The organism is Pseudomonas sp. p50(2008) (assembly GCF_015351605.1).
Classification (GTDB): domain Bacteria; phylum Pseudomonadota; class Gammaproteobacteria; order Pseudomonadales; family Pseudomonadaceae; genus Aquipseudomonas.
In genome coordinates this window covers 57,672-288,357 of record NZ_JACMYF010000001.1, presented here as the reverse complement: position 1 = coordinate 288,357, position 230,686 = coordinate 57,672, and the positions used below count along the sequence as shown (strand labels likewise).

General features: G+C 58.9%; 197 protein-coding genes and 10 pseudogenes (2 of these 207 only partly in view). 118 read left to right on the top strand and 89 right to left on the bottom strand.

What is annotated here, in order from left to right; translation table 11 throughout:
- The 21 genes and pseudogenes from pilL2 to H7698_RS01170 all read right to left on the bottom strand — a co-directional run.
- Nucleotides 1-500: the 5' portion of a PFGI-1 class ICE element type IV pilus protein PilL2 gene (pilL2, locus tag H7698_RS01260; protein ID WP_020300894.1), read on the bottom strand. It extends 43 nt beyond the left edge of the window; only the first 500 of its 543 coding nucleotides appear in the window; the start codon lies at nt 498-500; the stop codon falls past the left edge of the window.
- A gap of 106 nt (nt 501-606) precedes the next feature.
- Entirely contained in the window at nt 607-1,362 is a 756-nt protein-coding gene (locus tag H7698_RS01255; RefSeq protein WP_020300893.1) for a DUF5983 family protein, read from the bottom strand.
- Between the two features lie 52 nt (nt 1,363-1,414).
- Nucleotides 1,415-1,909, bottom strand: a complete 495-nt coding sequence (radC, locus tag H7698_RS01250) for a RadC family protein (protein WP_194690355.1) — start codon at nt 1,907-1,909, stop codon at nt 1,415-1,417.
- Nucleotides 1,910-2,010: 101 nt separating this feature from the next.
- Nucleotides 2,011-2,268 carry a hypothetical protein gene (locus H7698_RS31280; RefSeq protein WP_032903653.1) on the bottom strand — a complete coding sequence of 86 codons (258 nt, stop codon included), beginning with the start codon at nt 2,266-2,268 and terminating at the stop codon, nt 2,011-2,013.
- Between the two features lie 70 nt (nt 2,269-2,338).
- Nucleotides 2,339-2,920, bottom strand: coding sequence for an STY4534 family ICE replication protein (locus H7698_RS01245; RefSeq protein WP_020300891.1), 582 nt, complete (start codon nt 2,918-2,920; stop codon nt 2,339-2,341).
- An 897-nt stretch (nt 2,921-3,817) separates the two neighbouring features.
- A complete protein-coding gene (locus H7698_RS01240) occupies nt 3,818-5,785 on the bottom strand; it encodes a DNA topoisomerase III (RefSeq protein ID WP_020300890.1) in 1,968 nt (655 codons plus the stop codon).
- A 225-nt stretch (nt 5,786-6,010) separates the two neighbouring features.
- On the bottom strand, nt 6,011-6,481 hold the full coding sequence (locus H7698_RS01235; protein ID WP_020300889.1) for a single-stranded DNA-binding protein: 471 nt from the start codon (nt 6,479-6,481) through the stop codon (nt 6,011-6,013).
- Nucleotides 6,478-6,996: a DUF3158 family protein gene (locus tag H7698_RS01230; protein WP_032903630.1), complete on the bottom strand. Its 519-nt coding sequence runs from the start codon at nt 6,994-6,996 to the stop codon at nt 6,478-6,480. The genes H7698_RS01235 and H7698_RS01230 overlap by 4 nt, the downstream gene beginning before the upstream one ends.
- The gene (locus tag H7698_RS01225) at nt 6,993-7,748 is read right to left on the bottom strand and encodes a PFL_4669 family integrating conjugative element protein (RefSeq protein ID WP_020300887.1); all 756 of its coding nucleotides are present in this window, start codon (nt 7,746-7,748) and stop codon (nt 6,993-6,995) included. Before H7698_RS01225 ends, H7698_RS01230 begins: the two co-directional genes overlap by 4 nt.
- A 264-nt stretch (nt 7,749-8,012) precedes the next feature.
- Entirely contained in the window at nt 8,013-9,203 is a 1,191-nt protein-coding gene (locus H7698_RS01220; protein WP_020300886.1) for an STY4528 family pathogenicity island replication protein, read from the bottom strand.
- On the bottom strand, nt 9,200-9,748 hold the full coding sequence (locus H7698_RS01215) for a DUF2857 domain-containing protein (RefSeq protein WP_032903632.1): 549 nt from the start codon (nt 9,746-9,748) through the stop codon (nt 9,200-9,202). The genes H7698_RS01220 and H7698_RS01215 overlap by 4 nt, the downstream gene beginning before the upstream one ends.
- Nucleotides 9,745-11,331, bottom strand: coding sequence for a ParB family protein (locus tag H7698_RS01210; protein WP_020300884.1), 1,587 nt, complete (start codon nt 11,329-11,331; stop codon nt 9,745-9,747). The genes H7698_RS01215 and H7698_RS01210 overlap by 4 nt, the downstream gene beginning before the upstream one ends.
- Before the next feature lie 14 nt (nt 11,332-11,345).
- Nucleotides 11,346-11,555 carry a hypothetical protein gene (locus tag H7698_RS01205; protein WP_076964377.1) on the bottom strand — a complete coding sequence of 70 codons (210 nt, stop codon included), beginning with the start codon at nt 11,553-11,555 and terminating at the stop codon, nt 11,346-11,348.
- Between the two features lie 85 nt (nt 11,556-11,640).
- Nucleotides 11,641-12,483, bottom strand: a complete 843-nt coding sequence (locus tag H7698_RS01200; RefSeq protein ID WP_020300883.1) for a ParA family protein — start codon at nt 12,481-12,483, stop codon at nt 11,641-11,643.
- Nucleotides 12,484-12,487: 4 nt separating this feature from the next.
- Nucleotides 12,488-12,718 carry an AlpA family transcriptional regulator gene (locus H7698_RS01195; RefSeq protein WP_020300882.1) on the bottom strand — a complete coding sequence of 77 codons (231 nt, stop codon included), beginning with the start codon at nt 12,716-12,718 and terminating at the stop codon, nt 12,488-12,490.
- A gap of 115 nt (nt 12,719-12,833) precedes the next feature.
- Nucleotides 12,834-13,586, bottom strand: a complete 753-nt coding sequence (locus H7698_RS01190; protein WP_032903637.1) for a hypothetical protein — start codon at nt 13,584-13,586, stop codon at nt 12,834-12,836.
- A 248-nt stretch (nt 13,587-13,834) separates the two neighbouring features.
- Nucleotides 13,835-14,623, bottom strand: a complete 789-nt coding sequence (locus tag H7698_RS31790; protein WP_371101270.1) for a methyl-accepting chemotaxis protein — start codon at nt 14,621-14,623, stop codon at nt 13,835-13,837.
- A 69-nt stretch (nt 14,624-14,692) separates the two neighbouring features.
- A pseudogene (locus H7698_RS31785) lies at nt 14,693-14,959 on the bottom strand (HAMP domain-containing protein); the annotation flags it as partial.
- 798 nt (nt 14,960-15,757) lie between these two features.
- Nucleotides 15,758-16,756 carry a SphA family protein gene (locus tag H7698_RS01180; protein WP_032904495.1) on the bottom strand — a complete coding sequence of 333 codons (999 nt, stop codon included), beginning with the start codon at nt 16,754-16,756 and terminating at the stop codon, nt 15,758-15,760.
- Nucleotides 16,757-16,852: 96 nt separating this feature from the next.
- Nucleotides 16,853-17,848: a hypothetical protein gene (locus tag H7698_RS01175; protein WP_090406428.1), complete on the bottom strand. Its 996-nt coding sequence runs from the start codon at nt 17,846-17,848 to the stop codon at nt 16,853-16,855.
- 221 nt (nt 17,849-18,069) lie between these two features.
- Nucleotides 18,070-19,365 (bottom strand): PucR family transcriptional regulator, encoded by a 1,296-nt coding sequence (locus H7698_RS01170; protein WP_020300877.1) that lies wholly within the window; start codon nt 19,363-19,365, stop codon nt 18,070-18,072.
- 306 nt (nt 19,366-19,671) lie between these two features.
- Here H7698_RS01170 and H7698_RS01165 point away from each other — a divergent pair, with 306 nt between their 5' ends.
- Complete coding sequence (locus H7698_RS01165; protein WP_150580312.1) at nt 19,672-20,736, top strand: hypothetical protein; 1,065 nt, start codon at nt 19,672-19,674, stop codon at nt 20,734-20,736.
- Nucleotides 20,737-20,799: 63 nt separating this feature from the next.
- Here H7698_RS01165 and H7698_RS01160 read toward each other — a convergent pair whose 3' ends face one another.
- The 6 genes from H7698_RS01160 to H7698_RS01135 are packed head-to-tail and all read right to left on the bottom strand — an operon-like array spanning nt 20,800 to nt 27,928.
- On the bottom strand, nt 20,800-22,281 hold the full coding sequence (locus H7698_RS01160) for an aldehyde dehydrogenase family protein (protein ID WP_047531102.1): 1,482 nt from the start codon (nt 22,279-22,281) through the stop codon (nt 20,800-20,802).
- A 43-nt stretch (nt 22,282-22,324) separates the two neighbouring features.
- Nucleotides 22,325-23,173, bottom strand: coding sequence for a VOC family protein (locus H7698_RS01155; protein WP_020300874.1), 849 nt, complete (start codon nt 23,171-23,173; stop codon nt 22,325-22,327).
- A 14-nt stretch (nt 23,174-23,187) separates the two neighbouring features.
- Complete coding sequence (locus H7698_RS01150; protein ID WP_169868539.1) at nt 23,188-24,843, bottom strand: bifunctional 3-(3-hydroxy-phenyl)propionate/3-hydroxycinnamic acid hydroxylase; 1,656 nt, start codon at nt 24,841-24,843, stop codon at nt 23,188-23,190.
- Nucleotides 24,844-24,872: 29 nt separating this feature from the next.
- The gene (locus tag H7698_RS01145; RefSeq protein WP_020300872.1) at nt 24,873-25,694 is read right to left on the bottom strand and encodes an IclR family transcriptional regulator; all 822 of its coding nucleotides are present in this window, start codon (nt 25,692-25,694) and stop codon (nt 24,873-24,875) included.
- A gap of 1 nt (nt 25,695) precedes the next feature.
- A complete protein-coding gene (locus H7698_RS01140; protein WP_020300871.1) occupies nt 25,696-26,547 on the bottom strand; it encodes a fumarylacetoacetate hydrolase family protein in 852 nt (283 codons plus the stop codon).
- Nucleotides 26,548-26,566: 19 nt separating this feature from the next.
- A complete protein-coding gene (locus tag H7698_RS01135) occupies nt 26,567-27,928 on the bottom strand; it encodes an MFS transporter (protein ID WP_020300870.1) in 1,362 nt (453 codons plus the stop codon).
- A 216-nt stretch (nt 27,929-28,144) separates the two neighbouring features.
- Here H7698_RS01135 and H7698_RS01130 point away from each other — a divergent pair, with 216 nt between their 5' ends.
- Entirely contained in the window at nt 28,145-29,941 is a 1,797-nt protein-coding gene (locus H7698_RS01130) for an FUSC family protein (protein WP_020300869.1), read from the top strand.
- 18 nt (nt 29,942-29,959) lie between these two features.
- A pseudogene (locus H7698_RS01125) lies at nt 29,960-31,348 on the top strand (aldehyde dehydrogenase family protein).
- A gap of 155 nt (nt 31,349-31,503) precedes the next feature.
- Here H7698_RS01125 and H7698_RS01120 read toward each other — a convergent pair.
- The 3 genes from H7698_RS01120 to H7698_RS01110 form a co-directional block, all read right to left on the bottom strand.
- The gene (locus H7698_RS01120) at nt 31,504-32,940 is read right to left on the bottom strand and encodes a carotenoid oxygenase family protein (RefSeq protein WP_106118106.1); all 1,437 of its coding nucleotides are present in this window, start codon (nt 32,938-32,940) and stop codon (nt 31,504-31,506) included.
- Between the two features lie 236 nt (nt 32,941-33,176).
- Entirely contained in the window at nt 33,177-34,502 is a 1,326-nt protein-coding gene (mdlD, locus tag H7698_RS01115) for an NAD(P)-dependent benzaldehyde dehydrogenase MdlD (protein ID WP_020300865.1), read from the bottom strand.
- Between the two features lie 49 nt (nt 34,503-34,551).
- Nucleotides 34,552-36,147 (bottom strand): GMC family oxidoreductase, encoded by a 1,596-nt coding sequence (locus H7698_RS01110; RefSeq protein WP_032904492.1) that lies wholly within the window; start codon nt 36,145-36,147, stop codon nt 34,552-34,554.
- Nucleotides 36,148-36,438: 291 nt separating this feature from the next.
- Between H7698_RS01110 and leuC the strand changes: the two genes are divergently transcribed.
- Both leuC and leuD read left to right on the top strand, forming a co-directional pair.
- Complete coding sequence (gene leuC / locus H7698_RS01105) at nt 36,439-37,851, top strand: 3-isopropylmalate dehydratase large subunit (protein WP_020300863.1); 1,413 nt, start codon at nt 36,439-36,441, stop codon at nt 37,849-37,851.
- Nucleotides 37,852-37,857: 6 nt separating this feature from the next.
- A complete protein-coding gene (gene leuD, locus H7698_RS01100; protein ID WP_020300862.1) occupies nt 37,858-38,502 on the top strand; it encodes a 3-isopropylmalate dehydratase small subunit in 645 nt (214 codons plus the stop codon).
- Nucleotides 38,503-38,516: 14 nt separating this feature from the next.
- Here leuD and H7698_RS01095 read toward each other — a convergent pair whose 3' ends face one another.
- Entirely contained in the window at nt 38,517-39,263 is a 747-nt protein-coding gene (locus H7698_RS01095; RefSeq protein ID WP_032904489.1) for an IclR family transcriptional regulator, read from the bottom strand.
- Nucleotides 39,264-39,449: 186 nt separating this feature from the next.
- Here H7698_RS01095 and H7698_RS01090 point away from each other — a divergent pair, with 186 nt between their 5' ends.
- The 6 genes and pseudogenes from H7698_RS01090 to H7698_RS01065 all read left to right on the top strand — a co-directional run.
- Complete coding sequence (locus H7698_RS01090; protein ID WP_057445146.1) at nt 39,450-40,916, top strand: MFS transporter; 1,467 nt, start codon at nt 39,450-39,452, stop codon at nt 40,914-40,916.
- Between the two features lie 18 nt (nt 40,917-40,934).
- A complete protein-coding gene (locus H7698_RS01085; RefSeq protein ID WP_020300859.1) occupies nt 40,935-41,981 on the top strand; it encodes a cupin domain-containing protein in 1,047 nt (348 codons plus the stop codon).
- Nucleotides 41,978-42,835: a fumarylacetoacetate hydrolase family protein gene (locus H7698_RS01080; RefSeq protein ID WP_020300858.1), complete on the top strand. Its 858-nt coding sequence runs from the start codon at nt 41,978-41,980 to the stop codon at nt 42,833-42,835. Before H7698_RS01085 ends, H7698_RS01080 begins: the two co-directional genes overlap by 4 nt.
- Entirely contained in the window at nt 42,832-44,007 is a 1,176-nt protein-coding gene (locus H7698_RS01075; RefSeq protein ID WP_077748053.1) for a 3-hydroxybenzoate 6-monooxygenase, read from the top strand. The genes H7698_RS01080 and H7698_RS01075 overlap by 4 nt, the downstream gene beginning before the upstream one ends.
- 104 nt (nt 44,008-44,111) lie before the next feature.
- Nucleotides 44,112-45,374: an OprD family porin gene (locus H7698_RS01070; RefSeq protein ID WP_077748054.1), complete on the top strand. Its 1,263-nt coding sequence runs from the start codon at nt 44,112-44,114 to the stop codon at nt 45,372-45,374.
- Between the two features lie 358 nt (nt 45,375-45,732).
- Nucleotides 45,733-45,967: pseudogene (locus H7698_RS01065) on the top strand (transposase); the annotation flags it as partial.
- Nucleotides 45,968-46,013: 46 nt separating this feature from the next.
- Here H7698_RS01065 and H7698_RS31275 read toward each other — a convergent pair.
- The 3 pseudogenes from H7698_RS31275 to H7698_RS31270 form a co-directional block, all read right to left on the bottom strand.
- Nucleotides 46,014-46,232, bottom strand: a pseudogene (locus H7698_RS31275) (site-specific integrase); the annotation flags it as partial.
- Nucleotides 46,226-46,441: pseudogene (locus H7698_RS01060) on the bottom strand (chromate transporter); the annotation flags it as partial. The pseudogenes H7698_RS31275 and H7698_RS01060, both read right to left, overlap by 7 nt.
- Nucleotides 46,442-46,538: 97 nt before the next feature.
- Nucleotides 46,539-46,667: pseudogene (locus H7698_RS31270) on the bottom strand (Na+/H+ antiporter NhaA); the annotation flags it as partial.
- Between the two features lie 289 nt (nt 46,668-46,956).
- Between H7698_RS31270 and H7698_RS01050 the strand changes: the two are divergent.
- The 6 genes and pseudogenes from H7698_RS01050 to H7698_RS01025 form a co-directional block, all read left to right on the top strand.
- Nucleotides 46,957-47,952, top strand: coding sequence for a zinc-dependent alcohol dehydrogenase family protein (locus H7698_RS01050; RefSeq protein ID WP_032902064.1), 996 nt, complete (start codon nt 46,957-46,959; stop codon nt 47,950-47,952).
- 181 nt (nt 47,953-48,133) lie between these two features.
- Nucleotides 48,134-48,436 carry a putative quinol monooxygenase gene (locus tag H7698_RS01045; protein ID WP_150578558.1) on the top strand — a complete coding sequence of 101 codons (303 nt, stop codon included), beginning with the start codon at nt 48,134-48,136 and terminating at the stop codon, nt 48,434-48,436.
- 166 nt (nt 48,437-48,602) lie between these two features.
- A complete protein-coding gene (locus tag H7698_RS01040; RefSeq protein WP_032902060.1) occupies nt 48,603-49,727 on the top strand; it encodes an alkene reductase in 1,125 nt (374 codons plus the stop codon).
- A 106-nt stretch (nt 49,728-49,833) separates the two neighbouring features.
- A complete protein-coding gene (locus tag H7698_RS01035; protein ID WP_017735055.1) occupies nt 49,834-50,139 on the top strand; it encodes an ArsR/SmtB family transcription factor in 306 nt (101 codons plus the stop codon).
- Between the two features lie 64 nt (nt 50,140-50,203).
- Nucleotides 50,204-51,172, top strand: a complete 969-nt coding sequence (locus H7698_RS01030) for an LLM class oxidoreductase (protein WP_044275553.1) — start codon at nt 50,204-50,206, stop codon at nt 51,170-51,172.
- A gap of 108 nt (nt 51,173-51,280) precedes the next feature.
- Nucleotides 51,281-51,445: pseudogene (locus H7698_RS01025) on the top strand (PfkB family carbohydrate kinase); the annotation flags it as partial.
- Between the two features lie 347 nt (nt 51,446-51,792).
- Here H7698_RS01025 and H7698_RS01020 read toward each other — a convergent pair.
- Genes H7698_RS01020 through H7698_RS00990 form a run of 7 tightly spaced genes read right to left on the bottom strand, consistent with a single transcriptional unit; the run spans nt 51,793 to nt 59,061 of the window.
- Nucleotides 51,793-52,230, bottom strand: coding sequence for a hypothetical protein (locus H7698_RS01020; protein WP_032902057.1), 438 nt, complete (start codon nt 52,228-52,230; stop codon nt 51,793-51,795).
- 10 nt (nt 52,231-52,240) lie between these two features.
- Nucleotides 52,241-53,074 (bottom strand): enoyl-CoA hydratase/isomerase family protein, encoded by an 834-nt coding sequence (locus H7698_RS01015; RefSeq protein WP_150578559.1) that lies wholly within the window; start codon nt 53,072-53,074, stop codon nt 52,241-52,243.
- A 37-nt stretch (nt 53,075-53,111) separates the two neighbouring features.
- On the bottom strand, nt 53,112-53,846 hold the full coding sequence (locus H7698_RS01010) for a nitroreductase family protein (RefSeq protein ID WP_032902085.1): 735 nt from the start codon (nt 53,844-53,846) through the stop codon (nt 53,112-53,114).
- Nucleotides 53,846-54,766 (bottom strand): alpha/beta hydrolase family protein, encoded by a 921-nt coding sequence (locus tag H7698_RS01005; protein WP_032902053.1) that lies wholly within the window; start codon nt 54,764-54,766, stop codon nt 53,846-53,848. The genes H7698_RS01010 and H7698_RS01005 overlap by 1 nt, the downstream gene beginning before the upstream one ends.
- Entirely contained in the window at nt 54,763-56,454 is a 1,692-nt protein-coding gene (locus H7698_RS01000) for an AMP-binding protein (RefSeq protein WP_032902052.1), read from the bottom strand. Before H7698_RS01000 ends, H7698_RS01005 begins: the two co-directional genes overlap by 4 nt.
- 12 nt (nt 56,455-56,466) lie before the next feature.
- The gene (locus H7698_RS00995) at nt 56,467-58,242 is read right to left on the bottom strand and encodes an acyl-CoA dehydrogenase family protein (RefSeq protein WP_050587209.1); all 1,776 of its coding nucleotides are present in this window, start codon (nt 58,240-58,242) and stop codon (nt 56,467-56,469) included.
- Nucleotides 58,243-58,263: 21 nt separating this feature from the next.
- Entirely contained in the window at nt 58,264-59,061 is a 798-nt protein-coding gene (locus tag H7698_RS00990; protein ID WP_032902051.1) for a crotonase/enoyl-CoA hydratase family protein, read from the bottom strand.
- A 168-nt stretch (nt 59,062-59,229) separates the two neighbouring features.
- On the opposite strand from H7698_RS00990, the gene H7698_RS00985 reads away from it, so the two are divergent.
- A complete protein-coding gene (locus tag H7698_RS00985; RefSeq protein ID WP_032902049.1) occupies nt 59,230-59,805 on the top strand; it encodes a TetR/AcrR family transcriptional regulator in 576 nt (191 codons plus the stop codon).
- On the opposite strand, the gene H7698_RS00980 is transcribed toward H7698_RS00985, so the two are convergent.
- A complete protein-coding gene (locus H7698_RS00980; protein WP_032902047.1) occupies nt 59,802-60,413 on the bottom strand; it encodes a TetR/AcrR family transcriptional regulator in 612 nt (203 codons plus the stop codon). The genes H7698_RS00985 and H7698_RS00980 overlap by 4 nt on opposite strands.
- Nucleotides 60,414-60,518: 105 nt before the next feature.
- Here H7698_RS00980 and H7698_RS00975 point away from each other — a divergent pair, with 105 nt between their 5' ends.
- Nucleotides 60,519-60,914 (top strand): cupin domain-containing protein, encoded by a 396-nt coding sequence (locus tag H7698_RS00975; RefSeq protein ID WP_050587208.1) that lies wholly within the window; start codon nt 60,519-60,521, stop codon nt 60,912-60,914.
- 8 nt (nt 60,915-60,922) lie between these two features.
- On the opposite strand, the gene H7698_RS00970 is transcribed toward H7698_RS00975, so the two are convergent.
- Entirely contained in the window at nt 60,923-62,377 is a 1,455-nt protein-coding gene (locus H7698_RS00970) for a tyrosine-type recombinase/integrase (protein WP_194690354.1), read from the bottom strand.
- 974 nt (nt 62,378-63,351) lie between these two features.
- On the opposite strand from H7698_RS00970, the gene H7698_RS00965 reads away from it, so the two are divergent.
- On the top strand, nt 63,352-65,004 hold the full coding sequence (locus H7698_RS00965; RefSeq protein ID WP_149417029.1) for a methyl-accepting chemotaxis protein: 1,653 nt from the start codon (nt 63,352-63,354) through the stop codon (nt 65,002-65,004).
- Here the strand turns inward: H7698_RS00965 and H7698_RS00960 are convergent.
- Both H7698_RS00960 and H7698_RS00955 read right to left on the bottom strand, forming a co-directional pair.
- Nucleotides 64,992-66,518: a DHA2 family efflux MFS transporter permease subunit gene (locus tag H7698_RS00960; RefSeq protein WP_194690353.1), complete on the bottom strand. Its 1,527-nt coding sequence runs from the start codon at nt 66,516-66,518 to the stop codon at nt 64,992-64,994. The two genes, H7698_RS00965 and H7698_RS00960, sit on opposite strands and share 13 nt — an antisense overlap.
- Nucleotides 66,511-67,692, bottom strand: a complete 1,182-nt coding sequence (locus H7698_RS00955; protein WP_057005024.1) for an HlyD family secretion protein — start codon at nt 67,690-67,692, stop codon at nt 66,511-66,513. Before H7698_RS00955 ends, H7698_RS00960 begins: the two co-directional genes overlap by 8 nt.
- A 376-nt stretch (nt 67,693-68,068) precedes the next feature.
- Here H7698_RS00955 and H7698_RS00950 point away from each other — a divergent pair, with 376 nt between their 5' ends.
- The 3 genes from H7698_RS00950 to H7698_RS00940 are packed head-to-tail and all read left to right on the top strand — an operon-like array spanning nt 68,069 to nt 70,860.
- Nucleotides 68,069-69,010, top strand: a complete 942-nt coding sequence (locus tag H7698_RS00950; protein WP_126588865.1) for a Rieske 2Fe-2S domain-containing protein — start codon at nt 68,069-68,071, stop codon at nt 69,008-69,010.
- 17 nt (nt 69,011-69,027) lie between these two features.
- Nucleotides 69,028-70,056, top strand: coding sequence for an aromatic ring-hydroxylating dioxygenase subunit alpha (locus tag H7698_RS00945; protein WP_194690352.1), 1,029 nt, complete (start codon nt 69,028-69,030; stop codon nt 70,054-70,056).
- Between the two features lie 24 nt (nt 70,057-70,080).
- Nucleotides 70,081-70,860: an SDR family oxidoreductase gene (locus H7698_RS00940; protein WP_057005027.1), complete on the top strand. Its 780-nt coding sequence runs from the start codon at nt 70,081-70,083 to the stop codon at nt 70,858-70,860.
- On the opposite strand, the gene H7698_RS00935 is transcribed toward H7698_RS00940, so the two are convergent.
- Entirely contained in the window at nt 70,857-71,252 is a 396-nt protein-coding gene (locus H7698_RS00935) for a VOC family protein (RefSeq protein ID WP_235992671.1), read from the bottom strand. The genes H7698_RS00940 and H7698_RS00935 overlap by 4 nt on opposite strands.
- 204 nt (nt 71,253-71,456) lie before the next feature.
- Between H7698_RS00935 and H7698_RS00930 the strand changes: the two genes are divergently transcribed.
- The 5 genes from H7698_RS00930 to H7698_RS00910 are packed head-to-tail and all read left to right on the top strand — an operon-like array spanning nt 71,457 to nt 77,625.
- Nucleotides 71,457-73,694, top strand: a complete 2,238-nt coding sequence (locus tag H7698_RS00930; protein WP_194690351.1) for a CoA transferase — start codon at nt 71,457-71,459, stop codon at nt 73,692-73,694.
- Between the two features lie 50 nt (nt 73,695-73,744).
- A complete protein-coding gene (locus H7698_RS00925; protein ID WP_126588867.1) occupies nt 73,745-74,482 on the top strand; it encodes an SDR family NAD(P)-dependent oxidoreductase in 738 nt (245 codons plus the stop codon).
- 24 nt (nt 74,483-74,506) lie between these two features.
- Complete coding sequence (locus tag H7698_RS00920) at nt 74,507-75,802, top strand: acyl-CoA dehydrogenase family protein (RefSeq protein WP_057005031.1); 1,296 nt, start codon at nt 74,507-74,509, stop codon at nt 75,800-75,802.
- On the top strand, nt 75,799-76,851 hold the full coding sequence (locus tag H7698_RS00915) for a phosphotransferase family protein (RefSeq protein ID WP_126588868.1): 1,053 nt from the start codon (nt 75,799-75,801) through the stop codon (nt 76,849-76,851). The genes H7698_RS00920 and H7698_RS00915 overlap by 4 nt, the downstream gene beginning before the upstream one ends.
- An 18-nt stretch (nt 76,852-76,869) precedes the next feature.
- A complete protein-coding gene (locus tag H7698_RS00910; RefSeq protein WP_126588869.1) occupies nt 76,870-77,625 on the top strand; it encodes an SDR family NAD(P)-dependent oxidoreductase in 756 nt (251 codons plus the stop codon).
- Between the two features lie 28 nt (nt 77,626-77,653).
- On the opposite strand, the gene folE is transcribed toward H7698_RS00910, so the two are convergent.
- From folE to H7698_RS00895, 3 genes are all read right to left on the bottom strand, one after another.
- Entirely contained in the window at nt 77,654-78,211 is a 558-nt protein-coding gene (folE, locus tag H7698_RS00905) for a GTP cyclohydrolase I FolE (RefSeq protein ID WP_057005034.1), read from the bottom strand.
- 84 nt (nt 78,212-78,295) lie between these two features.
- Complete coding sequence (locus tag H7698_RS00900; RefSeq protein ID WP_126588870.1) at nt 78,296-81,859, bottom strand: indolepyruvate ferredoxin oxidoreductase family protein; 3,564 nt, start codon at nt 81,857-81,859, stop codon at nt 78,296-78,298.
- A 195-nt stretch (nt 81,860-82,054) separates the two neighbouring features.
- Entirely contained in the window at nt 82,055-82,504 is a 450-nt protein-coding gene (locus tag H7698_RS00895) for a hypothetical protein (RefSeq protein WP_194690350.1), read from the bottom strand.
- Between the two features lie 229 nt (nt 82,505-82,733).
- Between H7698_RS00895 and H7698_RS00890 the strand changes: the two genes are divergently transcribed.
- The 8 genes from H7698_RS00890 (at nt 82,734) to H7698_RS00855 (ending at nt 91,752) form a co-directional block, all read left to right on the top strand.
- Nucleotides 82,734-84,404, top strand: a complete 1,671-nt coding sequence (locus tag H7698_RS00890; RefSeq protein WP_090234955.1) for a DUF1302 domain-containing protein — start codon at nt 82,734-82,736, stop codon at nt 84,402-84,404.
- Nucleotides 84,405-84,470: 66 nt separating this feature from the next.
- Nucleotides 84,471-85,823: a DUF1329 domain-containing protein gene (locus tag H7698_RS00885; RefSeq protein WP_057005036.1), complete on the top strand. Its 1,353-nt coding sequence runs from the start codon at nt 84,471-84,473 to the stop codon at nt 85,821-85,823.
- Between the two features lie 64 nt (nt 85,824-85,887).
- Nucleotides 85,888-86,706 (top strand): SDR family NAD(P)-dependent oxidoreductase, encoded by an 819-nt coding sequence (locus tag H7698_RS00880; RefSeq protein ID WP_020300832.1) that lies wholly within the window; start codon nt 85,888-85,890, stop codon nt 86,704-86,706.
- 32 nt (nt 86,707-86,738) lie between these two features.
- Complete coding sequence (locus H7698_RS00875) at nt 86,739-87,188, top strand: nuclear transport factor 2 family protein (RefSeq protein ID WP_020300831.1); 450 nt, start codon at nt 86,739-86,741, stop codon at nt 87,186-87,188.
- A 38-nt stretch (nt 87,189-87,226) separates the two neighbouring features.
- Complete coding sequence (locus H7698_RS00870) at nt 87,227-88,591, top strand: phosphotransferase family protein (protein ID WP_194690349.1); 1,365 nt, start codon at nt 87,227-87,229, stop codon at nt 88,589-88,591.
- Nucleotides 88,592-88,650: 59 nt separating this feature from the next.
- A complete protein-coding gene (locus H7698_RS00865; protein ID WP_020300829.1) occupies nt 88,651-89,472 on the top strand; it encodes an SDR family NAD(P)-dependent oxidoreductase in 822 nt (273 codons plus the stop codon).
- A gap of 11 nt (nt 89,473-89,483) precedes the next feature.
- Nucleotides 89,484-90,731 (top strand): MFS transporter, encoded by a 1,248-nt coding sequence (locus H7698_RS00860; RefSeq protein WP_020300828.1) that lies wholly within the window; start codon nt 89,484-89,486, stop codon nt 90,729-90,731.
- A 94-nt stretch (nt 90,732-90,825) separates the two neighbouring features.
- Nucleotides 90,826-91,752 (top strand): quinone oxidoreductase family protein, encoded by a 927-nt coding sequence (locus H7698_RS00855; protein WP_020300827.1) that lies wholly within the window; start codon nt 90,826-90,828, stop codon nt 91,750-91,752.
- A 39-nt stretch (nt 91,753-91,791) separates the two neighbouring features.
- Here H7698_RS00855 and H7698_RS00850 read toward each other — a convergent pair whose 3' ends face one another.
- On the bottom strand, nt 91,792-92,697 hold the full coding sequence (locus H7698_RS00850; RefSeq protein ID WP_020300826.1) for a helix-turn-helix domain-containing protein: 906 nt from the start codon (nt 92,695-92,697) through the stop codon (nt 91,792-91,794).
- Between the two features lie 142 nt (nt 92,698-92,839).
- Here H7698_RS00850 and H7698_RS00845 point away from each other — a divergent pair, with 142 nt between their 5' ends.
- On the top strand, nt 92,840-93,751 hold the full coding sequence (locus H7698_RS00845; protein WP_020300825.1) for a LysR family transcriptional regulator: 912 nt from the start codon (nt 92,840-92,842) through the stop codon (nt 93,749-93,751).
- A gap of 5 nt (nt 93,752-93,756) precedes the next feature.
- Here H7698_RS00845 and H7698_RS00840 read toward each other — a convergent pair whose 3' ends face one another.
- Nucleotides 93,757-94,380 (bottom strand): TetR/AcrR family transcriptional regulator, encoded by a 624-nt coding sequence (locus H7698_RS00840; RefSeq protein ID WP_032904483.1) that lies wholly within the window; start codon nt 94,378-94,380, stop codon nt 93,757-93,759.
- Nucleotides 94,381-94,674: 294 nt separating this feature from the next.
- On the opposite strand from H7698_RS00840, the gene H7698_RS00835 reads away from it, so the two are divergent.
- The 8 genes from H7698_RS00835 to H7698_RS00800 all read left to right on the top strand — a co-directional run bounded on the left by H7698_RS00835 (nt 94,675) and on the right by H7698_RS00800 (nt 104,425).
- Nucleotides 94,675-94,926 carry a ferredoxin gene (locus H7698_RS00835; protein ID WP_154220403.1) on the top strand — a complete coding sequence of 84 codons (252 nt, stop codon included), beginning with the start codon at nt 94,675-94,677 and terminating at the stop codon, nt 94,924-94,926.
- A gap of 52 nt (nt 94,927-94,978) precedes the next feature.
- Nucleotides 94,979-96,598, top strand: coding sequence for a GMC family oxidoreductase (locus H7698_RS00830; protein ID WP_194690348.1), 1,620 nt, complete (start codon nt 94,979-94,981; stop codon nt 96,596-96,598).
- On the top strand, nt 96,595-98,085 hold the full coding sequence (locus H7698_RS00825) for an aldehyde dehydrogenase family protein (RefSeq protein WP_020300823.1): 1,491 nt from the start codon (nt 96,595-96,597) through the stop codon (nt 98,083-98,085). Before H7698_RS00830 ends, H7698_RS00825 begins: the two co-directional genes overlap by 4 nt.
- A gap of 64 nt (nt 98,086-98,149) precedes the next feature.
- A complete protein-coding gene (locus tag H7698_RS00820) occupies nt 98,150-99,817 on the top strand; it encodes a DUF1302 domain-containing protein (RefSeq protein WP_020300822.1) in 1,668 nt (555 codons plus the stop codon).
- Nucleotides 99,818-99,844: 27 nt separating this feature from the next.
- Nucleotides 99,845-101,206, top strand: a complete 1,362-nt coding sequence (locus H7698_RS00815; RefSeq protein ID WP_020300821.1) for a DUF1329 domain-containing protein — start codon at nt 99,845-99,847, stop codon at nt 101,204-101,206.
- Between the two features lie 209 nt (nt 101,207-101,415).
- Nucleotides 101,416-102,453: an amidohydrolase family protein gene (locus H7698_RS00810; RefSeq protein ID WP_020300820.1), complete on the top strand. Its 1,038-nt coding sequence runs from the start codon at nt 101,416-101,418 to the stop codon at nt 102,451-102,453.
- Nucleotides 102,450-103,637 carry a phosphotransferase gene (locus tag H7698_RS00805; protein ID WP_082643858.1) on the top strand — a complete coding sequence of 396 codons (1,188 nt, stop codon included), beginning with the start codon at nt 102,450-102,452 and terminating at the stop codon, nt 103,635-103,637. The genes H7698_RS00810 and H7698_RS00805 overlap by 4 nt, the downstream gene beginning before the upstream one ends.
- A gap of 2 nt (nt 103,638-103,639) precedes the next feature.
- Entirely contained in the window at nt 103,640-104,425 is a 786-nt protein-coding gene (locus H7698_RS00800) for a tyrosine-protein phosphatase (protein ID WP_020300818.1), read from the top strand.
- Here H7698_RS00800 and H7698_RS00795 read toward each other — a convergent pair.
- Nucleotides 104,422-105,306, bottom strand: a complete 885-nt coding sequence (locus tag H7698_RS00795) for a DMT family transporter (RefSeq protein ID WP_020300817.1) — start codon at nt 105,304-105,306, stop codon at nt 104,422-104,424. The two genes, H7698_RS00800 and H7698_RS00795, sit on opposite strands and share 4 nt — an antisense overlap.
- 64 nt (nt 105,307-105,370) lie before the next feature.
- The gene (locus tag H7698_RS00790) at nt 105,371-106,216 is read right to left on the bottom strand and encodes an SDR family oxidoreductase (RefSeq protein WP_020300816.1); all 846 of its coding nucleotides are present in this window, start codon (nt 106,214-106,216) and stop codon (nt 105,371-105,373) included.
- A 419-nt stretch (nt 106,217-106,635) separates the two neighbouring features.
- Here H7698_RS00790 and H7698_RS00785 point away from each other — a divergent pair, with 419 nt between their 5' ends.
- The 8 genes from H7698_RS00785 to H7698_RS00750 all read left to right on the top strand — a co-directional run bounded on the left by H7698_RS00785 (nt 106,636) and on the right by H7698_RS00750 (nt 117,875).
- Nucleotides 106,636-108,297 carry a DUF1302 domain-containing protein gene (locus H7698_RS00785; protein ID WP_126588874.1) on the top strand — a complete coding sequence of 554 codons (1,662 nt, stop codon included), beginning with the start codon at nt 106,636-106,638 and terminating at the stop codon, nt 108,295-108,297.
- Nucleotides 108,298-108,327: 30 nt separating this feature from the next.
- The gene (locus tag H7698_RS00780; protein ID WP_020300814.1) at nt 108,328-109,695 is read left to right on the top strand and encodes a DUF1329 domain-containing protein; all 1,368 of its coding nucleotides are present in this window, start codon (nt 108,328-108,330) and stop codon (nt 109,693-109,695) included.
- A gap of 95 nt (nt 109,696-109,790) precedes the next feature.
- Nucleotides 109,791-110,921 carry a WD40/YVTN/BNR-like repeat-containing protein gene (locus H7698_RS00775; RefSeq protein WP_020300813.1) on the top strand — a complete coding sequence of 377 codons (1,131 nt, stop codon included), beginning with the start codon at nt 109,791-109,793 and terminating at the stop codon, nt 110,919-110,921.
- Between the two features lie 35 nt (nt 110,922-110,956).
- Nucleotides 110,957-113,488, top strand: coding sequence for an efflux RND transporter permease subunit (locus tag H7698_RS00770; protein ID WP_020300812.1), 2,532 nt, complete (start codon nt 110,957-110,959; stop codon nt 113,486-113,488).
- A gap of 46 nt (nt 113,489-113,534) precedes the next feature.
- The gene (locus H7698_RS00765; protein ID WP_020300811.1) at nt 113,535-114,506 is read left to right on the top strand and encodes a hypothetical protein; all 972 of its coding nucleotides are present in this window, start codon (nt 113,535-113,537) and stop codon (nt 114,504-114,506) included.
- Nucleotides 114,503-115,321: an enoyl-CoA hydratase/isomerase family protein gene (locus tag H7698_RS00760; RefSeq protein WP_057005042.1), complete on the top strand. Its 819-nt coding sequence runs from the start codon at nt 114,503-114,505 to the stop codon at nt 115,319-115,321. The genes H7698_RS00765 and H7698_RS00760 overlap by 4 nt, the downstream gene beginning before the upstream one ends.
- 30 nt (nt 115,322-115,351) lie before the next feature.
- Nucleotides 115,352-116,173, top strand: a complete 822-nt coding sequence (locus tag H7698_RS00755) for an SDR family NAD(P)-dependent oxidoreductase (protein ID WP_032904481.1) — start codon at nt 115,352-115,354, stop codon at nt 116,171-116,173.
- 97 nt (nt 116,174-116,270) lie between these two features.
- Nucleotides 116,271-117,875: a phytoene desaturase family protein gene (locus tag H7698_RS00750; protein ID WP_020300808.1), complete on the top strand. Its 1,605-nt coding sequence runs from the start codon at nt 116,271-116,273 to the stop codon at nt 117,873-117,875.
- A 99-nt stretch (nt 117,876-117,974) separates the two neighbouring features.
- Here H7698_RS00750 and H7698_RS00745 read toward each other — a convergent pair whose 3' ends face one another.
- Nucleotides 117,975-118,640: a TetR/AcrR family transcriptional regulator gene (locus H7698_RS00745; protein ID WP_020300807.1), complete on the bottom strand. Its 666-nt coding sequence runs from the start codon at nt 118,638-118,640 to the stop codon at nt 117,975-117,977.
- A gap of 182 nt (nt 118,641-118,822) precedes the next feature.
- On the opposite strand from H7698_RS00745, the gene H7698_RS00740 reads away from it, so the two are divergent.
- The 5 genes from H7698_RS00740 to H7698_RS00720 all read left to right on the top strand — a co-directional run bounded on the left by H7698_RS00740 (nt 118,823) and on the right by H7698_RS00720 (nt 123,846).
- Nucleotides 118,823-120,100: a cytochrome P450 gene (locus tag H7698_RS00740; protein WP_194690347.1), complete on the top strand. Its 1,278-nt coding sequence runs from the start codon at nt 118,823-118,825 to the stop codon at nt 120,098-120,100.
- Between the two features lie 51 nt (nt 120,101-120,151).
- Nucleotides 120,152-121,183, top strand: a complete 1,032-nt coding sequence (locus H7698_RS00735) for a hypothetical protein (protein ID WP_020300805.1) — start codon at nt 120,152-120,154, stop codon at nt 121,181-121,183.
- A 166-nt stretch (nt 121,184-121,349) separates the two neighbouring features.
- Entirely contained in the window at nt 121,350-122,138 is a 789-nt protein-coding gene (locus H7698_RS00730) for an SDR family NAD(P)-dependent oxidoreductase (protein WP_020300804.1), read from the top strand.
- Between the two features lie 32 nt (nt 122,139-122,170).
- Nucleotides 122,171-123,472 (top strand): MFS transporter, encoded by a 1,302-nt coding sequence (locus H7698_RS00725; protein WP_126588876.1) that lies wholly within the window; start codon nt 122,171-122,173, stop codon nt 123,470-123,472.
- Between the two features lie 23 nt (nt 123,473-123,495).
- Nucleotides 123,496-123,846 (top strand): nuclear transport factor 2 family protein, encoded by a 351-nt coding sequence (locus H7698_RS00720; RefSeq protein ID WP_020300802.1) that lies wholly within the window; start codon nt 123,496-123,498, stop codon nt 123,844-123,846.
- Nucleotides 123,847-123,889: 43 nt separating this feature from the next.
- Here the strand turns inward: H7698_RS00720 and H7698_RS00715 are convergent, their stop codons facing one another.
- From H7698_RS00715 to H7698_RS00700, 4 genes are all read right to left on the bottom strand, one after another.
- On the bottom strand, nt 123,890-124,723 hold the full coding sequence (locus H7698_RS00715) for an oxidoreductase (RefSeq protein ID WP_020300801.1): 834 nt from the start codon (nt 124,721-124,723) through the stop codon (nt 123,890-123,892).
- Nucleotides 124,724-124,808: 85 nt separating this feature from the next.
- A complete protein-coding gene (locus tag H7698_RS00710; protein WP_020300800.1) occupies nt 124,809-126,044 on the bottom strand; it encodes an NAD(P)/FAD-dependent oxidoreductase in 1,236 nt (411 codons plus the stop codon).
- Nucleotides 126,045-126,064: 20 nt separating this feature from the next.
- Nucleotides 126,065-126,385 (bottom strand): 2Fe-2S iron-sulfur cluster-binding protein, encoded by a 321-nt coding sequence (locus tag H7698_RS00705; RefSeq protein ID WP_020300799.1) that lies wholly within the window; start codon nt 126,383-126,385, stop codon nt 126,065-126,067.
- 27 nt (nt 126,386-126,412) lie between these two features.
- Nucleotides 126,413-127,675, bottom strand: coding sequence for an MFS transporter (locus H7698_RS00700; RefSeq protein WP_020300798.1), 1,263 nt, complete (start codon nt 127,673-127,675; stop codon nt 126,413-126,415).
- Between the two features lie 361 nt (nt 127,676-128,036).
- Here H7698_RS00700 and H7698_RS00695 point away from each other — a divergent pair, with 361 nt between their 5' ends.
- The 6 genes from H7698_RS00695 to H7698_RS00670 all read left to right on the top strand — a co-directional run bounded on the left by H7698_RS00695 (nt 128,037) and on the right by H7698_RS00670 (nt 133,486).
- A complete protein-coding gene (locus tag H7698_RS00695) occupies nt 128,037-128,273 on the top strand; it encodes a ferredoxin (protein WP_020300797.1) in 237 nt (78 codons plus the stop codon).
- Between the two features lie 52 nt (nt 128,274-128,325).
- Complete coding sequence (locus H7698_RS00690; protein WP_020300796.1) at nt 128,326-129,084, top strand: SDR family NAD(P)-dependent oxidoreductase; 759 nt, start codon at nt 128,326-128,328, stop codon at nt 129,082-129,084.
- Between the two features lie 66 nt (nt 129,085-129,150).
- Complete coding sequence (locus H7698_RS00685; protein ID WP_032904513.1) at nt 129,151-130,101, top strand: VOC family protein; 951 nt, start codon at nt 129,151-129,153, stop codon at nt 130,099-130,101.
- 1 nt (nt 130,102) lies between these two features.
- A complete protein-coding gene (locus tag H7698_RS00680; RefSeq protein WP_020300794.1) occupies nt 130,103-130,987 on the top strand; it encodes a fumarylacetoacetate hydrolase family protein in 885 nt (294 codons plus the stop codon).
- Nucleotides 130,988-131,025: 38 nt separating this feature from the next.
- Nucleotides 131,026-132,612 (top strand): MFS transporter, encoded by a 1,587-nt coding sequence (locus H7698_RS00675; RefSeq protein WP_020300793.1) that lies wholly within the window; start codon nt 131,026-131,028, stop codon nt 132,610-132,612.
- An 88-nt stretch (nt 132,613-132,700) separates the two neighbouring features.
- Nucleotides 132,701-133,486, top strand: a complete 786-nt coding sequence (locus H7698_RS00670; protein ID WP_020300792.1) for an IclR family transcriptional regulator — start codon at nt 132,701-132,703, stop codon at nt 133,484-133,486.
- A gap of 9 nt (nt 133,487-133,495) precedes the next feature.
- Here H7698_RS00670 and H7698_RS00665 read toward each other — a convergent pair whose 3' ends face one another.
- Together H7698_RS00665 and H7698_RS00660 are read right to left on the bottom strand one after the other, a co-directional pair.
- Entirely contained in the window at nt 133,496-134,686 is a 1,191-nt protein-coding gene (locus H7698_RS00665; protein ID WP_020300791.1) for a thiolase family protein, read from the bottom strand.
- Complete coding sequence (locus tag H7698_RS00660) at nt 134,686-135,084, bottom strand: Zn-ribbon domain-containing OB-fold protein (RefSeq protein WP_020300790.1); 399 nt, start codon at nt 135,082-135,084, stop codon at nt 134,686-134,688. Before H7698_RS00660 ends, H7698_RS00665 begins: the two co-directional genes overlap by 1 nt.
- Before the next feature lie 139 nt (nt 135,085-135,223).
- Here H7698_RS00660 and H7698_RS00655 point away from each other — a divergent pair, with 139 nt between their 5' ends.
- The 4 genes from H7698_RS00655 (at nt 135,224) to H7698_RS00640 (ending at nt 139,110) form a co-directional block, all read left to right on the top strand.
- On the top strand, nt 135,224-135,925 hold the full coding sequence (locus H7698_RS00655; protein WP_020300789.1) for an SDR family NAD(P)-dependent oxidoreductase: 702 nt from the start codon (nt 135,224-135,226) through the stop codon (nt 135,923-135,925).
- Nucleotides 135,922-136,920, top strand: coding sequence for a fumarylacetoacetate hydrolase family protein (locus tag H7698_RS00650; protein ID WP_020300788.1), 999 nt, complete (start codon nt 135,922-135,924; stop codon nt 136,918-136,920). Before H7698_RS00655 ends, H7698_RS00650 begins: the two co-directional genes overlap by 4 nt.
- A 123-nt stretch (nt 136,921-137,043) precedes the next feature.
- Nucleotides 137,044-138,444 carry an aromatic ring-hydroxylating dioxygenase subunit alpha gene (locus H7698_RS00645; RefSeq protein ID WP_057005046.1) on the top strand — a complete coding sequence of 467 codons (1,401 nt, stop codon included), beginning with the start codon at nt 137,044-137,046 and terminating at the stop codon, nt 138,442-138,444.
- Between the two features lie 90 nt (nt 138,445-138,534).
- On the top strand, nt 138,535-139,110 hold the full coding sequence (locus tag H7698_RS00640; protein WP_057005047.1) for an aromatic-ring-hydroxylating dioxygenase subunit beta: 576 nt from the start codon (nt 138,535-138,537) through the stop codon (nt 139,108-139,110).
- 84 nt (nt 139,111-139,194) lie between these two features.
- Here the strand turns inward: H7698_RS00640 and H7698_RS00635 are convergent, their stop codons facing one another.
- Entirely contained in the window at nt 139,195-139,935 is a 741-nt protein-coding gene (locus H7698_RS00635) for a DUF2889 domain-containing protein (RefSeq protein WP_057005048.1), read from the bottom strand.
- A 101-nt stretch (nt 139,936-140,036) separates the two neighbouring features.
- Between H7698_RS00635 and H7698_RS00630 the strand changes: the two genes are divergently transcribed.
- The gene (locus H7698_RS00630) at nt 140,037-140,837 is read left to right on the top strand and encodes an SDR family NAD(P)-dependent oxidoreductase (RefSeq protein WP_126588877.1); all 801 of its coding nucleotides are present in this window, start codon (nt 140,037-140,039) and stop codon (nt 140,835-140,837) included.
- A gap of 128 nt (nt 140,838-140,965) precedes the next feature.
- On the opposite strand, the gene H7698_RS00625 is transcribed toward H7698_RS00630, so the two are convergent.
- Complete coding sequence (locus H7698_RS00625; protein WP_057005050.1) at nt 140,966-142,597, bottom strand: ATP-dependent acyl-CoA ligase; 1,632 nt, start codon at nt 142,595-142,597, stop codon at nt 140,966-140,968.
- Nucleotides 142,598-142,780: 183 nt separating this feature from the next.
- On the opposite strand from H7698_RS00625, the gene H7698_RS00620 reads away from it, so the two are divergent.
- The 17 genes from H7698_RS00620 to H7698_RS00540 all read left to right on the top strand — a co-directional run bounded on the left by H7698_RS00620 (nt 142,781) and on the right by H7698_RS00540 (nt 159,805).
- Entirely contained in the window at nt 142,781-143,512 is a 732-nt protein-coding gene (locus H7698_RS00620) for a TetR/AcrR family transcriptional regulator (RefSeq protein ID WP_194690346.1), read from the top strand.
- Between the two features lie 346 nt (nt 143,513-143,858).
- Nucleotides 143,859-144,923: an amidohydrolase family protein gene (locus H7698_RS00615; protein WP_020300781.1), complete on the top strand. Its 1,065-nt coding sequence runs from the start codon at nt 143,859-143,861 to the stop codon at nt 144,921-144,923.
- Complete coding sequence (locus tag H7698_RS00610) at nt 144,923-145,774, top strand: fumarylacetoacetate hydrolase family protein (RefSeq protein ID WP_057005052.1); 852 nt, start codon at nt 144,923-144,925, stop codon at nt 145,772-145,774. Before H7698_RS00615 ends, H7698_RS00610 begins: the two co-directional genes overlap by 1 nt.
- Nucleotides 145,775-145,787: 13 nt before the next feature.
- The gene (locus H7698_RS00605) at nt 145,788-146,690 is read left to right on the top strand and encodes a 3-hydroxyacyl-CoA dehydrogenase (protein ID WP_057005053.1); all 903 of its coding nucleotides are present in this window, start codon (nt 145,788-145,790) and stop codon (nt 146,688-146,690) included.
- Nucleotides 146,687-147,862, top strand: a complete 1,176-nt coding sequence (locus H7698_RS00600; RefSeq protein ID WP_057005054.1) for a thiolase family protein — start codon at nt 146,687-146,689, stop codon at nt 147,860-147,862. The genes H7698_RS00605 and H7698_RS00600 overlap by 4 nt, the downstream gene beginning before the upstream one ends.
- A 1-nt stretch (nt 147,863) precedes the next feature.
- Nucleotides 147,864-148,367 carry a carboxymuconolactone decarboxylase family protein gene (locus H7698_RS00595; RefSeq protein WP_169850674.1) on the top strand — a complete coding sequence of 168 codons (504 nt, stop codon included), beginning with the start codon at nt 147,864-147,866 and terminating at the stop codon, nt 148,365-148,367.
- Nucleotides 148,368-148,506: 139 nt separating this feature from the next.
- Nucleotides 148,507-149,784, top strand: coding sequence for a cytochrome P450 (locus H7698_RS00590; protein ID WP_057005055.1), 1,278 nt, complete (start codon nt 148,507-148,509; stop codon nt 149,782-149,784).
- A 113-nt stretch (nt 149,785-149,897) separates the two neighbouring features.
- Entirely contained in the window at nt 149,898-151,205 is a 1,308-nt protein-coding gene (locus tag H7698_RS00585) for an amidohydrolase family protein (protein ID WP_057005056.1), read from the top strand.
- A gap of 110 nt (nt 151,206-151,315) precedes the next feature.
- The gene (locus tag H7698_RS00580; protein ID WP_057005057.1) at nt 151,316-152,464 is read left to right on the top strand and encodes an acyl-CoA dehydrogenase family protein; all 1,149 of its coding nucleotides are present in this window, start codon (nt 151,316-151,318) and stop codon (nt 152,462-152,464) included.
- Nucleotides 152,464-153,537 (top strand): acyl-CoA dehydrogenase family protein, encoded by a 1,074-nt coding sequence (locus H7698_RS00575; RefSeq protein ID WP_057005058.1) that lies wholly within the window; start codon nt 152,464-152,466, stop codon nt 153,535-153,537. Before H7698_RS00580 ends, H7698_RS00575 begins: the two co-directional genes overlap by 1 nt.
- Nucleotides 153,534-154,334 (top strand): crotonase/enoyl-CoA hydratase family protein, encoded by an 801-nt coding sequence (locus H7698_RS00570; RefSeq protein ID WP_057005059.1) that lies wholly within the window; start codon nt 153,534-153,536, stop codon nt 154,332-154,334. Before H7698_RS00575 ends, H7698_RS00570 begins: the two co-directional genes overlap by 4 nt.
- A gap of 42 nt (nt 154,335-154,376) precedes the next feature.
- Entirely contained in the window at nt 154,377-155,501 is a 1,125-nt protein-coding gene (locus H7698_RS00565) for an acyl-CoA dehydrogenase family protein (RefSeq protein ID WP_057005060.1), read from the top strand.
- 24 nt (nt 155,502-155,525) lie between these two features.
- A complete protein-coding gene (locus H7698_RS00560; RefSeq protein ID WP_057005061.1) occupies nt 155,526-156,077 on the top strand; it encodes a glutathione peroxidase in 552 nt (183 codons plus the stop codon).
- A gap of 4 nt (nt 156,078-156,081) precedes the next feature.
- The gene (panC, locus tag H7698_RS00555; protein ID WP_126588901.1) at nt 156,082-156,966 is read left to right on the top strand and encodes a pantoate--beta-alanine ligase; all 885 of its coding nucleotides are present in this window, start codon (nt 156,082-156,084) and stop codon (nt 156,964-156,966) included.
- Entirely contained in the window at nt 156,963-157,820 is an 858-nt protein-coding gene (locus tag H7698_RS00550) for a cache domain-containing protein (RefSeq protein WP_126588880.1), read from the top strand. The genes panC and H7698_RS00550 overlap by 4 nt, the downstream gene beginning before the upstream one ends.
- A gap of 42 nt (nt 157,821-157,862) precedes the next feature.
- Nucleotides 157,863-158,603, top strand: a complete 741-nt coding sequence (locus H7698_RS00545) for an alpha/beta fold hydrolase (protein ID WP_057005064.1) — start codon at nt 157,863-157,865, stop codon at nt 158,601-158,603.
- Nucleotides 158,603-159,805: an MFS transporter gene (locus H7698_RS00540; RefSeq protein ID WP_057005065.1), complete on the top strand. Its 1,203-nt coding sequence runs from the start codon at nt 158,603-158,605 to the stop codon at nt 159,803-159,805. Before H7698_RS00545 ends, H7698_RS00540 begins: the two co-directional genes overlap by 1 nt.
- Nucleotides 159,806-160,010: 205 nt before the next feature.
- On the opposite strand, the gene H7698_RS00535 is transcribed toward H7698_RS00540, so the two are convergent.
- The 3 genes and pseudogenes from H7698_RS00535 to H7698_RS00530 all read right to left on the bottom strand — a co-directional run bounded on the left by H7698_RS00535 (nt 160,011) and on the right by H7698_RS00530 (nt 162,944).
- Nucleotides 160,011-161,465: a tyrosine-type recombinase/integrase gene (locus tag H7698_RS00535; RefSeq protein ID WP_126588881.1), complete on the bottom strand. Its 1,455-nt coding sequence runs from the start codon at nt 161,463-161,465 to the stop codon at nt 160,011-160,013.
- 324 nt (nt 161,466-161,789) lie between these two features.
- A pseudogene (locus H7698_RS31265) lies at nt 161,790-161,980 on the bottom strand (transposase domain-containing protein); the annotation flags it as partial.
- Between the two features lie 61 nt (nt 161,981-162,041).
- Complete coding sequence (locus tag H7698_RS00530; protein WP_194690345.1) at nt 162,042-162,944, bottom strand: universal stress protein; 903 nt, start codon at nt 162,942-162,944, stop codon at nt 162,042-162,044.
- 325 nt (nt 162,945-163,269) lie between these two features.
- Here H7698_RS00530 and H7698_RS00525 point away from each other — a divergent pair, with 325 nt between their 5' ends.
- On the top strand, nt 163,270-164,244 hold the full coding sequence (locus tag H7698_RS00525; protein ID WP_194690344.1) for a TerC family protein: 975 nt from the start codon (nt 163,270-163,272) through the stop codon (nt 164,242-164,244).
- 497 nt (nt 164,245-164,741) lie between these two features.
- On the opposite strand, the pseudogene H7698_RS00520 reads toward H7698_RS00525, so the two are convergent.
- The 3 genes and pseudogenes from H7698_RS00520 to H7698_RS00510 form a co-directional block, all read right to left on the bottom strand.
- Nucleotides 164,742-166,194, bottom strand: a pseudogene (locus H7698_RS00520) (TrkH family potassium uptake protein).
- A gap of 467 nt (nt 166,195-166,661) precedes the next feature.
- Entirely contained in the window at nt 166,662-167,624 is a 963-nt protein-coding gene (locus tag H7698_RS00515) for a bifunctional GNAT family N-acetyltransferase/nucleoside diphosphate kinase regulator (protein ID WP_194690343.1), read from the bottom strand.
- 713 nt (nt 167,625-168,337) lie between these two features.
- Nucleotides 168,338-168,883 (bottom strand): DUF4410 domain-containing protein, encoded by a 546-nt coding sequence (locus H7698_RS00510; RefSeq protein WP_194690763.1) that lies wholly within the window; start codon nt 168,881-168,883, stop codon nt 168,338-168,340.
- Nucleotides 168,884-169,302: 419 nt separating this feature from the next.
- On the opposite strand from H7698_RS00510, the gene H7698_RS00505 reads away from it, so the two are divergent.
- From H7698_RS00505 to H7698_RS00495, 3 genes and pseudogenes are all read left to right on the top strand, one after another.
- The gene (locus tag H7698_RS00505; RefSeq protein ID WP_194690342.1) at nt 169,303-169,686 is read left to right on the top strand and encodes a c-type cytochrome; all 384 of its coding nucleotides are present in this window, start codon (nt 169,303-169,305) and stop codon (nt 169,684-169,686) included.
- Nucleotides 169,687-169,776: 90 nt separating this feature from the next.
- Nucleotides 169,777-169,938: pseudogene (locus H7698_RS31260) on the top strand (MFS transporter); the annotation flags it as partial.
- Between the two features lie 173 nt (nt 169,939-170,111).
- Nucleotides 170,112-171,542, top strand: coding sequence for an amino acid permease (locus tag H7698_RS00495; RefSeq protein ID WP_194690340.1), 1,431 nt, complete (start codon nt 170,112-170,114; stop codon nt 171,540-171,542).
- A 328-nt stretch (nt 171,543-171,870) separates the two neighbouring features.
- Here the strand turns inward: H7698_RS00495 and H7698_RS00490 are convergent, their stop codons facing one another.
- Nucleotides 171,871-173,598, bottom strand: coding sequence for a cobaltochelatase CobT-related protein (locus H7698_RS00490; protein WP_194690339.1), 1,728 nt, complete (start codon nt 173,596-173,598; stop codon nt 171,871-171,873).
- A gap of 20 nt (nt 173,599-173,618) precedes the next feature.
- A complete protein-coding gene (locus H7698_RS00485; protein WP_162440499.1) occupies nt 173,619-174,599 on the bottom strand; it encodes an AAA family ATPase in 981 nt (326 codons plus the stop codon).
- Nucleotides 174,600-174,758: 159 nt separating this feature from the next.
- Between H7698_RS00485 and H7698_RS00480 the strand changes: the two genes are divergently transcribed.
- Nucleotides 174,759-175,067, top strand: a complete 309-nt coding sequence (locus H7698_RS00480; RefSeq protein ID WP_235992669.1) for a hypothetical protein — start codon at nt 174,759-174,761, stop codon at nt 175,065-175,067.
- Nucleotides 175,068-175,128: 61 nt separating this feature from the next.
- On the opposite strand, the gene H7698_RS00475 is transcribed toward H7698_RS00480, so the two are convergent.
- Genes H7698_RS00475 through H7698_RS00465 form a run of 3 tightly spaced genes read right to left on the bottom strand, consistent with a single transcriptional unit; the run spans nt 175,129 to nt 179,091 of the window.
- On the bottom strand, nt 175,129-176,064 hold the full coding sequence (locus H7698_RS00475; protein WP_194690338.1) for a CobW family GTP-binding protein: 936 nt from the start codon (nt 176,062-176,064) through the stop codon (nt 175,129-175,131).
- Complete coding sequence (locus H7698_RS00470) at nt 176,051-177,679, bottom strand: amidohydrolase (protein WP_194690337.1); 1,629 nt, start codon at nt 177,677-177,679, stop codon at nt 176,051-176,053. The genes H7698_RS00475 and H7698_RS00470 overlap by 14 nt, the downstream gene beginning before the upstream one ends.
- On the bottom strand, nt 177,676-179,091 hold the full coding sequence (locus tag H7698_RS00465; protein WP_235992668.1) for a sodium/glutamate symporter: 1,416 nt from the start codon (nt 179,089-179,091) through the stop codon (nt 177,676-177,678). Before H7698_RS00465 ends, H7698_RS00470 begins: the two co-directional genes overlap by 4 nt.
- A gap of 169 nt (nt 179,092-179,260) precedes the next feature.
- Here H7698_RS00465 and H7698_RS00460 point away from each other — a divergent pair, with 169 nt between their 5' ends.
- Nucleotides 179,261-180,154 (top strand): LysR substrate-binding domain-containing protein, encoded by an 894-nt coding sequence (locus H7698_RS00460; protein WP_194690336.1) that lies wholly within the window; start codon nt 179,261-179,263, stop codon nt 180,152-180,154.
- A 70-nt stretch (nt 180,155-180,224) separates the two neighbouring features.
- On the opposite strand, the gene H7698_RS00455 is transcribed toward H7698_RS00460, so the two are convergent.
- From H7698_RS00455 to H7698_RS00445, 3 genes are all read right to left on the bottom strand, one after another.
- Nucleotides 180,225-181,358: an aminotransferase class V-fold PLP-dependent enzyme gene (locus tag H7698_RS00455; RefSeq protein WP_194690335.1), complete on the bottom strand. Its 1,134-nt coding sequence runs from the start codon at nt 181,356-181,358 to the stop codon at nt 180,225-180,227.
- Nucleotides 181,359-181,551: 193 nt separating this feature from the next.
- On the bottom strand, nt 181,552-182,874 hold the full coding sequence (locus H7698_RS00450) for an MFS transporter (protein ID WP_162440494.1): 1,323 nt from the start codon (nt 182,872-182,874) through the stop codon (nt 181,552-181,554).
- Nucleotides 182,875-182,942: 68 nt separating this feature from the next.
- The gene (locus tag H7698_RS00445; protein ID WP_162440493.1) at nt 182,943-184,607 is read right to left on the bottom strand and encodes a GMC family oxidoreductase; all 1,665 of its coding nucleotides are present in this window, start codon (nt 184,605-184,607) and stop codon (nt 182,943-182,945) included.
- A 223-nt stretch (nt 184,608-184,830) separates the two neighbouring features.
- Here H7698_RS00445 and H7698_RS00440 point away from each other — a divergent pair, with 223 nt between their 5' ends.
- The 8 genes from H7698_RS00440 to H7698_RS00405 all read left to right on the top strand — a co-directional run bounded on the left by H7698_RS00440 (nt 184,831) and on the right by H7698_RS00405 (nt 194,984).
- A complete protein-coding gene (locus tag H7698_RS00440; RefSeq protein ID WP_235992666.1) occupies nt 184,831-185,613 on the top strand; it encodes an IclR family transcriptional regulator in 783 nt (260 codons plus the stop codon).
- 202 nt (nt 185,614-185,815) lie between these two features.
- Nucleotides 185,816-187,204, top strand: a complete 1,389-nt coding sequence (locus H7698_RS00435) for an aminotransferase family protein (protein WP_194690333.1) — start codon at nt 185,816-185,818, stop codon at nt 187,202-187,204.
- A 267-nt stretch (nt 187,205-187,471) separates the two neighbouring features.
- Nucleotides 187,472-188,938 (top strand): MocR-like pyridoxine biosynthesis transcription factor PdxR, encoded by a 1,467-nt coding sequence (gene pdxR / locus H7698_RS00430; protein WP_194690332.1) that lies wholly within the window; start codon nt 187,472-187,474, stop codon nt 188,936-188,938.
- 528 nt (nt 188,939-189,466) lie between these two features.
- Nucleotides 189,467-191,227: a sulfoacetaldehyde acetyltransferase gene (xsc, locus tag H7698_RS00425; protein WP_194690331.1), complete on the top strand. Its 1,761-nt coding sequence runs from the start codon at nt 189,467-189,469 to the stop codon at nt 191,225-191,227.
- 116 nt (nt 191,228-191,343) lie between these two features.
- Complete coding sequence (locus tag H7698_RS00420; RefSeq protein ID WP_194690330.1) at nt 191,344-192,297, top strand: bifunctional enoyl-CoA hydratase/phosphate acetyltransferase; 954 nt, start codon at nt 191,344-191,346, stop codon at nt 192,295-192,297.
- A gap of 23 nt (nt 192,298-192,320) precedes the next feature.
- Nucleotides 192,321-192,620, top strand: a complete 300-nt coding sequence (locus tag H7698_RS00415) for a DUF6506 family protein (protein ID WP_162440487.1) — start codon at nt 192,321-192,323, stop codon at nt 192,618-192,620.
- A gap of 416 nt (nt 192,621-193,036) precedes the next feature.
- Nucleotides 193,037-194,107, top strand: a complete 1,071-nt coding sequence (locus H7698_RS00410) for a YeiH family protein (protein ID WP_194690329.1) — start codon at nt 193,037-193,039, stop codon at nt 194,105-194,107.
- A 103-nt stretch (nt 194,108-194,210) separates the two neighbouring features.
- Nucleotides 194,211-194,984, top strand: coding sequence for a TSUP family transporter (locus H7698_RS00405; RefSeq protein ID WP_162440485.1), 774 nt, complete (start codon nt 194,211-194,213; stop codon nt 194,982-194,984).
- Between the two features lie 13 nt (nt 194,985-194,997).
- On the opposite strand, the gene sorB is transcribed toward H7698_RS00405, so the two are convergent.
- Complete coding sequence (gene sorB, locus H7698_RS00400; protein WP_162440484.1) at nt 194,998-195,636, bottom strand: SorB family sulfite dehydrogenase c-type cytochrome subunit; 639 nt, start codon at nt 195,634-195,636, stop codon at nt 194,998-195,000.
- Nucleotides 195,637-195,646: 10 nt separating this feature from the next.
- Nucleotides 195,647-196,900, bottom strand: a complete 1,254-nt coding sequence (gene sorA, locus H7698_RS00395; RefSeq protein ID WP_194690328.1) for a SorA family sulfite dehydrogenase catalytic subunit — start codon at nt 196,898-196,900, stop codon at nt 195,647-195,649.
- A gap of 543 nt (nt 196,901-197,443) precedes the next feature.
- On the opposite strand from sorA, the gene H7698_RS00390 reads away from it, so the two are divergent.
- Together H7698_RS00390 and H7698_RS00385 are read left to right on the top strand one after the other, a co-directional pair.
- Complete coding sequence (locus H7698_RS00390) at nt 197,444-198,772, top strand: TrkH family potassium uptake protein (RefSeq protein WP_194690327.1); 1,329 nt, start codon at nt 197,444-197,446, stop codon at nt 198,770-198,772.
- Complete coding sequence (locus H7698_RS00385) at nt 198,762-199,457, top strand: potassium channel family protein (RefSeq protein ID WP_208525557.1); 696 nt, start codon at nt 198,762-198,764, stop codon at nt 199,455-199,457. Before H7698_RS00390 ends, H7698_RS00385 begins: the two co-directional genes overlap by 11 nt.
- Before the next feature lie 113 nt (nt 199,458-199,570).
- Here H7698_RS00385 and H7698_RS00380 read toward each other — a convergent pair whose 3' ends face one another.
- The 3 genes from H7698_RS00380 to H7698_RS00370 are packed head-to-tail and all read right to left on the bottom strand — an operon-like array spanning nt 199,571 to nt 202,665.
- Nucleotides 199,571-201,007 carry an MFS transporter gene (locus H7698_RS00380; protein ID WP_194690326.1) on the bottom strand — a complete coding sequence of 479 codons (1,437 nt, stop codon included), beginning with the start codon at nt 201,005-201,007 and terminating at the stop codon, nt 199,571-199,573.
- Nucleotides 201,008-201,062: 55 nt separating this feature from the next.
- The gene (aroE, locus tag H7698_RS00375; RefSeq protein ID WP_194690325.1) at nt 201,063-201,878 is read right to left on the bottom strand and encodes a shikimate dehydrogenase; all 816 of its coding nucleotides are present in this window, start codon (nt 201,876-201,878) and stop codon (nt 201,063-201,065) included.
- 22 nt (nt 201,879-201,900) lie between these two features.
- The gene (locus tag H7698_RS00370) at nt 201,901-202,665 is read right to left on the bottom strand and encodes an SDR family oxidoreductase (protein WP_194690324.1); all 765 of its coding nucleotides are present in this window, start codon (nt 202,663-202,665) and stop codon (nt 201,901-201,903) included.
- 139 nt (nt 202,666-202,804) lie between these two features.
- Here H7698_RS00370 and H7698_RS00365 point away from each other — a divergent pair, with 139 nt between their 5' ends.
- The 3 genes from H7698_RS00365 (at nt 202,805) to H7698_RS00355 (ending at nt 206,431) form a co-directional block, all read left to right on the top strand.
- Nucleotides 202,805-203,704 carry a LysR family transcriptional regulator gene (locus tag H7698_RS00365; protein ID WP_194690323.1) on the top strand — a complete coding sequence of 300 codons (900 nt, stop codon included), beginning with the start codon at nt 202,805-202,807 and terminating at the stop codon, nt 203,702-203,704.
- Between the two features lie 473 nt (nt 203,705-204,177).
- Complete coding sequence (locus H7698_RS00360; protein WP_194690322.1) at nt 204,178-205,518, top strand: MFS transporter; 1,341 nt, start codon at nt 204,178-204,180, stop codon at nt 205,516-205,518.
- Complete coding sequence (locus H7698_RS00355) at nt 205,499-206,431, top strand: 2-hydroxyacid dehydrogenase (protein WP_194690321.1); 933 nt, start codon at nt 205,499-205,501, stop codon at nt 206,429-206,431. The genes H7698_RS00360 and H7698_RS00355 overlap by 20 nt, the downstream gene beginning before the upstream one ends.
- Nucleotides 206,432-206,475: 44 nt before the next feature.
- On the opposite strand, the gene H7698_RS00350 is transcribed toward H7698_RS00355, so the two are convergent.
- From H7698_RS00350 to H7698_RS00320, 7 genes are all read right to left on the bottom strand, one after another.
- The gene (locus H7698_RS00350) at nt 206,476-207,582 is read right to left on the bottom strand and encodes a tartrate dehydrogenase (RefSeq protein ID WP_194690320.1); all 1,107 of its coding nucleotides are present in this window, start codon (nt 207,580-207,582) and stop codon (nt 206,476-206,478) included.
- Between the two features lie 25 nt (nt 207,583-207,607).
- The gene (locus tag H7698_RS00345) at nt 207,608-208,924 is read right to left on the bottom strand and encodes a spinster family MFS transporter (RefSeq protein ID WP_194690319.1); all 1,317 of its coding nucleotides are present in this window, start codon (nt 208,922-208,924) and stop codon (nt 207,608-207,610) included.
- 67 nt (nt 208,925-208,991) lie between these two features.
- Nucleotides 208,992-210,023 carry a 4-hydroxy-2-oxovalerate aldolase gene (dmpG, locus tag H7698_RS00340; protein WP_194690318.1) on the bottom strand — a complete coding sequence of 344 codons (1,032 nt, stop codon included), beginning with the start codon at nt 210,021-210,023 and terminating at the stop codon, nt 208,992-208,994.
- Between the two features lie 10 nt (nt 210,024-210,033).
- The gene (locus H7698_RS00335) at nt 210,034-210,966 is read right to left on the bottom strand and encodes an acetaldehyde dehydrogenase (acetylating) (protein WP_194690317.1); all 933 of its coding nucleotides are present in this window, start codon (nt 210,964-210,966) and stop codon (nt 210,034-210,036) included.
- A gap of 37 nt (nt 210,967-211,003) precedes the next feature.
- Nucleotides 211,004-211,795: a fumarylacetoacetate hydrolase family protein gene (locus H7698_RS00330; protein ID WP_194690761.1), complete on the bottom strand. Its 792-nt coding sequence runs from the start codon at nt 211,793-211,795 to the stop codon at nt 211,004-211,006.
- Between the two features lie 67 nt (nt 211,796-211,862).
- The gene (locus H7698_RS00325) at nt 211,863-212,636 is read right to left on the bottom strand and encodes a glucose 1-dehydrogenase (protein ID WP_194690316.1); all 774 of its coding nucleotides are present in this window, start codon (nt 212,634-212,636) and stop codon (nt 211,863-211,865) included.
- Nucleotides 212,637-212,695: 59 nt separating this feature from the next.
- Nucleotides 212,696-213,676 carry a flavin reductase gene (locus tag H7698_RS00320; RefSeq protein ID WP_194690315.1) on the bottom strand — a complete coding sequence of 327 codons (981 nt, stop codon included), beginning with the start codon at nt 213,674-213,676 and terminating at the stop codon, nt 212,696-212,698.
- Nucleotides 213,677-213,893: 217 nt separating this feature from the next.
- On the opposite strand from H7698_RS00320, the gene H7698_RS00315 reads away from it, so the two are divergent.
- The 7 genes from H7698_RS00315 to H7698_RS00285 all read left to right on the top strand — a co-directional run bounded on the left by H7698_RS00315 (nt 213,894) and on the right by H7698_RS00285 (nt 224,504).
- The gene (locus tag H7698_RS00315) at nt 213,894-215,330 is read left to right on the top strand and encodes a coniferyl aldehyde dehydrogenase (protein ID WP_194690314.1); all 1,437 of its coding nucleotides are present in this window, start codon (nt 213,894-213,896) and stop codon (nt 215,328-215,330) included.
- A gap of 79 nt (nt 215,331-215,409) precedes the next feature.
- Complete coding sequence (locus H7698_RS00310) at nt 215,410-217,005, top strand: amidase (RefSeq protein WP_194690313.1); 1,596 nt, start codon at nt 215,410-215,412, stop codon at nt 217,003-217,005.
- Between the two features lie 146 nt (nt 217,006-217,151).
- Nucleotides 217,152-218,339, top strand: a complete 1,188-nt coding sequence (locus tag H7698_RS00305) for an acyl-CoA dehydrogenase family protein (protein ID WP_194690312.1) — start codon at nt 217,152-217,154, stop codon at nt 218,337-218,339.
- 90 nt (nt 218,340-218,429) lie between these two features.
- Nucleotides 218,430-220,139: an FAD-dependent oxidoreductase gene (locus H7698_RS00300; RefSeq protein WP_194690311.1), complete on the top strand. Its 1,710-nt coding sequence runs from the start codon at nt 218,430-218,432 to the stop codon at nt 220,137-220,139.
- Between the two features lie 9 nt (nt 220,140-220,148).
- Entirely contained in the window at nt 220,149-221,843 is a 1,695-nt protein-coding gene (locus H7698_RS00295) for an FAD-binding protein (protein ID WP_194690310.1), read from the top strand.
- A complete protein-coding gene (locus H7698_RS00290) occupies nt 221,840-222,868 on the top strand; it encodes a ferredoxin--NADP reductase (RefSeq protein ID WP_194690309.1) in 1,029 nt (342 codons plus the stop codon). Before H7698_RS00295 ends, H7698_RS00290 begins: the two co-directional genes overlap by 4 nt.
- Nucleotides 222,869-222,890: 22 nt before the next feature.
- Nucleotides 222,891-224,504 (top strand): FadD3 family acyl-CoA ligase, encoded by a 1,614-nt coding sequence (locus H7698_RS00285; RefSeq protein WP_194690308.1) that lies wholly within the window; start codon nt 222,891-222,893, stop codon nt 224,502-224,504.
- A 23-nt stretch (nt 224,505-224,527) separates the two neighbouring features.
- Here H7698_RS00285 and H7698_RS00280 read toward each other — a convergent pair whose 3' ends face one another.
- Nucleotides 224,528-225,313 (bottom strand): enoyl-CoA hydratase, encoded by a 786-nt coding sequence (locus tag H7698_RS00280; protein ID WP_194690307.1) that lies wholly within the window; start codon nt 225,311-225,313, stop codon nt 224,528-224,530.
- Nucleotides 225,314-225,462: 149 nt separating this feature from the next.
- Here H7698_RS00280 and H7698_RS00275 point away from each other — a divergent pair, with 149 nt between their 5' ends.
- The 6 genes in view from H7698_RS00275 to H7698_RS00250 are tightly spaced (at most 57 nt apart) and all read left to right on the top strand, a layout consistent with a single transcriptional unit that may run on beyond the window.
- Nucleotides 225,463-226,248 (top strand): SDR family oxidoreductase, encoded by a 786-nt coding sequence (locus H7698_RS00275; RefSeq protein ID WP_194690306.1) that lies wholly within the window; start codon nt 225,463-225,465, stop codon nt 226,246-226,248.
- 57 nt (nt 226,249-226,305) lie between these two features.
- Nucleotides 226,306-227,283, top strand: a complete 978-nt coding sequence (locus H7698_RS00270; RefSeq protein WP_194690305.1) for a bifunctional MaoC family dehydratase N-terminal/OB-fold nucleic acid binding domain-containing protein — start codon at nt 226,306-226,308, stop codon at nt 227,281-227,283.
- An 8-nt stretch (nt 227,284-227,291) separates the two neighbouring features.
- The gene (locus tag H7698_RS00265) at nt 227,292-228,425 is read left to right on the top strand and encodes an acyl-CoA dehydrogenase family protein (RefSeq protein WP_194690304.1); all 1,134 of its coding nucleotides are present in this window, start codon (nt 227,292-227,294) and stop codon (nt 228,423-228,425) included.
- Nucleotides 228,397-228,816, top strand: a complete 420-nt coding sequence (locus H7698_RS00260) for a MaoC family dehydratase (protein ID WP_194690303.1) — start codon at nt 228,397-228,399, stop codon at nt 228,814-228,816. Before H7698_RS00265 ends, H7698_RS00260 begins: the two co-directional genes overlap by 29 nt.
- A 19-nt stretch (nt 228,817-228,835) precedes the next feature.
- Nucleotides 228,836-230,014, top strand: coding sequence for a lipid-transfer protein (locus tag H7698_RS00255; RefSeq protein WP_194690302.1), 1,179 nt, complete (start codon nt 228,836-228,838; stop codon nt 230,012-230,014).
- A gap of 10 nt (nt 230,015-230,024) precedes the next feature.
- Nucleotides 230,025-230,686: the 5' portion of an acyl-CoA dehydrogenase family protein gene (locus H7698_RS00250; RefSeq protein WP_194690301.1), read on the top strand. 508 nt of this gene lie beyond the right edge of the window; 662 of the gene's 1,170 nt are visible here — the first part of the coding sequence; the start codon lies at nt 230,025-230,027; the stop codon falls past the right edge of the window.

Below are 230,686 nucleotides of genomic sequence, written 5' to 3'. Positions count from 1 at the left end.
AGCGCGACACCGGCATCCGTTTTCTGCTGTTCGAAGCAGACCGAACGGCTGACTTCATCGGTCGTGAGTTGCCAGGCGGGGCCAGCCAGCACTTGTAGCGCGCGGCGCAAAGGGATTGGACCAAGCCGGTAATGGGCTGCAGGCAGAGGCCGGGTAAACAGCAACTTCACCGACGCAGTAACGGGGCAGAGCGAATAGCCCGAGCGCTGCAATACGTACTGCAACGCATCCTGCACTGAGGGGTTTAGGCTGGACGGGATGTTCACTTCAATGATTTGAGCGAGAAGATAGCGTTGTTCCGTGGTGGGCTCGGTGCTGACCAGCGTATAGCGGCCATAGCGGAGTTCTGTCGGATGGTTTCCTTCCGCTGTGTCCCTCGAAAGCTGGGCCCGATTGGAGCCACTGTCGATCTCTGGATGGGTTGGCAATGTATTGGGGATTTGCGCGGTGCAGGCGCTCAACAAACCCAGCAGGCAGACAGGCGTGAAAAAACGCTCCATGGAAAAAACCTCATGACAGATTCAGTGCAAAACCTGACATGAGGTGAAGGAGCAACTCAGTGAGAAAGTTGATTCAAGGCGGGTCGTGTTAACGCTGAACGCGTTGCTATTCATCAAAAATAGCGAGCCCATTCAAGACGGCAGCGTCGGGGTCGAAGATCAACAATCTCGCATCCGCCAATGCCGCCAGGTACAGTACGTTGACTAGGACTTCCGGTGTGCCTGCGTCGAGTTGCTCTTGTCTCAAGCTTGAATAACGTTTGCCCTCAATGTTCAGCAAGTTTTCGTCCGTCCATGGCGTGCCAATCAGCTTGCAACTGATGCCGCAGCAATCCGGCAACTCGAAAAGCTCGAACAAAAGGCCGGTTTGCCTCGGAGCGGAGTTACTTGCCCATCCTTCCAGATAGAACATCGCTTCTTCAGGAAGGTGTGCGGTACTGATCTCCCAGGCTCGACTGTAGTGCCCCGTTTCGAAGCTCAAGCGATGGACCATGGCTTGGGCTTCTTCCAGGGAGTACAGATCGCCGAGGTGATGCCGCTCGTTGAGCATGTCGCCCATCACGGCGTAGATCACTTGGCGCACCAACCCGGTGGACTGGCAGCGTTCATCTAATTCATCCAATTCATCCGGAATGGATTGGCCTTCGCTGATCAAGGCGAAATCGTCATTGAACAGGCAGGTGAACAGTTGCAGCTCATTGTCGGGCAGATGTGCTTGTGAGTCGTGCACTGGTCGAACGCAGGGAGGGCAGTCGTTTTCGTAGGTGATCAGTAGCAGCCGTTCGATATGAAGGTTGTCGTAGCCGCGAGCAAATGGGGTTGAGGCCATCAGCAGAGCTGGGGCTTGGTGTGCGGGGTTCATGAGGGTTCTCCAGAATGAAAATGAACAAGGCGCCCGAAGGCGCCTGTGAGGGTTAAAGCCAGCCGTATTCGGCAAGGAAGAGAGGACGACCTTCACCCACGATGAAGTGATCCAATACACGCACTTCGATCAAGGCCAAGGCCTCCTTCAGCCGTGCGGTCAAGACGCGATCCGCCTGGCTGGGTTCTGTACAACCCGAGGGATGGTTGTGAACCAAAATGGCGGCCGCAGCGTTATGCGCTAGGGAACGCTTAACGACTTGGCGGGGGTAAACGCTGGCGCCATCAATGCTGCCGTGAAAGAGGACTTCGAATGCCAGCACCCGGTGCCTGGCATCGAGAAAGATCACACCGAAGACTTCATGCTCTTGTTGCGCAAGCTGCAGTTTTAGGTAGGAGGCAACAGTGTCAGGCGACGTCAGGATAGGGCCGCGGGCGAACAGCCGACGATCCAGAATATGCTGCGCTTCGTCGATCAGCTGGTTTTCTTGGACAATGCGATCAGCCTCGAAATCCGAGGTCTCAATCAGTGTAAGTTGGGTGCTCATGGCGGTACCTCCGAAGGGAACAATCAGGGGTACACGCCCGAGGGGAGTGGTATCCCCCAAGGTGGGTGTGGAGTCTTGGGCGTTAGCAGATGGCGCGCTGTTTACAGCCGAGTGAATCGGTGGCGTTGACCGTGTAGATGTGAACCACAGCCGTCGCAAGGCGATGGAGAAAAGGTTCTTATTCCCCAGCCGGCTTCGGGATCGAAGTCGGCACTGATGGGCATCAACCGAACTAGCTCACGATGTATCGCGGCGATGCGTTGTTCGACCTCATCCTGCGAGTAATACAGCGATAAGGTGCTGTAGTCCTCGTAAGCTGTAGCGAACAGGCAGTCGTCGCAAAGCCAGAAGGATTCCATAATGGTCCCCTGTGCTGATTGAAGAAAAGGCGCTCGACGGAGCGCCTTGATGAGGAACATCGTGGACTGTTCAGGCGGACTGAACGGTACGGGTGGCATCACGGCGGGCCGTGCGCGGAGCGGGTGGAGATTCAGGTTCCACCCGAGCCTCTATTGGGTTTTCGGTATCCTCAACTTCGGCATCAGCCGACGGTGGGGATGGTTCACTGTTTGGCGCTTGCTCAGCAGGTGCTGTTGCTTCCTGCCTGGCGGGTGCTTTGTATTCGAACGTGCCGTTGATCTTGATCCAGTCGATGAACAGCAAACGACCTTTCAGGCTGGCGCCCGGTTGGCCTTGTTTCTCGCCTTTCTCATAGAGAAACGGATCGATCCACAGGTCGCCGATACGGAACGACAGCAAGACCTTTTTCTCGGCGTTGACGGCGTCCATATAGAGACGAATCAAGCGTTCAGCTTCACCCCCAGCGACTTTGCAGTCGAAGCGGGTGTACTCCACCGCATCGGTGGCACCGTGCAGGGCTGCGATATCGCAGGCAATGAATGGTTGGCCGCGGCGGACTTGGACTTCACGAACACGGTTGAGGTAGCCGATACCGACGGTGTGCAGGTTGAAGTAAGTGGTCGCTTCTTTGGATTGGTTGGCGTGGGCCATGGTGGTTCTCCTGTTTCAAGGGGAAACGGCGACGCACAGTCCCTGATGGGGAAGTGAGCCCCCGTCAGGGTGGGTAAGGTGAAGAAGAGCGATGAACGACTCACCACCGGCAAGCCGATGACGATCAGAACGATGCGTCTGGCGGAATAACGGTGCAGCTGAGGAACGTCTGCGGTAGTGGTTAGCAGACATGGGGTAGTGGGCATTCATCACCGCTGAGGCGGTAACCGTGCGAGCTTCCGAACGCTGATCGCACTTGGGTAAACCACCACGAACGTGGCGTAGCCTTGAAGGTTCAAGCTACCTGGGCTGGGCTGTCAACGACAGCAAACCACGCCCTTTGTATAAGCCTGTCACAGGGGAGCGTCAAGACGCTGCAACCCGATTTTTTATAGCCGGAATACAGTGGCAGTCACTGGACTGAAGAAAGTGAAGAGTGGGCCTGACGGGATGCCAGTCGAGGAAGAAAAAAACCACCTTTGACGGTCTTACGCAGTCGACCAGCGCCTCGCAACACTTGGTTGAACTGCGCCATGATTCGCCAACCGACCCTTGTCGTGGCCTGGGTCGGAACATGCTGGCACGCATCCGCGCACAAAAGGTGCCCAGTGTTTCCCCGGCGGGCTCCGGGACTGAATACGATCGCCGAAGCGGATGACCGCTGTTGCCGGGTAGAGGCAACAGTGGTCATCCGCCACCACGATCAGGTCAAGCACAAAACGGGAATGAAATCCCGCAGAAGAGAAGGCTCCGAACTCGACGAGTTCGACCGAGCTACCCGGAGCAAATCGGTCTTGGGTCGCCATTGGCGATGATCCTGAGGCACTACAGCAGAGAGGGTGGGACGACGTCAAGGCAGAGAACGCACCGTTCTCATAATGATCGTCCCATGGAACATCATGAGCGACGCGTATCTTTACTGATCGACACAGTGCCCTTGCAATCTGGGTAGTGGGAGCATGACCAGAACTGCCCTGATTTTCCTTTACGTCTACGCATCGAGGCATTGCAAATGGGGCAGGCCGGGCCGGCTTCGACAGGTACCGCCAAGGTGAGTGCGCCACAGTGTTCGACCAATTGTGCAATCCAGTTCGCCTGCTTGGCGACGAACGCATCAAGGGTCAGGCGTCCCGTTTCGATTTCGTCCAGGGCCTGTTCCCATATCGCGGTCATGCCCGGATCTGCGATTGCGGCGGGTACCGCCTCAATCAGGGTATGGGCCGCTGCGGAGGCCATTAAGGCGCGTTTTTTCTTCAGCAAGTAACCGCGATCAATCAACCCCTTGATGATGCCGGCTCGCGTGGCTTCGGTACCGATACCGGTAGTGTCCCGAAGTTTCTGTTTCAGGCGTGGGTCGTTGACCAGCTTGGCGACGTTTTTCATCGCCTTGATCAGATCGCCCTCGGTGAGTGGTTTGGGGGCGGCGGTGCGCATGGACTTGAGTTCGACGTCGTCCACTGCGCACTGCGTGCCCTGTTGCAAGACGGGTAAGACTTGGGACTTGTGACTGGGTTCGTCCTCCTCGGTGTTTTCGGAGAGCAAGCCTTTCCAGCCCTGGACCAGGATCTGTTTGCCAACAGCGGTCAATCGTTTTTCGCCACATTCCAGTTCGACCTGGGTTCGATCAAACTCATGAGACGGAAGAAATTGCGCGAGGTAGTGGCTACGAATCAGTTCGTAGACTTGGCGTTCTTGTTCGGACATCCGCGCAAGGTTCGCCGGCTCGGTGGTGGGAATGATGCCGTGGTGCGCGGTGACCTTGGCATCGTTCCACACGCGGGAGTGCAGTGATCGATCGAGTCTTCCGAATGCGGGCCGCAGGGTGGGATCGGTTTTGAGCAGGGCATCGAATACCCCAGATACCTCGTCGAACATACTCTCTGGCAAATAGCGGCAATCACTGCGCGGGTAGGTGGTTGCTTTGTAGGTTTCATACAGAGCCTGGGCGATATTCAGGACTTCCTGAACGCCGAGTCCCAACTTGCGCGAGCAGACTTCTTGCAGCGTGCTCAAGTCGAAGGGCAGGGGCGCCGCTTCGCGGAAATGCTCAGTCTGCAGCGAGAGTACTGTGGCGGTCTTGCTGCAAGAGATCGCTTGGACCGTTTGACTGGCAAGCGCCTGTTGCAGGCAACGACCCGCTTCGTCCTGTCCTGAGCTTGGCGGTAACCACGATGCGATGAATCGCTGACCCCTCGACGATAAGTGCACTTCAACGTTCCAGTAGGGCACCGGAACGAAACTGGCAATCGCACGATCCCGATCGACCACTAGGCGTAAAGTGGGTGTCTGTACGCGTCCAACCGACAGCACGCCGTCGTAGCCTGCCCGCCGACCGAGGAGGGTAAACAAACGACTGAGGTTCATGCCGATCAGCCAGTCAGCACGGCTGCGGGCGAGGGCTGAGTGATAGAGCGGGAAGGTCTCCTGACCAGACTTCAGCGAGGACAATGCTTTGCGAATCGACGCCTCGTTGAGTGCCGACAACCAGAGGCGCTGAACGGGGCCTCGATACTTGCAGAGTTCCAGTAACTCGCGGGCAATCATTTCACCTTCGCGGTCGGCGTCGGTCGCGATGACGACGGTGGTGGCTTTACTGAGCAGGCGCTTGATGACTTTGAACTGTGCCGCAGTCTTGGGTTTGACCTCGACCTGCCACTGCGCGGGAATGATCGGTAGATGATCTAACGACCAACTCTTGAAGTGTTCACCATAAGCTTCAGGCGGTGCTGTCTCCAGCAGGTGACCGATACACCAGGTGACGGTTGTCTCGGGTGCGATTAGGCAGCCATCGCTGCGCCGGCTGGCTCCGAGAACTTTGGCGATGTCACGACCTTGGGAAGGTTTCTCGCAGAGGAAGAGGCGCATAAGACTGCTCCGGATGGGGTCCGGAGCAGAGTTGTTGGAAACAGCAGCTACGAGATATGAGAAACCTGACTCGCAGGTACCTCATATTAGTCGGTGAGGACTGCCTTGACGATCCGATGCTGTTACCCCGTTTTAGCGTGGACGACAGTGTGGGTCTTCACGAGCAGCGAGTAGTAATACGCCAGCAACTTCGCGCAAAGGCGCAATTTTTATGCCTAATGCTCGTCATTCCGGAGGTGGCGGCCCTGTGCGCTTTTTTGGCTTCGACGCAGGTGAGCTGGCTTGCTCTGTATTTTGCCCGACGTGTTTCGCAGATGCTGCCGGTTCATTGGATCGCTCCCGCATGACCACGCTGTGCACTCGATGAGGCAGGATGCCGACTCGACGGGCCTCGATCTTGAAGGTCACCCGCGCGTTGTCTTCGCTGTCCTCCCACTCATCTCGTATCGTGCGGCCCTCGACCAGCACACGCATACCTTTCTGGTACAGCGTGCTCCAGTGTTCAGCCTCGCGGTGCCAGAGCTCAACCGGCGCCCAATAGCCGCCTCGATCTTCGTAGCCGCCCTCGCGTGGCACGGGGTTGTCGAAGTACACATTCAGCCGTAGCAAACGCCGTGGCTCGTCATTGCCTGAGGCGAATTCCTGGAACTCTGGCGCACTGCCGATGTTGCCTTCGCCGACGAAAAAAGTACTCATCGTGATATCTCCGCTGCGGTTGTGAACTGGCGCAGCAGCCGTTCGGCACTGGCCATTTTGATCGCGCAGGTCGAGGCCTGGCGGTAAAGCGAATGCACCACGCTCATCTGCAGGTTCAGTGCAATACGGTTGCATTCGAAACGGTGCAACCCCTCGCGTACGGCCTGCGGTTGGGTCTTGTTGCGGACCTGGCGTTCCCAGACCGCAACCCCCATGCGGGCGAAGTCACGGGTTCGCCAACGCAAAAAGGTGCTGCCCGCGCTGGTGTTCTGCAGCACCAATCGAATATCCAGCAGTGAGTACGGGGGCTGTCCGGCTTGCTGCACAACAGCTTCCATCAGGTGACATAACTGCGCCTCGATTTCCCTCGCCACCTGCGCCAGGTGGTCCAACTCCCCCTTACCCTTAAAAGGTTTTAAAAGGCCTTTTAGGGAGGCAGCGTGTTCGAGCTGTCGATAGGCATCCGGTGTTAACGCTTCGAAGGGCATTGGTTGAGCCGGGATCATGAGATTCATGCTTCGTCCTCCGGCTCATCCACCGTCGCAGATGGCTCTCTCGCTTCCTCTGCCAATGCGTCCGCGTCATCCACTGCCACAGCACCACGACGAATGATCGGTGGCGCGAACTGGGAGCGGCGATGACCCTCAAGAATGTCCATGGGGGGCAAACCCATCTTCTCGATGGCCGCCAGAGCACGGGCATTGTTCGCTGCCATGTCATCACGGGTGACGCCAGAATGCCGATAGCGCTGCGCCTGGCCGAACAGGCTGCGCAGCAGATGGGCGCCGTCATCGATCCAGGCTTCCATGTCGACGCGGCCGATCAAGGCTGTGTGATGGGCCAATAGGGTACGACGCACCAGGGTGTCGTAGTCGGTCAGCAGGTAGACCGCCAGAAAACCCAGCTGGCTGCCGATGTACAACGGCAAGGTGACGGGGTGGATGTTGAGGTTGTCGCCCATGTCGATCTGTGTCGGCAGGTCCTGTCTGATCCGATCCAGCTGTTGGGTCAGTTCCAGCATCCCAGCCTTGGCCTGCATCAGTTTTTCTTCGAGTTGTACGATGGCCCAGTCGGCATAGGGATCGTCCTGAGCCGCGGTTTGTTTGATCAGGTTGGTGACACTGATGTAGCCGGCCATGCCCATGATCGAGTGAACGCCTTCGCGTGCGGTCCGCCCTTGCCAGATACGGGCGGCGTGGTGAGTGTGCAGGGTCAGGGTGATGCTGCTGCGCAATGAACCCAGGTTGAGTTGGTAATGATCGGCCACGGCGTTGTCCTCGCATTCGCTTGGACGGAAACGTTGCGGCAGATGAGGGTCAAGGACAGCCAAAAAACTGAATGCGGTCTGTTCGGTTTGGTTTAAGAGGGCTAATTATGGAGACGTCAGTAGATTTGATGCCACCGGCATCAAATCTACTGACGTCTACGTTCATCGAAAGAGATGTCCCGGCTTTTCCCTAAGAGTTTCATAGTTTGGTCCGATGTGTTCGTAGAGTGGAACACCATGGATTTGATGCCACTGGCATCAAATCTACTGAGGTCCACCGCGTTTGCCACGCAGTTGGCGCAGCTCATTCAGGCACGCTTGTGCGAGGGCAGACGCGGGTTCGCCCTGTTGTCGAGATGGCCGCGAGGGAGCGGGTGGAGGTGATTCTGCAATGGGTGAAGGTTCGGCCTGACCTGCCCAAGGACGAAAGTCACCTTTCAGTGCGCGCTGGATCAGGCCCATCAGATACGCCGCTGGCTTGCGGATTCCACCGGCCGCACAACGTGCTCCCGCTTCGTTGAGCACCGCCTGCCGATCCGCTGGTTTGAGTTTGTTCAGCGCCACGGCGACGGCCTGACGCTCGCTTGGGCTCAGGTGCAGCGCAGCGGGCCAGTGCAGGTTATCCACCGCTGCGGTCGCGCGCGGTACTGTACAAATACTTTCTTTTAATACAGTACAGGCGGCGTTCGGATTCCGAACGGTGTCTGAAACATTGACGTTCAGGCCCGGTTCGGAATCCGAACGAGGGCCTGCACGATTCCGAACGCGGTGATCTTCCTCCCGTTCGGAATCGTGGAAGGCATCAACGGCTGGCTGATCCAATCCTTGCTGCGTCCAGTGTTCGCCCCAGCTGTCGAGCCGCGTCGGTAACCGATCACGATCGATATTCGTGTCCTGGCGGACTTCCTCCACAACGTGCTGAGCGACAATACGCACCGCCTTCGTCGCATGACCGAGGGCATGCCCGACCAGCGCCAGGTAATCCTGATCCAGTTCCATGGCTTCGGCGGGGGTTAACGGCTCATCGTGCAGAACATACAGAAAACCTTGAAGACGTCCGCTGAGCTGATCGCGTCCGCGACTCACCAAACTGAGCCAGCGCGTCAACCTGAGCATCGTCAACACCCGAGCAATGGTTTCACGGGAGGCTGACGCACCGTAGGGCACGCTCGACAGGTAAGGCTGCAAATCCTCATAGCGCGGCGTGACCACGCCCTGGCCTTGCAGCATGAGTCGAAACACCTGCCAGGCATTGCGTTCCAACGGCGTCAACCGACTATCCAACAGCAGCCGACGTGGCACGACTTCGTGAGATTGGCCACTGAATAGAAAGCCAGCTTGCAGGGCCTGGTTGGAGGGTTGTTCAGTGGTAGGGCGTACGGGCCAGCGTTCACTCAGATGCTGGGTGCATTGCTGCAGGACACGCTGCCAACGACTGGAAGGGGCTGTGTTCATGTGCCGTTGCTGTACTGGTCGATTTGTTGCCAGACGATGGTCAAGCTGACTTGTTGCTCCTCCGCCAGCATCATCATGGCGTCGAGCTGGTCCTCGGTACTGTCCTGAGCGCGTAGTTGGCACCAACGCTGCCAGAGCGCATGCTCCTGCGCCTCGCTCAAATTCTGAGGGCGACCTTTTCGGGTTTCTATCTTGAGCAGACGTCGACGCAGGGCGGTTTCCGAATGCGCCAAGCCAAAGCATTGGTACATGATGGTGCTGCTGGCGCCGAGCTTGAGCGCGCGGTTGATCAAGCGCTCGTTCTGCTCGTCACGTTCGGCTTGCTCGATCAACCGATGCAGCACCGGCGAGTCAATCTTGATCTCAACCCAGGGGATGGTTGCATGGGCCAGGCGCGACAACGTAGTGGGCGGTAAGGATTGCAACAGGTAGATGTCGTCCTCACCCAGTCCGAGTGCCTTGCAGCGCTGCAGGTTACCCTGGCGCAGCTCATGCAGTATCTGGGTCAGCATGGCCTGGTTGAGCACATTGAAGGACAGGTTCATGGCAGCTCCTTCGGTGAGCTATCTTCAGGGGGAATCGTTAAGTCGATCAGACGCCGGGCCAGGCGGATCAGGCGATACAGTTTGATTAACAGCCTGTCGGGCAGCCGCTCCAGTCCCACGTCCACGGCGGGACGATTTGTGAGCGGGAGTTGATAGATCCCCAGCAACAATTGGCCGAACAGCGCTGACGGCAGTTGCTTACGATCTTCCCAGTTGACGTCGTCTTGAGCGCGCAGCAGGGCCATGAGCAGTAGGTGAACGCCGGTTGCGTGAGGCGCTGCAAGATCAACTCGCTCGATGTTCAGGGCGAAGCCCAAGCCAAGCGGCTGACCGATGATGCTCTCGGGGTATCCGGCATAGGCCGCCATTTCTCGCGCCAGTCCGGCAATGGCTAAACGCAGTTGTTCGGGTGTATCCAGCGTTGGTGTGATCGTCCAGAGGTCGTCGATTGGGCAGGTTTCGACTGGAGACGTCGCTTTGGTGGCTATCTCGCGATCGATTTGCTCACGAATCTGTTGAACGCGTGATCGAGGATTGACCGCTGGTGAAACATTTGTTTCGGGTTCTGCGAGCAGTTCTTCTGAAACTGACTCTATCCTGCTCTCGACCTGGGTTGATTGTGATTCAGTGTCGGAGGAGGGCGGTTCTGCCGCGGCTTCATGTTCGCTTGGCGAATAGATGTTCTCTGAGGGCCTGGTAGTGACAGCCCCAGGCGTGGATACGACCCGTTGGGTATCGCTCAGCTCCAGGGCCAGCATACGGTAGGACTGTCCGAGCAAGCGGCTCATGCGTTCGAGTAATTCATCCTGGATCTTCTCAAGATCAAAGGATTCAGGATCGCAATCGAAGTAACCCATGGATTCCAGCCAGAACTCTGCAAATGCAACTGTGGCAGTTGGATAACGGTTCCAGATTCGCTCAGCCTGACTACGTAGACCGATCAGACGCTCTATCTGAGGCTTACCCAACCCGGCATACAGAGTTTGTGGAATGGCGGGTAATAAGTGTTCGAGGGTGTCCAGCATCCGGCTGATGTGCGACTGTGAAATCGGATAGCCCCCAGCGGCAAGACGTCGAGCCAGCTCCCGTTGTGAGAGCTGTGGGCCATCCGATTCAAGCATGGTTTTGAGTTTGGCTACCGCCAGAGCCCGTTCGATGAACGTGAGTTGGCCGTGCAGATCGCTTTCCGCCAAATGGCCGAGTAGGGCGTTGGTTTCATTGCTCCAAGGTCGGAACAGGCAGTGAATCCGAAAGAAACGCTCGTCGCGAGTTTCCTGCCACAGCTCGCCGAGAATCGCCAAGCGCGTATTACCGCCGTTGCGGATGATGAAATAGGTTTCTCCCGGGCGACGGGTAATCGGCGGTGGTTGATCCAGCCCGCGTTCACGGATCGAAGCCTTGATATCGTCATACAGCGGATTACGAATGAATCGAGGGTTGTGTTCGTAGGGCCGCAACTGCTCCAGAGTGACCAGCATAGGCGTGTCAGTAAGTGGATCGGATAGCCGCTCCAGTTCTGGACCTCGAGGGAAGTGGTCCTGGTGCAGCTTGTCGGTGATCTGCGCCTGACTGAGCTTCTTCATCGGAACAACCTCAGTTAACGCCGGTTACGCAAATGGTCACCGACCTCGAACTTGACGATCTTGGCAGTCCCCGAACCTTCGAAATGTCTGGAAAGCTCTGCGAGGAGCCAACCCATGGCCGAGCGTCCACCCTGCAGGCGAAAGACGACAGTGCAGTATTCATCGCCAGATGGGTGGTGTGGTCGAGTGAATGGTGGAGCGATGATGGGAAGTTGATCCAACATCAGAAGACTCCTTGCCAAACGCTGTTGGCTATAAGGTCGAGCAAACACAATGATTGGGCGAGAAGTGCCGGCATGGTGAATGGTGTCATTTAACCTCCGTGCACCTGCCCACCCTAGAAATCGCTTCGCGCCATTCCGGAAACAACTCGATGGCCAGCGCTTGCATGGTTTCCATCGCGGATGGCGAGCGTCGTTCCCGTGACTGGCGTGTCTCGACTCGGTGGACCGGTAGGCCAAGGGAGGCGGCGTTGAGGTACGCCACTCGCTCCGGAATTGCGGTGTCTAGAACCGAGATGTTGTTAGCCCCTGCGAAGGTCTCGCGCAGGCCACGGATGATCATCCGGGTGTCCACTCGAATGGCATTCACCTGGTTCAGGAGCAGTCGTAAGGGTGGGGGTGGAATGCCCAGGTGGCGGAAAGGTTCGAGTTCGCTGAGTAGCTTCAAGGTGCCACGCTGCAGTTCGCGGGCGGCGAGCATTTCCGGGGTGATGGGAGAGAGGGCAAGGTCGGAGGCCAGGATGGCCATCTCCAGCAGCACGCTACGCGCACCTTGGGTGTCGATCAAAAGCAGGTCGTAACGGGCGCGGAAGTTGTCGAGCAGATTGCGTAGGCGTAATCGCCCGTCAGGGGCGTGCAGCAGCAAGGTACTCAGTCGACCTTGATCGTCGTTGGAGACGATCAGATCGAGCCCTGCAATCACTGTCCTGGAAATAATCTGGGCAGGCATAGCTAGGTTGAGTGCGATGAACTCGTACGCACCGACATCAGCCTTCTGGCTCAAGGCGTAATAGCTGGAGAGGGTGGGTTGGCTATCCAGATCCAGTAGCAGGACGCGTAGGCCTGCGTCAGCCAGTAGGCCGCCGAGATTGGCGGCTACTGTGGTTTTGCCCACCCCGCCTTTGGTGGAAACCACCGATACCACACGCATGGCATCAGGCCTGTTTGCCTAAGCGTTCAACGACCCACTGCTCGATTTCTAGCGAGTCCCAACCGACTGCCCGCAATCCAATGCGTTTAGCCTGAGGGAATTTACCTTCCTTCATCAGGTTGTAGATGTGCGCGCGTTTGAAGCCGGTTTTTCGCTCCACCTCGTCACGTCGCATGATGTGGCGTTCTACCTGCAGTTGAGGTGCTTCAACGATGGGTAAGGATTGGCTGGACATGCTGGTCACTCCTGGCGCCGATTGGCGCGTGGTGGGAAGTGACCTGAATTGAATAGCAGAAGTGGGGGAGAGTCATTGCACTGCAATCAGAGGTATTGCAGTGCAATTGCTCCACTCAGATACCTTTTTTGAGTATGCGATTGGCTGCGGCGAACTTTGCATCCAGCGTGCGTTTGCTCAGGCCAGGATCGTCTTTGCGATGAGCTGAGATGGAATTGACGATGGAGGATTGACTATCAAATACTGAGTGCGGTTTACCTGATGGCGAGTGTCCTAAGATTAGTTCAAGCAACGCCCCTATGACTTTCAGGTAGCCGATTTCACTGCGGTCACTGAGTTTACTGTTGGACTTTAGTAACTGATGGATATTTTCTCTTTCCAACCCCATTGCCTCAAGCTCATCGAGTAGTTGTTGATAAGACGCTTCTATATTTTTTATCCGCAATTGCATTGCATCTCGGTCGGCTTGTAAGGCCAGATAGGTGCCAGGGCTGATAGCTCCTTGTTGGTTGAAGGACTGTTCGAAAAGAAAGCTTGGTCTTTGGTCAGGGTAGTAGCGCGCCATCCAAACTCTGAGGTCAGTATGGCGGATAGTTATCTGACTGCAATCGATGGGCGTGCCAATCGTGACCGACACGCCGAAGCAGCCATAGGCCAGGTCGCCATGGCGAATGGCATCTATAATTTTTTCGGTATTTGCCTGTAGGCACGGCCATTGGGGGAAGTATTTTGACAGGAGCGCAGGACAGTCCCAAGCCGATTCTAGTATTTGGGTTTCATGAGCCATGAGATTGCACCAGCGTATAGCTGCGTCAATGGGCCGATAAAAAATTTTTGCAAAAACGTTGTAGCTGTCGGGTTCATACATAGGAGCAGCCTCATATTCGAGGGAGCAGATCCGCTAACTACGTTTTTATGGCCTTTACTAGCTGGGCTTCCGTGCGGCAACTGTCCCTTGATTCGGTTTTATTTGTTGGTAAATCGATATCCTTTTTTTCGTGAGAGATCCGAGCATTAAGCACCTAATGCACTCTGGTTATCGAGTTCTTACGCTTGTTTCAATTGACGATTTAGACGCACAGCACCACGGTGCTTCTCCCAATAACCTATGCATCGCTAGACTTTGAAAGAGCTTATTCTGTGGTGCAGCAACTGACTTTGCTTATTCAGGAGTCGTGCTCCATCAGCCAGGTCATTGACATAGTGGGAGACTCCATCACTCAGTCGGTGAATGGTGATGATATTTTCGTTCACCGTTTCCGCGACAGTACTCTGCTCCTGAGCAGCCAAAGCAATGTGTTGGTTCATTTCATTGATGCCCTGAATGTTTTCGCTGATTCGCGTCAGGAACTCACCGACTTGCCGTGAGGTGCCCACCGCATCCTGCAGCGCATTCTGGCAACCCTCCATGGCTTCTCGTGCCTGATGCGCTGCGCCCTGTAACTGGGTGACAATATTTTCAATGACTTCGGTCGACTGGCGGGTTTTTAGCGCCAGGGCACGGACTTCGTCAGCGACCACGGCAAATCCTCGTCCTTGCTCACCGGCTCGTGCGGCTTCGATGGCGGCGTTCAGGGCGAGAAGGTTGGTCTGCTCGGCGATCCCGCGAATAGTGACCACCATCGCACCGATCCCCTCGCTGTCTCGCATCAAGTCACCCAGTTTCAGAGCGGTATGGGCTATCTGTGTCCCCAGGCGTTCGACCATTTGCTGGCTGGCGTCCATCATGGCGTTCCCTTCGCAGACATGGGCTGCCGACTCGCGTGTTTGTGCGCTAGTGCTCGAGGCGTGTCTGGCAACCTGGATGGCGGATCGAGCGAGTTGCTGCACGGAAGCGGCTACGGATTCGACCTGCTGAACCTGCTGGGCGGTAGCGTGCGAGGTGTGACCAGTTGTTATGTCCATTTCACCGGCATGCTGATCGAGAGCGCTAGAGACGAGCCCGACATCCGCAATCAGGTTCGATAGCCGTTCAAGCACTAGGTTGAAGTTGCCAGCCAACTCACCAATTTCATCAGGGCAACTGGCATCTAGGCGTTTACTCAAGTCAGCTTCACCTCGTGCTATCTGCGCCAGGCAAAGGCTGACCTCTTTGACTGGTCGCAGAATGTGACGCCGGGTCAATAGCCACACAGTCCCCAAGGTAGCGAGCAACAAAACTGCGGTGACTGCCAAGTTTTGCAGTAATACAGTTTTCAGGGTCGTTCTCAGCGCCTGGTTGTTGAACTCAATATCCAGCATAGCCAGCGCCTGACCATGATGCATTACCTGTGTGTTGAGCCGGAAGGAGACATTAGCCGCGTTTTTCTGACTGACAGAAGTTGAACGTTGCGTACGGGAATCGCGCACCGTTAGTCCATTAACATCGGGGGCGCGCAACAGTTCATTCAGCAAGTTTTCGATCTGAGCCTGATTACCACTCGCGAGCGGTTCGCTTAGGGATTGTGCCGCAAGCTCAAGTAACGTAGTGGCTTGCCTGAGTTGCTGTCTGCTCAACTCCCGAGACGTGAATTGATAGTTGAGCGTCGCGACAGCGAGTGAAACGCAAAGCATGACCAGTGTGAGCGTCATCATCATTTTGCCTGCGAGCGAATATTGCATCATGGATCTCGTTTTATTGGCGTGGTCTTTCAGCAGAAACGATGCAGGGTTAATTTCATCCTGATGCGACTCGCGGCATTGCGGAGTAGGCGAGATAATCGGCGAAACGCGGATCTGAAATTTGTGTAGAATTAAGCATTACTGAGGTAGCACAAGTCATAGGCGATCTCGGTGTGAACGACGGATATGTTCTCGGTAGCGCTAATCTTCAGTGCAGCCGGACAAACGCAAAAGACACACGAACGGCTATTGTGCTCGGTAGGAGTTACCTGCAGATTGCCGTTCAGCTCGTTGAGGCCCACCTTCCATTTGTCGACCCACTTCCATATCCAATATTTATTTCGACGAACGGTTAACTTGGAAGCCAACGCGTCCGTGGCGGGGAAGAGTTGAGCGCCACCTCGACGTATCGCTACATCGAGGATAATGCTCTTGACCTCAAAAGGTGTGCGCGTAACGTACCTGCACGACGTAGTCGTTGCGTGCGCGGTTCTCTACTTCGGTCTCACGATAAGTGTTGAACCAGACACCATCACCATCGCCTACTTTCCAGAACACCCCAGGGCCAATCCCAAGCACTTTTTCGCGAGAGTCGGCGAGGCGGTGACCATTGACCTCATCATCACTTATTTGTTTGAAGTAATACCCATTGAGGCCAACTGAGACGTTGGGTATCACTTCATAGGAGGCAGTAAAGTTAATCCATGCCGCTTTGCCTGCCTGGGTATCACGCACAGGCTGACCTTCGAACAGTTGCACTGAACTGCTGGCTGGGTCCTTGTTTTTAAAGTTTTGCAGATAGTGCAAGCGCCAGCTCACTTCCCAGCGGGGTGCGGGCATCCAGGTCGCCGCCCAGTAAGGATTGATCGAGTAGAAGTTAGATCCTTGGTTGAGGTCCTTGTGTTCATCGTATTTACCGACGGGTAACAACACATCCAGTGCCAGGCGCTGGACGAAAATAGGTCGTCCATGCTCATCGACAATAGGATCGAACTGCACCAGCGGGCCGGTGGTGACGTCGCCAACTCCAGTGGCGTTGTCCTTGAGTTGTGGACCGTTGCTACCAAAGTCACCGTCGAGTGAAACGATCGGCACAATGATGTTCCAGCCCAGGTGTGCGCCCGCGCCAATAGTGTTGGGCGAGTAATAGCTGAGTTGGTTGATCAGGCTGGTGACATTGATCTTCGGGTTATCAAAGTCTTTGATTTCCTTACCCGAGTTATTTCGAATCGAACTGGCGCTGGTGTACTTCAAGTATTGCTGGAACGAAAAGCCGGGCAGGCCGGCAAATCCATCGTAAAAACTGGTGCCTCCCAGATTGATCCCGTTCGGCTCCCCAACGCTAGGCGGTGGAGGGCCGTTGGCGGCTACAGTTTCTAGGGACGAGAGAGTGGCGAGGACTAGCAAGGCTGGACAAATTTTTTTTATTGTGTTCATCGTTGTTGGCTCTATTGTTATTTTTTTTGGCGCTATTTGGTAATTCCCAGAGTGCTTTTGCATCAAGCAATCTGGTACCAATGTGCTTTTGGCACATTATTTTTTTGCTTGCGTGGTACCTGGGCTCGCGGCATCAGACGCTGAGGGCTTTGCTCTGAATCGATGGAAAGGGCAACCCGCGACTTTCGCCTGCTCGCTCTGCTGATCTGGTGTTTTAGATGCACCCGCAGCGCGCTTGGCGGCATGCGCCACTTGCCGGCGTTCCGTGAAGGTGTCCTTCGGATCAGGGATCACCTTTTCCCCCATCCACAGAAAACCGGCAGTAAACAAACGCAATGCTTTCCTGGCCAACGGTGAGGGTCGTTTGAGTTCGTAGGCGCGGATCAGATGATCGGGATAAAGACTGATCACCCAGGCAAATACCAGAGAGTGTGAGAACTTTGGAAAATAACGATCGGCGAACTGTTGGATTATTGCTCGCGCCGCCGGTGGGCCCATGTCGTGTTTGGGAACATCCTCACTTTCCCAGCGATCCATGAAGGCCATGATTCCATCAAAGGAATCAGGGAAGCCTGTAATCGCTTCGCCCGTCCCGGCGTTGCGAAAAATGGTTGACATCTGGTGCCAGTATTTAACAGCGGCGAGCTTCTCTTTTTCGCTCATGCCCGCCATACCTACGCGTTGCATCAGGCGATGCATGCCGGCTGCTTCATAGCAAAGCGTGTAGACGTAGGTGTCGTTGCGGCTGAAGCTCTCGCCAAATCGCTGAGCGTAGTGGGAGTGTATTTTGTTTATCGACTCAACGTTTTCGCGGGTCTTGTCGTGGTGTGAACCGTAATGCCACCAAACCTGCATCTTCCAGGATGTGTCATCGGAGCGTCTGAATGAGTTTTTTAGAATTTTCCCGTCACCGTTGTCAATGAGAGGCAACGCGTCCAGTTCCCTTACGAAGAAGTGAGGGAAAGTGACGGCGTACACAAGATTCATGATGAAGTCGGTTGGCCGATAAGCCGCAGAGAGTTTCCAGATCTCGTCATAGTCGGTAGCAGGGTCGAGCTGATCAATACGCGCGGCGATCCATTTGCGGGTCATCGGGTTTTCCTCTTATTTTTGTTGTCATCTCACTGGGCGCATGGTCATTGCGCTTCCTGCGGATGGCTTACAAGTTAGAAGAAGTACCGAGCGCAGTCATTAGGCCGGAAAACCAAAATAATGATTGGTTTTGGTATTGCAGTACGGCGGCCCTCGAGCGCTTGAAACGTGCGTTGATGGTCTATCGACTGGGATACATCAATCTCACTGTTTACCTGTTTCTATTCCCTTTCATGCTTGAGGACACGGCCCTCGTACTGGGTGATCAGGTGCAAGGCGCAGCGTATTTCGAGCTCTCGTTGCTTGATAGGACAACCCAGCAGTAGTTCTATCTGTTGCAGTCGATACACTAGCGTGTTGCGGTGAATACCTAGCGCTTCAGCACCGTGGAGCAAGCTGTTGCCTGACTGCAAGTAAGCGCTGAGTGTTTGGCGGTAGCCGCCGGCTTTCTCTGATTTGTTTGCCAGAGGTCCGAGCACGGAGTCGACATACCACGCGGCCTTTTCAAGATCCTGACCGACCAGGATCGTCAGGACATGGTCAGCCCAGCGCATGACGCCTTTGATTGGGGAAAGGATTGCAACGCTACTGACATCTCTGGCTTGAAGATGAGTACGCCTGAACCCAGCAGGGCCCTTCGCTGGTTCACCCAGTGCACATTGAGTTCCACTTAATTGCCCCAGTGTTTCTTCAAGTCGTTTCAGTTGGGTCGGAGTAGGGGCGCGCGGTGTACTGACCCAAGCCCATGTCAAATGCTGAGTGAAGGAAACTACCAGCGGTGTATCGCCGATGATTGCATCTTGTAAATTGCGTTGTAACTCACCCAAGTCTGAGCTGAGCTTGGTGTTGAGATCAGAAATAATGATACCGACATGGAAATGCTCAAGATCCAGGCCATGATCTTTTTTGATTTGCTTTAGCTCGAATGGTTGAAGCGCGCCCGCATTGCCGATCAACTTTTCCACAAGGGCGCGGCGTCTCGCGATTTGACTTTCCATCAGCACCTGACGCTCGTCCAGGTAGCACAGCACAAAGTGCTCGATGATTTCATCCACCACGCATGCACCGTTGGTGACTAACCGTTGAACCGTTGAGGGTGCAAAAGTCCTGGACGCCGACGCGGTGAAAAAATGATTGACCCAGATAGTCTGGTTGGCTCGCATGTTTTTGACGATGCTGCTGAACGGTACTTCGCGACGTGCAGCTTGTCGCGCCATTGAAGGGATCAATTTCAGCGTAAAGTGCTCACTGTTTCTCGATAACGAACTCATGAATATATCGAGGATGAGCGTTTCAAGGTTGAGGCGTATCTCTGGCGTCGGCAAGTCAGGCACCGTTTGAAATTCGTCCTGCAAGCGCTTGAGGGAACTGGCGGCCTCCTCAAGCGCCCAGGCCACCGCACCTTCACCCATCTTCAACACAGCATTGGTCAGATGATGCTGACCAATCACCGCCTTGGAAAAAGCGTCCTCGACCGAGCCTTTTGGCTGCAGGTGAGAATAGAGATCAGTAGTCAAACGGTACTCCCTGTGAGTCGTAATGATTATTTATGTACGCATCACGCAGCCGCCCGTGGGGATCCAGCGCACTGTGATTGCAGTATAGCGTCGCGGTGATACTGCAATACCAAAAACGCCGTCGAGCTTGGATGGACAGACCGGAGACTGGCCCGGGGCGAGGCCCTATCGTAAGTGGTGGTGTTTTTAAATCGAGAGCACCCAGACGTTGCGCCATGAGCGCTTCTGTCTGACGACTGAAGGCCGCTGATCAGAGGCCTCTATTTTCGTATTCACTATGTGCACTCAAGCGAAGAGAGGATCTACATGTCTGCCCCTAAAAAGTGGATTCGAGCCAAAATCCAAAGCCTCGACCCAAGCAAGGATTACATTGAAATCTGGCGTTTATCGAACAGCTACGGGCTGAACGACTTCATGCAGAACTTCATCTACGCGTTGACCTTCCCTAATTTTGTCGTCACCGATTGGGGCTCCAGAGCGGTCTGGCGTGAAGACGGTGGCAAAGTCGTTTCACGGTCCACCTCGCGTGTAGAGCAGACCGGCAGCGCCAATGCGCTGTGGTGGTTCTACGGTCCTGAAGACAGCCGCACCATCAAGTCGGTTGAAGGTATTAATAATCTTCATGCGCATTGGGCCAAGCAGTATCCCGGTGCCTTTTCTTATAATGACGATTACGTGTACGTCTGTGCATTCACCGCCATCACAATGCACCGTCTGAAGTTGAAGATGGGCGCCCCGGGCCTCTCCGAGAACGAGAAGATTGCCGCGCACTTGTTCTGGCGTGACATGTGCAAACTCTTCCGTGCTGAAAACGATCAGCCGATCACTGGTTACCCGGATAGTTTCGACGCGCTCGTGGAATTTTGCGAAGCCTTCGAAAATGCTCCAAAACCCAAGCTTGAACGTGGCAATCTCATTATCACGGCGATTCATGAGCAGTTTGTCTTCCGCTTCTTCCCCAAGGAGTTGCATTGGTTTGGCCATCAGTTACTGCGCGCCATGTCATTGACCACCACGCTCGACACCATGCAGGTCGACCGCCCTGACCCCGCCGCGGCCCAGCTTTTGCCGCAACTGGCCGGCTACATGATGGGCATGATGGAAATGAATGCCGACGATCCGACTGAAGCCTATATCGAAGAGCGGATGAACATGTCCAGTGAAGATAAAGCCGAAGTGCGAAAGGGCATCCAGGCGCTGGACAAGCAATTCCCCGAGCATTACGTCGAAACGTACAAGAATGATCCTAAATTTGTCGGTTGCCCTTTTCATGCCGCTTTGGGCGATGGCGTTACACCGCAAAATGCAGCCGACAAACAAAGCATCAAGTCCATAGAGGCTCAGGTAGCGGCTTTGGGCGGCGACGAGTAACGCCAACTCACCTTGTTGCCCTGCATGACAATCAGCCCCGACAGGGGCTGACTGCGTGGTGCATTAAAAAGGGTAGTGGTGACCACCTGGCTGCCAGGTCACCCAGTGTGCGCGAGTGAATTCATCGACGGCATAATGACCGTTGAAACGCCCGAGCCCGGAGTTCTTTTCACCTCCGAAGGGCGCGTTTGGCTGGTCATCGACGGTGATGTCGTTGATGTGCGTCATGCCGGCGACGATGCCACGAGCGAACTGCAACCCGCGCGCCATGTCTTGGGTGAATACCGCACTGGACAACCCATACTCGCTGGCATTCGCAAGTCGCAGGGCGTGCGCTTCATCGTCGGCTATGAGCATTGGTAACAGTGGGCCAAATGTTTCATCTACCGCCAGGGCGTCATCGGCTTTTACGTTGCCGAAAACATGCGGTGGGAGCAACAGACCGTTGGCTGAAGCGCCGAACAGTTTAGTCAGGCCAGCGCTGTGTGCCTGATCAATCTTGCGTAACAGGCCATTCAATTGCGATTGATTGACGACAGGCCCAATCACGGTGTCCGCATCATTAGGGTTACCCACTTTCAGCTTGCTGACCCTCTCCACCACAAGTTCTGCAAACGCCGGGTATAAGGTGCGATCAACAATCACTCGGTTGACGCTCATGCATATCTGCCCTTGATGCAGGAAACGGCCGACCACGGCTGCGTGAGCTGCCACTTCAACGTCGGCATCATTCAGCACCACCAGTGGCGCGTTACCACCGAGTTCAAGAGCAACGCGTTTGATGTGCTTGCCACCCGTGGCGATGCGCCCGACATTGCGCCCCACGTCCGTAGAACCGGTGAACGAGATCAGCCTGGGTACTCGATGTTCCACGAAGGCGTCACCGATTTCCGATCCGGCGCCCACAACAACGTTGATGGTGCCCGCAGGGAAGCCCGCCGCCTCCAGTAGGTAGGCGATCAACAATCCGCCGCTGACAGCGGTATCACTCGCAGGTTTCAGCACTACGGTATTACCTAATGCCAAGGCCGGAATAACGGAGCGCATGCTTAGATAAAGCGGAAAATTCCATGGGCTGATCACCCCCACAACGCCAAGTGGATCACGGAACACAAAGCTCTGTTCGCCGGGCTTGTAGCTGGTCAAGATCCGACCCTCTACTTGCATCGGCATGCTCGCGCATTCTCGGACCAGGTTCAGCGTGCTTTGCCACTCGATGCCAGCCTTGATTCGAGTGCTGCCCGACTCTTTGATGAGCCAGTCGATAATTTCTTCACTGCGCTGCGCAACGATAACGGCAAGCTTTTCAAGCAACATAACCCGTTGGCCGGCGTGTAGCGCAGCCCACTCCAGCTGTGCCTTTTCGGCGGCCAGATAGGCTTCATCCAGATCGGCGACCGAGGCGAGCGGCATGTCCAACAGCAACTCGTTGTTGAAGGGGTTGCGGTTGTCCAGGCGTTTGGTTGAGCGACCTGGCTGCCAGCGGCCGTTAATGTATTGATGACCTTGAATGGCAAATGGAGCGGGTGCGTTCTGGTTGTTCATTTAGGCGACTCGATCAATTTAATGGATTGACTTCCCTGCAAAATCAGGTGCGCATCCAGGCGCGGCCCCAGGAGTTAAGAGTGTGCTCACTCTGCGGCCATACGCCGGCTTCACGGTCTGCTGGCGCCAGTTCAAGTTCGGCCGAGAATTCCAGTCGGTTCCGATCGGCATCGACCACCATGAAAAACAGATTGTTGCCCGGACCATGACGGCCAGGGCCGAAGAAAATGCTGATGCGCTCCTTGGCAAACCGGTCGCCCCAATCACGAATGTCATTCCACTCATTGGTTTCGTAACAATGGTGGTCCCATTCATTCTTCGACCCACGGAAAAAGGCGAGGGAGTGATGCTCGTCGTCGGAGCGCAGGAAACACACCATGAGCTGGCCGGTTTCCTGGTCGACCACGTTGTCGGAAATGGTGAAGCCAACGGTGTTGACGTAAAAGTCGATAATCGTCTCAAGCTCGGTGGTTTGGAACACAACGTGCTGCAACCTCGACGGCATGCCTTGCAGTTCAGCACTTGTATCGGGAAGTACTACGCCGAATATTGTCTGGCGACCCTGTGGATCCCGAATGGCAAACGCGCCTGGCTCAAGTAAAGGCGAGGTCACCGGATCCATCTGGCATTCACGCTCAATCAGGTTCTGACGCAGCGCTTCCAGTTTGGCGTTGGAGTGGAGGTTGAAGGCAGCGGCCAGCAGGCCGCTATGGTCGGCTGGCGAAATGATTGCCGCTCGTTTCGGCCCCCGCATCACCTGGCTGCCATCTGCTTGTGGCGATGCGCGCATGTCCATCATTCGCGTATAAAAATCTACCTGGCGTTGAGGTTCTTTGCTTGCCAGGTGCAGGTAGCACAGTTGAGCAGGGGTCGAAGTCTGGAGGGTCGTCATGGAAAACTCCGCGATCAAAGAGTAACTGGGGAATGGGCGGTATTGGCAGCCGCGACGGCGACTGTCGTAGCCTGTGCAATGCCCAACAAGGACTGAAGAGCCAGAGCTGTTTCTGACTCCTGAGCCTGGTCAAATATGGCGGCGACATAGCGGTCGGGACGTAGCAGCAGGAAGGTGCTGGCCTCGGCAAACAGTGCGCTTAACTCACCGTTGCGATCATGTACGATCGTGAGTCCCGCCAAAGGGGGCGGAAGCGGAGCGTCTTGTGGAATGATCACGATGCGCTTGGCATCCAGGTGGGTCCAGAGCGGGTGCTGCAGTTGATCCATGCGTTGGCTGCGCAGATCGCCATATTGAATCAAGGCAAAGCCCGGGCCGATGTGCTCATCCAACAGTTGCGCGCAGCCGTGAGAGTCGAAAAGAGTCGGCTGCGGCAGCATGGTCCCGGCGCGCAGGTTGCCGGCCTTACCTTGGGATAACACCAGGCCCTGGGTAAAACGAGGCTTTGGTTTAAACTTCATTTGCAGAAAGTAATCGCGCAGAGGCGGGATCAGCCCGATCACGCGGAAGGTGCTGGTAATGAGTTTGGCGCGCAAGGCTGAAGCCGGCGCCATGACCACCCCGAGATTCAGCGCCAGCTTGATCAGCGCCCAGGCATGATCGCGGCGTTCGCTTTCATAGGTCTCGAGGGCGCTTTTCGCCATTTGTCCCCGGAGTACCGCCACAAGTTTCCAGGCGATGTTATGCGCATCACGCACACCACTGTTCATGCCTTGGCCCGCATAGGGTGGGGTCAGGTGCGCAGCGTCACCGGCGAGAAAAACACGACCTTCCTGCCAGCGAGAGGCAACCCTGGCGTGGAAGGTGTAGACCACTTTGCGCACCAGCGAATAAGCTTTTTCACCCCGGAACGGCCGCAGCAAGTTGCCAAGGCTAGCGTCGCTGAGCATTTGCTCATCAGTCTCGTCGTCTTTGAGCATGAACTCGAAGCGACGTGTCTGATGAGGGCCGGGCACTTCTACGACAGGTCGCTGCGCGTCGCAATACACACGAGTCTGCCAGAACGGGTCATCGTCCTGATCCAGATCCACGACCAACCATCGGGACTTGAAGCTGGAACCCACCATATCGATACCCAGTTGTTTTCGAACCGGGCTTCTGCCGCCATCACAGGCAACCATGTACTGGGCGTGCACCTCAACCGTGTCACCGGCCGCATTTTGTATTCGAGCGAGAACGCCTGAGGCGTTCTGTGTGAAGTCGATCAGTTCATGGCAGAAAAGCGGAGTCAGGCTAGGGAAACGCTCCATACCTTGCATCAGCGTGCGTTCGAACAGGGGTTGCCTGAACGCATTGCGTTTGGGGTAGCCGTATTGCTTGCCGACAGGTTCGACCTTGCCAAAGCAACGTCCCCCTGGCTTGTCGAAGTAGTGAACGCCGTAGCCTTTGACGACGTCAGCCAACACGGCTTCATCCAGCCCGGCTGCCTGCATGGTTCGCAGCGACTCATCGTCGATCGAAACGGCACGCGGTTCAGTCACGGTGCCGGCTTTACGATCAAGAATGGTCGTACGCACGCCGGCCTGTCCGAGGAGGTTGGCCAACGTGAGTCCTGTCGGGCCGGCACCGATAATCAGTACGTCAGTATTCACGGGTGTAAGGGTTGTCATTTTTATTCCCTCGGTGACCGCCGGGCTGGTCAGTCCAGTACTTCTGGTCTGTGCGCCAGCGCGGTCATGAGTTGTGAAAGATTGTCGGCAAGGGCGAGGATTTGCTGGCCTTGCACTTCATCCTGTTCGCTATCGCGTTGCGAGGTCGGGCGCACGCAGCTGATGCTGCCCACCACTTTGCCGTCGCCATCGAATATGGGGGCCGCGAGGCCAAAGACGTCAGCATCGACTTCGCTGGTGCTCAGCACATATCCCTGGCGGCGCAAGCGTTGGAGCGAGCGCCGGAACACCTCCCAAGTCTTGCCAAGGTTGCTGGACTCGATGTCACTCGGGTTTTCCAGAAACAGTTGGCTTTGATGCCGTGAGCCCATGTTGGCGAGGATCGCTTTAGAGGTCGCTCCCATGAACAAAGGTCTTGGCGATCCTCGCGAGTAGCTCACTTGGTTGGAAAGGTTGCCGGTTTGATGGATACAGACCACTTGATCCTTGAACAGCCGACACACCAACCAGGCTTGCTCGGCACCCCATTGCGGAAAGGTCGACTCCAGGGAGTGCGCCGCGCGTACCAACGGATCACTGACGCGCAGTTGGCGATCCCAGGTGATGATTCTCGCGCCCAGCGCATAGCGACCGGCCTCCACCTGAAACAGCAAATTGGCCTCGGCCAGTTCGCGTACATAACGGTAGGCAGTGGAGCGTGTGAACCCCAGCGCATTTCCCATCCCGTCGACCGTCCAGATGGGATGGTGCTCGGTGAACAGGTCGAGAATTCGCAGCATCCGCTCCAGGCTGGAGCCTTTGCTGTCTGCCAGGTGCTCGGTGGTGTCTTCGGAATCAAACGGTTTTTGCATGTCAGCTCTCGTCTACAATACTGTTGCGCAGGATACCAATGCGCTCGATTTCGATTTCGACGATATCGCCCGGCTTCATCCAGACTGGTGGCTCGCGGAATGCACCAACGCCGCCGGTGGTGCCGCTGACGATTACGTCTCCAGGGGCCAGTTCAGTGAACGCGGTGCAGTACTCGATCAACTTGCGCACATCGAAAATCATGTCGCTGGTGCGCGTGTGTTGCATCACTTCGCCGTTCAAACGAGTCGTCAGTTCCAGGTCCTGCGGGTCGACGATTTCATCGCTGGTGACCATCCATGGGCCGAATCCACCGGTGGCCGGGAAGTTCTTCCCTGGAACAAACTGGATCGTGTGCTTCTGCCAGTCACGTACGCTGCCGTCGTTGTAGCAGGCATAGCCGGCGACGTAGTCCAAGGCGTCCTCCGGTTTGACGTGGCGAGCGGTCTTGCCGATCACCACGGCCAGTTCACCTTCGAAGTCAAGCTTGTGGGACACGGTTGGGCGAACGATGGGCTGCAGGTGTGCGGTCTGGCTGTCGGCAAAGCGGGTGAAAATCATCGGGTAGGTCGGCATGTCCCGACCAGTCTCGCGCACATGCGTGGCGTAGTTGATCCCGATGCAGAGCACTTTGCCTGGGTTGGCAATGACCGGCAAAAAGGTGATTTCACTCAATGCCAGGCGAGGCAGGTCTTTCAGCGCATCAGCCCCCAGTTCGCTCAGTCGATTGCGCGCGATGGCTTCTTTGAGGTCCGCACCCAGGTGAGACTTGAGTGATTCCAGGTCAATGACGTGGTCACCTTTAACAATGCCGTACGTGGAACGGTTTTGGTAAACGAAGCTTGCGATTTTCATGGGTATGCCTCTGGTTGCATCAATGATGTGTAACAGACTGTGAGGGTGTGGGTTGTTGTTTGCTCGCGGGGTCAAGTCGTAGCAAGGTAATCGCCGTCAGCGCGATGATTCCCGGAACCAACGCTGCGCTGAGGATCTCTGTCAAAACCCAGCCGGCTGCCAACATCAAGCCGCCGCAAACGGGCCCTGTAATGGAACCCACTCGCCCGACGCCAAGTGCCCAGCCGATGCCTGTGGAGCGTATTTCCTGTGGGTACAACTCGGCGGCCAAAGCGTTAAGACCTGCCTGCGCGCCTTGCACCAAAATGCCCAGCAACAACATTGCGGGGAAAAGCGAATAAATAGAAACAGGCAATTGGCTGAGCGCCAGCACGATTGTCAGGTAGCCCATGAATTCGATGGTCAATACGTTGACCGACCCCCAGCGGTTCATCAGCCAGCCTTGTACGACCGAGCCGATCACACCTCCCAGGCTGAAGAGAATGATGGCGCGAATGCCCATGCTCAGCGGTGCATGGGCTGCCACTAACAGCGTCGGGATCCAGCTCATAATGAAGTACAAAATCAGCAAGTTCATGGCATACGGCAGCCAAAGCAGCAGGGTGCGGCGCCACATGCCGGCTGTGAAAAGACGACTCAGGGAGGTAGAGGAGGTTGCCTGTTGGCGTAGTTGGCCAAGACTGGCGGGCAGTTCTGCGAGGTTGGGTGCGAGCCGTTTAATGATAGCGCTGAGGGCAGCACGACTGCCGGGTTGGCGACTGAGGAACTCAACCGACTCTGGAAGCCGCCACACCACAACGCCGGCGACCAGCAACGGCAGCGCGCCACCGATCAGGAAAAGGTTTTCCCACCCCCAGGTAGCGAGCAGTTGGTCGACCGTCAAGCCAGCCAGCATGGCGCCCAGTGGCATGCCACAGAACAGCAGCGTCACGGCACTGCGCGAGTAACGTCGCGGGCTGTATTCAGAGATCAGCGCCACCAGGTTGGGAATTGCCCCGCCGAGGCCTATGCCGGTCAGAAAGCGCACGACGAGCAACTGCGAGACGTTGTTAACAAAAGCGGTCAGTAACGCGAATGTGCCGAACAGCAGGATCGACAACACCAGAATTCTCTTGCGCCCCAAGCGATCCGCCATAGGGGCCAGTAGCAGTGCGCCGAGCATCAAACCAAATAAACCCGCCGCGAACACCGGTGCCAAGGCTTGGGGCGTTACGTTCAAGGTTGATGCCATGGCAGTCACCAGAAAACCGACGATCTGGGTGTCGAATCCGTCTAGCACTGCGACCAGTACGCAGAGGGCGAGCCCCTCCCATTGCAACCGGCTGACAGGGAGGGCGTCAACGACGTCGCAGAGGATATTGCTGGGTGTAGGCGTATGCATGAACTGGCCTCTTATTGTTTTTATTGTCTGGGCAGGCAGGTGCCCTTGACTGAGGCTAAATCTATTACGAAGCAAAAATCCTGTAAAGATAAAATAAACCAAAATCCTAAATAGCAGGAAATATGATATTTTGGTTTCTCGTCGGCATGCACCATGGCAATGAGAGCCGCGTGCGGCTGCGTTTCCCTTATCAGGCTGCGGATGTCAGTTCATCAAATGAATAAGTGGATCACTCAATCATTCGGTCGCTTGATAGGCCGTTTTGGCATGCAGCCCGAGCTTCAGTGGCCTTCTCGGTCAGCACTGATTTTCAGTCTGCACACAACCACGGCAGCTCTCTTGGCGCTGGTCATCGCTCAAATGCTGGACCTGCACCATCCTTGGTGGGCTGCGATGACAGTCTGGCTGGTGGCGCAACCTACGCGAGGCCTCTTGATCGAACGCATCGGCGCGCGGCTGATCGGTACGGTGGTGGGAGCCATGGCAGGCGGACTTTTGCTGACGGTGTTCTTTGATCAGCAGCACTGGCTAATGCTCGTACTGGCAGCCTGGATCGCAGCGTGCGCCGGGTATGGAAACCTGTTTCGACATTTTCGAAATTACGGTTTTGTGCTGGCAGGCTACACCGCAGCGATCGTCGCGCTGTTTGGTATTCAAGACCCCGTGCTCGATGTGGACCTAGCCCTTGGCAGAATCTATTGCACCGTCATCGGCGTGTTGGCTTCAGCTTGTTTTTCATGGACGTTTACAGGCAAGTCCGCGTCCCTGGAATCCGTGTACAACCGACTCGATGCGCTGATTGTGGCCAGCGTTCACTACAGCCTCAAAAGGTTGCAGGCAGGCACTGCACACGATGCCAAAAGTTTTAGTGCGCTGTTGCAGGAACTAGCGGCGCTTGATCTGTGCCTGGATGAAATTGCTACAGGTTCTCGAACAATGCGTTTACGGGTCTTTCGCACTCGCGACACGCTGGGCGCGCTTGTCGATTTGCTCGTAAGTAGCCATTTCGATGTTGGCGAAAAACTCCGATTTCCCTCTGACCTGTTGGTAGCAACTCATCCTGAATCGGCAGCTGCAATGGTGCTCGCGGTGATCAATGAGGTCCACAAAAACACTGAAAACCTTGCCGCAGGCACGCTGTTCGTTGAAAAATTACAACGCGTCTTTGCAGCGTTGAATGCTTGTGAAACGCCAGGCAGGGAAGCGTTGCAATCAACTCAACAGCGCGACTGGCACGCAACATGCCTCGCGGGCTCCAGACCCTTGATTGCGATGTCCATCGCCACCGCAATGTGGTGGGGCCTGGGTTGGTCAGACGGTCCAATGATGGTCATGACGGCCGTGTTGTTCGCCTCGCTGTTCTCCAGCCATAGCCACGCCAGTGCGGCGTTAAAAGACGTACTTGTTGGCTCGACCGCTGGAGCCGTTCTTGGCGTGACCTGCCGTTTTTGGCTGTTACCTGAAGTGGGAACGGTGTGGGAGCTGGCCTTGGTTATCGCACCGTTTTTGATGATCGGAGCGTTGCTCATGGCTCGGCCCGGTACAGCAAAACTGGCCATCGACCTGAACATGACCTTTTTGTTAATCGCTCAACCTGGATTGCAGGTAGACACCTCCCTTGAACATACCCTGTTGCAGATGTTGGCAATTCTGGGCGGGGTGTTCACTGCCGTGCTGACCTACCGATGGTTGGTTCCTTCATCGCCAGGCTCCCAGCGCAAGCGCCTGTGCAAGCGCATTGCGCGGCTCGCACTGAAGATCTCGGATACACCTGCCCCACCTGCTCAGGCACGAATTTATGATCAAGTCAGGGGTCTTCTGACAAGTCTGATCAGCCTCGAAAAAAAGGCCTCTCCACTGCTCATTGCTGCGTTCGAATGCGCAGCGATTGCTCAGCTTTTCGCTCACCACCGAACTGATGAACATCACACCCTTGCACTGCACCAGCAATTGGAAAACCTCGCGACTTCCAGGCTGGCAAGCAAGAAGAATACTGGCGCTGACCTACTTTGAATCAACCGGAGAACACCCATGTCTGACCGCCCAACACCGTGGCAAAACTTTACTGGCCAATACATCGCCGGGGCCTGGCGTTCCGGAAGTACGCGCAAGGTCCTGGAGAACCGCAACCCTTATGACAACGCCCTGCTGACCGAGCTTTCGCTGGGTGATGTTAGCGACCTCGACGACGCCTACCAGGCGGCAGCAACCGCGCAGAAAGCATGGGCGCAGACGTTACCTAATGAGCGCTCAGCCTTGTTCATGCGCGCCGTTAGCGTACTGGAAGCCAGGCACGAAGAAATTGTCGACTGATTGATTCGTGAGTCAGGCAGCACGCGTACCAAAGCCGAAATCGAGTGGTCAGCGGTACGTTCGACCATGATCACGGCCGCGGCCATGCCTTCGAGAGTCGTCGGCCGCATTCTGCCAATCGACACCCCCGACAAAGAAAGCCGCGTTTACCGTAAACCATTGGGTGTGGTCGGGGTTATCAGTCCCTGGAACTGGCCGATGCACCTTTCCAATCGGTCTATCGCACCGGCGCTGGCACTCGGTAACGCCGTCGTCGTGAAGCCTGCCGACGATACGCCGGTGACCGGTGGTTTGTTGTTGGCGAAAATTTACGAAGAGGCCGGTTTTCCGCCGGGAGTTTTGAACGTGGTCGTGGGAGACGTGGCTGATTTGGGTGATGCCTTTACCCTGCACCCGATTCCAAAATTCATCTTCTTCACGGGATCGACTCGGGTCGGGCGGCACATTGGGCGCGTTGGCAGTCACAGGCCCGACGCTCAAGCGAGTCGGGTTGGAGTTGGGTGGGAATGCTCCGTGTGTGGTGCTTGATGACGCGGACCTCGATCTGGCGGTGCACGCCGCCGTTGTGGGGCGCTTCCTGCACCAAGGTCAAATCTGCATGAGCAGTAACCGGATTATCGTCGACGCCTCGTTGCAAAAGGATTTCGTCGAAGCGTTTGTCGAGCGCGTTCGCCAGTTGAAAGTCGGCGATCCTGACCTTGCAGATACAGTCATTGGCCCGCTGATCAACCGTCGCCAGTTGGAGGGCGCAGTGGCCCGGATCGAGGCGGCGAAAGCCGAAAGCATCGAGTTGTTGCTCGGTGGCGCTGCACACGGGTAGGTACTGCCGCCTCATGTGTTCGTCAATGTCGATAACATGAGTGACTTGGCCCAGGCTGAGCAATTTTGTCCTGTAGCGCCGATCATCACTGCGCGTGACGAGGCACATGCGCTGGAGCCGGCATGACTCACATCAACGACATCTCGGTCAATGATGATCCGAACAACATGTTTGGCGGCGAGAAAAACAGTGGTATCGGGCGATTCAACAGCGATTGGATCATCGCGGAGCTGACCAGCGATCACTGGAACTCGGTGCAACACAAACGTCGCGCTTATCCGTTTTAAGGTCAGGGTTTTAGTGGACTGATCGTATGGCATGAATGCCCCTTGAAAGGGGCGTTCCTTCATACAAAGACTGCCCTGCAGCGATACGTTATTTGCAGGGCAGTCAGTTGTGCGTTGCTGTTGCCAGAACGCTCGGCTAGACCTCTACCGGTGGGTTATGGGATCCAGTTCCCATGAAAACCCAGCGGTATATGATGATCCAGCTTTACCCGTGCCAATGGTGCGCCCGTGAAGTCGCTCGCGTCGTGGATCACCAGTTCGCTTTTGTTTGTCTGGGGATCCCACCAGACGACCAGCAACCAACCATCGTCTTCACTCACCGCATCGGGTTTGGCCACGAATATCGGCTCGGCAGGGGACACGTCCCTGTCACCTTCCAGTGTTTGGTACTCGGTTTTGCCTGAAATAAAATCGTGCTTTATCAGGCAATTGAAATCGTGGCTGTCACTTTTGGGCTGGTGTACACCGGCAAAGTAGCCGTATTGGTGTTTTGCACCCAGGAGTTTTTCATTGATCCTAGGAAATTCGACGGAGAAATTTCCGACCCGTGCTCGTGTCATCTGACCGGCATCGAGATCCAGGGTCCAGCGGTACAGCGCGGGAGGTGTGAACGGCGAGCGTCCAGCGTCAGGAAAAGGAAACGGAAAGAAATTCTCGACTTTTATATCATCGACAAACTGGAGGTCACTGACGCAGCCGTCGACGATTATTTTGCCATCTTCCTCGTAGGCGTTGACGAAGTGTGTGGTTTGGTAAGCTTCATCGGTGAACCATTGAGTTGCACCGGTCTGCCGATGGACCACCAGGGTTCGATTGCTCTGCTTTGGGTCAAACGTCCACGCAGATTTGCCTGCAGGAACTCGGTCGGGTGATTCTGGACGCCAGTTGATGGGCCCAAAGAAGAAGACAAAATGATTTTCAGTGAACATGAAGTCGTGAATATAGGCGGGGGCGTCAAGTGTAACGACGTGCTGTTTCAGGATGTTCCCTTGTTTGTCAGCCAGTGCACAGACGAATCGGCGGGTTTCGGGTTCGACCGTATACAATAGTAGTTCATTTTTTGCGGCGTCGGTATGGATATGCGCGGTAACCAGTGCATCAATTGCGCCGTGGAAATCAAAGGTACCAATGGTTTCCAGGGTGTTTCGGTCAAGTTCATAATAGTGTCTACCCGCCTCTTGCAGAGCCAATACGCGTCCGTCGATTTCCACGACATTGACGTTGGCTACTTGCTTGACGGCAGCCGGCCCCTTTTCAAGCTGTGGTTGAGCTACTTCGTAAGACCCGTAAATACCGTTGTAGAGCGATCTACCGGCTGCTTCTTCTTCCTTGAAACCCTCGGTGCGCACCCATTTATTGCGGTAGTTGACAGCGCCGTTGCTGATATAAAACCCATGAACCATGCCATCTCCGTCGAACCAGTGGTATCGGTCAGGGCGAGCAGGCTCCCAACGCTGGTTGGATCCGGTTCGAAAAAGCACGCCCTCAAGTTCAGGCGGCACAGTACCTTCTATGCGAAGTTCATTGGCGATGATTTCGTTGGAGAGGGGTTGGCGAATACCTTGTAAAAAGGGGCTGCTATTGTTCCACATGATGTATCTCCCGAAGGCTAATAGGGGTGTCTTATTAAGGGTTAATAGAATGCTAGCCTTTGGTGTTATTGCTGTCTCCGGGTTGTGAGTACGAATTCTTATGGAGTGTTGGTACTGAGGTGCATGCAGTTGTTTATGTTGAGCTCGTCACGGTTTATGTGGTCGCGCGATCAAGGCAGGATTGCAAAGAATACCTGCCGTTGACCTGCCTCAGGTTCGCGGAGTTGGTGTTTTATTTATACCGGCTTGCCAGACTCAACTATCCGTACAGACTTTTTGTGGGTAAATGCCAGGTAGCTGTATCGGCCGTGATATTCGCCCATCCCTGAACCGCCCACCCCACCGAACGGCAGGTATGGCGAAAACGCGTGCACCAGCACGCCGTTGACCTGAGCATCGCCGGCTTGAATGTGGTCGATGACGGGGTTGGCATTGGCTGTGTGGCCTGTGAACACATACACGGCCAGTGGTTTGGAGTGATGTTGATTGATGAGATCGACTGCATTATCCACCGAATCAAAAGTCAGCACCGGCAAAATGGGCCCAAACAGCTCTTCGGCCATCAGCGCATCGTCCCATTGCACTTGGTCGACCACGGTGGCGCTGAATACGCGCCGTTCTGGGTCTGCATCGCCGCCGACCAGCACCTTGCCCGCGCTCTTGCTCAACAAGTTTTGAAGACGCGATACTTGTTGGCTCGTGACGACTTTTCCCGTGGAACCTATGTCGGGCAGGTCCTGCTGAATGCGCTGCGTCAGGCGAGTTAGCAGTTCATCCTTGATGCTGCTGTGGACGTACAAGTAATCCGGTGCGATGCAGGTCTGGCCGCTGTTGATGAACTTGCCAAACATCAGCTGCGACACCACCAGATCGACATCGGCATCGGCCAGGGCAATCAAAGGGCACTTGCCGCCTAGTTCCAGGATCACTGGTGTGAGGTGCGCGGCGGCTGCCTGCATCACTATCTTGCCGACGTTAGGGCTGCCCGTGAAAAAGATGAAATCGAACGGCAAGCTCAGCAGGTGAGTATTCTCATCGCGTCCACCCTGAACCACAGCTATGTAGTTGGGAGAGAACGCTTCCTGAATGATTTTCTCGAGGACCAGTGAAGTGTTGGGGGTGGTTTCGGAGGGCTTAAGGATGCAAGTGTTGCCGCCAATGATTGCGCCTATCAGCGGCGTCAGCGTCAGGTTTACGGGGTAGTTAAACGGCCCGATGATGTAAGTAACGCCAAAGGGCTCTTGCGTGACATAGCACTGGGACGGCGCAATCAGGTCTGCGGTGGGTACCGTTTCTGGTGTCGCCCACTCGTCAAGGTGGGCGAGGGCGAAATCGATTTCGTGGAGGACTGCGCCGATCTCCGCGAGGTCCACATCGGCCTTGGGTTTTCCTAAATCTTCGTCCAGTGCGACGTACAGCGCCTCTTTGTGATTGAGCACTGCCTGTTTCAGGCGCTCCAGGCTGTGTTTGCGAAACTCGATGGGGTGGGTTTGGCGGGAGGCGAAATAGGCACGCTGCGACTCGAATACTGCATCGATGGACTCGGAGCTTGGATAGTTCATGGGTTGTCACCTTATCGAATTCAGTGGATGTTTATGAGCGTCACGCAGATCAGCGAAAGTAATCTTCACAGAGCATTTTGGCAGCGTGCAGGGCCAGCGCCTGAGTGGGCGCGTTGGTGTTGCCGCTAGTAATGTTGGGCATGATCGAGGCATCGATGACACGCAGATGCTCCACGCCTTTCACACGCAGGCGACCATCAACGACGGCACCTTCGTCCTTGCCCATGCGACAGGTGCCGACCGGGTGCCACATGGTGGTGGCGACGCGTTTGACCCATTCGCCAATCTGCTCATCGGATTGCACGCTGGGACCCGGTGAGACCTCTTCGTCGATCACCGGCGCTAGCGATTCCTGAGTCAGGACATGGCGCATGGCTTTCACCGACTCAACGGCCACTTTCAAATCGTATTCGTGGCCGATGAAATTTGGGTTGATCAGCGGCATAGAGGTAGGGTCAGCGTCAGCCAAACGTACCCAGCCGCGGCTTTTAGGCTGAAGCACCACTAACTCGAAGGTCACGCCGGGGCGCGTACCGGTAGGGCTCAAGCCGTCTTTGGAAATGATTGGTACGTGATAGCACTGAACGGTAGGGTCGCCCTGTAAGTTCAGGGGATCCCAATAGCTGACCGTCTCGATACCGCTGCCTGCGGCCGGGCCGTCTTTGGTCAGGATGTAGCGGATCCCTGCCTTCAGCGTCCCAAGGCCCTGGGCAACGCTTTGATAGCCCAAGTTCCCTTTCACATAGGCGCTGAGCGGTACGATAGGGTGGTCATGTAGGTTTTCGCCCACGCCGGGGGAATCGACCATCACCTCAATGCCGAATTCCTGCAACTGGGTCTTGGGGCCTATGCCGGAATGCATGAGAATCTTCGGGCTGTGTACCGCCCCGGCGCTGAGTATGACCTGCTTGCCCTGGATTTGCTGCGTAGTCCCGCCCTGGAGTATTTCGACCCCTACCGCGCGGTGGCTATCGATCAGCACCCGAGTGACCGTTGTGTTCGCCAGCAAGGTGACGCGGCCACTCTCCAGATGACGGCGCAGGTGCGCGACTACGGCACTGCAACGGCGACTGTTCTCGATGTTCGATTGCACCGGTGACACACCGATCTGGCTGGCGCCGTTGTAATCCGGATTGTAGGGCAGGCCGTATTCCTGAAATGCCTTCAGGCAATACTGGTTCAGTTCGTTGATCCCTTTGGGCAGCTGCACGGCCAGATTGCCTTGGGTGCCATGATGTTCATCATGGAACGTGTCGTTTTTTTCTTGCTCGATGAAGGCACGCCACATGCTGGCGTGATTCCAGTCCCCGTCGCCTGCGGTGGCTTCGTCCCACGCATCGAAGTCGCGTTTTTGGCCACGCACATACGCCATGGCATTTACCGACGTGCCTCCCCCCAACACCTTGCCGGAGCGAAAGCGTCGCTCAGTACCATGCTGGGCGACGGTGGAATGGGTCCACACGTGTTTATCCTTGGCCAGGATGGTGCCGAAGCCGGCTGGAATATGGATCAGCGGGTCGGAATCCTTGCCGCCGGCTTCGATCACGGCAATGCTGGCCCGACTGTTCTCGGCCAGATAACTGGCCACCACGCATCCGGCTGCACCACTTCCTACAATCAGCACGTCAAAGCTTTTAGTTGTCATATTTACCCACTGCGGATCGCTCTTGAACGGATGAGTATTGAGGGGGGATAGCGCACTGCCTATCAGACATCGCTATCAAAAGCCGAGATCAGGAATCGTTTAAGCGGGCGCTTTCGCTGTTCAGATTTTACAAATCTGAACAGTACAGTTGGACAACACATAGTACTTTGCCACTCTTTAAAAATCAAAAATAGCGCATTACGATAAAAGCGCTCTATATTGTCTGAGCAAGCTTGCCTACAATCCGGCCAGGCAGGTCCGTAATGATCGATCTGACAAGAGGAGCCTCCAGTGCCCAAAACGCTGCTGCAAAAACTCTGGGAAACGCACGTCGTACGTCATGACCCGGACGGTTCGGCGATGCTTTACATCGATCTGCAGTTGATCAATGAAGTCACCAGCCCCCAGGCTTTTGAAGGTTTATCGGCAGCGGGGCTGAACCCTTGGCGAAGCGGCACGATCATCGCCACCTCGGACCACAATGTGCCGACTAGGGACTTGGCTCTGGGCATTCAGGATCCGGTAGCGAAAATTCAGGTTCAGACGCTTGAGCGTAACTGCGATGACCTGAACCTGCGCCACTTTAAAATGGGTGATCAAAGGCAGGGCATTTTGCATGTCATCGCGCCTGAATCTGGCGCCAGTCTTCCGGGAATGACCATCGTCTGTGGCGACTCTCATACCAGTACCCATGGTGCTTTCGCGGCCTTGGCATTTGGCATCGGCACTTCCGAGATCGAGCACGTTCTCGCCACCCAGTGCCTGCGTGTTTCACCCATGGCGGCGATGAAGGTTCAGATCGACGGCGAATTGCAGCCGTTCGTGACCGCAAAAGACTTGGCCCTGAGCTTGATTCGCAAAATCGGTACTGCGGGGGCCACCGGTCATGCAATCGAGTTCACGGGCAGCACGGTCAGTAGCATGTCCATGGAAGCGCGGATGACCCTTTGCAATATGGCAATCGAAGCCGGAGCTCGCGTCGGGCTGATCGGTGTAGACGAGACCACACTGGCCTACCTGCACGGCCGACCTCATGCGCCGCGAGACGCAGGCTGGGAGGCCGCCGCTACGTTTTGGCGCACGCTTCACAGCGACCCTGGGGCAATTTTCCAACAGGTGGTGAACCTGGATGCAGCAAAAGTTGCCCCTCAAGTTTCATGGGGAACTTCTCCGCAAATGGTGTGCGATGTTCTAGAAAAGGTGCCCGACCCCGCGGACGAAGTAGACCCCGCTAAACGTCAGGCCTTGGTCAGCGCGCTCGACTATATGGGGATTACAGCGGGCACAGCCATCGTTTCAATCGAACTCGACAAGATTTTCATAGGCTCCTGCACCAATGCACGCATCGAGGACCTGCGGGCAGCTGCCCAGGTTGTAGTCGGTCAAAAAGTATCCACGCGTATCAAACAAGCATTGGTGGTGCCGGGATCAGGACAGGTCAAAGCCATGGCTGAAGCCGAGGGCTTGGACAGGATATTCATCGACGCTGGGTTTGAATGGCGCGAGCCCGGTTGTTCGATGTGCTTGGGAATGAACGAGGACCGGCTGCTCCCTGGGGAGCGTTGTGCATCTACGTCCAATCGCAATTTCGAGGGGCGTCAGGGGCAGGGTGGCAGAACTCACCTCGTGAGCCCGGTCACTGCAGCAGCGGCGGCCCTGGCAGGACATTTCGTTGATATAACCGCTGCCCAGATAAGGAGTTGAAAGGCCGTGAAACCATTCAAGCAGTTTTGTGCAGTAGCGGCGCCGCTTGATCGAATCAATGTGGACACGGACGCCATTTTGCCGAAGCAATTCATGAAATTGATCAGCAAATATGGCTATGGCGATTACCTGTTCGATAACTGGCGTTATCTAGACCAAGGCCAACCTGGGGACGACTGCTCGGTACGACCGCTCAACGAGCAGTTCATGCTCAACCAGCCCCGGTTCAAGTCAGCGCAAATCCTGCTGTGCCGAGATAATTTCGGTTGTGGTTCGAGCCGCGAGCACGCGCCGTGGGCCTTGCGTGATTTCGGGTTCAAAGCGCTGCTCAGCACCAGTTTCGCAGATATTTTTTATGGCAACTGCCTTAAGAACGGCGTGCTGCCCATCGTGTTGACCAAGGATGAAATGGATCACCTGTTCTCACTCGCGGCCCGTGATGCTGCGTTGCAACTTGAGATCAATCTAGCGGACCAAACCGTTTCCCAGCCTGAGGGCGTGATCTACCGTTTCGAGATCGATGCATTCCGCAAAAAATGCGTGATGTTGGGGCTCGATGAAATCAGCCTGACGCTCGCTCAAGCCGACGACGTGCGCTTATACGAAAGCAAGCGACGCGCCACCGAGCCTTGGCTGTTTCCAGAGAGCTGACGGCGTTGTGTATTTCATGATCCAGAAGACGCCAACACCGTCATTTTCTGCGTCATCTCGGCCCCGGCCTTCGCAACAATAGGCGCGAGCAGTGTTCTGACTTCCGGGGAGGCATCGACGACGGGTATCACGATGCTGATGCTGCCGATCACCCGTTTATCGTCAAAAACGGCGGCTGAAATACCCGCAGCGCTATTGCCCAATTCGCCTGAAGTGATGACTACGGACTCGTTTCTCAGCGATCTCAGTGTCTGCTTGACTTGCGCCCAATTGGCCCCAAGGCCAAAGCGCTCGAATTCGCCCGTTACGCCTTCGTAGTAGGGTTTGACCTGGCGCAATGGCAGGTGCGCCAGGATGACCTTTGAGGCTGCGCCTTGGTAAAGGGGCCTTGGGAGGCCGCGCTCATAGCTGATGTCTTGCTTGAAACGGGTGGTGAACTCCTCATGCACGCACATGACGTGCTCTTGGAAGTACCGGCATAAAATCGCGATGCTGTCAGCGGGGGCCGCATTCAGCATGTCACCCATGACCAACCTTGCAGCCTGGATCATCGGATCACCCAACCGCATTTTTCTATCCAACGCGATGATTGCTGGGCCCAGCACGTAGCGCCCCGGGGTAAAGGCGCTGATGTATCCGGCACCCGACAGGGTTCGAAAGTAACGGTACGTATGGCTCGCCGATAGTCCTAACTCGATCGCCGCTTCGTCCACAGACCAATCAGATTTGCTGTCTCCACTGAACAATTCGAGCAGGCGCATCAAGCGATCCTGGGAGCTGCCTTTGGGATCTTCTGCGCCTGAGACTTGCATGGCTGACGCGCCGGTTACCTGCTGCTTTATCAACCCTGCCCCCTTAGAAAGGTGTGCTTGACGGAGCCCGCATGTTACCGCCAAGCTCGACCACGAGGTGAGTAAAAACAAAAATAGCGCCATAAGATAAAAGCGTTGACACTTTTTGGAAAAAACATAATTATCGTATTACAACAAATAATACAAAACACCTTAAGGTGTGAGGGTTCCATCATGAGCCAGCTAGCGCAGCCATCGTCCCCCGTCCTCGACATCGCCCCTATTCTCGATCACGGAGAGTGGACGTCCTATCAAAAGCGAATTCTCTTCTTGGTCGCCCTCGTCATGGTGTTCGATGGCGTGGACGCGCAGGTGCTTAGCCTGTCGCTGTCCTCCATTTCAGCCGAATGGGGTATCAGCCGCGCAGCCTTTGCACCGGTGCTTGGATTCAGTTTCGTGGCCATGGCACTGGGGACGGCCCTCGGGGGCCTGTTGGGCGACCGCATCGGCAGAAAATGGACCCTCATCGCGTCCAGCGTAACGTTTGGCCTGATGACGTTATTGGGCGCGCTCGCCGATGACATCGTCTTTCTGGGCGTCTGCCGAGTGATTGCATCGTTGGGCATGGGAGCAGCCATGCCTAACGTCACGGCAATGCTGGCTGAGTACACACCTTTGCGCCGGCGCAGCCTTGCCCTCGCCATCGGGATGAGCGCGTTGCCTTTTGGCGGTATTGTCGTTGGCCTGTTAGGGGCGCAAATTCTTCCTGCCCTTGGCTGGCGCAGTTTTTTCGTGATTGCGGGGTGTGCGCCGTTGATCGTCGCGCTGACGCTGATCATTGGCGTCCCAGAGTCGCTGAGATTTCTGGTGGCGCGCGGCATCAAGCCGGCAGCGTGCCTGAACATCATTCGCCACCTGGGGCATGCGGTGTCATTGACCACCACGTTGGAGGACAGCGGCGAAGCGGCTGCAGTCAAGAAGGCTTCGGTGCGAACGTTAATGGCCAGCGAATATGCCGGCGACACACGGGTTCTGGCGGTCGCTTTCTTTACCGTGATTCTGTCTAGCTACCTCATGTTTACCTGGTCCCCCTCCCTGTTCGTCGAGGCCGGTTACAGCGTCAGTATGTCCAGCGCAAGTATGGCGTTGTTCAGCCTCGGTGGCCTGATTGGAGGGGTGGGCGGCGGCTGGCTGTTCAGTCGCTTCGGTTCGCGCAAAACCATGCTCTGCATGGCGGCGGGGGCGTTGGCCTGCTGCGCTGCGCTGATGGTAACGCCGTTGCAACCTGCTGCGAATTCGCTCCCTATCATCACCGTTAGCCTGCTGCTGCTCGGCCTCTGCGTACCGGGCACACAAGCAATCCTATTCGTGCTGGCGGCGCAGATATTCCCTACCTCAATGCGTGCAAGTGGCGTCGGTTTGCCCGCAGCTTTCGGACGGCTGGGCGCGGTGCTGAGCGCTTTCATCGGCCCCTGGATTCTTGCCAGCACAGGCACTCGGTTCTTCGGTTTTATAGCAGCCATGATGTTGATTCTTTTTGTCGCGCTGACCCTCGTCCGTCGCCACATCGCACGGACCGCAAACCAAGACCGTAGCGATGCACGGCTGAACGAAGTTCGATAGATAGGTAAGGAGATATTTGTGAGTAACAATGCCTTTAGAGATCACATTGCCCATGACAACATGACGCCCCTCTGGGAGGTATTGCGCGGGCTTACCCCGCGCGAGCCCAAGCAGACGGCGGACCCCGTAATCTGGCGCGCCGAAACCATTCGCCAAAATATGAAAATGGCCTGTGAGGTCATCTCCGCCGAAGATGCGGAGCGCCGTGTGCTTGTCCTAGAAAACCCTAAGTTTCGGGGCAAGTCGCAGATAACGTCATCCCTCTATGCGGGTATTCAAATGATCCTGCCCGGGGAGGTCGCCCCCAGTCATCGCCATACGGCGTCTGCGCTAAGACTGATTTTAAGTGGCCAGGGTGGGTTCACTACGGTGCATGGCGAAAAGGTACTAATGAACCCGGGTGACTTTGTCATCACGCCCACGAACGTTTTTCATGACCATGGTGCGCAGGGCACGGAACCTGTGATGTGGCTGGACGGCCTGGATGTGCCTGTTGTGCAAATGCTCAACGCCGGTTTCTCTGCTGATGACCCGAATCTACGTCAGGCCCTGACACGCCCGACAGGCGACTCCAATGCGCGATTCGCCGCTGGCCTGAGACCTGTAGGCGACACCCACGGCGGCCCCGTCAGCCCACTTTTTCACTACCCCTATTCGCGCACGCGTGCAGCGCTTGAACAGTTGTCGCTCGTCGATGAGTGGGACGCGTGCAACGGTTTCAAACTGATGTTTACCAACCCAACGAATGGGCTGTCCCCGATTCGCTCGATGGGTGCCTTTATGCAGATGTTCCCAGCAGGGTTCAAGGGCACGAGCTTTCGTGAAACCGACGGAGCTGTTTGCTGCGTGGTTGAAGGCAGCCTGCGCGTTCAGGTCGGTGACCAAACGTGGACAGCCTGCAAGGACGACGTATTTGTTGTTCCGGGTTGGGCATGGCGTTGTTTTGAGGCGGACGAGCAATGCGTACTGTTCAGCTTTTCCGATCGACCGTTGCAAGAACACCTCGGTTTTTGGCGCAGCGAAATCAATCCGAGCGCAACTACTACACCAGGAGAAAAACCATGAAAATTTGTCTGTTTAACGATAACCGTTTGGGCCTGATTGAGGGCGACATTGTCTATGACGTTTCCCAAGCACTGCGTATTTTGTCACCTGCCCGTTATCCGTTTCCGCGCCATGACCTGCTGATCGCTAACCTGGCCGAGCTACGCCCCGAAATCTCGCTTGCCAAGGGAAGCGCAGCGGTCTTCAAGTTAAGCGATGTCGAGCTGCTTAGCCCCGTCGGTAACCCAGGCAAAATTGTGGCTGCGCCTGTCAACTATCAAGCTCACCTTGATGAAGCCATCGCAGACACGGAGACGTTTACACGTGCCAATGTCCGAAAAATCCAGGAGACGGGCCTCTTCCTGAAAGCTACCAGCTCGCTGATCGGTGTCAGTAAACCGATTGTGATTAATCTTCCAGAGCGCCGTACCGATCACGAAATCGAGCTAGTCGCTGTTATTGGCAAGCGTGCCAAGGATGTGAAGGCGAAAGACGCACTGGCCTATGTTGCCGGATACAGCATTGGCCTGGACATCACGATCCGCGGGCCTGAAGAGCGAAGCTTGCGCAAATCGTTGGACACTTACTCGGTGTTGGGGCCATGGCTTGTCACGGCTGATGAGCTCAGCGACCCACAGGGCTTGGAGTTGCTGCTGGAGGTTAATGGTGAGAAACGCCAGCACGCCAATACTCGGGATTTGATCATGAACGTGGCAGAGCTGATCGAATTCGCCTCGACCTATTACACACTTGAGCCGGGTGATTTGTTGTACACCGGAACGCCCGAAGGTGTGGGTCCCATTGTTCACGGTGATCAGATCAAAGCACGAATTGAAGGGATTGGTGAAATTGTTGTCGAGGTCGTGTCGTCATGAGCCTACAAGATCCAATTGTAATCATTGGGGGGGGCATTGGTGGTCTGGCAGCAGCGCTGGCACTCTCACATAAGGGCTTCAAAACGCTCTTGATCGAACAGGCCGAAGAGTTTCGCGAAGTCGGTGCGGGGATCCAGGTGGGCCCTAACGGTTTTCGCGTGTTGGAGACGCTCGGCGTTGCTGATCAAGTACGCGAACTGACCGTGTTACCCGATGATTTGATCTTCATGGACAGTGTCAGCGCTGAGATGGTTACCACCATCCCGACAGGCGCAGCGTTTCGGGAACGTTTCAAGTATCCCTACGCCTTGGTGCATCGTGCGGACCTGCATTCGGTTCTTCTGGCCGCGTGTCGCGAGTCCGCTGATGTCGAATTCAGGATCGCCACAAAAGTGGTGGGCTACGAAGATGATGGCCTGTCCGTATGCGTGACCACTGACCAAGGTGAAACCATTCGGGGTTGCGCACTGATTGGCGCAGATGGATTGTGGTCGAAAGTCAGAGAGAAAATTGTCGGTGACGGTGCGCCTGTGGTCTCCGGGCACATTGCGTACCGGGCGGTGTTGCCCATTGAGGACGTGCCGCTTGAGTTTCGACGCAACTCGATGATTCTTTGGGGGGGGCCAAAGTCCCACCTGGTCCAGTACCCGCTTCGAGGTGGAAAACTATTCAACCTGGTGGCAGTCTTCCACAGCGACCGCTATGTAGAGGGTTGGAACACCGAGGGCGACCCTGAAGAATTACGCCGTCGGTTTGCCGGCACGTGTGACACCGTACAAACGCTCCTGTCCAAAATTGAAAGCTGGCGGATGTGGGTATTGTGCGATCGTGAACCCGTGAAAAACTGGAGTCAGGGACGTACCACACTTCTGGGCGATGCAGCGCATCCCATGTTGCAATACCTTGCACAAGGGGCGTGTATGGCGATGGAGGATGGCGTCGTACTCGCACAGGAGATCGAAAAGTGTCAGGGTGATTTTGAGTCGGCTTTTAAAGCCTATCAGGCTCGCCGATACCTTCGCACGGGCCGTTGTCAGGTCATGGCACGTGTTCATGGTGAGTTCTACCACGCCGAGGGAGTTGCGGCCGAACTACGTAACAACATGCTCGGCACCCGTACTCCTGAACAGGCGTATGCCGGTCTCTCTTGGTTGTATGACGCGGTAATTTAGAAATCCAGTGACGATCAATTATTCAACGGTGCTCAGTTGCCGGGTTGATCGTCGCTTTCAGCTGCACGCAATGATCATTCTATAAAAATAAAAAGGGTGAAATCGTGAACAACAAAAATTGCGCGCCACTCGTGTGGCCGGCGTTACTGTATTTTTGTGCGCCGGGCTTGGCATGGGCTGAGGATTCGGATTTTTTTAAAGATTCAACCGCTACACTGCAAGCCAGAAATTACTACTTTCAACGCAACTACTTAGATATTCGTGGGACCGAGAAACCCAAGGCTGAAGAGTGGGCTCAAGGCTTCATTCTTAATTTCAAATCCGGTTATACCCCAGGTACTGTTGGGTTTGGTATCGATGCTGTTGCCACCTTGGGTCTCAAACTCGATAGTGGCCGTGGGCGGGTAGGGACGGGCTTGCTGTCTATCAAGGATAGCGGGGCCCCTGCCGACGATTACAGTCGTTTGGGGCCAACCTTAAAAGCCAGGTTTTCTAAAACCGAGCTGAGACTGGGTGAACTTCAACCCGACATTCCCGTGTTGCCCTTCAGCGACATTCGGTTGCTTCCACCATCCTATCAGGGTGTCTCCTTTTCCAGTAGCGAACTTGCTGGACTGACCCTTCAAGGCGGGCGTATCAAATCGACTAGCCTTCGAAATGAAGCCGGGGACGAAAAATTGATCGCCATGTTGGGCTATATCCCGCAACGCGCGTCGCCCAGTGATGCCTTTAATTATATGGGGGGTGACTATAGTTTTAATGAGTCACGTACCACCGTCAGTGGTTGGTACGCCCAACTGGAGGACATTTACCGGCAGAGTTATGTTGGCATTAAGCATAAGCAGTTAGTGGGGCGTTGGTCACTAAGCGGTACGTTGGCACAGTATGATGCTGTTGAAGATGGTGATCACCTAATCGGGAAGGTCGATAACCGCGCTCTGTATGGCACACTCGGGGTGGCAAGGTCCGGGCATGCTGTGACCGTAGGGTACCAAAGAATGTACGGTGACACCGCGTTCCCCCGGGTGTTCGCCAATATTGCGCCCTTGGCCAATGAACTGCCCACTTATGACTTTTCATCACAAGACGAAGTGTCTTATCAGGTGCGTTACGACTATGACTTTGCGGCGGTGGGGGTACCGGGCCTGCTGTTTTCGACTAGATACGTCGTGGGGAACAACGTTGAGACAGGGCGCGGCTATGAAGGTAAAGACAGCGAACGCGATATCGATATGTCTTATGTTTTCCAGAGCGGGCCTGTCAAGGGATTCGGCATCAGGCTTCGCGACGCGGTAGCGCGGTCTAATTACAGAACTGATATTGACGAGTATCGCGTCGTCCTCAGTTATACCTGGAAGCTCCTATAGCGTTGCGTTCGCCCCAGCCCTGCGTGCCAACATCAGGCTTAACCCCAGGACCCGTGCGCGGTCACTGTGGGTCTTCTGCTCAGCCCCCCCCCCTCGCGGCTGCACCCCACTACTTAGTGGGGGGAAGGTTTTGCAGGAGCTTGACCTTGCTTGTTAGCACGGTCAGTACAGTCGATATCCACGCGCGATCCTGGGACACCCAAGGAAACTGTGAGCACTGTCTGGATGTGTTATCCCACAAAGTTTTGACTGGCTCTGGTACGAGTTCCGGGGGAAACACGACCCAAGAATGGCAGTCGTGGATTTCACGCTAGATGTCCGCTTCTCGCGGATTTCTATAGCTAGATAGGCCGTCTGTCCGTCGATTGATCTTGAACTGATGATCTGCATGCTGGACGTGGGCTATTGCTACGGCATTCGCTCAGAGCCGCGATTGTGCGAAGGCCCATTGAATATGGCGTATCGCTGGTTCTGCCGGTTGAGCCTTGAAGATGAAATACCCAATCATTCGACGTTTTAAAAATCCACACGGCCGTTTTCGCGACAGCGATCTCTTTCGCTGGTTGTTTAATGAAGTGCTGGGTCGCTGCATGGACGTAATCTACGAATCTATGAGAACTCAGCACTAATGATGCCGGCTTATGAAAGTGGTAGTGATCCAGTGGCGGCGTACGCTGGAAAAGACATCATTGATTCGGTCGGTTGATGATCGTAAGTGGAGGACAAAACTGCACTGGGTCGATCACCCAGCAGGTTCCAAGCGCGCTTCTTTTCTTCGGCGTAATCATGATACAGGTAGTGACGTCTCACCCGAGATCCGGCCAGTACATGGTTTTGGCACCGATCGATAACATCCAGATCTGACTGCTTGCAGGCCCTGGCAGGAATTGGCACAGTGCCAACAAGTCTGCATAACTGCGTTCGGACAACCAGCGCCGTCGTGTGACGAACTCGTCACGGAAATAGCCTAAGTGCACGATGGGGCCGCCGAAGGAGCTCAGTCCAAGGCGCAGAAAGATGAGAAAGACAGACCACGGGCTGTGGTGGTCAGTGTGGGTGTTTGTCATGCGTTTGCCTTCGTGCATGAAAGTAGCCGAAGGTTTGCCAGGTACCCGGCCGTCCGAGTGAGGCAAACCTGCTGGGCTGAATAGCTGGCGCTCTTGCGCCCAGGAGCAGTGCCAACGACACACCGAGCATGACCGTCAAAGAGCCTTCATTGGCCAGATTGACGCCATCAAGGCTTACGCCGGCATTGGCGAGCGCAAATAACGGCATGATTACATAGGCGACCCAGATGACCGGCGAAGAGCGAACCACGCCGTGGCGCACTTAGCGGATGGCAGCATTTTTTTCGACAGGGAGAGTTCATAGGCAGCGTAGATAGGGGGAGCAGGGACGGGCATAAAATTATTAAAATTACATATTTACAAATCTATATATGGCGAATAGCATTTGCATGTCCGTGAAGTAGCCACGCACCGGACACACAGACCGAAGCGACGTTGTAACGCGCGGGGCGGCTAACCTGCGCCAGCCAAGGGCTGGCTCGCTGCTCCCATCCCTCAATAGAAGGAGACCCAAAATGACCCGTGTTGTCCGTTTTCATCAGATCGGCGGCCCCGAAGTCTTGCAGATCGAAGAGCTCGAAGTTGGCGCTCCGGGCTCCGGCGAGCTGCGCATCCGCGTCGAGGCGATCGGCCTGAATCGCGCGGAAGCCATGTTCCGCTCGGGTGTGTACCTGGAGCCGACGCATCTGCCGGCCCGGCTCGGCTACGAAGCTTCCGGCATCGTCGAGGCGCTGGGCAGCGGCGTTCACGGCTTCGAGGTTGGCGAAGCGGTCAGCGTGATTCCGGCTTTTTCCATGAACAAGTTTGGCGTCTATGCCGAGCAGGCGATCGTGCCGGCCACGGGGGTTCTGAAGCGGCCGGCGGGCGTCGGCGCGGTGAAGGGGGCGGCGATCTGGATGCAGTATCTGACCGCCTATGGCGCACTGATCGAGATTGCCCAACTCAAGCGCGGTGATGCGGTGATCATCACGGCGGCTTCGAGCAGCGTCGGCTTGGCCGCGATCCAGATCGCCAACAGCGTCGGCGCCATTCCGATCGCGACGACCCGGACGCGCGCGAAGGAGGCGGCGCTACGCGAGGCGGGGGCGGCGCATGTGATCGCCACCGAGGAGCAGGACCTGGTCGCGGAGGTAATGCGGATCACCGACGGCCGCGGCGCGCGCATCGCCTTCGACCCGGTCGCGGGGCCGCAAGTCGAAACACTGGCGCAAGCGATGAGTCAGCAGGGCCTGCTTTTCATCTATGGCAATCTCAGCGGTCAGGAGACGCCGTTCCCGGCCTTGGTAGCGATGAACAAGGCCCTGAGCGTGCGCGGCTACACGCTGTTCGAACTGACCGGTGATCCGCAACGCTTGGCGCCTGCGCAAGCCTTTATCACGCGCGGCCTCGAGGCCGGACAGCTGAAGCCGATCATTGCCAAGACCTTCCCCTTCGAGCAGATCGTCGAAGCGCACCGTTACATGGAATCGAACCAGCAGTTCGGCAAGATCGTCGTCACGGTATCTCGGTAGAGGCAGTTCGTGAAAGACCAGGAGAGGGCAGAGTCGCCTTTCCCGCGACTGCGGAAATGACTCGACGCTGCCCCTTCATCCCCGCCACGCTGGAGCTGGGCGGCAAATCGGCGAATATCGCGTTGGGCTTACTGGAATACGTCACGCATGGTGATGTCGTCGTAACAACAGGAGGTACGTCATGGTCAAAGTAGCGTTGTTCGTTCGTCTGGAAGCAAAGCCTGGGAAAGAGAAAGAGGTAGAGAACTTTCTCTTGAATGGCCTTCCAATAGTGGAGGAAGAGCCAGCCACTACGGCGTGGTTCGGAATCCGCTTGGGGCCGTCCACCTTTGGCATCTTTGACGCCTTCCCGGATGAAGCAGGTCGGCAGGCTCATCTTTCGGGCAAGGTCGCAGCGGCGCTTATGGCAAAGGCTGCCGAGCTGTTTGCCAAACCGCCGTCAATCGAGAAGGTTGACGTCCTGGCGGCCAAGCTACCCGGCTAAGCAAACCCAACAAGGCGCTCCAGTCGCGTCCCTGCCGCTTTGCGGCGGCAGGGACGCGACTGGGCTTGGACGTCCACCGGCCTGTTCTAAACGGAGCGCTCGAGAGGTGCCTGTCCAGGCACTAGCATCTATTTATCTACAAACGCAAATATATAGGTAGTTACACATGAAAGATTCCATTCTTTTCGAAAGCACCACGCTGGGCCCCTACAGCCTGAAAAACCGCATCGTCCTGCCGCCGCTGACCCGTTCGCGTAGCTCGCAGCCAGGCAACATTCCCAATGACCTGATGGCGACCTACTACCGCCAGCGTACCGGTGCCGGCTTCATGGTCACCGAGGGCACCCAGATCGAGCCGCGCGGCCAGGGCTACGCCTGGACCCCGGGCATCCACAGTGCCGAACAGATCCTCGGCTGGCGCAAAGTGACCGATGCGGTACACGCCGAGGGCGGCACCATCTTCGCTCAGCTCTGGCATGTCGGCCGGGTCTCGCACACCTCGTTGCAACCCAATGGCGAAGCCCCGGTGGCGCCATCGGCGATCCCGGCCGAGGGCGTCAGCGTATTCATCGAGACAGGTCCCGGCACCGGCGCCCTGGCGCCGCCTTCGATGCCACGTGCACTGACCACCGCCGAGGTCAAGGAGCTGGTACAGCTCTATGCACAGGCCGCTCGCAACGCCCTCGACGCCGGTTTCGACGGCGTGGAAATCCACTCCGCCAACGGTTATCTGATCAACCAGTTCATTTCCGCGCACAGCAATCAGCGCGACGACGAGTACGGCAGCTCGTTGCAAAATCGCCTGCGCTTCCTCCGTGAGGTGACCCAGGCGGTGGCCGCGGTGGTCGGTAAAGACCGGCTCGGCGTGCGTTTCGCCCCGTTGTTCGCCAGCACCGACGAGGCCCGCGTATATCTCGGCCTGGTCGAAGAAAACCCACACGAGACCTATGTCGAAGCGGTCAAGGTGCTGGAAGAAGTCGGCATCGCTTACCTGTCGCTGGCCGAGGCGGATTGGGAAAACGCACCGGAGCTGCCGGAAAGCTTCCGCAGCGCGGTGCGCGAGGTCTTCAGCGGGCGCATCCTCTATGCCGGCAAATACACCGCCGAGCGAGGCAAGCGTGTGCTCGAGGCGGGCTGGGGCGATCTGGTCGCCTTCGGCCGTCCGTTCATCGCCAACCCGGACCTGCCCAAGCGGATTGCCAATGGCTGGCCGCTGAACCCGGTCGATCCGGCCAGCATGTACGGCGGAACCGCTGTCGGCTACACCGACTATCCGACCTATGGCGGATAGTCCGCTCGAGGTGCCGGCCCCCGAGCGATACGGTTCGGGGGCCGGCGCATTGTCGGTTGAGCGGGCATATCGTAATATAGCAAAAAATAGTTATCGTGCGTGACCTATGAGTATCGACGTAAGCGAAGCGCTGAAGGCGCTAGACAACCCAACACGCCTGAACATCCTCAGTTGGCTGAAGGATCCGCGTCATCATTTCCCCGAGCAGGAGGTGGATCCTGAGCAGGTCGGTGTCTGCGTGAGCATCATCCAGGATCGGGTAGGCCTGTCGCAGTCGACCGTCTCGCTGTATCTCGCTGCCTTGCAGCGGGCGCAACTGGTGACCTCACAACGCATCGGTCCCTGGACTTATTACAAACGCCATGAGCAGAACATCGCGGCGTTCCAGGTGGCCTTGAAAGCGCTGATTTGATGCCTGCTCGCAGGCGTTTTTTCAGCCCTTCAAAATCTATATTTTGAAATATGTAGGAGAGAAGATGTTAACTCCGAATTCCATTCCCTATCAGCAACAACCTGGCTTTCAGCACACCTACCGCCAAGGCCGCCTGAGCCTAGGTCTTTTCTTCCCCCTCGAAGCCTTTACCGGCGATACGCCGAGTATGCTCGACCAAGTGAACCTGGCCCAACGCGCCGAGAAGCTGGGTTTCTCTGCCCTCTGGTTTCGCGACGTGCCGTTACGCGACCCCAGCTTCGGTGATTCGGGCCAGGTCTTCGATCCCTGGGTCTACCTGGGTTTTATGGCGGCACACACTCGCTCGATTGCGCTGGGCACCGCGTCGGTCATCCTGCCAATCCGCAATCCCCTACACACCGCCAAGGCCGCAACTAGTGTCGATCAGCTCAGCGGTGGCCGCCTGTTACTCGGCGTGGCTTCCGGTGACCGTCCAGTAGAGTTTCCGGCATTCGGTGTCGACCCGGAGCAACGCGACAGCCTGTTCCGCGAATACCTCAAGGTATTTCGCGAGGTTCAGCGCAGCAGTTTCGTGCCTTTGACCTGGTCCGGCGGCACGCTTGAGGGGGCCGATCTGATTCCCAAGCCGACGACGGCGGAAATTCCTTTCTTCGTCACCGGCCATAGCCGCCAGACGCTGGAGTGGATCGCCCGCTGCAGTCATGGCTGGATCAGCTATCCGCGTGCACCGAAGACTCAGCAGCTGATTGTCGAGGACTGGCGCAAGGCGGTTCGTGCCGAATGTGGTGAACTGTTCAAACCCTTCACCCAGTCGCTATACATCGACCTGACAGATAACCCGCAGACACCACCTCGGCCGATCCACCTGGGCTATCAACTGGGGCGACATCACCTGATCCCGCTGCTGCACAGCTTGCAGGAGATCGGCGTTAACCATGTGATCATCAATTTGAAATACGGCCAACGCCCCGCAGGTGAGGTCATTGAGGAACTCGGTCAGTTCGTTCTACCTGACTTCGTCATGTCAGCATAAGCCGGCGTGGTGAGGCATCAAATCATTATCCGTGGGGATTGCTCATGAGTTTCAAGGCAGTATTGCTTAACAAGGACCAGCAGGGGTTCTCTGCTCGTGTGACTGAGCTTGGTTGATACCACGGCCGCTGGCGATTCGTTCAACGCGGGTTATCTCGCCAGCAGGCTGGACGGCGGCACTCCACAACATGCAGCTGCCGAAGGCCATAGGCTGGCCGGGCGGGTGATTCAGTATCCGGGGGCATTGATTGCAAGGGAGGTGATGCCGGATTGACAACATGTAGCCGTTTGACTCCGGCCGGAATGGCTCAGGTAACGTCGCGGTGAAGCTGGTAGGCGATGCTACGCAACGGCACTGATAATCAACCGGATCGGGCAACTGCCTGACCCATTCATCCCGAAAGAAGCACCCTCATACCGCGATTGCGAAGCAACCCGAACAATAGTAAACCGGTCGAACCGGCGTCGGCAAAACCCTCGAATGACCAGGTGCGTAAAGTACGTAATAGCAATTGGGAACCGACGCGCGAATAGCCCATCATGGCTCTGCTGGTGCAGATGTCACTCGTCTATCAGAGGTCGGTGACCAACCCTCCGCAGCCCACGTGACCTATCAAAGGGTCAGCGAAGTACCATCAAATAGACACCGCAGGCGAGTGCCATTAGCCCAGCCGGGATGGCCAGCAAGGAGATCCGGTCGATCAGCTTGGACTGATAAATGACATCGGCGAGGTCGTCTGTCTCTGCGGATGCACGTCGCTTCAGTACGGGCACAAGGCACAGTGCATTGCCGAGAACAGCGATGCCTCCTGCCACAACTTTTAGGGCATAAATGCCGTCGAAGCGCGCAGGCTCGATGAGCAGCAATCCGGTCACCAGCACCACGCTGAAGGCGGGCATCTCGAAGAACAGATCGATCTGGCTGTGCAGCCTGGCGACTGTGAAGCCCTGACTCCGACTCTGTGCTCGGGTGCGTTCAAGCAGGTACTCGACCGCTACGACGCCCAGCCAGAAGGCCACGGCGAAAAGATGTAGTTGAAGCAAAAGGTTAAATCGCATGGTGTTCTCCTCAGTCCCTGATCAAACCTGGCGTCTTAGTTGGTGCATCGGAGCGTCTGTCGGGATGATCGCGCTCAAGAAAGCGACGCAGCCCCTCGCGGGTCTCGGGTTGATGGATGGAACGGTTGAAGCACTCCGCCTCGATGCGCAAGCCCTCAGCCAGGGGTTGACCATAGCCGCGGATCGCGGCCTCCTTGTCCGCGCACATGGCGGGTTGAGGGAGGGCACAGAGGAATTTGGCCAGTTCCATCGCACGCTCCAGTGAGCGCCCTTTGGGGACCACTTCATTGGCCAAGCCGATGGTGAGGGCTTCAGAGGCCGAGATGACCTTGCCTGTCAGGATCAGCTCCATTGCCCTGCCCAACCCCACGATGCGCGGCAGGCGTTGGCTGCCGCCATCGGCCAGGCCAATGTTCCAGCGGCGACAGGTCACACCGAAGGAGGCGTGCTCCTCGGCGATGCGCATGTCTGCGAAGCAGGCCCATTCCAGGCCGCCGGCGTAGGCAGCGCCATTCACAGCAGCGATCACGGGCTTGTAGATGTCCGTCCAACGGCTGGGTCCGAGAATACCCGGGCGCTCGCCGCGGTCGTGCGCAGCAATCTCGTCCGCGGTGGAAGGCACCAGGTCAAATCCTGCCTCAAGGTCTCCACCGGTACAGAAAGCTTTGTCGCCGGCACCAGTGATGATCGCAACCAGAGCACTCTGGTCATCCCGGAAACGTGTCCAGGCCTCCACCAGCTCCAAGTGGGTGGTTGGCCCAATGCAGTTGCGCTTGTCTGGGCGATTGAAACGGATGACCCTGATAGGGCCGTGTGTCTCGTAGTCGATTTGGGTAAAAGCCATAGCAGCTAGCCCTCTTGTTATTGTTCTGTGCGGATGATCAATGCCACGCCACGCGCTGATTGAGCGGGAAGCGCAACCGTGGGTTGTAGACCGCGCGTTCTCCCGGCATCCCGACCGCCAGCAGCATGACTGGGATTGCGCCTTTCGGAACGGGCAGCACCTGCTTCAGACGCTTCTCATCGAAGCCCTCCATGGGGCAGGTGCTGTAGCCGTGGCTCTGGAACGCCAGCATCAGGTTCTGCGCCGCCAGCGCTGTCGACTTCACGGCCCAGAGTCGCATCTGTTCCAGGCTATTGGGCGTGCGCATGACGGGGCGCCTGAAGCCCATCAGCCTGACCATCTGTCGTTTGAGCAAACCGCGCCAACCCAACCAGCCCTGGTTGTACTGGAATGGGGCGCTGTTCTTGTAGAAATGCTCAATCGCCTTGGGCACAGCGGGTTCTGGCCAAAGCCTGAGTACATCGGCACATGCCTGTTCCCAGGTGTTCGAATGTGCGAACACGGCAATGATCAGCGGTGCTTTCGCAGCGCTCTGGCCCAAACACACAGGCTGCAGTTGTTGCAGGAGATCGGGATTGCGTACGACATGAAAAGACCAAGGCTGCAGATTGCATGAGCTAGGTGCCAGCATTGCCAGCTCCAGGCACTCCTGGATAACCGCCTTGGGCACCGCTTCGGCCGTGAAACGTCGCACTGCGCGCCGACTTTCGACCAGTGAGCGGAATACCTTGGCGGATGCAGAAAACTCTGTGCGTGGCGCGGTGGTGCTCATCAGCGGCATCCCGTGCCAGCGCGACTTTGCGTCGTTGTACTGTTGCTCTGCGCCGCAAACCAGTTGAGCACCTCGTCCCAGGCATCCGTAGCTGAAGCCCGGAAATACCCCATGTGACCGATGGGGTGCTTTTTCGTCTCGGGATGGAGATCACGCGTCAGCAACGGAGCATTGCGATAACCCTTGAGGAAGGCGTCTCGCGAGGCAGGAGGCGCCCATGGGTCATCCACCGCATTGGCGAAGACGCAGGGCATGCGGACTTCTGCATAAAGGCTGGCGACCGGAGCCATTGAGGGATCGTCGAAGAAGTAATGGGGGTGGGCACACCAGCGCCGCCAGTCTTTGTAGACACCCAGCGGCAGGTCATCGCCCATCCCCAGCATGCTCCAGGCCATGTAGCCCTTGTACGCGACGATCAGCGGCAGAACACAAGACCACAGCAGGCGAACCTTGAAGGCTTCAAGCCTGGGCATCCACCCGGCCCATCCGGCGCCAGTACCGAAGCAATAGGCAGAAGTGATCTTGTGATGATTGGGCAGCAAGCCCAGAGCATGCCCACCAAAGGAGTGGCCGACCCAGAACAGCGGAGTCCTGCCATCGTCCATGTGCTCAACGGCTGCTGCCAGATCGCGAAAGCCCCAGTCCAGGTAGGACATCTCGAAACCTTTCAGGGATGTGGGCCTGGACTCTCCGATACCTCGGTAATCGACAGTCAGGACGTTGAAGCCTTGTTTACTGGCATGCTCGGCGAAGCGGCGGTAGAAACGCTGTTGCACACCGGTCGCACCGGCCATGATCAGGTTGCCCTTCAGATTGCCCTGTGCTGAATAGCGGGTGGCGGCGAGGCGGTAGCCGTCGTCGGCCACTAGCGTCAGTTGATCAATCACCGAGAAGGTGGCGGCTGAATTAGGCAGAGTCATTCAGAGCACTCCTGCTGTTCTGCGCCAACCAGTTCTTTTCGGAGAATCTTGCCCACATTGCTCTTGGGCAAGTCGTCTCGGAAGATGATGCGGCGGGGACGCTTGTAGCTGACTAGATACTTTTCGCAGTGTGCGATCACGTGGGCCTCATCCAGATAGGGTTGGCGACGAACGACGTAGGCGATGGGTATTTCTCCGGCCTTCTCGTCAGGAGCCGGCACGACCGCCGACTCCATCACCCCGGGGTGAGCATTCAGAACTCGCTCGATCTCCGAAGGGAAGACTTTGAATCCCGAGGAAATGATCATTTCCTTTTTGCGGTCGACCAGGCGCAGATAGCCGTCCGGGTCGAAGAGACCGATGTCCCCCGTGCGGAAGAAGCCATCGCTGGTGAATGCAGACGCGTTTTCTTCGGGCCGTCGCCAGTAACCGGCCATGATGGCGGGGCTGCGCACACATATCTCGCCGGCACCGACGGTGACCTCGTCGTCATTCTCGCTTCGTAGGGAAATTTCAATTCCCGCTACTGGCAAACCTACCGAGCCGGGGCGGGAGCGTCCGGCCGGGTTGCAGGAAATCAGTCCGGTTTCAGTCATACCGTAGGCTTCGGTGATATGGCAGCCAGTGATCCGGTGCCAGAACTTGGCCGTGGACTCGCTGACCGGCATGCCCGCACCGAGGCAGAGAGCGAGGTCCGTGAAGTCCTGCGAGTGAAATTCTTCGTTCTCCAGGAGCGAGTTGTAGAGGGTGTTGACGCCGGGGAAACTGCTTATGCGGTGCCGGGACCACTCTTTGACAAACGCCGTGGTATCGCGTGGATTCATCACCAATACCGCTTTACCGCCTTTGGTCAGGGTGAAGAGCAGATTGCCCAGGCCGAGAATGTGGTAGAGCGGCACCGCGAGCAGCAACACGTAATCCGGCTCGGCCCTGCCTAAAAGATGCGGACGCAGAGCCGAATGCTGTTGGCCAACGTTGAACAGCAAAGCCCGATGACTGATGGGCACTCCTTTGGGCTGCCCTGTAGTGCCACCGCTATAGATTATGAAGGCCGTCTGCTCGGCTGTAATGGGCGCGCGTTGACTTAGTTTGGTCGCACGAGTCGCTACGACCTTGCGCCAGTCGACGGCTCCTTCTATGCGGGTGAACTTACTACCCAAGCGTCGATGAGCTACCCAATTAACCAATGTCCGTCGCCAGCCTAGTTGATCACCTGGGGCGACTTGCACAGCAATACTTACACCGGCCTTGAGCATGGCCTGCTGGACACCCTGGCCCATGGGTTCGAAGAGAAATACAGCTTTGACTTCACTGTCCTTGAAAACCTGCGCCAGCTCCTGCGGCGTATACAAAGGGTTCACACAGACGGCGATCAAACCCGCCCGGATTATTCCCAGGCACGCCACCGGATGGGCGAGCATGTTCGGCAAAGCGACTGCAACCCGAGCTCCCGGTTGCAGCCCCTGGTTGATCAACCAGGTCGCTACCGCAGCACTCAGATTCTGTAATCGCTCGTAGCTTATGTTGGCACCCATTGCCGACACGGCCGGGGCTTTAGGCGTTTTCATAGCGCTACGCTGCAGCAGCTCTTCTATGGTGCAAACCCCAAGGTCAGCAAGCTCGCTGCCACTCTGCCGGGTACTGACTAACTTCAGTTTCTCATTATCTTTTTTATTTGAACGATTCATCTGTGGTCCGCCCTAGCAGAGTTGGATCTGTTCGAGCAGCCCAAGACGCGATGCATTGCGCTTCAGCTTTTCGATAAGTGAAGGAACACGTACTTCGGCTTCGGAAAAATACAGACGGGCCAGGGCAGGTTTGCTTCTGAGGAATTTTTCATCAGAAGTTGACGGCGCGGCGGCATCCGCGATCCATGCCCACAAATAGCCAAAAACAACGGTACCCAGCAGTTCAAGGAAGTCCGGCGCAACCAAACCCACAACGTCCCGGTTGAAAACCGTATCGACCGATAGTTGCTGAACCAATGGTTCGAACTCGGCCCCCCATGACGCCAAGGTCGTGACGACCCCTTCCAGTCCTGGACGCTGGCGCAGACGCTCGGCTAGCGCGGGGATGTGGCTGAGGAAGATCCCCAAGCGCTGTCCCTGATCGCTCAGGGTCTTGCGCCCCAGCAAGTCCAGAGACTGGATGTAGTTTGTGCCTTCATAGATCGGACAGATGGCCGCATCGCGCAGCAGCTGCTCCATGCCGGTTTCGACGATGTAACCGTGCCCACCGAACAGCTGGAGAGCGGACGAGATATGTGTACCCGCGTGCTGAGACAGGTAGCCCTTGACGATGGGGGTCAACAACTCTGCCAGCTGTGAGGCCTGCTTACGTCGCGCGTCATCCGGGTGGCAACGCGCTTCATCAAGCAGGGTGCCGACCCAGGCGCAGAGCAAGCGTGCTGGCTCAATAAACAGCCGCTGCTGAACAAGGCTCGACTTGACGCCAATATGACTTAACAGAGGGTCAGCGGGTTGATCGGGGTGCGTGGCACCATTCAGCGCGCGGCCTTGCAAGCGCTCCTGGGTGTAGCGCAGCGCGTTCTGGTAAGCGACCTCGGTCAAACCTACGGTTTGGACACCGACGGCGAGCCGTGCGCTGTTCATCAGCAGGAACATGCAGGCAAGGCCACGGTTCAATTCGCCGACGCGGTAGCCCCTGGCATTCTCGAATGCCAGGGCGCATGTGGCGTTGGCACGAATGCCATGCTTGTGCTCAAGCGCGATGACCGACACCCCGTTGGCTGAGGCAGGAACCTCCAATTGGTATTTCGGCACGACGAATAGGCTGAGGCCGCCAGTACCTGCCGGGGCCCCTTCCGTTCTGGCGAGCACCAGGTGAACGATGTTCTCGGTCAGGTCGTGATCGCCGTTCGAGATGAATATCTTGGTTCCACTCAGGAGGTAGGAGCCGTCCGACTGTGTGACTGCAGTCGTGCGAATCAAACCAAGATCGCTGCCAGCCTGAGGCTCGGTAAGGCACATGGTGCCAAGCCATTCGCCACTGGCTAGCTTGTCGGAAAACAGGGATCGAACCCGCTCATCGCCGAATCGGTCGACACAACGGAGAACACCTTCGCGCACGTTGGCGAAAATGCTGAAAGACAGGTTGGTGGAGGCGAGCATCTCGTCAAAAAAGACACCTGCCGTTCCTGGGAAACCTTGCCCCCCAATGGACAGTGGGACCGTCAGAGCAGGCCAGCCGTTCTCCTGAAACAGGCGGTAAGCTGACTTGAAGCCCTGTGGGGTTTTGACCCCACCCTGTTCAAGCCTGCAACCCTCGGCATCGCCGCTGCCGTTCAAGGGCAGCAGTTGCTCTTGGGTGAGCTCGGCACCGACCTCCAGAGTGGCCCTGAACAGGTCGGCGTCGATATGGTGGTGCTCTGGCAGCAGAGGCAACAGCTCTGAAAGTCGAAGAACCTTGTGAGCGAGGAAGTTGAACTCCTCCAGTGGTGCTTGGTACTGCAGCATCTCTTGCCCCTGCCTTATTGGTTAACGACCTTTGAACACCGGTTCGCGCTTCTGCATCATCGCCATGACGCCTTCACGCACGTCTTCGCTCTTGATCAGCGTGAACAGCAGTTCGTTGAGCTTGGAGAGCGCAGCATCGTCACCCTCGTCGCGCGCCTGGAAGGCAGACTGCAGGGTGGCCTTGATGGCCAGCGGTGCGGCTTTGGCGATGCGCTCGGCGTACTCGATGGCGCGCACCAGCTCTTGGCCGGACTCAACGACCTCTGTCAGCAGACGCATACGCAGAGCATCGTCAGCACCGAACTCTTCACCGGTCAGCATGTAGCGCATGGCATCGGTCCAGCCGGCAGCTTGGGTAAAGCGCACGGTGGAACCGCCAGATGGCGGAATGCCGCGCAGTACTTCCAGGTGAGCGAAGCGGGTGTTGCTGGCGGCGATTGCGATGTCGGCGTTGAGCACCAGCTCGATGCCCGCGGTCCAGCAGGTGCCTTGCACGGCGAGGACCACTGGTTTGGTGCGGCGCGGCTTCGAGACACCCCACGGGTCGATACCCTCGTCCGGGTACTTGAAGCCGCCCGAAGCCAGCTTCGGCGTCAGCTCCATTAGATCAAGGCCTGCCGTGAAATGGTCGCCGTGGGCGAACACGACGGCGCAGCGCATTTCATCGTTGCGCTCGAATTCACCCATGGCCAGGGCCAAGTCATTGAGCATGGCGCTGTCGAAAGCATTGCGTTTGCCGGCCCGGTCGAGGCCGATAAGGAACAGATGACCACGCTGCTCTCGAGTGACGCGACCCGGACCGCTGTTTGCTTCGCTCATGAGAGCTTCTCCTGACTTTATGAGGGGCTGCCTGGTTTTTTCCAAGCTGAAGATACTTACCGAATGTTCGGTTAGCTGAAACTAAACAAACATTCGGTAACCGTCAAATTGTTGCAGCAAGGCTTATGACGTAGAATCAGCGAGGATTATCGAGAGCAGGTTTACCCCGTGCGCCCATTGAAAGTATCCCGCGATGAACTGCTGCAGCGCTGCGCCAACACTTTTAAGCGTCTCGGCTACCACGGCACCACCATGGATGCCTTGTCGGTTGCTTGCGGGCTGACCAAGGCGTCCTTCTACCATCACTATCCCAACAAGGAGTCGCTTCTGAGGGATGTGCTGGAGTGGACCCATGGGCGCTTGAAGCAATCGCTGTTCTCCATCGCTTTCGATGAAAGCCTGACTCCTCAGGAGCGACTCACAAGCATGGGGCGCAAGGCAAAGAAACTCTTCCAGGACGACTCGATTGGATGCTTGATGGGTGTTGTGGCAGTCGATGCCGCTTATGGGAAGGTCGATCTCATGAAGCCGATTCGGCACTTCATGGATGACTGGGCCGCCGCATTCTTCAAGCTCTACAGCGTCGGGCACAGCCAGGAGGACGCGCAGAATCTGGCGCGACAGCTGGTGGCTGATTTCGAAGGGGCTATTCTGCTGGCTCGTATCTATGGCGATCCGAGATACATAGATGCGGTCACTGAGCGTGGACTGCGGCAGCTGGAGCCCGCGGGTGCTGGTGGCTAGGCCAGTTCCCGTGCAAAACTCCGTTTCACTTCCTGCCAGATAAGGTCGAGCGGTGCCGCGCTGCGCGCGGCTCGGCACAGGGCAACAGAGCCCTCGATAGAGGCAATGGCCAGCAGCGCCAGGCTGCGTGAGCGAACGTCGGTCACTCCGGCCTCCTGCAGCGACCGGCCGACAATCTCCTGCCACTCACCAAAGATAGCGTTGGCTTGATCCAGTAACTGCAGCTGGATCTGAGCTTCGAGCTCCGGTTCAGGCTCGCCGCGCTGGTCGGAAGAGTACTGCTCAACCGCCACGGCCAGCACTGCACAGCCGGCTTGGAAGGCTGTCTCTTCAAGCGTTTTTCGCCACAAGGCAACGAAGAGCTCCATGCCTTTCACAGGGCCATGTTTGCTCAGCAGCTGTGCCAGCGGCTCGCTGACTTCCCGGCCGGCGTGCTCCACGGCTGCTTCGAGCAGTTGGCGCTTACCGCCAGGGAAGTGGTGGGTGATGGAGCCGCGTGGCGTGTTCGAGTGGCGCACGACCTCGCGCATGCTGGTTGCAGTCATCCCCTTGCGGCGCAGTAGATCCGCAGCGCCGACGATCATTCGGTCACGAGTGGAAGTAGTCATCTTAATAAATTATGCCATCTGTCATATTATGGTGTAGCCTCAGGCTCGACTATGCCACTTGTCATAGTCGTACATCCACCTATTCCGCTACGAGGCACCGAAAAGATGACTGCTCGTCCTAAGCTCCCCAATCCGATCGATTCTGTAGTTCTGGCATCGTTGGACACTCCCGATGGATGGCTTGAGTACCCGCTGGGCAATGATGTGATCGAGGGCAATCCGGACACTCGGATGAAGCTCTTGCGAACCGTTGGCGTGAAAACCCCGCACAAGTCCGTGGCGTTCTTCACCTCTCGTCCTGCGAAGTTTCATTGGCGCTTCGAAAACGATGAGGCTTTTGTGCTGATCGAAGGTCGTATCGCAATCACTATGGACACTGGTGAGAGGTTCGAAATGGTTGCGGGGGATGCCGTATCGATTCCGGCTGGGCACACGGGGGTCTGCGAGGTCTTCGAGTTCAGCCGGAAATTCACCGTGGTTACCAGTGGAATCGCTGATTAACGGTAGACCTATGAAGGTGACCATGTCTCTGTAGCCGCGTACGCTGGAAAAGACATCATCGACTCGGTCGGTGGGTGTTCGTAGGTTGAGGACAACACGGCACCGAGTCGATCACCCAACAGATTCCAGGCGCGTTTCTTCTCTTCGGCATAATCGTGATGCAGATAGTGTCGCCTCACCCGGGAGCCGGCAAGCACATGGTTCTGACATCGATCAATGACGTCCAGGCTGACCCCCAAGGCCTGCATCATGGTCGCGCCTGTGCGGCGTAGGTCATGCGGTGTCCAGTCGCCATTCTGGCCGTCGGCAAGCACCAGTGTATCGTCATGGCGACGTCTGGAGAGGGCTTTGCGGTTTTTGAATCGGGCCTGGCGGTCACCCACCTGCTTACTCACCACTTTCACGTCCACATGCCCATCATCCTGCTTGTTCGGAAAGCACCATTGAGTATCGCCCGTCATGGTCTTGAGTTCCTGAAAGAAGTGCAGGGCAAAGGGTGAGAGGAAAACATAATGGTCTTGTTTTTTGCGCCGGCTGCCTTTGACGTTCCCGCTCGGGATGAACCAGGTATGGTTCTCCAGATCGACATTCTTCCATTCGGCCTGAAGCAGTTCACCGATCCGGCATAACGTTCCCAAACAGATCCAAAGCGCAAGTTGGGACTCTGGTTTCAGGGGGCGAATTCCACCGTACTTCTCGCCGGCAGGTAGCGCTGCATAGTCGGTAGTCATTTTCTGAAAGCGTTGGTGTAATTCTTGAAGTTCGGTGGAGGAGAGGGTCCGAGTACGTTCCTCTTGGTAGTCACTGGGTACAAGCTTATCGATTTCGACCAAGTCTGCTGGATTTCCGTCGATCAGCAGTGTTCGCCATGGCTGTCGTTTCTGGGCCCATCCAAACATCTGAACGATATCCGAAAAAAGACTAATGGCTTGGCGAGTAGCGCCGCGAGCCATGACGGAACGCACCAGACCCCGCAGGTCATGCTCACTGACTGTACTGATGACTTTTGAGCCAACGGCGGGGTAAAGATCTTTCGCGAATTTTCTCCGTAGCTCGGCATTACCATCCTTTCGTGCCACACCATCGCGAAGCCATTCTTCCGCTAGGTCTAGCAGCGTTAGCTCCATAGATTTTTGCTGATCGGCTTCTGCGAGTTGTGCAGCCAGCTCCGCTTTCAGTCTGACCTTCCCTGCGCGCTTGTTCTCATTAGGATTGATCCCTTTTGCTAAAAGGTCTCGTGCTTCGTTGCGCTCCTTGCGGATTTCGGTCAACGACTTGTTTGGCCAGGTACCACACGAGAAGCGGGTGTAAATCCTTTCCCAGCGAAACTGGAAGTAAAAGGGGATGGCGATACCTTTTTTGCGGAGTGAAACCCTGCCCGCGAGGCTGCCTTCGTCGCGTATGATGATGCCGACATCCTGCTCGGTCAGTGCTTCCAATTCCTTGGCAGTGAGCTTGGCCATAATCAACCTCCTGATAAGTTTACTCCCACATTTACTCCCACTAATTCGTCAGCTAAGGGTAGATCAGGATAGAGGTCGTTGGAAGAGTGAAGCGCTCAAAGGCCTTGTTTTACTGGGTTTGAGGATTCTATAGGGGCGCAGCGCGAACCAGGGATGCATAATGCATAACTGAATGGGGTGCTAGGGGTCGAGTGTTCGAATCACTCCGTCCCGACCATATAATTCAAGGGGTTGCGAGATTTTATCTCGCGACCCTTTTTTATTTTTGTTCTTTTTACCCCCACAAAATTACTTGCAGTTGTTCCTCTGAAGTGGGCATGGACCACTGCATATTAAGTATTCACATCCGGTCCTAACCTTACTGCCTCGCTCATCTCGGTTTCTGACCTTCGACTTCGATCCTTCGATGTTGGCTCACCTGTTGAGCACAGTACCTCGGCCGCGCCATTCAAAAACTTGTCTGCAATTGGGGACACCAGTCAGCGTCGATTTTTTCGTTACGTGAAGGGTGCGGGTTCCTCCCTGCTTGCCCGGTGACTCCGCATTTAACGGAATTCACGGCCTTCATTGAAAAACTTCCCCTCGCCTGAATAGGTAAGTACTTGCTGAAAGCCTCACATGGACGTTCGCTTACGGCTGAGCAGGTCGCCGCGGGCTCGATGAGGCCGCAGGGCTGCGGCATTCATCGGTACTGGCGGCGGAATTAATCAAGGCGCTGGCGATTCTGTGGGGGGCGGTATCGAACCTGACCTTGGTCTTTGCAATGCCGCTGCTTACCTGGGCTGTTCGTTCCAGTGCTGGTTGGCTGGCTTTGGTTACGCCAGGCGTTAGTTGCAGGGCGGAGGCAAGGCGCTATGGCGGGACATCAAACCTTCAATATCGTTCTGATAATAGAATTAAATACTGTATAAAGAATAATGCAGGATAAACTGCCTGCCTAGTCATGCTCTATAAAAACAAAAACGGTAACCAACATGCCATTTCTGAAAGGCTTCTCAATCGGCGCCAAGCTCCTCGTGCTGCCCGGGTTATTTGTGCTCGCTCTTCTGGTTGTCTCGGGTCTGGCCTATCGCGGGCTGGCCAAGCAACAAGCGGTAATCGAGGAAATCGACCAGTTGCGTTTCCAGCAGTATCGGCAAGTGTTAGAAACCTCGGCCGCCTCGCAGGCGGCGATGGTCGGCGCCTATGCCACAGGCGCGCGCATCCTTGAATCCAGTGGTCAAGCTTCTGCGGAGGACCTTGAGTCATATCTTGAGGATATGCAGGCCAGTGTCGACGACATGCGTGCCGGGCTGGACAAAGTGGCCCGTGAAACTCGCTTGGGCAAAGAGGAGAGAGCGCTCTATCAAGCGGTGCAGGAGCAGGCCGCAGTGGTCGGCGAGGGGCTTGCCGAATTCAAGCGCACTGCTTTGAGCGACCAGATACAGGCTGCCTCGCTGCTGGGTCGGGTGCGTGCCGACAACAATGGCTTGCAAGGTCAATTCAACCGGCTGTTGGGTCTACAAGCCGAGCTGACCTCTGGCGCCTTCGCTGAGGCGGGCGCAACACAACAGCAGGTCTCACGGATGCTCGTGGCGGTGCTGCTGGGTGGCAGCTTAATGGCTGTGTTAGTCAGTCTTTTGTTGCGTGCGCAAATCATCCGGCCCATCCGGGAAATCGAGAGGGCGTCGATCGAGTTGCGCGATGGCGACCTGACCCGACGCGTGCGGGTCATGGGTCGAGACGAGATTGCCCATACGGCTCAAGCATTCAACGAACTCATCGATAGCTTCCAGCAGGCCATGCGCCAGGTTGCCGGAGTCGCGGCATCGGTCGGCGCCTCGGCAGAGGAGCTGGTGGGCGCTTCGGCGCGGGTGGCGCAAAGCTCTACGGCGCAGGCCGGTGCGGTGGGCGCGGTGTCGATGACCATCGAGCAGATGAGCGACGGTATTGCGGCAATCTCCAGTCATGCTGAAAGCCTGCGCAGCTGCGCCGAAGCCAGTTTGCGCGGTGCGCAGGATGGACACTTGGCCTTATCGCGACTGCTTGAGAAAATCGACAGCGTGCGCCATGCCTTCTCCGCGATCCGCGGCTCGGTGGGCGATTTTGTCGAAAGTACGACAGCGATTACCGCCAGCATCGGTCAGGTCAAGGACCTCTCCGCGCAGACGGGCATGCTGGCGCTCAATGCGGCCATCGAAGCGGCGCGTGCCGGAGAGAGGGGGCGCGGCTTCAGCGTGGTGGCCGACGAAGTGCGTAACCTGGCACAACGCTCTGCGCTGGCGGCCAACTCGATCAACCAGCTGACGTTGAAGCTGGAGAGCCAGTCCGGGATCGTCGACCAGGCATTGAGCGCGGGCACTGTGGCATTGGAAGAAAGCGGCCGGCTGCTGAGTGAGTTGGAAAGCACCCTGCAGCAGGCAACGGAACTGGTGGGTGACTCTACGCGCGGGGTTGACCGGATCGCCGATGCGGTAAGCGTGCAGAGCGAGGGTGGGCGAGGCATCGTGGCCAACGTCGAGCACATCGCACGCATGGCCGGCGAGGGTGATGCGATCACCCATCAGGTATCCGGAGCCGTGGTGTCTTTGCGCGAGCTGTCCGATGAGCTGAATGTGGCGGTGGGACGTTTTCGCTACGAGGCCTGATTCGCTTGAGACTTCGCCGTCCTGAATATCAGCAGCAGCGGTATGACGCCGATGGATAACCACATCAGCAGCTTGAAGTCATCCAGGTAAGCCACCCAGCTGGCCTGCACAGTGATCAAGCCATCCAGTGCTGCACGCCCGCTGGCGGTCAATGGATTGAGCTGATGGTTGACAGGCCAGGCATCGAACAGGCGGTTGAACGGCGTCACGTATGCACCGATTTCGGCATGGTTTATCTGGGTGTTTTGCGCCAGCAGCACCGTAACGATCGAGATGCCAACGCTCGAACCGACGTTGCGTGACAGGTTGTACAGGCCCGTGGTTTCGCCTCGCAAATGCGGGGGCAGGGTGGTAAAGGCGATGGTGGTCAGCGGGACGAACAACAGACCCAGGCTCGCGCCCTGAATAAAGCCGACGTAGATGATGGTGTCGATGGACACGGCCGGCGTCCAGCCGGTCATCATGTACATCGACCAGGCGGACAGCAACAAACCGCAAAACAGTATCCAGCGAATATCCACTTTGCCGATGATCTTCCCGGCAAGGAACATGCTGAGCATCGTCCCCAGTCCGCGTGGCCCCATGACCATGCCGGCGGTGAGCACCGGGTACCCCATCAGGGTTTGCAGGTAGGGTGTCATCAGTGCCAGCGAGGCCAGGTAGGTGATGCCAATGATAAAGATAAACACCACCGCCACCGAGTAATTGCGATCTTTGAACAGCTTCAGGCTGATAAAGGGCTTGTCATGAGTGAAGGTGTGGACAATGAAGATGTACGAAGCGACGGCGGCCACCAGCGCTTCCAGGATGATTTCCCCGGAGTCGAACCAGCCCAGTTGTTCGCCGCGGTCGAGGAACAATTGAATCGACATGATCGCCACGCTGAGCGAGCCAAAGCCCAGCCAGTCCAGGCGTGCAGTCTTGTCGGCCGGGGTTTCCCGTATGAAGCGGGTCATGCCGATAAAGGCCAGCAACCCGATAGGCAGGTTGATGAAGAACACCCAGCGCCAGCTGAGGTGTTCTGTCAGCCAGCCGCCGAGCATCGGACCTAATACCGGGCCGACCATGACCGATACCCCGAACAGGGCCACTGCCGACCCTCGGTCTTTCTGCGGGTAAATATCCAGCAGAATGCCTTGCGATAAGGGCACCAATGCCGCCCCGGCCACCCCTTGCAGCAGGCGGAACAGGATGATTTCTTCCAGGGAGCGGGCGATGCCACAGAGCACCGAGGCCAATACAAAACCGAAGATCGACCACAGCAATACGCGCTTGCGACCGAAGCGTCGGGCAAGGAATGCCGAGGGCGGCGTCATGATGGCTGTGGCGACGATGTAGGAAGTCAGCACCCAGTTAATCTGATCGGCGCTGGCCGATACGCTGCCCTGCATAAAGGGCAGTGCGACGTTGGCGATGGTGGTGTCCAGCGCCTGCATGACCACCGCCAGCACCACGCACAGTGTGATCAGTACCCGCAGCGGCGAGGGCGGCAGCGGTCCGGACACGTCATTCATGATGGCGTGCGAGCAGGTTTGCCAGTGGCTTGGGCAGGCCTCGTGCGGTGCCGGTGTCGATATCTACCACGGCGCTCATGCCATGGCGCAGCGCCGGTTTGCCGACAGCATCGTCGATATGGATGCGTACCGGAATGCGCTGCACGACTTTCACCCAGTTGCCCGTGGTGTTCTGGGCCGGCAGCAGGGAGAAGCTCGAACTGGAGGCCGGGCTGATGCTTTCCACGGTGCCATGCCAGGTGATACCCGGATAAGTGTCTACCTCGATGGTGACGCCCTGGCCAATCCGGGCGTTGGTCAGCTCGGTTTCTTTCGGGGACGCCGCGACCCACAGTCGCTCGCTGGAGACCAGGCTGAAGCCCGATTGGGGTGGTTGCAGATACGCGCCCACTTGCAGCGAGTCAACGTTGGTGACGACGCCGTCGAACGGGGCGATGACCACGGAGTTTCGCAGGTTGCGTTCGGCTTCATTCAGGGCCGCCAGCGCCTGCAAGTAGGAAGGATGCTGCTCAAGTGGTCTGTCCAGGCGCCCACCCAGTTGGGCCAACGCCGCGGCAGCCTGGGCCTTGGCGACCGATACTTGCTGACGGGTATTGTCGAGGTCCTGGTGGGCGTCGTCGTAGATAGTCCTTGAGACGGCGGCAACGCTGACCAGCTTTTCCAGCCGTTGCAGATTGGTCTGGTAAAATGGCAATTTGGCTTCAGCCTGGGCGATTTCGGCCAGAGATTGGTTGTAGCTCGCCTTGAGGTAGAGGATCTGGTTGCGCGCGTTCTCCAGCTGCGCCCTGGCGCTGGCCACGGCGATTTCAAACGGCTCGGGCTTGAGGCGGAACAAGACCTGGCCTTTGCTCACGGTCTGGTTGTCACTGACTTCAATGGCCGCGACGATCCCGGCGACATCGGTTGAAACTCCCACCCGCTCGGCCTGGATATAAGCGTTGTCGGTACTCACGACCTGGCCACCCAACACATACCAGGCGGCGCAGGCCACGACACTGATCGGTGCCAGCAAAAACAGACCGATGCGCCAGCGTTGGCGCGCCGTGTCATTCGGTTCTTGAGCATCGCCATCAAGGGCGGAAGCCTCGGGCGCCTGCATCCGGGGTTTTTCCACGGGCTCGAGCGGTCGGGCTTCGGCGTGCACGGCAGGGCGCTGCAATGTCGGCTCAGCCATGTTTCACCTCGCGCGCAACGTCATGGAGGACAAAGCCGAGGGTGGATTGGGTCATCGTCAGCGCACCTTGGAGTTAATGAGCAAGCTAATGGTAATCAGGCTTATGGATTGCTCGCTAGCTATTTTCCATTAGAACATGATCACTAATAGAAGAAATGTCCATTTGTAGGTGGCCTAAAGAGCGGCAATGTGTCTATTGAACCAAGGTTCGTAGAGGGTTGTGGCCACATCTTGCGGTTTTCGTTGGCTGTAAATAATTTCAACAGAAAACAAAATACTGTTTATTTGTGTTTGCTCTCTCTGCCGCGAAGCACTACCGTTAGCGCTGACTGCGTTCAACGCATTTGCCCAAGACCAATAACAAAGAGGCAGCCCGATGATGACCCCTGGCTGGTGGGCCATGGCGCTTTGCGAGGCCGTGAAAGATCAAGTGCCATTGGCCGTGGCCTTTGCCGGCGAGGAACTGGTCCTGTTCCGAAACGCAGCCGGCCAGGCCTTTGCCCTGGAAGACCGTTGCCCACATCGGCGGGTGCCGCTGGCTTTGGGGCGAGTCGTCGAGTCCGGTCTGCAGTGCGGTTATCACGGCTGGACCTTTGATGGCGCCAGTGGTGGCTGTACGCAGATCCCCAACCTGCATACCGATGAGCGTGTGCCTGCACGTTATGCCGCGCGTGCCTTTGCGGTCAGCGAGGCGAATGGTTTTGTCCATGTGTGGTTGGGTGAAGGGGCACCGCAAGGGCAATTGCCCAGCAGCGACTACCAACCGGGCGGACGCGAATTTACCGGTTCCACCATCGTCAACATGAGTCACGACCAGTACCTGGACGCGATGCTCGACGGCCCGGAATGCTTGCTCGGGTTTGCCCATGTGCGCCTCACCGATTTTTTCCTTGGCGATCTGCGCAGCGAGCAGGGGCGGGTGGTTCTGGAGCGAGGTGCGGTATGGACCACACAGATCCTGCCTTCGCAGTTTGTGGTGGATTACCCCTTGATCGTGCGCACCGCGGTCCCCTTTAACGGCGGTACTGTTCGAGTGGATTTGCTGAGCGAAGATGAATTGCCGCTGGTGACGCTGATGATCGCCACCGGTGCCAACCGTCGTGGCACAACCAGTTTGTGCTGGCGTGGTTTTGTGCATGAGCACGTACACCTCAGGGCACCCCTGCGTTGGCGTCTGGCCCGCCTGCGCAAACAGGCGCCGTTCCAGGTGAACAGCCGGATCGACGGCACAGCCGTCGCGGCCTTGTTGCAAACCTCATCCCGCGAACTGCGTGAGTTGCGCCAACCGACCCTGATTCCCGTCAGCGCAGTCGTCTGAGCACAGGAGCTCCCACCATGCATGCCGTGCCTTCCTCCACCGATACGATCCCTGGCAAAGTTCGGGGTGACTGGACGCCAATCAACTACGACCTGCGTGACACCTGGTTCCCGGTGTCCCATAGCCGCGACCTGGGTAACCGGCCCATTCGCCGGATCATTCATGCTCAGCCCTATTACCTGTGGCGCGACAACGGGCGTGCGGTGGCGGCCGAGTTTCACCCGCATTTCCCCCATAAAGAGCTGACACTCACAGCGTTTACCGGGGGACGGGGCTTTTATCCGCTGGTTGAGCGCTACGGGTACATCTGGGTCTGGTACGGTAATCCGGACGCTGCCGACATGCAGTTGCTCCCGCATATTCCGTTTCTTCCCCAGGATGGCAGTCTTCCCGGTTACACCCAGCGAACCGTGCGGTTTGATGCGACCTCGGCGCTGTCGGTGGAAAACCTGATTGATCTGACCCATGCCGATTTCCTGCATGCCAATACCATTGGCGACGGTGTAAGCGAGTCGGACGTGGTGGAAGTGCAATGGACCTCCGAGACCGTGACTCGCACCCGTACCGTGGCGCAAAAGTCAGTGGCGCCGATCATGCGCTGGGTCGGCGGCGTGCGCGCCAGGTATCAGGATTTTCGCGCCGTGCTGCACATTCATCTACGCAGCAACGTATGCATCTCCTATCCGCGCTTTCGCCCCGGTTACGACGTGCCCAACCTGCAACCCTTCCTGCCGGTGGGCAAGCATCGCTCGCGGTGTGACGTCACCTTCAACACCACCGCTGCACCCGCACCTTTTCGTTATGTGATGCCGCGCATCAACTACATCATCCAGCCCCAGGACAACTCGGTGGTGCGCCCGCAGAACCAACGTTATTTCGAGGTCGACCCACGTCGCGACCTGCACTCGCGCTTCGATACGCCGGGTACCCGTTATCGCTACCAGATGGAGCAGTTGGCCGAACGCCAGCGCGCTGGCCAATTCACCTACGGCGGCGATGCTGAACCCGGGCGCGACATCACGGCCTTGCTCGGCATGAACGACTGACACCAATGTACGAGGAGTGCTGCAATGGATCTGGGTATTGGCGGACGTATTGCTCTGGTGTGCGCATCCTCTCGGGGACTTGGCAAAGCCTGTGCGCTGGCATTGGCGCAGGAGGGCTGTGAGGTGCTGATCAACGGCCGCGATGCCGAGAGCCTGGAACACACTGCGCAGGACATCTTGCGCAGCACCGGCCGGCTGCCGCGCACCGTGGTGGCCGACCTGTCCACCGCCGCCGGGCGACAGGCGCTGCTGGCTGCCTGTCCGGTGATGGATATTCTGGTGACCAACAACGGCGGGCCAGAGCCGGGTCGTCCGGAGGATTGGGATCATGCTGCCTGGCTGGCGGCCATTGAGGCCAACATGCTCTCGGGTATCCTGCTGATTCAGGCGGTGGTCGTTGGTATGCGTGCGCGAGGTTTCGGCCGTATCGTCAATATCACCTCGGCGATGGTTAAGTCGCCCCGGTTGCCATTGGGTTTGTCCACGGCGGCGCGTGCGGGGCTGACCGCTTTTTGCAAAGCTCTGTCGGTCGAGGTGGTGCGGGACAATGTGACGATCAACAATCTGCTGCCGGAGCGCATTGAGACGGACCGTCTGCGCTTTATGACCGAGCAACTGGCGGAACTTCGCCAGCTCAGTTTTGAGCAAGCACGGGTGGAAATGCTCAAGCCGATAGCCGCACGACGATTTGGCCAGCCGAGCGAACTGGCAGCGGCCTGCGCATTTCTCTGTTCGGCGCAAGCCGGCTATATCACCGGGCAAAATTTGCAGATCGACGGCGGCAGCTATGCCGGATTGATTTAGCCACCCCGGCGTTCTTTCCAGTCGGCGGGCGGCACTTCGCTGGCGTCGAAATCCAACTCCACTTCAACCCCATTGGGGTCCTGGATGAACAGCTGCCACGTGCGCTCGGCGCCGGGCGCACGGATCACTTTGAATCGCACGCCGTGCTCACTCAGGTGTTTCCACATCCTCTGCAAGCCCTGGGCATGAAACGCCATATGGTCAAGCACGCCACGTCGCGGCTCCGGCATTTGTGATACGCCCACCACATGCAGAACTGGTTGTTCCTGGGTGTACAGCCAGAATCCGGGAACCGGGAAGGGCGGGCGTGGCCCCTCCACCAACCCGAGTACTCCAACATAGAAATTTCGTGTCGCCTCCAGTTGGTCGGAGACGATGGTGAAGTGGTCCATGCGCAGGATCATCGCAACGCCCTTAATCGGCTTTTAGTGATATTTAGACGAATTGTTATTTATTGTTCATATTCATGCTTATGATTCTATATTCGGAATACTAATCTATCTATGGAATTTATCGCCGATCGCTTAGGGTAACGCCATGGATTCGTTCTGCAGCTCTGCTGCAAAACGCTAAGCGCAGAAGAAGACAGGTGCTGAATGAGCCAGGCAATCCTCGAAGGAATTCGCGTCATCAGTCTGTGTTCCGGCATTGCCGGATCTGCCGCTGGCATGCATCTTTGCGAAGCGGGTGCCGAAGTGGTGATGATCGAGCCACCCGCCAACCGTGCCAGAGAGAAACAGGCGCTGTTTGCTGTGCTTAACCGTGGCAAACGAAGTGTCATCCTCTGCCTGGAAAATGCCGCAGATCGCCAGCAACTGAACTCGTTGCTAGCCAGCGCCGATGTGCTGCTGCATGACTTCACCCCCGCGGTAGCGCAGGCCCATGGTCTGGCAGACGCGCAGCTCACTGCAGACTTCCCTCGATTGGTTATCTCAGCGATCAGCGGCTGGCCCCATCGGCATGCACTGGCGAATTCCATTCCCCGGGAAACGCTTATCCTGGCGCGCCTGGGCCTGTTGGACGAACAGCCGGCGCATCGCCCCGGCCCGGTGTTCGTACGCATGCCATTTGCCAATTGGCTGGCCAGCTGGCTGTGTGTGGTCGGGGTGATGGCGCGGTTACTGGCGCGCGACCGTGACGGCTGCGGCGGCATCGCTCATACGAGTTTGGCTCAGGCAGCCTTGGTGCCAATGACCATGCATTGGAACCGCGCACAAACACCGACCCCGGCCTTTGCCAAAGGTCTGGATAAACACATTCCAATTCCATTGCACCAGTGCGCTGATGGCCGCTGGTTGCATGTGCATTATTCGCCGGACAAATCCCCTTGGATGGCCGCGGCACTCAGTGAGTTCGGCGAAACCGAAGTGGCTCGCTTGAACGCGCTGTGGCCATCGAGCCATGTGGCGCCAAACTTCGGCGCCAACAAGGCGATCATTGCCACACGGTCGGCACAGGAATGGGTCGAGCATTTCTGGCAGCACGACGTTGCTGCGCAAATTGCCGCTCCATTTGGCGATATCTACTTCGACGAACAAGCACGCCTGAATGGCTATGTGGTTGAAGTCGACGATGTGCAGTTGGGCAAAACACTGCAACCAGGCCCTGCCTGGCAGGTGCAGCCACCCGCACGAGTTGGCGGTAGCGCACCTCTGGCAGGTGAGGGGAACGCCGGACTGTCTGGCGCCGATGCTGTGATCCCTTCGCAACTGCCCAGGTCGAGTCCGGCGCCCTTGCCTCCGCTGCACGGTCTGAAAGTACTGGATCTGGGCGCCTATCTGGCCGGGCCGTTTGCCTGCATGTTGCTGGCGGACCTGGGGGCAGAAGTCATTAAAATCGAGGCGCCCAAGGGCGATGCCATGCGCCGCCTGGAGCGGATTTTCAGCGGTACCCAGCGTGGCAAATTGGGCGTCGCGTTGCAGTTGGGCGATCGGCAGACCGAGCCCGCCGTAGAGGCGTTGGCACGTTGGGCCGATGTGGTACACCACAACATGCGGCTTCCCGCCGCACGCAAGCTCAAGGTCGACTACGAGAGCCTCAAAGCGCTCAACCCGCAGCTGGTGTATTGCCATGTCAGTGCCTACGGACCGACCGGACCGCGCACGGATTGGCCGGGCTTTGACCAACTGATGCAGGCCTCTTGCGGCTGGGAAGTCGAGCAGGGCGGTGAGGGCCAGGCGCCCATGTGGCTGCGCTTCGGCGTGGGTGATTTTTTTGCCGGTCTGTCCTCGCTCTACGCCTTGCTCCTGGGGTTGTATGAGCGCAACCGCAGTGGCGTCGGACAAATGGTCAGCTCGTCATTGCTGGGCGCCACGATGCTGTCGATGAGCGAAGCGGTGGTGCTGGAAGACGGCAGCCTCACACCAATCGATCATTTGGACGCGCAACAGACCGGTCTGAGTGATGCCCATCGTTTGTATCGGTGTAGCGATTCCTGGCTGGTGGTGGCAGCGCTGCAACCGGATGAGGTGCAACGTTTCGAGAGGCTGGTGGATGATCAGCCCGAAACCTGGTTTGCCGATCAGACCCGGCAAGCGGCGCTCGCCTCATTGGTCGCAGCGCAGGTTCCTGCACAGGCAGTGCTGGAAGCGCAGATGGATGCCTTTCTCGACAGCCCCGAACACGCCGAAGCGGGTCTGCACGCTCATTACTCACATGCTGTTTACGGTGACCTGCAACAGATCGGCGCGTTCTGGGACTTCGGCAACTTGCCGTTATCGCTGCAGCGTCCGCCACCCGCCGTCGGCCAACATACCCGGCAAGTTCTGGAAGGCCTCGGCTTTACCGGCAGCGAGCTCGAACGATTGGCCTCGGTTGGCCTGGTGGCGCTGTAACGGTGGGCCTATTGCCCGACAGGATTTTTCGACAAGCACAAGGAATACCCATGTACGAGTTGGATTTCAGCGGTAAAACCGTGCTGGTAGTTGGCGGGTCCAGTGGCATCGGCAATGGCATTGCGCAGAACTTTCGCCAGCGCGGTGCCGAGGTGCATGTCTGGGGTACGCGTGCCTCGGCGGCGGCCTATAACGACTCACCTGACTCTAATCTTGAAGGCCTGCATTACGCCCAGGTAGACGTCGCGGATGCGGCATTGATCGAAGGGGTCTGTGTGCCATTCACCCGCCTGGATGTGTTGGTGCAGGCACAAGGCACGGTGCTCTACGACCGTCAGGAATTTCTCACCGAGGGTTTCAAGCGAGTACTCGACGTCAACCTCACCAGCCTGATGGTGTGCGCGCAGAAATTTCACCCACTGCTGATGCAGGCCAAGGGTTCGATGATCACTGTCAGCTCCGCTGCCGCCTTCCACTCCACGCGTGGCAACCCGGCCTACAACGCCTCGAAAACCGGTGCTTTCGGACTGACTCGCACCCTGGCCGAAGCCTGGGCACGTGACGGCATCCGGGTGAATGGCATTGCCCCCGGTTTGGTGGAAACCAAGCTGACGCGGGTGACCACCAGCAACCCCAAGCGCCTCGAAGGCGCATTGCGCGCCATTCCTCAAGGGCGCTTGGGCACGCCCCAGGACATGGCCAACGTGGCCCTGTTCCTTGCCTCGCCGCTGGCCAGCTATGTGCTCGGCCAAACCCTGTTGGTCGACGGCGGCATGCTGCTGGCCTGATCGCTATTTGCTAGGAGACACACCATGGCCTGGGACTTTCAGACCGACCCCGAGATACAGGCGGAACTGGATTGGATCGAGCAGTTTGTACGGGAGGAAGTCGAGCCCCTCGATCATGTGCTGGGCAGCCCGTGGAATATCCACGATCCGTTGTTCAAGCAACTGGTCAAACCGCTGCAAGCGCAGGTGAAGGCTCGCAAGTTGTGGGCGTGTCACCTGGGCCCGGAACTGGGCGGGGCAGGGTATGGCCAGGTGCGCCTGGCATTGATCAATGAAATTCTCGGCCGCTCGCTGTTCGGCCCGATTGTGTTTGGCTGCCAGGCCCCCGATTCAGGCAACGGGGAAATCCTCGCCCATTACGGCACCCCGGCGCAGAAGCAGCGCTACCTGCAACCGTTGCTCGATGGCGATATCGTGTCCTGCTTCGCCATGACCGAGCCGCAAGGTGGCGCGGATCCTGCCGTGTTCACCACCGAAGCGGTGCGCGATGGCGATGACTGGCTGCTGAACGGCGAAAAATGGTTCGCCTCCAATGCCCGCTACGCAGCGTTCTATATCGTGATGGCGGTCACTGATAAAAGCGTATCGGTGTATGAAGGCATGTCGATGTTCATCGTCGCCGCTGACGCGCCCGGGGTGAGCATTATCCGTAACGTCGGTATCGCCGATGACCCCGCCGCCACCCATGCTTACCTGTCATTCGACAAGGTGCGAGTGCCTGCGGGCGACATGCTCGGTGCGCCCGGCCAGGCATTTGTCGTGGCTCAGGTGCGGCTCGGTGGTGGCCGCGTGCACCATGCCATGCGGGTGATCGGCCAGGCGCAAAAAGCCCTTGATGCACTCTGTGAACGATCCCTGTCGCGTAGTACCCAGGGCAGCCGCCTGGCGGACAAGCAGATGGTCCAGGAAAAAATTGCCGATTCGTGGATCGAACTGGAGCAGTTTCGCTTGCTGGTGATGCGTACGGCGTGGCGCATCGATCAGTATCAGGACTACAAGCGGGTGCGCAAGGACATCGCTGCGGTGAAAGCCGCCATGCCCAAGGTGTTGCATGACATCGCCGCGCGCGCCCTGCATGTACATGGCTCGTTAGGGGTATGCGAAGAAATGCCGTTTACCGGGTACATCGTCCGCTCCTTCCAGATGGGGCTGGCCGACGGGCCCACCGAAGTGCACAAAGTCACGGTGGCCAAACAGCTGCTGCGCGACTATCAGCCCTGCGACGAGTTGTTCCCCGATTACCATCGGCCCACCGCCGCGGCCCGCGCCCGGGAAAAATACGCCGGCGTGCTGGCCAGTCTCGGCGAGCGCGACGTATGAACGATTGGCAGGATCTGGTCGACCTCGAGCGCCTGGCCGACTGGATGGACACCCAAGACCTGGAAAGTGGCCCGATCAAGGCTGCGGTACGTTTAGCCGGCGGCACGCAGAATCTGCTGCTGCGCTTTCGGCGAGGCGTGCGTGAATTCGTGTTGCGCCGGCCTTCCCTGGAACTGCGCGAAGTCGGCGGTAAAACCATCGTCCGTGAAGCGCGCCTGCTCAAGGTATTGGCCGGATCGCAAGTGCCCCATGCCGGTTTGATCGCCGACTGTACTGACCAGGCCGTTCTGGGCTCCAGTTTTTATTTAATGGAACCAGTGCAGGGCTTCAACCCCAATAGCGCCGCAGGATTGCCAGCACCCCATGCTGAACGGCCGGCGCTGCGCAGGCGCATGGGCTTTGCCATGGTGGATGCGCTATTGCGTCTGGGCGACATTGACTACCAGGCGGTGGGGCTGGCGGACTTTGGCCGCCCGGACGGTTTTCATCAGCGTCAGGTCTCACGCTGGCTGGCACACTTGGACAGCGTCAAAGACTACCCCGGTTGGCCGGGGGCGAGCAGCCTGCCGGGACTTGCACGTTTGGCCAATTGGCTGAGCGATCATTGCCCGCAGCAGTTTGAGGCCGGTATTCAACATGGCGACTTTCACCTGTCCAACGTCATGTTCCGGCATGACTGCGGGGAGTTGGCCGCGGTCGTCGATTGGGAGCTGGCGACCATCGGTGATCCGTTGCTCGACCTTGCCTGGCTGGTGGTCACCTGGCCCTGTGCCGACGGTCGTGGTGCCGGCACCATCGAAGTGCATCCCTGGGACGGCTTTTGCAGCAGCGACGAACTGGTCGCCCATTACCACGCCGGCAGCTCGCGCTCGTTGGCGGACTTCACCTGGTACCTGGTGTTGGCGGGTTTCAAACTCGGCATCTTTCTCGAAGTCAGTTACGCCCGTGCGTGTGCGGGTAAAGCCTCGATGGTCACGGGTGAAAAACACCACGCCTCAGCGTTGCATCTATTCGCTACGGCGTTGCAGCGCATCGATCAAACCGCCTGATAACCAGAGGGAAAGCCCATGCAACTGGCCGGTAAACGAATCATCGTCACGGGAGGCGCCAGGGGTATCGGCGCGGCAGTGGTCAAAGCATTTGTGGAGGAGGGAGCCTATGTCGTCAGCCTCGACCTGGGCGAAGCCGCCTTGATGACGGGGGACGGTGGCGGGTGGGCGCATACACGAGTCTGCGATATCGCTGACAGCCAATCCGTGGATGCCGCTTTCGCCTGGGCCAACGAACGGCTCAATGGTCTGGATGTGCTGGTACATGCTGCGGGTATCGCGCCGAATGCCAGTGCCGACAGCATCACGCTGGACGAGTGGGAAAAAGTCTTTGCGGTGAATACCCGTGGCACATTCCTGACCAACCGCGCGGCCTATGAGCTGCTGAAGGGCAGCGGTGGGCGGATCATCAACTTCGCCTCTGCGGCAGGCGTCATCGGACAGCCCGGCAAAGCCCATTACGCGGCCAGCAAGGGGGCGGTGCTGGCGTGGACGCGCACGGTGGCGCGGGAATGGGGCCCCTTGGGCATTACCGTCAACGCTATCGCCCCGGCGATGTGGACGCCGATGTACGAGGCGACTCGCGCGAGCATGAGCACCGAGCAATTGCAGCAGCACGATGCCTACATGACAAGGCAAGTGCCCATCGGCGGACAGCTGGGTGAACCGGCCCGGGATCTGGCGCCTGTGCTGGTATTTCTTGCCGGAGACGGTTCGCGATTTGTCACCGGGCAAACGTTGATGATTGATGGCGGCATGCTGATGCTCAGTTGAGTTGAAGGTGGGGCGCCTGGCGCCTCTCCTAGCGACCGCGGATCAACTGCAAAAACTCCTGGCGGGTGTTGTACGACTCGCGGAACGCGCCGAGCATTACCGAGGTGCTCATCACCGAGTTCTGCTTCTCCACACCGCGCATCATCATGCACATGTGTTTTGCCTCGATCACTACCGCCACTCCGGCGGCATCGGTCACTAGGGAAATCGCGTCGGCAATCTGCCGTGTCAGGTTTTCCTGAATCTGCAAACGGCGAGCGAACATATCGACAATGCGGGCCACTTTCGACAGCCCCAGCACCTTACCAGTGGGAATATAGGCGACATGGGCCTTGCCAATAAACGGCAGGAGGTGGTGTTCGCAGAGTGAGTACAGTTCGATGTCACGGACGATGACCATCTCATCGTTGTCCGATTCAAACAACGCGCCGTTGACGATCTGTTCGAGGCTTTGCTGATAGCCATGACACAGGTACTGCATGGCTTTCGCCGCGCGTTTTGGCGTGTCCAGCAAGCCTTCTCGCTCTGGATCTTCGCCCACTCCGTGAAGAATCTCCCGGTAGTTTCTGGCCAGCTCTTCGTTCATGGGTCGACCTTATTGTTTTAGCCAACTTCCCGGGCGGCATCGCATGCAACCCGGGTCCTGGCACCTGGCCCAGGGCCGGGATATTTACAGTTGAGTGATGGCGATTTTGCCGGTGACCTGGCTGGCATCGTGAAACGTGACACTCGGACCATTACGCCATTGCTCAAGCAATTGCGCCTGGCGCTTTTCGGCGTGGCCGAGGAAACGCTCTTTCACCGGACCATAACCGCGAACGCTGTCTGGCAACTCCGCCAACTCCTGAGCAAGGCTCAGCTTGTCGGCCGTCAAGCCAGTGAGTAATTCATCGAGGACGCGTTCGTAACTGGCCAGCCAGTTGCGTTCCACCTTGCGTTCATGGGTACGACCGAACGGATCAAGCCAGGTATTACGCAGGAACTTGAGCCTGGCCAGCAGCTTGAAGCCTTGCAGCATCCACGGGCCGAAGCTGCGTTTTTTCGGTTCGCGACCGGAGCCGTTATCGTTCAGCAGCGGTGGTGCCAGGTGGAAGCGCAGGCGGTAGTCGCCCTCGAAGCCGGCCTGGATTTTTTCCAGGAATTGTCCATCGGTAAACAGGCGCGCCACTTCGTATTCATCCTTGATCGCCAGCACTTTGAAGTAATATCGGGCGACACTCGCCGACAGCTTGCCGGGTTGTCCGAACAGTGCGGTTTCCGCCTTGATGAATTGCTCGACACGAAACCGGTAGCGTTGGGCATAGGCGTAGTTCTGGTACGCAGTGAGAAACTCCATGCGCCGTGCCAGCGTTTCTTCCAGGCTTTGCGACAGTAAGCGGTCCGGGCTTTGCACCTTGCCGGCTTCCAGTTTGCGTAAAACCCGTGGCAAGTCATGGGCGCTGCACCGGCCCCAGTCAAAGGCCGAGAGGTTGAAGGGCACCGCGGTGCCGTTCAGTTCGATGGCCTGTAGCAGCGCCGCTTTACCCACCGGCAACCAGCCTTTCTGGTAGGCATAGCCGAGCATGAAGGTGTTCGTGGCTATCGAATCACCCAACAACGCCGTGGCAATTTTGCTGGCGTCGACAAAGTCCGCCTGGTCGGAGCCCACTGCTTCGACAATTTGTGCCGACATGCTCTGGGTCTGGAATTTCGGGTCCGGGTGTTTGAGCAAATCACCACTTTCCGCTTGCTGGGCGAAGGTGCGCACAAAAGCGCTGGTAATGCTTTCCTCGCTGTTGACCACGGCATGGGTGACGCCGTGACGCAGCTTGGACAAGGTTTCGGTGTTGGCACTGACCACCAGGTCGCAACCCAGCAGCAAGCCCGCTTCACCCTCGGCAATCCGCGGTGCAAACAATTGTTCCTGGTGCGCGGCGATGCGGATGTGCGACCACACCGCGCCGCCTTTTTGCGCCATGCCGGCCATGTCCAGATTGAGCGTGCCTTTACCTTCGATGAACGCCGCCATCCCCAGCAGGGCACCGATGGTCACCACGCCCGTACCGCCCACGCCAGTGATCAGGATGCTGTAAGGCTCATCCAGCGCGACGGTCGCGGGCGTCGGCAAATCCCACACGTCATCCTTCGCGGCCGCCAAGGCCTTGGGTTTGCGCAAGGTGCCACCTTCGACCGTGACAAAACTCGGGCAAAAACCGTTGAGACACGTGAAGTCTTTGTTGCAAGAGGACTGGTCGATTTCACGCTTGCGGCCGAACTCGGTTTCCACCGCCACCACCGACATACAGTTGGATTTGCTGCTGCAATCGCCACAGCCTTCACACACTGCTTCATTGATTACGACACGGCGTGCCGGATCCGGAAACTTGCCGCGCTTGCGACGCCGACGCTTTTCCGCAGCGCAGGTCTGGTCATAGATGATTGCGGATACGCCCTGGAACTGGCGCAGCTGTTCCTGCACTTCGTCCATCTGGTCGCGACGCAGCACCGGCACGCCGTCTGCCAGATCATGGATGTGCTGATACTTCTCGACATCTTCGCTGACCACCACCACACGCTGCACGCCTTCTGCAACGAGTTGCCGGCTGATTTGCGCCACGCTGAGGCTGCCGTCCACTGGTTGGCCGCCGGTCATGGCCACGGCGTCGTTGTAGAGAATCTTGTAGGTGATCTGCACCTTGGCCGCGATGGCAGCCCGAATCGCGAGAATGCCGGAGTGGAAATAGGTTCCGTCACCGAGGTTGGCGAACACATGTTGAGTAGTGGTAAACGGTGCCTGGCCGATCCACGCCACGCCTTCGCCCCCCATCTGACTGAACGTCTGGGTCTGCGGGTAGATCCAGGCGGCCATGTAATGGCAGCCGATGCCGGCCAATGCGCGACTGCCCTGCGGGACTTTGGTCGAGGTGTTGTGCGGGCAACCGGAACAGTAGTGGGGCACGCGTTCCATCAGGTTACTGAACTGGTCTTTGCTCGCCAATTGCGCATCCAGCACCGCCAGGCGCACTTGCAGCGGGCCACTTTGATGCAGGCGCAAAATGCGTTTGGCCAGCGCCCGGGCGATCATAGCCGGGGTCAGGTCGTTGATGGCGGGTAGCAACCAACCCGTGTGCGGCAGGCTCCACTCACCCTTGTCGTCAAACTTGCCGACGATGCGCGGGCGCACATCCTCGCGCCAGTTGTAGAGTTCTTCCTTCAACTGGTACTCGATCATGTGGCGTTTTTCTTCCACCACCACGATTTCTTCCAGGCCCTCGGCGAACTGCCGGACGCCTTCAGCCTCCAGCGGCCAAACCATGCCGACCTTGTAGACCCGCAGGCCAATCTGCTGGGCGAGTGTTTCGTCGATGCCGAGGATTTTCAGTGCCTGGCAAACGTCGAGGTACGATTTGCCTGACGTGATGATGCCGATGCGCGCTTTCGCTGAGTCCATCACGACACGGTCGAGGCGGTTGGCCCGTGCATAGGCGAGGGCAGCATATAGCTTGTGTTCCAGCAGGCGCTGTTCCTGTGCCAGGGGCGGGTCCGGCCAACGGATATTCAAGCCACCTTCGGGCAGCGGGATATCGGGAATGATCGGTTGTACGCGATGAATGTCGATGTCGACGACGGCCGCGCTCTCTACGGTATCGGCCACCGCTTTGAGGGCGACCCAGCAGCCGGAATAGCGCGACATGGCCCAGCCATGCATGCCGTAGTCGAGGTATTCCTGCACCCCCGATGGCGCCAGCACCGGCATCATCACCGCTTTGAAAATGTGTTCGGTCTGGTGCGGTAGCGAGGAGGAGCGTGCGCCATGGTCGTCGCCGGCAATGGCCAGCACGCCGCCAAATTTCGAGGTGCCGGCGGCGTTGGCGTGGCGGAACACATCGCCGCAGCGATCGACGCCCGGACCCTTGCCGTACCACATGCCAAACACGCCATCGTAGGTGGCGCCTTCGAAGAGATTGACCTGTTGCGTACCCCAGATTGAGGTAGCAGCGAGGTCTTCGTTCATGCCTGGGTGGAACACCGTGTGGTGTTCCTTGAGGTAGTCGCGCGCCTTCCACAATGCCTGGTCGAAACCACCCAGCGGCGAGCCACGGTACCCGGAAATAAAACCGGCGGTATTCAAGCCATTGGCCAGATCGCGTTGGCGCTGCATCAGCGGCAGACGCACCAGCGCCTGAATCCCGGTGAGCAAAACTTTTCCAGTGTGCTGGACGTACTTGTCATCCAGAGACGGGGGCGCACTCATGTTCATCCTCCAGGCTTTATTGTCATGGCGGCGCCAGGAGAGCGGCGTTGCCTAGTTATTGGCTGGAGTCTAGGGAGCAGTTTTGCCATCGTAAAATCACAAAAACAATGGGGCGGTATCGGATATTCAAATACCGCAACGCACACTGTTCTTCACGCTGTTGTAGATAAAGCCGGTTATCGGTCTGGTGTCATTTCACTTTGTTTCGGGCTTGATATCCCCACAGAAAATATCCACGTTGCCATCGGCCGGAGTGGTCCTTATTACTAAGTAATATCCACCAGAAAGCAGCTCTGCCAGCGTCACTGGCGCACTTCGTGAATAGGTCCAGCCGCGCGTTGCAGAAATGCGATTGGTGTTGATCCGGTCATTCATTGCATAGGCGACAGTCCCGGGGCGCTCGCAGCTGCCTTTGTTGATAAAGGTGTAGAGATTCAAGGGCCGAAGGGTGCCGCTTGGAACTCCACTGACGACAAAGGAAAACGCTGTCTCATTGCCCTGAACGGCCAGCGTTGCATTGGCGATCTGACCGCCGTTGCGTGGTGTAGCGTTCAAGGGAACAGTCACTGTCTGGCTTGATGAAGTCGTACAGCCGACGATCATCGCAGCGGCTAGGAGTGTCGCTGTCCGGGTTCCCGATTTCATGGTCACCTCCTGTACTCAAAAAGTACGATCCAGGACCTTTGAGTATAGGTCGGGAGTATTTGACCAATACCAAAATGCATTTCAGCAATACTCCCAATCGTTGTCTCGAACCTCCCCGTCCCGTCTACTTCAGTCCATACCGAAAGCCCACAGACGAGCGCTCATTGGCGCGGTCCAGACGGCCCAACGCTTCGGCTGCCAACAACAATAAAAAGTAATGGGAGTGTTGATGATCGACGCAAAGCTAAAGCCGTTAAGCCTGGCTGTCTGGTTCAGCGTGACCGGGTGTGCCTTGACTGTTGGCGCTGTGCAGGCCGCCGAGTTTGATACCGGCAATCCGGACTGGACCGCGCGCTGGGACAACACCGTACGTTACAACCTGGGCATACGGGCCGAGGGGCGCGACTCCGCGTTGGCCAATAACGCCAGCTACGACGAGTCCGACGCCAAGTTTGATCGGGGCGATGTGGTGACCAATCGTGTCGATTTGATGAGCGAAATGGAGGTCGCGTACAAGCAGTACAACGGCTTTCGCATCAGCGGCGCTGGCTGGTACGACCAGGCATATGAAAACACTGATGTCGAAACCAGCCCCGGCAATGTTTACTACCCAGGTGCGTTCCCCGGTACCAGCACGCCGAGCTACAACAACGGTAAATACTCCAGCTTCACCAAACGCTATCACCGTGGCCCTAGCGGCGAGTTGCTGGACGCCTTTGCGTTTACCCGCTTCGACCTGGGTGAGATTCCGGTCAGCGTGCGTGCCGGCCGGCATACCGTGTACTGGGGCAACGGCCTGCTGATTGCCGGGCATGCGGTGTCCTACTCGCAAGCACCGTTGGATGGGCGCAAGGCGGTGAGCAACCCTGGTACCGAGACCCGTGAAATCTTCCTGCCGCTGACGCAGATTTCAACCCAGGCTCAGGTCACCGACAAGTTGTCGCTGGCAGCGCAATACTTCTTCGAATGGGACACCACGCGCGCGCCTGAAGGCGGTACCTATCTGGCCTCCGCCGACGTCGCCCTGGAAGGGCCGGACCGTTTGCCATTGTTCAGCGGTGTTTCGCGGCCGTTGATTGATCCGGTCAAACCCAAGGACAGGGGCAACTGGGGCGTGATGGGCACCTACAGCTTCGACTTCCTGCATTCGGAGGTCAGCGCGTTCTATCGCGAGTTCGATGACTACAACCCGTGGGGCCTGCAAGTAGCGCCGACCTTCGCCCGTTACGTGTACGCCGAGAACGTCAAGCTCTATGGCCTGGGTTACTCCGCAGGTCCGGTATTGGGCGGAGGTTCCCTCGGCGTCGACCTGTCGTATCGCCAGAACACCTCGCTGGTCTCCAGCAACATCAGCACTGCCGACAATCAGGGCGCTCGCGGTGACACGTGGCACATGGTGGTCAACGGCCTGTGGTTGCTGCCGCGCACCGATTACTTCGACACCGGCAGCCTGATCACCGAAATGGCGTTCAGTCATGTGCAACGGGTGACCAAGCACGAGGAACTGTTCAAAGGAGAAGGCTATGGCGGCTGCCCGGCGGGGCAGGACAAGCATTACGGCTGCGCTACCAAGAACTATGTCGGCCTGGCCGTTAGCTTTGCGCCGCAATGGCTTGGGGTGTTCCCTGGCTGGAATATTTCCACGCCCATGAGTGTGGATTACGGCGTCAACGGCAATGCCGCCACGGGCGGTGGCAACGAAGGCAAATACACCTGGAAAGCAGGTGTGAAGGGCACCTACGACGAGCGCGTCGACGTGACTCTGTCGTACATCGGCTACGGCAGCGAACGCAAATATGCAGACGTTGCCGGCGTCGGAAAAACCGTCGTCGGGGGCACCGGCGACGTCGGCCTGACCGACCGCAACTGGGTCTCGCTGACCCTCAGCACTGCGTTCTGAGCCGCGCCTGAACTGCAATGCAGTGATCACCGGACTCGGCGATCACCCATCTGAATGGAGAACGTTATGACGGTTAATGCATATGCGATGGGCCTTGTGGCCATTGCTTTGGCGGGGGCGGCTGTGGCCGATGAGGGCGCTACCACCGCCGACCTGGGCGGTAAGCTCACGAGCTTTGGCGCGATTGTGGCGGGTAACGCGGCAGGCACTATTCCGCCCTACGACGGTGGCCTGAAAGTGCCCGCAGGGCTGGTGCCCGGCGACGGCAACTGGCCCAACCCGTTTGCCAATGAAAAACCCCGCTTGCGCATTACGGCGGCTAACGCCGACCAGTACGCCGACCAATTGGCGGCCGGGCAGCTGCAACTGCTCAAGCAGAACCCCGACACTTATTATCTTGAGGTGTACCCCACCCACAGGACGGCAACCTTTCCGGCGAATTTCCTGGCAGCCACCCAGCGCAACGCCAGCCGCAAGGACTGCAAAACCGAGAACGACGGGCTGTCGATCAGCGAAGGGTGCCGGGGCGGCCTGCCATTCCCGCTGCCGCGAGATGGCCGGGAATTGATGTGGAACTACATCCTCAACTATCAGGGCGTGAATGGCTGGGACTGGAACCACAGTGCCTACGTGGTTAATGAAGGCCACGCGACGCTAACCAACACCAATCGGTCCACCGGCGAAAAACCCTTCTACCAGATGGATGTTCCCGGGCGTGATCCGAAAATCGCCCAGCGTATCTGGTCGCGCATCGTCGCGCCGGCCCGTACGGCCGGCCAGGCATCCGGGTATTGGGATTATCTCGACCCGGTCGCCGACTCCCGCTACGCCTGGAGCTACAGCACCGGCCAGCGCCGCGTGCGCAAGGCTCCGGAATTCAACTACGACACCCCCAACTCGGCGTTCGGCGGGGTGGCGTTCTACGACGAAATCTTCCTGTTCTCCGGAAAGATGGACCGTTTCGACTGGAAGCTGGTGGGTAAAAAGGAAATGTTCATCCCCTACAGCAACTACACGCTGAAATGGGGTTGCGACATGGACAAGAAACTCATGCCCAAACACATCAATCCCGCGTGTGAACGCTGGGAACTGCACCGTGTCTGGGTGGTGGAAGCGACCCGCAAGGACGGCGTCCGCCACGCGCAGAAAAAACGCCGCTACTACATCGACGAGGACACCTTTGGTGCTGCGGTCTACGACGCCTGGGACGACAGCGGCGCGCTGTTCCGTACCGGCTCGCAATACAACATCGAGGCGTATGGCATTCCCAATAACCCGCAACAGGATTCCTACTCGTTGTACGACTTCACCCGTGACCAGTACGGCATGTTCGGCAACGGCCCGACGCGCTACCGCCAGGAACCGGTCGCCGAGCGTGAAGCCAATCCGCAGACCATTGCCGGTGGCCAGACCCGCTGACCTCATGCTCCTTTTCGGCGCTTGTCACAGGCGCCGATTTTTTTATCCGTCCCGAGACCCTTTTATGAGCGAGATTGTGCAACGTTTAGACGGCAAGGTCTGCGTCATCACAGGCGCCGGCAGTGGCATCGGCCGCGCCTCGGCACTGCGTTTTGCCCGGGAGGGCGCCACGGTAGTGGTCACCGACCTTTTCGCCGAATCGGCGCAGGCCGTGGCAGCTGAAATAGGTGCCAAGGCAATGGCCATGCAAGTGGATGTTGGTGAGGAAGGCGCCTTGCGGGAGATGGTCGAGCAGACTGTCGAGACCTTCGGTCGTATCGACGTGTTGTTCAATAACGCCGTGTACAGAAACCCGGCCACCACCCGCGATATCGACTTCATCAACTTCAACACCGAGCTGTTCCACAACTGCATGCGGGTCAACGTGTTGGGTGGCGTGTTGGCGTGCAAATACGCCTTGCCGCACATGCTCGCCCAGGGCAGCGGTTCGATTCTGTTCACCTCGTCCACCAGCTCGATTGCCGGCGAAATTTCTCAGTTCAGCTACGGCGCCTCCAAGGCCGCGCTCAACTGGTACGTGCAAAGCATTGCCGCCACCTTTGGCAAACGCGGCATTCGTTGCAACGGCATCCTGCCGGGAGTGATTCGCACGCCAGCCATGGAAAGTTGGGCCAACGAGGCGATGAAGTCGGCCTTTCTCGACCTGCAAAACGTACCGCAACTGGGCGAGCCGGAAGACATCGCCGCCATGGCCGCTTTCCTCGCCAGCGACGACGCCGCCTATGTCAACGGGACGCTGATGCGCGTGGACGGCGGTATGAGTTGCGGCACACCGATGGTGCCGGTGGTGCGCAACTTCCTGCTGCCTCAAACCTCGGTCTGATCCCGATCCATCACTGCACTGGAGCCCGTTTCATGGCACTCGAACAGGAACGCTTCATCCTCGACATGCTGGCCGCCTGGGGCGATGGCAGCGACGGCAGCCGCCCCGATATCGAACGCATCATGGCCACCTTCGCCGACGACGCCGTCTGGCAACTGTGGGTGCCCGGTGGTCCCGTGATCCGGGGGCGCGATGCGTTACGCCGGGAGATAGAGCGACAGATGAGTTATGTCACGCATAACCGTTGCACCACGCGCCACATCGTCTCTTCGGAGCGCGTGGTGATGACCGAACGCGACGATTACTGCGTCAGCAACGGCGTCCCCATGCCGCACTCGATGGTGGCGGTGTATGAGCTGGACGAACACGGACTGATCTGTGCCTGGCGCGAGTACCTGGACACCGCCGACCTGGCGAAGAAAAAGGGCGTGCCGCTGGAGCAGGTAGGCGGGCCGAACGCTGGTAGCACCAGCACCCATTGAGAGCGGCGCTGGACATCAGCGCCTGAGGAAGACCCCGTATGCCAACAACAATAAATACGACTGTTGATCCGGTCGAAGAAAAGCTGCGCACCTTTGTCGAAGGGCTGCTGGGCGGAAACATCACGGCCATGCAACGCCTGCTGCGCTGGCGTCCGGCGTGGAACCTTGAACTGCAACGCGATGGCGAAACCCTTCAATTGCATATTCGTGGCGAGCGAGGTGGTGATGTCAGCCCATTCCCGGATCTGCGCCGGGAGGCGGATATTCTCACCTTGCTCGGCCAGCAAGGTGTGCCGGTGCCGCGTATCTACGGCTTCTGCGAAGACCCGCAAGCCATCGTGATGGAGTTAGTGCCGGGCAGTCGTGATATCAGCACGGCGATCAGTGATGCCGAGCGCCATGCTGTCGCACGCCAGTGGGTCGACGCCATGGCGCGCATGCACCAATTGCCGTTGCAACCCTTCATTGAGCAGGGCATTCACCGGCCGACCAGTGCCGAGGACATTACCCTCGCAGGTCTGGAAGCTTACTACCCGCTGTATGCACGCAATAAAACCAGGCCTCAGCCGCTGGTTGAATTCGCCCTCGGCTGGTTGCGCCGCAATGTGCCGCAGCACCGTATCCGGCCTGCTTTCGTGCAGTACGATTCAGGGCAATATCTGTTCGAGAGCGGACAGGTACAGGGTCTCTACGATTTCGAATTTGCCATGATCGGCGATCCCTTGGCCGACCTGGCGTCGGCGCGCATGCGTGACAATTACGAGCCGCTCGGGGACAGCTTCGCCGCCCTGTATCGCTACTACCAGCAAGTAACCGGCGAACCGGCGGAGCCCGATGTGGTGCGTTACCACACGGCACTGTTTGCCACCGTCAGCACGATGCAGTTCTCGGCGTCGGTGGCCACGCCACAACCGGGCGACCCACATGACACCTACACCGAGTTTGACATCGCCCTGCGCCGGGTGGTGGTGCATGCGCTGGCCGAAGCCATGGGTGTGCCTCTGCAAACGCCGAAACTGGACATGGTCAGCAGCGGCCCGAATGCCCAGTTGCTGACCATGCTCGCCGATGCCCTGGCGCAGGTGGAAGTCGGCAGTGACTTCCAGAAAACCAAGCTGCGCGCCGTGAGCAAACTGGTGGAGTACCTGGGCCGTGGCGATGCCATGGAATTGCACTTGCGCGAGCTGGAACAACAGGAGGCGCAAGTCCTGCTGGACCGCACCTTCAGTGACTACAGCGAGATTGATGCAGCGCTGGAAGCCTTTGTCAAAAGCGCCGGGCCTGAATACGACGGGCCTTTGCTGCGCCTGTTCATGGCGCACATCGAGCGGCGCGTCCTGGTCTACGGCAGCACCGCCATTGGCGCCTCCGCCCGCCACATCGACCTGCCACCCGTGGCCTGACAGGGTGAAACCTTTCTCGCCCGGTGGCTGGTCGCCGGGCCTTCGTATTCGGAGTGTTTATGTCTGTTCCTGATAATGCCTTCCTGCATCGGTATGGTCCGTGGGCGGTGATTGCCGGTGCCTCCCATGGTGTGGGCGCGGCGTTTGCCCGTGCCCTCGCCGAGCGTAGCCTCAACTGCGTCCTGGTGGCGCGCCGTGGCGACGCCCTGGCGCAATTGAAAGGCGAATTGGAGCAACGTTACGCCATCGAAGTGCTGGTGGTAATCCAGGACCTTTCTCAGCCCGATGCCTGTGAGCGATTGCTCGCGGCTGTCGGTGAACGTCAAGTTGGTCTGTTTATCTACAACGCGGGTGGCGATCCCTACATCACGCGCTTCCTCGATACCTCGACCGAGGACTGGGGCGCGTTGCTGCGCCTCAATTGCTTGACCGTGATGCAATGCAGCCATGCCTTTGGTGCCGCGATGCTGGAGCGCGGGCAGGGCGGCTTGCTGTTGGTGGGTTCCCAGGCTGCATTGGGGGGTATTCGCAAACTGGCGATGTACACCGCCACCAAAGGGTTTGCGCTGAACCTCGGCGAATCGTTATGGGCGGAGTGGAAAGACCGTGGCGTCGACGTGCTCAATTTGGTCATCGGCACTGTCGACACACCCACCATGCGCGATGCCATGGTCAAACTGAACATTGCCGACGCCCTGACCATGACCTTGCCCAAAGCAGATGACTTGGCGCTTCTGGCGCTTGAGCAACTGGGTAATGGCCCGACGCTGATTCACCCCGAAGACACCCTTGTTCAGGTCGAGACCGCACCTGGCCCGGCACGTCGTGCCCAGGTACTGAGCAAGAGCGCGCAAGCGGCTGTGTTTATTGGCAACGACTGAGGTCACACACCATGAAAGGCTTTGATAACGCAGAATTCAAACGCGGCTGGCGGGTGCTGATTCTGGCGCTGGTGGGCGTTGCCACCAGTTCCAGTTCGTTGCTGCTGTACAGCTTCAGCTCCATGGTGATTCCGCTGGAACAGGCCATGGGCTGGGGCAGGGCGGAGTTGCAGGCGGCGATCACCGCGTTATCGCTGGGCACCATCGTCGCGTCGCAATTGGCCGGCTGGCTCAACTCGCGCTACGGCTTGCGCCGGGTCACGTTGCTGTCGCTGCTCGCGTTGTCCCTGAGTGTCTTCACCCTGACCTGTATCAATGGCTCGATCTGGACCCTCTACCTTGGCTTTTTCCTGGTGCCGCTAGCCGGGCTGGGTACGTTGCAGGTGACCTGGTCGCACCTGGTGAACTTGTGGTTCGAGGAAAACCGTGGTCTGGCGCTGGCGATCATCCTCAGTGGCTCCGGACTGGCGGCCATCATGCTTCCGCTGATCACCGCCTGGGCGATCAGCCGGTGGAATTGGCAGGCGGGATTCCTCGCGCTGGGTGTATTGCCGGTGCTGCTGGCGTTGCCCTTGGCCTTACGCTGGTTGTTGCCGACCACCAATGTCAGCCACAACTCGACGCAACTCCCCGCCACCAGCGAACAAACCGGCGGTCTACTGCTGCGCGAGGCGATGCGCTCCTGGCGTTTCTGGGTGTGCAACCTGTCGATGACGTTGGTGGTGTCGTGCGTGGTGGGCATGGTCACCAACATTGTGCCGTTGCTGCAGGACCGTGGCCTGAGCGCCCTGCAGGCCAGTCAGATTTTCGCCAGCTTCGGCGTGTCGCTGATCCTTGGCCGACTATTGGTGGGCTACCTGATTGACCGGTTGTGGGCGCCCGGTGTTGCCTCCGTCGCGCTGCTGATGCCGGCATTTGCCTGCGGCATTTTTGCCTATGGGGATTCCAGTATTGCGATGTACACCCTCGCCACGTTGCTGGTCGGCGTGGGTGCCGGTGCCGAGTTCGATATCGCTGCTTTCCTGATCGCCCGTTACTTCGGCATGCGCGACTACGGCCGCTTGTTTGGCGCGCACCTGGGCTTGATTACCGCAGGTGCGGCGATCTCGCCGTTACTGTTCGCCGGGTTGTTCAAGCTCACCGGTGGCTACTCGGCCATGCTGCTGTTCAGTTTTATCTGCTTTGTCGTCGGCCCATTGCTGCTGCTGACATTGGGTGGGTATCCGCGATATCAGTCCGAGCCATTAGTTGCCAGTTAGAGAAGCTGCCGAAGTAAATATAGACAAATAACAGAATAATGTTCAATTATTGCCTCGAGTGCAGCCTGACAATAAAACAGACAAGGAGAATGCCATGCGTGCAGCAATCATTTCCGAGCGCAATGCGCCGCCGGTAGTGGGCGAGTTTCGTGATCCGCAGCCGCTAGACGGCTCGGTGCTGATCGATGTCGATACCGCTGGCCTTGGTGGCTGGGATGTACTCGGCGCCTACCGTCTGGGTGTTGAATATCCCTGTGTCATTCGCGGAGAAGGCGTTGGCCGTGCGCCGGATGGCCGCCGGGTGTATTTCGGCGAGCGCTCGGTGTTGCCGTTTGGTGCCTGGGCAGAGCGCACCCTGGTGCCGCAAGCCGAAGTATGGAATGTGCCGGACGACGTGGACGATAAAACCGCGATCAGCATGGGCATCGCTGCGACCGGCGCCATCGTGCCCCTGGAAAAAGCCGCGATTCAGAAGGGTGAGAAGGTGCTGATCCTGGGCGCCACCGGCACGCTCGGCCAGATCGCCCTGCAACTGGCGCGCGGTCTGGGTGCAGGCAAAGTGGTCGGTGCTGCCCGGTCCGCTGAAGCACTGGGGCGGTTGAAGTCGCGAGGCCTTGCCGATGAAGTGGTGACCCTGGGTGGCAGCGATGACGTCGCGGCGCTCAAGGATGCGGCCGATGGCGGATTTGATGTGGTGCTCGACCTCGTGTGCGGTCAACCGATGTTGACGTCGCTGAAGGCCACCAACTGGGGCGCACGGATCATGACCATTGGCACGGGAGCCGGCCGCCAGCTCAATCTGGATATTGCCGATCTGTTGTTTCGCAATCTGTCGTGCATCGGCACTGGCCAGCGCCCGCCCGCAGACCGTGAACAGATCTGGCTGCGTCTGCTGAAGATCGCCAAAGAGCAGCAGATTCAGGTGGATTACCTGGATTTTACCCTCGATCAGGCGGCTGAAGCCTGGGCCGCGCAGGTCAATGGGCCACACGCCAAAATCACCGCCACGATTCGTCGTTAAAGCCCGTATTGCTGGAAGGCGCCCTTGTCCGGGTGCCTTTCAGCGCTGGCGCTGGTGGCGAAATTCCTCGGGTGTGACACCGAGCTCTTTACGGAAGGCCGCGCTGAAAGCGGCGGCGTTGTTGAAGCCGGCCTGATAGGCCACTTGTTTGATCAGCAACCGTGGGTCAGCCAACAGCGCCACGGCTTTTTGCAAACGGGTTTGCGCGGCGTACTGGCGCAAGGTCATGCCGGTGGTGTTTTTGCAGCGACTGGACAGGGTCCGCAACGGCAGTTCGCAGGCCCGCGCCAAGTGGCCCAGTGAGCGGCCTTCGTCACTGGCGCTGTCGAGCAATTCACGCAGGATGTTGAGTTGACGATGGCTGAGTTTTTCAGCGCAGTGTGAGGAACAAGTGGCATCGTCGGGCGCGTCGATAAATTCGCGGCGCAGGTCCAGGGCAATGCTGGTGAGCAGGCACTCGGTGTGCAGCTCGCTGGCGAAGCCGGGGTTGGCGACTTCTTCGGCCAGCCGTTGCAACGAGGCGTGCAAGTAGCCGCTTTGCAGGTTGAGCATGGCTGCGCTGACGTTGTCCTGCCAGTTCCAGCGATAGCTGCCCAGGACGCCGAGTGAGGAGGGGTCGAATAGACACACAAGGGCCTTTTGCTCTCCGGCATCGTGACGCAGGTGGAACTCGGTGCCATGGGGAATGAACAACAGCTTGCCCAGGGGTTGGAATTGAGGCGCACCGTGGCTGGAAAAACCGCCGCAGTTAGGCTTGATCTGCGAGCTGGCCGGCAGCATCAAGCGCAACAGGCAACTGTCGCCGGTTTCTATCAAGGCAGTGCCAGTGTTGGACCATTGCGCGTGTTCAACCCGGATGTCGAAGCCTTGCCTGGCCAATGAAGCTTCGGTCAGGAAATTACCTGACGCTTCACAGTCGTACTCGCTGTAGTGGATCGCGTTCATTTTTCAACCTTCAGCCATTTTTATTATTGGCGCTGAAATTCGAAGGATAACGATACGTCAGGGCAGCTACCCGGTCTCGAGTGTAACCAGCCCGTGGACCGAGCTGTTTCATATATTCAGGCGGCAGGTATCAGAAAATCAGATGACGAAAGGCAAAGATATTTCCATGCGCCAACTGCGCTATTTCGTTGCCGCCGCCGACGCCGGCCAGTTTTCCCAGGCGGCGCTGAAGGCGCATGTATCGCAGTCGGCGATTACTGCGGCGGTGTTGCATCTGGAACAGTCCTTGGGCGTCAGCTTGTTCGACCGCTTGCCCCATGGCGTGGCGCTGACCGCTGAAGGCAACAAGTTTTCCCAGCATGCGCGGCACATTCTCGACACGCTGCAGGACGCTCTCAGTGAACCGCTGTTTCTCGGCCATGCGATGCAAGGAACCGTGCGTGTGGGTGCCTCCTACACGGTGCTCGGTTACTTTCTGCCAGCGCTGCTGGCACGCTTCAAACGTAGCTACCCTCAGGTAGAGATCGACCTGATCGACATGGACCGCCAGAGCATTGAAGCTGCCCTGAGCAATGGCGACCTCGACTTGGGCCTGGCAATTGTCTCCAATACGCCGAACTTGCACGGTTTCGCTCACCATGTGCTAATTCGTTCGCGCCGCCAACTCTGGCTGGCAAGTCAGCACCCATTGATGTCTGCCACCTCGATCAATCTCGAAGACGTCGCCGAGCATGCCTATATCCTGGCCACGGTCGATGAGGGGGAGACCTCGACCATGCGCTATTGGGAATCCCGCGGACTGGCACCCAAGGTGGCTTTTCGTACCTCATCCATGGAGGCATTGCGCGGGCTGGTGGGGCATGGTTTCGGTGTGACCATTCTCTCGGACATGCTGTACCGGGCCTGGTCTCTGGAAGGCAAGAAGATTGAAATCCGGCCGCTGGTGGATGTGATTCCACCCATGGAACTGGGGCTGATCTGGCTGCCGGATAACTGTTTGTCGGCACCGACCCAGGCATTCCGACAGTTTCTGATCATGGCCTGCGCCTCTTGATCCCGCTACTGGCGCACGTTGTTGTCAGGCGGCCAGGTGCCGTTGTTCATCAGGCTGTCGAAGGTTTCGGTCATTTCCCGCGCCGGGTTCGGATAGTCGTGGCGCACCCACCACAACCACAGCCCCACCAGGGCACCGACGAAACAGCGCACGGCGGCCTCGCCACGCAGTTGATCGATTTGGTACAGGCCCTGTTTCCGGTAGTGTTCCCGGACCTGGATGATCAGGATATTTTCCAGGTGCGCGAGAATCACGTTCTGTCCCGGGCCGCTGAAGAACGCCGTTGTCAGTGCCGCATGACGTTCGGTGGCGCTGAACAGCCAGGCCGAAACATCCAGCAGGACACGGCGGTCGCCATCAACTTCGGTGACCTTGGTCGAGGGAACGCCAATGGCTTCGTACCCGGCGACGATCAGGTCCTCCTTGTCGCGAAAGTGCGCGTAGAAGGTGGAGCGCGCGACCCCTGTACTGTCCAGTAATTGCTGGACCGTAATTCCTTCGTAGCCCTTTTCCAGCGCCAGGCGATACATGTGGTCCAGCAACAATTCCCGGGTGCGTTGGGAACGCAAGGCGTGGCGTTGACTGGCGTGATTTTTATCGGCTGTTTGCACGGAAGCTAGGTGAGACATTCTTAACCTCGGCAGCGCTTTTTATTGGTTTCATGACGGCGGGTACAAGAGCTTCCCGGCGGTGATCAGAACACAATGACAGAGGATTTTTTGCACCAGCAGGATTATTTTTAGAACATATTCGGCGAAAGTGTTAATTAATTCCGTCTATGCCGTACAGATTTGCGCTTCTGTTCGTTGTGGCTTTGCGTCTGCGGCCTTACCGTTTCTCCAGTCCGATAGAGACCTGGAGAACAATAATGAATAACGCTCCTGAAACGCCTGCACCTGTTCCTGCGCACATTCCCAAGCACCTTGCCCGCGATTTCGATCTATGGGCAGAGCTCACCGCCCACGGCGAAAACGCCTATCAACCAATCCGGCTGCGTAGGTCATGCCCGCTGCAACAACGTCGCGCCCGCGCTCTATCCACTCGATAACAACGGCTACATCGCCAGCAACGGCTTAAGTGTGCCGATTGGGCAAGAGCGGCTGGCAACCCGCGGTGCCCGTGCCTGCCCGGAACGGGTCATCGAGGTTCGCGATACATCCGACGAACACCGGTGAGTGCCGCCTTGGTAATGGAAGACTTTCAGCAACCCGCAAAAGAAGAACAACAATGAGCAAAACCTACGACTACATCATCATCGGTGCGGGGTCATCCGGCTGCGTCCTGGCCAATCGCTTGTCTGCCGACACGAACGTTTCGGTGCTGCTGATCGAGAGCGGACCGGATCACACCAGTCCGTTGATTGCCATGCCCCGTGGCATTGGCAAACTGCTCAGCCCCGGCAATCCGCATGTGTGGAGCTACAAGGCTGCACGCGGTGAGGGTATGAGCGATGAGCAATGGCTCAAAGGCAAAACGATTGGCGGCTCCAGTTCGGTCAACGGCATGGTCTATGTACGGGGAGCACCCGCTGATTATGATCATTGGGAAGCGCACGGCTGCGCGGGCTGGGGCTGGAAAGACATGGGCCGGCAGTTTGTCGCCCTCGAAGACCACCAGTTGGGCAAGAGCCAATGGCGCGGAGTCGGTGGCCCGCTCAAAGTCACGGTGCACCCATCGGGCCACGCCCTGTGCGATGCCGTCATCAGCGCGGCCGGTGAGCTGGGTGTGGCGCGCACTGAAGACACCAATCATATCGACTCGGTCACTCAGGGTGGCTTCGGCTATCAGCCGCAAACCACCTGGAAAGGCCAGCGATTCAGTGCCGCCAAGGCCTTTCTCGATCCGGTGCGCGCACGTCCGAATTTGACGTTAATGACCGGCACGGATGTTCAACGCATCGAGTTCAGCAATCACCGTGCCTGTGACGTGCAGGTCAACAACAGCGCCGGCAAGGAACGCTTCGAAGTGCGCCGCGAGGTGTTGTTGTGCGCCGGTGCCATTGAATCGCCGAAGCTGTTGCAACTGTCTGGCATCGGCCCGGCCGCACTGTTGAACTCGCTGGGTATCAGTGTGCTGCACGACGCCCCCGAGGTCGGGCGTAACCTGCGTGAGCACGTGTACATGGCCATGCAGTATCGGGTCACCCGTGGCAGCTTCAATCACTGCTTCCATGGGATTGGGTTACTCGGTGCAGTGGCCCAATACTTTTTGCGCAAGAAAGGACCGATGACCCACGCCGCTCACGAGGCCGGTGGTTTCATCAAGACGCGCCCGGAGCTGGATCGTCCGGACGCGCAAATCGGCGTCAGCCTCTATTCCATGGATGGCGACGGTAACAAGGTCGAAATCGACAAGGAGCCCGGCCTGACCATCGGTGGCTATTTCCTGCGTCCGCAGAGCCAGGGTGAGGTGCGCATTCAATCGGCGGACGCCACGGTTCCACCCCGGATCAACGCCAATTATTTGAGCGCCGAGATCGATCGCACTTCCGCAATTGCCTTGTTTCGCTGGTTCCGCCGTCTGGCTGCACAGCCGGTGCTCAAGCCATTCATTGTCGGCGAGCTGACACCGGGACCGGAGGTAGAAAGCGACGCGCAAATTCTTGCTGCGTTCCGCCGCTTCGGCCAGACCGCCTATCACGTTTCCGGGACCTGTCGCATGGGTGCCGACAGCGCGTCGGTGCTCGATCCGCAACTGCGTGTGCGCGGCGTCGAGGGCCTGCGTGTGGTCGACACTTCGGTGATGCCGTGCCTGGTTTCCGGTAACACCAATGCCCCGGCCATGGCCATTGCCATGCGCGCTGCAGAAATTATCACCGGCAAAGTCTCAGGAGATCCAACACCATGAGTGTTCCCTTTACCCAGCTGGACAAGCTGTACATCGATGGCGCGTGGGTGGATGTTGACGGTCCGCGCGAAGCAGTGCTCAACCCGGCCACCGAAGCGGTCATCGGTCATGCACCGAATGGTGATCTGCAGAGCGCCGACGCAGCCATCGCCGCCGCACGCAACGCCTTTGATAACGGCCCTTGGCCCTGGTTGAGCATGGCCGAACGGGCCGGGTACATGCGGCGGATGCACGCAGCTTTGGTGGCAAAAAGGGAGGAAATTGCCGCGCTGATTATCGCTGAGGTCGGCTGTTCCCAAGGCGTGACTTATGCCATGCAGGTGGACATGCCGCTGGGCCATGTGCTGACCGCGATCGAGCAGTCTGTGCACAGCGACAGCTTGCAGATTCCGGTGCAGGCCAATCCCAATCCGTTCAACCCGGCAGGGCCGATGATTCTCGGCAGCGGCACGGTGGAGCGTGAGGCCATCGGCGTGGTGGCCGGCATCACCGGCTATAACTTTCCGTTTCTTCTTAACCTGGCCAAGGTGTTTCCGGCCTTGCTGGCCGGCAACACCCTGGTGCTCAAGCCTTCGCCATTTACCCCGTACTCGGCGCTGTTGTTCGGTCAGATCGCTGAAGAAATCGGCCTGCCCCAGGGCGTACTCAACATTGTCACCGGCGGTATTGAAGTGGGCGGCTTGTTGAGCAGCGACCCGCGGGTGGACATGGTCTCGTTCACCGGTTCGGAAACGGTCGGCATGAGCATCATGAGTCAGGCGGCGCCGACCCTGAAGCGCGTGCATCTGGAACTGGGCGGCAAATCGGCGTTGATCGTGCGCGCCGATGCCGACATTCAGGCCACCGCGCTGGGAGCTGTCGCCGGGCTGGCGGTCAACGCGGGGCAGGGCTGTGCATTGCTCACCCGCTTCGTTGTGCATCACTCGGTACGCGAGCAATTCGTGCAGTGCGCCAAAGCCATTGCCGGGCAGTGGAAGGTCGGTGACCCGGCGGACCCGAGCGTGATGATGGGCCCGCTGATCCGCGAGTCGCAGCGCGCCAAGGTCGAGCATTTCATCGCCAGCGGCCGCGACGCCGGGGCCACGCTGGTCTGCGGTGGTGGACGACCTGCGCATCTGCGCCAGGGCTTCTTCAGCGACATCACCCTGTTCGATGACGTAAGCAACGACATGCTCATCGCCCAGGAGGAAATCTTCGGGCCGGTGGGGGTGGTGATCGGTTTCGACAGTGATGACGAGGCGGTTGCCATTGCCAACGATTCGCGGTTTGGCCTCAACGCCGCTGTTTCCTCTGCAGATGCCGCCACCGCCTATGCCATGGCTCGACGAATTCGTGCCGGCAGTGTGTACCTCAATGGGGGTAGCGGCAGCTTGCCTTATGCGCCCATCGGCGGCTTCAAACGTTCAGGACTGGGCCGTGAGTTCGGGCCGAACTGGCTTAAAGAATTCACCCAGGAGAAATCCATCATCTACCCCATCGGCCGCTAGCCATGACACCCCGCGAGCGGGGAGCAGACAAAACGACTGACAATAAAAACAAAAGGTGGTTTGCATGAAAAAGATGAGCAAACAGGGACGCATGCGAGCCCAGCGGGCCATGGTACTGCTGGCGGTAGGGAAAATGGCGTTTGGTTACGGTGGAGCGGTGATGGCTGCGCCGATCGAACTGGCTAATCCAGACTTTCATCTGCGTTGGGATAACACCCTGCGCTACAACCTGGGGATGCGAACGGAGGGGCAAGACCGGCGCATCATGAACAACCCTAACTACGATGAATCGGACGGCAAGTTCGACAAGGGTGACATCGTCACCAACCGCATCGACTTGCTCACTGAACTCGATTTTGCCTACCGTAAAGACTGGGGGGCACGCCTCAGCGCCGCCGGCTGGTACGACCAGGCGTACCACAATGACACGGTGCGCAGTCATGTTGCCGGGTACCAGACCAGCTACGACAACGACCACTACAGCTCTGAAGTGAAGCGTTACGTCGAAGGCCCTTCAGGGGAAATCCTCGATGCCTTCGTCTGGAAAAACCTGCGCCTGGGCGATGCTTCGGTGAACGTCAAGATCGGCCGGCATACCAATTACTGGGGCGAGGGGCTACTGTTCGGTGCCCATGCGATTTCCTACTCGCAAGCGCCTCTGGATGGTGCCAAGGCAGTGACCAGTCCTGGCATTGAAACCAAGGAAGTGTTCTTGCCCATCGGGCAGATATCCGTCAAAGCTCAGGCCACCGACAACCTGACACTGGCCGCTCAATATTTCTACGAATGGGACTACACGCGCATTCCGTACGGCGGCACCTACTTCGGCGCAGCGGACCCGTTCTTCGAAGGCCCGGACCGTTTGCCTGTAGCACCTGGTTTTTCCTTTAACCGGGAGAAGTCCAAATACGGTCGTGACTCCGCCAACTGGGGCGTAATGGCCAAATACGACGTCGAGGCGATTCAATCGACGGTGGGCGCTTACTACCGCCAGTTCGATGACTACCAACCCTGGTTGGCGCCAGAAGTTTCGGCCGCTACCGGCAGCTACCGCCTGGTGTACCCGCGCAGCGTCAAACTGGTCGGCCTGAGTCTTTCGACCGTGCTCGACACGGTGTCGATCGGCAGCGAGATCTCCTATCGCAAGGGCGGTGCGTTGAACGCGGTCGGCGTTGATCCTTCCGACAACGAAGGACCGCGTGGCGATACGTACCACTTCGTCGCCAACGCTGTGTATGGCGTGCCGCGTAACTTTATCGCCAACAACGCCACGCTGATCGGCGAGTTCGCCTACAGCCACCTGCGCAAAGTGACCGAGCACGAAGAGCTTTATCTGGGTGAAAACAACAATAACTGCGTTGACCCCCGCGTCGGCACACCCGGTTCAGGGGACAAGCGCGACGGTTGTTCGACCCGGGATTACGCGGCCATCGCCGTCAATTACACACCGCAATACCTGTCGGTACTCCCGTCCTGGGACATGACCGTACCGTTGACCGTCAATTATGGCCTGTCGGGCAACGCAGCCAGTGCCGGCGGTGGTAACGAAGGCGCGCTGACGTGGTCTGCCGGCGTGCAGATGACGTATGCCCAGCGTTATGAATTTGGTTTGCGCTATTCCGATACAGACGCTCAAACGAAGAACATTCCCGGGGACACCGTCGGGGGCAACGGCGCCGTGGGCGGAACCGACCGTGGCTGGCTGGCCTTCACCTTCAAAACCTCCATCTAAAAAAGCCAAGAAGCGGAGTATCTGTTTATGAAAGGACAATTTGCATGGGCGGTGGCGCTGTTGAGCATCGCCACCGCCAGCCTGGCTGCGGCACCGGCCGACCAGGTTGCACAGATCGGAAAAACCCTGACGCCGTTCGGCGCAATTATCGCGGGCAATGCCGATGGCAGCATTCCTCCCTATACCGGCGGCCTGACGCAGAGCCCGCCAGGCTTCAAGCCCGACAGCGGCTTCTGGGCCGACCCCTTCGAGGATGAAAAACCGCTGCTGCGGATCAACTCGAAAAACATGGAGCAATACGCCGACCGCTTGAGCGGCGGGCAAAAAATGCTGCTGAGTAAATTTCCCGACTACTACCTGGATATTTACCCGACCCACCGGACCGCGGCGTACCCGCAAGCGTTGCTCGATGCCTCTGTGCGCAACGCCAGTAACTGCCGCACGACCAAGGACAACCTCGCAGTCGATCCGGCATGCCGAGGCGGGCTGCCGTTCCCGCTTCCGCAGAACGGCAATGAAGTCATCTGGAATCAACAACTGCGCTACAAGGGAACGGGTTACACCACCACGGCTTCGTCCAACAGTTGGGTAGTGGATTCTCAGGGTTCGGTGACCAAGACCGCCGAGTCCGCGACCATGGAGGAGGCGCCGTACTACCAGACTCAACAGACCGATCGCGATCCGCAGTTGTACTACCGCGCCTGGGCACTGGACAGTTATCCGGCCCGCAGCGCCGGGCAACTGATCATCCTCGCTGACTACCTCGACCCGCAAAGCCAGCCACGGCGTGCCTGGAGCTACACCCCAGGCATGCGCCGCATCAAGTTGGCGCCGGAGTTCGCCTACGACACGCCGGTGCCCAACCAGGGCGGTGTGAACCTGTTCGACGAATTGCAGATGTTCTCCGGTAGCCAGGACCGTTTCGACTACAAACTGGTGGGCCGCAAGGAGATGTATATCCCGTACAACGCCTACAAGTTCTACTTCAGTTGCGGCCAGGAAGAACAGTTCAAGCCGCATCATGCCAACCCGGCTTGCGAGCGCTGGGAACTGCACCGGGTGTGGGTGGTGGAAGCGACTCTGAAACCGGGCAAACGCCACGTCTACAGCAAGCGCACCTACTACCTCGACGAAGACACGTTTGGTGCCGGCCTGTATGACGCCTGGGACCAGGGCGGGGTGCTGTATCGCGCGCTGTTCCAGAGTGGCGTGCAGCTGTACGACAAAAACCTGCCGTACACGGTAAAAAACGTCAGCTATGACTTCAACAAAGGCATGTGGTCTTTGCTCAACGATGGCCTCAAGGGCGGATATCGGGTGCACGACACGCCGTTATCGGAGCGTGACATGAAGCCTGAGTCGATTGTTTCCCAGGAGACCCAACGCTGATTTCATCGGTTGAACACGCATTTGCGGCCTGAGAGGGCCGCTTTTTTTTGTGCGGATTTTATAAAAGGTAGCCCTGCGACTCATATTTAAATGAACACATATTAGAAATGTGTTTATATTATTGAGGGTGCAGTTATCCCTTAAATTGATCCGGATGCCCTGCGAGCGGGTCGTTCGGTCTGCTGGCTAATTACAACAAGGAGAACGCCATGCTGATTGATGTCCACGCCCACTTGCTGACTGAGGGCATGCTGAACCGTCACGAGTTCTGGGGGCCATTCATGAAAGTGCAGGGGCTGACCGTGGGGCATTTTTCCCTCGGCACCAAGCAACCGGTCAAAGCCGCGACGGATGCCGAAGCGCAGGCCAATATCCTCGCGCGCATGAGCCACGCCAGCCGTCGCCAGCTGATGGCCGAGCGGGGTGTCGACAAACTGGTGATGTCCACGCCGTCTCATTGCTTTATGTATTGGGCGGGAGATTTCGCTAACGAATACGCGCGCATCTGCAATGACGAGTTGTCGGCATTTTGTCGGGCTGATCCCGACCACTTCGATTTCTGGTGCCACGCCAACCTCGCGGATCCGCTGAATGCGGCCAAGGAAATTGAACGCGCAGTGACTCAGTTGGGCGCCAAGGGTGTGTGCGTCGGCGGGGCCAACTTCAATGGCCTGGAGGCTCACGACGAACGCCTGTTCCCCGTCTGGGAAAAACTCACCCAGCTGGATGTACCGATCATGGTGCATGGCTTCAATCAGTCGATTTACTGGGGCGAAAAACACACGGACGACAAGTTTGAAACCACCTCCATCGTCGGTGACTGCGTCGATGAAACACTGTTCTTCTGGTACCTGATCTGCGGTGGCGCGCTGGATGTTTTCCCGACCTTGAAAACCTACATCACCCATGCCGGTGGCATGGCGGTTTTCCAGTTGGGGCGCCTGAGCGAACTGAACCGGGCCATGGCACCGGACTCGCGCAATCAGCGTCCGTTGATGGATTACCTGCAGAACTTTTACTTCGACCTTGACGTTCATGCGCCGGGCTTGCGTCGTGGCGTTGCCGAGGTGGTGGGGGCGGAGCGCCTGTTGTACGGCACTAACTTTGGCGGGGCCTACGACCATGGCGATCTGACCGAAGGCATCGGCTTGTCCGCTGAAGACCGCGAGCGGATTCGCAGCGGTAACGCGATCGAACTGCTCAAGCTGAAGGTGCCGGCCAACGCTGGTCGGGTGCTGACGCCGTGACGGATAGCTCGCTGGGGCGGCCCTACCCGCAGCGCAGCGGACGGTTGCCACGGCACCTGAGCGAAATTACCGCAGCCTGGCTAACTCAGCTATTGCAGCCGCGTTATCCGGGCGTCGAGGTGCTGGCGTTAACGGCAGTGGAAGTTCGAAACGGTCACACCACCAAATTCCGCGTCAGGCTTGAGTTGAATGAGGTCGGTCAGCACGCGGGTATTCCTGCGCACGTGTGCCTGAAGTCGAATTGGTCCGAGGGTTTCGAGAGCGGCGATATCTGTGAGCTGGAAGCGCGCTTTTATCATTTGGCGCACGGCTGGTCCGATGCGCCACTGCCAGACACCTATCTCACCGACTGGGACGCCGATGGCGGCGGTCGAGGCGTGGTGATGATGGAAGACCTTGGTCTGGCCGCCGGGAAATTTGGCCATAGCACCGATCACCTGGGCGTGGATGGCGTCGCTCGGGGGCTGGAGTCACTGGCGACGTTGCATGCTGCCACCTGGAACAGTCCGCAGCTACGGGGCCAGGGCTGGCTGCCGGTGTCGATGGCCAACCCGGTGGACTGCGACGGCCTGCTGCGTATGTACAACTACATCAAGGTCAATCTGCGCAAACCGGAGTACCAACGCCTGTTGCCGAAATGGATGTATGAGACACCGGAGTTGTTCAGCCATGCGTTTGATGAATTGGCAGCTTTCGAGCGCGAACAGTCGTCACCCAGCTGCCTGATCCATGGTGATTCGCATCAGGGCAACAGTTTTTTACGCAGCGACGGCCAACGTATCTGGCTGGATTGGCAACTGTCGAGGCGTGGCCGGCCATGGCGCGATATCGCCTATTTTATGCTGGGGGCCTTAACCGTCGAGGAACGGCGCGCCGATGCGCAACGCCTGCTGCGGGTGTACCGCGAAAAACTGATCAGCCTCGGTGCCGAAGGCGTGCTTGACCAGGACGCTGCCTGGGAACAGTTTCGCCGTTGGCCGGTTTGGGGGATGCAGACCTGGATGTCGAATATGGATGACTGGGGGCAGGACGGTTTGCCGATGGTGGAACGTTTCTTCGCCGCTGCAGAAGATTTTGATACCGTGCGTTTGCTCACACATGGGCGTAAGCCTCGCCGTACGCCGACACTGGGGCAGGGCGCGCGTCCGTTAACGCAGGCCTATCAACATCTACTGGAGGATTGAGAATGGTCGGGCAGGAAGAGTTGCGCTTGCAGGGTGCGGATAACTTTCGCAGCCTCAAAGGTATTCCCACCGGTTGTGGTCGTCGTATCGGCGACCATTACCTGTTACGGGCAGAACAGCTGGATCGACTGACCGCTGAAGACTGGCAGACCTTGCGGCGGATCGGCCTGACAACCGTCTGCGATTTACGCAGCGCCGCAGAGCGTGAGCGTTACCCGAGCGGCGTACCCGATTCGGCTATCGCGCAACTCCACCTGGAGGTGCTTGGTGATGTTCGTGCCGACCCACGGATTGCCGCCATGCTCGCTGATAATCCAGAGACTCAGGGCGCGCGAAACATGATGTTGGAGGTCTACCGGCAACTTCCGCACCTGTTGGCGCCGTTGTTGCCAGCGCTGTTCGAGCTGTTCTCTACCCGCAATGCATCGGTGCTCATTCATTGCACGGCGGGTAAGGACCGCACCGGGGTCGCGGTGATGTTGCTGCTGCACGCACTGGGCGTCGCACCGGAGCACATCATGGCCGACTATGTGCTCTCGGCACGTCGCTTCAGTCAGCTGGAGGTGGCGCGTCAGCAGGCCATGAGCACCACGGTGAGCCACCTGGTCGGCCAAGCGGTCAGCGAGGCGGCCATTGATGCAGTGCTGGATGCCCGTCCCGAGTACTTGAATGCTGCGTATGCAGTGATCGACGCCGAGTACGGTGGACTGGATCTTTACCTGCAGCGCTTCAGTGGTTTGAGCCAGAAAGGCTTGCAGACATTGCGCGATACCTTGCTGGTCGCCTAGGTCACGACTTCGGTCACTACCCGCGCGGGTTTCCATTGCGCCAATCCAATTCCCAGTAAAATCAATCCGCCTCCGACCGCGTGGTACAGGTGCAATGTTTCCCCCAGCAACACAATCGCCAACACCGCGGTAAATAACGGGACCAGGTTCATCAGCACGGCGGTTTTTTCTGGCCCCAGGGTTTGCAAACCACGCATCCACAAGCCGGGCGCCAGCGCTGAGGCAAACAGACCCGCGAACAACACCAGCGGGACATTTGCGGTTGTCAGGGCTATCGAAGGGGCCAGCACAAAGGGCGGCACCAACAGCAGGGTGCCGCAGATTATTTGCACGTAAAGGCTTTCCCAGGTCGGCAGGGGAATCTGCCAGCGCTTGACCAGCACGCAGTACAACGCGTACGACAGCGAGGCCAGCAACATCATCAATTCCCCTTGGCCAACCCCGTGTGCCCAGAGCGAGGGCAGGTCGCCTGCGGCCAGCAACCACGTCAGCCCGGCAAACGACACCAGAGCACCGACCAATAACGTCGCGGTCGGTTGGGTATTGAGCAGGGGAAAGGCGAGCAGCACGGTGAGCAGGGGCATGGTCGCCAGGATCAGGCCCATGGAAGTGGCGCTGACAGTGTGCGCGGCGAAATAGGCCAGCGACTGGTACAGCGACATGCCGAGCAAGCCCAGCAGCCACAACTTGGGCAGGTGCGGCCGAATCTGCTGCCGCAACCGCCAGACCTTGGGCAACATCACCGGTGACAACACCAGCAACGCGACCAGCCAGCGGTAAAAGGAAATGGCTGCGGGGTCAATCACCCCAACCGAAAGGCGATTGACCACGGTACTGGCGGCCCAGATCAGCGTGGCAAGAACAGGGAACAGCAAGTTCATCACGGGGGCGCCAACGTTGAGGGTGCGCACTACGCACCGGAGAGTTTGTCGATATGTTTTGGTGTTATTCGCTGGCAGCGTTACGTGCCGCAATCGTCGCGGCAAAATCGCGTTTGAGGGTTGGAAAGTAGGCAATCTGCCCACCCATGCCGCCGGCAATGTCAATCGAGGCGGCGCTGATGAAGCTGGCATATTCACTGGCCAGGAACAGCGCCATACCGGCAACGTCTTCAGGTTTGCCATAACGCCCGAGCGGTACCACCTTCATCACCATGGCGTCGAACTCCTCGCGACTGACGCCAGGTCCCATTTCCTTGTAGTGACGATCCCATTGACCGGTATCGATCCAACCCATGTTCAGGCTGTTGACCAGGATATTGTCTTTGGGCAGTGACATGCCCAATGAGCGGGAGAGGGCGATGCACGATGCGCGATTGATTACTGAGGGAATTCCGTCGGGCGTCGGAATCACCCCGGCCAAGGCGTTGATTTCGATGATCCGTCCCCAGCGCTGTTCACGCATGAACGGCACCACCGCCTGCACGAATCGGAAATGCCCCATCTGCAGAATGTTGGCATGTTCGAGGATGACTTCCGGAGTGAGGGTGTCGAGGTTGCCGCCACGGCCTTGACCGGCGTTGTTCACCAACACATCGACCCCGCCCCACGCGTGTGCAACTTCAGCAACAAACGCCTTGACCCCCTCACTGTCCGTCACGTCGACAGCCCGGGCAATCACCGCCTGGGCGTGTTCCGCAAGTTGCGCGCCGACTTCCCGGACGTCTGACGCACTACGGGCGCATATCGCTACCCGCGCCCCTTCAGCTGCGAATGCCCGGGCGATGGCCAGACCAATGCCCCGCGAAGCGCCCGTGATGATCACGCGTTTGGCACTCAAATCAATATTCATGGTGGCTCCTCTTGTTTTTCTTCTGGCGGTTCACTGCCGTTTTACCCGCGCAACGCCAGGCGTTCTGTGGGATGGCAGGGGCTATTGAAAGCCCAAAGCACAAAAGCGTCAAAGTTTATTTGAACGTTTATCTGTTTTGTGTGCAGTATTTACCGGCGAAACGCCTTTGCTGGAACGATTCTTCACCTTGACGGGTGTGAAATTCTATATGGAGAATGCAAATCTTTATGTGGAATTTTATTTTGTGATCCGTTACGGTGACTTTCAACTGAGGAGGAAAGTGGGTCTGGATGCGTGCCAGACCTCTTCAGCGGACTGTCCAGGCGAGACATTCAACGATATTGTGGGGTAGCGCATATCGCTGGAGCGACCGTTTGAACGCACATAGCGACTGAAAATAACAATAAAAGGTAGTGTGTATGAATCATAAGACCAAGCAGAGTCGGCTGGTACTGGCTCAAGGTGCGCTTACGCTGATGATGGTTGGCGGCTCTCAAGGCGTCATGGCGCTCTCTTTCGATCTGCCGAACCCTGATTATCGCCTGCGTTGGGACAACACGGTCCGCTACAACCTGGGCATGCGGACTGACAGTCAGGACAGTCGCATCATGAACACGCCGAACTTCGACGAGTCCGACGGCAAGTTCGATAAAGGCGACATTGTTACAAATCGTCTCGATGTGTTGAGCGAACTCGACTTTTCCTACCTCAACGAGTGGGGTGGACGCCTCAGTGGTGCCGGCTGGTTTGACCAGGCCTATAACGATCACGATGTGAAAAGTAACGTTCCCGGCTACGCCACCAGCTATCACAACAATCGTTACAGCGACGAAGTGAAGCGCTACATGAACGGCCCGTCGGGAGAGATTCTCGATGCCTTTGTCTGGCGCAACTTCAACATCGGCGACACACCGGTCAACGTGAAAGTCGGTCGTCACACCAACTATTGGGGTGAAAGCCTGTTGTTCGGCGCTCACGCCGTGTCCTACTCCCAGGCCCCCAGCGATGGCGTGAAAGCCTCGACCAGCCCGGGTATCGAAACCAAGGAAGTGTTTCTGCCGGTGGGGCAGATCTCGGCCAAGGCCCAGGTCACTGATCACCTTTCGGTTGCCGGTCAATACTTCTACGAATGGGAGCCCACGCGCATTCCTTATGGGGGTACCTATTTCGGCGCGGCCGACCCTTTGTTCGAAGGTCCGGACCAACTGCCGGTAGCGCCTAACGGAGCGACGTTGCAGCGTCAGGATTCGCGCTTCGGTCGCGATGGCAAAAACTGGGGCGTGATGGCCAAACTCAACGTTGAAGAAGTCGAATCGACGTTCGGCGCCTACTATCGCCAGTTCGACGACTACCAGCCTTGGCTGGCCCCACAGGTCAAGGCAGCGCTGGGTTCGTACCGGGTTGTTTACCCGCGTGGCGTGAAGCTGGCAGGCGTCAGTTTTGCTCGGGTTTTCAACACGGTTGCGGTCGGCTCTGAACTGTCCTACCGCATGAACGGTGCCTTGAATGCCACTGGCGTCAGCGCGCTGGACGACGAAGGCCCGCGCGGCGACACCATTCACTTTATTGCCAACGCCGTTTACGGCGTGCCGCGTAACTTCATTTCGAACAACGCGACCCTAGTGGGTGAGTTCGCCTACAGCCACCTGGATCGCGTGACTGAACACGAAGAGCTCTATAAAGGTGTCGGAAAAGCCGCTTGTACCAATGCCAGAACGCCAGGTATCGCCGGGTCCGGCAGCGAGTCGGATGGCTGCTCCTCGAAAGATTATTATGCGGTCGCGGTCAACTACACTCCGCAATACATCTCGATCTTCCCCTCCTGGGACATGGATGTACCTCTCACCGTCAACTACGGCCTGCATGGCAACGCACCAACAGCCGGTGGCGGCAGCGAAGGCGCGCTGGCTTACTCCGTCGGCGTCAAACTCACTTATGCCCAGCTGTATGAGTTCGGCCTGCGTTATGCCGACACAGCGGCCCAACCGAAGAACCTGGCCAATGGCACCGTCGCCGGTAACGGCAACGTAGGCGGTGAAGACCGCGGCTGGCTGGCTTTTACCTTCAAGACCTCCTTCTGATAAATCAAACAAGAATCGGAGAACGTGTTCATGAAACGTCCACTTGCATTAACTGCCGTCCTGATGAGTTTTGCGACCTGTAGCCTCACAGCCGCCGCTGCTGGCGACGCCTCGGACCTGGGTAAGAGCCTGACGCAGTTCGGAGCGATTCAGGCCGGTAACGCCGATGGCACGATCCCCGCTTACGAGGGCGGCCTTACCACCGCTCCGGCGGGTTTCAAGCCCGACAGCGGGTTTTGGGTTGATCCGTTCAAAGATGAAAAGCCACTGTTTCGCATTGACGCCAAAAACGTCGACAAGTATGCGGACAAGCTCAGTGAGGGGCAGAAAACCCTGATCAAGAAATACCCGACTTACTACATCGACATTTACCCAAGCCATCGCACGACTGCCTATCCCAAAGCGGTACTCGATGCCACCGTGCGAAACGCCAGCAGCTGCGCGATCCAGAAAGATGGCCTGGCCGTTGATCCATCTTGCCGTGGCGGCCTGCCGTTCCCGATTCCGAAGACCGGCAATGAAGTGATGTGGAACCAGCAGGTGCGCTACAAAATCGGCACCGGCTACTCGACCACGACTTCGTCCAACAGCTGGGTAGTCGACGCCAACGGCTCGATCACCAAGACCGCTGAACAGGCGACATTCGAAGAAACCCCGTACTACCAGGTGACTCAGGCGGATCGCGATCCACTGATGTACGCACGAGTGTTCTCGCGCAACGACTATCCGGCGCGGCGCTCCGGTGAAGTGGTGGTGCTCACTGACTTCCTCGATCCATTGGCGAAGGCCCGTCGTTCGTTCAGTTATTCCCCAGGCCAGCGCCGGGTAAAACTCGCACCGGAATTTGCCTTTGATACACCCGTTGCCAGCCAGGGTGGCGTGACGCTGTTCGACGAACTGCAAATGTTTTCCGGGAGCCAGGACCGCTTTGACTACAAGCTGGTCGGTCGCAAGGAAATGTACATCCCGTACAACGCCTACAAATTCTACTTCGGCGTCGGCAAGCAGGAAGACCAGTTCATGCCGCACCACGCCAACCCGGCGAACGAGCGTTGGGAGCTGCATCGGGTGTGGGTCGTGGAAGCCACGTTGAAGCCGGGTATGCGCCACGTCTACAGCAAACGCACCTACTACCTGGATGAAGATACTTTCGGCGTCGGCCTGTATGACGCCTGGGACAAGAGCGGCGCGTTGTATCGCTCGATCTTCCTCAGCGGCGTCCAGCTCTACGACAAAAACATTCCCTATAACGTGAAAAACGTCGTGTATGACTTCAACAAAGGCATGTACGCGTTGCTCAACGATGGTTTGAAGGGCGGCTACAAGTTCATCGACAAACCACTCTCCGAGCGTGACATGAATCCTGAAGCCATTGTGGCTCGGGTCACCCAGCGCTGATGTGATTTCGCCTGTCCTGCCTGCCGGTTTGCGCATCAAGCCGGGCAGGCAGAACAGGTGTGTTTGCCACGCGGGATGGTTAAGGAATAAAAATAATGACTAGCCCTTGCCCTGCTTCTTTTCTTCTCTGCACTTCGCGTCTGCTCCTGGCAGTCGCGTTTGCGGTCGGCGCGAGCTCATTGCTGACGACGCCTGCCTACAGCGCCGTCGCGTTGTCGGCCGATTCGCTCGACGTGCCGGCGCAGCGGATCGATGAACACCTGCCCGCACCCTTGCTGTCGGTCGCCACAGCGGGCGACGCGATGATTGGCGTCGGCCTGCACGGGTTGATCCAGCGCTCCATCGATGAGGGCCGCACCTGGCAACAGGTCGATAGCCCGGTGTCCAGCGATCTTGTGCAAGTGCGGTTTCGCGACGAGCGTCATGGCTGGATCGTCGGTCACGATGCGGTGGTCATGCACACCACCGATGGCGGTCAAAGCTGGCAAGTGCAGCTCGACGGGCGCCGCTTGTTGACCTTGCTCAACGCTTACTACGGCCCACGGGCCGAACAAGGTGATGAAGCCGCAGCCCAGATGCTTAAGGAAGTGGCTATGGCCGCCAGTACCTCGGCGACGCCGGACGTGTTGGCCGCACCCTTTCTCGATGTGATGTTCGATGAGCACGGCAACGGATTTGCCGTGGGTGCCTTCGGCATGTTGTTGCACAGCACGGATGACGGCCAGAACTGGCAGCCGTGGACCGAGCGCAGTGATAACGATCGGCGCATGCACCTGTATGGACTGGCGGAACAAGCGGGCACTTTTTACATCGGCGGGGAGCAGGGTTTGCTGCTGCGTCTGGATGGTCCGCAACAACGTTTCGTGAAAATCGATACGCCCTACACCGGCACTTACTTCGGCGTCCGCGCCTTCGACGGTCTGCTGCTGGCGTACGGGCTGCGCGGCAACCTGTTTGCCAGCCGTGATGACGGCCAGCAATGGCAGCCTGTGGCAACCAATCTCAATAGCAGCCTGGTCAGCATTGTCGAGCAGGGTGATGCCTTGATCGTCGTGAGCCAGGGTGGGCAACTGGTCAGCGTTGACCGGCAGAGTTTGCAGGTCACCCCGCTGGCAGATGCGCGGGTAGGCGAGGTGTATGCAGCCAGTGCCACCAAACAGGCTGGGAGCCTGCTTGTCACGCGCTTCAGCGGCGCCAAGGTCATCGATATCGCCCAGGCCAACTAAAGCCCCCGGCACGATTCCCCTACGAGAAAGAAAAAATGGTCGAGCAAAAATTCAACAGCGGGATGCCAGTGATTGCCAACCTGGAGGACTTTGACAAAAACTCCGGTGGCTGGTTTGAACGGGTCATATTCCGTCATCGCATGGTGGTCGTCGTTGCCTGCTTGCTCGCCACTGTGGTGCTGGGCTTCTTCGCTACACGGCTGCAAGTCAATGCCAGCTTCGAAAAAATGATTCCCAGCTCCAGCCCTTACATCAAGAATTACCTGGCGTATAAAAACCAGTTGCCAGGCCTGGGCAACAGCATTCGCGTCGTGGTGGAAAACAAATCCGGTGATATCTACGACGCCGACTATCTGCTGGCGCTGCAAAAGGTCAACGACACCCTGTACCTGATTCCAGGCATCGACCGCTCCTGGATGAAATCGCTGTGGATGCCCATCGTTCGCTGGAAAGAAGTGACGGAGGAGGGCATTGATGGCGGTGCGGTCATGCCATCGGATTACGACGGCAGTGACAAATCGATCACGGCCTTGCGCCGCAACATTATGCGTTCCGGGATCATTGGCAACCTGGTGGCGAACGACGGCCGGTCGAGCATGATTGTCGCGCCGCTGCTCGATACCAATCCGCAGACCGGACAACCCCTGGATTACGGTGATTTTTCCAAGCAACTGGAAGCGCAGATTCGCTCGCTGGAAAGTGACAAAGTGGGCATCCACATTGTGGGTTTCAGCAAGCTGGTGGGCGACCTGATCGACGGCCTGTATTCGGTCATGCTGTTCTTTGGCGCATCGGTACTGATCGCCGGGTTGTTCGTCTATTTCTATACACGCTGCCTGCGCAGTACCTTGCTGCTGGTGAGCGTGGCAGTGGCGGGGGTGGTGTGGTTGCTGGGTTTGATGCAACTCCTCGGCTACGAACTGGACCCTTACTCCATCCTGGTGCCGTTCCTGATTTTTGCCATCGGGATCTCCCACGGCACGCAAAAAATGAACGGCATTCTTCAGGACATTGGCCGTGGCACCCATAAATACATTGCTGCGCGCTATACCTTCCGCCGCTTGTTTCTCACTGGCTTGACTGCGCTCCTGACCAATATCGTTGGTTTTGCCGTGCTGGTGATCATTGATATTCCGGTGATTCGCGACCTGGCACTGACCACCAGCATTGGTGTCGCCGTGCTGATTTTCACCAAGTTGCTGCTGATTCCGGTGGCGTTGTCGTACCTGGGCGTCAGTAAGAAAGCCGCGCGTATCGCCATCGCCAAAGATCAGGCCGGCGCAGAAAACCGCGGTTTTCTCGGGCGTCTGTGGAGCGGCCTGGATCGCTTCACCGAACGGCCGATGGCCACGGCGGTGATTGCCGTATCGCTGGTGGTGACGCTGATTGGCAGCGTGGTGATGATGCACCTCAAGGTCGGTGATCTGGATCCCGGTGCACCGGAGTTGCGTGCGGATTCGCGCTATAACCGCGATAACGCCTACATCACCAGCCACTACGGACTTTCCAGTGACCAGTTCGTGGTCATCATGAAGACCAACGAAGACAGCTGCCGTCTGTACCAGTCGCTGCAAAGCATGGACAAACTGGCCTGGCGCCTGCGCCAGACGCCTGGTGTACAAACCACCCAGTCGCTGGCCGAAACCGTGCGCATGATCAGCTCCGGCATGGCTGAAGGCAGCCCGAAATGGTTGAGCATCAGCCGCGACCAGGCGATCACCAACTCGGCGGTGGATGCCGCGATGATTTCTGCACCGGGCATCACCAACCAGCAGTGCTCGGTCACTCCATTGATCGCCTACCTGGCTGATCACAAAGCCGACACACTGAGCCGGGTGTTGAAAGTTTCTGAAGAGTTCGCCAAGGAAAACAACACACCCGCTGGCGCCGAGCAGCCTGTGGAATTCCTCCTGGCTGCGGGTAATGCCGGGATCGAGGCCGCCACTAACATTGAGGTAGAGAAGGGCATCATCACCATGTACCTGGCCGTGTATGGCGCTACGGCCTTGCTCTGCCTGCTGACCTTCCGCAGTTGGCGCGCAACCCTGGTGGCGCTGATTCCTTTGCTGATGACTACGATCATCTGCAAGGCGCTGATGGTCTGGTTGGGGATCGGCCTGAAAGTAGCCACCTTGCCGGTAATCGCCGTGGGTGTCGGTGTCGGCGTGGACTACGCGCTGTATCTGCTCAGTGTGCAACTGGCGGTGCAGGAACGCGGTGGAAGCCTGGCGGTTGCGTATCGCCGCTCGCTGGATTTCACCGGTCGGGTCGTGGCGCTCGTTGGCCTGACCATGGCCGCCGGGGTGATTACCTGGGCCTGGTCGCCGATCAAGTTCCAGGCGGACATGGGCATTCTGCTGACCTTCATGTTCCTGTGGAACATGCTCGGTGCGCTGGTGCTGATCCCGGCCCTCTCGCATTACCTGCTCAACCCGAAAGGCAACTCCAAGGCCGGCGTGACCCTCGATCTGGAGGACGCGCGCGCCCAACAGGAACCGCGCAAACCCGCGGCCAGCGCACCTGCACCCCAATTGACCGAGCTCGCCTTACCCCGGCGTGTCCGCTGACTAATAGCCGGGCACAGACCTGGCTGGCAACTGCAAGGAGAGAACAATGTTCGAGTTATTGATGAGTGCCGACATGATGGTTCCGGACCCGGACGGCATGACGGAAATGTTGGTCGACAAGCTCGGCATCTACAAACACGAACGCTGGCGCCAGGCGTTCGATAATCACCCGTATATTGCGCATTTCCTGCGGGTACACAAATCCCTCGCGGTGTCGCCTACGCGCATCGAACCGCAGTGGCACCTGGATCGGCCGAACCCCGGTGATCCGTTGTTCCATGACTTTCTGGAAAGCCTGAAGGATTTCCAGGGGCATCATCGGCCGATGATCACGCACTCCATCGTGCTGGCCCTGCACGGGGACAAGTTCGACGCGCTGGTAGACAAACTGATGCGTCGTCGCTTGCCTTTCCGCATGGCGCAGCGCACCCCGGAAATGCCCTTCGACCGCTTATGGCTGGGTGCCACTCCCGAGCAACCGTATTACCAGCCCACGGTGGATGGCGGTTTGTGCATTGAGATCATGCCGACCGAGCCTTTGCAGATGCCGCCGGAAACGTATCAGTTGCCACCGATGCAGCCGCGTGATCTCAAGCCCGGCGACATGGTCCGCGTCACCGCCCGTGGCTTCCTGGTACGCGACCTCGATGAAACCCTGCGTAAGGTCTCGACCAACCTCGATTGGGAACCGAGCGGGCCGGTCGAGAGCATCGGCAGCGAAGGTTACCGCCGTGCGCGTATGGGTTTCACCGTGCCGAACAGTGCCACCCTCGATGTCCTCGAGGCGACCTACTGGAACACCGACGCCGGCCACTACGTCAATAACTGGGGGCCGGGTCCGTACTACATCCGCATCGGTGTCAACGATCTGGCTGCCAAGGCCGAGGATCTGCGGTCACGCGGCACGCGGTTCCAGTGGATCGAATCCTCCGAGGCCGTCGGCGGCCGTGCGTTGATCAAGATAGACCCACAAGAACTCAATGGCCAGGTCTTCGAGTTCGAGGAGTGCCCTGTATGAGCACAGCGCAAGAACCGCAGTCTCCCGTTTTGATCAACGATGCGGTGCGCCTTGAGCGTGATGCCATGGTGGGTTGGGTGGTACTGACCCGGCCCCGGCAGATCAACGCCATCAACGACGATATTCGTCAGGGCGTGCCGCAAGCACTGGCGCTGTTGCAGCAAGACCCGGACATTCGCGTGATCGTGATTCGCGGGGAAGGTGAGCGAGGCTTTTGTGCGGGTGCTGATATCAAGGAGCGTCGTGGCCCGGAATCGAGCCTGCAAGTGCGGCAGCGCATGGAACAGGTGCGCTGGATCGAAGCGCTGGATGGCATCAGCAAACCGGTGATCGCTGCCATTCATGGTTATTGCATGGGCGGTGGGTTGGAACTGGTGCTGGCGTGTGACATCCGCTTCGCCGCGCCCGATGCCGTGTTCGCCCTGCCGGAAACCGGCCTGGGGCTGATTCCCGGCGGCGGCGGTACGCAACGACTGTCCCGAGTGGTGGCGCCGGGTCAGGCATTGGACATGTTGCTCACCGGTGACCGGGTGGGCGCCGAACAAGCGCAGCGCATTGGTCTGGTCAGCCGCCTGGCCAGCGACAACGCCAGCCTGCTGGACGAAGTACGGGCCTTTGCTCAGCGCATCGCCGTCAAACCACCCACCGCGTCGGCGTTTGTCAAACAGGCAGCACGGGCGGCGCTGGACATGGACCTCAAACGTGGCCTGGACCTGGAGCTTGATCTGTTCGCCTTGCTGGCCCCGACCAAGGATGCCCGCGAGGCGGCCCAGGCGTTCAGTGAACGGCGCGAACCGCGATTTACCGGCGAGTAAAGCGCCACTCAAAACAATAAGGAACAGAGCATGAGCACAGGAAAACTGGCAGGACGAGTGGCCATTATTACCGGCTCCGGTGGCGGCCTGGGCGCTGAGTGCGCACGGGTGCTGGCGTCGCATGGTGCAAGTATTGCGGTGGTCGATATCAATTTCGAGGGGGCCACAGCTGTGGCCCAGTCACTCCTCGCCGAGGGGCATCAAGCCTTGGCGATCGCCACCGACGTCTCCTCGGAAGACGCCGTGCGCGCGATGGTTGCTCAGGTTAAACAGCATTTCGGCCGTATCGACATTCTGCACAACAACGCGGCGATCCTGAACGCCGAGCAACGTCAGCTAGACCGCGATTTCGTCAACCTCGACATGCAGGCCTGGGACCGCGCCATCGCCGTCAACCTGCGTGGCGCGGTGCTGTGCACCAAGCATGTGATTCCGGTCATGCTGGAGAACGGCAAGGGCTCGATTATCTTCGCCACCTCGGGTCTGGGCATGCAGGGCGATATGTCCCTGACCGGCTACGCCACCTCCAAGGCGGGGCTGATGATGCTGCCGCGCATGGTCGCCTCGCAATACGGCAAACAAGGCATTCGCGGCAACGCCGTGCAGATCGGCCTGGCGCCTTCGGAACACGCCATGCCTGAACCCTTGCTCGACATCCTGCGCGACAACCACTGCACTGCCGAGCTGGGCACGCCTCGGCAGATTGCCGATGTGGTGGCGTTCCTGGCCAGTGACGAATCCTCATTTGTCACGGGCACCACGCTGGTCGCTGATGGTGGTTTCAGCAGCCACACCCCCTCCCTGGTGGCGATGCGCGCGCTGTTTGCGCAGATGGGCCGCACCGGCATGTAACCCTTGCCCGGCGCATCCCGTGCGGTGCGCCGCGGCTGATCTTTGCCGCCATAGCCGCCGCGCGCCGCTGTGGTTGAACTCGACTTGGAATTAATTGATGAACCAGAACCAAAATGCGAGCACTACGGATTTTGATGTGATCATCGTCGGCGGTGGCACCAATGGCCTTTCGGCTGGCTGCTACCTGGGCCTGGAAGGCAAGAAGGTGCTGGTTCTGGAGGCATTGGACAAGGTCGGCGGGATGGCCTCCTCGGGTTACCTGATACCCGAAGCGCCGCAGCATCTGGTTCATCCCTGTGCCCTGGACATGATGTCGATGCGCGTGCATTCCCATGTGCCAGCGGAGCTGGGACTTGATCGACACGGTTTCAAATCGATAGAGCTTGCGCCGGGGTATGTGTACTTGCATCCGGATGGCCAATCTCTGATCTTCTGGCGCGATCGCGAGAAAACCGCCGCCGAGATCCGCCGGTTCAGCAGCAAGGATGCCGAGGCGTTTCTGCAGTTCATGAAAGTCATCGACATGTTCCTCGATATCGCGCTGCCGATGATGCGTGTCGACCCGGCCAAAACAAACCTCGGCGTGAAGCTGAAAATGCTTGGCACCGCCATCAAACACAAAGCGCTGAAACCCGAGCTGATGGCGCTGATGACAGGCTCCGCGTTGCAGGCGGCACGTGAGCGCTTCGAGCATCCGGTGACCATTTCCGCGATGTGTGCACTCACTGGGCTGGCAGGGGATATCAGCGCCGATGGCGGTGGCATCTATTACGCCTTGCTCGGTTTCCTTCATCGTTTTGGCGTGGGCCGGGTATTGGGTGGCATGCAGCAGTTGAGCAATGCCATGCAGACTCGACTGGAAGAGCTGGGCGGGCAAGTGCTGGTGTCGGCCAGCGTCAGTGAAATCGTTGCCAGGGACGGTCTGATCAAAGGCGTGAAACTGGCTGATGGTCGTCAGTTCACCGCACGTGCGGTCATTGCCGGCTGCCACCCCAAGCCGGCGTTGGACATGGTTACCCGTGGTGAAATCCCTCAACACCTGCTGACCCGTATCGCCATGGCACCTGCTAACGGCAGAGGGTCGGGACCATTGAAGGTGGATGTTGCCCTGCGTGGGCAGATTTCTTTGCCGCGTTTTGCTGCCATTCGCGGCGATGGCGTGGATTTGCGTAAAACCGTCATGCTGATCGGCACCGAAGAAGCCGTGCTGGAAAACTTCGCCGCCTGCGCCCGTGGTGAAGTACCGAAGTTGCCCTATATCACCGTGGCCGCACCCAGTGCGGCCGACCCTTCACAAGCGCCAACCGGGCAGGATGTGTTGTACATCTATCCGCCGGTGATGCCGGTGAATCCCAATGAAGGTTGGGACGCGCTGCGTGAGCGGGTGGCCGACCAGGTGCAGGAACAGCTGTATGACTACATCGATGGGATCGAGGGGCAGGTGATTGGCCGACATATCGAGGCTGCTCCGGATTTTACTGCGCGCTTGAACACGGTGAATGGCTGCGTGGTGCATATCGACACCACCTCGATGCGCTCGAGCACCATGCGCCCGGCGTACGGTTTGGGAGGCGATACCTTGCCGGTGGCGGGACTGTATTTAGGGAGTGCCGGCATTCATCCGGGCGGTGGGGTAAACGGCATGGCCGGGCGGTTGGCGGCCAAGCGGGTGAGCAAGTATTTGCGTAAAAAGGCTGACTGAAGCGGGTCGCTGATTCCAAGCCCCTAAGCAACCCCCCCCTGTGGGAACAAGCCTGCTTCCACAGGGAAAGCTCATTGGGCGAGAGTGTGTGAACGGTGCTTAAACGCCGTCGACGTTTTTTTCTGCGCCCAGCGAAATACTCGCCAGCACAAAATCCGCCGAGTACTGACGCCAGGTGGCCATGCCTTGCTCCGAGTCCGTATCCAGCCCGGCAAGTGCCGACATCGAATAGCGGTTGGTGAACCAGCCAGTAGTCACCAGCGAAGCGCTGGCCAACAACAGGCGCGGGTTGATGTCTGCGCGAAAATCACCACTGGCCGCACCCCGCAACAAAATCGCGTCGAGCTTGGCGATCAGCTTCGGTGCCATTTCCAGAAAATGGTTGCGAGGTGTTTCGTGGGTGTCATGGTAGCGAATGCCTTCCAGCGCCAGGCTGCCGAGGAAGGGGTCCAGACGGTACTGGTCAAAAAAATGGTTGAGCACGGCGCGCATCGCCACTGGCGGTGAAAGCTCTTCGACATTGAGGTTGACCAGCTCGGACATGATGTTGTCCGAAGACTCATCCAGTACCGCTACAAACAGGCCTTCCTTGGAGTTGTAGTAGTGGTAGACCAGCTGTTTGGTAACGCCGGCTTCCCGGGCAATTTCTTCCACGCGCGCACCGGCCAGGCCTTTTCTGGCGAACTCCACGCGCGCTGCCGCGAGCAGGCGATTCATCGTATTGCGTTTGCCCTGTTCGCCACCTTCTCCTGCCTTTACCGCCACCTCGTCCTCCTCATGCCAGTTTTGGCCAGGTTATTCACACCTTGAAGCATTTCCCCGGGGGCCTTCGTTTGACCCCAAGTCAAACGAAGCGGACTACCGGCGCAGACACAACCACATACCATGGGTCGGCAGCCGGACAATCTTGGTGTGCAAGAAGAATAAAAACAAGACAGGAGCTCCTGATGAGCAACGAAAGCGCAGCACTGGACCTGGCAACCGCATACTCCGCTGTGTCGGACATGTATCGGGGCACCGACCTGGATATTCACGCGGTGTGCCGCGAGCAACGGCTGAAATCGCCCATCTATGAAGGCGACTTCATCACCCAGTTTGGCGTGCCGACGAATGCCGGCACCCAGCAGGGCACTCGCCCGACCTTCGCCTTGTTCAAATACCAGGATGTAATGACTGTCCTGCGCGATGGTGCGACCTATACCAGCGGTTTTATTGCCGAAGGTCTTGGCGCGTTTTTCGATGGTTTGATCATTCTTGCCATGGACGGTGACGAGCACCGTAAGGTGCGCGCCTTGCTGCAACCGGCCTTTATGCCGGAGACCGTGAACAAGTGGCGCCCGCAGATCGATCAAGTGATTCGCGAGGAGTACATCCAGCCGATGTTGCCGGCAAAGAAGGCCGACTTGATGAAGTTCGGCCTCGAGCTGCCGATTCGCGTCATGTACGCTTTGATGGGCTTCCCCTCGGATGAGCCCTCCAAGTACAAGCAATACGCCGCGTGGGCCTTGGCCATTGTCGGCGGCAACCAGATTGACCCGAGCAAAATGGTTGAAGCGCGACGTCAGGCCGGCATCGCTGTCAAAGGTCTGTACGACGCGCTTGCCGAGGTGGTGGTGCAACGTCGTGCCGAGGGCAGCCAGGGCGATGATGTGGTCGGGCGTTTGCTGCGCGCGGAGTACGAAGGGCGCACGCTGGATGACCACGAGGTGATCACCTTCACTCGCTCGCTTTTGCCAGCCGCGGGCGAAACCACCACGCGCATGTTTGGCTCGGTAATGACTTTGCTCTTGACCACGCCCGGCTTGCTGGAACGCGTCAAGGCCGACCGCTCATTGATCGGCAAGCTGATGGACGAAACCACGCGCTTTGAACCCGTGGCCACTTTCAAGGTGCGCGAAACCGCCCGGGAAGTGGAATTTCACGGCGTGAAAATCCCCAAGGGTTCGTTCGTCCAGTGCATGGTGGTGTCCGCCAACCGCGACGAAGATGCGTTTGAAAACCCTGAGGTATTCGACATTGATCGCAAGCCAAAACCCTCCTTTGGTTTTGGCTTCGGCCCGCACATGTGTATCGGTCAGTTCGTCGCCAAAGTGGAAATCAGCTGCGCTGTCAACGCCATCCTCGACCTCTTTCCCAACTTGCGACTCGACCCGAGCCAACCCGTCCCGCAGATCGGCGGAGCGCAATTGCGAGGCGTGTCCACGCTCCCGGTGATCTGGGACTGAATCACGCTGTAATCCCGTTTCCCTGCCTCAACAAAAACAACAGAGGGCATCATGAGAACGTTTAAAACCATTCCAGAACGCGGTGATTTCGGCTTTCAACAACTGGTTGGGCCGCACAAGGTCACCGGCGCTTCGATGTCAGCCGAACGCGGCTTCTTCGGCCTGCACCTGAGCAAAAGTTCGCCGTTCGGTTCTGTGCGCGATGAGCAAGGCAACATTTACTCATTCGTACGGTCGCTGATGGCGCCCAATGGCACCCCCAACCCAACCAAGTTCTTCTACCTGAACAATCACGTCGATAACGTCAACCTGCGCATGGACCACGAAAAAATGGCCCGCCAGGCGCTGACACCACTGCCGGTACACAGCCTGGAAGGCGATGTCGCACGTTGGGCCAGCCACCCGGGCGAACCCGGCAACTCTTGGGAGATCACCGCCAGCAGCGAACGCCTGACCTGGAAGGAAGAAGGCCTGTTTCACCTCGAAGGCCGACTGCTTGGCCCAGGTTTGCAGTGGTACCTGCCAGGCGTGGAATGGGGCACCTTTTATGTTTCGCAGTTGTGGGATATCGCCGGTGTCTGCGAGGGGCGTCCGGTGAAAGGCGCCATGGCGCTGGACCAGTTCTACATGGCCGAAGGCGGCGCCATTCACTTCAAGAAAGACTTGGTGGTGAACAACAACAAGCATGTGATCTGGTGGTCCTTCGTCACCGTTTATAAAGATGGCACCTGGGATACCGGCTCTTTCATGGTCGGTCACGACCACTTGGGCTACGCCATTTTCAACAATGAAAAAGGCGAGGTTCGGGTCACCACCGATATCGAAGGAAACACCGAACACAAGGACGGAAGCTACTTCCTCAAATCCGCGAAAATCGTGCTGGAAGGCAAGGAAGAGTGGGAGTTTTTGCCTGATGAGAAGGGCGAGATGATCGACTTCGTCGGTGGCTTCCCGATCACTGCGCAGCAGGAAGGCCGTTGGCGTCGGGTTGGCGATACCCGTGAGCCTTCACACTGGCTGGGCTGGGGTGAATCGGACCGGCGTAATGGCTCGGCCCGCAATGTGCCAGGCAAAGACCTGTAAACAGTTGACCGAAACCTTTACCCCTGTAGGAGCTGCCGAAGGCTGCGATCTTTTGACTTTGACTTTTGAAGGCAAGATCAAAAGATCGCAGCCTTCGGCAGCTCCTACAGGGGAGCGTACGCGTTGTATCAGTAGCCTCCACCAATAACAACAATGAGGAATCACGATGAAATTCCGCGACAAAGTCGTGCTGGTCACCGGTGCAGGTCGAGGCATGGGTCGCGCCATTGCCCTGGCCTATGCCCGAGAAGGCGCCAAGGTGGTGGTGTCGGCACGCACCGCTCGATACGGTGAAGAAACGATCGCACAGATCAAGGCCCTGGGCGCGCAAGCCTGCCTGGTCGGTGGCGACATCGCCGACCGCGAGGCGATCAAGTCAATGGTGCAAGATGGTGTAGAGCACTTTGGTGGCCTGGACATCGTGGTGCATTGCGCTGCCGATACCAGTCACGGGCTGATCGCCGAAATGGCCGATGATACGTTTGATCACATCGTTCGCAGCAATATTCAATCGTTGTTCTGGTTGGCCAAGGACTGCGCACCTTATCTGTCGAAAGCAGCCGACAAAGGCCGGCTGATTTTCATCTCGTCCGGCGAAGCCAACCGCAAATACACCCCTCGCCTGATTGCCTATGGTTCCAGCAAAGCCTTCATGAATGCCTTCGCCCGCGGCCTGGCGGTGGAATTCGGTGCCATGAATATTCTGGTCAACGTCGTCGAGCCCGGACTGATCGGCACTGATCACATGCTCGAAACCCTGGGCAATGAACTGCCGCATAAACTCGCTGCACATTTCCCGGTAGGGCGTCTGGGCGAGTCCGCCGACATTGCCAACGCCGTGCTGTTTCTGACCTCCAACGAGGCTTCCTATATCACTGGCACTTCGCTGCTGGTGGATGGCGGCGCCACCATGATCGCGCTGCCCAAGGTCGAAGAAATCCTCAAGGGCCATTAATCAACCCGCACGTCCGCGATGGGAGTCAGGTCATGACATCGGATACACGCAGTAGCAACACCACGGCCCACGCCGGCAATGATTTTTCCGAGTTCAAGCGCGGCTGGCGCGTGGTTGTCCTGGGCCTGTTTGGCATCTGCACCAGTATTACCGCTGCGTTGCTGTACGCCTTCGGCACCCTGGTGATTCCGCTGGAACAGGCGTTCGGCTGGAGCCGGGGCGACTTGCAGGCCTCCATCACCTTTCTGTTCGCCGGTGTGGCGATTTCCACGCAACTGGTCGGCTGGCTGTACCGTCGGTTCGGGCTGCGCCGGGTAGCGATTGTTTCGATCGTGCTGCAGATCGTCGGTTACTTTGCGATCACGCGGATTGAGGGTTCGATCGGCTGGTTGTACCTGGCGTTTTTCAGCATGCCGATCATTTGTGCCGGAACCATTGCGATCACCTGGACGCAACTGGTCAACCTCTGGTTCGAGCGTAACCGTGGTTTGGCGCTGGCCGTGATTCTGTGTGGCACCGGGCTGATGGCGATGATTCTGCCACCGCTGTTGTCGCGGCTGATTGCCGCCTACGGTTGGCAAGCCGGGTTTATTGCGCTGGGGGCGATGCCTTTGTTGTTTACGTTGCCCTTGTCATTGATGTGGCTGCGCATGCCGGCGCTGCTCACCAGTCCTGACGCGACAACGCAGAAGGAACTTCCGGAGCTGTCCGGCATGTCCTTCAAACAAGCAGTGCGCTCAGGGATGTACTGGGGCTTTAACGTTGCATTGATATTGTCGGTGTCGTTGACCGTCGGCATGGTCACCAACATGGTGCCGATGCTGCAAAGCAAGGGCCTGAGTGCGCAGCAAGCCAGTCAGATCTTCAGTACCTTTGGTATTTCCATCATCGGCGGGCGCTTGTTGGTGGGTTATCTGCTGGACCGCTATTCACCTTCAGTAGTGGCCGCCGTGAGCCTGGCGCTACCCGCATTGGGCTGCGCGATCTTTCTCTTTGGCGGGGCGCAAAACACACCGTTGCTGGTGCTGGCGACCCTGTGCATCGGCGCCAGTGCCGGAGCTGAGTTCGATCTGGCGGCATTCCTGATGGCGCGCTATTTCGGCTTGAAAGACTACGCGCGGATATTTGGTCTGCACCTGTGCCTGATCACCATTGTCTCCGGTCTGGTACCCATGCTGTTCGGCCATCTCTATGACCTGTACGGCAGCTATTCCGCTGTGCTGGTGTGCTGTTTCTGCTGCGCCATTGTCGGCCCGACCATTCTGCTGTGGTTGAGAATGGAGCCAAAATTCCTCGCCCGTCAGCAAAACCTCCAGCTACGACCACATGCCTGAACCCACTTGAGGATGAACGTGAAATGAGCATGGACAAACACACCATCGAGCACTTTCTGCACGGGCAGATCGACTGCTGGAACCGGGGCGACAAAGACGGCTTTTTCGCTCACTACCGCAGCGTCTCGGCCAACGGCTTGAGTATCGAATACGTCGGCAAGCCCCAGGCCGATGCCTGGCAGGTACTGGAAGGCATGTGGGCGCAGCAGCAACCGAAGATTCGCGTTGAAGTGCGCCAGTGCATCGTCAATGGCAATGAAGCGGCGTGCCATCACCTGAACGCCTTTCGCGAGCAGGAAGGCGGTATCGAGACGATCGAGTTGTATCGGTTTGAAGAAGGAAAGTTGTCCGTACGTTACTTCATCAACCAGTAATCGTTGCGCACAGCCTTGTCAGAAAGGCTGTGCGCGTCGTCGCCTAGACGCCATCGGTGGAATGGGACAGCTGCTGCCATTGCTCGATTTCCGCGAGCATCCTGTTGAGCTTGTCGCTGACCTGCTGATAAGCGTCTGAACCCGCCAGGTAACGCAACGGTGGATGTTCGCTGTTGGCCAGGAGCACCAGCGCATCGCCCAGTTTAGCCGGGTTGCCGGTTTGCTGATGGTTGTAGGCGGCCGAAGCGCCTTTGACCTTGGCGGTGAATGCAGCGTAATCCTCCAACCCGCGTGTACCGAAGACCGCGGAGCTGGGGTCGAGAAAGTCGGTACGGAAAACCCCGGGCTCCACCAGCGTGACCTTGATCCCGAACTGCGCCACTTCCTGGGCCAGGGATTCGGAAAAACCTTCCACAGCAAATTTAGACGCGCAGTACAGCGCCGCACCACCCATCCCGACCATGCCACCCATTGAAGACACGTTGAACACCCGGCCACTGCGTTGCTGACGCATGACAGGCAGCACGGCGCGGCAGACGTTGAACACACCGAACACATTGGTCGCGAACTGCTGGTCGGCGTCGCTGGCGAAATTGTCTTCAAACGGCGCCAGTTGTCCATAACCGGCGTTGTTGACCAGCACATCGATTCGGCCAAAACGCGCCACGGCAGTTTCTACGGCAGCCAGTGCCTGGGCTTCGTCGGTCACATCCAGGGCCACTGCCAGCACGCGTTCGCCGTACTCGGCAAAGACAATTTCCAGCGGTTCGATACGCCGGGCGCTGACCACCACGCTGTCACCATCAGCCAATGCGGCTTTGGCAATGGCAGCACCCAAGCCTCGGGCCGCACCGGTAATAAACCAGACTTTGTTCATTGCATCGCTCCAGTCGTTGTGCAAAAAAATGCCGCGTCAGCTTTAAGGCGGGCGCGGCAGCGGGTGTGAAAGATCAGTACGACGTTCAGTCGCGGTTGGCCGCTTCCCAAGCTTTCAGATCGAACCCGTCAGTGGCGGCCTCAACTGCCGTCAGCTTGGGCGCGCGAGCAAGAATCTTGCGCGCCGCCATGTGATCGCCCATGCGATTGCAGGACTCCACGGCCACCAGACGGTCATTGCGGAAACACAGCACAGACGCTTGATGTTCTTCGACTGAACCGAGCACGACGGTACTGTCATAGCCATGCGAGAGTCCGGCGATCTGCAGTTTCAAGTTGCCTTGATCGGTCCAGAACCAGGGCAGGGCGCTATAAGGTGCCGGTTTACCCATCAAGCGTGCAGCCACTGTGCGGGCCTGGTCGATGGCGTTCTGCACCGACTCGAGGCGGGTGTGTAACTCATTGTTTTGCAGGCACGGGAAGCTGGCGACATCGCCTACCGCGGAAATTTGCGGGTCAGAGGTCAGCAGGCTGGCGTCCACCTTGATGCCGTTCTCGATGTCCAGACCGGCTTCAGTCGCCAGCTGCGCATTGGGAATCACACCGATACCAAACACCACCAGGTCAGCAGGGAGTGCACGTCCGTCACCGGTTTGTACCGCGCACACCTTGCCGTTATCGCCGTCGATGCGGCTTAAACCCTGGCGGAAGTCAAAATGGACGCCCCACGCTTCATGGGCCTGGCGAAACAATTCCGACATTTCCCGCGACACGGCACGAGCCATGGGACGCTCGCCCAGCTCCAGTACGTGCACATTAGCCCCTAGGGCAGCGGCCACCGCCGCAAACTCGAGGCCGATAAACCCGGCTCCAATCACCACCACGTTGCGCGCTTCTTTCGCCAGCGGCGCCAGGGCGTCGGCATCGGCTTTGGTTTTGATACCGAACACTTGCGGCAACTCTGCGCCGGGAACCGGCAGGGGGCGGTTGTGGGCTCCGGTCGCCAGTACCAGATGGTCGTAACTGACAGCAGCACCCGAGGCTAACACCACGCGTCGGTTCAGGCGGTCGATCGCGGTCGCCTGGTCATGCAGCAGTTCAATGCGCTGGGTGGTGTAGAAATCAGCAGGACGAAACAGCAGATTGGTCGCCTGGATCTTGCCGAGCAGATAGGCTTTGGACAATGGCGGGCGCTGGTAGGGCAGGCCTGGCTCATCGCCGATCAGGGTGATGCGCCCGTCAAAGCCTTCCTGGCGCAGGGAGGCAGCGACCTGAAATCCGGCCTGGCCAGCACCGACGATAACGACTGAGGCGAGGGTCATGGGAACTCCTTCACGCGCATTCAGAATTGCGACGACGGCAGGTGCAAAACCATGCCGTCCATGTCTTCGCTGATGATCATTTGACAGCTCAAGCGGCTGCTGTCGCGACGTTCGAAAGCGTACTCGAGCATGTCGTTCTCCATGCCTTCCGCCGCTTGCACCTTGCCCAGCCAGGCCTCGTCGACATAGGTGTGACAGGTGGCGCAACTGCAGGCACCACCGCAGTCGGCAGAAATACCCGGCACCGAGGCGAAGGTCGCGGCTTGCATCACCGACTGGCCGATGTCGCCTTTGACTTGATGGGCGGTGCCGTTGTGTTCAATAAATGTCAATGTGGGCATGTTCTGCTCCGATTCTTGTTAGGGGGCTCAGGATTGGCTGGGAATGGTTTGCACGTTGAAGTGCGGCACTCGCCCAAGGGTCAGTAGCAACAGCGGACCGATCAGGCAGCAGGCGGCGCTATAAACCAGCATGGCGTTATACGATCCGGTGCGCGCCAGCATGTACGCAAAGAGCAACGGCGCCAGCGCCGAAGCCACGGTATTGAGGCCCTGATGCACGCCGAACAGGCGGCCGTATTCGCGCAAGCCGAAGTAGCGGGCAATCAGGAACGCGGCAATATCGAACTCCGCCCCGGCGCCAAAACCAACCAGCACCGCCGCCAGCATGAGCGGGGCAAATTCGGTGGTCGGGCTCAGGTAGATGAAACAACCGATAGCGGGCAGCACCAGGCTGATCGCAGACACAATCGGCGGCCACAGACGATCGAGCAGATAGCCGATAAGCATGCGGCCGAAGATCAGCGAAATACCAAAGCAGCTGAAAATGGTGGCCGCGTCCCCCGCGGATAGGCCTCGGGCTTGCAGCATGGGCACGGTGCTGGTGACCATGCCGACAATCGAAGAAATCACCAGGCTGAGCGCCAGGTTACAGGTCCAGAATTTCAGCGAGCCCATGCCTTCACGAAAAGACATGCCGGGCAATTGCTCCAGCGCACGCCCGCCGTCACGGTGACCGGCAACAGAGGGTAGTTTGAACCACAGCAGAATCAGCGGCAGCAGCACCAACAGATTGAGCAGCGCGAGAATCACGAAGGCCGCGCGCCAGTCCCATTGCTCGATGCCCCAGGCCATCAGCCGGGGAATGATGGCGGCAGTGACACCAGTCCCGGACAGACCAATGGCGAGCGCCAGGCCGCGATTGCTGTCGAACCAAAGACTGATCAGCTGGGTCCAGGTTACGGCCAGCGCGCCCATGCCGACGATGGGCAGCAGTGCAAAGGCGATGTACATCGACCAGATCGATTGGGTCAGCTGCGTGGTTGCCAGGTAACCGAGTGACAACAACAGCAGGGAAATAACGGTAACGCGCTTCATGCCGTAGCGCAGGTTGAACCAACCCACCAACTGCAATGACACCACCGCGCCGCCAAACAGAAAGGTGATGCAGGCTTGCAGCTCACTTTTGCTCCAGCCAAAGGCATCGCCGAGCGGCACGACCAGTGTGCCGAAACCATAGAGCAGGGCGGCGTTGATGCTGATGGCCACTCCGGCGACCGACAAAATCAGGATTTTCCAGCTTTGGCGGAATTCGCGCAGATCGATTGCCGCTTCGTTTCTAGACGGGTGCATGGAGTTGGCTTCCTTATAGGTTTTGTTGAGCCAAGCACTGCTACAAGTGGTGATGTGAATCACCGCCAGCAGATTCTTTGAACAGAATCTGGTTTTTTAATCAGAATAAAATCAGAAATTCGGCTTTGTCCAGCGCAGCTATCTGACTAACGGACAAACGAATTTCATGCGTTGCACCCACGGTTGAATCACTCTGAAGCCAGCCGTGTTCAACATCCTGCTGCGATTCCCTTTTTTTAAGCCAAGGCAATGATCAGGGACAGCGGATGAGCCTCAGCATATCCGCGTTAAAAATTAATTGCACATAAAATAAATAAGTGTTCATAATTTGCAAAAGCTGAACCTGATAAAGGAGAAAAAAATGAGTTCAGAAAAAGCGCAGTTCAAAGCGGTGGCCGACCGAAGCCGCTGCTGTGGTTATGGTTTGTGTGCTGCGATTTGCCCCAGCCTGTACAAGCTTGATGCCGATGGCATGGTGTACCTCGACGATGCCCGCGTGCCGCCGGAGTTGGAGGAGGAGGCTCGTGAGGGTGCAGCCGCTTGCCCCGCGGAGGCCATCTGGCTTGAGCCCATCACCCCGGATGACGAAGCCGTTTGATGGCGTGAGCGCCTGCCGCAAACGTGATAACCACTGAGGTGAGGATGTGCTAATGGGTCGATTACCAAACAAGGTCGCGCTGATAACCGGTACAGGCGGCGGCCAGGGCAGGGCTGCGGCGCTACGTTTTGCCCGTGAAGGGGCGATTGTGGTCGGTTGCGATTTCAATGCCGAAGGTCACGAGGAGACTGCAGCGTTGATGCAGGCCGAGGGTTTTACCCTGTACGGCTCGGCACCCGTGGACCTGGGTGATCATGAACAGGCCAAGGCCTGGATCGATGCCGCCGTGGCTGAACACGGGCGCATCGACATCCTGTACAACAACGCTTCCGCCGCACGCTTCGGGCTGGTCAGCGAGCTGTCGATCGAAGATTGGCAGTACACCATGCGCAACGAAATCGACCTGCTGTTCTATACCACCAAATATGCATGGCACCACTTGGCCGAACAGCGCGGAGTGATCATCAATGTATCGTCCACCGCTGCATGGGGTGGCTCGAAAGTGGCCGGCATTTCCGCGCATTCGGCTGCAAAGGGCGCTGTGGTGTCCTTCACTCGCCAGTTGGCGGTAGAAGGGGCGCCGTTCGGTATACGTGCGGTCAGTTTGAGCCCGGGATTTGTCGCGACGCCTGGCACCCGGCCTTTTCTGGAAGACCCCAAAATGCGCGCCATGCTGCTGGATGGCGTATTGATGGATCGCCCCGGCGAACCCGAGGAAGTGGTGGCAATGGCGGTCTTTGTCGCCTCGGATGAGGCTTCATTCATTACCGGTTCGGACTTCGTCATCGATGGCGGGTTACTCGCGATCTAGCACGCGCGGCGCCCTGGCATGGGCTACCGGCACCCTTTCATCTCGAACAATAACAAGGTGAATAACGTGGACATCATCGGTATCGGTTACATGGGCTTTGAGACCCCCAATCTCCAAGCGTGGCGTGAGTACGGCCCTCAGGTGATGGGTTTTGGCATAGGCAAGAACCCCGAGAGTGATCCCGATTCGCTGTACTTCAAGATCGATGATCGTCGGCATCGCTTCGCTTTTCATCCTGGCAAGGTAGACCGCATTGTCTACATCGGTTGGGAAGCGGTGGGGCGCATGGCGTTCGAGGACGGCATCAAGAAGCTGGCAGCCGCCAATGTCGACTTCACTCGCGGTGATGCTGAGCTGTGCGAAAAGCGTGGCGTGCGTGAATTAGTGCGTTTTCGTGACCCGGTGGGGTATCAGCACGAATTGTTTTACGGGCAAAAATGGCTGCCGCGCTCGTTCCAGCCGGGCCGCCCGCACAGTGGTTTCCTTGCCGACGAACGGGGTGCGGGTCATGTGGTGCTGATCACCCCGGACTACACTCCGGAACTGGAAGACTTCCTGCTTAATGTCATGGGTTTCAGCTGGTATGGCGCTGGTGCGGGCAAGGGACGAACCGGTTTCTTCCGCTCCAAACTCAACCATCACACCAGCCATGACATCGCTTATGGTCACGGACCGGGTCGCATGGGCGTGCAGCATGTCGGGCTGTTTGTACGCAACGTGCGTGATGTCGGTGAGACCTACGACATCGTGCGTCAGCGTGAACTGCCGATGATGATGACCCTCGGCCAACATGCCCAGGACCCCCATCTGTCGTTCTACCATTTCAATCCGTCCGGGTTCGCCTTCGAGACCATTGCTGAAATCGAGCCATGGCAAGGCGATCCCTATGAGCTGAATCCAGAAAAACTCAGCCTGTGGGGCCACGAAATGGTCGGGCCAATTCTCGGCGCCAGCGTCAAGACGCCGGAAGAAGTGCTCGACGCCGAGTACCTGCCGACCTACTTGGCCAAGCGCTGACATGCGTCTGGCGCGGGTCGAAGTTGCCGGGCAAGCGTTCTGGGCGTTGCTGAATGCGCAAGCTGATTGCTTTCGGCGAATTAATGCTCCTTTCGCCCACTGGGCCGGGCTAGGGGCGGATCTTGCTCCAGACGCCCTCGACCCGAGTGGCGAATGGTTGCCGTTGTCGGCTGCGCGCCTGCTTGCGCCATTGGAACCCGGTAGCCGGGTTTTTGGTGTGGGCCTCAATTACCTCAGCCACCTCAAGCGCCTTGGCAGTGATTCTCCGGCGCACCCGTTGGCGTACATGAAACCGGAGTCAGCGCTGGTTGGTGCCTATGACGAGATCGATTATTCGCCGCTGACCACCCAGCTTGATTACGAGGTGGAACTGGTCGCCGTAGTGGGCCGCCCGTTGCTGGATGAACCGCATGCCAGCGACTGCCTGCTGGGGTATACGGTGGGCAATGACATAAGTGCGCGCGATGCCGGCAAGCAGATTGGTCGTCTGGACCTGTTGACCCAGAAAGCCATGGACCGCACCACACCGGTAGGTCCATGGATCGTGACCGCGGACGAGCTGGGTGTAACGGGGCAACCGGCTTTAGATATGCGCCTGAGCGTTAACTATGAACTGCGCCAGCAGGACAATACCCGGCAGATGATTTTTCCCCTGGATGAGTTGCTCAATTATCTGGATGCACGCATCAGTCTGCGTCCTGGCGACCTGGTGTTTACCGGATCCACCCACGGCGTAGGACTGGAAAGCGGGCGTTTTTTACGGCCGGGTGATCGGGTCGAGGCTGAGATTGCAGGTATCGGTCGACAGAGCAATACCATCGCTGCGCCACGCCAACTCATCCCCGCCCGTGCGGCGGGGCGACTGGGTCAGCCGCTGGACAAGTAATCCCTGAAACTGACTGGCGTAGCCGCTGAGGAGTGATGATGAGCGAGGGTTCGGCGTGGGCGCCGTTTCGCAACAAAGCGTTCCGCGGTTTATGGCTGGCAGCCGCAGTGGTCAACATGGCTATCTGGATGCAGACGGTCGCCGCGGCGTGGATCATGACCACATTGACGACGTCGGCAGCCATGGTCTCTCTGGTGCAAACCGCCGTGACCCTACCGGTATTTCTGTTTGCCTTTCCCGGTGGGGTGATTGCCGATCGGGTAGACCGTCGCAGTTGGCTGATCATTACCCAGTGCATGATGCTGTTCGCCGCACTGGTGTTGTGTGTGCTGGCGTACAGCGCGCACATGGAAACCTGGGGCTTGTTGGCGTTTACCTTTGTGCTCGGTACTGGCAGTGCGCTGGGCATGTCGGCGTGGATGGTGACCATGGTCGGCGTACTGCCTCGCGACCAGGTGCCGGCTGCAGTGTCCTTGAACGGAATTTCCATCAATGCCACCCGGGCTTTGGGCCCCGCGTTGGCGGGTGCACTGATTGCATACTGGAACACGACCTCGGTATTTCTGGTGATCGCGCTGTGTATGTTCGCGGTGCTCCTCTTCCTCTTTCGTATCGCGCCCAACCCGCCTGCCGTGGGCTTGCCACCGGAAACCCTGACCGGTGGCATGCGCAGTGGCCTGCGCTATATCCGGCATTCAGCGGTCCTGTTCAGCGCCATGAAGCAGGTTCTTGTGTTCACCATGAGTGCCAGTGCTTTATGGGCCTTGCTGCCACTGGTGGCCAAGCAGGAATTGGGTATGGACGCTGGTGGTTATGGCTTGCTCATGGCGTTTCTTGGTGCCGGTGCAGTATTGGCTGCGCTGAGCTTGCCGCGGTTGTATCGCGTATTGGGCATGCGTCATCTGCTGGTTTGCGGCGCCATTTCCTTTGCCCTCGCCACCCTCACTGCCGCGCTATCCAACAACCGCTACGCGGTCTGCGCAATGCTGCTGCTGGCAGGGTTCGGCTGGATGGCGGTCAACGCGACCATTTCAACGGTGGTGCAAACCTATGCCGCCAATTGGGTGCGCGCACGGGTCGCATCGGTCTATGTGTTGATCCTGATGGGCGCGATGGCGGCCGGCGGTGCGATATGGGGGGCATTGGCCGAGTATCTGGGATTGAGCCAGAGCTTGCTGCTCTCGACACTGTTGTTGCTGGTCGGCATCGCGCTGACCCGAAATGGCCATGTGGAACTGGGCCAGGAAGCAGACTTTGCCGAGGTGCAGTTGACCGACACACTCCAGCTGGCCAGTCCGGTGTCCCATTCCGAAGGACCGGTATCGGTGGAGATTGTGTACCAGGTGGCGGCGCCGGACCGCGATGAATTTCTGGCTGCCGTATACGCGGTAGGCAAGGCGCGACGGCGCAACGGTGCGCAAAACTGGCGTTTGTACCGCGACATGGCGGACCCGCAACTCTACAGCGAGCGCTTTATTGTCGAGTCATGGCTGGAATACTTGCGCCAACAGGTTCGGGTGACCCAGGCCGACCAGGCCCAAGAGCGTCTCATCGAGCGTTTTCGTCGCGAAGATCTGCAAACCCGTCGTTTGATCTATCAGCCGCCAGTGAAATTAACCGATTGAAGTGTTCGAGTAATTCCCAGATAAAACTTTTACGGCGCCAATCATTCTCAGGTTAGAATGGCGCCACTCTAAAGTTACTGGATTGGGCATGGAACTCACTGACGTCAACGACAGCAGCAAATCGGCCGGCGCAACCCTCGTCAAGCCTGTATCCAACGCCATACGCATCTTGCGCTATCTCAGTCAGGTGGGCACGCCGGAACGTTCAGTGGACATCGCCCGGCAACTGAAAATCAATCCAAGTACCTGCTTCAACATCCTGCGCACCCTGGTGCAAGAGGAGGTGGTCGATTTCAGTGCCCTTTCCAAGCGTTACACCGTGGGCCTGGGCCTGGCGCGCCTGGTTGAACAATTGGTGACTCAGGGTCACCGCGTGCAAATGGCCAAACCCCTGTTGCAGAACCTGGCTGCACGCCAGCGGGTGACCATCACCCTGTGGCGCAAAATGAGCCCTGACCGCATCGTCATTGTCAGTTCCGCCGCGAGCCCGACCGATGTGCGTATCGACATGGCTGAAGGTCAGCGTCTGCCAATTCTGATGGGCGCCAGCGGCCGGTTGTTCGCTACGCAGATCGACCTCGACGATCCGGAAGTACAGAGCAGTTTCGAGACGATTCGCTGGGCCCAGCCGCTGTCGCTCGAGGTCTATCGCGAAGAAGTGAGAGAGGCCGCCGAGCGCGGTTGGGCAATGGACGATGGGCATTTTTCGGGGGGGATTCTTGCCATTGCGGCGCCGGTCTTCTCACCAACCAACAGCATCGATTTCACCGTGTCAGCGGTGATGTTCCGTGGCCAACGGGATGAAGAGGGCCTTGCCGAACTGGGCAAGGCGCTGATCGAGTTCTGCAGCGAAGTGGCCGGCGTACTCTACTGAGGCGCGCCGTTACTCGCGAACCAGTAGCAGGCTACCCCCCAGCGGGCCGCCTCCGGCTGCCACCGTACTGACGCGGTGTTCGCGGGTTTGCCGGCCTTCGGCACGACCCCACAGTTGCAGGCAGGCTTCATGCACGTAACCCAGGCCGTGGGTGCGTCCGCCAGACAGCTGCCCGCCATTGGTATTGATGGGCAAGCTGCCCTCCAGTGCGATGCGCGTGCCACCCTCGACGAACGCGCCACTTTCCCCAATGGGGCACAGGCCCAGGGCTTCAAGCCAGATCAGGGTCAAGATCGAAAATCCGTCATACAACTGCGCAGATTCAACATCCTGCGGGGTGTAGTCGGTGCGTGCCCACATCATCTCGCCAACATCGAAGGCGGCCATTTTGGTCAGGGAGATCTGATCCCACGACCAGGGCTGGTTCAACGCTGCGCCCATGGCCTCGATGCGAATTGGTTTATTTGGCTGGTCCTGGGCGATATCACGACGGGACAGGATGATGGCGGTGGACGCATCACAATGCACGTCGCAGTCGAACATGCGCAGAGGCGTTGAAATCATTCGCGATGCCATGTAGTCGTCCATGCTCATCGGCGTGCGGTACAGCGCCTTGGGGTTGCGCATGGCGTTCTGGCGACACGTCAGGGCTATCTGCGCCAGCTGCTCCGGTCGGGTGCCGTATTCATGGAAGTGACGCTGGGCATACAACGCCATCAGATTGATGCCCGATTGCACATTGAACGGGGTAAACCACTGCCAGGCGTAGCTGCTGTCGCGACCCTGGGTTTTGTTGGTCAGTGCGCCGGCCTGTTTGTTGAGCATACGGGCTGACGCTTCGGTGATGGTGCGAAACACCAGTACGTGCTTGCACAGGCCCGCCGCAATCGCCATGGCCCCGTTAATGACCCCGGTAAGCGGGCCGGGCCCTTCATAACCGCCACCGAACCAGTTGACGTTGAGCCCAAGGGCGCTCTTCAGCGCACTGGGACCGACCGGTGAGAACGGGTCGCCATTGTTGTTATCACCCGGCCAGCAGGCCACGCCGTCGATGTCGCTACGTTGCAGGCCGGCGTCCGCAATGGCTTCCAGGCAGGCGTCCAGGGTCAGGCGCATCGCTGACTTGGTAGACGGTCGGCCGATCTCTGATTGCCCGATACCGGTAATGGCTACGTCTTTTTCATAACGATGATCGAACATCACTGATCCTTCTCGAACAGAGGCAACCACACATCCTCGACATTGAGGAAGCTGACCCGTACCGGCATGTCGATATGTACATCCGTGACCGGCATGCCCACCACGTTACTCACGAACTGCAAGCCGGGTTGCTCAACGAGCTCGATGATCGCCACCACATAGGGCACCTCCAGGTCGGGGGTCCAGGGTTGATAGTTGATGGTGAAGCTAAGTACGGTGCCCTTGCCGGACACCGCTTGCGGCGCCACGTCGAAGCTTGCGCAATGCGGGCAGAGCGGGGCGGGCGGGTGGAAATACCGGCTACAGGCTGCGCAGCGATGAACGAGCAGTTCGCCCTGTTGACCGCCTTGCCAGAAGGCGCGGTTGTCGGCGTTGAGTGCAGGCAGTTTTCTAGGCATCAGCGGTCCGCAGGTGAGTGTTTGACTTGAAGTCATACGGTATCATTTGTACATATTTTCTAAAAGTGTCATATATTCATCCGGACAAAGGCGCGAATCGACCGTTCGCGCCGTAAAACAACAACAAGAGGATTTCGCGATGTCCCAATCACTATTGGACAAGAGGGTAGTCGTCACCGGCGGGTTTGGTGCCCTCGGCAGCGCACTTGGCAAATTTCTGCTGGCGCGAGGCGCCCGGGTGGCGTTGCTGGATCGTAGCGAGGCCCCAGCTGCCTTGCTGGATACGGAAAACCTGCTGTGCCTGGGTGGTGTCGACCTGACTTCGAGCGAGTCGGCCAGCGCTGCGTTCGAGCAGGTCGCGGGGCATTTGGGTGGCATCGACGGTTTGGTCAATGTCGCGGGCGGGTTTGCCTGGGAGACCGTCGAAGGTGGCAGCCTGCTGACCTGGGATCGCCTCTATCAGATGAACGTACGTACCGCAGTGGTCAGTTCTCAATCCGCGTTGACACACCTGCTGGATTCCAAGGCCGGGCGCATCGTCAACATTGGCGCGCTGGCCTCTGTCAAAGCCGCAACAGGTATGGGGGCTTATGCCGCCTCCAAGGCCGGTGTGGCCCGGTTGACCGAGGCGTTGGCCGAGGAACTGAAGGATCGTGGTGTAACGGTCAACGCTGTGCTGCCGAGCATCATTGACACCCCCGCCAACCGCGCCGACATGCCTGATGCTGACAGCAGCCGCTGGGTCACTCCGCAGGCGTTGGCGGCGGTAGTGGCGTTTCTTTTATCCGACGAAGCCGCAGCAGTAACCGGTGCGCTGCTCCCCGTGAGTGGTCGCGTATGAGACTGGTGACGTATACCGACGCCGAAGGGTTTGAGCGCGCGGGTGCATTGCTCAATCGGGATCAGCAGGTACTCGACCTGCAACACGCTTACCGCTTGCTGGAAGGTCGTGACAGTGTGGCGTTGAGCAGCATTCTGGCTTTGGTAGAGGCCGGCGAACCGGCGCTGGAATTGGCCCGCTCACTGGTCGCTAAGGCACCCTCGGCGGCGGTGCTGGAGCGTGCCAGCGTGAAGCTGCGTGCACCGATCCAGCCGCCTCCACAAATGCGCGACTGTTCCTGCTTCGAATTGCATCTGCGCCAGAGCTTCGCAGCGGCCCGTCGTGCCCGTGCGCTGCGTACCGAAGACCCGGAAGCCACGCTGAAAGCGATGAACACCCGCGCTGACGATCGGGTCATCGAGACTTTCAACAAGCAGCCTATTTACTACAAGGGCAACCGTTTCGCGGTGATTGGCATCGACGATGAATTTCAATGGCCGAGCTACAGCCGGGCGATGGATTTCGAACTGGAGTTCGGTTGCTACATCGGTAAGCGCGGCAAGGACATCAGCCGTGAAGCCGCCCGGGCGCATATCGTCGGCTACACCATCTTCAACGACATGAGTGCCCGCGACGCCCAGGCCCTGGAAATGCCCGGCATGCTCGGCCCGGCCAAGAGCAAGGATTTTGATACCGCCAATATCATGGGCCCCTGTCTGGTGACAGCCGATGAGCTGGGTGATCCCTATGACCTGAACATGGTCGCCCGGGTCAATGGCGAGGAGTGGGGGCGCGGCAATACCCGCGATATGCGCTGGAGTTTCGAAGACGTGATTGCCCACGTGTCCCGCTCGGAAACCCTGTACCCCGGCGAGTTTCTGGGCTCCGGCACGGTCGGCAACGGCTGCGGCCTGGAGCAATTGCGTTATTTGAAGCCTGGCGATGTGGTTGAACTGGAGATCGACGGCATTGGTGTGCTGCGCACTCAAGCGGGCAAGGCATCGAACAAGGATTGACGCGTACGTGAATGACGGAAGAATTCACTTACAAGTACAAAGTGAATTCTATGTACATAAATAGAGAAAGTGTCTTATATTTCGCTGCGACTACTGTCGTGACGCTCTGATCAGGAGGCAATCATGCTAACAAGAACAAGCCCCGTATTGTCTGATGGAACCAAGGTCTCTGACCTCATCTATCCCTCTAGCCGTGAAGTACAAATGCGCGTGTTGTCTGACCGCGAAATCTACGAGCTGGAGATGGAAAAAATCTTCGGCAAGATCTGGGTACTCCTGGGTCACGAGTCGGAGATCCCCAATTCCGGGGACTTCATGGTCCGCGACCTGGGCTCCGACTCGGTCATTGTTGCCCGTGGTAAAGAGGGCGAGGTGTTTGTAAACCTCAATGTGTGCCCGCACCGCGGCATGCGCATCAGCACCGCCGATTGTGGCAACACGCAAATTCATAAATGCATCTACCACGGCTGGGCCTTCCGCCCGAATGGCGACTTTGTCGGCTCACCCGTCGAGCGTGAGTGCATGCACGGCAAGATGCTGCCAAAAGAAGAACTGGGCCTGAAAAAGGCACGGGTCACGCTGTACGGCGGTCTGGTCTTTGCGACCTGGAATATCGATGGGCCGTCGTTTGACGAATTCCTCGGCGATGCCAAGTGGTATTACGACATGCTGTTCTGCCGCTCCGACAAGGGCATGGAAGTACTCGGCCCACCGCAGCGCTTTATCGTTAACGCCAACTGGAAAACGGCTGGCGAGCAATCGGCGGCTGACGGTTTCCACACACTGACCTTGCACCGTTGGCTGGGCGAAGTGGGCAATTACGCCAAGAAAGGCGAGGGTGAAACAGCCGACCTCAGCCCGGAAATGATCGGAGTTGAAATCAGCTCGCCCCATGGCCATGCCCTGCGCTGCATCGACCTGGCGCGCAAGATCAAGCGCCTGACCGGCCTCGATCCGGCAGAGTTGAGTGTGCAGCAGAAGCTCGAAGCATTGCCGCCTGCCGGCATGACCGCCGACATGGTCGAACAGCTGGCACGCAACTTGACCGAAGATCAGTTGAAAGTGCTCACCAGCATGCCGCCGCAAGTCGGTGGAATGTTCCCGAACATTCTTTTCGGTTTTGTCTACATTCCGCAGCCGGATGGCACTGTCGTCGGCTCGATGACCCTGCACGCCTACGTGCCGCAAGGTCCGGACAAGCTCGAGTTCGTCAACTGGGTATTTGCCGAGAAAGACGCTTCCCCGGAATTGCGCGACAAGATGCTCAAGCAAACCATCCAGCTGTTCGGCACGTCCGGCATGGTCGAGCAGGATGACTCCGATACCTGGCCGCACATGACGCTGGCTGCCAAGGGGGCGATGGGCCGCAAGAGCACGATGAAGTACCAGGCAGTCTTTGAAACGGGGGCGCCGGAAGGCTGGCCTGGCCCGGGCATCGTCAACGAAGGTTTCACCAAGGACGATACCCAGTGGCACTGGTGGTTGTACTGGCATGAGCTGATGACTGCATCGGATGACAAGTAAAGCGTCTGTTACGCCTGGTATGACTGCGGTCCTGAGGGGCCGCAGTTGCTGGAAACCGCATTAACAAGAATAAAAGTGAGGGAATGACTCATGGCTCAGGTTCAACAACGCGGTGTGGAGGATATCCAGCCGGGTTCCCCAGTCGGTACCAAGCGAGTACCGGTAGGCTCGCCGATTTACAACGATGTGGTGACCTTTCTCTACGAGGAAGCCACGCTGCTGGACCAGATTCGCCTGCAGGAGTGGGCCGAACGCCTGGACACCGACCTGGTGTACACAGTGCCGCTACGCCAGACGCGCTTGGCCGCCGAGTTGAAAACCACCATCGTGCGCAGCGTTCAGCATTACCACGATGACTACCGCTCGATCATGGGCCGAATCCTGCGCCTGTCCGGCAAAAGTGCCTGGGCGGAAGATCCTCCTTCGCGTACCCGACGTCTGGTGACCAACGTGTTTGTCGAAGAAACCGACAAGAGCGATGAGTTTGTGGTGACCAGTTACCTGCTGCTGACCCGTAGCCGGTTCAAGGACCACCACGTCGACATTATCAGTGGCGAACGGCGTGATGTGCTGCGCCTGAGTGAAGTGGGATTCAAGTTGGCGCGGCGCGAAGTCATCATTGACCAGGCGGTGCTTGGAACACCCAATCTGGCCGTCTTCCTCTAGTTCGTACCGGCGGTCTGGTTTGAACCCGGATCGCCGTACCTTGAAGGCATTGGCCGCTCTGTTCTTGACGCAAGAGCGAAGCGGCTATTGCTGTTGTCTCAGCCATTGCTGATCCTCTGCGCACAACTTGAGCTGCTCGTGGCTGAAATCCAGAGTCGAGCCTTTCATGCGCAGTGCCTGCTCCGCACGTTCGGGTTGCTGGCTGTAGCAGAGGGCGCTGGTAGCGGCGTGAATCTGGGCGTCGAGGTTGTACGCACGCCCCATCGAAATCAGGGTGCAGCGGCGAAGCAAAAGAGCCGCTTCGGCGGCTTCTTCATTGAGGGTGCTCAGTGCCCAGCGTGCCATACCTTCGCGAAGGTTGATGCCGCAGTAGGGGGCTGGTCTTTCGATCAGGGTGCCATCGACTTCCCAGCTCAGCTTTTCAACGCCGTCGCACAGCAACGTAGCGCGAGTGTGATTGGCAATACGCTGGCCGACGTTGATGTCATAACGGCGCTGGTGGGGGCCTCGAGCGGCCGCCGCGACAGCGAGGCCCGCGAGGTCCAGCAGATGGGTGCATTGATGACTGGCATCGGTCTGACGGGTGACCGAGTGGGCTATCCGGTCCAGTTTCATGCCCACCAGGTGCTGTAATTGATCGCAAGCCTGAGGGCACAAGGAATAAGGGTAGCGAAGCGCTTCGCCGCCAATGGCGGTGACTTCACCTTGATGGTGGCAGACCCAGACACGGAAGTGGTGGAAGTCGTCTTCCAGCGCGGCTCGGACTTCGCCCGTGCCATTGCCGGGATGAGCAATGATGTCTACGCGGCGACGAAATACACTCATCCTCAATATCCTTGCTTCAATGCTGTTCAGGCTGACGAAATCAGCTATATTTGAACACTATAACCAAAAATGTTCACTAAAAAACAAGAAATGGAGTGGCTATGGCACTGCTAAACGAACAGGTCGCGTTGATTACCGGTGCAGGTGGCGGAATAGGCCGCGGTATCGCGCTGAACTTTGCCAAAGAGGGCGCTGCTGTGGTGGTCGCCGAGCTGGATGTCACCAGTGGCGAGGCCATAGTCGCCGAACTCAAAGCGCTGGGTGCCCAAGCGGTGTTCATCAAGACCGACGTGTGCAGCAAGGCCGATATCGAAGCTGCCGTGCAATTGGCCGTTGATCAGTTCGGTGGTCTGGACATATTGGTTAACAACGCCTTTGCGCCAACACCCAATGTCCTTCTGGAAGAAAAAACCGACGCGATGCTGGAGAAAACCCTCGGTTCTACAGTGTGGGCGGCCTGGTGGGCGATGAAAGCCGCACTGCCCCACATGAAAGCGAGAGGCGGCGGCAAGATTATCAACTTCTATTCCATCGATATCGAGATCGGCGCCTGGTTGCACGGCGACTACAACACGGCAAAGGCAGCGATCGTGGGGCTGACTCGTAGCGCGGCTTCTGAATGGGGGCGGTTCAACATTCGAACCAATGCCATCGCACCGACTGCGATGGGTGCGACCTTTCACAAACTCGCTGCAGAGAACCCGGGGTTTGCCGAAATGTCCGCTTCGATGCGTCCGTTGGGGCGCTGTGGCGAGCCTGAAGCTGATATCGGGCCGGTGGTGGTATTCCTCGCTTCGGAGATGTCGCGCTTTATCACTGGCGAGACCATTCACGTCGATGGTGGCCTGCACTTACCCGGTTACAACTCCCGCCCCAAAGGCATTCCCGTGCGCGAGTATTGATTACCCCGGTTGATGCAGGAGCGAGCAAGCTCGCTCCTGCAAAGAAGGCTCCAGGCCCAAGAGACGCGAAAGCCCGCTTCAAAGCGGGCTTTCGACGTTGGATCGACGAGACATACCGGGCAGGACCGTTACTTTTTGGACACCACGATCGATGTGGTTTCCAGATCCCAGGTGGCGGCGGTTTTACCTTCATCGCGCAGCAGATACTTCAACACCCGACCCTGCGGGTTTTTCGGCAAGCTGCTGCGAAACTCGATGTAGCGCGGCAAGGCATAGTAGGGCACCGAGTCGGTGGCCCAATGGAACAGCTGCTCCGGGTCTAGCGTCACGCCTTCATGCAGTACGGCAGTCACCTTCACATCATCCTCGCCTTTATCAGAAGGCACGGCATGCACCGCCACTTCGGCCAGTGCCGGGTGAGAAGCAAAGGCTGCTTCCATTTCAAAGCTGGAAATGTTCTCCCCCCTGCGACGCATGTAGTCCTTCTTGCGGTCGACAAAGTAGAAGAAGCCATCATCATCGAATTTGCCAACGTCGCCGGTGTGGAACCACATGTTGCGCATCAGCTTCTGGGTATCCTCCGGACGACGCCAGTAGCCCTGGAACATGATGTCGGGACGGAGCGGGCGCACCACGATTTCGCCAGGGGAGTTGGGCGGTACTTCCTGATCGAGGTCGTCGACGATCCTAACGTCAAAATCTGCAATACGTTTACCCGACGAGCCGGGCGCGGCGTATTCCCCGGCAGCCAGCGAAGTGATAACGCAGGCTTCGGTCAGGCCATAGCCGTTGCCGCCTACCAGCTTGGTGCCGAAGCGCTCGCGCCAGATCTTTTTGGTTTCTTCGGTATAAGGGTTGCCACGGGCGGTATGGATCTGCCCGACGCAGCGCAACATCGCTTCGTTATCTGGCGCCTGGGCGAGGAGGCCGCCCATGCCACCCAGGATCGAGGCAATGGTCGCGCCCGAGCGCTCCACTTCCGGCCAGAAATTCGAGACCGAGAACCGCGCAAGAATGGCGGCGCGCGCGCCCACCAGAATGCTGGCAATGATGGATACACACAGCGCATTCATGTGAAACAGCGGCAGCGGCGTGATGGTGACGTCGTCGGCACTGGCCGGACCGGCACGTAGTTGCAGGCGCGCCAGATTGCACATGAAGTTGTAGCTGATCATGCAGCCCTTGGAAGGGCCCGTTGTACCCGAGGTGTAAATCAGGCAGGCGAGGTCTGAAGGTTGCGGTTTATTGACGAGTGGGGTGGCGTCATGGCCACGCCATTCATCCAGTGGCGCAATACGAATCGGGCAATCAGGAACTGCTTCGAGGGTGCCACGGTGAAGAATGTGGTGGACGTCCTGCAGTTGTGAGGCGAGCGGGGTGATGCGTGGCAGGTAGGCTGCTTCGCAAATTACCACCGAGGTGCCGGTATCGGCGATCTGATGGCGGAGGAACTCGCCCTTGAGCGCGGTGTTGATCGGCACACTCACGGCGCAGAGCTTGTTGATGGCCAGCCAGGTGGTGACGGCATCGATATTGTTATCCAGCATCGTCAGCACGGTTTCACCGGCCTTGACGCCCAGGGTGGCAAGTGCGTTGGCCATCTTGGTGGAAAGTGAGTCAACCTGAGCATATGTGTATAACTCACCGCTGAAATCCAGCAATATTTTGTCTGGATGCCTTGCTACCGCGCGATCTAACGCGTCAATGACAGTGTCTCGTTCTCCCACTGCCCAGGTGTCTGGATTTCCACTGCTACCCATCAGTTTTCTCCTTTAGGCATCCGTAAGCGGTCGGGTTGCCTGATTTTATTTTGAAGAGAGAATCTGATTCTAAATACAAACGTCTTAAATGTCTTTAGCAATAAGTTGAACATATAGTGTTATTTATGCACAGATCCTGTGCTAACGTTGCACAATCTTTACTCTTCATGAGCCTGTCACGCCATGCCAAAAGCCGCACCCAAGAAAGCAGAGGCGCCAGCGCCGGCTAGCAAACCCAAAAAAAATGCGCCACCTGAAGCAGGGGCGAGCCCGGCTAAACCCGTCGAGCGACGTGCTGCTGCCAACTCAGTGGCAGGAACCAAAGTCAAGCCGAATCGCCGTTCGGAAGAAACCATTGCCAACATCCTTAAAGCCACTGAGGAAGTCGTGCTGATGTCTGGCGCGGATCGTATTTCGATCCTGGATGTGTGCCAGGTAGCGGGCGTTTCCCGTGGCACCTTTTATCGCTATTTCGCTTCGCAAGAGGACTTGCTGGACACCTTTTCACGCCACAAGCGCGAAAGCTTTCACAGCTCGCTGTCCCAGGAACTCGGTCACATCAGTGATCCTGAAGCGCGCTTGAATGCGCTGTTTACCTATCTCGACAACTACCTGGAGCAAAGTCGGGCTCGGCGTCTTCTGGTGGTTGCACCCGACTACGCGCTGGGCTTCTTCCGACGGATTTTCCACGATTCGATCGTGCGCTTTCAGGATGGCCTGGGCATCGTTTTCGACGACTGGGACGAACGCCTCGGGGTGCGTCTTGACCGTGAGCTGATCTGCGAAATGATCATTCGTTACGTGTTGAGCGAAATCCTCGTGCCAGAAGCCGCGGGGCGTCGATTGTTCCCGGTCCGGGTGAAAAAACTCCTGGGCGCGCTGATCATGGGTTCTACCTCGCGCACCCGCCGCTGACCTTAAAGAACTACCCATCGCGCAAACAAAAGCCCCCGTTTATCGGGGGCTTTGCGTTTCCGTACGCTAATTTTTCCCCTCCTGCATTCCACTCTTTTTCGAGGCTGACTCGAAGTTTTGGACCCCTCTAAGCATTTTTCGACGCGAGTTGAGGGCTCTGGGTCAGGCCTCTCCGCGCGCAAATAAAATAAATTGAACAGTATTTTGATTTCTGCTCAATTTAATCTTAAGCTCTGGTCTTGGCAGTGAGCCGTCGGCTTCCCCTTTTCGCGGCAATTTGATCCAGGCCACGTGAAGGCACCGCACAAATAACCAACAAAAAGTGCCAACTTCGAGGTACCTAGACATGCTTATCGATCTTCACGCCCACGCACCGCACCCTGGCTATTACAACCAGCACCCTCACTGGGGGCCGTTCTTTGAGCAGCACGCCGATGGCGATATCAAGCTGCGTGTCGGTGACTGGATTCTCGGTCTTGGGTCGCCAGAGCGTAAGGCTGCCGTGCGCTCCGGCAAGGGGCCCAAGCTTGAAGAGTATTTTGCGCGCTGGGCTGATCCGAAAGTGCGCTTGGCTGGCATGGATGCGGCGGGACAAAACCTGCAGGTCGTGTCCGTACCGTCCCACTGCTACATGTACTGGACCGAAGCCGAATTCGCCGTGCCTTTCGCCCGTACCGTCAACGAGACATTGGCTGAATACTGCTCCGCAGCTCCTGATCGCTTGATGTTCTGGGCTCACGTGCCTTTGAATGCGCCAGAAGCGGCGGCGGCTGAATTGCGCTACGCCTGCACCGTACTGGGCGCTAAAGGTCTGGTCGCTGGCGGCGCCAACTTCGGCGGCCTGGAGTTCGATTCGCCGGAACTCGACGTGGTGTGGAAAACCCTCTGTGATCTGGATCTGCCGATGTTTATTCACGGCTACAACCAGTCGGTCACCTGGGGCAAGAACGCCAACGACGACCGTTACGAAACCACCGCCATCGTTGGCATGCAGTACGACGAAAGCCGTTGTTTCTGGAACCTGATTTGCGGCGGCGTACTGGATCGCTTCCCTGACCTTAAGGTGTACATCACCCATGGCGGCGGCTATGTCCCGTACCAGCTCGGTCGTCTGGCCAAGACCAACGAGAACCTCGACGTCAAATACAACAAAAAGCCGCTGCTCGAGTACATGAAAAACTTCTACTTCGACGTTGAGCTGCATGAAGTACCGATGCGCCAGGCGTTGGTCGATATCATCGGTGCAGACCATGTGCTGTACGGCAGCAACTTCGGCGGTAGCGATGCCGTGCGTCACGACCTGACCCATGGCCTGAAGTTGTCCGACGCCGACTTGCGCAAGATTCGCTATGAAAACGCATGCCGCTTGCTGCACATCGATCCTGCCAAGTTGGGCAAGGTAGGTGCCTGATGAAGCTGGCACGATGTGAGTATTTTGCTACCGGCGTTTTTTGGGCTGTCGTGGATGAGGCCCAGGACCAGGTGACGCCAATTTCCGGCAATTTCAAAGATTGGGCGCCCGGCGTGACTGCCGGACGCGGCATCAGTTCGTTGCGATTCGCCGGGCCAGCGCTCCCCCTTTCCAAAGTGCGCCTGTTGCCGCCGATAGAACCCGTCAACCGGGTGGTCGTGGCTGGCGCTAATTACGCCAAGCATCTGGTGGAGTTTGGATTGAGTGCGCCGTCCCAGCCAGTCGCCTTTCTCAAGGCTTATGGCGCGCTGATTGGCGCCAATGACCCGATCCGCTTTCCACCGTTGACTGAGGAGCTCGATCACGAAGTTGAATTGGTGGCGGTCATCGGTACTGACGAGATTGACCTGGAAAACCCGCTTGCCTGCGTGCTCGGTTACACCGTCGGCAATGACGTCAGCGCGCGCGATCTGCAGCGTAGTGGGCCGGCGGGCATCGGCATGGATCTGTTCGCGGCCAAAAGCCAGGATCGGACTACTGGACTTGGTCCCTGGATCGTCACGAAGGATGAATTTGCGCAAGGGTCACCAACGCTGCGCCTGACCTTGAAAGTAAATGGTGAGACGCGCCAGGACGGCTCCACCGGCGAAATGACCTGGGGTGTTGATCATCTGATCCGCTTTGTCCAGCAGCGCTCGAGTTTTGCCTGTGGCGATGTGTTGTTCACGGGATCGCCGGCGGGAGTGGGGATGGGCACCGGTCTGTTCCTCAAGGAAGGCGATGTGGTCGAAGCCAGCGTCGAAGGCATTGGCACGTTGCGCAATGTGGTCAGTAAAAAGAACCGCGCCTAATCGAGAGCCAAACATGAACGCCAATAAAGAAAAAGTAGTCGTCGTCGGTGCGGGTCTGATGGGCACCGGTATTGCGCATGCGTTCGCCAGCTCCGGTTTCAGTACCTTGTTGGTCGATACCAATGCCGCCTCCCTGACAAACGCCAGGGCGAGCATCGAAAAAATCCTCGCCGATGGCGTGCGCCTGGGCAAAGTCAGCGAAGAAAAAGCCCGGCAATCGTTGGCCAATCTACTGACCTGCAGCGACTTGACTGAAGCGGCGAGTGGCGCCAATTGGCTGGTTGAAACAGTCTCAGAGCAGTTGGCAGTGAAGAAGGCGGTGCTCGCGCAAGCGGCGCCACTGCTGGCACCGGACGCGATTATAGCGACCAATACGTCGGCCCTGAGCGTGACCGAAATTGCGGCGTCAGTGGAGTGTGCAGATCGCGTGATCGGCATGCACTTCTTCAATCCGGTGCACAAAATGAAACTGGTGGAGCTCGTGCGGGGGCTGGCTACCAGTGATGAGGTCGTGGCGCGCACGCGTACCTTGTGCGAGCAGATTGGCAAAACCTCGATCATCGTCAATGAGTCACCAGGATTGACCACCAGTCGCATGTCTGCGCTGTTGGGCAACGAGGCAATGTGGATGCTGCAGGAAGGCACCGCGACCGCTGAAGACATCGACACGGCTCTGCGCCTGGGCTTTAACCATCCGATGGGCCCATTGGAGCTGGGTGACCTGACTGGTTGGGATACGCGGCTGTCTGTTCTGCGTTATCTGCATCAGACCCTGGGTGAGAAATTCAGGCCGTGCCCGCTGATCATCAAAATGGTCGCTGCCGGGCGACTGGGGCGAAAGTCAGGGCAGGGGGTTTACCGCTACGAAGACGGTAAACAAGTACCAGGTTCAGGGCTCAAGGCGAGTGCGTTATGAAAGACATCGTCATAGTTGATGCGGTACGCACGCCAATCGGCAAGTTCCGCGGCAGCCTGGCCGGCGTGCGCGCCGATCACCTCGGGTCGCTGGTGCTCAGCCGGTTGCTGGAACGGGTCGATGTGTCGCCGACGTTGGTCGACGATGTGATATTTGGCAATGTCACGCAAATTGGCGAGCAGTCCGCCAACATCGCCCGTACAGCCTTGCTCGGTGCCGGTTGGCCGGTCACCGTGCCGGGCCTGACCATCGACCGTAAATGTGGGTCGGGCGAAGTGGCCGTGCATTTGGCCGTTGGCGCCATCGCGGCTGGATCCGCTGATATCGTGGTGGCAGGTGGTGCGGAAAACATGAGCCGCGTGCCCATGGGCAGTAACCGTGAAATTCACGGCGAAGCGTTTGGCTGGATGGCAGTGCAACGCTATGAACTGACCAGTCAGGGCGAGGCTGCTGAACGTATCGCCGACAAATGGGCGCTCAGTCGCGATGCGCTGGATGATTTCGCTTTTGCCAGCCATCAGCGTGCTGCCGCGGCGTCCGATGCTGGTTATTTCGATAATGAAATAGTGCCGGTTGCGGTCGAGGAGCTACGAGAGCAAGTGCTGACGGAGCCAGTTGCTGTGTTGCGCGAGGACGAAACCATTCGCCGTGATACATCGCGGGAAAAACTGTCGACGCTAAAAACCAGTTTTCGTCCGGACACCGGTCGAATCACCGCTGGCAACTCGTCACAGATCTCCGACGGAGCAGCGGCATTGCTGTTGATGAGTGCCGAAACCGCGAAAAAACTCGGGCTCAGGGCTCGAGCGCGGATTGTGGCGTTCACAACCGTCGGGTCCGATCCGACGTTAATGCTCACCGGGCCGATTGCTGCCACCCAAAAGGTGTTGAGCCAGGCCGGGCTGAACATCAACGACATCGACTTGTTCGAGGTCAATGAAGCGTTTGCCTCGGTGCCGCTAGCCTGGATGCAGGAGACCGGTGTGTCGCACGACAAGTTGAACGTCAACGGTGGCGCTATTGCCCTCGGTCATCCATTGGGCGCCAGTGGTGCACGCTTGATGACCACCTTGTTGAACGAGCTTGAGCGCCGCGGCGGGCGTTTTGGCCTGCAAGCCATTTGCTGCGCCGGCGGCATGGGCACGGCGACCATTATCGAACGGCTCGATTGAGATGGCGCGCCTACCGCTGATCCCACTGGATGCCATGCCGGCTGCGTTGCAAGACGCGGTGGAGCGGGGCCGGCGCAGTCGCATGCTCAGTTCAACGACGCCGGTGCAGGTCTGGGCTCACCGACCCAAGGTAGCCCTGGCCTGGCTGGGTTTGATGGAGAGCCTGCACAGCGACAGCCTGCTCGATGAGCGTTTACGCGAGTTGGTGCGGCTGAAAATCGCCAGCATCACCACTTGCCAGGCCTGCCAACTGGCGCGCAAGTCCGACTCAGTTACTGAAGAGGATATTGCGTGCATGGCGACGGACAGCGAGTCCTTCACGCCAGCCGAACGTGCCGCGTTGCGTTATGCCGAGTTGTTTGCCAGCGATTACCTGGAGATCGACGACACGCATTTCTTGCGACTCGGGGAGTTTTTCTCTGACGCCCAGGTGGCAGAGCTGGGGCTGTACTGCGCCCTGATGTTGGCGGGTGGCCGCATGACACTGGTGCAGCAGGCCTATTGACACGTCTCGCAGCACAAATAGTTGATCGAATTATTAATAAGTGTCCAATACCGATCTAGTCAGGCCTATTATCAGCCAGAAGGTATGGCCTTAAGCAGCTACCTGACAAAAAATAATGACAAAAATAGCGGAGACGATCATGTCCACACCGGTGCAGAACGATCTGACGAAGGCTTTCACCGACGTAGCCAGTAATTATCGCGGTACCAGCGATATCGACCTGCACGCGACTTACCGCGATATGCGCGCCAATTCGCCCGTGCTGCAAGGCAACTTCATGGCAAGTCTGGGCGTGCCGTCGATTGCCGGCCTGGATGCCAGCCGGCCAACCTTCACACTGTTCAAATACGACGATGTCATGGCGGTCATGCGTGACGCCGGCACCTTTACCAGCGGTTTTATCGCCGAGGGGCTGGGTGCGTTTTTCGATGGCTTGATCCTCACTGCAATGGACGGGGATGCTCACAAGAACATCCGTAATCTGCTGCAACCGGTATTCATGCCCGAGACGGTGAATCGCTGGAAAGAAACTAAGATCGATCGGGTGATTCGCGAGGAGTATCTCAAGCCGATGGTCCCGGCCAAGGGTGCCGATCTGATGGACTTTGCCCTGTATTTTCCGATCCGGGTGATTTACGCGTTGATCGGCTTTCCCGAGGATCGTCCCGAGCAGATCGAGCAGTACGCGGCCTGGGCGCTGGCCATCCTGGCGGGCCCGCAAGTCGATCCGGAAAAAGCCGCCGCGGCCCGCGGCGCGGCCATGCAGGCCGCTCAGGCTCTGTACGATGTGGTGAAAGTGGTGGTGTCCGAGCGTCGCGCCGAGGGCGCATCGGGCGATGACCTGATCAGCCGGCTGATCAACGCGGAGTATCAAGGACGGTCGCTGGACGATCATGAAATCGCCACCTTTGTACGCTCACTGCTCCCGGCTGCCAGCGAAACCACGACTCGCACCTTCGGTACCTTGATGTCGTTGCTGCTGCAAAATCCGGAGGTGCTGGAGCGGGTGCGTAATGACCGTAGCCTTGTAAACAAGGCCATCGACGAGGCGGTGCGCTTCGAGCCTGTGGCCACCTTCAAGGTGCGTCAGGCCGCCAAGGACCTGGAGATCCGCGGTGTAGCCATCCCCAAAGGGGCAATGGTGCAATGCATCGTGACCTCGGCCAATCGCGACGAAGATGCATTCGAAAACGCCGATAAATTCGACATCGACCGCAAGCCCAAACCTTCGTTTGGCTTCGGCTTTGGCCCACACATGTGTATCGGTCAATTCGTGGCCAAAACCGAGATCAACTGCGCACTGAATGCGATCCTCGACCTGATGCCCAACATCCGTCTCGACCCTGACAAACCCGGGCCGCAGATCGTCGGCGCACAGCTGCGCGGTCCGCACTATTTGCACGTGCTGTGGGACTGATGGAGATGCGCACTCGATTTAATATGAACAGATTCAAAAAATGTGTTTAATTAAATAGAGATGTGCACTATGATTCAGGCACAACAACAAGCCCGAATGCGAAGGGGAAAACAATGAAAGTTGAAGATCTGATTCTTGTCAGCGTCGATGACCACGCGATCGAGCCGCCGAATGCTTTTGCTCGCCACATGCCCGCCCGCTTCAAGGGTCGTGAGCCGCATGTGGTCAAAAAGGGTGATCGTGATGTGTGGGTCTTCGAGGAACAGGCCACTGGCTACATGGGCCTCAATTCCGTGGTCGGTCGACCAAAAGAGGAATACGGCATGGAGCCGCTGGGCTACGAGCAAATGCGCCGTGGCACCTGGAACATCAAGGACCGCGTCGACGACATGAACGCCAACGGCGTACTCGGTTCATTGTGCTTCCCCACCTTTCCGGGTTTTGCCGGACAGCGTTTCCAGGTACACGCTGACCGAGACGTGGCGATGGCGGCCATCCAGGCCTACAACGACTGGCATTTGCACGATTGGTGCAACGCTGCGCCAGGCCGTTTCATTCCGCTGATGATCGTGCCGTGGTGGGACATGAAAGCCGCGGCTGCCGAAGTCGAACGTCTGGCCAGACAAGGTGTGCACGCGCTTTCGCTGTCGGACAACCCGGCTATTCATGGCTACCCGTCGATCCATAGCGATTACTGGGACCCGCTGTGGAAAGCCTGCAGCGATAACAAGGTGGTGATCTGCTGCCATATCGGTACCGGCGTGAAAGCTCAACACGCTTCGGATTTGTCGCCTATCGACGCTTGGATCACCTCCATGCCGATTTCCATCGCCAACTCCGCCGCAGACTGGATCTGGGCGCCGATGTGGAAGAAATTCCCGGACCTGCGCATGGCGCTTTCCGAAGGCGGCATCGGCTGGATTCCTTATTTGCTGGAGCGTGCTGACTTCACCCACCGTCACCATAACGCGTGGACCAATTCCAACTTCGACGGGAAGATGCCCAGCGACATCTTCAACAAGCACTTCATCACCTGCTTCATTGAAGATAATTTCGGCCTGAAGAACCTCGATTATCTGAACGCCGAGATGGTTACGTGGGAAAGCGATTACCCGCACTCCGACTGCACCTGGCCGAACTCGCCGGAAACCGCTTGGGAAGGGTTGCAGCACCTGCCTAAAGAGATGATCGACAAAGTCACTCACTTGAACGCAATGCGTGAGTTTTCCTTCGATCCGTTCGCTATCCACGGTCGGGAAAACTGCACGGTCGGCGCGCTGCGGGCTCAGGCCACGCACGTCAGCACCGAGCCAGCACTGGGCTTGGGTGGTGCCGATCATGGTCGTCACGACAACAAGCCGGTCACCTCCGGCGACATCAATGCGATGTTTGCCGAGGCTGACGCGCAAACCGCGTTGTAAGTTGCCGCTGTTCCTACAGTCGCCGGCCAACGGCGACTGTGGAGCGGTTGCCGATCTGTGGTCGCTTCGTTCGAAGCGATTGCGCCTGTGTTCAGCGTTAGAGAGCGCATATGGCCATCAGTCAATTTTCCTACAGTAATATTCCTCCCGAGGCGGAAGCGCTTCGCACCGAAGTGCGGGCGTTCATTCTCGACACACTGGCCGATTACCCACCGACCTTGAGTGCACAGTCCTGGATGGGCTTCGACGCTGAATTCAGCAAGAAGCTCGGCGCGCGGGGCTGGGTGGGCATGGCCTTGCCCAAAGCCTACGGCGGTGGCGAGGCGGGTCCTTTTGCACGCTACGTGATCATTGAAGAATTGCTGGCCGCCGGTGCGCCGGTATCGGCTCACTGGATCGCCGACCGGCAAAGTGGGCCGCTGATCAATCGCTTCGGTACCGAGCAACAAAAACAGCACTTTCTTCCAGCCATTTGCCGGGGTGAAAGTTACTTCTGCATTGGCATGAGCGAGCCCAATTCCGGCTCGGACCTGGCTTCGATCAAAAGCACTGCTGTGCGTGATGGCGATAGCTGGCTCGTCAATGGCCAGAAGGTCTGGACCACCAACGCGCACCATTCGCAGTACATGATTGCCCTGGTGCGTACCGGTGAGAAACAAGCGGCCCGGCATGAGGGCATGTCGCAATTCATCGTCGACCTGAGCCTGCCCGGCATCACCATTCGCCCGATTCGCGACCTGGCCGGTGGCGAGCACTTCAACGAAGTGTTCTTCGACAATGTAAGGCTACCCGCCGACGCTTTGATCGGCACTGAAGGGAAGGGATGGGACCAGGTGACCGCCGAACTGGCCTTCGAACGCAGCGGCCCTGAACGCTTCCTCAGTTGTATGGCGTTGTTGAAAACACTGATCGACGCGGTGGGCAAGTCCCCTGACGCACTACAAGCGCGGGAGATCGGGCGACTGTCAGCCAAGCTGCTGACGCTGCGCAATATGTCGTTGTCGGTCACGGCACAGTTGGCAGCGGGTGAACATCCAGCCTGGGCGGCCTCCTGTGTGAAAGACCTTGGCAATGCTTTTGAGCAGGAAATTCCCGAAGTAGCCCAGCTGTTGCTGGAAACCGAGCCACGGCAGGACGGCGGCAGCGAGCACGCACGCGTGCTGGCCTACCTGACACAGATGGCGCCCTCATTCTCACTGCGCGGGGGCACTCGCGAAATTCTGCGCGGCATCATTGCCCGCGGCCTGGGGTTGCGATAATGCGCGAGATATTCGAAGCGACGATTGAACGCCTGTTTGCCGATCTGGCGACGCCGGCTTATGTGATGAGCTGTGAAGGCGGCGAATGGCCGGCCGAGTTATGGGCTGCGCTGGACGAGTCGGGCTTCACCCTGGCGGGTGTCACCGAAGCGCTGGGCGGCGCTGAGGCCAGTTGGGCCGATATGTATGTGCTGATCCGTGCCGCTGGGCGCTTTTCAGTACCTGCACCTTTGGGTGAAGCCCTGCTCGGCAATTGGCTGCTGAGCAGGGCTGGCCTGGAGGGCAGGGCAGGTGCCATCAGCGTGGCCGCCAACGCCGATCTGGTACTTGAGGGCGAGCGCGTTTACGGCACCGTCTACTCGGTCCCTTGGGGGCGCAACGTTGAAGCGGTCGTCGCCATCGCCAATAGCCCAACCGGCGTGGCGCATGTGGTGCTGCTGTCGCGAATCGCGGCGAGTGAACTGACGTTGAGTCTGAATGTGGCAGGCGAACCGCGCGATGATTTGGGTTTCACCAGTGCCCAGGTACTGGCACAAGCACCGTTGCCCGGCGGGCTCGACGCCAACGTCCTGGAACTGGGCGGCGCGATGCTGCGCGCGGCGCAGACCGCCGGGGCTTTGCACGCCCTACTGGACATGACCGCCAACTATGCCGGTGAACGCAAGCAGTTCGGCAAGGCAATTGGTTCTTTCCAGGCCATTCAACAACAGCTTGCAGTGTTCGCTGAGCAGGCTGCCGCCGCCGGCATCGCGGCCGAGGCGGCCTTCACGGAATCCAGTGCGGGGCTCGCGGCGCTGACCATTGCCGCGGCAAAAATCAGCACCGCAGAAGCCGCAAGCGTCGGCGCAAGCATCGCCCATTCAGTGCATGGCGCCATTGGCTTTACCGAGGAATATCCGCTGCATCTGCTCACCCGTCGGTTGTGGGCGTGGCGCAGTGAATTCGGCTCGGCCAGCCTTTGGAGTCAACGCCTGGGTACTCAGATATGCCAAGGCGGCAGCGATGGATACTGGCCCTTGCTCACCAGCCATGGCCAACAACCCTTAACCCGTCTCGCGAGTAATCCGGTATGAGCCCGTTTCTACAGATTGAGCGTGAGGGCGGCATCGTCACCGTGCGCATGAACCATCCCGACACGCGCAATGCCCTGACGACGCGCGAGCAGATCCAGGAGTTTGTCGATCTCTGCGCTGAACTGCGCCGTGACATGTCGGTACGGGTAATGGTGCTTACCGGCAATGGCAGCGCTTTCTGTGCCGGTGGCAACGTCAAGGACATGCACGAGCGCGGCGGCATTTTCGCCGGCTCGCCGTATGAACTGCGCAATACCTACCGGGACGGCATTCAGCGTATTCCCCTGGCGATTTATGAGCTGGATATCCCGGTGATCGCCGCGGTTAACGGCCCGGCGATCGGTGCGGGCCTCGATCTTGCCTGTATGTGCGATATCCGGCTGGCGGCGCCCAAGGCGATCTTTGCCGAGAGTTTCGTGCGTCTGGGCATCGTTCCGGGTGACGGCGGCGCCTGGCTGTTGCCGCGCATCATTGGTATCCCTAAAGCCAGTCTGATGGCGTTTACCGGTGACGCTATCGATGCAGCCAAGGCGCTGGAATGGGGGCTTGTCGAGCAAGTCTGCACCCACGAAACGCTGCAATCGGAAGCGCAGGCGCTCGCGCGCCGAATCGCCAGCAACCCGGGTCATGCGTTACGCCTGTGCAAGCGTCTGCTGCGCGAAGGCCAACATATGCGCCTCGATTCGCTGCTGGAATTGTCGGCGGCGTATCAGGCGTTGGCGCATCACACCGAAGACCATCATGAAGCGGTGGCGGCTTTTGTCGACAAGCGCGATCCCAATTACCAGGACCGCTGATTACCCATCGCCTAATACAAGAATCGATCTGGAGTAAGCAAAATGCGTGGCGTATTTCGAGAAGACCACAACATGTTCCGTGATCAGGCCCGCCGTTTCGTCGACCGCGAAATCGTGCCCTACCTGCATGAGTGGGAAAAAAACGGCATCGTTCCCAAGGAAGTCTGGCTCAAGGCCGGTGAGAACGGCTTGTTATGCTCCACGGTGCCTGAAGAATACGGTGGCCCCGGAGGCGACTTCGGTCACTCGGCGGTGATGATCGAAGAGCTGGCGCGGGCCAACGCTACCGCCGTGGGTTTCACCACCCACTCGGAAATCGTCACGCCTTACATCGTTGCCTATGGCAGCGAAGAGCAGAAGCAGCAATGGCTGCCACGTATGGTCAGTGGTGAGTTGATCGGCGTCATCGCCATGAGCGAGCCGGGTATCGGCAGCGACCTGCGTGCCATGCGCACTTCGGCGCGGCGTGACGGTGATGACTACATCGTCAACGGCCAGAAGACCTTTATCACCAACGGCGGCAATGCCGGACTGGTGGTCACCGCCACCAAGATTGATCCGGCGGCCAAGGAACTCACACTGATCTGCGTTGAGGAAGACCGAGCCGGCTTCGCCAAGGGGCGTCTGCTGGAAAAGATTGGCCTGAAAGGGCAAGACACTGCCGAATTGTTTTTTGATGAAGTCCGGGTGCCCGTCGGCAATCGATTGGGTGAGGAGGGCATGGGATTCAAATACCTGACTCATCAATTGGCCTGGGAACGCCTGATCATCGCGATCCGTGCCGCGCAATCCATCGACACGCTGCTGGAAGAAACCATCGGCTACACCCGGGAGCGCAAGGTCTTCGGAAAACCGGTGCTCGACTTCCAGAACACCCGCTTCAAACTCGCTGAAGCCAAGGCCCAGGCCACCATGCTGCGGGTGTTCGTCGACGACTGTCTGGCCAAAGTGATGCGCGGTGAACTGACGCCGGAAATCGCGGCAATGGCCAAGCTGCTGGGCTCGGAGATGCAAGGCAAGCTGCTTGATGAGTTTCTGCAATTACATGGCGGCTACGGCTTCATGAGCGAATACAAGATCAGCCGCGCCTGGGTTGACGCCCGGGTCGCGCGCATCTATGGCGGCACCTCTGAAATCATGAAAGAAATTATCGGCCGTACCCTTTGAAGCACATTTGCATGAGGCAAACAGATGAGTAATTCCCTTTACGACATTTCGCTGAAGCAGATCGATGGAAGCGTCCGCACCCTTGGCGACTATCGGGGCAAGGTCCTGTTGGTGGTCAATGTCGCTTCAAAATGCGGGCTGACCCCGCAATACGAGGGCTTGGAAAAACTGTACCAAGACAAAAAATCCCAAGGCCTGGAAATACTGGGTTTCCCCGCCAACAACTTCAAGGAGCAAGAACCGGGTAGCGATGTGGAAATCGTTGAGTTCTGTTCAGTGAACTATGACATTCACTTTCCGTTGTTCTCGAAAATCTCGGTTGTCGGCGCGGACCAGCATCCTCTCTACGCCGAGCTGACTGCTGCACAGCCCGAGTCCACGGGTGAAGGTCCTTTCCGAGAGCGCTTGACGGGTTATGGCATCAAGTCAGACAACACAACGGACGTACTCTGGAATTTCGAAAAGTTTCTGATTGATCGGCAGGGCACGGTCGTTGCCCGTTTCGCTCCAGACATCGCGGCTGATGATCCTCGTTTGCTTGAAGCAATCGAAGCTCAATTGGTCCAAGAGGCGTGAAGCGGTGCTGACAGTCGATACGGTTAGCGCGCTTCGTGCGCTCGTGGCCCGTGCACGAGGTGAAAACAAGAAAGTCGCGCTGGTGCCGACAATGGGCAACCTGCATGACGGTCATATCGCCCTGATTCATTGCGCAAAGCAGCGAGCCGATTTTGTGGTCGCCAGCATCTTCGTCAATCCACTCCAGTTCGGGGCGAATGAGGATCTGGCCAACTATCCTCGGACCCCCGACGCCGATCGCGAAAGACTGGTCAACGCCGGGTGTGATGCGCTGTTTGCCCCTGCTGTCGAACAGATCTATCCAGATGGAATGCTCAATCAGGCCATCGTCAGTGTGCCGAACGTGTCTGAAGGTCTTTGCGCTGCGGCACGTCCTGGTCACTTTGATGGCATGGCCACTGTCGTCGTCAAGCTGCTGAACATTGTTCAGCCAGACGTGGCTGTTTTCGGGGAAAAGGACTATCAGCAGCTGGCAGTCGTCCGCTCCATGGTCAGGGATCTGAATATGGTGACTGACGTTGTCGGTGCACCGACGATCCGGGCCGCGGACGGCTTGGCATTATCGTCGCGCAACGGCTATCTGAGTGACCATGAGCGTTCGGTGGCCCCCGTCCTTTACGCTTGTTTGAAGCAAATGGAGGCGAGTATCCAGGTTGAGGGGCGGGTGACTGAGCACCTGTTGATTGAATGTCATCAACGTATAAGCGACGCCGGTTTTCAGCCGGAATACTTTGAAGTCAGGAATGCTCAGGATTTAAAACCTCTGACCAGCTCCGATACTCACTTTGTGATTCTTGTGGCGGCGCGCATCGGCAAAACGCGGCTCATTGACAATCTGACGGTGGACCTTCGGCCATCAAAAAGATCACCAGAGGAACAACACCCATGAGCCTCTATCGAGCGTTCACTGTTCTTGGCCTGTGCCTTGTCTCTCTTGTCGGCATGGCTCAACAAGCGCCAGTGGATGCCTATGGTGCCGACACCCAGCGTGCCAACGCCTTGCTGTTAAAAGCTGTCGCCGAATACAAAGCCAAGGGCGACACCGCCCTGGCTGAGTTCAGTCGCCAGGGAGCCTATGTCGATGGAGAGCTGTACATCTACGTTGTCGATACCTCCGGCGTGATGCTTGCCAGCGGAGGGCCTTCGGTTTCACTGGTCGGAAAACCGGTGGTCAACGTTCTGGACGACGACCTCAAGGCTGCATTCCAGCAAGCGATTTCGCAGCCAGACGACGGCATCGTGCGTAGCGCCGAATACCGCTGGTGGAACTGGCAACACGGTAAGGTCGAGCGTAAGCGCGTGTTCTATCAACGTGTGAAAGATCGGGTGATCTCCGTGGGTTACTACATGCCACGGTCCAGCCCTGAACAGGCACAACAGCTGCTGCGCCAGATTTCGGCGCAAGTTGCCAGCGACGCAAAAGCCACTGTCGGGCGCATTAATCAGCACGATAAGCAGCTCACCCAGGATGATCTCTATGCCTTTGTGGTGGACCTGAAAACCAGGCGGTTCATCGCTCACGGCTTTTCGCCCCGGCTGATCGGCACCGACTTCAAGTCATTGCGCTCTACCGACGGCAAGCCGATTGGCGAGGACATACTCAAGCAGATGAACACGCATGAAGCAGGGGAGATCACTTATCAATGGCGTAACCCTATGACGGGGCAGAATGAATACAAGAGGACTTTTCTGCAGCGGGTTAATGGATACGTCGTCGCCGTGGGCTGCTATGCAATCAAGTGATCAAAACAGGGACCACCGGCGCCCGCAGCAAGGAGTGTGCGCATGACTGATTTAGTATTGCTGCATGGCGGCAACCATGGCTCGTGGTGTTGGAAGCCTTTTGTGGAGGCGTTAAACCAACAACCCGGATGTTTCAAACGAGTGATCACTCTGGATATGCCTGGGTGCGGCAAGAAGCGCGGTCGAGATGTTGCGTCCCTGCGGCTCGACGATGTGGTCAAGGAGCTTAATGACGACCTGCATGCACTCGGTGTGAACCAGGCCGTGTTGCTTGGGCATTCCATTGCGGGGGTCGTGCTGCCAATGATGGTGTTGGCTGCTCCGCAACTATATTCGCAGCTGGTTTACCTGGCCTGCGCATTGCCCAGTGAAGGCCAATCGATTCTGGAGTTACTTGGCACAACGCTGCATGGCGAAAGCCCGGAACATGTCGGCTGGCCGCTGGACCCCGCGCACACAACCCCTCAAGCGCTGGCGGTGGCCATGTTCGGTCAGGACTTGAGTGAGCAAACCATGAGTTGGTTGTTAAGCGAAGCGAGCCAGGACACGACGCCACTCTGTGTGGCGACAGACTCCATCAGTCGTGCGGGATACCTGGGAATGATTCCGGCGAGTTACATCATCACACTGCGCGACAACATCCTGCCCGTCGACTGGCAACGCCGTTTTGCGCAACGTGCTGGCGCGGGCGTGGTTATCGAGATAGATACGGCGCACGAGCCGTTCGTATCACACCCGCAGCTACTGGCGGATGTCATACGAGGTATAGAGCGGCATGAGTGATGAGCGATATCGGTGTTTCAATCCGTAGCAACGGCAAGGCAATCCGCAGCGATTGGTTGATCCTGTCCATTATCAGCTTCAACTTTATCTCGTACATATGCAGTGGCTTGCCGCTTGCGGTGTTGCCGGGCTATGTCCTCAATGACCTGGGCCTGACCTCGGTTTTCGCCGGCGTGGTTATCAGCTCGCAATACCTGGCGACGCTCCTGGCCCGCCCCTTGGCCGGTGGTGTGGCCGATCGCCTGGGTGCCAAATACGCGGTTGTGTGCGGGTTCAGTGGCTTGATGTTGAGCGGCGCCCTGACGGCGCTCGCCATTATCCTGCCCACCCAACCCTGGTTGACCCTGACGCTATTACTGCTGGGGAGGCTGGTGTTGGGGGCGTCCACGGCCATGATCTCCACGCCCTGCTGCACCTGGGCCATCGGGTTATGTGGTGCCCCGCGGGCGGCACAGGTCATGTCGTGGAACGGAATAGCGGCTTACGGCGGCACGGCTGTTGGCGCGCCACTGGGTGTGCTGCTGCGCAATTCGATGGGTATCGCCAGTGTGGGGTTGTGCACCGTGTTGCTTGGCTTGGCGTTCCTGCTTTTGGCTCTGGGCAAGCGCCCAGCGCCATTGGTTGCAGGCGCCCGTCTGGCATTTCACCGAGTCCTGTTCGCCGTCATGCCCAATGGCCTGGTCCTGGTTTGCAGCTCGGTGGGATTTGGCGGGCTTACGGCGTTCGTCGCACTGTATTTCGATAGTCTCGGCTGGGATTACGCCGCCTATTGCTTAAGTGGTTTCGGCGCAGGTTTTATCGTTGCCCGATTGTCGTCGCCAGGAATACTGCAGCGATTCAGAGGGTACAAAGTGGTGGGCGGCTGCCTGCTTGTGCAGACATTGGGCATGCTGCTGATATGGCTCGCGCCTTCGCCTGCGCTGGCCATTGCCGGCGGGGCGTTAACCGGGATAGGGGTGTCATGGGTCTATCCGGGGCTTGGGGTGGAGACTTTGGCTAGCACTCCGGCCGCGAACCGTAACTCGGCGCTCAGCGCCCTTTCATTATTCTTCGATATTGCAGTGGGGATGGCCGGTCCGGTGATGGGCCTGGTTGCGTCAGGTTTTGGTTTTGCTGCGATATTTCTCTGTGCAGCACTGATGTCGATGGGCGGGTTTCTGGTAGTGCTCTGCCTATGGCGGAAGGGGCGTATACGCGATTAGTGTTAGTTGTTTAATAGCATACCTCTGTTTCACATAACTGACGTGCAAGTAAGCTCTCCGACGATCTGTCAGCGGGAAAATAACAGAACCAGCTATACCGCTATTGGCCGATTGCTGCGTGTCATGTCGGGTCGGAATCGACCCGAACCGAGCTCTCAGCGATATATACATAACTACAAGGAGTTCAGCGTTATAAGAATTCGACTTATGACGACGGCAGAGTCTCTGCGGCTGCGTAGTCTGGAAAGGACATCATCGACTCGACCGGAGGATGCTCGTAGGTTGAGGAAAGAACGGCACTGAGCCGATCGCCCAACAGGTTCCAGGCGCTTTTCTTCTCTTCGGCATAGTCGTGATGCAGGTAATGACGCCTCACCCTAGAGCCGGCCAACACATGATTTTGGCAGCGATCGATGACGTCCAGGCTGACCCCCAAGGCCTGCATCATGGTCGCGCCGGTACGGCGCAGGTCATGCGGGGTCCAGTCACCGTTCTGGCCGTCAGCAAGCACCAGGGTATCGTCATGACGCCGTCTAGAGAGGGCCTTACGGTTTTTGAACCGAGCCTGACGATCGCCGACCTGTTTGCTCACCACTTTCACATCCACATGCCCATCATCCTGCTTGTTGGGAAAGCACCATTCAGAGTTTCCCGTCAGCGTCTTGAGTTCCTGAAAGAAATGCAGGGCAAATGACGAGAGGAACACATGGTGGTCCTGTTTCTTGCCCCGGGTGCCTTTGACGTTTTCACTGGGGAGGAACCAGGTCTGCCGGTCAAGATCGACATTTTTCCATTCGGCCTGGAGCAACTCGCCAATCCGGCACAGCGTACCCAGGCTGATCCAGAGTGCGAGTTGGGTTTCTTTCTTTAGCGGCCGTATGCCGTCGTATTTTTGCCCGGCGGGCAGGGCGTTGTAATCGGCAGTCATTTGCTGGAAGCGGTTGTGCAGTTCCAACAGCTCAGCCGGTGAAAGGATGCGGCTTCTTTCGGCCTCGTAGTCGGCTGGGATCAGAGGGGAGATGTCGACCAGTTCCGTCGGATCGCCCTCGATCAATAAGGCCCGCCAGGGCTGACGTTTTCTGGCCCAGCTGAACATCTGAGTGAGGTCGGCGAAGAAACTGATGGCTTGCCGGTGAGCGCCGCGGTTGACCACGGCGCGGATCAGCGCCCGAACATCGTGTTCGGAGACGCTGCTCACCGCGGTCTTGCCGAGTGCCGGATAAAGGTCCTTGTTAAAGCGTCGTTGCAATTCAGCATTGCCATCTTTCCGCGCTACGCCATCCAGCAGCCACGCGCTGGCCAGATCCTGGACGGTCAGCGTTTTCACCTTCGTCGTTTTTACTTGTTCAGCCTCTACGTTAGTAGCGGCGTATGCCTGGGCCTTGGCGGTTTTCTTTTGCTCGCTGGGATTGATCTGCTCATCAATGAGCGCCCGGGCCTGGTTGCGGGCCTTGCGGATGTCCGTCAGGGATTTGCGCGGCCAGGTTCCGCAGGCGTACTCTTTGTTTTGATTGCCCCAGCGATAACGGTAGAAAAAGCTGACTGACACGCCGTCCTTGCGGACTGAGATTCGACCGGCGAGATTACCATCCTCGCGGAGGATCCGGCCGGCATCATTGACGGTCAGCGACTCAAGTTCTTTGATGGTGATTTTGGCCATGAAATGGACTCCCCCTACTTTTACCCCCACAAAAACGTCGGCTCTTGATGGACGTTCCTGGACTCTCGTAGAGCAGAACATCGCTGGAGCTCAAGTAAATACTAGCTTAGAAAAATCCAGAGTAAAATTTTGGAATCTTTCAAGAAGTATGAAAAAGGAGATGGGGTGCTAGGGGTAGAGTGTTCGAATCACTCCGTCCCGACCATATAATTCAATGACTTAGCCCAATCTGAAAAGGTTGGGCTTTTTCATGTCTAAAAAATACTCCAGCATTTACTCCCACAGATATCTTGGAACTCGGAGATATGCGTAAGCGGTCAGCCATCACACCTTGCTGACCAGTTCCCAGTTGTGCGGCAGTAGCTCAGCAATCGCGCGCAACTCTGCGTCGTCAGCTGTTGCAACTCCTTCAGATACTCGTATGGATCATGCTCGTTGAGTTTGGCCGACTGGATCAGCCTCATTAGCGCAGCCGCGCGCTTGCCGCTGCACCGCGATCCAGCAAACAGCCAGTTCAGCTCCGGTCAAAACCACATCAGCATCCACAGCCGACTACGACAGTTGCTTTTTTTTTGTTCATTGATTCGCTGGTCCCTTGATGGCCAAAACGCTGCAAGGCACCTGATACAGATCATGCTCCGTTGTACTGCCAACCAGCTTGCCCACCCCTTGGTGATGGGTATTTCCCATTACGAAGACATCCGCTCGAGTATGAGTCGCAAAGTCGACCATTGCTTTGGTTGGCGGTCCTGCAATGAAGTGTTGTCGCTCAGGCGGCACGCCGTGGCGTTCAGCCAAGGCAATGAAGCACTTTTCAAGTGACCGGCGCACGTCGTTGCTGAAACCTGGAATCGTCACGGCGCCAGCACCTGCATCAGAGAAATGTGTGTGTGTCAGTTCATAGGCATACAGCATGTGCAATTCAGCCTCACATTGCGTCGCCAATTCGTTCGCCGCCTGAATGACGCTGTCGTTGATTCCGCTGATCTGACCCTCTGGATGTGATGGATCAACCGCCGCCACAATCACCCGAGGAAGCGGACACCGGACTTCGCTGACCAGATGTATGGGGGTCGGACATTCACGCAACAACTGCCAATCCAAAGGCGTAACGAATACGCGTTTGAGCGCTGATTCATGATGTACGTCCTTGATGATCATGTCCGGCTGCATTTCAGCCACATGCCCAAGGATCTCTTGCAGCGGGTCACGGGTCAATGCAACTTCGGTGGTCACATTGATGCCCTTCCTGCGCAGGAGTTCGGCCTCATCCGTCAACCACTGCAGGTTCTCCTGCCGGCAACTCTCACGAAGTTGTTCACTGTTGCTCATTAACCGCATAAGGTCGAAGTCTTCGATGAACACCGCGATATGCAGCGCCGCGCCTGTGGCATCGGCCAGCGCGATTGCCCGCTCCATTGCCGGCGAGTGACGCATGGTTGGACCTGCGATCAGAAAGAGTCGTTGATACTGCCTCATGTGGCACCTCCAAACGTTCTGGGTTATCCGCTAGCGCCCCCAGCACTCTCACTTGTCCCACCATTGGCGATCTCTTATCGCCTAACTACCTGGATCGACACTATCAATATACGCCAGCATTACCGGCTTATCAGTTTTCAGACCGGCGCGCCATGCTCCTCGCCTGGCGTCGCACCGGAAGCCATGCAACTGCCGGTAGTTGCGCACCTGAATCAATACTTCGTAAAAATCGAACTATTGGCAACGAATAAACGATTTTTGTTGATGTAAAAGGCTCGTTAGCATGACTCCTTCAGCCTATTTCTGCTTCATGCGGAGACAGTAAATGACCGCCATCAGCGTCGGCCAACCCTGGATGTGGGCCGCCTTCATTGTGTTCGTCCTTGCCATGCTGGCGCTCGATCTGTTCGTCTTCGGCGGACGCAAGGCGCATCGTGTTTCGGTCCGCGAGGCGCTGGTTTGGGTCATCGCCTGGATCAGTTTGGCGTTGGTCTTCGCTGTCCTGCTCTGGTGGTATCTGCGCAGCATGTTCGGCGCCGAAGTGGCCCAGCGTACAACGCTCGAATTCCTGACGGGCTACCTGATCGAGCAGTCGCTGTCGATCGACAACATGTTCGTTTTCGTGATGATCTTCGGCTACTTCGCCGTGCCGCCAGAGTTGCAGCGCCGTGTCCTGCTCTATGGCGTGCTCGGCGCCATCGTCATGCGTGCCGGTATGATTTTCGCCGGTGTCTGGCTGGTGCAGGAGTTTGCCTGGCTACTCTATGTCTTTGGTGCTTTCCTCGTCATCACCGGCATCAAGATGCTGATCTTCGCCAACCAGCAGCCAGACCTCGAAAAGAACCCTTTGCTGCGCTGGCTGCGTAGCCATATTCGAATCACCGACGCCTTTCACGGCGAGCGCTTCTTCGTGCGCCAGAACGGCCTGCGCTGGGCGACGCCGATGTTCCTGGTGCTGGTACTGATCGAGGCCAGCGACCTGGTGTTCGCGGTGGATAGCATCCCGGCGATCTTCGCCGTCACCACCGACCCCTTCATCGTGTTCACCTCTAACATCTTCGCCATCATGGGCCTGCGCGCACTGTATTTTCTGCTTGCCGACATGGCCGACCGCTTTCACTTGCTCAAATATGGCCTGGCCATCGTACTGGTGTTCATCGGCGGCAAGATGCTGGTCGCGCCGTGGTGGCACGTGCCGATCCAATGGTCGCTGATCACAGTCGGCGGCATCATCCTGGTTTCGGTCCTGTTGAGCCTGTCTTTGACGAAGAGCAAAACACGGGTTACGGGAGAGCAATGAAGAATCAGAGTTGTTGGCGCCGATGCGGTTTTGACCCACGCTATCGAAAACAATGACCTACCCGAATACTTGGTAATCGATGCTCTTACGCGTACCTTCACAAACCGTCTGAGGGTTACCTGAAGTCAGCAGCTTTGTTCAAAAAATGCACCAGCATCAACAATTAAATGCGGAGTGGGCCTATTCGTAACGCACCTATCCAATCGACTCAAGACATCGAATCGCTCAAAATTGATGCGACTGAGAGTGAATTTGCAAATAACTACTGCGTTTTGCTCGGCAGGGTATTGCTACGATCCGAACGGCCCGCGTGACAGGTACACCGTCGTCGCGCCATTAGTCCGGTCTGCCCCCCCTTGCCCTTGGTCAACCCCGCTGTTAAGACAGCGTCTGGCGTTTGCGTTGCAAAAAAGGGTGACATTTGTTGGAGAGGCTCTGCGAATCAACAGGCCTCAGATCGCAATGGAGTAGGTGATAAATCTCAAAAACCGTAAAGCTCAATATCTCCAAAAAACTGGAGTTACGAGTACCAACACAGTCAGGATTTCAAGTCTCCCTAGAAGCATTCCAACGGTCAGCAGCCATTTAGCGGCATCGGGTAATGATGAAAAATTACCTGCCGGCCCAATGATCGTGCCAAGCCCCGGCCCGACGTTGCACACCGCAGTAGCGGCACCGCTCAACGCTGTCATCCAGTCAAGCCCAATGACAGCCAAGCCCAAGGCGATGACGGCAATAGTGACGGTGAAGAAAAACGAGAAGGTCAGAAGTGAGCGCAAGATCTCCTCGTCAATGGGATGACCGTTGTACTTCTTCTGAATCACGGCTCGAGGATGGATCAACTGCTTCAGACTACTGACCAGTAGAGCGGCAGCAACCTGAAAACGGAAGATTTTAAGACCACCTGCCGTCGAGCCTGAACATCCCCCGACGAAGGTCAGATAGAAAAAGAGCATGACGGCGAAGCTGCCCCATAACGTATAGTCGCCAACCGCAATTCCGGTGGTCGTGACGACCGAGGTTACGTTGACTGCCACGATACGAAATGCATCCCACCATCCGTAATCGCTGTGAAAACACAGCCAGGTCCCCACAGCCAGCGATGTGACGATCAAGAATCCAATAAATCCGCGTACCTGGTGATCCTTAATCAGCGCACGCCGATTTCCCCGCAATGTCGCGACGTACAAGGTGAACGGGAGGCTGCCCAGAACCATGATGGCAACTGCCACCCAATGCACCGCGGGTTGCGTCCAATGCCCCAGTGAGGAGTCCGAAGTGGAGAATCCACCGGTAGAGATCAACGACATCGCGTGGTTGACCGCTTCAAACGGCGTCATTCCAGCGACCCAGAGCGCCAGAGTTCCGATGACGGTAAGACCCAGATAGAGCACAAGGATGTACGTGGCTGCCATATGGGAACGCGGTGTCACTTTTTCCGACCAGTCTGAGGACTCTGTCTGGAACAGACGCATGCCACCGACTCGCAACAGTGGAAGGATCGCCACCGCCATGCCGATAAAACCGATGCCTCCCAACCAATGCAGCATGGAACGCCATATCAACAAACCGGGAGATGAGCTATCGAGACCGGTGAGTACAGTCGAGCCAGTGGTTGTAATGCCAGACATCGTTTCAAAAAATGCGTCGGTGTAGCTGATATCGCGGATGAACACCATTGGCAACGCTGCGAAGGTGCACACAACGACCCAACTGGCAGTCGTCAGCAGGTACATATCCCTCGGGCGAAGCTGGCCAGTATCCGGACGCCCCCGTGCGATCAACAGCAGGCCACAAATGATGGATCAAACTCGACCAGAGAAAGGCCGACAGATCGTCGTTACGCTCGTAGGCCACCAGCGTGATCATGGGAATAGCCATGCTTACGGCCAGCGTGATCAGAAAAATGCCGAGGATGAAGCCGATAAGCCGAATGGCTGCGAGGGACATAAAAAGTAGCGTTCCAGATTAGCGCCGGACAGTATCGGATGCCTCACTTCAGGCCCCCGTAAATTTTGCGTAAAAGTTCCATGGGCGTTCAGTCAAGCTGCGTAGCTAAGGGTTTGAAATTGCCTGGAGCTAGTGCAATAGGCGTAGACCTGGCGAAGCTTGAGTCTTGTATTGCTTGTGTTCGAGCGGAGGCCGGCCAGGACGAGAAAACCCGCGCTGACAAGGCCGAGACGTTCGCTGCGAAATACAGCGACAAAGTGCCGGCCGGCTCCATCCGCGCAGTCGCTATTGATCAAGCAGTTCCGCTGGCTGGTGGAGTGCTGTCGTAAAACATGATTGTTCAGGCAAAAAAATCCCGCTGATCGCATGGAGGCAATCAGCGGGATTTTCAGAACTACGCAAGTGACAGTGTCAAAGGCTTTGGGCAGTCGAACGTGAGGATCGACGAGCACTGAGCCAAAGGACAGTTATAGGTGGAAATCGCCTGCAGCCTCCGGCTGGTAAAGCACTTTCCTGATCTCAATCCGTCGGGTCCGATCAGAAACTCGCCAGTCGATAGCGTCCCCCTCCTGATAGCCCAGGATGGCAGCACCGATGTCGGAACACACGGAATGCTTGCCGGCATTGCTGTCCGCGTCTTCAGGGTAGACCAAGGCCACTTCGATCTCCTCGTCGTCCAGCTGCAGCAAGGCCCTGGAGTTCATCGTGACGACATTGCACGCCACCTGCTGCGGCTTGACGACAATGGCTCGCTCAAGCTCATGTTCGAGTTCTACAACCGCCGGGCCTTGCTCGAGCGCGATCAGACTCTCGAGCTTGGCCTTGTCGATTTCAGTAATGTAGATCCTGGTGGAGTCGCCAACGGCACCTTCGCGCAAGGACTGGAGATAGCGCCCCGCCGTCATGGAAAATGACTTCAATGTCGGCGTTTCGCTTTCAAGCAGAAAGCCGCTGCGCAGAAAGGCTTTGAGCGAGCGCGCGTTGTCCGGGTGGATCTTGGCGATAAGCTTCTCGGCCCGCATGTCGAGGAAGGCCAGTTTCATGCCTTCGCGGATCGTGCGCGCGCCAAGGTTTCGGCCCCATTTGTCGCTGTCTCCGATGACCAGGACTATCTCGCAATTTGAGCCGGTCTTGATGAGACGGACAAAGCCCACCGGGGCGTCATGCCGGTCATAGGCCATGAAGAATCGGCCGCCCCGGTTGAATAGATGGGTCAGGATCGGCAATTGAGTCCGATCGATGGCTTGCTCGATGGAGCGCGAGACATGACGCGAATCGCTCAGGTAGCAGGTGACGCGCTCATTCTCCAACCAATCCATCAGCGTCAGCGCGTGCGCCCGGGTAATTTCAGGGCACAGCGAAATGAAAGGCTTGTTCATCTTCACCACACATATTTGTAAAGGATGAAAGCCTGTCATGGCTATGGCCATGAGGGTTCTTTCGCCAACCGGCTATTCTAAGACATAACGCGAGCAATGCCGAACAGCCTGGAGAGTTCGAGGAAACCACCGTTTTGCCGGACACCAAAGAGCGACCAGCAGATGGTAAGGAAAGCGCGGATGTGCGGCACACTGTATCGTTAGGTGTGTGAATTCAGGGAGGATTGAGATGTTTTGGTATGGCAGCGAAAAAAACAGGTTCCGGGCTCAGCGTTGGATATCAATTATCGTGCTGTTCTTCGCACTAATGCTTTTGATCTCGAAAATATACCTGTTCGTTGCAGACGACGGATCCGGGTATGAGATATGTAAAGGGCTCGTCGCTACCGGCGTTGGTTTCCTCATGCTTTACCTTTCCAATAAGTGGTGAGAGTAGGCGCCGCTCTCTGCGGCGGATGGGGGCAATTTGATTTTGGCTAGGGCATCACGAGTGACCGCCACCCGCAGTAACCAACCCTGCATCCAGCCCGTACCGTGCCTTTCCTCGTGACGGTTCCCGCCGCGTCCTGAAGCCTTCGCTCCATCAACTTCACCTCGCCGTTCTTCAGCCATCGGCGGGGTGAACAGCCACTCGCGGCAGGCTGAATAGCGGCGGCTGTGAGGCCATTAGCATCGTTGTCGATGCAACGCTTGGCGACGCGTTTCTGAAGCAATTTCCATTCAAAGATATTGACGACTTAGCTGGGGCATAAACTTAGCCCGAATTATTCAGTCTTTGCGCTTTTGATGTCGCTCATGATCTGCTGAGCAATCGCCTCTACCTGCTCTTGAGTCATCGCTGACATAACCCCCTCCCAAGCAGATGAAGAAGTGTCATAGGTGCGGGTGCCGATCAAACGCCCGGACTTCAAATCCGAGTAGTCTGCGCTGGAATTAATCCAGGCGTTACCGACCATCACGCCTGCTGCATAACGCGCGCCGGGTGTCAGGTATCGGAAATTGGTGACGTTGATCTTGATGCCCACGCCGTCGGTCTTTGCGGGGTCTGCTACATGAGACTCGGTGAGGCGGTAACCGGCACGGGTTGCTTCATCTTTCAGGGCTTGGTTCCATTCTTGCCTTAGACGAATCCAGTCCTCGTTCTGCTGAACCTTCCCATTACCCTGGATATTCACCACCAGGTTCTTCTTGGCGGCCTCATCAATGGTCAGCGTTTCAGCGCCACCGCTTTTTACGGAGGCTGCGCAGCCGCTCAGTAGCGATACGGCTACGAGGTATGACAGGGCGAGTATAGTTTTTGTGTTTGTCATTGATGTCCATATCCAGAAGGTTTTGCTGCTGATGCAGCCACGAGTTGCAACTACACCATAGCTCTGAATTTTCACATCGAAGATCAGCTCGCAGGAAATCTGAACGGGAATGTGCGCGGAACCGCCGCGCCCATTCATTGCGCATCAGTCACCACACCTATTCACGCACATCAATCAGATCAAGCACCCGATTTGCCGTGATCTCAGCCAGCATAACGTTGTTGGAAATGCGCTTAGGCCAAAACTCAAATTCTCCACGACTGGACTCTGTTCCGCGAGACAGACTTGGAAAAGTCTAAATGCCAGTTTGGATCCAATCTGCTAGGATCTCTTCACCCGCCTGACTCTGGCTCTTTACCAGGCACGGATTGCCAGGCCAGAGTCGGGCGGGTTCTTGGGGGTATTCAGGCACATGGACAATGAGAAAAAAAACCGTATTCATCGCTTCGCTGGCTGTTTTATCGCTCATCCAGACATCACTGGCTTTCGCGGATAACGTAAACGGAAAAAACCTCTATTTGCAGCGATGTGCCATGTGCCACGGAGCAGATATCAAGGGAACAGGCCCCTTGGCCACCAAGAGCAATCCTCCAACGCCTGATCTGACGACAACCGCCTTCAAAAAACGCTTGAGTGATTATCCAGGCGTTATCGTGTCATCGATAATACTTCGCCCAAACGGCGACTTGATCCCAAGAACCTTGCGCGAGAATGGCGTCAAGGTGGCGCCGTACGCATGGCAGGTGAAAGATTTCCGCGATTTGAATCAATACATGAGCAGCGTGATTTCCAGAAATCGATGATGTCCAGAGGTGAGCTGGCTGAGGTTTTCATTGGCAGTCATCATCACCCGTCCCGTCGCCTGTTCAGGCGAGCCCGGAAATGGAGAAGCGCGCGGCACTGCCTTCTGTCGTTTCAATCGGATCAGTGGTGTCTGCACGCTGATCGCCGGCGTACTTGCCGGTTGGCTATGGCAGACTACCGGATCAAACAGCACGTTCCTCATGGGCGCATTGCTAGCCGCAACCGCGCTGCTCCTGATGCTGTTCAAAAAAATAATACGTGAGCAAACGTGGCTCCAGCAGCGTGCCGCAATTGGCCCTAAAAAGTTCTGCCCTCCCGGAAGACACTGCGTAGGCAGCCTGTTTCGCCCCCGACCATAACGGCGATGACCGGCTGCTTCTGTACTGACTTTCAACCTAAAATAAAAACGAATGGGGTGAGCAGCATGTCCGTACCTCAACAAACCCGATCGGAGAGCGCCAACGGCGGCCTGCAATCGGGACTCAAGCAACGTCACATGGCCATGATCGCCCTGGGTGGTGTCATCGGTGCCGGCCTGTTCGTCGGCAGCGGTGTCGTCATCCAGTCTGCGGGGCCCGCAGCCCTGGTGTCCTTTCTGGTCACCGGCGTACTGGTCATCCTGATCATGCGCATGCTCGGCGAGATGGCCTGCGCCCTGCCGACCGTCGGATCCTTCTACGAATATGCGCGTATGGCCTGGGCGGATCACAAACAGACGAGCCAACTGGCCGGCTTCCTCACCGGCTGGATGTACTGGTACTTCTGGGTGATCGTTGTTGCAGTGGAAGCTGTAGCTGGCGCTTCGCTCATTCAGTTCTGGTTGCCGGACGTACCGGCCTGGGGCATCAGCCTCACGTTGATGATCATTCTGACCCTCACCAACCTGTGCTCGGTCGCCTCGTTCGGCGAGTTCGAGTTCTGGTTTTCTTCGATCAAGGTGGCGGCCATCATGGTGTTCCTGCTTCTGGGCGGGTTGTACCTGTTAGGCATGTGGCCGACTGAAACGCACCACGGGTTGACTTCGATGCTCAGTCACGGTGGCTTCATGCCGAACGGCATCGGCCCGGTGCTGACTGGCGCGGTGGCTGCGACCGGGTTTTATTTTGGCGCGGAGATCGTCACCGTGGCGGCCGCCGAATCGTCCGACCCGGTCCGCTCGGTGGCGCGGGCCACCAACTCGGTGATCACTCGCGTCCTGTTCTTCTACGTCGGCTCGATCCTGCTGGTGGTCACCCTGGTCCCTTGGGATTCGCCCGCCATGCTCACGCCGTATTCCAGCGCGCTGGCAGCCATGGGCTTCGACTGGGCCGCGCACGTGATGAACGCCATCGTGCTCACGGCCGTGCTGTCCTGTCTCAATTCGGGCATTTATGCGTCTTCGCGCATGCTGTTCGCACTGACCAAACGCGGCGACGCACCGCGCAGCCTGGCCAAGTTGTCCAAGAGCGGCGTACCGCGCCGGGCGATCTTCTTCGGCACGCTGTTCGGCTATCTGTCGGTGGTCATGTCGTACATATCGCCAGACACCATCTTCGCCTTCCTGGTCAACTCCTATGGCACCGTGGCGATCTTCGTCTATGTGCTGATCGCCCTGTCTCAACTGCGCTTGCGGGCGAAGCTGGAACGCGAGGCGCCGGAGAAACTCAAGGTGCGGATGTGGTGCTATCCCTACCTGACCTACGTCGCGATCTTCGGCATGCTCGGCATCGTGACCGGCATGGCCTTCATACCCGATCAACGTATGCCGCTGGCATTGGGTGTCGTCAGCCTGGCGATTCTGATTCTGGCGTTCATCAGTCGCACCATCTGGCGGCGGATCAAGGGCCTGCCGGAAATCGTACCGGTTAGCAGTTAGTCGTCAGACTGAAAGGAATCTCAATAAAAGTCGCCGATTGGCGGCTTTTTTTGTGGTCGGCGAAGGCATGTATTCGGTGTGTTTTGATGCGGCGTAGAGGTGCCGCCGGAGAGGAAAAATCGAGTGTCAGTCAGTAAGAGTAAAGCCTGTAACACCTACCTTGTGGCGAGGGGATTTATCCCCGTCCGGCTGCGCAGCAGTCGTAAAACCTGCAATCGAGGTGTATCAGGTACACCTCATACGCAGGCTTTACGACTGCTGCGCAGCCGGGGGATAAATCCCCTCGCCACAGGTTCTTATCATCACACTTGAATGATCGGCAGCAGGCTCAGCAACGACCCTTAAGCAGCCGCAGGATTTCGTCGAACACCGCATTGTCCAGGCTGCGCGACAGATCAAGCTCCAGGCTATTGCGATAGTAGGGGCTCAGATCCAGACCGACGCCGAGGGCATACAGCTCGATGCCGGGCTCCTGTTCGATCTGTCGTGCCACGTGCTTGAGGTGCAGGTCGAGGATGTCCTGCTGGTTGGTCTGGTGGGTCGCGCTGTCCATCGGGCAGCCGTCGGAGATGACGATCAGGATGCGCCGCCGTGCGTCACGCTGCAGCAGCCGTTGACGCGCCCAGAGGAGCGCCTCGCCGTCGATGCCTTCGCGAAACAGATCCGACTTGAGCAGTGCGGCAATGGTCGGCCGCGCGCGGCGCCAGGACGTTTCGGCATCCTTGTAGACCACATGGCTAAGCTCGTTGAGCCGTCCCGGATTGGCGGGCTGGCCCATGGCGCGCCAGCGCTTCAACGGGCGTCCGCCGTTCCATTGGCCGGTCGTGAACCCGAGGATTTCACTGCGTGCACCCGCCAGTTCCAGGGCACGACTGAAGGCGTCAGCCAGCAGGGCGACGCTGTCGATGTGGTTGCGCATGGAGCCGGAGTTGTCGATCAGCAGGCTGACCAGGCAATCACTGTGCGGACGCTCCTGTTCGTGGCGAAAAATCTCCCGTTGCTCGGGGCTGATGATCAGGCGACTGAGGCGCCCGGCATCGATCTGTCCGTCGGTTTGGGCGAAGGCCCAGCCATCTCGACGAGGCGCCGCCAACAGGGCGCCCAGGCGCTTGGCCAGGCGCGGCAGATTAAGGCCCTGACCGGCCAGGCGGCGGTCGAGGCGCTGGCGCAGTTCGCGCAACAATTCGGGCCGTACCAAGCTTGCGGCGTGACGCTCGCAATCGTAGTCGCGGCTGAACACCTGATAGGTAAAGGCGTTGCTGCTGCCGCGCGAATTACCTTCGGCAGCACCGCTGCTGTTGACCTCGCCCTCGCCATCCTGATCAACGTCGAGTAACAGGGCAAAGGCCAGGTGAGTCTTCTCGGTGATTTCCGAGACCTTGCGCTCGTCGTTATCGAGCAATTCGGCATCCAGGTTCTCGATCAATTCCTGTGCCTTGGCGGCGATCACCAGGGCATGCCCGGAAAATTCCACCTGGTGATGACGACCGCGACGCATCAGCCCGAAGGCCGCGCCGAAATGCCCCAACAGGCTCAAGCGAGGTGCCTCAATGAGCATCTCCGTCTGTTCCCCGGCGCGGCCGCCACACAGCAGAATCCAGCTCATCTGCGCCAGGGTGAAGAGCAGCAGGCCGACGTGTCCCTCGGCCTGTCCAGCGTCGAGAAACTGCTGGCTCCACTGCTCGAAGCGCTGCAACAGGTTGCGCCGCACGCCGGGATGACAGTCGGCCACCAACGACTCAACGCGCAGTTGCTCAAGCAGTTCGAACACCAGGCGCGCGATGGGCTGCGCCGGAAGCACCTGGCGGACCAGGGCCGGATCGCTGTGTTTCAAACGCAGCGCCAGGCTGTCAGACACCCCGCGCCAGGCTCGACTTTCATCCTGTTCCGGGTCTGGATGAAGGTGTGGCGCGCGCACCGGGAAGTGCCGTTCCTGCACTTCCAGACGGCCACCGCGATAACGCACGCGGGGCTCGCCGGACAGTGCCCGCAGCGTCGCCGCACAGAGTTCCTCGAGTTGTTGCTGGCGTTTCTCGCGACGTGGAGGCGGGTTCATCGTGGTCTTCCTGTGCGGGTTCAGGCCAGTGCCAGCAGGGGAAACGCCGACTCGGTCAGCTCCTGGTCGAAACAGCGTTGGTAGTACTCGGCGACGATGGGCCGCTCTGCTTCGTCGCATTTGTTGAGGAATGACAGGCGGAACGCCAACGCCGGGTCGCTGAAAATCTCCATGTTTTCCGCCCAGGAAATCACGCAGCGTGGCGACATCAGGGTCGACAGGTCGCCGCTGGCGAAGCCTTGGCGCGTCAGGTCGGCCACGGCCACCATCTGCGTCAGCAACGGTTCGCCGTGCCGGGCGAGCAAGTGCGGCACCCGGGAGGCGACGATCGCGACTTCTTCAGCCTGGGGCAGATAATTCAGGGTGGCGACGATGTTCCAGCGATCCAGCTGCGCCTGATTGAGCACCTGAGTGCCGTTGTAAAGCCCGTTCAGGTTGCCCAGGCCAACGGTGTTGGCGGTCGCGAACAGGCGGAACGAAGGGTGCGGCAGGATCACCTGATTCTGGTCCAGCAGATTGAGCTTGCCGTCGCGTTCGAGGATGCGCTGAATCACGAACATCACATCCGGTCGACCCGCGTCGTATTCGTCGAAAATCAGCGCCATGGGGCGACGCAGGGCCCAGGGCAAAATGCCTTCCTGGAACTCGGTGACCTGCTTGCCTTCACGCAACACAATGCCGTCCTTGCCGATCAGGTCCAGGCGGCTGATATGGCCGTCCAGGTTGACCCGGGTGCAGGGCCAGTTGAGCCGCGCCGCGACCTGTTCGATATGGGTCGATTTGCCGCTGCCATGCAAGCCTTGCAGCATCACCCGGCGATTGCGCGTGAAGCCCGCGAGAATCGCCAGGGTGACTTCTGGATTGAAGCGATAGGCCGCGTCGATCTGCGGCACATGTTCGTCTGGCGTGAGAAACACGGGAACGCGCAGGCTGGAGTCGATACCGAACAACTCCCGTACAGGGACCAGGCGGCTGGCGGGTTCGAAGTTCAGGTCGGTCATGAATATCGCCTCGGGGGCCGGAAAGGAAGTCTTGATTCTAGGGAGGTGACCTGTGTTGGGGAGGGACCAGTTCCCGGCACCCGATGTGGCCAGTTGCAGTGACTGGCGCCACGGGTGGGCAGCGACTGGCCCTATGGTCCAGGACGTTGGCGGCTAAGGATGGTCGCGCTGGTAAAACCCGTGGCGGTTACCGCCGAACAACCTGGAGAGGTCAATCAGATGTCCGCCGATACCCTGACAATCAAGCTGGACCCGGAGCTCCTCGCACTCTTTCGCCGCTACGAGGCGCATATGCACATCACTCCGGAGTACTACATCGACGAACTGCTGGCCAAGACCCGGCCAACCCTGCAAGCGGTGGTTGAAGCACTGGACGAAGCCGCTGGCGACCCTGAGGCACTGGCCAAGTTGTTTGGCCGCAGGATGGCCAGCCTGATGCAGCAGCAGGGCGAAAAGGTCAGCGCCTGAGACCGACTCTACAGCCAGAATCGGCCAGTGAATCCAGACGCGCGCCCCAGGCGTGTCTGGATCAGTGACGCGAGTCTTGAGTGCGCTCGAGTTGCATCAGTCGGGCGCCCAGTTCGTCAAAGCGCTCACCTTTGATGCCGATGCACACCAGGTGGTTACCCGCTGCCGCCCGTGTGGCCGCCAGCCAGCGAATACTGCGGCCACTCAGCTGCAACACCTGAGGCCCGTCACGATCAAGCCGCTCCAGTATTCCTTTGGCGCGGAGCAAGACTTCGGCATATTCACCTAACAGCTGTTCGAGCCGAGCGGCATCGATGGCCGTGGCGTACTTCACACTGACAGAACCCCAGCTGTTTTCACTCGCGGCCGCGGGTGGCACGGGTGTGAGGCGATCAGTCGTCGGGACCGTGCGAGCGATGGCTGATGGAGCTTGCAAGCCGCCGTTTATCGCTTGCATCGCGGGGCCATTCAGGTCCCGGAGAATGTCCAGCGCTCGCGCATACTCGACGCTATCGTCCGCCGGCAGGCGATTGATGATCAACTGGTCGGAGGCGGCAATCTGGGCACGCCAGACGTCTGCGGTGTAACGGCTTTGGGCATGATGGGAAATCTGGCTGGCGTCGATCAGGCAGACCACCGACTCCAGCCTCAACTGACGTGAGACCCGCGCAATATCGGCGATGCGCGCAGGCTCCGCGACGCCGCTGGCTTCGATGTAGATCGCGCCGGGTCGCTGCTCCATCCGCATCGCCTGAGCCAATTGTTCTGCCAGGGTGCCGCCCAGCGTGCAGCAGATACAGCCATTACCCAGTTGCAGGATTCGGTCATCGCGGTAGTCAATCAGCTCGGCATCGATGTTGATGTCACCGAAGTCATTCACCACGATCAGGCTGTCCCGGGGCAATCCCTGTCGAATCAGCTCATTGAGGTAGGTGGTCTTTCCGCCACCGAGGAAGCCGGTGATGACCGTCAGGGGCACCGGGTCAGGTGTTGGCATGGACCTCACCTCCCAGCACGGTTGCCAGTACGCGAACCGTGCGCAACTGCGCCGGATCGATGGTCAACGGGTCCTGATCGAGCACCACCATGTCCGCGAATTTACCGATTTCGAGGCTGCCGACCAGGTGATCGAGACGCAAGGTGTAGGCCGCGCCCAGCGTGATCATTTCCAGTGCCTGTGGAACACTCACGCGCTCTTCTTTACCCAACACTTCGCCGGAGGCGGTTTCGCGCATCACCGCGCACCAGGCCGTGAACAGCGGCCCAAGCGGCGTTACCGGCGCGTCACTGTGGATCGCGGTGACGATGCCCAGCCGCCGTGCCGAGGCGAGGGGCTCAAGTCGACGGCTGCGCTCGTAGCCCAGGGTGTGCCGGCGGTGAATGTCGCCCCAGTAATACAGATGGTTGGCAAACATGTTCAGGCACAGGCCAAGTTTGGCCGTGCGCCGTAGCTGAGCATGGTCGATCACCTGGCAATGCTGCAGCGTATGCCTGTGATCGGCACGTGGCCAAAGATCCAGGGCGCTTTCCACGGCATCCAGCATCAACTCGACCGCTTCATCACCGTTGGTATGGATGTGCAATTGCAGCCCCGCCTGATGGTAAACCTGCACCATCTCCTGCAGGGCTTCGGGTGGCGCATTCCAGATGCCGTTGGCATGACCATCGTGGTAGTAAGGCCACTTCATTCGCGCCGTATAGCCCTGGATTGAGCCGTCCGTCATCATTTTCACCAGGCCGAACTTCAGCTTGTCGTTGCCCAGTGGCAGGCAGTGCTGCAGGCGTTCGACGCCCTGTTCCGGCGACCAGGCCAGCGCACTCATCGCCGGCACCAGGCGCACGGGAAAATCAGCTTCGCTCGTCACCGATCTCAGCGCTGCGATACCGTCATCGGTCAGGGGGTTATAGAGGTCGGTGATGGTCGTGATCCCGGCATTGCGGGCAGCCTGACCATAGCGTCGCAGCGTGCCAGGGGACGACACGGCCTCAAACAGATTCATCTCCAGGGTTTCGAAAATGGCATGCATCGCCGCCATTTCCTGCAGCTCACCGTTAGGCCGGCCATCGGCGTCGAGCATGATCCCTTCGATCCCCGGATGGCGGTCAAGATCAGACTGTTCAAGCATCCGGCTGTTGACCGTCATGACGTGCAGGCTTGCATGCATGACCACGACCGGTCGGTCTTTCACGGCACCATCCAGCAGCTGCCGGTCGAGTCGGGCACCTTCGAAATAGACGGGGTCGAAGCCCCAGGCGATCAGCGGTTCGCCGGGTGCCAACCCTTCGGCAGCGTCGCGCAGGCGTTGTTGCATGGCGGCGATGCTGTCCGCACCGGACCAGTGAGTCCCTTCAGGATCGACGCGGGCAAAGTAGCCCAGGTAGAGGTAATTCCACATGGCGCCTTCGAGGGCGTGGCTATGCCCTTCGACGAAGCCCGGCAGGATGGTGTGGTCCGCAAAGCGCCGATCCAGCGTGTAGTCCCCCAGCTCTTGCATCACCTCCAGCGGGCCGACGCACAGCACGCGGCCGTCGCGCACCGCAATGTGTGTGGCTTCAGGCTGGGAGGGATTCATTGTGAGGATGCGCTTGGCGGTGAAGACGGTAATGCTCATTGGCAGGACTCCTTGATCGGGGTCGTCGGGGCAGGGGCGGTACGGGCCCTGAATTTCATCAGCAGTGGAACGCAGGCGAGGAAGACCAGTGCCGTGCCGCCGAAGACCAGCAGGTAGTTCCACCCGCCCAGCGAGGGCACGATCGGGGCAAAGAAAAACAGGATGTGGAACGTGCTGAAGATGATCGCCAGGTTGAAGAACGCGAGCTCCTTGGGCACGGAGGTACTGAAGTCGGCATCCATCATGCGTAACAGCAGCAGACCGGTGCCGGTCGAACCACAGCAGCAACCAAACGCGGTAATCGCCCGTTCCGGTCCGAGGGTTCCGCTCAGGCGCCCGAGATAGAGACAGCCGATCAATGTGACCAACGTCACGGCAACCGTCACCAGCAGGATCGGCGTGAGCAGGGCGTAGAGCACGGCAAACTGGATGCTCATCAGGGTGCCCACGACCATGAAGTCGATGGATGAGCCGGTGATGCGTTTCAGGGTTTCGTCATCGACGCGATGGGCCAGACCGCAGCGGTCGATCACCAGGCGCATCAACACACAGACCGCCAGGCCATGAAGGAAAAACAGGTTGTAGCTGAACAGCACCGAGAGGTTGACGCCGCCTGCCGAGAAATCCTTGATCTGACCTTGCATGAAGCTCAGCCAGACGTAGGTGATCAGGTAGGCAACGGCGAGCAGTCCGAGGTGATAGGCCAGCGAATCCAGATTTGCCGGGTGCGAGACCATGCGGCCGCTGCTCGGTACCTGCGTCCCGTTGTAAAAGCCCGATTTGAAGTTGTCATCGATGTTCGAGGCTTTGTTGGCATTGAGCCCACGGCGGATAAAGTTGTTGGCCATCGGCACACCGACAACGAAGGCCACCAGAAAGCCGAGGGACGCATAAATCAGACCGACCTGGGCCGCGTTTGCAATCCCGTACTCTTTCTCCCAGAGGCCGCCGTAGGTCAGCGCCTGGCCAGGGCCTTGGGTGAAACCATGGGTGACAATGGCGCCCAGCCATTCGCTGATACCGGCGCCGGTGACCGCGTCATAACCGCTGATCACCAGATAGCCAATCACGCCTTGCAGCCCCAGGCTGATCGTCCAGATCAGCATGAGCCACAGTCCACCGCGCACCACGCTGCCACCTGAAAGGGCGGCGTCTTTGCTTTTGCCGGTGAGGCACAGGGACATGAAGCTCAGGGTGAAAAAGTGGAAGGTCAGGGCTTCGAAGTCACTGGCCTCAAACCCCGGTATCAGCCCGAACGATAACAGCGTAAATCCGAGCATGCCGCCGATCATACTGGCCGGTGCCAGCGAGTTGCGGAACAGGCCAATGCGGTTACGCAGGATACTGCCCACCAGCAGCATGCCCGCCAGCAGGGCAAATGCGATTATTCCGTGGAAGGTGCTTTCCATCATCAACCCTCTTCTTATATTTATTGTTTTTTTGAATGGTGAACTGACGTCGCAGCTCATTGCGGGAAGCATCGATCACGCCATCGATACCCGACGCAACTCAACGGTAGAGCAATGAATGTGACCTGTATAATATCGGTTGGATAACGAGTGATGCCTGGAAGGTATTGATGTGCGAATCGATCTGCGTCATCTGCGAGCCTTCGAGGCCGTGGCCGAAGAACTGCATTTTCGCCGAGCGGCCGAGCGCCTGAATCTGGCGCAACCGGCCCTGAGTCGAACCATTCAGCAACTGGAGGAAAGCGTCGGCGAAGTGCTGTTGTTGCGCAGCAACCGACGGGTTGAACTGACCGAAGCAGGCCGGGTTTTCCTGGCAGGAAGCCGAGCGGTCTTCGAGCATCTGGAGAGCGCCGTGCATGACGCACGCAAGGCGGGGGCCGGGCAGATTGGCCAACTGCGGATTGGTTACACCGACTTCGCGGTCTCAGGCCAGCTGCCACCCATCCTTGACGGATTTCACCGCGACTATCCGCAAATCAGGGCCGAACTCGTCTTCGGTTCGACCCAACAGCAACTCGAATTATTAAAGGGTGGGAGCATCGAGTTTGCGTTTATTACCGGGCCCTTGCTCGACCCGAACATCGACAGTATCGAAGTGCAGCGCGACCGCTTTGTCGCGGTGCTGCCGCAGCGACATCCGTTGGCGGAGCAGTCCGAGGTGAGTTTGTCGGACCTTGCGCAGGAGCCTTTTGTGATGGGCGTGATGAGTCACTGGTCGCACTATCGGCGACAGCTCGATGCGCTGTGCATCAGTGCCGGATTCCTGCCCCAGGTCGTACAAGAGGCGTACAACAGCGAAGGTGTTTTCGGGTTTGTCGCGGCCAATATCGGCGTGACGGTCCATCTGGAAAGTGCGGGGAATTTCAATCGCAAGGGCGTGGTGCTGATTCCACTGAAAGGCGTCGACGCGCGCGTCTGTACCCTGGCGGCCTGGCTGAAAAACTCGGTGACGCCGGTGCAGCAAAAGTTCATCGACTTTCTCAGGCAGCGGACGCCGCCTCTTTGAGGCTACGGCAGCAACTGATCGGCTCGCAGGAGGTTGTCATCCTCTGCGAGCCTCAGCGAAGGCGGGTGGCTCAGCGACCCATGACCTCGTCCAGCGCCTGTTCGAAGGTGCTGACCGTGCGCTCGATATTGTGCAGCTTGTCGAGCCCGAACAGACCGATGCGGAAGGTCTGGAAGTCGGCCGGTTCGTCGCATTGCAATGGCACGCCGGCCGCGATCTGCAGACCGTGGGCGGCGAATTTCTTGCCGCTCTTGATCTCCGGATCATCGGTGTAGCTCACCACGACACCCGGGGCTTCGAAACCAGCAGCGGCCACGCTTTTGATGCCTTTGCCGGCCAACAGCGCGCGTACCCGGTCACCCAGTGCCTGCTGTTCGGCGCGGACCTTTTCGAAGCCGTAGGCTTCGGTCTCTTTCATCACATCGTTAAAGCGCGCGAGGGCATCGCTGGGCATGGTTGCGTGGTAGGCGTGCCCGCCCTGTTCGTAGGCCTGCATGATCTGCAGCCATTTTTTCAGGTCACAGGCAAAGCTGCTGCTCTGCGTCGGTTCGATGCGCTCGAGGGCCAGGGGACTGAACATCACCAAGGCGCAGCAGGGCGATGCGCTCCAGCCTTTTTGCGGTGCGCTGATCAGCAGGTCGACCGCGCACTTCTGCATGTCGACCCACAGCGCGCCCGAGGCGATGCAGTCCAGCACGAACAGGCCACCCACGGCATGCACGGCGTCACCGACGGCGCGCAGGTAATCATCGGGAAGAATGATCCCCGAAGAAGTTTCAACGTGGGGCGCGAAGACAACCTGCGGCTTCTGCGCCTGAATGGCGGCCAGCACTTCATCGAGGGGCGGTGGAGCGTAGGCGGCCTGGCGACCGGACTCGACCGGTCGGGCTTTGAGTACCGTGGTGGCAGCCGGGATGTTGCCCATCTCAAGGATCTGGCTCCAGCGATAACTGAACCAGCCGTTGCGTATCACCAGGCATTGCCGGTCGCCGGCAAACTGCCGTGCCACCGCTTCCATGCCGAAGGTGCCGCTGCCGGGAACCACCGCAACGGCCTGGGCGTTGTAGACCTTTTTCAGGGTGCTGGAGATGTTGTTCATCACCCCTTGGAACGTCTGCGACATGTGGTTGAGCGAGCGGTCGGTATAGACCACCGAGTACTCGACCAGTCCCTCGGGATCGACACTGGGATATAGCTTTGACATGGGTGACTCCTGTGGCAGAAATCTCATTGGTATCGACCCTGCCTCAAGCCTCGGCAAATGACAAGGTGGCCCGGGATCAAATTGCAGGAACTGCAAGCCAGGTCAGATTTGCCTGGCATCCAGCGGGAAGAACGCACAAAGCCCGGTTCCGGTGGGGAATCGGGCGATGCGCTGAGCTTAGCGGATCAGGCCGTCATGAGGAGGAGGTGCGCGGGGCAGCGCTTAATTCGGGCGTCATCTGTTCGCCTTTGCGCTGGCCGATCCACCGGGCGCAATAAGCACTGACGGCGCCGGCGAACAGTACGTAGAGACAGGTTGTCCAGGGTTGCCCGCCGCTGCTGCGCATCAACGCGGTGGCGATCATAGGGGTCAGGCCGCTGGCGAAAATGCCGGAGAATTGATAGACGAACGAGATGCCGGTGTAGCGCACTTTCGCGTCGAACAACTCACAGAACATGGCCGCCTCAGGTCCGTAGACTGCCGCATAAAAAATCCCGAAGGGCACCACAATGGCCATCCAGATCACGAACATGTCGCCCTGGCTGGTCATCATCAACCAGAAGGCCGGAAACGCCGAGAGAGCGGTGATCAGCGATCCCCAGAAGTAAACGCGGGTGCGGCCAATCCGATCGGACAAGGCGCCGAACATCGGGATGGTGAAGCACATCACCACCGCCGCGATCATCACCCCGATCAAGGCTTGAGAGCGCGGCAGATTGAGCGTCTGGGTCAGGTAGCTGAGCGAGAATACGCCGAACACATTGAAGAACACGCCGTCGATGTAACGCGCGCCCATACCGGCCAGTACGTTTTTCGGGTAGCGCTTCATCATGTCAACGAACGGAATGGCTGCTTCGGCGTTGGCTGCTTTGACCTTGGCGAATTCAGGGCTTTCCATCACGTTCAGACGAATCCAGGTGCCAACGAACACCAGGCCTGCGCTGAGCAGAAAAGCGATGCGCCAGCCCCATTCGAGAAACTGGGTGTCCGTCAGGATGTAAGACAGCAGCCCGACCACACCCGAGGCCAGGCACAAGCCGATGGCCAGGCCGATCTGCGGCAGGCTGGCGTAGAATCCGCGCTTGTGTTTCGGCGCGTACTCGAACGCCATCAGCACTGCGCCACCCCATTCGCCACCGAGGCCGATGCCCTGGACGACGCGCAGCAGCAGTAGCAGGATCGGGGCCCAGATACCGATGCTGTCGTAACTGGGTACCAGACCGATCAGAAAGGTGGCCACGCCCATGATCATCATCGTCATGATCAGCATGCTTTTTCGACCAATCTTGTCGCCGAAGTGACCGAAGATCACACCGCCGATAGGTCGGCTGAGAAAGCCGACGGCGAACGTGCCGTAGGCCAGCATGGTGGAGACCAAGGGGTCGTCGCTCGGAAAGTACAGATGGTTGAAGACGATGCCGGCGACGACACCGTAGAGGAAGAAGTCATACCACTCGATGGTGGCGCCAATGACACTGGCTATCACCACCTTGCGCACGGGATTTGGCGTGGACATCTCAGTATTCCTATTCTTGTATTTATAGGGAGGGTGAGCGCGAACGGCACGCGACTTTCACTGTTCCATCAGGACGCAACGGTGCTCAGAACCGGCGTCGGTGCCTCCGTGGCGTGAGGTGTACGGGCACTGGGTTGCAGGCAGTCTTCGAGAATCATCGTCGAAGCCTTTTCGGCGATCATCACCACCGGAACGTTGGTGTTGCCCGAAACCAGTGTCGGCATGATCGAGCAGTCGACGACGCGCAAGCCCTGCACGCCATGCACACGCAGGCGCGCATCCACCACGGCGAGCGGGTCGTTACCCATCTTGCAGGTTCCGGACGGGTGAAAAATGGTCGCGCCGTACTGGCGGCAGAACTCCAGAATCTGCTCGTCGCTCTGGGTCTCGTTACCAGGCCGATACTCGCTCCGAATCAACCGCTTCAACGGACCGGTCGCGGCCAGCTTGCGGGTGTAGCGCACCGCTGCAATCACCGTTTTTCGGTCCAGTTCGGTCGACAGGTAATTGGGCTGCATCGACGGCGGTTGCAGAGGATCGCTGGAGGTGATGCGCACATGGCCGCGGCTTTCGGGACGCAGTTGGCAAACCGACAGGGTGAAGCCCGAGAAGGGATGCACACTGCCGCCGGCCGAGTCGGCGCTGAGGGTCCCGAAGTGATACTGAATGTCCGGTGTGTCGCTTTGCTCCAGCACCCGAGTGAACAACCCGCCCTGGTTGATGCCAATGGCCAGCGGGCCACTGCGGGTCAGCAGCCATTGCAGGCCCATGCGCAACTTTCGTAGCGGCGAACGCAGTTCATCGTTGGTGGTGATCGGTTGGGTGCATTCGTAGATCAAGCGAATCTGCAAATGGTCCTGCAGGTTTTCACCGACGCCCGGCAGCACATGTACCGGCGCAATATTGAATTTTTTCAGCAACGGCGAAGGGCCGATGCCGGACAGTTGCAGTAACTGCGGTGACTGTAATGCGCCGGCGCTGAGTATCACTTCGCGCTTGGCTTTGACGGTCTGCGATTGGCCGTTCTGGCGGTACTGGACGCCGACCGCACGGGTGCCTTCGAAGACGATTTTTTCGGCTTGGGCTTGCGCCTCGATGGTCAGGTTCGGACGGCGCTTGGCGGGGTTCAAATAGGCCACCGCCGTGCTGCAGCGCAAACCCTTGCGGGTGGTCAGTTGATAGTAACCGACACCTTCCTGATCACCGGTGTTGAAGTCCGGGATGTGAGGCACGCCAAGTTCTTTGGCCGCGCCGATAAAGCCTTCAGTGAGGGGATGCCGGGCCTTGATGCTGGACGCCGAAAGCGGCCCGTCAGTGCCGCGCGTGGGGCCGGGGCCCAGGTCATTGGACTCGGCACGGCGAAAGTAGGGCAGGACGTCGTCCCAGCCCCAGCCGGTGTTCCCGGCGCTGGCCCAGGCGTCGTAATCGGCGCGTTGGCCACGGATGAAAATCAGCCCGTTGATTGAACTGCAGCCACCGAACACCTTGCCGCGTGGCCAGTAGATGCGTCGGTCGTTCATGCCGGGGTCTGGATCGGTGTAGAAGCCCCAGTTGTAGACCGGGTGGAACATGGTCTTGGCGTAACCGATCGGGATGTGAATCCACGGATAACGATCCGCAGGCCCCGCCTCGAGTAAGCAGACGCTGTAGCGTCCGTGTTCGCTGAGTCTATTGGCCAGCACGCAGCCGGCTGAACCGGCGCCGACAATGACGAAGTCATAAGTACGTGACATCCGAAATCCTCTTTTTTATTGTTGTGAACGCGAATCGAGATTTGAAAATAGAACAATACATTCCATTTATATGGAGCCAGAGTTAGGGTGTTTGTGAGTCCACGGCGTATTTTTCGCGCCGTTTTTAACTAACCTGCTAATAATTAATGAGTTACAGGAAAAGTGATTTTTTATCGGGGTTTTAATAATGGTACGAATCAGACCAAAAGATGAGGAGAGTGTGTTGGAGCCGATCGCCGGCGACAATCCGGATCGAAGTCTGCGTGCCTTGCTGCTCCTGGAGGCGGTCGCCAATGCGGATGCGCCGATGTCCCTCGCACAATTGAGCGACCGGCTGGAGGCGCCCAAAGCCACCCTGTTGCGAATGCTCGTCGCGTTGGAGCGGCTTGGCTATCTGTTGCGCGAAGTGGACGAGAAGGCCTACCTGCTCGGCCCACGTGCCAATCGTCTTGGGCTGTCGCTGTTGCGCAACGAAGTGGTGCTGCAGCGAAGCCGCCTGATTCTGCAGGCGCTGGTGCGGCAACTGGGTGAAACGTGCAACCTGACGGCGCTGGATGGCGAGCGTGTGATTTACATCGACCGCGTGGAAACCCACGAGCCCCTGCGCCTGCATGTCGAGCCGGGTACCCACGTGCCGCTGCATTGCACCGCCAGCGGCAAGTTGTTTCTTTCACAGATGCCGGCGGAACGACGCAGTGCCGTGCTCAAGCACCTTGAGCTGACGCCTCAGACGGATCGCAGCATTACTGACATCGACCTGCTGGAAACCGAGCTGGAGCGCATCCGCGTACGCGGTGTAGGCATCGACAGTGAAGAGTTCGTCAGGGGAATGGTCGCCGTCGCCGTGCCCATTATCAGTGTCGACGGTCATTGCCTTGCGGCGCTGGCCTGCCATGCGCCCACGGCACGCAAAAGCCTTGGCGACTTGATCGAACACATTCCCCGGTTACAGGCGGCGGCTGCGCAACTGGCCCTGGCCTTTGCGCTGGATTCTTCCCAGGGTTGAGCCTTGCTGATGATGGCTGGCATCACGCGTGGTCGATAACTGGTTCTAACTGCGAGCGCTGCTTGTTCTTAATTTCGACACAAGGGGTGGATCGGGCGGTGCTGCGTTGCGATGCCGAGTACCGCTCCTTCGTAAGTCGGTGCCTGGAGCTTGTCTCCTGCCCGGTGACCAACAATAAAAATGCACCAGTCGAGAGGTAAGCATGAAAACAACAGCTCACGAGTACGATGCAGTCGAGGCATTGGCCAGTGACCGCGCTCACGTCTGGCATCACCTGTCCCAGCACAAACCGCTGGAGCAGAACGATCCGCTGATGATCGTCGAAGGCAAGGGCATGCGCGTGCGGGACATCAAGGGCAACGAATTCCTCGATGCTGTCTCGGGTGGCGTGTGGACCGTCAACGTGGGTTACGGCCGTGAGACGATCGCCGACGCGGTGCGCGATCAGCTGGCGAAGATGAATTTTTTCGCCAACTCCGCGGGCAACATACCGGGCGCCTTGTTCGCCAAAAAACTGATCGAGAAGATGCCTGGCCTTAGCCGGGTGTACTACTCCAACTCCGGTTCCGAAGCCAACGAGAAGGCCTACAAGATCGTGCGGCAGATTGCGCACAAAAAGTACGGCGGCAAGAAACACAAGATCCTGTTCCGCGAGCGTGATTACCACGGCACAACCATTACGGCGCTGAGTTCCACCGGCCAGTTCGAACGCAAGAACCAGTACGGTCCGTTCACCCCGGGTTTCGTCGAGTTTCCACACTGCTGTGAATACCGCTCGCAGTTCGGTGAAATCGCCGACTACGGCGTGCGCGCCGCCATGCAGATGGAGCGCGTCATCCTCGCCGAAGGACCGGATACCGTGGGGGCTGTGGTGCTTGAGCCGATCACCGCTGGCGGCGGTGTCATCACGCCGCCAGAAGGCTACTGGGAGACCATTCAGGCGATCTGCAAAAAGTACGACATCCTCCTGCACATTGACGAAGTGGTCTGCGGCCTGGGCCGTACCGGCAAGTGGTTTGGCTATCAGCATTACGGCATCAAGCCGGACATCGTCACCATGGCCAAGGGTGTAGCCAGCGGTTACGCGGCGATCTCCTGCACCGTGACCACCGAGGAAGTGTTCGAAGCGTTCAAGGGGGAGGCCGATGACCGGATGGGTTACTTCCGCGACATCAGCACCTTCGGCGGCTGCACTGCAGGTCCGGCGGCGGCGCTGGAGAACATGCGCATCATCGAGGATGAGGGCTTGCTGGAGAACGTCACCCACATGGGCGAGTACTTCATGGGTCGCCTGCGTGAGTTGCAGGACAAGTATCCAGTCATTGGTGATGTGCGCGGCAAGGGGCTGTTCTGTGGTCTGGAACTGGTCAAGGACCGCAAGACCAAGGAGCCGGTGGAGGAGAGCGTACCGATTGCCATTGCCGCTGACTGCATGCGCCAGGGCGTAATGATCGGGCGTACCAACCGCAGCTTCGAGGAGTTCAACAATACGCTGTGCTTTGCCCCGGCGTTGATCGCCACACAAAAGGACCTGGATGAAATCATCACCGCCCTGGACAACGCCTTTGGCCGCCTTGCACCTCAGCCATAACGCATAACGCAGCCACTACTACTGAAACGCGATCCACTGTAGGAGCTGCCGCAGGCTGCGATCTTTTGATCTTGCTCTCAAGGCCAGGATCAAAAGATCGCAGCCTGCGGCAGCTCCTACGGTGATCTTCGTTGCGCGGGTAGGTTTTTGCGTCTGCGACGTTCCAGATCGTGCGCTGGATAGTCTTGCCGGGAGGTTGTTGCTAGTCTGCTGGCAATCGCCGCGTTAGCGCTGCCAGCGCTTGTCGTTCGTTCAGTCGAGGCCGCTATGTTCCAGTTGTTTCATTTGTCCGCCGGAAAAACCACCAACCTGCAGCAGCAGCTGCGTGAGCAGATCGCCCAGGTGATTCTCAACGGCAATATTCCGCTCGACAGCCCGTTGCCCTCCAGTCGCAAGCTGGCCAAACAGCTGAACGTTGCACGCAACACGGTGGTGCTGGCCTACGAACACCTGCTCGACGACGGGTACTTGGTGGCCCGTGAGCGCAGCGGCTACTACGTCAATCCGGATATTCTGGCGAACAAAGTCGAGGCGCCGCGTGCGCGCCAGGATGAGGCCGCCAGCACCAGGCCGGACTGGTCGCAACGCCTCGTGATGCAACCTTCGCAGCAACGCAACATGAGCAAGCCACGGGATTGGCAGAATTATAAATACCCGTTTATCTACGGGCAGTTCGACCCGGCCCTGTTCCCCACCGCCAACTGGCGTGAATGCTGCCGCGACGCGGTGAGCATTCCGGCGATCCGTGACTGGGCGTCAGACCGCTTCGACAACGACGATCCACTGCTGATGGAGCAGATCAGGACCCGGCTGTTGCCACGTCGTGGTGTCTGGGCCAAGCCTGAGCAGATCCTGGTCACGGTGGGTGCGCAGCATGCGCTGTACATGCTGGCGCGTCTGTTGTTGCGCCCCGACAGCCTGATGGGCATTGAAGAGCCGGGCTACATGGATATCCGCAACATTGCCATGCTCAATCCTTCGAGAATCCAACCGCTGGCGGTGGACAATCAGGGACTGATATTGAGCGAGGAACTCAATGACTGCGATGTCATTTACACCACGCCCAGCCATCAGTGCCCGAGCACGGTCACCATGCCGTTGGAGCGCCGCTACGAACTGCTGCAGCGGGCCAATGAGCACGATTTTCTGATCATTGAAGACGACTACGAAAGCGAAACCAACTTCAAGGGCAGCCCGATTCCGGCCCTCAAGAGTCTGGACACCAATGACCGGGTCCTTTACGTCGGCAGCCTGTCGAAAACCCTGGCGCCCGGCTTACGTGTTGGCTATCTGGTGGGCCCCGAAGCCCTGATCCGCGAGGCGCGGGCGCTGCGTCGACTGATGGTGCGGCATCCGGCGGCGAACAATCAGCGCTCGGTGGCGCTGTTCCTCGAACGGGGTTACCACGACGCATTGATCATGAGCCTGATGCGGGCTTACGAAGAGCGTCATCAGCAGATGGGCGAGGCCCTGCGCGAGTACCTGCCGGAGTCTTCCAAGGAGCCAAGCTTCGGCGGCTCCTGCTATTGGGTCAAAGGCCCCGACAACCTCGATGCGCGGCGCCTGCAGAAGGAAGCCGCCGAGCACGGCATCCTGATCGAGCCCGGCGATATTCACTTCATCGGTGAGCACCCGCCGCTCAACTACTTCCGCCTGGGCTACTCGTCGATCAACGCCGAGCGCATCCGCCCGGGGATCAAATTGCTGGCTGAGCTTATCCAGCGAATAAGCTGACCGTCACGCTATAGCGCATCTCATTGTGGGAGCTGGCTTGCCAGCGATGGCGTCCAGTCAGTCAACCTCATCATTGCCGACCCACCGCCATCGTTGGAATGCCGCCCAGACCAAGCCAGCTCCCACAGGGATCAGTACTACCTCATAGCCAGTTTTTCCGCATCGCCTCCCGCGCTGATAACGGCGTGGATTTTTGGCTTACACGACGCCCATCGTGCACTGGCCGGGATCGTCTGTGCGCGCGGATAAATCTGGACCCAGCTGGCTCAACAGGTGGCCTTCAACTGGTCCTATCTGGCACCTCTCTCGACTCCTACTCTAGCCCCAAGGCAGCCAGTTCTCGCTTCAACGCGAACGTGAGACGGCTCGCTCGACCTGCCCCAACACTCCATCACAACAACAATCGGAGAGATCGGCATGCGTAAAGGACCTCACGTGAATCCCTGTGCGTCCATGTCGGTTAAAGGCTGAGCCCCGAGTCATTGGCGGCGCGGCCGCCGTACCTTAAGCAACGAGAGGAATATCGATATGCCACGCATGACCCCCAGCGAAGCAATGGTTGAAACACTGGTTGCCAACGGCGTCACCGACGTCTTCGGCATCATGGGTTCGGCCTTTATGGATGCGATGGATATTTTCGCTCCGGCCGGCATCCGTTTTATCCCGGTGGTGCACGAGCAGGGCGCCGGTCACATGGCTGACGGTTTCTCGCGGGTCAGTGGTCGTCACGGCGTGTGCATCGCGCAGAACGGTCCGGGCATCACCAACTTCGTGACCGCCATCGCCGCGGCGTATTGGGCGCACAGCCCGGTGGTAGTGATTACGCCGGAAACCGGCTCGATGAGTCAGGGCCTCGGTGGCTTCCAGGAAGCCCAGCAACTGCCGTTCTTCGAAACCATCACCAAGTACCAGGCGCACGTGCCCAATCCGGCGCGCATGGCAGAACTGACCGGTCGCTGCTTCGATCGGGCGATGCAGGAAAACGGTCCGACCCAGCTGAATATTCCGCGTGACTTCTTCTACGGCGACATCAACGTCGAGATCCCTGCGCCGATCCGTATCGAGCGCAGCGCCGGTGGCGAGCAAAGCCTGGCCGAGGCCGCGCAGATTCTGGCCGCAGCCAAATACCCGGTGATCATCTCCGGGGGCGGCGTGGTCATGGGTGATGCTGTCGACGCCTGTAAAGCACTTGCCGAATACCTCGGCGCCCCGGTGGTCAACAGCTACCTGCACAACGACTCCTTCCCGGCCAGTCACCAACTGTGGTGCGGCCCGCTGGGCTACCAAGGTTCGAAGGCGGCCATGAAGCTGCTGTCGCGCGCCGACGTGGTACTGGCGCTGGGCACTCGCCTGGGCCCATTCGGCACCTTGCCGCAGCACGGTCTTGATTACTGGCCGAAGCAGGCCAAAGTGATCCAGATCGACTGCGACTCGAAAATGCTCGGCCTGGTGAAAAAAATCACGGTGGGCATCTGCGGCGACGCCAAGGCCGCAGCAGTCAACCTGCTCGGTCGTCTGGAGAACCTGGACGTGCAGTGCCTGGAAAACAAGGGCGCGCGTGCCGAGGAAATCGCCAAGGAAAAATTCGACTGGGAAAGCGAGCTCAACGCCTGGATCCACGAGAAGGACGAATACTCGCTGGACATGATCAAGGAGCAGAGCGGTGAGGACGGCAACTACCTGCACCCGCGCCAGGTCCTGCGTGAACTGGAAAAAGCCATGCCGGCCGACGCCATGGTCTCCACGGATATCGGCAATATCAACTCGGTCTCCAACAGCTACCTGCGCTTCGAGAAGCCACGTTCGTTCTTTGCCGCCATGAGCTTTGGCAACTGCGGCTACGCGCTGCCGACCATCATCGGCGCCAAGGTCGCGGCACCGCATCGCACCGCCATTTCCTATGCCGGTGACGGCGCCTGGGGCATGTCGATGATGGAAATCATGACCTGCGTGCGCGAGAACATTCCGGTCACCTCGATCGTGTTCCACAACCGTCAGTGGGGCGCGGAGAAGAAGAACCAGGTGGACTTCTACAACCGTCGCTTCGTGGCAGGCGAGCTGGAAAACCAGAGCTTCGCCGGCATCGCCCGCTCGATGGGGGCTGAAGGCGTGACCGTTGACCGTCTGGAAGACGTTGGCCCGGCGCTCATGGCCGCTTGCGAGGCGCAAAAGGCCGGCAAGACCACGGTGATCGAGATCATGTGCACCCGCGAACTGGGCGATCCGTTCCGCCGCGATGCACTGTCCAAGCCAGTGCGTTTCCTTGAGAAATACAAAGACTACGTTTGAGTGGTCAAGGTGTCCGGTGTGCGCCGGACACCTGCATTCAATGCCCATGGCGAGGGGGTGAACTCCCTCGCCACAGGGGATCGCGGTTTCTACCGTGAACGACAAGGAATCCAATCATGTTGAGCACTATTCCACCGGAATGTCCGGCGTTCCTGCTTGATCGGGCCAAGGCACTGCCGCGCGTGGTCACGGCGGTGGTCAATCCGGTCAATCTGTTGAGTTTGAGCAGTGCCAAACGGGCGTGCGAGGAAGGGCTGATAGAACCGGTACTGGTCGGCGATCAGGCACAGATCCGTGCCCTGGCCGAAGAGCTCGACTGGGACCTGCACGGCCTGCGTGTGATGCACGCCAGTGACGACGTACAGTGCGCTGAAATGGCCTGCCTGCTGGCGGGTTCCGGTGACGCGGAAACGATCATGAAGGGGCATTTGCACACAGACATCCTGCTGCGCGCGGTACTCAAGCGTGAAGCCGGACTGCGCGGCCCCAGCCGTCTCAGCCATGTGTTTCACATGACACTGCCGGGCAGCGACAAAGCCCTGTCGATCACCGATGCGGTGATCAACGTGCAACCGACGATCATCGACAAGATCCATATCGCCCGCAACGCCATCGAACTGATGCACGCCTTGGGCTATGAAAAGCCGCGCATGGCCGTACTGTCCGGTACCGAAGAAGTGACGCGCAGCATGCCGTCCAGCCAGGATGCCGCCGAGCTGGCCAAACTGGCGGCAGTCGGTGCCTTGGGTGATGCCTGCGTCGAGGGCCCGCTGGCGTTCGACAACGCGGTGTCGCTGGAAGCGGCGCGGATCAAAGGCATCAGCGGCGAGGTCGCGGGCCATGCCGATATCTTGCTGGTGCCGAACCTGGAAGCCGGTAATTTCCTGTTCAAACAAATGGTTTATTTCATGAGTGCCACGGCCGCCGGCCTGGTCCTGGGCGCGCGGGTGCCGATCATTCTTACCTCCCGTGCCGACCCGTTGGAAGCGCGCCTGGCGTCCTGCGCGCTGGCTTCCATTTTTATCGATTATCGTCGGCAGACGCGCAGTCGCCTGCTGGCGGCTGGCTAAGCAATCATCCAAGGAGCACCACGATGGCTGTGCAACGTTATGGCTTTATCTTCAAGGCGCCAGGCATGCAGTTCCTCACCCATAACGGGCGCCTCGAGTCCGAGACCTTTGCCGCGACACTGTGCGGCGTTGCGAGTGTCGAGGAAGCGCTGCTGGTGGCGCAGGAATTGTTGACCCGGCATGTGCAATTGATTGAACTGTGCGGCGCCTTCACCGAGGCCGAAGTCGAGCAGATCCGCACAGCCATCGACGATCGGGTGCCAGTGGCCGCCGTGCAGTACAGCCCTGAAACACGAGAGCGCCTGCAGCAGTTGGCTGACTGAGTAGGCCCGCCCCAACCAAACAAACGCATTCCTTTGTGGCGAGGGGATTTATCCCCGTTCGGCTGCGAAGCAGTCGTAAAACCCGTGTACGCGATGTACCTGAAACAACTCGGTGTTAGCTTTTGGGGCTGCTTCGCAGCCCAGCGGGGATAAATCCCCTCGCCACAGTTAAGTCCCCTAACCACAGTTAAATCCCCTTGCCACAGCTAAAACCCCCTCGCCACAGTACCGTGCTCGTCTGAAAACTCTCCTTTTCCGGCACGGTGTATCCGCGCCGGCAATCCGCTGCGCTCCCACCCAGAACACCGCCACAGACTGGCCCCTAACACCACCTCGAGGTGGTCCTAATGAGGCAGCACAGTTTTCTCTAGCATCGAAATCCAGTGATTTCATAACCACAGGGTTCTGGTGAGCACATGACAATAAAACAACACCACACAATCCCTCCCGTGCGCAGTCAGTTGCCGGACACGGCGCAGCCGTCGACGTCCTGGTTGGTACGCCGCCAGCAAAAACTCAGCCTGTTACTGCCGGGCATCATCGCCGCCATGGTGGTCGCCGCCAGCGCCACTTTCCTGTCCGAGCATTACGGTGCCCCCGTGATGCTGATGGCCCTGTTGCTGGGCATGGCCCTGGGCTTTCTTTCTCAAGAGGGGCGTGCGGTCGCAGGGATTCGCTTCACCTCCAGCACCATCCTGCGGGGCGGCGTGGCGCTGCTGGGCATGCGCATCACCGTCGAGCAGATTCTCTCCCTGGGCGGGACGCTGATGGCGGTGGTCATTGGTGCGGTGTTCCTGACCATCACGTTCGGCATCATCCTCTCTAAAATGCTCGGCCAATCCCGCGACTTCGGCATTCTCAGCGGCGGCAGCGTGGGCATTTGCGGCGCCTCGGCGGCGTTGGCCATTTCCGCGGTACTGCCCCAGAACAAGGACAGCGAACGCAACATCATTTTCACTGTGATCAGCGTCACCGCGCTGAGCACCATTGCGATGATCGCCTACCCGCCGATCGCCCAATGGATCGGCCTGGACGCCCATCAGGCCGGGATCTTCCTCGGCGCAACCATTCACGACGTGGCCCAGGTGGTCGGTGCTGGCTACAGCATGTCGGAAGAAACCGGCGACACCGCGACCGTGGTCAAACTGTTACGCGTGGCCATGCTGGTGCCCATCGTTTTCAGCCTGTCGTTGCTGCTGCGCAAGCGCGGCGATGGTGGTCCGCGTCCGGCACTGCCGTTGCCCTTGTTCATCATCTTCTTCGTGCTGTTTGTCGCCATCAACAGCAGCGGCATTGCGTCGACGCAGATGCAGGCGTTGGCCGGCGATGTGTCGCGCTGGTGCCTGGTGACGGCGATTGCCGCCCTGGGTATGAAAACTTCACTCAAGGCGCTGCTGGAAGTGGGCTGGCGCCCGGCGACCCTGCTTGTCAGTGAAACGCTGTTTCTCGCGACGATCATCCTGTTTGCGGTGAAGTGGCTGGGATGAGCCAACGTCATGGGTGACTGACATCGCCCCGTCCGATCACCAGGCTGCCGCCGACACATTCACTGTGCGGCGGCATTCTGGTTTAACCAGCAAAAGGGGCAACATGAGCCTGCAAGTGCATCTGATTTTTCTTTGTTGTGTGGCCCTGGCTACTGTTGCCCAGAGCCTCACCGGCTTTGCCTTCGGCCTGATCCTGATGGGCCTGGTCGCGTCCCTGCACATGGTGCCGCTCTCCGAGGTGGCGGTGGTGATCAGCATCCTCACCCTGGGTAATGCCATGGGGACGCTGGGCGGGCCGAAGCCGCAGCTGGACCGCGCGGTGCTGATGCCGGTGTTGCTCAGCAGTCTGCTCGGCGTCAGCCTGGGGGTGTGGGGGCTCGAGGCGTTGAGTGGTAGCCAGCTGACCTGGCTGCGCCTGCTGCTCGGCATATTGATCGTCGCGGCCAGCCTAATGCTGGTGGTGCAAAACAAACCGAAAAAACGCCTGTCCCGACAGCCTTCCTTCTGGCTGGCCGGCGGCCTGTGCGGACTGCTCAATGGCTTGTTCTCCAGCGGCGGGCCGCCGATTGTTTATCACCTGTATCGCCAGCCTCTGGGTTACGAAATCATCCGCAATACCCTGATCACGGTGTTTTCAGCGAACGCAGCGACGCGCCTTGGCCTGGTCGTCGCCCAAGGACAGATGCAAATGTCGACGTTGTTGTTGAGTGCCGAAGCGTTGCCGCTGGTGGTGCTGGTCAGTTGGCTGGTGCGCCGGTATCCGCCGAAGTTGTCGCCGCGCACCGTGCGATGGCTGGTCTTCGTGCTGATGGCGCTGGCGGGCGTCAGTTTGATCTGGGATTCAGTGCCGGGGCTGCTGGCCGCAACCTCGGCATGAATCCTGGTTGGACTTACTGATGCAGGATGAACGTCGCCAGGGTTTTCAGATCTTCCGGGCTTAGCTGTGCGAAAGGCGGCATGGGCATCTCCCCCCATTTGCCGGAACTGCCCTGTTGAATGCTCGCGGTAATCCGGGTCAGTGCCTGCGGGTCACTCCCGTACTTGGCCGCGACATCGTGATACGCCGGGCCTACTACCTTGTGATCAATCGCATGGCAGGCCAGGCACCCGTTGTTCTGCAGCAACGTCTTGGCGTCGACGTTGGCGACCGGTGCCGCCGAGGGCTGGGCCGCCGGCGGATTCGACGCCGTCTGCACCTCGGTGTCGCTGGCCTTGGCGCTGCCATACGTCACCGCAAGGTAGGCGCCGATCATGCTCACGTCCTGATCGCTGATCGGAGCGCCGTACACGTGTTGCATCTTGCTCGCCTCGGCAGTCCATTGTGCGAGGGTCATCCCGGGGGGCTGAAAGTTGATGTAATCGGCAGAGTGACAGGTGGAACATTTCTGCTGGGCCAATGCGTAGCCGGGCAGTTCACTGGGTTTGAATACGGCCGTTTCAGGCGGCAACTTGATCGCCAATGGCGCTGCACTGGCCAGGGTTGCCAGACACACTTGGGCGGCGCAGAGCAGGGTGGTCAAACGTTTCATGCGGGCCTCCTCAAGCGACGGTCAGGTGGTAGGTTTCTACGACGTGGCGGCGGTAGCCTCCGGGGTTCCAGTCGGCTTGCAGCGGTTGGGTCTCGCCGGCACTGTTACTGGCGCGCACCATCAACTGGTTGGCGCCCTTGCTGGAAAAAGTGATCGCCAGCGTCCACTCACGAAAGGAGAAACGGCCCAGGTCCTGCCCGAGTCGGGCTTCGCGCCAGCGCTGGCCACCGTCAATCGACACTTCCACCTTGTTGACCCCCACGCCGCCATCGAACGCTATGCCCTTGAGCTCCACGTTTTTCCCCAGCGGCAGAACGTCACCGTGCTGGACGCTGGTGACGAAGCTGCGCACCGGCAACCTGGATATCGGCAATGTTTTTGCCGCTGCGGTGCCAGGGGCGACGCAAAAGCAATCGTTGTCCGGTACGCGGTAACCCTTGGCCATGAAGAAGCCGTCAAACGTCGTGTCGACAACTTCGATCTCACTCAGGTGCTTGACCCAATACGTGCCGAAATAACCGGGTACCACCAAGCGTATCGGGTAGCCGTTGAGGAAGGGCAAATCAGTGCCGTTCATGGACCAGGCGATCATGGGTTCGCCATCCATGGCATGGCTGATGTCCAGAGCCTTGATGAACTCGGGGGTGCTCGGCAGGACTGGCTTGTCGAGCCCACGGAAGGTCACTTGCGCGGCGCCGGCCTTCACGCCGGCCTTTTCCAGCACCGTCTTCAGCGGCACGCCCACCCAGCGAGCATTGCCCATCGAACCGTTGCCCAATTGGGCACCGAACACGCGGGGCGAAAAATAGCCACGGCTGTTACCCGAGCATTGATTGACGGCTACGACCTCGACCGGTTCGGCAAGGGCTTTGAGCTCTGCAAGGGACAGTGACAGCGGCGTGTCGACCGAACCCTTGATCGCCAATCGATAGCTGTCCGGATCGATGCTCAGCGGAAAATTGGCCAGGTGGTAACGCACGAAAAAGGCGTCATTGGGCGTGATCGGCCCCTCGTTGAAAACAGGGAAGGGCGTCTCCAGGTGCGGCGGGCGGGTGGTCACCAGAGTCAACGGTCGTTTCTGCGGATATTGCACCAGCGGCCGCGGGCCGGCAGCAAAAGTCACTTCATCAGGGTTTGTATCGGTGGTTTCGGTGGCTGCCTTGGCCAGGCTCGCCAGCGGAGAGGCCGCCACTGCCAGGGTCAAGGCATCGCGTAGAACGCGTCGGCGGCTGGGATTGCTGTTTTCTACAAAATTGAACTTCATCCTGCACTCTCTTTGGTTTTATTAATGAGATGCAATTGACCGCTTCCCTTCAGGGCAGCGGAGCGTCGGGTCATTCCCCCTATTGGATATTCATCGGAATTTGAAATCAGGTAACCCGCGCAAGTTTAGGGAAGATCCCCCAGAAAGCTACCTTCGGGTCCCTGTGACTGAATGCATAGAGCCAGTTCATGCCCGGTTGCTGGTCCTCAGCGGCCTCGCTGTAAAAATGCCGGCGTTGGCGTTCGAAGATAATCCATCTGTCCGAACAGGCGCTGCACGGTCAACGTTTTTGCGCTGTCAGCGGGATCGGGTGAGGAGGCTGTATGGCCAATTACATGCTTCACTACGAAATATATTGCAACTTCCAGCCATAAAGAAAACAGGCAAGGATTAGCAAAGAACGGAGATGACTGTCACTATCGCCCGCCCTTCGAAATCCCATTGAGGCTCACCATAAGCGGCTCAAATACTGACATCTGGTTGAGTTTGCGAGCGCCGTTGCTGACAGCCTTTTTTCTCGAAATGACTGAGTTCTGATGCTAAATGAAATTACTCCTTCATCCCGCCAGAGTCGTCGCCTTGGTTTTCCTTGCCGCGATAATGGCGGGCACCGTGATTCTGATGCAGCCGGTATCCCAGGCCGAGGGTCTTGCCACTCCCTGGCTGACTGCGTTCTTTACGTCGGTGTCAGCTGTTTGCGTAACAGGGCTGGTAGTTGTTGATACGGGTACGTATTGGTCTACCTTTGGCCAGGCAGTGATCCTGGTACTTTTCCAGTTGGGTGGGTTCGGCATCATGACGGTGGCAACCTTGCTCGGCCTGATGGTCAATCGCAGCTTTCGTTTACGCTCCAAAATGGTCGCGCAATTGGAGTCACGATCCTTGGGACTGGGTGACATTGCCAGTGTGGCCAAGCTAGTGCTGGTGGTGACGTTCGCCTTGGAACTCATTACGACTTTATGGCTTGCATCAAGGTTACATTGGGCCTACGACCTACAGTGGTCCGATGCGGCATGGAGCGGTCTGTTCCACGCGGTATCGGCTTTCAATAACGCGGGTTTCTCTCTTTATCCCGATAGCCTGATGCGTTTTTCCTCGGATGCCTGGATCCTGTCGCCAATCATGGCTGCCATCATTATTGGCGGCATAGGCTTTCCCGTGTTGCATGACTTGCGCAACAGGTTCAACCACCCGCAACGGTGGTCTCTGCATACCAAACTGACCTTGTCTGGCACGGCAATCCTGCTACTTGGGGGGTGGGCCACGCTGCTGTTGTTCGAGTGGTCCAACCCGGGGACCCTCGGTCCGATGGCGGTAACGGATAAAATACTCTCGGCGTCATTCGCATCCGTTTCTGCACGCACCGCTGGATTCAACGCCATCGATATTGGCGCTTTGACTCGTGAAAGCTGGGCCGTGCATTACTTTCTAATGTTCGTCGGGGGCGGCAGCGCGGGAACGGCGGGCGGCGTCAAAGTGGGGACTGTCGCCATCCTTGCCTTGTTGGTCATTGCCGAAATTCGTGGACACACTGACACCGAGGCATTTGGCCGACGGGTCGGGGCCCAGGCTCAGCGTCAAGCGATCACGGTACTTGTTCTGGGCAGCGTCATGATTGTGCTGGCGACGCTCTTCATCTTGCGTGACACAAACATCCCCACCGACCAGGTGATCTTCGAGGTCATTTCAGCGTTTGGTACCGTCGGCTTGTCCACGGGTATCACCGCCGAACTCCCCACGTCGAGCCAGCTTGTGCTGACGGTGCTGATGTATGTCGGACGAGTCGGCACCATCACCCTGGCGGTGTCACTGGCGATGGGTGAACGTCGCATGCCCTACCGCTATCCAGAGGAGCAACCCATTGTTGGCTAAATTTCTGTTTACCGATCAGTTTGCCTATTCCAAGGGGGATAGCGTGGTCGTGATCGGCCTGGGCCGCTTTGGCGGTTCCGTGGCTCAGTCGCTGATGCGACTGGGTCACGATGTGATGGGTATCGATCGAGACGCTGCTCCTGTTCATGACTGGGCCGATTTATTGACTCATGCGGTACAGGCCGACTCCACCAACCTGATGGTCATGCGCCAATTGGGCGTTGCCGACTTTGCTCACGCCATTGTTGGGATAGGCACCGACATGGCGGCCAGTTTGCTGACCATCATGGCACTGACCGAACTGGGCATTCCCGATATCTGGGTCAAGGCACGGACTGCCGAGCATGGACAGATAGCCCAGCGTATCGGCGCTCATCATGTGGTCTACCCGGAGAAGGAAATGGGGGAGCGTGTAGCTCATCTAATTACCGGACGGATGATCGATTTCATCGAGTTCGACGACGGCTTTGCCATTGCCAAGATTCACTCCCCCTTGCCAAGCCACAACACCACGCTCGCTGACGCCCAAATCCGTGAGAAATTCGGTGTGACGGTCGTGGGGTTGAAACGCGCCAGTCAAGACTTCCAGCACGCCACCCCTAAAACCCTGATCTTGCCAGGTGATCTGCTCATTGTGTCCGGCCCAACCCACCTGATCCAGAAATTTGCCGGTGTCTCAACATGACCTGAGAGTGAACCTTACCCAACTCAGGATGCCGTTCACCGGGTCCAAAGTTCCCGAGTGAGAGGGGGCGGTTTTATACCAGCGAGCCGACCCTGGTCCTGGACGCGACGACGTCAGGCGGTGCGTGCGTTGGTACTGGCCTGCACCGGTATCTCTGTTCCCGCGTTGGCCATTTCCCAGGCATCACGGGGTTCGTCGAGGTCGCGGTTGAGGGTTTCCGGGGTCTTGAACGTGGCGTACAAGGTGATCAAAGTGAGCAGCGCCAGGTAGCAGGCAATGGGCAGCCAGGCGCCAACACCCGCAGCGGGGTCGCCGTCGTGGCTGGCCACCACCAGGGCGATGAGGCCGGCACCGATCATTGGCGCGATGCCCCCCGCGATCACCGCCGACACTTCACGGGCAATAGAAACCCCCATGTAGCGGTGACGCGAGCCGAACAGCTCGGGCAACAACGCTGCCTGGGTGCCGAACATGCCCCAGGTCCCGATGCCCAGTGCGATTGAAATCGCAATGATGCTCGCCACCACATTGCCCTGGCTGAGTACCCACCACACCGGGAACGCCAGTGCGAGCTGCACCAGCGCAAAGGCGCGATAGACCACCACTCGACCAAAGCGATCGCTGAGCTTGCCGGCAATCGGCACGGTCAGCGCGCCGAGGCTGGCGGCGCAGATCAGCGTCAGCACACCCACCGGTCCTTGCAGGCCGACCACTCCCACGATGTAGCTCACCGCCAGGGCCTGGTAAATCGATGAACCGCCGTTTTCCCCGAGGCGCAGACCGATGCCGATCAACAAGGTGGGCCTGGAGTGTTTCATCGCACTTTTCAGCGGGTTGTCGCAGACGCGCTTGAGCGCCTTGAGGCGGATGAAGGTCGGCGATTCCTTGAGCGACAGACGCATGTACAGGCCCAGTGCAACGATCACCACGCTGCTGAAGAACGGTACACGCCATAGCCCGCTTTCGATCACATTGTCATTGCCGCTCACCACCAGGAAATACACCAGCGCCGCGAGGATGGTGCCCAACTGGATACCGAGGAACGGCAGGGCCGCGTAGAAACCACGCCGGCCTTCGGGCGCGTACTCGGTCATCATCACGGCGGCGCCAGCCTGTTCGGCACCCGCGCCCAGCCCCTGGAGCAGACGCAGGATCACCAGCATCACCGGTGCCCAATAACCCACTTGATGGAAGGTGGGCAGTGCACCGATGAGCGTGCTGGAAATGCCCATCAACAACACCGTCGACGCGAGCACGAACTTGCGTCCGACGCGGTCACCGATCATGCCGAACAGCACGCCGCCCAATGGCCGTATCGCAAAGCCCAGGAAGTAGGTGCCGAAACTGGCGATCAGGCTCATGGCCCGGGTCTGTTCGGGAAAGAACAGCGGCCCGAAAATCAACGCCGCCGCCAGGGTGTACAGCGCAAAGTCGTAGTACTCCAGGGCACTGCCCAGAGAGCAGGCCCAGGCGGCGCGGTGCAGGTCTTTCTTGCGCTCTGGCGCGTCGGGGATCAAGGCGATGTCGGGTGCTGGATGATCGTGAGTCATGGGGTGCCTCCAGGTGCCTTTATGGCATCTTGTTATTGACGGGTAGTTGGATGGCTTACAACTTCAACCGCTGTATTTCCTGGAGCATGGCCTGCTCCATGATGTCGATGGGTGCCTCTTTTCCGGTGTACAACTCGATTTGTCGACACGCCTGGTGCACCAACATGCGGGTGCCGGCCACGGTGCGACAGCCCAGTGCTTTGGCTTGCAGCAGCAGCGCGGTCTGCACCGGCATGAACGCCACATCCATCACGATCAGGTGACTGGCCAGGCGGCCGTCCAGCGGGTTGCTGTCCGGCTGCTTGAAACCCACGGACGTCGCGTTGATGACGATGTCGAACGTCCCGGCTGTGAACGCCTCGACCTGGCCGCCCCAGCGAGCGCCCAGCTCCTCCGCCAAAGCAGCACCCCGTTCGATGCTGCGGTTGAACACCGTGACCTCGGCCGCTGCTTGCAAACAACCGTAAACCACCGCACGCGCCGCGCCGCCGGCACCGATCACGGCAACACGCTGGCCCTTGAGCTCGGTGACTTCCTCCAGGGCGCGGATGGCGCCCAGGTAATCGGTGTTGTAGCCGGTGAGCACGCCGTCGACATTGTCGATGGTGTTGACCGCGCCGATTACCTGGGCCGATTCGTCGATGGCATCCAGATGCGCGATCACCGCCGTTTTGTAAGGCATGGAAACGTTCATGCCGCGCACGCCCAGGGCGCGAATCGCGGCCACGGCGGCCACCGGGTCTTTGACGCCAAAACAGACGAAGGTGTAGTCCAGGCCCAGCGCCGCGTAAGCCGCGTTGTGGATCTTTGCCGAGAGCGAAAACGGCGACCCCATGATGGAGCCGCAGAGGGTTGGCAGGGAGTGAGGCATGCTGGAGTCCTTGGCGTGAGAGTTAGACGACGCTGGTCAAGCCACCATCGACGAAAAGGGTCTGGCCGTTTACGAAGTCGGACGCTGAAGAAGCGAGAAAAACAGCGGCGCCGCACAGTTCTTCGACACGGCCCCAGCGCCCGGCGGGGGTGCGTTTCACCAGCCATTCGCAGAAGGCCGGGTCGTCGACCAGTGCCTGGTTCAGCTCGGTCTGGAAATAGCCGGGGGCCAGGGCGTTGATCTGCAGGCCATGGCCGGCCCAGTCGGCACACATGCCACGGGTGAGCATGCGCACAGCGCCCTTGCTGGCGGCATAGGGCGAAATGGAAGGGCGGGCCAGCTCGCTTTGCACCGAGCCGATGTTGATGATCTTGCCGCGTCGGCGAGCGATCATGTGCCGGGCCACTGCCTTGGACACGTTGAATACGCCGTCGAGGTTGGTGCTCATCAGCCGGTGCCAGTCTTCGGCACTGACGTCCTGGAGTGCCTGACGATGTTGCAACCCGGCGTTGTTGATCAGGATGTCGATGGCCCCCAGGCGGTTTTCCAGCGCTTCGATGGCGGTGGCGACGGCCTGGTGGTCGGTCACATCGAACACCGAGTAATCGACATCCAGGCCCTCATCGCGCAGCAACGCGCAAGCACCTTGGGCGCGTTCGGCATCGCGGCCATTGAGCACCACTTGGGCGCCAGCCTGTGCCAGCCCACGAGCCAGGGCCAGGCCAATGCCGCGTACCGAACCGGTGATCAGCGCTCGATGTCCGTTCAGACGAAAGCTGTCGATCATGGGTGTCTCCCTTTTCTGAATAAATGAATGGGCAATGGAGCCACTTTCAACCGCTATCGCGCTGACACGCCAATCGTTTATGGTGATGCCGTGATCACCCCTCGTGATCACCAGGAAGCGGTACGCAACGGGAGGAAGCATGGAGCTCAAGCATTTACGGGCGTTTTCGGTCTTGGCTGAGGAGCTGCACTTCGGCCGTGCGGCGGCGCGGCTGCACATCGTCCAGCCGGCCTTGAGTGCGCAGATCCGTGCGCTGGAAGACGATGTTGGTGCGCAGTTGTTCGAGCGTGACCGGCACGGGGTCGAGTTGACCGAGGAGGGCGCGCTGTTCCTGCCCGAAGCCCTCGCAACGTTGCGCCAGGCCGGGCGCGCCCGCGAGGTGTTACAGCAAGCCGCGGCCGGGGAGGTCGGGGTGTTACGCCTGGCGTTTGTGTCGTCGACGCTGTCGCATTTGTTGCCGATGCTCGTGCGCACCCTGGAGGAGCGCTATCCGCGCATCGAACTGGAACTCAAGGACATGCCTTCACTGCCTCAGGCCCGGGCGTTGCTGGATAATGCCCTGGACTTTGGCCTGGTTCGCTTGCCGCTGAACGTGCCCGGCGTGCACACCCGCATGCTCTTCGAAGAATCCCTGGTGGTGGCGCTGCCGCAAGACAACCCGCTGTGCGCCAAGCGTCGCATACAGCCCCAGGACCTGGCCGAATGCCCGGTGCTGGTACTGGCGCGCAAGTTCGCCCCCGGTCTGTACGACCAGATGCTGGCCGGTTTTCAACGACGCAAGATCACCCTGACGATCGCCCGGGAAATGGGCGAGTTCACGACGCAACTGGCCTTGGTGGCGGCCGGCCTCGGCATCGGCATCCTGCCCAGCGGTGCCGCATCGGCGCTCCCGGACGGCGTCGTGACGCGCCCCTTGGCACTGGCCATGAGCGGCGCCGGCATCGGCGTGGCCTGGACCGGCCTGGAAAACCCTCGCAAGCGTGCGCTGATGCAGGTGCTTGATGAGCTCTATCCAGTGAAGGGTAATGACGTCAGTTAGGGCAACGGTGGCAGGTTCAGAGGTGATTCATTCAGTCAGACTGGTCCAGGCAAACTGCCTGTTCACTTGAGCGGTACGCATACATTTGTGGTGAGGGGATTTATCCCCGTTGGGCTGCGCAGCAGCCCCAAAAGCTGCAACAGAGGTGTATCAGGTACACCGCGTGCGATGGTTTTACGACTGCTGCGCAGCCGAACGGGGATAAATCCCCTCGCCACAGAATTTCGCTCGCCTATCCCCTCACCACAGGATTTCGCTCGCCTGATTTAAGTGAACAACAAGCCCGGCCACTGCGCCGGGCTTGTTCGGTGGGCTAAGGGACTGCTCATTTTCTTGCAAGTCTTGATATCCCACAATATGGGTTTGCAAGTCACATATTGAACTAAGCCCGCCTCTGGTTTATGGTCAGCCGTAACCCAGTGACCCGACACCAGTCGGGCACCGAGAATAAAGACAATAAGAGGAATTCCCCCATGACTGGTCCTTCACTGGACGTCCGTCTGCATGCCAGCACCATGAAGAAGCTCAACCTGAAGCTGATTCCGTTCCTGATGCTGCTGTACATGGTGGCTTACATCGACAAGTCGAACATTTCGGTGGCGGCGTTGACGATGAATGCCGACCTTGGCCTCAGCCTGCGCATGTACGGACTCGGCGTCGGACTGTTCTTCCTCACCTACATCCTGTTTGAAGTGCCGAGCAGCCTGATCCTGACCAAGGTCGGTGCGCGTCGCTGGATTGCGCGGATCATGATCACCTGGGGCATCATTGCCGCCGGCATGAGCCTGATCCAGAGCGCCAACCAGCTGTATGTCATGCGCTTGCTGCTGGGCGCCGCTGAAGCCGGTTTTACCCCCGGGATCATCTACTACCTGTCGCAATGGTTTCCCCGCAGCGACCGCGCCAGGGCCATGTCGTGGTTCTACATTGGCGCGGCATTGGCGTCGGTGATTGGTCTGCCGATGTCCGGCGCCCTGTTGCATCTGGACGGCGTGTTGGGAGTCAACGGCTGGCGCTGGCTGTTCCTGCTCGAAGGCATTCCGGCGGTGGTGCTGGGTGTCGTGGTGTTGCGCTACATGCCTGACTCGCCGACCACCACCCACTGGCTGGACAGCGCGCAGAAAGCCTGGCTCAGCCGCACGTTGCAGGCCGAACAGGCGACCACGGTGATCTCTCACAAAGATGCCTGGCACGTGGCCTTCCGCAGCCGTCAGGTGTGGTTGCTGAGCCTGTTCTGGTTGATGCAAGCGTTCGGGACCATCGGCGTGACGCTGTTCCTGCCGCTGATCGTGCAGTCGGTCTCGAAACAGGGTTCGTTCGTCGTCAGCCTGTTGTCGGCGATGCCGTTTTTCCTGGCCTGCGTGTTCATGTACATCAACGGTCGTCATTCCGATCGAACCGGCGAGCGAGGCTGGCACCTGGGTGGGCCGCTGTTGCTGGCCGGGGTCATGCTCGGCCTGGCAGTGTTTACCGGCAACCAGTGGCTGGCGTACGTGCTGCTGGTGGTGGCGGTCGGTCTGAACTGGGCGGCGACGCCCGTGTTCTGGGCCACGACCACCGAATACCTGTCCGGCCCGGCCGCCGCCGTGTCGATTGCCTTGATCAACTCCATCGCCAACCTTGCCGGCCTCGGCTTGCCGCCGGTCATGGGTTGGATCAAAGACGCCACCCACAGCTACGACTACGCCTTGCTGATGGTGGCGGCCGCGCTGATTGCAGGCGGTGTGCTGGGCCTTTATCTGGGCGGTCAACGCATCCGCAAAATCACTACCGTTTCTGTCCAGGGGGGCATCGATGAAACCAACCGTGCTTAAAGTCGCGCGTCTGCCAGACATGCTCAGCGAGCGACTGTATGCCGACTATGACGTGCTGGAAGGCAGTGAAAGCGGCGAAGAACTGGAGGCGGACAAAGTCCGGGGTATCCGCGCCTTGATCGCCAATGGCGAGTCGCGGGTGCAGGCCGGTTTGATCGAGCGCCTGCCGGATCTGCAAGTGATCGTCGTGTTTGGTGTCGGCTATGACGGCATCGATGTCGAGGCTGCCCGGGCCCGTGGCATTACCGTGACCCACACCCCCGATGTGCTCACCGACGACGTCGCCGATTTCGCCATGACCTTGATGCTGGGCACTGCCCGTCGTATTGCCCTGGCCGATCGCTTTGTGCGTGAGGGCCGCTGGCAACAGGGACCTTTTGCCTTCACGCGCAAGGTCAGCGGCAAGCGACTGGGCATTGTTGGACTGGGTCGGATAGGCCTGGCAATTGCCCGGCGCGCCGCCTCTTTCGACATGCACATCAGCTACCACGGTCGACGTCCGCAGGCGGTGGATTATCCGTACTACGCGTCGGTCACCGAACTGGCTGCAGCGGTGGATTTTTTGCTGATCGCCGTAGGAGGAGGGCGCTCGACTCATCATCTGATCGATGCCGGTGTGCTCGATGCCCTGGGCAGTCAAGGCATCCTCATCAACGTCGGGCGCGGCAGTGTGGTCGATGAAGCGGCGCTGGCACAGGCGTTGGCCGAAGGGCGTCTGTTGGGTGCCGGACTGGACGTGTTCGAAGACGAGCCGAGGCCACACGCCGGTTTGCTGGACCTGGACAACGTCCTGCTCGCGCCGCATATGGCCAGTGCCACCTGGGATACGCGGCGGGCGATGTCGGAGTTGACCCTGGCCAACCTGGCCGCGCACTTTGCCGGTGAGCCGCTGCCGACGCCGATACCGGACTGATCGGTTGAGGTGACCGCCCATACGGTCACCTCAACCCTTTGTCTTTACCGAGTGCCTGTTTTTTGCGTCTTCATCAGCTGTTGTTCGATCGCCTTACCCAATTCAACTGTGTTGCCGGTGCCCCCCAGATCGCGGGTCAAAGGCGCATTTTTCGGTCCCTCGGCCAGCACGGCCTCGATCGCTGCAACCACCGCAGCAGCCGCGTCAGCGTGCCCCAGGTGTTCGAGCATCATGGCGCCACACCAGATCTGTCCCACCGGATTGGCGATGCCTTTTCCAGCGATATCGGGCGCGGAACCATGCACGGGTTCAAACAGGCTGGGGAAATGCCGTTCCGGGTTGATGTTGGCAGACGGCGCTATGCCGATGGTGCCGGTGCAGGCGGGACCCAGATCGGACAGAATGTCGCCGAACAGGTTGCTCGCCACCACAACGTCGAACCAATCCGGGTGCAGGACGAAGTTCGCGGTGAGAATGTCGATGTGATACTTGTCGACGTTGACGTCGGGATACTGCTTGCCCATCTCGGCGACGCGCTCGTCCCAGTAGGGCATGGTAATCGCGATGCCGTTGGACTTGGTGGCAGAGGTCAGGTGCTTCTTCGGACGGCTTTGCGCCAGGTTGTAGGCAAACTTCAAAATACGGTCGACGCCCACGCGGGTCATGACGGTCTCCTGCATGACGATCTCGCGGTCGGTGCCGGGAAACATCTTGCCGCCTACGCTGGAGTACTCGCCTTCGGTGTTCTCTCGTACCACCCAGAAATCGATGTCGCCCGGCTTGCGATCAGCCAGCGGTGCTTTGACGCCGGGCATCAGGCGGCAGGGACGCAGGTTGACGTACTGATCGAACTCGCGACGAAACTGCAACAGCGAATCCCACAATGAAATGTGATCGGGGACAACGTCCGGCCAACCTACCGCGCCGAAGTAGATCGCGTCGTACTGTTTGAGAGTCTCGAACCAGTCATCCGGCATCATTTTGCCGTGGGCCAGATAGTAGTCGGCGCTGGCGAAGTCGAACCAGTCCCACTGCAGTGCGATATCGAATTCATTGGCCGCTGCCTGGATGACGCGCACGCCCTCGGGCATCACTTCCTTGCCGATTCCGTCGCCAGGAATGACCGCGATTTTGTAGGGGGAGGCAGGCATAAAAATACTCCGGTGATTGAAAGGGTCAGGCATATGCTGAATGCCTCGAAAGTCCTGTCAGGTGCTGATACGTGCGCCAGAGCAGGACAATGGGAATGACGATGGTGCAAGTGATCAGCAGCAGGGCGTAGCGCAACGATTCGTCGCCGAACATTGGCATCAGGGCATCACTGAGCAAACCGGTTGCCAGTGGACCAATCCCCACACCACACAAGGTCGAGATAATGGTTTGCAGCGCCACGGCCGTCGCTCGGCGATGCGCGGGCACCAACTGGGTCAACAGCGAGAACGAAGGCCCTACCCACCACACTGAGAAGAAACTCGCCAGCGCACACCAGAGCATGGCACTGGGCACCGGCACCACGCCCACCTGCAAGAGAATGTCCTGCGGCCAGAGCAGGTAGGTCAGCAACGCACAACTGCCGAGTACATGGCCGATCACCGGAATGCCGATCTGCCAATGGGCGTTCTTCACGGCCAGTCGGTCGGTCAGCCACCCGCTGAACAAGGCGCCGAGCCCGGCAAAGGTACCGCCCACCAGACCCGCCAGGATACCCGCGTACTGCAAGGGCAGGTCATGGGAGCGCACCAGGAAACTGGCGTTCCACATGGCATAAGCGTAGGCGCTGAACGTGGTGAGGCCGCAAGAAAGCGCCAGGCAACGATAAGCCGGTTGGGACAGCAGTTCACGGGCGCTGCCGAGCAGGCTTTGCACCGGGTGTGCAGCGTGTGCGTGGCTCAGGTCAAAACGTCCCCGTGGCGGGTCGCGCATCACAAAGGCGAACACGGCACTGATCACCAGGGCGGGCACGGCGACGGCGAAAAACGCGCTGCGCCAGCCATACTCGTCCACCACCCAGGCGCCGACGCTCAGACCGATAATCGTCGAAAACGTCGGCGCAGCGGTGTAGCAACTGATGGCAAACGAACGCCGGTGAGGCGGGTAAATGTCGGCGATGATCGACATGGAGGTCGAGGTGCTGGGCGACTCGAACACCGCCACAGCCATGCGCGCGATCACCAGCATCGTGAAGCTGGTGGACAGGCCGCAAGTCACTGTGGCCAGCGCCCACAAAGCGCACGATATCGCCAGCAAGCGCGTGCGCGGCCAGTGATCAGCCAGGCGCCCGGCAGGCAGGCCCAGCAACACATAAACCGCTGCGAAGGCCAGGCCGGAGACCAGGCCCATGGCCGTATCGCTGGCGCCGAATTCTTGTTTGATCGGTTCGATCATCACGGCAATGATCTGTCGCCCGACAAAGCTGTCGGCGTACATCATCGCGAGCAGAAACAGCAGACCATGGCTGCGCCAGCCAATGGGTTGAAGGTGCGTACTGCTCATGGATGACTCCTGGTCAAACCGTGATCCCGGTCAAAGACCCAGGGTGTACCCGGGCCCTGTTGTGCGTTCAGGCGCTGGCTTTGCGTTGCCTGGCCAACGTCATGGCGGTGTCTTCGATCATGTCTTCCTGGCCACCAACCATGCCGCGCCGGCCCATCTCGACCAGAATCTCGCGCGCCGATACGCCGTATTTTTTCTCGGCGCGCTTGGCGAACAGCAGGAACGAGCCATAGACACCGGCATAGCCCATGGTCAGGGCATCGCGATCACTGCGGATCGGGAAGTCCATGATCGGCACCACCAGATCCTCGGCAACGTCCTGGATACCGAAGACACTGACCCCTGTTTCGATACCCATGCGGTCGCACACAGCAACCAGCACTTCCATCGGTGTATTGCCCGCGCCAGCACCCAGCCCCGCGCAGGCGGCATCGATGCGGGTGGCGCCCGCAGCAATCGCCGCTATCGAGTTGGATACACCCATCGACAGGTTGTGGTGGCCATGGAAGCCGATTTCAGTCTCGGGCTTCAGTGCGGCGCGCAGTGCTGCCACGCGTGCGCTGACATCATGGGGCAGCAGGTAGCCCGCCGAATCGGTGATATAGATGCAGTTGGCGCCGTAGCTTTCCATCAGCTTGCCTTGGCTGGCCAGGCCTTGCGGGCTGTTCATATGGGCCATCATCAGAAAGCCCACGGTGTCCATGCCCAGCGTACGGGCCGCTGCAATGTGCTGCTCGGAGACATCCGCTTCGGTGCAGTGGGTGGCGACGCGAATGGTGTTGACGCCCAGTTCGTACGCCATCTGCAAATGATCGACCGTGCCGATACCCGGCAACAGCAGCGCCGACACCTTGGCCTTTTTCATCAGCGGGATCACCGCCGACAAATATTCCTCGTCACTGTGCGCCGGAAAACCATAGTTCACCGAGCTGCCGCCCAGGCCATCGCCATGGGTGACTTCGATCAAGGGCACGCCAGCGGCGTCCAGGCCGCAGGCAATGTCTTTCATTTGCTGCAAGGTGATTTGGTGGCGTTTGGGGTGCATGCCGTCACGCAGGCACATGTCGTGGACGGTGATGGATTTGCCTTGAAGGTCCATGGCGCGCTCCTTAGACGATGGCAGGTTGTGGGGTGCTGGAGGCGCGCAGTGTCAGCGCGCCCTTGAGCATTTCTTCGGCAAACATCTCGGCGGTGCGCGCGGCGGCGGCAGTCATGATGTCGAGGTTGCCGGCATAGGTAGGCAGGTAGTCACCCAGGCCTTCGACTTCCATGAAAATCGACACCCGATTGCCATCGAAGACCGGGCCGTTGACCAGTCTGTATCCGGGCACATAACGCTGGACCTCGAGGATCATGGCGGCGATCGAGGCGCTGATGGCGGCCTGGTCGGGCTCGGTTTCGGTCAGGCAATGCACGGTGTCGCGCATGATCAGCGGCGGCTCGGCGGGGTTGACGATGATGATCGCCTTGCCTTTTTTCGCACCGCCGACCTGTTCCACGGCGGCGGCCGTGGTGCGGGTGAATTCATCGATGTTCTTGCGGGTGCCCGGGCCCACGGATTTCGAGGCTGCGGTGGCGATGATTTCGGCATAGGCCACCGGTTGCACGCGGGACACGGCGGCGACCAGTGGAATGGTCGCCTGCCCGCCACAGGTGACCATGTTGACGTTCATCGCGCCGAGGCCGAGGTTGTGCTTGAGATTGACCGGGGGCACGCAGTAGGGGCCGATGGCCGCCGGCGTCAGGTCGATCATCAATACGCCGAGGGCGTTGAGCTTGCGGCTGTTCTCGGCATGCACATAGGCTGACGTCGCATCGAAAGCGATCTGGATACCGTCTTCCAGCACATGCGGCAGCAAGCCGTCGACGCCGTCGCTGGTGGTCTTCAGACCCATCGCCGCAGCGCGGGCCAGGCCCTCGGACGTGGCATCGATACCCACCATCCAGACCGGCTCCAGTACGTCGCTGCGCTTGAGCTTGTACAGCAGGTCGGTGCCGATGTTGCCAGGCCCGATGAGGGCGCATTTGATCTTTTTGCTCATGGCATTGTTCTCGATCAGAAGAAGGAAGGTCGGCGATTCAAGGCACGAAATTCAGGTGCATCTCGCCCAGGCCACTCAGTGACAGGCTGATGAAGTCGCCCGGAGCGACCGGCACCAGCGGCGCCAATGCACCGGACAGAATGATTTCGCCTTTGCGAAACGGGATACCCAGCTTGCCCAGGGTGTTGGCCAGCCAGGCTACGGCGGCGCAAGGGTGGCCTTGCACTGCCGAGCCCAGGCCGCTGCCCACGTGCTGGCCGTTCTTGAACATCTCCAATTGCACCTTGGCCAGGTCCAGGTCGCGAGGATTGACGCGCTGCTGGCCGAGGGCGAACACGCCACAGGAGGCGTTGTCGGCAACGGTGTCCTGAATGCGGATTTGCCAGTTTTCGATCCGCGAATCGACAATCTCGAAGCACGGCAGGACCCACTCGCTGGCCGACAGTACATCGTCGGCGCTGATGTCGGTGCCTTGCAGGTCTTCACCGAGGACAAACGCAATCTCGCCTTCGGCCCGCGGTTGCACCAGACGGTGAGCGGCAAAACTGATGTCGCTGCCGTCAGGGACCTGCATACGGTCGGTGAGAAAGCCAAAATCCGGTTGATGGACATCCAGCATTTCTTGCACGGCGCGGCTGGTCACGCCGATCTTCTTGCCGATCACCTGCTCGCCCAAGGCTTCGCGCCGGGCCAGAAAACGCAGGGAAATGCGGTAGGCCTCATCAAGGCTGATGGCCGGGTAACGCTGGGTCAGCGGCGTCAGGCTCTGACGGGTGTGGAGGGCGTTGAACAGTTCGTCGCCCAGGGATTCAATCAGGTGCGCATCCATAAAGAGGTCGCTCGGTGGCAAGTGAACGAAACGCCGGACCACGTGCAGCGCGTCCGGCAACAAGGCCTCAACCCGGCCAGACGCTGGAATCGGCACCGCCATCGACATCAATGATTTTGCCGGTCACCCAGGCCGAGGCGGGGCAGGCCAGATAGAGGGCGGCGGCCGCGATATCCTCCGGTTGGCCCAGGCACTTGAGCGGGGTATTGGCTTCCATCGTGCTGCGCATGGCATCGGGCATGACCCCGGCCAGGGCGTCGGTGAGAATCGGGCCAGGCGCTACCGCATTGACCCGAATCTGCGGCGCGAACTCTTGAGCCAGCAGGCGCGTCAGGTGGGTCAGGGCGGCCTTGGCTGTGCCATAAGCGCTGAAATGGCGCTGGGCATAACGAGCAGCGACCGAGGTGATGTTGATGATGTTGCCGCCCCCGGCTTCGCGCATCAGCGGGACACACTGCTGCGCCAGGGCGTAAGCGGCGGTGACGTTGAAGTTCATCACCCGCTCGAACGCTTCCGGGGTCATTGTCAGCGGGTCGTTCGGGCCACCGCCGCCGGCGTTGTTGACCAGGTGGGTAATGCGCCCCATCTGTTCGCGGGCGTGGCTGACCAGCGCGATGCGCTGCTCGCTGTCGGTGACATCGCAACTCAAGGCCAGGGCGCGACGCCCTCGGCTGCGCACGGCTTCAGCGACCTCCTCGATGTCCGCCAGCGAGCGGGCGCTACAGACCACATCAGCCCCGGCATCGGCGTAGGCCAGGGCAATGGCGCGGCCTATGCCGCGACCGCTTCCGGTGACAATGGCGACGCTGCCGGCGAGGTTGAAGCGTTGCAGAATGCTCATGGCTGTCCTTATTGTTTTAATGGGGCTGTCGGTGTCTCAAGCGTTGCGGCGAGGTGCCCTCAGCGCGGCCCCCACAGGTCCGGCAAGCCAGGGTCGGACGTGGCGATCAGACGCTTGAGCAACACCTTGAGGGCCTGGGCATCACCGGCACCCAGGCGTGCGGAAATATCTTCCTCGACGGCTTTGGCCAGGGCGACTTCCTGCAGCGATGCCTCACGCCCGTCGGCCGTCAGCACATAGCGCACCTGGTCGCCGCCAGGTTCACGGGCCACCAGGTTCTGGCGTTCCAGAAAGCGCATGCTCGAAGCGCTGACCACATGACCGGTGTAGCCGACGAAGGTGTTGATTTCGTCCAGGGTCAGGTTGTCGCGAATACACAGGGTCGAGAGGATGAAGAACGCATGCTCGTCGAGCTGTTGGTTCTTCAGCAGCAGCCGCAAGGCGAAGAGCATCTGATAGTGCGCGCGGCCCAGCAGGTAGCCGAGCAAGTCCTCGGTGTAGCTGCATTCGGGCGGTGGCGGGGTGGTTGCCAGACGCAATTCACTGCGTGGCTTACGCATCGCCAGGGCGTACTGGCCGCTCTGGAAGGCCAGCGGCGCGCGGTCGGTGTGATCGAAAGCGAGCACTTCACCGACAAAGATCACATGGTCGCCGCCTTCATACTGGAAGGCCGTGCGGCATTGAAAGCGCGCCGTGCAGTCCTGCAGCAGGGGGGCTCCACTGATCCCTGTGTCGAGCTGGATTTCGCCAAACTTGTCTTCACCCTGACGGGCAAAGCGGCCGGACAATGACTCTTGCTCGGTCGACAGAACGTGCACGTTCCAGTGGCGACCGCTGCTGAAGATCGGCAGACTGCGGGCATTCTTGGACAGGCTCCAGAGCACCAGCGGCGGGTTGAGCGAGACCGAGTTGAAACTGTTGGCGGTGATGCCAACCGGCGAGCCGTCTTCGGCCTGGGTGGTGACAATCGTCACTCCCGTGGTGAAGGTGCCGAGGGCGGCGCGAAACGCTTGAGGGTCGAAACTGCCGGGCGTTGCCATGATGGGCCTCATGGAATGAGTGTGCGTGCCGGCAGTATTCCCGGTGAAACAGGGCCCTGCATCGTCTCAACGGACTAACGTTTTTGGCCCACTCGTCCACTTGGACGAGGCGGCTGGCGAGGGCTGGGGCTAGTTTGCGGCTAGGGGCGTTGTCCAATGACGGCCATGGTGGGCACAGAGGGGTAGCGCTGGCCCTTGTACAGTTGAGGAGGCACCAATGAGTTGTGCAATTTCCAGCGTCGACGGTCTGTCGGCCTTGTTGCTTGAACAAAAAGCCGCGTTCAACGCCCAGGGTGCCGTCAGCGCGCCACAGCGGCGCGAGCGCATTCAGCGAGTGATCGACCTGCTGGTGGCGCACCACCGCGCACTCGCCGAGGCCATGGATGCCGATTTCGGCGGTCGCCCAAAAGGCTTCTCGCTCATGAATGACGTGCTGGGCTCCCTGGGCTCGCTCAAACATGCGCGTGACCACCTCGAAGGCTGGATGCAGGATGAGCCACGGTCAGTCTTCAGTCCTTACGATCAGCTCGGCGCCGAGGCCTGGGTGAGGTATCAACCCAAGGGCTCGGTCGGCATTCTGGGCACCTGGAACGCGCCGTTGTACACCTTGCTCAGCCCCCTGGCTTCGGCGCTGGCGGCGGGTAACCGGGCGATCCTCAAGCCTTCGGAAGTGGTGCCGCGTACCGCCGCGCTGGTAGCACAGCTATTTAGTGAATTGTTCGACCCGCTCGAAGTGGCCGTGGTCACCGGCGGCCCGGATCTGGCCCAGGCCTTCACGGCGCAACCGTTCGACCATCTGGTGTTTACCGGCAGCTCGGCAGTGGGCAAATCGGTGATGCGTAACGCCGCCGAAAACCTGGTGCCCGTCACGCTGGAACTGGGCGGCAAGTCGCCGGTCATCGTCGCGCGCAGCGCCGACCTGCAGATCGCAGCCTTTCGGATTGCCTTGTCCAAGACCACCAACAGCGGTCAGGTCTGCATCAACCCGGATCTGGTCTACGTGCCACGTGAGCAACTGGAGGGTTTTCTGGATGCCTTCGCCGGCGCTTACCGCGAATTCGTCCCTGAAGTGAGCGACAACCCGGATGTGGTGGCGGTGGTCAACGGCCACCATCTGGCCCGTGTTGAAAACCTGGTCCAGCAAGCCCTTCAGGCCGGGGCCCGAGTGGTGAGCTTGCCTCACGCTCAACCGGCCGATTCACATAACCGCCGTCGTCCGCTGCAACTGGTGATCGACCCGCCCCAGGACAGCCTGATCATGCACGAAGAAATCTTCGGTCCGGCGATGGTGGTGCTGCCCTACGACGACGTCGATCAGGTCATTACCCATATCAACAGCCGCCCGCGACCCCTGGCCCTGTATTACTTCGGCAACGACGCCGGGGAGCAGGAGCATGTGCTGGCGCACACCTTGTCGGGCGGCGTCACCCTCAACGACGTGATGATGCACGCCGCTTTGCATGACGCGCCCTTCGGCGGTATCGGGGCGTCGGGCATGGGCCATTATCACGGCCGCGAAGGCTTCATCGAGTTCAGCCATCTGCGCTCGGTACTCAAGGCACCCGAACACGATCCGCGCCGCGAATGGGGTTTGCTGCCTCCTTACAGTGAGCACTTTCTCGCGGCGATGGTGGAGCAGATTACGGCGGATTGACCGCAATTGCCTCCGTGAAATCAGTCATCGAAGTCAATCATCCGAATTGAAAAACACAATAAAAAACGGAATTCAGTACATGGAAAAAAATCCACTGTCACAGGGCGACACGGCTGTTGCTCCCCACACCGATGCTGTTGATGGATGGCCGCGCCGCCAGGTTCTTAAGGCTGGCGCCGTAGCGCTGGGGGTGGGGCTTCTGGGGCGATTTGCCGATGTCCGGGCGGCTGGCGGATTGTCGGCCAGCGACTATCAGAACCTTGATGCCTGGGCCATGGTCAAGGGGCTGCAGGCCGGTGACTTCAGCGTCGACGACTTGCTGGCCGGAGCGATTGCCCGGTGCGAGCTGGTCAATCCGAAAATCAATGCGGTGATCATGCGTCATGACGATTACGCCCATGCGCTGCTGGCGGCCAGACGTCAGGCCGCGACCCTGGACAAGGGTTCGCTGGCAGGCGTGCCGATTCTGCTCAAGGACCTCAACACCTACCTGCAAGGCACGACCACCAGCAACGGCAGCCGTCTGTTCAAGGATGCACCGCCGGCGAGCGTGACCAGCACCCTTATCCGCCGTTATGAAATGGCCGGCGCGGTGCCTTTCGGCAAAGCCGCCAGCCCGGAATTCGGCCTGACCACCACCACCGAGTCGCTGGCGTGGGGACAAACCCGCAACCCGTGGAACCTGGCCTTGAGCGCGGGTGGCTCTTCCGGTGGTTCCGCTGCGGCGGTGGCGGCGGGCATCGTACCGGTCGCCCATGCCACCGACGGCGGTGGCTCGATCCGCATACCGGCCTCTTATTGCGGACTGGTCGGTCTCAAGCCGACGCGCTACCGCACCCCGAGCGGGCCAACGCGCCTCGAGGGCTCGTTCGGTGCCAGTGTCGCCAACGTGGTCTCGCGCAGCGTGCGTGATACCGCCCTGTTCCTCGATGCCGGGCAGGGCCATGAAATCGGCAGCCCCTACTGGACACAGCCACTGCAACGGCCCTACGTCGAGGAACTGGGCCGCGATCCAGGTCGTTTGCGGGTGGGCATGGTGCGTGAGTCGCTGACCGGTGCCCCGTTGGACCCGGCCATTGCCAAGGTCCTGGAGGAGACGATCAAGCAGTTGCTCGGCCTTGGTCATGAGGTCGATGAACTGCGCCTGCCGATTCAGGCCCAGCAATTGTTCGGTGCCCATGGCGTGGCGATCGGCAACTCCCTGCTGGCGTCGGTCAATGACCGTGAGAAGGCGCTGGGCCGCGCGTTGGGGCCGCAGGATCTGGAAATCATCACCTTCGGTGTGCTGGAACGAGCCAGCAAGGCCACGGGTGAGGGCGTGGTGCGCGCGCGGCATGCGTTTGAAGACATCAGCATGACCATGGAGCAGCAGTTCGAGCGCTTTGATGTGCTCCTCTCGCCGGTCACCGCCAGCCTGACGCCGGCCCTGGGCGAGTTGTCGCTCAACCAGCCGTACGAAAGCTATGCACGCAAGGCCATGGGCAGCGCCGCGTTTACCGTGCTGGCCAACGTCAGTGGACAACCGGCCATTACCTTGCCGCTGGGCATGAGTGACAACGGACTGCCCGTGGGCATGATGTTCACCGCACGCATGGGCGCTGAAGACGTGCTGCTGCGCCTTGCTTCACAACTGGAACAGGACCGTCCCTGGGTCGCCAGACGCGCGGTCATTTAATCAGCCTGAAACGGCGCCAGGGATGGCGTCGCACGGCTGTTCTGCAAGTGCTCTCTAGTCCGCTTTGACGATGAATAATCGTTTGCTGCGTTCGATCATCAACCAAGGCTCGCGCAACCGCGCAACGAGATTGGGAGAACGAACGGATGGACAGCATGCGAGTAAAAACGCCGGAAGAAATCCAGCTGCTGGAACACGCTCGGCGCCTGGTGCCAGCACTCAAAAACCGCACCGCGCGAGCTGATCGCGAGTTCCGGGTACCGGACGAAACGATATTCGAGCTGCAAGAGACCGGCCTGTTGCGAGCGCTGCAACCCCGGGCATTCGGCGGCTACGAAGTCGACCCGCGCACCTTTTTCGAAATCCAGATGATCCTCGCCGAAGGCTGTATGTCCACCGCATGGATCTACGGCGTGATGGGCGTGCACCCCTGGCAACTGGCGCGCTACCCGATCGAAGCCCAACGCGATGTCTGGGGCCAGGATCAGTCGACGCTGATTTCCTCCACCTACATGCCGGTGGCCAAGGTCACGGTGGTCGAAGGTGGCTACCGCATCAGCGGTCGCTGGGGTTTCTCCAGCGGCAGCGAGCACTGTCAGTGGTGTTTCCTGGGTGGCGTGCTGCCAGCCGATGGAGACCAGCCGGCCGAGCACGGGACCTTCCTGATCCCGCGCAGTGACTACCGTATCGAGCATAACTGGGACGTCCTGGGCCTGCGCGGAACCGGCAGCCACGACATCGTGGTCGAGGATGCCTTCGTGCCGGCACACCGCGTGCAACGCACCAACAACTGCACGATCGACGCCACGCCGGGGCGACTGGTCAACACCAACCCGATCTACGCCATTCCGTTTGCCCAGGTGTTTACCCGTGCGGTCTCCTCCTCGGCGATTGGTGCCTTGCAAGGGGCGATCAACGAGTTCCGCGCCAACGCCGCTGCGCACATCGGCAAACACGGGATGAAAACCGCGGACGACCCCGTGGCACAAACCACGGTGGCGGAGGCCACGATCATTGTCGACAGCCTGAGGCTGGTGCTGGAGCGCAATTATGCGCACCTGATGAAACTGGCCGAGGCGGGCGAGTACCCGGACGTGGAAACCCGTTTGCTGTACCGCTACCAGTCTTCTTACGTCACCAACATCTGCGCCGAGAAGGTCAACGAACTGCTGCGCTGCATGGCCGCGTCCGGGCTGTACAACACCAACCCGGTTGCGCGCCTGTTCCGCGACCTGCACCAGGCGCGCGGGCATATCGCCAACAACTACATGGCGTTCAGTCGCAGCCTCGGGGCAGTACAGATGGGCTTGCCCAATCCTGATCCATACGTTTGAGCCGTGCCCGGACTTGCGCGCAGGTCCGGGACTGCCAACCCCTGGCCGGCATGCCGGGATCTTTGCGATTACAGCCAAGGCACAAGAATAATGACAGCTAAAGCTCAGCCTGTTTCCCACTACGACGTGATCGTCGTCGGCTCCGGCGCCGGTGCAATGACCTCGGCGCTGTTTGCCGCCGAGCAGAATCTGTCGGTGCTGGTGGTGGAAAAAAGCGACAAGTTCGGCGGGACGTCGGCGATTTCCGGTGGCGGGATCTGGATTCCCAACAATCACTATTTTTCCGCCAAGGGCGGTCGCGACAGTTTTGAACTGGCCCTGCAATACCTCAAGGCGGCGACGGGTGAACATGGCGATGAAACGCGTTTGCGCGCCTACCTGAAACACGCGCCGAAGATGATTGAGGCACTGGAAAACAACAGCCATGTGCGCTACGCCGTGGCAGAGAAGTACCCGGATTATTACCCGCATCTGCCAGGCTCACTGGCGGGCGGTCGTACCCTGGACCCGGAATTGTTCGACACCAGCCTGCTGGGTGATGAGCTGTCCAACCTGCGGGCACCTTCACCGTCGACCCTGCTGATGGGGCGTATTGCCTGGACCGCCCGGCACGCGCACAAAGCCATGTCTCGCTCATTCGGTTGGCGCTTGCTGATTCTCGGCCTGATGCTGCGTTACAAGCTGGATTTCAAATGGCGTCGCAAGAGCCGTCGTGACCGCCGCGCCGCTTTGGGCAGTTCTCTGGTCGCCTCATTGCGTCGCTCGTTGATGGACCGCGACATTCCGCTGTGGCTGAACACCGATTTCCAGTCACTGCTGACCGACAATGGCCGCGTCACTGGCGTGCAGGTCTGCCGTGACGGTCAGACGCTGCAGCTGCAGGCGCGGCATGGGGTGATCTTCGGTTCGGGCGGCTTCGAGCAGAATCAGGCGTTGCGCGAGCGTTATCTGCCGCAGCCAACCCAGCGCGACTGGAGCGCCACGCCACCGGGCAACAACACCGGCGCCGCCCTGGAGGCCGGTACTGCACTGGGCGCGGCAACGGCACTGATGGACTGGGCCTGGTGGGCACCGACCATTGCCGTGCCGGGTGAAGACAAGCCACGGGGTGTGTTCGCCGAGCGTGCTTTCCCCGGTGCCATTGTGGTCAACAGCCTGGGCCGGAGGTTTGTCAACGAAGCTGCGCCATACCTGGAGTTTGTCGACGCCATGTACCGCGACAACCAGAGCACCGGCGGAAAGTCGATTCCGGCCTGGGTGATCTTCGATGGACACTTTCGCTTCAACTACGCCATGGGCCCGTTGATGCCGGCCCAGGTCATGCCCGACAGCCGCTTGCGCAAGGAATGGCTCAACGCCTTGTACTTCAAGGCGGACAACCTGTCGGCGCTGGCCGCGCAGATCGGGGTCGACAGCCTCGGGCTGGAACAGACCGTGACGCGCATGAATGAGTACGCCCGCAGCGGCGTCGATGCCGACTTCGGCCGTGGCGGGAACGTCTTCGACTGTTACTACGGCGACAGCAATGTGAAACCCAATCCATGCCTGGCGCCGCTGACCAAGGGGCCGTATTACGCGATGCGCCTGGATGCCGGCGATATCGGCACCAAGGGCGGTCTGCTCACCAACGAACACGCCCAGGTCGTCAGTCAGGACGGCGAAGCAATTCCCGGCCTGTACGCCATTGGCAACTGTTCGGCGTCGGTCATGGGCACCAGCTATCCCGGCGCGGGCGGGACCCTCGGTCCGGCCATGACCTTCGGCTACATAGCGGCCAATCACATCGCTGCTCAACGTTGAGGACCTGCCATGCCTGCCGCTGTCAACTCGACCTGTACCCCGATTCAGCCAGCATTGCAGGTGGCCGATGCCGACGCGCTGCACTGGGATGATTACTGTGATGTGCTGGTGATTGGCTGGGGAGCGGCGGGTGCCTGCGCCGCCCTTGAGGCCAGGGCCAGTGGCGCCGATGTGTTGGTGGCCGATCGCTTTACCGGCGGCGGTGCCAGCGCCAAAAGCGGCGGCGTCGTCTACGCCGGTGGTGGTACCCGCCAACAAAAGACGGCGGGCTTCGCCGACACCCCAGAGGCGATGTTCACCTACCTCAAGCACGAAACCCAGGGTGTGGTCGCTGACGCCACCTTGCAGCGTTTTTGCCGCGACAGTGCCGCCAACCTGGCGTGGCTGGAAAGCCACGGCGCGCCCTACGCCCATACCATGCCACCCGGTGGCAAGACCTCGTACCCGCCTGATGGCAAATTTCTTTATTACTCCGGCAATGAGCTGGTGCCTTCGCACCGCGATCAAATGGCACCTGCACCGCGCGGTCATCGCACGGTGGGCAAGGGTCAATGCGGCGCGGTGCTGTATGCGCACCTCAAGTCCGCGTGCCTGCTCAACGGCGTCCGTACCCAACTCCAGGCAGCTGCCCGGCGACTGGTGACGGATCGCGCCGGGAACGTGTTGGGTGCCGAACTGTGGTGCTTGCCGGCCGGCAGTGAACAGGCGCAGTTGCATGCCAAATGGGCGGCGCGGGCTGAGCGCCTGCAAAACTTTGCCCCTCGCTATTGCGACAGTTTGCGCAAGCGCGTGCATCAGCTGGAGCGTGACTTCGCCCGCCCGCGCCTGGTGCGTGCCTGGCGCGGGGTGGTGCTGAGTACCGGCGGATTTATCTTCAATCGCGAGATGATCAGCGAGCATGCGCCGAAGTTTCGACGCAACTTCAAGGTCGGCGCGACGGGCTGCGACGGCAGCGGTCTGCGTCTGGGGCTGAGCGCCGGCGCGGTGAGTGATCGGTTGCAGCGGGTCTCGGCCTGGCGCTTTATCAACCCGCCGCTGTGCTGGCCCAAAGGGATTGTGGTCAACACCCTCGGCCAGCGTTTCGTCAACGAAGAAGTCTACGGGGCGACGCTGGGCCAGCCCTTGTGCGAAGAGCAGGGCGGCAAGGCCTGGCTGGTGCTCGACGCACGTTTGCGGAAACAGTCGATCAAGCAGGCGCTGTTCGCCGGTTACTGGTGGTTCCAGAGTCTGCCGGCACTGGTGCTGATGCTGCGCGGTGTGCGCAAGGGTCAGAGCATCGAGCAACTGGCCCAGGTCACCGGCATGCGCGCCGATGTGCTGCGCAGCTCGCTGGTTGCCTACAACGCCGCCGCCCGAGGTGATGCCGAGGATGCCTTTGGCAAGTCCCCAGACAGTCGTCAGGTGCTCGATCAGGGGCCGTATTACGCCTGCGACATTTCTGTCGGCAACCGCCTGTTCCCCATGGGCGCGTTGACCCTCGGCGGCCTCAAGGTCAATGAAGACACAGGCGCCGTCGTGGACGATCAGGGGCAGCTGATCCCCGGCCTCTACGCGGCCGGGCGCACCGCCATTGGCATTCCTTCACACCTGTACGTCAGCGGCCTGTCACTGGCCGATTGCGTGTTTTCCGGACGGCGCGCCGGACGGTCGCTGACGACTGCCAGCGCCAACGTCAACGTCGAACTCAGCGAGCCATTGATATGAGCCTGGATTACCTGTCAGTGCGCGTGACGCACGTGATTGAAGAGACCGCCGACAGCCGCTCCCTGGCGTTCGAAGTGCCCGAAGAGCTGATCGAGCGTTTCCGCTATCGCCCCGGGCAGTTTCTGACCCTGCGGGTGCCGCACGAAGGTGGCTGGTTACCGCGCTGCTACTCGCTGTCGAGTACGCCGCTGCTCGACGAGCCGCTCAGGGTCACGATCAAACGGGTGCGTGACGGGCGCGCCTCGAATTGGCTCTGCGACAACGTGCAAGCGGGAGACCGTTTGCAGGTGCTGGTGCCTGCCGGGGTTTTTGTACCGCGCCATCTGGACGCCGACCTGCTGTTGTTCAGCGGTGGGAGCGGCGTAACCCCGATACTGTCGATCCTGCGTTCGGCGTTGTTGGCAGGTTCCGGACGAATTCTGCTGATCTACGCCAACCGTGACGAAGCCTCGGTGATCTTCCGCGACGAGCTCAAGGCCCTGGCCAGTGCGCACCCACAGCGCTTGCAAGTGGTGCATTGGCTGGACTCCGTTCAAGGCATTCCGGCGGTCAGTCAACTGACGGAGCTGGCTCGTCCGTTTGCCCAGGCCGAGGCGTTTATCTGCGGCCCCGGTCCGTTCATGGATGCCGCCGTAAGCGCCTTGCAGAGCCTGGATATGCCGGCAGCAAAGGTCCATGTCGAACGCTTCGTTTCGTTGCCTGAGGAGGGTGAGGTCCAAGCGCCGGTCGCCGTCGATACCAGCCGCCCGGGTAGTCAGCTTTCCGTGCGCCTGGACGGCGAAGAGTTCGAGGTGCCCTGCGCCGAAGGTGAAACCCTGCTCGATGCCATGCGCAGGGCGGGTCTGCAACCCCCGAGTTCCTGCCTGGTCGGCTCCTGCGCCACCTGTATGTGCACCGTCGAAAGTGGCGAGGTGCAGATGCTGCGCAACGATGCCCTCGATCAACACGAGATCGATCAGGGCTGGACGCTGGCCTGCCAGTCGCTGGCCCGCAGCGAGCACCTGCGGGTGCTCTTTCCCGAATAACCCGATAGCCGAGTTTGTCACTATGACTGCATGTTCTGCATTGCCGGGCACCTTGTCTGCCTGGAACCCTTTGCCCTTGTCGATTCCCGCCTTGCTGTTCGCCAGTGCCGAGCGCTTCGCTGGTCGGGCGGCCATCGAAGAAGACGGTCTGGCCACCGACTACCGGGATTTACCGGCACTGGCACTCGGCGTGTGCCGCAGCCTGATGGCGCTGGGTATCGGCGCTGGCGACCGAGTGGCGATCTGGGCGCCGAACTGCCGCGACTGGGTCATCGCGGCTCTGGGCGTGCATTGCGCAGGTGCTGTACTGGTTCCGATCAACACCCGCATGAAAGGCGCCGAGGCTGCGGATATTCTGGCGCGCAGCCAGGCGCGAGTGCTGATGATGCAGGGCGATTTTCTGGGCCTGGACTACCAGGCGATGCTGGCGCCGCTGCGTCCGGCGAGTCTGGAGCACCTGGTGGTGTTCGGTACCACGCAACCGCAGTTGGCCACGGACCTGGGTTGGGAAGGTTTTCTCGCCAAGGGTGAAACGGTCAGCGAATTGCAAGCCCGCCAGCGTGCAGTCGCCGTCGATCCGCGGGACTTGTCCGACCTGCTCTTCACCTCCGGCACCACCGGCAAACCCAAGGGCGTGATGAGTGCCCATGGGCAAACCCTGCGGGCGTACAACGAATATGTCAGGGTCATCGGCCTGCGGCCGGGTGACCGTTACCTGATCATCAATCCGTTCTTCCATGCCTTTGGCTACAAGGCCGGCTGGCTGACCTGCCTGCTGGCCGGCGCAACCATCCTGCCCCATGCGGTGTTCGACGCCGAAGCGGTGTTCCAGCGCATTGCCGCCGAGCGCATCAGCGTATTGCCAGGGCCGCCGACACTGTACCTGTCGATGCTCGCGCACCCGCGACTGGCCGAGACCGACCTGTCGAGCCTGCGCATTGCCGTGACGGGATCATCGACCATCCCGCCGGTGCTGATCGAACGCATGCGCAAAGAACTGGGGGTCGCCGTGGTGACTACGGCCTACGGCCTGACCGAATGCGGCGGCCTGGCAACCATCTGCAACCCGGATGATCCCGCCGGCATCGTCGCGGCCACCAGTGGACGGGCGATCGAAGGCACTGAAGTGTGCATCCGGTCGACAGACAACCAACCGTTAGCGGCGGGTGAGTCAGGGGAAATCTGCCTGCGCGGTTTTCACGTGATGCGCGGTTACTTCAACGACCCCGAGGCCACGGCCCAGGCCATCGATGCCGACGGCTGGCTGCACACCGGTGATATTGGCAACCTGGACGCCCACGGCAACCTGCAAATCACCGATCGGCTCAAGGACATGTTTATTGTCGGAGGCTTCAACTGCTACCCGGCAGAGATCGAGGCCGGCTTGATCGAACACCCGGCCATCGCGCAGGTCGCGGTGATCGGCGTGGCGGATGAACGCATGGGGGAAGTGGGTTGCGCCTGCGTGGTGTTGCGTCAGGACCGGGAGCTGGACGAGCCATCGCTGATCGCCTGGGCGAGAGAACGCATGGCCAACTACAAGGTGCCGCGCCAGGTTCGTTTCTTCACGGAGCTGCCGGTGAATGCGTCGAACAAGGTCGTCAAAAGCGAGTTGCGCGACGCGGTGGCGGGCTAAGGCTGAATAGCCCGCCGCTGCACTCAGCGTCCCTCGAACTGCGCAGGCCTTTTATCGATAAAGGCCTGCATGCCTTCCTTCTGATCCCGCGAGGCAAACAACAAGGCATTGGCCTTGCGTTCCAGCGCCAGGCCCGTCTCCAGCGGAGCGTCCATGCCGGCGAGGATGACTTCCTTGATTTGCTCGGCGGCCAGTGGCGGCATGGCGGCAATGACCTGGGCCAGTTTCAAGGCATGGGCTTGCACCTGATCGTCCTCTGTCACCTCACTGACCAGACCGGAAATCCACGCTTCTTGCGCTGTGATCGGCTGACCGGTCAACGCCATGCGCATGGCTTTGGCCTTGCCCACCGCGCGTACCAGGCGCTGGGTGCCGCCAATGCCGGGCATGATGCCGATGCGGATCTCCGGCTGGCAGAAACGCGCACTGTGCCCGGCCACAATGATGTCGGCGAGCATCGCCAGCTCGCAGCCCCCGCCATAGGCATAGCCGCACACCGCCGCGATCACCGGCTTGGGGCAATGCTGGATGGGCGCCCAGACCCGTTCGGTATGGCGCTGGTAAATATCGATCGGACCCACTCCTGCCAGGCTGTTGATATCGCCACCGGCGGCGAACACCTTGTCGCCGCCGGTCAGCAGGATGCAGCGCACCTCGGGGTTGTTCCCCAATTCAATGAAGTAGTGCGACAGCAGTGCCTGCAGTTCCAGGCTCAGGGCATTGGTGGCGTGCGGGCGGTTGAGCCGCACCAGGGCGACTCCAGGGGCCGGGTACTCCAGCAGCACGGGCGCGGTCAGTGAGTCAGACATGATCAACCTCAGGTAATAGGCACCGCAGAGCCGGCGCCATTTGGCGGATTGTTGCGAGCGTGGCGCTACACTTCATCGTCCGTTCAGACGACGTGGCCGAGCGGTTTTGTCCCTAGAGTGACCCTCAACACAAGCATGAGGAGCGTGCCATGAGTGGTCACTCGGGGCTGGATTACAACGGCAAGGTGGTATTGGTCACCGGCGGAACCAAGGGCATCGGTGCGGGTATTGCCCGCAGCTTTCTCGCCGCGGGTGCCAGGGTCATCGTGTGTGGGCGCAATGAGCCTGAGCAAGTGCCGGGCGTGGCGGATGCGCAGGCGGATTTCATGGTCGCCGACGTGCGTGACCAGGCTTCCTTGCAAGGCCTGTTTGAACGTATCCGCAGCGAATACGGGCGCCTCGATGTGCTGATTAACAACGCCGGCGGAAGCCCGTCAGCGGATGCCGCCAGCGCCTCTCCACGGTTTCATGAGGGGATTATCCGCCTCAATCTGATTGCCCCGCTCAACGTCGCCCAGCAAGCCAACCTGCTGATGCAAAGCCAACCCGAGGGCGGTTGCATCGTCTTTATCGGCAGCATCAGCGGTCTGCGTGCCTCGCCGGGGACTGCGGCTTACGGCGCGGCCAAGGCCGGCGTGCTGGCTCTGGTCCAGTCGCTGGCGGCGGAATGGGCGCCCAAGGTTCGGGTCGTGGCTGTGAGCCCGGGGCTGGTGCGTACCGAATTGGCCCACGTGCACTACGGCGATGAGGCCGGAATCGCCGCCGTCAGTGCCGGTATCCCGGCAGGGCGCATGGCGGTGCCGGAAGACATCGGCAACGCCTGCCTGTACATCGCTTCCGCGCTGGCCACATACGCCAGCGGTTGTAATTTGTTGCTCCACGGTGGCGGTGAACGCCCGGCTTATCTCGGTGCTGCGCAGGTTGCGCCGCACTGATCGACCCACGTCGGCGTTGCAATACCGGGCGCCACTTTGAACACGCAGGAGACGAACTTGGCTGATCCAGAATTGCTATCCAAAGTACGCGCCCTGGTTGGGCGCCAATACGGTCGCGTGAACGCCTGGGACGAAGTCAATGCGCCGATGATTCGCCAGTGGTGCGAAGTCATCGGCCTTGAAAACCCGCTCTACACCGACCCCTTGACGGCCGCCACCAGCTGCAATGACGGCATTATCGCGCCGCCCCCCATGCTGCAGATCTGGTGCATGGAAGGCTTTCACATCAACAACTACGCGCCGGGCTCGACCACCGACAATCCCTATGAGGTGCTCGTCCTGATCGAGAGCTACGGCTACCCGTCGGTGGTGGCGGTGAACTCGGAGCTGACCTTCGAGCGCAATGTGCGCCTGGGTGAAAAGCTCTACTACACCACGCGACTGGATTCCGTCGGCGAGGAAAAGACCACCGGCCTGGGGACCGGTTTTTTTGTCACCCTGGTCATGACCTACTACTCGCAACAGGCCTCGGGCGACGAAAAGGTCGGCGAGCTGTTGTTCCGGGTCTTCAAGTTCCGCCCGGCGAATGTGGGAAAACCCGAGACGCCGGCGCAGGCCAGCGTCGAGCCCGTGGTCGCCAAGCGGCCGGCCCCCGGCATGAGCGATGACACCCGGTTTTTCTGGGACGGCTGCAAGGAAGGCAAGCTGTTGATCCAGCGCTGCACTCAGTGCGCCACCTTGCGTCACCCGCCGGCACCGGTCTGTATCGAGTGTCACTCCTTCGACTGGGACACCCTGCAAGCCAGTGGCAAAGGGCGCTTGTATTCCTTCGTCGTGATGCACTACCCGCAAGTGGCGCCTTTCGATCATCCCAATCCGATCGGCCTGATCGAGCTGGACGAAGGTGTACGCCTGATCGCCGGCCTGGCGGACGTCAAGTGTGAAGACATCAGAATCGGTCAGCGACTGCAGGTCGAGTTCCAGACCTTCGACGACGATCTGGCGTTGCCGTTGTTCCGGCCGTTGGCAGAGTAGGGGGCGGTATGGATTTCGAACTCAATGAAGACCAGCGTGCCATTGCCGAAATGGCGGGCAGCCTGATGAGCGACTACTGCACCGACGAGCGCCTGCGTGACTGGGATCTTTCGGGGCAGGCCTATATGCAGGACCTTTGGACCAGTTGTGTGGAAACCGGCCTCCATGCCCTGGCCATCCCCGAAGCGGCCGGTGGCAGCGGGCTGGGAATGACCGAGCTGATGCAAATCCTCGATGCCCAGGGCGGTGCTCTGGCGCAGGTTCCGCTGTGGCGGCACCAGCTGGCGGCGGCCACGCTGGCCGAATTCGGCGATGCCTCATTGGCGCCGTGGGTCGAGCAGGCCGTGGCAGCCACCGGTTTGCTGACCTTGACCCTGGATGGCCTGACGAGCGTGCGCGGCATCGAACTTCAGGCCAGCGCCGAGGCCGACGGCTGGCGCCTCAACGGACGGATTGCGGCGCTGGCCCTGGCCGAACAATCGATGGCTGCACTGGTGTTGGCCCGGGTCATGGGCCAGCCACGGCTGGTACTGATTGACCTGCTTCAGGCGGGAATCAGCAGCGTGCCAGGGGTCATGACCCATGGCGAAGCCGTGGCTGACCTGAGCTTTGAAGGCGTTGCCCTGAACAAGCATCAGGTGCTACCCGTGGCCGCGCTGGACTGGCTGGCACCGCGTGCCATTGCCGCCCTGGCGTCGCTGCAACTGGGCGTCAGCGCCGAGCAGGTTCACCGCACCGTGGCCTATGTCAGCGAGCGCCAGCAGTTCGACCGCAGCATCGGCAGTTTTCAGGCCGTGCAAATGAGCATGGCCGACACACACGTCCACCTTGAAGTGCTGCGCAGTGCGCTGTGGCAATTGTGCTATCGCCTGGACGCCGGTCTGCGGGCACCTTCCGAGGCCCTGGCGACAGCGTACCTGGCGTGCGAAGCCGGGCACCGCATCGGCCACAACGCACAGCATGTGCACGGCGGTATCGGCGTCGACCTGACGTACCCGATCCACCGGTTCCTGTATTGGAGCCGGGCATTGAGCAGTGCATTGGGAGGATCGTCGGTGATCCTGGAACGTCTCGGCGACTGGCTGAGCGATAACGACACCTTGGGATGGAAATATGACCTCGATGAACACCAAGCGCTTTGAAGATGTACGCACCGGCGAACAACTGCCCGAGCTGACGATTCCGATCACGGTCGGCCTGATTGCTGGCGGAGCGATTGCCACCCGTGACTACTTTCCCGGCCACCATGACCTGGAGGCGGCTCGCGAACTGGGCTCGCCGAACATCTTCATGAACATCCTGACCACCAACGGCCTGGTGCAACGCTTCATCGAGCAATGGAGCGGTCCGCAGGTGCAGTTCCGTTCGCTGAAAATCAAGCTGGGCGCGCCGAACTATCCCGGCGACAGCATGATCTTCAGCGGCGAAGTGACCTATCAGGATGCCGCTACGCGCAGCCTGGTCGTGACCCTCAAGGGCAAAAATTCCATGGGCAATCACGTGACCGGAACGGTCGCGCTGGTTCTGCCCTAATTCGCGGGAGACATCAAAGATGACGAATTCGTCGATTTCCGGGCGCGCCGCCATTGTCGGGCTGGGCGCGACCGAGTTTTCCAAGAATTCCGGACGCACTGAGCTGCGCCTGGCCATGGAAGCGACCCTGGCAGCACTCAAGGACGCCGGGATCGATCCCAGCGAGGTTGAGGGCTTCAGCTCCTATTCGGTCGACAAGGTGCCGGAGTACGAAATTGCCCGCCTGCTGGGCTGTAAAGACGTGAAGTTCTTCTCCCAGGTGCCCCACGGTGGCGGCGCCGCCTGCGGACCGGTGATGCACGCCGCGATGGCGGTGGCCACCGGCGTGGCCAAGGTGGTGGTGGTTTATCGGGCGATGAACGAACGCTCCTGGTACCGCTTCGGCACCGGCAGTTACGGCTTCGCCTCGACACCGACATTCGAGAACGTCAATTACGGCTGGTACATGCCCCACGGCTTTCACACACCGGCGGCCTGGGTCGGGATGTTCGCCCAGCGTTACATGCACACCTACGGCGCGACCTCCGAGGACTTCGGCCGGGTTGCAGTTGCGGTACGTGATTTCGCCGCGACCAACCCCCAGGCGTTTTTCTATGGCAAGCCGATCACCCTTGAGGAGCACCAGGCCTCGCGCTGGATCTGCGAGCCGCTGCACTTGCTTGACTGCTGCCAGGAGTCGGATGGCGCGGTGGCCATGGTCATCACCTCGGCGGAGCGAGCCAAAGACCTGCCGCAAAAACCGGTGATCATCAAGGCCGGCGCCCAGGGCATCGCCGCCGGGCAGCAAGTGATGACGTCTTACTACCGTGATGACATCACTGGCCTGCCGGAAATGGGTGTGGTCGCCAAGGAGCTGTACAGCCAGTCGGGTCTGGGTCCGGACGCTTTTCAAACTGCGGTGATCTATGACCACTTCACGCCATTTGTACTGGCGCAACTGGAAGAGTTCGGCTTTGCCGAGCGCGGCGAAGCCAAGGAATTCATTCGTGCCGGGCACCATGCCCGTGGCGGAAAACTGCCGATCAACACCCATGGCGGACAGTTGGGCGAAGCCTACATTCACGGCATGAACGGCATCGCTGAAGCGGTGCGTCAGGTCCGTGGTACGGCGGTCAACCAGGTGGACAGTGTGGAAAACGTGTTGGTGACTGCCGGAACCGGCGTGCCGACCAGTGGCCTGATTCTCGGCGCGGTATAAGGAGCGTCCCATGTTCGTCGATCTCACCCCCGAACAACGTGCTCTGCGGCTCAAGGTCCGGGACTATTTCCAGAACCTGATGACCCCCGAGCTACGCCTGCAAATGCGTGGCACCGAAGGCGGCGAACTGTTCCGCCGCACCATCGCCCAGATCGGCCGTGATGGCTGGCTGGCCGTTGGCTGGCCCAAGGCTTACGGCGGCCAGGGTTATGCCGCCACCGAGCAGTTGATTTTCTTCGAAGAAGCCAACATTGCCGGCGCGCCGTTGCCCTTCGTGACCATCAGCACCGTCGGCCCGGCCTTGATGGCGCATGGCTCGGCGCTGCAAAAAGAAAAATTCCTGCCCGGCATCGCCGCCGGTGACATCAACTTTGCCATCGGCTATTCCGAAGCCAGCGCCGGCAGCGACCTGGCGGTGCTCAAAACCGCTGCGCGCGAAGATGCCGACGGCTTCCTGGTCAATGGCAGCAAGCTCTGGACCTCGGGCGCCGACTCGGCCGATTACATCTGGCTGGCGGCACGTACCGACCCGGAACAGGCGCGGCACAAAGGTATCTCGATCCTAATTCTTGATACTCAGGCCGAAGGCTTCTCCAGCACCCTGATTCCGACGTCCGGTAACCCCACGGCCGCCACGTATTACGATAACGTGCGGGTGCCCCGGAACATGCT

What these genes read in the sequence shown, in the direction of transcription:
- H7698_RS01255 (WP_020300893.1), bottom strand. Translation starts at nt 1,362, where the DNA reads ATGAACCCCGCACACCAAGCCCCAGCTCTGCTGATGGCCTCAACCCCA.
- radC (WP_194690355.1), bottom strand. Translation starts at nt 1,909, where the DNA reads ATGAGCACCCAACTTACACTGATTGAGACCTCGGATTTCGAGGCTGAT.
- H7698_RS31280 (WP_032903653.1), bottom strand. Translation starts at nt 2,268, where the DNA reads ATGGAATCCTTCTGGCTTTGCGACGACTGCCTGTTCGCTACAGCTTAC.
- H7698_RS01245 (WP_020300891.1), bottom strand. Translation starts at nt 2,920, where the DNA reads ATGGCCCACGCCAACCAATCCAAAGAAGCGACCACTTACTTCAACCTG.
- H7698_RS01240 (WP_020300890.1), bottom strand. Translation starts at nt 5,785, where the DNA reads ATGCGCCTCTTCCTCTGCGAGAAACCTTCCCAAGGTCGTGACATCGCC.
- H7698_RS01235 (WP_020300889.1), bottom strand. Translation starts at nt 6,481, where the DNA reads ATGAGTACTTTTTTCGTCGGCGAAGGCAACATCGGCAGTGCGCCAGAG.
- H7698_RS01230 (WP_032903630.1), bottom strand. Translation starts at nt 6,996, where the DNA reads ATGAATCTCATGATCCCGGCTCAACCAATGCCCTTCGAAGCGTTAACA.
- H7698_RS01220 (WP_020300886.1), bottom strand. Translation starts at nt 9,203, where the DNA reads ATGAACACAGCCCCTTCCAGTCGTTGGCAGCGTGTCCTGCAGCAATGC.
- H7698_RS01215 (WP_032903632.1), bottom strand. Translation starts at nt 9,748, where the DNA reads ATGAACCTGTCCTTCAATGTGCTCAACCAGGCCATGCTGACCCAGATA.
- H7698_RS01210 (WP_020300884.1), bottom strand. Translation starts at nt 11,331, where the DNA reads ATGAAGAAGCTCAGTCAGGCGCAGATCACCGACAAGCTGCACCAGGAC.
- H7698_RS01205 (WP_076964377.1), bottom strand. Translation starts at nt 11,555, where the DNA reads ATGTTGGATCAACTTCCCATCATCGCTCCACCATTCACTCGACCACAC.
- H7698_RS01200 (WP_020300883.1), bottom strand. Translation starts at nt 12,483, where the DNA reads ATGCGTGTGGTATCGGTGGTTTCCACCAAAGGCGGGGTGGGCAAAACC.
- H7698_RS01195 (WP_020300882.1), bottom strand. Translation starts at nt 12,718, where the DNA reads ATGTCCAGCCAATCCTTACCCATCGTTGAAGCACCTCAACTGCAGGTA.
- H7698_RS01190 (WP_032903637.1), bottom strand. Translation starts at nt 13,586, where the DNA reads ATGTATGAACCCGACAGCTACAACGTTTTTGCAAAAATTTTTTATCGG.
- H7698_RS31790 (WP_371101270.1), bottom strand. Translation starts at nt 14,623, where the DNA reads ATGGACATAACAACTGGTCACACCTCGCACGCTACCGCCCAGCAGGTT.
- H7698_RS01180 (WP_032904495.1), bottom strand. Translation starts at nt 16,756, where the DNA reads ATGAACACAATAAAAAAAATTTGTCCAGCCTTGCTAGTCCTCGCCACT.
- H7698_RS01175 (WP_090406428.1), bottom strand. Translation starts at nt 17,848, where the DNA reads ATGACCCGCAAATGGATCGCCGCGCGTATTGATCAGCTCGACCCTGCT.
- H7698_RS01165 (WP_150580312.1), top strand. Translation starts at nt 19,672, where the DNA reads ATGTCTGCCCCTAAAAAGTGGATTCGAGCCAAAATCCAAAGCCTCGAC.
- H7698_RS01160 (WP_047531102.1), bottom strand. Translation starts at nt 22,281, where the DNA reads ATGAACAACCAGAACGCACCCGCTCCATTTGCCATTCAAGGTCATCAA.
- H7698_RS01155 (WP_020300874.1), bottom strand. Translation starts at nt 23,173, where the DNA reads ATGACGACCCTCCAGACTTCGACCCCTGCTCAACTGTGCTACCTGCAC.
- H7698_RS01150 (WP_169868539.1), bottom strand. Translation starts at nt 24,843, where the DNA reads ATGACAACCCTTACACCCGTGAATACTGACGTACTGATTATCGGTGCC.
- H7698_RS01145 (WP_020300872.1), bottom strand. Translation starts at nt 25,694, where the DNA reads ATGCAAAAACCGTTTGATTCCGAAGACACCACCGAGCACCTGGCAGAC.
- H7698_RS01140 (WP_020300871.1), bottom strand. Translation starts at nt 26,547, where the DNA reads ATGAAAATCGCAAGCTTCGTTTACCAAAACCGTTCCACGTACGGCATT.
- H7698_RS01135 (WP_020300870.1), bottom strand. Translation starts at nt 27,928, where the DNA reads ATGCATACGCCTACACCCAGCAATATCCTCTGCGACGTCGTTGACGCC.
- H7698_RS01130 (WP_020300869.1), top strand. Translation starts at nt 28,145, where the DNA reads ATGAATAAGTGGATCACTCAATCATTCGGTCGCTTGATAGGCCGTTTT.
- H7698_RS01120 (WP_106118106.1), bottom strand. Translation starts at nt 32,940, where the DNA reads ATGTGGAACAATAGCAGCCCCTTTTTACAAGGTATTCGCCAACCCCTC.
- mdlD (WP_020300865.1), bottom strand. Translation starts at nt 34,502, where the DNA reads ATGAACTATCCAAGCTCCGAGTCCATCGATGCAGTATTCGAGTCGCAG.
- H7698_RS01110 (WP_032904492.1), bottom strand. Translation starts at nt 36,147, where the DNA reads ATGACAACTAAAAGCTTTGACGTGCTGATTGTAGGAAGTGGTGCAGCC.
- H7698_RS01095 (WP_032904489.1), bottom strand. Translation starts at nt 39,263, where the DNA reads ATGCGCCTGCTCGAATTGTTCAGTGGAGACAGCAAATCTGATTGGTCT.
- H7698_RS01080 (WP_020300858.1), top strand. Translation starts at nt 41,978, where the DNA reads ATGAAAATTTGTCTGTTTAACGATAACCGTTTGGGCCTGATTGAGGGC.
- H7698_RS01075 (WP_077748053.1), top strand. Translation starts at nt 42,832, where the DNA reads ATGAGCCTACAAGATCCAATTGTAATCATTGGGGGGGGCATTGGTGGT.
- H7698_RS01050 (WP_032902064.1), top strand. Translation starts at nt 46,957, where the DNA reads ATGACCCGTGTTGTCCGTTTTCATCAGATCGGCGGCCCCGAAGTCTTG.
- H7698_RS01045 (WP_150578558.1), top strand. Translation starts at nt 48,134, where the DNA reads ATGGTCAAAGTAGCGTTGTTCGTTCGTCTGGAAGCAAAGCCTGGGAAA.
- H7698_RS01040 (WP_032902060.1), top strand. Translation starts at nt 48,603, where the DNA reads ATGAAAGATTCCATTCTTTTCGAAAGCACCACGCTGGGCCCCTACAGC.
- H7698_RS01035 (WP_017735055.1), top strand. Translation starts at nt 49,834, where the DNA reads ATGAGTATCGACGTAAGCGAAGCGCTGAAGGCGCTAGACAACCCAACA.
- H7698_RS01030 (WP_044275553.1), top strand. Translation starts at nt 50,204, where the DNA reads ATGTTAACTCCGAATTCCATTCCCTATCAGCAACAACCTGGCTTTCAG.
- H7698_RS01020 (WP_032902057.1), bottom strand. Translation starts at nt 52,230, where the DNA reads ATGCGATTTAACCTTTTGCTTCAACTACATCTTTTCGCCGTGGCCTTC.
- H7698_RS01015 (WP_150578559.1), bottom strand. Translation starts at nt 53,074, where the DNA reads ATGGCTTTTACCCAAATCGACTACGAGACACACGGCCCTATCAGGGTC.
- H7698_RS01010 (WP_032902085.1), bottom strand. Translation starts at nt 53,846, where the DNA reads ATGAGCACCACCGCGCCACGCACAGAGTTTTCTGCATCCGCCAAGGTA.
- H7698_RS01005 (WP_032902053.1), bottom strand. Translation starts at nt 54,766, where the DNA reads ATGACTCTGCCTAATTCAGCCGCCACCTTCTCGGTGATTGATCAACTG.
- H7698_RS01000 (WP_032902052.1), bottom strand. Translation starts at nt 56,454, where the DNA reads ATGAATCGTTCAAATAAAAAAGATAATGAGAAACTGAAGTTAGTCAGT.
- H7698_RS00995 (WP_050587209.1), bottom strand. Translation starts at nt 58,242, where the DNA reads ATGCTGCAGTACCAAGCACCACTGGAGGAGTTCAACTTCCTCGCTCAC.
- H7698_RS00990 (WP_032902051.1), bottom strand. Translation starts at nt 59,061, where the DNA reads ATGAGCGAAGCAAACAGCGGTCCGGGTCGCGTCACTCGAGAGCAGCGT.
- H7698_RS00980 (WP_032902047.1), bottom strand. Translation starts at nt 60,413, where the DNA reads ATGACTACTTCCACTCGTGACCGAATGATCGTCGGCGCTGCGGATCTA.
- H7698_RS00975 (WP_050587208.1), top strand. Translation starts at nt 60,519, where the DNA reads ATGACTGCTCGTCCTAAGCTCCCCAATCCGATCGATTCTGTAGTTCTG.
- H7698_RS00970 (WP_194690354.1), bottom strand. Translation starts at nt 62,377, where the DNA reads ATGGCCAAGCTCACTGCCAAGGAATTGGAAGCACTGACCGAGCAGGAT.
- H7698_RS00965 (WP_149417029.1), top strand. Translation starts at nt 63,352, where the DNA reads ATGCCATTTCTGAAAGGCTTCTCAATCGGCGCCAAGCTCCTCGTGCTG.
- H7698_RS00960 (WP_194690353.1), bottom strand. Translation starts at nt 66,518, where the DNA reads ATGAATGACGTGTCCGGACCGCTGCCGCCCTCGCCGCTGCGGGTACTG.
- H7698_RS00955 (WP_057005024.1), bottom strand. Translation starts at nt 67,692, where the DNA reads ATGGCTGAGCCGACATTGCAGCGCCCTGCCGTGCACGCCGAAGCCCGA.
- H7698_RS00950 (WP_126588865.1), top strand. Translation starts at nt 68,069, where the DNA reads ATGATGACCCCTGGCTGGTGGGCCATGGCGCTTTGCGAGGCCGTGAAA.
- H7698_RS00945 (WP_194690352.1), top strand. Translation starts at nt 69,028, where the DNA reads ATGCATGCCGTGCCTTCCTCCACCGATACGATCCCTGGCAAAGTTCGG.
- H7698_RS00940 (WP_057005027.1), top strand. Translation starts at nt 70,081, where the DNA reads ATGGATCTGGGTATTGGCGGACGTATTGCTCTGGTGTGCGCATCCTCT.
- H7698_RS00935 (WP_235992671.1), bottom strand. Translation starts at nt 71,252, where the DNA reads ATGGACCACTTCACCATCGTCTCCGACCAACTGGAGGCGACACGAAAT.
- H7698_RS00930 (WP_194690351.1), top strand. Translation starts at nt 71,457, where the DNA reads ATGAGCCAGGCAATCCTCGAAGGAATTCGCGTCATCAGTCTGTGTTCC.
- H7698_RS00925 (WP_126588867.1), top strand. Translation starts at nt 73,745, where the DNA reads ATGTACGAGTTGGATTTCAGCGGTAAAACCGTGCTGGTAGTTGGCGGG.
- H7698_RS00920 (WP_057005031.1), top strand. Translation starts at nt 74,507, where the DNA reads ATGGCCTGGGACTTTCAGACCGACCCCGAGATACAGGCGGAACTGGAT.
- H7698_RS00915 (WP_126588868.1), top strand. Translation starts at nt 75,799, where the DNA reads ATGAACGATTGGCAGGATCTGGTCGACCTCGAGCGCCTGGCCGACTGG.
- H7698_RS00910 (WP_126588869.1), top strand. Translation starts at nt 76,870, where the DNA reads ATGCAACTGGCCGGTAAACGAATCATCGTCACGGGAGGCGCCAGGGGT.
- folE (WP_057005034.1), bottom strand. Translation starts at nt 78,211, where the DNA reads ATGAACGAAGAGCTGGCCAGAAACTACCGGGAGATTCTTCACGGAGTG.
- H7698_RS00900 (WP_126588870.1), bottom strand. Translation starts at nt 81,859, where the DNA reads ATGAGTGCGCCCCCGTCTCTGGATGACAAGTACGTCCAGCACACTGGA.
- H7698_RS00895 (WP_194690350.1), bottom strand. Translation starts at nt 82,504, where the DNA reads ATGAAATCGGGAACCCGGACAGCGACACTCCTAGCCGCTGCGATGATC.
- H7698_RS00890 (WP_090234955.1), top strand. Translation starts at nt 82,734, where the DNA reads ATGATCGACGCAAAGCTAAAGCCGTTAAGCCTGGCTGTCTGGTTCAGC.
- H7698_RS00885 (WP_057005036.1), top strand. Translation starts at nt 84,471, where the DNA reads ATGACGGTTAATGCATATGCGATGGGCCTTGTGGCCATTGCTTTGGCG.
- H7698_RS00880 (WP_020300832.1), top strand. Translation starts at nt 85,888, where the DNA reads ATGAGCGAGATTGTGCAACGTTTAGACGGCAAGGTCTGCGTCATCACA.
- H7698_RS00875 (WP_020300831.1), top strand. Translation starts at nt 86,739, where the DNA reads ATGGCACTCGAACAGGAACGCTTCATCCTCGACATGCTGGCCGCCTGG.
- H7698_RS00870 (WP_194690349.1), top strand. Translation starts at nt 87,227, where the DNA reads ATGCCAACAACAATAAATACGACTGTTGATCCGGTCGAAGAAAAGCTG.
- H7698_RS00865 (WP_020300829.1), top strand. Translation starts at nt 88,651, where the DNA reads ATGTCTGTTCCTGATAATGCCTTCCTGCATCGGTATGGTCCGTGGGCG.
- H7698_RS00860 (WP_020300828.1), top strand. Translation starts at nt 89,484, where the DNA reads ATGAAAGGCTTTGATAACGCAGAATTCAAACGCGGCTGGCGGGTGCTG.
- H7698_RS00855 (WP_020300827.1), top strand. Translation starts at nt 90,826, where the DNA reads ATGCGTGCAGCAATCATTTCCGAGCGCAATGCGCCGCCGGTAGTGGGC.
- H7698_RS00850 (WP_020300826.1), bottom strand. Translation starts at nt 92,697, where the DNA reads ATGAACGCGATCCACTACAGCGAGTACGACTGTGAAGCGTCAGGTAAT.
- H7698_RS00845 (WP_020300825.1), top strand. Translation starts at nt 92,840, where the DNA reads ATGACGAAAGGCAAAGATATTTCCATGCGCCAACTGCGCTATTTCGTT.
- H7698_RS00840 (WP_032904483.1), bottom strand. Translation starts at nt 94,380, where the DNA reads ATGTCTCACCTAGCTTCCGTGCAAACAGCCGATAAAAATCACGCCAGT.
- H7698_RS00830 (WP_194690348.1), top strand. Translation starts at nt 94,979, where the DNA reads ATGAGCAAAACCTACGACTACATCATCATCGGTGCGGGGTCATCCGGC.
- H7698_RS00825 (WP_020300823.1), top strand. Translation starts at nt 96,595, where the DNA reads ATGAGTGTTCCCTTTACCCAGCTGGACAAGCTGTACATCGATGGCGCG.
- H7698_RS00820 (WP_020300822.1), top strand. Translation starts at nt 98,150, where the DNA reads ATGAAAAAGATGAGCAAACAGGGACGCATGCGAGCCCAGCGGGCCATG.
- H7698_RS00815 (WP_020300821.1), top strand. Translation starts at nt 99,845, where the DNA reads ATGAAAGGACAATTTGCATGGGCGGTGGCGCTGTTGAGCATCGCCACC.
- H7698_RS00810 (WP_020300820.1), top strand. Translation starts at nt 101,416, where the DNA reads ATGCTGATTGATGTCCACGCCCACTTGCTGACTGAGGGCATGCTGAAC.
- H7698_RS00800 (WP_020300818.1), top strand. Translation starts at nt 103,640, where the DNA reads ATGGTCGGGCAGGAAGAGTTGCGCTTGCAGGGTGCGGATAACTTTCGC.
- H7698_RS00795 (WP_020300817.1), bottom strand. Translation starts at nt 105,306, where the DNA reads ATGAACTTGCTGTTCCCTGTTCTTGCCACGCTGATCTGGGCCGCCAGT.
- H7698_RS00790 (WP_020300816.1), bottom strand. Translation starts at nt 106,216, where the DNA reads ATGAATATTGATTTGAGTGCCAAACGCGTGATCATCACGGGCGCTTCG.
- H7698_RS00785 (WP_126588874.1), top strand. Translation starts at nt 106,636, where the DNA reads ATGAATCATAAGACCAAGCAGAGTCGGCTGGTACTGGCTCAAGGTGCG.
- H7698_RS00780 (WP_020300814.1), top strand. Translation starts at nt 108,328, where the DNA reads ATGAAACGTCCACTTGCATTAACTGCCGTCCTGATGAGTTTTGCGACC.
- H7698_RS00775 (WP_020300813.1), top strand. Translation starts at nt 109,791, where the DNA reads ATGACTAGCCCTTGCCCTGCTTCTTTTCTTCTCTGCACTTCGCGTCTG.
- H7698_RS00770 (WP_020300812.1), top strand. Translation starts at nt 110,957, where the DNA reads ATGGTCGAGCAAAAATTCAACAGCGGGATGCCAGTGATTGCCAACCTG.
- H7698_RS00765 (WP_020300811.1), top strand. Translation starts at nt 113,535, where the DNA reads ATGTTCGAGTTATTGATGAGTGCCGACATGATGGTTCCGGACCCGGAC.
- H7698_RS00760 (WP_057005042.1), top strand. Translation starts at nt 114,503, where the DNA reads ATGAGCACAGCGCAAGAACCGCAGTCTCCCGTTTTGATCAACGATGCG.
- H7698_RS00755 (WP_032904481.1), top strand. Translation starts at nt 115,352, where the DNA reads ATGAGCACAGGAAAACTGGCAGGACGAGTGGCCATTATTACCGGCTCC.
- H7698_RS00750 (WP_020300808.1), top strand. Translation starts at nt 116,271, where the DNA reads ATGAACCAGAACCAAAATGCGAGCACTACGGATTTTGATGTGATCATC.
- H7698_RS00740 (WP_194690347.1), top strand. Translation starts at nt 118,823, where the DNA reads ATGAGCAACGAAAGCGCAGCACTGGACCTGGCAACCGCATACTCCGCT.
- H7698_RS00735 (WP_020300805.1), top strand. Translation starts at nt 120,152, where the DNA reads ATGAGAACGTTTAAAACCATTCCAGAACGCGGTGATTTCGGCTTTCAA.
- H7698_RS00730 (WP_020300804.1), top strand. Translation starts at nt 121,350, where the DNA reads ATGAAATTCCGCGACAAAGTCGTGCTGGTCACCGGTGCAGGTCGAGGC.
- H7698_RS00725 (WP_126588876.1), top strand. Translation starts at nt 122,171, where the DNA reads ATGACATCGGATACACGCAGTAGCAACACCACGGCCCACGCCGGCAAT.
- H7698_RS00720 (WP_020300802.1), top strand. Translation starts at nt 123,496, where the DNA reads ATGAGCATGGACAAACACACCATCGAGCACTTTCTGCACGGGCAGATC.
- H7698_RS00715 (WP_020300801.1), bottom strand. Translation starts at nt 124,723, where the DNA reads ATGAACAAAGTCTGGTTTATTACCGGTGCGGCCCGAGGCTTGGGTGCT.
- H7698_RS00710 (WP_020300800.1), bottom strand. Translation starts at nt 126,044, where the DNA reads ATGACCCTCGCCTCAGTCGTTATCGTCGGTGCTGGCCAGGCCGGATTT.
- H7698_RS00705 (WP_020300799.1), bottom strand. Translation starts at nt 126,385, where the DNA reads ATGCCCACATTGACATTTATTGAACACAACGGCACCGCCCATCAAGTC.
- H7698_RS00700 (WP_020300798.1), bottom strand. Translation starts at nt 127,675, where the DNA reads ATGCACCCGTCTAGAAACGAAGCGGCAATCGATCTGCGCGAATTCCGC.
- H7698_RS00695 (WP_020300797.1), top strand. Translation starts at nt 128,037, where the DNA reads ATGAGTTCAGAAAAAGCGCAGTTCAAAGCGGTGGCCGACCGAAGCCGC.
- H7698_RS00690 (WP_020300796.1), top strand. Translation starts at nt 128,326, where the DNA reads ATGGGTCGATTACCAAACAAGGTCGCGCTGATAACCGGTACAGGCGGC.
- H7698_RS00680 (WP_020300794.1), top strand. Translation starts at nt 130,103, where the DNA reads ATGCGTCTGGCGCGGGTCGAAGTTGCCGGGCAAGCGTTCTGGGCGTTG.
- H7698_RS00675 (WP_020300793.1), top strand. Translation starts at nt 131,026, where the DNA reads ATGAGCGAGGGTTCGGCGTGGGCGCCGTTTCGCAACAAAGCGTTCCGC.
- H7698_RS00670 (WP_020300792.1), top strand. Translation starts at nt 132,701, where the DNA reads ATGGAACTCACTGACGTCAACGACAGCAGCAAATCGGCCGGCGCAACC.
- H7698_RS00665 (WP_020300791.1), bottom strand. Translation starts at nt 134,686, where the DNA reads ATGTTCGATCATCGTTATGAAAAAGACGTAGCCATTACCGGTATCGGG.
- H7698_RS00660 (WP_020300790.1), bottom strand. Translation starts at nt 135,084, where the DNA reads ATGCCTAGAAAACTGCCTGCACTCAACGCCGACAACCGCGCCTTCTGG.
- H7698_RS00655 (WP_020300789.1), top strand. Translation starts at nt 135,224, where the DNA reads ATGTCCCAATCACTATTGGACAAGAGGGTAGTCGTCACCGGCGGGTTT.
- H7698_RS00650 (WP_020300788.1), top strand. Translation starts at nt 135,922, where the DNA reads ATGAGACTGGTGACGTATACCGACGCCGAAGGGTTTGAGCGCGCGGGT.
- H7698_RS00645 (WP_057005046.1), top strand. Translation starts at nt 137,044, where the DNA reads ATGCTAACAAGAACAAGCCCCGTATTGTCTGATGGAACCAAGGTCTCT.
- H7698_RS00640 (WP_057005047.1), top strand. Translation starts at nt 138,535, where the DNA reads ATGGCTCAGGTTCAACAACGCGGTGTGGAGGATATCCAGCCGGGTTCC.
- H7698_RS00635 (WP_057005048.1), bottom strand. Translation starts at nt 139,935, where the DNA reads ATGAGTGTATTTCGTCGCCGCGTAGACATCATTGCTCATCCCGGCAAT.
- H7698_RS00630 (WP_126588877.1), top strand. Translation starts at nt 140,037, where the DNA reads ATGGCACTGCTAAACGAACAGGTCGCGTTGATTACCGGTGCAGGTGGC.
- H7698_RS00625 (WP_057005050.1), bottom strand. Translation starts at nt 142,597, where the DNA reads ATGGGTAGCAGTGGAAATCCAGACACCTGGGCAGTGGGAGAACGAGAC.
- H7698_RS00620 (WP_194690346.1), top strand. Translation starts at nt 142,781, where the DNA reads ATGCCAAAAGCCGCACCCAAGAAAGCAGAGGCGCCAGCGCCGGCTAGC.
- H7698_RS00615 (WP_020300781.1), top strand. Translation starts at nt 143,859, where the DNA reads ATGCTTATCGATCTTCACGCCCACGCACCGCACCCTGGCTATTACAAC.
- H7698_RS00610 (WP_057005052.1), top strand. Translation starts at nt 144,923, where the DNA reads ATGAAGCTGGCACGATGTGAGTATTTTGCTACCGGCGTTTTTTGGGCT.
- H7698_RS00605 (WP_057005053.1), top strand. Translation starts at nt 145,788, where the DNA reads ATGAACGCCAATAAAGAAAAAGTAGTCGTCGTCGGTGCGGGTCTGATG.
- H7698_RS00600 (WP_057005054.1), top strand. Translation starts at nt 146,687, where the DNA reads ATGAAAGACATCGTCATAGTTGATGCGGTACGCACGCCAATCGGCAAG.
- H7698_RS00595 (WP_169850674.1), top strand. Translation starts at nt 147,864, where the DNA reads ATGGCGCGCCTACCGCTGATCCCACTGGATGCCATGCCGGCTGCGTTG.
- H7698_RS00590 (WP_057005055.1), top strand. Translation starts at nt 148,507, where the DNA reads ATGTCCACACCGGTGCAGAACGATCTGACGAAGGCTTTCACCGACGTA.
- H7698_RS00585 (WP_057005056.1), top strand. Translation starts at nt 149,898, where the DNA reads ATGAAAGTTGAAGATCTGATTCTTGTCAGCGTCGATGACCACGCGATC.
- H7698_RS00580 (WP_057005057.1), top strand. Translation starts at nt 151,316, where the DNA reads ATGGCCATCAGTCAATTTTCCTACAGTAATATTCCTCCCGAGGCGGAA.
- H7698_RS00575 (WP_057005058.1), top strand. Translation starts at nt 152,464, where the DNA reads ATGCGCGAGATATTCGAAGCGACGATTGAACGCCTGTTTGCCGATCTG.
- H7698_RS00570 (WP_057005059.1), top strand. Translation starts at nt 153,534, where the DNA reads ATGAGCCCGTTTCTACAGATTGAGCGTGAGGGCGGCATCGTCACCGTG.
- H7698_RS00565 (WP_057005060.1), top strand. Translation starts at nt 154,377, where the DNA reads ATGCGTGGCGTATTTCGAGAAGACCACAACATGTTCCGTGATCAGGCC.
- H7698_RS00560 (WP_057005061.1), top strand. Translation starts at nt 155,526, where the DNA reads ATGAGTAATTCCCTTTACGACATTTCGCTGAAGCAGATCGATGGAAGC.
- H7698_RS00550 (WP_126588880.1), top strand. Translation starts at nt 156,963, where the DNA reads ATGAGCCTCTATCGAGCGTTCACTGTTCTTGGCCTGTGCCTTGTCTCT.
- H7698_RS00545 (WP_057005064.1), top strand. Translation starts at nt 157,863, where the DNA reads ATGACTGATTTAGTATTGCTGCATGGCGGCAACCATGGCTCGTGGTGT.
- H7698_RS00540 (WP_057005065.1), top strand. Translation starts at nt 158,603, where the DNA reads ATGAGCGATATCGGTGTTTCAATCCGTAGCAACGGCAAGGCAATCCGC.
- H7698_RS00535 (WP_126588881.1), bottom strand. Translation starts at nt 161,465, where the DNA reads ATGGCCAAAATCACCATCAAAGAACTTGAGTCGCTGACCGTCAATGAT.
- H7698_RS00530 (WP_194690345.1), bottom strand. Translation starts at nt 162,944, where the DNA reads ATGAGGCAGTATCAACGACTCTTTCTGATCGCAGGTCCAACCATGCGT.
- H7698_RS00525 (WP_194690344.1), top strand. Translation starts at nt 163,270, where the DNA reads ATGACCGCCATCAGCGTCGGCCAACCCTGGATGTGGGCCGCCTTCATT.
- H7698_RS00515 (WP_194690343.1), bottom strand. Translation starts at nt 167,624, where the DNA reads ATGGCCATAGCCATGACAGGCTTTCATCCTTTACAAATATGTGTGGTG.
- H7698_RS00510 (WP_194690763.1), bottom strand. Translation starts at nt 168,883, where the DNA reads ATGACAAACACAAAAACTATACTCGCCCTGTCATACCTCGTAGCCGTA.
- H7698_RS00505 (WP_194690342.1), top strand. Translation starts at nt 169,303, where the DNA reads ATGAGAAAAAAAACCGTATTCATCGCTTCGCTGGCTGTTTTATCGCTC.
- H7698_RS00495 (WP_194690340.1), top strand. Translation starts at nt 170,112, where the DNA reads ATGTCCGTACCTCAACAAACCCGATCGGAGAGCGCCAACGGCGGCCTG.
- H7698_RS00490 (WP_194690339.1), bottom strand. Translation starts at nt 173,598, where the DNA reads ATGAACCCGCCTCCACGTCGCGAGAAACGCCAGCAACAACTCGAGGAA.
- H7698_RS00485 (WP_162440499.1), bottom strand. Translation starts at nt 174,599, where the DNA reads ATGACCGACCTGAACTTCGAACCCGCCAGCCGCCTGGTCCCTGTACGG.
- H7698_RS00480 (WP_235992669.1), top strand. Translation starts at nt 174,759, where the DNA reads ATGGTCGCGCTGGTAAAACCCGTGGCGGTTACCGCCGAACAACCTGGA.
- H7698_RS00475 (WP_194690338.1), bottom strand. Translation starts at nt 176,064, where the DNA reads ATGCCAACACCTGACCCGGTGCCCCTGACGGTCATCACCGGCTTCCTC.
- H7698_RS00470 (WP_194690337.1), bottom strand. Translation starts at nt 177,679, where the DNA reads ATGAGCATTACCGTCTTCACCGCCAAGCGCATCCTCACAATGAATCCC.
- H7698_RS00465 (WP_235992668.1), bottom strand. Translation starts at nt 179,091, where the DNA reads ATGATGGAAAGCACCTTCCACGGAATAATCGCATTTGCCCTGCTGGCG.
- H7698_RS00455 (WP_194690335.1), bottom strand. Translation starts at nt 181,358, where the DNA reads ATGTCAAAGCTATATCCCAGTGTCGATCCCGAGGGACTGGTCGAGTAC.
- H7698_RS00450 (WP_162440494.1), bottom strand. Translation starts at nt 182,874, where the DNA reads ATGTCCACGCCAAATCCCGTGCGCAAGGTGGTGATAGCCAGTGTCATT.
- H7698_RS00445 (WP_162440493.1), bottom strand. Translation starts at nt 184,607, where the DNA reads ATGTCACGTACTTATGACTTCGTCATTGTCGGCGCCGGTTCAGCCGGC.
- H7698_RS00435 (WP_194690333.1), top strand. Translation starts at nt 185,816, where the DNA reads ATGAAAACAACAGCTCACGAGTACGATGCAGTCGAGGCATTGGCCAGT.
- pdxR (WP_194690332.1), top strand. Translation starts at nt 187,472, where the DNA reads ATGTTCCAGTTGTTTCATTTGTCCGCCGGAAAAACCACCAACCTGCAG.
- xsc (WP_194690331.1), top strand. Translation starts at nt 189,467, where the DNA reads ATGCCACGCATGACCCCCAGCGAAGCAATGGTTGAAACACTGGTTGCC.
- H7698_RS00420 (WP_194690330.1), top strand. Translation starts at nt 191,344, where the DNA reads ATGTTGAGCACTATTCCACCGGAATGTCCGGCGTTCCTGCTTGATCGG.
- H7698_RS00415 (WP_162440487.1), top strand. Translation starts at nt 192,321, where the DNA reads ATGGCTGTGCAACGTTATGGCTTTATCTTCAAGGCGCCAGGCATGCAG.
- H7698_RS00410 (WP_194690329.1), top strand. Translation starts at nt 193,037, where the DNA reads ATGACAATAAAACAACACCACACAATCCCTCCCGTGCGCAGTCAGTTG.
- H7698_RS00405 (WP_162440485.1), top strand. Translation starts at nt 194,211, where the DNA reads ATGAGCCTGCAAGTGCATCTGATTTTTCTTTGTTGTGTGGCCCTGGCT.
- sorB (WP_162440484.1), bottom strand. Translation starts at nt 195,636, where the DNA reads ATGAAACGTTTGACCACCCTGCTCTGCGCCGCCCAAGTGTGTCTGGCA.
- sorA (WP_194690328.1), bottom strand. Translation starts at nt 196,900, where the DNA reads ATGAAGTTCAATTTTGTAGAAAACAGCAATCCCAGCCGCCGACGCGTT.
- H7698_RS00390 (WP_194690327.1), top strand. Translation starts at nt 197,444, where the DNA reads ATGAAATTACTCCTTCATCCCGCCAGAGTCGTCGCCTTGGTTTTCCTT.
- H7698_RS00380 (WP_194690326.1), bottom strand. Translation starts at nt 201,007, where the DNA reads ATGACTCACGATCATCCAGCACCCGACATCGCCTTGATCCCCGACGCG.
- aroE (WP_194690325.1), bottom strand. Translation starts at nt 201,878, where the DNA reads ATGCCTCACTCCCTGCCAACCCTCTGCGGCTCCATCATGGGGTCGCCG.
- H7698_RS00370 (WP_194690324.1), bottom strand. Translation starts at nt 202,665, where the DNA reads ATGATCGACAGCTTTCGTCTGAACGGACATCGAGCGCTGATCACCGGT.
- H7698_RS00365 (WP_194690323.1), top strand. Translation starts at nt 202,805, where the DNA reads ATGGAGCTCAAGCATTTACGGGCGTTTTCGGTCTTGGCTGAGGAGCTG.
- H7698_RS00360 (WP_194690322.1), top strand. Translation starts at nt 204,178, where the DNA reads ATGACTGGTCCTTCACTGGACGTCCGTCTGCATGCCAGCACCATGAAG.
- H7698_RS00355 (WP_194690321.1), top strand. Translation starts at nt 205,499, where the DNA reads ATGAAACCAACCGTGCTTAAAGTCGCGCGTCTGCCAGACATGCTCAGC.
- H7698_RS00350 (WP_194690320.1), bottom strand. Translation starts at nt 207,582, where the DNA reads ATGCCTGCCTCCCCCTACAAAATCGCGGTCATTCCTGGCGACGGAATC.
- H7698_RS00345 (WP_194690319.1), bottom strand. Translation starts at nt 208,924, where the DNA reads ATGAGCAGTACGCACCTTCAACCCATTGGCTGGCGCAGCCATGGTCTG.
- dmpG (WP_194690318.1), bottom strand. Translation starts at nt 210,023, where the DNA reads ATGGACCTTCAAGGCAAATCCATCACCGTCCACGACATGTGCCTGCGT.
- H7698_RS00335 (WP_194690317.1), bottom strand. Translation starts at nt 210,966, where the DNA reads ATGAGCAAAAAGATCAAATGCGCCCTCATCGGGCCTGGCAACATCGGC.
- H7698_RS00330 (WP_194690761.1), bottom strand. Translation starts at nt 211,795, where the DNA reads ATGGATGCGCACCTGATTGAATCCCTGGGCGACGAACTGTTCAACGCC.
- H7698_RS00325 (WP_194690316.1), bottom strand. Translation starts at nt 212,636, where the DNA reads ATGAGCATTCTGCAACGCTTCAACCTCGCCGGCAGCGTCGCCATTGTC.
- H7698_RS00320 (WP_194690315.1), bottom strand. Translation starts at nt 213,676, where the DNA reads ATGGCAACGCCCGGCAGTTTCGACCCTCAAGCGTTTCGCGCCGCCCTC.
- H7698_RS00315 (WP_194690314.1), top strand. Translation starts at nt 213,894, where the DNA reads ATGAGTTGTGCAATTTCCAGCGTCGACGGTCTGTCGGCCTTGTTGCTT.
- H7698_RS00310 (WP_194690313.1), top strand. Translation starts at nt 215,410, where the DNA reads ATGGAAAAAAATCCACTGTCACAGGGCGACACGGCTGTTGCTCCCCAC.
- H7698_RS00305 (WP_194690312.1), top strand. Translation starts at nt 217,152, where the DNA reads ATGGACAGCATGCGAGTAAAAACGCCGGAAGAAATCCAGCTGCTGGAA.
- H7698_RS00300 (WP_194690311.1), top strand. Translation starts at nt 218,430, where the DNA reads ATGACAGCTAAAGCTCAGCCTGTTTCCCACTACGACGTGATCGTCGTC.
- H7698_RS00295 (WP_194690310.1), top strand. Translation starts at nt 220,149, where the DNA reads ATGCCTGCCGCTGTCAACTCGACCTGTACCCCGATTCAGCCAGCATTG.
- H7698_RS00290 (WP_194690309.1), top strand. Translation starts at nt 221,840, where the DNA reads ATGAGCCTGGATTACCTGTCAGTGCGCGTGACGCACGTGATTGAAGAG.
- H7698_RS00285 (WP_194690308.1), top strand. Translation starts at nt 222,891, where the DNA reads ATGACTGCATGTTCTGCATTGCCGGGCACCTTGTCTGCCTGGAACCCT.
- H7698_RS00280 (WP_194690307.1), bottom strand. Translation starts at nt 225,313, where the DNA reads ATGTCTGACTCACTGACCGCGCCCGTGCTGCTGGAGTACCCGGCCCCT.
- H7698_RS00275 (WP_194690306.1), top strand. Translation starts at nt 225,463, where the DNA reads ATGAGTGGTCACTCGGGGCTGGATTACAACGGCAAGGTGGTATTGGTC.
- H7698_RS00265 (WP_194690304.1), top strand. Translation starts at nt 227,292, where the DNA reads ATGGATTTCGAACTCAATGAAGACCAGCGTGCCATTGCCGAAATGGCG.
- H7698_RS00260 (WP_194690303.1), top strand. Translation starts at nt 228,397, where the DNA reads ATGACCTCGATGAACACCAAGCGCTTTGAAGATGTACGCACCGGCGAA.
- H7698_RS00255 (WP_194690302.1), top strand. Translation starts at nt 228,836, where the DNA reads ATGACGAATTCGTCGATTTCCGGGCGCGCCGCCATTGTCGGGCTGGGC.